Annotated in this window: 213 protein-coding genes and 1 tRNA gene (1 of these 214 running past the window's edge); 76 read left to right on the top strand and 138 right to left on the bottom strand. The window is 36.3% G+C overall.

Annotation, left to right across the window (positions count from 1 at the left end; genetic code table 11):
* Positions 1-511: 511 nt before the first annotated feature.
* The 3 genes from AC5XHR_RS07795 to AC5XHR_RS07785 are packed head-to-tail and all read left to right on the top strand — an operon-like array spanning position 512 to position 2,384.
* Positions 512-1,273: an alpha/beta fold hydrolase gene (locus AC5XHR_RS07795; RefSeq protein ID WP_495950211.1), complete on the top strand. Its 762-nt coding sequence runs from the start codon at positions 512-514 to the stop codon at positions 1,271-1,273.
* 45 nt (positions 1,274-1,318) lie between these two features.
* The gene (gene yihA, locus AC5XHR_RS07790; protein WP_495950210.1) at positions 1,319-1,960 is read left to right on the top strand and encodes a ribosome biogenesis GTP-binding protein YihA/YsxC; all 642 of its coding nucleotides are present in this window, start codon (positions 1,319-1,321) and stop codon (positions 1,958-1,960) included.
* Complete coding sequence (locus tag AC5XHR_RS07785; RefSeq protein ID WP_495950209.1) at positions 1,935-2,384, top strand: GNAT family N-acetyltransferase; 450 nt, start codon at positions 1,935-1,937, stop codon at positions 2,382-2,384. Before yihA ends, AC5XHR_RS07785 begins: the two co-directional genes overlap by 26 nt.
* 46 nt (positions 2,385-2,430) lie before the next feature.
* On the opposite strand, the gene msrA is transcribed toward AC5XHR_RS07785, so the two are convergent.
* The 5 genes from msrA to AC5XHR_RS07760 form a co-directional block, all read right to left on the bottom strand.
* Complete coding sequence (gene msrA / locus AC5XHR_RS07780; protein WP_495950208.1) at positions 2,431-3,075, bottom strand: peptide-methionine (S)-S-oxide reductase MsrA; 645 nt, start codon at positions 3,073-3,075, stop codon at positions 2,431-2,433.
* Between the two features lie 56 nt (positions 3,076-3,131).
* A complete protein-coding gene (locus AC5XHR_RS07775) occupies positions 3,132-4,109 on the bottom strand; it encodes an ROK family protein (protein WP_495950207.1) in 978 nt (325 codons plus the stop codon).
* 159 nt (positions 4,110-4,268) lie between these two features.
* The gene (secA, locus tag AC5XHR_RS07770; protein WP_495950206.1) at positions 4,269-7,340 is read right to left on the bottom strand and encodes a preprotein translocase subunit SecA; all 3,072 of its coding nucleotides are present in this window, start codon (positions 7,338-7,340) and stop codon (positions 4,269-4,271) included.
* A 121-nt stretch (positions 7,341-7,461) separates the two neighbouring features.
* Positions 7,462-7,683: a DUF2795 domain-containing protein gene (locus AC5XHR_RS07765; RefSeq protein WP_002662059.1), complete on the bottom strand. Its 222-nt coding sequence runs from the start codon at positions 7,681-7,683 to the stop codon at positions 7,462-7,464.
* 149 nt (positions 7,684-7,832) lie between these two features.
* Positions 7,833-8,858: a GDP-mannose 4,6-dehydratase gene (locus AC5XHR_RS07760; RefSeq protein WP_495950205.1), complete on the bottom strand. Its 1,026-nt coding sequence runs from the start codon at positions 8,856-8,858 to the stop codon at positions 7,833-7,835.
* A gap of 50 nt (positions 8,859-8,908) precedes the next feature.
* Here AC5XHR_RS07760 and AC5XHR_RS07755 point away from each other — a divergent pair, with 50 nt between their 5' ends.
* Positions 8,909-9,703 carry a DUF2797 domain-containing protein gene (locus AC5XHR_RS07755; protein ID WP_495950204.1) on the top strand — a complete coding sequence of 265 codons (795 nt, stop codon included), beginning with the start codon at positions 8,909-8,911 and terminating at the stop codon, positions 9,701-9,703.
* Between the two features lie 87 nt (positions 9,704-9,790).
* Positions 9,791-12,475, top strand: coding sequence for a hypothetical protein (locus AC5XHR_RS07750; protein WP_495950203.1), 2,685 nt, complete (start codon positions 9,791-9,793; stop codon positions 12,473-12,475).
* A 44-nt stretch (positions 12,476-12,519) separates the two neighbouring features.
* On the opposite strand, the gene AC5XHR_RS07745 is transcribed toward AC5XHR_RS07750, so the two are convergent.
* Positions 12,520-12,870, bottom strand: coding sequence for a hypothetical protein (locus AC5XHR_RS07745; protein ID WP_495950202.1), 351 nt, complete (start codon positions 12,868-12,870; stop codon positions 12,520-12,522).
* A gap of 135 nt (positions 12,871-13,005) precedes the next feature.
* The gene (locus AC5XHR_RS07740; protein WP_495950201.1) at positions 13,006-15,117 is read right to left on the bottom strand and encodes a prolyl oligopeptidase family serine peptidase; all 2,112 of its coding nucleotides are present in this window, start codon (positions 15,115-15,117) and stop codon (positions 13,006-13,008) included.
* Between the two features lie 129 nt (positions 15,118-15,246).
* Here AC5XHR_RS07740 and AC5XHR_RS07735 point away from each other — a divergent pair, with 129 nt between their 5' ends.
* Entirely contained in the window at positions 15,247-15,438 is a 192-nt protein-coding gene (locus tag AC5XHR_RS07735) for a hypothetical protein (RefSeq protein ID WP_495950200.1), read from the top strand.
* 73 nt (positions 15,439-15,511) lie between these two features.
* On the opposite strand, the gene AC5XHR_RS07730 is transcribed toward AC5XHR_RS07735, so the two are convergent.
* Positions 15,512-16,042: an outer membrane beta-barrel protein gene (locus tag AC5XHR_RS07730; protein ID WP_495950199.1), complete on the bottom strand. Its 531-nt coding sequence runs from the start codon at positions 16,040-16,042 to the stop codon at positions 15,512-15,514.
* A 127-nt stretch (positions 16,043-16,169) separates the two neighbouring features.
* Here AC5XHR_RS07730 and mnmA point away from each other — a divergent pair, with 127 nt between their 5' ends.
* Together mnmA and AC5XHR_RS07720 are read left to right on the top strand one after the other, a co-directional pair.
* A complete protein-coding gene (gene mnmA / locus AC5XHR_RS07725; protein WP_495950198.1) occupies positions 16,170-17,357 on the top strand; it encodes a tRNA 2-thiouridine(34) synthase MnmA in 1,188 nt (395 codons plus the stop codon).
* 35 nt (positions 17,358-17,392) lie between these two features.
* A complete protein-coding gene (locus tag AC5XHR_RS07720; protein ID WP_495950197.1) occupies positions 17,393-17,773 on the top strand; it encodes a hypothetical protein in 381 nt (126 codons plus the stop codon).
* A gap of 1 nt (position 17,774) precedes the next feature.
* Here AC5XHR_RS07720 and AC5XHR_RS07715 read toward each other — a convergent pair whose 3' ends face one another.
* The 7 genes from AC5XHR_RS07715 to AC5XHR_RS07685 form a co-directional block, all read right to left on the bottom strand.
* The gene (locus AC5XHR_RS07715; protein WP_495950196.1) at positions 17,775-18,518 is read right to left on the bottom strand and encodes a LytR/AlgR family response regulator transcription factor; all 744 of its coding nucleotides are present in this window, start codon (positions 18,516-18,518) and stop codon (positions 17,775-17,777) included.
* A gap of 16 nt (positions 18,519-18,534) precedes the next feature.
* Positions 18,535-18,795: a 2TM domain-containing protein gene (locus AC5XHR_RS07710; RefSeq protein WP_495950195.1), complete on the bottom strand. Its 261-nt coding sequence runs from the start codon at positions 18,793-18,795 to the stop codon at positions 18,535-18,537.
* Positions 18,796-18,799: 4 nt separating this feature from the next.
* Positions 18,800-19,123: a 2TM domain-containing protein gene (locus AC5XHR_RS07705; protein WP_495950194.1), complete on the bottom strand. Its 324-nt coding sequence runs from the start codon at positions 19,121-19,123 to the stop codon at positions 18,800-18,802.
* Positions 19,124-19,135: 12 nt separating this feature from the next.
* The gene (locus AC5XHR_RS07700; RefSeq protein WP_495950193.1) at positions 19,136-20,455 is read right to left on the bottom strand and encodes a 2TM domain-containing protein; all 1,320 of its coding nucleotides are present in this window, start codon (positions 20,453-20,455) and stop codon (positions 19,136-19,138) included.
* A gap of 53 nt (positions 20,456-20,508) precedes the next feature.
* Positions 20,509-21,153 (bottom strand): hypothetical protein, encoded by a 645-nt coding sequence (locus tag AC5XHR_RS07695; protein ID WP_495950192.1) that lies wholly within the window; start codon positions 21,151-21,153, stop codon positions 20,509-20,511.
* Between the two features lie 102 nt (positions 21,154-21,255).
* Complete coding sequence (locus AC5XHR_RS07690) at positions 21,256-21,924, bottom strand: hypothetical protein (RefSeq protein WP_495950191.1); 669 nt, start codon at positions 21,922-21,924, stop codon at positions 21,256-21,258.
* Between the two features lie 60 nt (positions 21,925-21,984).
* Positions 21,985-24,162 carry a TonB-dependent receptor gene (locus AC5XHR_RS07685; RefSeq protein ID WP_495950190.1) on the bottom strand — a complete coding sequence of 726 codons (2,178 nt, stop codon included), beginning with the start codon at positions 24,160-24,162 and terminating at the stop codon, positions 21,985-21,987.
* A gap of 166 nt (positions 24,163-24,328) precedes the next feature.
* Between AC5XHR_RS07685 and AC5XHR_RS07680 the strand changes: the two genes are divergently transcribed.
* A complete protein-coding gene (locus tag AC5XHR_RS07680; RefSeq protein WP_495950189.1) occupies positions 24,329-24,826 on the top strand; it encodes a superoxide dismutase family protein in 498 nt (165 codons plus the stop codon).
* A gap of 51 nt (positions 24,827-24,877) precedes the next feature.
* On the opposite strand, the gene AC5XHR_RS07675 is transcribed toward AC5XHR_RS07680, so the two are convergent.
* Positions 24,878-25,273, bottom strand: coding sequence for a hypothetical protein (locus AC5XHR_RS07675; protein WP_495950188.1), 396 nt, complete (start codon positions 25,271-25,273; stop codon positions 24,878-24,880).
* 10 nt (positions 25,274-25,283) lie between these two features.
* Positions 25,284-26,687, bottom strand: a complete 1,404-nt coding sequence (locus AC5XHR_RS07670; protein ID WP_495950187.1) for a nucleoside recognition domain-containing protein — start codon at positions 26,685-26,687, stop codon at positions 25,284-25,286.
* Positions 26,688-26,929: 242 nt separating this feature from the next.
* Here AC5XHR_RS07670 and AC5XHR_RS07665 point away from each other — a divergent pair, with 242 nt between their 5' ends.
* Positions 26,930-29,053, top strand: coding sequence for an elongation factor G (locus AC5XHR_RS07665; protein ID WP_495950186.1), 2,124 nt, complete (start codon positions 26,930-26,932; stop codon positions 29,051-29,053).
* 64 nt (positions 29,054-29,117) lie between these two features.
* On the opposite strand, the gene AC5XHR_RS07660 is transcribed toward AC5XHR_RS07665, so the two are convergent.
* From AC5XHR_RS07660 to AC5XHR_RS07630, 7 genes are all read right to left on the bottom strand, one after another.
* On the bottom strand, positions 29,118-30,839 hold the full coding sequence (locus tag AC5XHR_RS07660; RefSeq protein WP_495950185.1) for a M14 family metallopeptidase: 1,722 nt from the start codon (positions 30,837-30,839) through the stop codon (positions 29,118-29,120).
* A gap of 20 nt (positions 30,840-30,859) precedes the next feature.
* Positions 30,860-31,372: a DUF6973 domain-containing protein gene (locus AC5XHR_RS07655; protein WP_495950184.1), complete on the bottom strand. Its 513-nt coding sequence runs from the start codon at positions 31,370-31,372 to the stop codon at positions 30,860-30,862.
* A 52-nt stretch (positions 31,373-31,424) separates the two neighbouring features.
* Positions 31,425-32,279: an acetyl-CoA carboxylase, carboxyltransferase subunit beta gene (gene accD / locus AC5XHR_RS07650; protein WP_495950183.1), complete on the bottom strand. Its 855-nt coding sequence runs from the start codon at positions 32,277-32,279 to the stop codon at positions 31,425-31,427.
* A 44-nt stretch (positions 32,280-32,323) separates the two neighbouring features.
* Positions 32,324-33,394 carry a class II fructose-bisphosphate aldolase gene (gene fbaA / locus AC5XHR_RS07645; RefSeq protein ID WP_495950182.1) on the bottom strand — a complete coding sequence of 357 codons (1,071 nt, stop codon included), beginning with the start codon at positions 33,392-33,394 and terminating at the stop codon, positions 32,324-32,326.
* A 95-nt stretch (positions 33,395-33,489) separates the two neighbouring features.
* Positions 33,490-34,353: an NAD kinase gene (locus tag AC5XHR_RS07640; protein WP_495950181.1), complete on the bottom strand. Its 864-nt coding sequence runs from the start codon at positions 34,351-34,353 to the stop codon at positions 33,490-33,492.
* A gap of 2 nt (positions 34,354-34,355) precedes the next feature.
* Complete coding sequence (locus tag AC5XHR_RS07635; RefSeq protein WP_495950180.1) at positions 34,356-35,009, bottom strand: CBS domain-containing protein; 654 nt, start codon at positions 35,007-35,009, stop codon at positions 34,356-34,358.
* A 171-nt stretch (positions 35,010-35,180) separates the two neighbouring features.
* Positions 35,181-35,717, bottom strand: coding sequence for an RNA methyltransferase (locus AC5XHR_RS07630; RefSeq protein WP_495950179.1), 537 nt, complete (start codon positions 35,715-35,717; stop codon positions 35,181-35,183).
* Positions 35,718-35,884: 167 nt separating this feature from the next.
* Here AC5XHR_RS07630 and mutS point away from each other — a divergent pair, with 167 nt between their 5' ends.
* Together mutS and AC5XHR_RS07620 are read left to right on the top strand one after the other, a co-directional pair.
* Positions 35,885-38,464, top strand: coding sequence for a DNA mismatch repair protein MutS (gene mutS, locus AC5XHR_RS07625; protein WP_495950178.1), 2,580 nt, complete (start codon positions 35,885-35,887; stop codon positions 38,462-38,464).
* A gap of 1 nt (position 38,465) precedes the next feature.
* Positions 38,466-38,858 carry a ribosomal maturation YjgA family protein gene (locus tag AC5XHR_RS07620; protein WP_495950177.1) on the top strand — a complete coding sequence of 131 codons (393 nt, stop codon included), beginning with the start codon at positions 38,466-38,468 and terminating at the stop codon, positions 38,856-38,858.
* Between the two features lie 25 nt (positions 38,859-38,883).
* Here the strand turns inward: AC5XHR_RS07620 and AC5XHR_RS07615 are convergent, their stop codons facing one another.
* The 5 genes from AC5XHR_RS07615 to AC5XHR_RS07595 all read right to left on the bottom strand — a co-directional run bounded on the left by AC5XHR_RS07615 (position 38,884) and on the right by AC5XHR_RS07595 (position 42,927).
* Entirely contained in the window at positions 38,884-39,204 is a 321-nt protein-coding gene (locus AC5XHR_RS07615; RefSeq protein WP_495950176.1) for a bacteriophage spanin2 family protein, read from the bottom strand.
* A gap of 37 nt (positions 39,205-39,241) precedes the next feature.
* Entirely contained in the window at positions 39,242-40,168 is a 927-nt protein-coding gene (locus AC5XHR_RS07610) for a YARHG domain-containing protein (RefSeq protein ID WP_495950175.1), read from the bottom strand.
* Positions 40,168-40,728, bottom strand: coding sequence for a DUF2306 domain-containing protein (locus tag AC5XHR_RS07605; RefSeq protein WP_495950174.1), 561 nt, complete (start codon positions 40,726-40,728; stop codon positions 40,168-40,170). The genes AC5XHR_RS07610 and AC5XHR_RS07605 overlap by 1 nt, the downstream gene beginning before the upstream one ends.
* A 120-nt stretch (positions 40,729-40,848) precedes the next feature.
* On the bottom strand, positions 40,849-41,655 hold the full coding sequence (locus AC5XHR_RS07600; protein WP_495950173.1) for a M48 family metallopeptidase: 807 nt from the start codon (positions 41,653-41,655) through the stop codon (positions 40,849-40,851).
* A 69-nt stretch (positions 41,656-41,724) separates the two neighbouring features.
* Entirely contained in the window at positions 41,725-42,927 is a 1,203-nt protein-coding gene (locus AC5XHR_RS07595) for a BaiN/RdsA family NAD(P)/FAD-dependent oxidoreductase (RefSeq protein ID WP_495950172.1), read from the bottom strand.
* Between the two features lie 92 nt (positions 42,928-43,019).
* Here AC5XHR_RS07595 and AC5XHR_RS07590 point away from each other — a divergent pair, with 92 nt between their 5' ends.
* Complete coding sequence (locus AC5XHR_RS07590) at positions 43,020-43,514, top strand: acyl-CoA thioesterase (protein WP_495950171.1); 495 nt, start codon at positions 43,020-43,022, stop codon at positions 43,512-43,514.
* Positions 43,515-43,539: 25 nt separating this feature from the next.
* A complete protein-coding gene (thiL, locus tag AC5XHR_RS07585; RefSeq protein ID WP_495950170.1) occupies positions 43,540-44,601 on the top strand; it encodes a thiamine-phosphate kinase in 1,062 nt (353 codons plus the stop codon).
* On the opposite strand, the gene AC5XHR_RS07580 is transcribed toward thiL, so the two are convergent.
* From AC5XHR_RS07580 to AC5XHR_RS07540, 9 genes are all read right to left on the bottom strand, one after another.
* Entirely contained in the window at positions 44,598-45,443 is an 846-nt protein-coding gene (locus tag AC5XHR_RS07580) for a UDP-2,3-diacylglucosamine diphosphatase (protein ID WP_495950169.1), read from the bottom strand. The genes thiL and AC5XHR_RS07580 overlap by 4 nt on opposite strands.
* A gap of 218 nt (positions 45,444-45,661) precedes the next feature.
* Entirely contained in the window at positions 45,662-46,207 is a 546-nt protein-coding gene (locus AC5XHR_RS07575; protein ID WP_495950168.1) for a hypothetical protein, read from the bottom strand.
* Positions 46,208-46,209: 2 nt separating this feature from the next.
* Positions 46,210-46,857 (bottom strand): hypothetical protein, encoded by a 648-nt coding sequence (locus AC5XHR_RS07570; protein WP_495950167.1) that lies wholly within the window; start codon positions 46,855-46,857, stop codon positions 46,210-46,212.
* Positions 46,858-46,914: 57 nt separating this feature from the next.
* Positions 46,915-47,520, bottom strand: coding sequence for a hypothetical protein (locus AC5XHR_RS07565; protein ID WP_495950166.1), 606 nt, complete (start codon positions 47,518-47,520; stop codon positions 46,915-46,917).
* 43 nt (positions 47,521-47,563) lie between these two features.
* Complete coding sequence (locus AC5XHR_RS07560) at positions 47,564-48,070, bottom strand: lipocalin-like domain-containing protein (RefSeq protein ID WP_495950165.1); 507 nt, start codon at positions 48,068-48,070, stop codon at positions 47,564-47,566.
* The gene (locus tag AC5XHR_RS07555; RefSeq protein WP_495950164.1) at positions 48,070-48,936 is read right to left on the bottom strand and encodes a hypothetical protein; all 867 of its coding nucleotides are present in this window, start codon (positions 48,934-48,936) and stop codon (positions 48,070-48,072) included. The genes AC5XHR_RS07560 and AC5XHR_RS07555 overlap by 1 nt, the downstream gene beginning before the upstream one ends.
* A gap of 139 nt (positions 48,937-49,075) precedes the next feature.
* Positions 49,076-49,870, bottom strand: a complete 795-nt coding sequence (locus tag AC5XHR_RS07550; RefSeq protein ID WP_495950163.1) for a hypothetical protein — start codon at positions 49,868-49,870, stop codon at positions 49,076-49,078.
* 121 nt (positions 49,871-49,991) lie between these two features.
* Positions 49,992-50,798, bottom strand: a complete 807-nt coding sequence (locus AC5XHR_RS07545; RefSeq protein WP_495950162.1) for a hypothetical protein — start codon at positions 50,796-50,798, stop codon at positions 49,992-49,994.
* A 70-nt stretch (positions 50,799-50,868) separates the two neighbouring features.
* Positions 50,869-51,621 carry an alpha/beta fold hydrolase gene (locus tag AC5XHR_RS07540; RefSeq protein ID WP_495950161.1) on the bottom strand — a complete coding sequence of 251 codons (753 nt, stop codon included), beginning with the start codon at positions 51,619-51,621 and terminating at the stop codon, positions 50,869-50,871.
* Positions 51,622-51,907: 286 nt separating this feature from the next.
* On the opposite strand from AC5XHR_RS07540, the gene AC5XHR_RS07535 reads away from it, so the two are divergent.
* The gene (locus tag AC5XHR_RS07535; protein ID WP_495950160.1) at positions 51,908-54,088 is read left to right on the top strand and encodes a tetratricopeptide repeat-containing sensor histidine kinase; all 2,181 of its coding nucleotides are present in this window, start codon (positions 51,908-51,910) and stop codon (positions 54,086-54,088) included.
* A 34-nt stretch (positions 54,089-54,122) separates the two neighbouring features.
* Here AC5XHR_RS07535 and AC5XHR_RS07530 read toward each other — a convergent pair whose 3' ends face one another.
* From AC5XHR_RS07530 to mobA, 4 genes are all read right to left on the bottom strand, one after another.
* Positions 54,123-54,836, bottom strand: coding sequence for a LytR/AlgR family response regulator transcription factor (locus AC5XHR_RS07530; protein WP_495950159.1), 714 nt, complete (start codon positions 54,834-54,836; stop codon positions 54,123-54,125).
* A 144-nt stretch (positions 54,837-54,980) separates the two neighbouring features.
* Entirely contained in the window at positions 54,981-55,883 is a 903-nt protein-coding gene (locus tag AC5XHR_RS07525; protein ID WP_160367560.1) for a helix-turn-helix domain-containing protein, read from the bottom strand.
* A gap of 96 nt (positions 55,884-55,979) precedes the next feature.
* Positions 55,980-57,245 carry a conjugal transfer protein MobB gene (gene mobB, locus AC5XHR_RS07520; RefSeq protein WP_495950158.1) on the bottom strand — a complete coding sequence of 422 codons (1,266 nt, stop codon included), beginning with the start codon at positions 57,243-57,245 and terminating at the stop codon, positions 55,980-55,982.
* 4 nt (positions 57,246-57,249) lie between these two features.
* Positions 57,250-57,684: a conjugal transfer protein MobA gene (gene mobA, locus AC5XHR_RS07515; protein ID WP_495950157.1), complete on the bottom strand. Its 435-nt coding sequence runs from the start codon at positions 57,682-57,684 to the stop codon at positions 57,250-57,252.
* A gap of 548 nt (positions 57,685-58,232) precedes the next feature.
* Between mobA and AC5XHR_RS07510 the strand changes: the two genes are divergently transcribed.
* From AC5XHR_RS07510 to AC5XHR_RS07495, 4 genes are all read left to right on the top strand, one after another.
* A complete protein-coding gene (locus AC5XHR_RS07510) occupies positions 58,233-58,727 on the top strand; it encodes a DUF3408 domain-containing protein (RefSeq protein WP_160367557.1) in 495 nt (164 codons plus the stop codon).
* Positions 58,728-59,235: 508 nt separating this feature from the next.
* Positions 59,236-59,619 carry a hypothetical protein gene (locus AC5XHR_RS07505; protein WP_160367556.1) on the top strand — a complete coding sequence of 128 codons (384 nt, stop codon included), beginning with the start codon at positions 59,236-59,238 and terminating at the stop codon, positions 59,617-59,619.
* A gap of 52 nt (positions 59,620-59,671) precedes the next feature.
* Complete coding sequence (locus tag AC5XHR_RS07500) at positions 59,672-60,016, top strand: helix-turn-helix domain-containing protein (RefSeq protein ID WP_246163252.1); 345 nt, start codon at positions 59,672-59,674, stop codon at positions 60,014-60,016.
* Positions 60,013-60,294 carry a helix-turn-helix domain-containing protein gene (locus AC5XHR_RS07495; protein ID WP_160367555.1) on the top strand — a complete coding sequence of 94 codons (282 nt, stop codon included), beginning with the start codon at positions 60,013-60,015 and terminating at the stop codon, positions 60,292-60,294. The genes AC5XHR_RS07500 and AC5XHR_RS07495 overlap by 4 nt, the downstream gene beginning before the upstream one ends.
* Positions 60,295-60,388: 94 nt before the next feature.
* On the opposite strand, the gene AC5XHR_RS07490 is transcribed toward AC5XHR_RS07495, so the two are convergent.
* The 3 genes from AC5XHR_RS07490 to pepT all read right to left on the bottom strand — a co-directional run bounded on the left by AC5XHR_RS07490 (position 60,389) and on the right by pepT (position 64,299).
* Complete coding sequence (locus tag AC5XHR_RS07490) at positions 60,389-61,270, bottom strand: hypothetical protein (protein WP_495950156.1); 882 nt, start codon at positions 61,268-61,270, stop codon at positions 60,389-60,391.
* 172 nt (positions 61,271-61,442) lie between these two features.
* A complete protein-coding gene (locus AC5XHR_RS07485; protein WP_160367553.1) occupies positions 61,443-62,693 on the bottom strand; it encodes a site-specific integrase in 1,251 nt (416 codons plus the stop codon).
* A 346-nt stretch (positions 62,694-63,039) separates the two neighbouring features.
* Entirely contained in the window at positions 63,040-64,299 is a 1,260-nt protein-coding gene (gene pepT, locus AC5XHR_RS07480) for a peptidase T (RefSeq protein ID WP_495950155.1), read from the bottom strand.
* Positions 64,300-64,464: 165 nt separating this feature from the next.
* On the opposite strand from pepT, the gene AC5XHR_RS07475 reads away from it, so the two are divergent.
* Both AC5XHR_RS07475 and AC5XHR_RS07470 read left to right on the top strand, forming a co-directional pair.
* On the top strand, positions 64,465-65,313 hold the full coding sequence (locus AC5XHR_RS07475) for a hydroxymethylglutaryl-CoA lyase (protein ID WP_495950502.1): 849 nt from the start codon (positions 64,465-64,467) through the stop codon (positions 65,311-65,313).
* Positions 65,314-65,322: 9 nt separating this feature from the next.
* Entirely contained in the window at positions 65,323-66,162 is an 840-nt protein-coding gene (locus AC5XHR_RS07470) for a sulfurtransferase (RefSeq protein WP_495950154.1), read from the top strand.
* A gap of 54 nt (positions 66,163-66,216) precedes the next feature.
* Here the strand turns inward: AC5XHR_RS07470 and AC5XHR_RS07465 are convergent, their stop codons facing one another.
* From AC5XHR_RS07465 to AC5XHR_RS07415, 11 genes are all read right to left on the bottom strand, one after another.
* On the bottom strand, positions 66,217-66,543 hold the full coding sequence (locus AC5XHR_RS07465; protein ID WP_495950153.1) for an SUF system Fe-S cluster assembly protein: 327 nt from the start codon (positions 66,541-66,543) through the stop codon (positions 66,217-66,219).
* Positions 66,544-66,595: 52 nt separating this feature from the next.
* Entirely contained in the window at positions 66,596-67,288 is a 693-nt protein-coding gene (locus tag AC5XHR_RS07460; RefSeq protein WP_495950152.1) for a ribonuclease H-like domain-containing protein, read from the bottom strand.
* Positions 67,289-67,316: 28 nt separating this feature from the next.
* A complete protein-coding gene (locus AC5XHR_RS07455) occupies positions 67,317-67,664 on the bottom strand; it encodes a tRNA-binding protein (RefSeq protein ID WP_495950501.1) in 348 nt (115 codons plus the stop codon).
* A 619-nt stretch (positions 67,665-68,283) separates the two neighbouring features.
* Positions 68,284-68,730, bottom strand: a complete 447-nt coding sequence (locus AC5XHR_RS07450; RefSeq protein WP_495950151.1) for a hypothetical protein — start codon at positions 68,728-68,730, stop codon at positions 68,284-68,286.
* Entirely contained in the window at positions 68,724-69,191 is a 468-nt protein-coding gene (locus AC5XHR_RS07445; RefSeq protein ID WP_495950150.1) for a hypothetical protein, read from the bottom strand. Before AC5XHR_RS07445 ends, AC5XHR_RS07450 begins: the two co-directional genes overlap by 7 nt.
* A gap of 131 nt (positions 69,192-69,322) precedes the next feature.
* Positions 69,323-70,633 carry a Fe-S cluster assembly protein SufD gene (sufD, locus tag AC5XHR_RS07440; RefSeq protein ID WP_495950149.1) on the bottom strand — a complete coding sequence of 437 codons (1,311 nt, stop codon included), beginning with the start codon at positions 70,631-70,633 and terminating at the stop codon, positions 69,323-69,325.
* 50 nt (positions 70,634-70,683) lie between these two features.
* A complete protein-coding gene (locus tag AC5XHR_RS07435) occupies positions 70,684-71,085 on the bottom strand; it encodes a four helix bundle protein (protein WP_495950500.1) in 402 nt (133 codons plus the stop codon).
* 30 nt (positions 71,086-71,115) lie between these two features.
* Positions 71,116-71,859: a Fe-S cluster assembly ATPase SufC gene (gene sufC / locus AC5XHR_RS07430; protein WP_495950148.1), complete on the bottom strand. Its 744-nt coding sequence runs from the start codon at positions 71,857-71,859 to the stop codon at positions 71,116-71,118.
* A 41-nt stretch (positions 71,860-71,900) separates the two neighbouring features.
* Complete coding sequence (locus AC5XHR_RS07425) at positions 71,901-72,254, bottom strand: four helix bundle protein (RefSeq protein WP_495950499.1); 354 nt, start codon at positions 72,252-72,254, stop codon at positions 71,901-71,903.
* 28 nt (positions 72,255-72,282) lie between these two features.
* Positions 72,283-73,731, bottom strand: a complete 1,449-nt coding sequence (gene sufB, locus AC5XHR_RS07420; RefSeq protein WP_495950147.1) for a Fe-S cluster assembly protein SufB — start codon at positions 73,729-73,731, stop codon at positions 72,283-72,285.
* Positions 73,732-73,804: 73 nt separating this feature from the next.
* Positions 73,805-74,134 carry a HesB/IscA family protein gene (locus tag AC5XHR_RS07415; protein ID WP_079667693.1) on the bottom strand — a complete coding sequence of 110 codons (330 nt, stop codon included), beginning with the start codon at positions 74,132-74,134 and terminating at the stop codon, positions 73,805-73,807.
* A gap of 199 nt (positions 74,135-74,333) precedes the next feature.
* Here AC5XHR_RS07415 and AC5XHR_RS07410 point away from each other — a divergent pair, with 199 nt between their 5' ends.
* Positions 74,334-75,155 carry a GLPGLI family protein gene (locus tag AC5XHR_RS07410; protein WP_495950146.1) on the top strand — a complete coding sequence of 274 codons (822 nt, stop codon included), beginning with the start codon at positions 74,334-74,336 and terminating at the stop codon, positions 75,153-75,155.
* 60 nt (positions 75,156-75,215) lie between these two features.
* On the top strand, positions 75,216-76,067 hold the full coding sequence (locus AC5XHR_RS07405) for a GLPGLI family protein (RefSeq protein WP_495950145.1): 852 nt from the start codon (positions 75,216-75,218) through the stop codon (positions 76,065-76,067).
* 53 nt (positions 76,068-76,120) lie between these two features.
* Here AC5XHR_RS07405 and AC5XHR_RS07400 read toward each other — a convergent pair whose 3' ends face one another.
* The 4 genes from AC5XHR_RS07400 to AC5XHR_RS07385 all read right to left on the bottom strand — a co-directional run bounded on the left by AC5XHR_RS07400 (position 76,121) and on the right by AC5XHR_RS07385 (position 80,681).
* Positions 76,121-76,774 (bottom strand): 50S ribosomal protein L25/general stress protein Ctc, encoded by a 654-nt coding sequence (locus tag AC5XHR_RS07400; protein ID WP_495950144.1) that lies wholly within the window; start codon positions 76,772-76,774, stop codon positions 76,121-76,123.
* A 127-nt stretch (positions 76,775-76,901) separates the two neighbouring features.
* Positions 76,902-77,840 (bottom strand): ribose-phosphate pyrophosphokinase, encoded by a 939-nt coding sequence (locus AC5XHR_RS07395; protein WP_495950143.1) that lies wholly within the window; start codon positions 77,838-77,840, stop codon positions 76,902-76,904.
* A gap of 83 nt (positions 77,841-77,923) precedes the next feature.
* Positions 77,924-79,438 (bottom strand): SGNH/GDSL hydrolase family protein, encoded by a 1,515-nt coding sequence (locus AC5XHR_RS07390; RefSeq protein ID WP_495950142.1) that lies wholly within the window; start codon positions 79,436-79,438, stop codon positions 77,924-77,926.
* A 7-nt stretch (positions 79,439-79,445) separates the two neighbouring features.
* The gene (locus AC5XHR_RS07385) at positions 79,446-80,681 is read right to left on the bottom strand and encodes an OmpP1/FadL family transporter (protein WP_495950141.1); all 1,236 of its coding nucleotides are present in this window, start codon (positions 80,679-80,681) and stop codon (positions 79,446-79,448) included.
* Between the two features lie 319 nt (positions 80,682-81,000).
* Between AC5XHR_RS07385 and AC5XHR_RS07380 the strand changes: the two genes are divergently transcribed.
* Genes AC5XHR_RS07380 through AC5XHR_RS07360 form a run of 5 tightly spaced genes read left to right on the top strand, consistent with a single transcriptional unit; the run spans position 81,001 to position 88,106 of the window.
* A complete protein-coding gene (locus AC5XHR_RS07380; RefSeq protein WP_495950140.1) occupies positions 81,001-82,374 on the top strand; it encodes a PSP1 domain-containing protein in 1,374 nt (457 codons plus the stop codon).
* A complete protein-coding gene (locus AC5XHR_RS07375; protein ID WP_495950139.1) occupies positions 82,367-82,825 on the top strand; it encodes a gliding motility lipoprotein GldH in 459 nt (152 codons plus the stop codon). Before AC5XHR_RS07380 ends, AC5XHR_RS07375 begins: the two co-directional genes overlap by 8 nt.
* A 3-nt stretch (positions 82,826-82,828) precedes the next feature.
* Positions 82,829-85,219, top strand: coding sequence for a transglycosylase domain-containing protein (locus AC5XHR_RS07370; RefSeq protein ID WP_495950138.1), 2,391 nt, complete (start codon positions 82,829-82,831; stop codon positions 85,217-85,219).
* A 39-nt stretch (positions 85,220-85,258) separates the two neighbouring features.
* A complete protein-coding gene (locus tag AC5XHR_RS07365) occupies positions 85,259-86,797 on the top strand; it encodes a protein adenylyltransferase SelO (RefSeq protein WP_495950137.1) in 1,539 nt (512 codons plus the stop codon).
* A 31-nt stretch (positions 86,798-86,828) separates the two neighbouring features.
* Positions 86,829-88,106 carry a DUF6080 domain-containing protein gene (locus AC5XHR_RS07360; protein ID WP_495950136.1) on the top strand — a complete coding sequence of 426 codons (1,278 nt, stop codon included), beginning with the start codon at positions 86,829-86,831 and terminating at the stop codon, positions 88,104-88,106.
* A gap of 49 nt (positions 88,107-88,155) precedes the next feature.
* Here AC5XHR_RS07360 and AC5XHR_RS07355 read toward each other — a convergent pair whose 3' ends face one another.
* Positions 88,156-88,698 carry an SPOR domain-containing protein gene (locus AC5XHR_RS07355; protein ID WP_495950135.1) on the bottom strand — a complete coding sequence of 181 codons (543 nt, stop codon included), beginning with the start codon at positions 88,696-88,698 and terminating at the stop codon, positions 88,156-88,158.
* A gap of 188 nt (positions 88,699-88,886) precedes the next feature.
* Here AC5XHR_RS07355 and AC5XHR_RS07350 point away from each other — a divergent pair, with 188 nt between their 5' ends.
* From AC5XHR_RS07350 to AC5XHR_RS07290, 13 genes are all read left to right on the top strand, one after another.
* A complete protein-coding gene (locus tag AC5XHR_RS07350; RefSeq protein WP_495950134.1) occupies positions 88,887-90,257 on the top strand; it encodes a c-type cytochrome in 1,371 nt (456 codons plus the stop codon).
* A gap of 23 nt (positions 90,258-90,280) precedes the next feature.
* Positions 90,281-93,370, top strand: coding sequence for a TAT-variant-translocated molybdopterin oxidoreductase (locus AC5XHR_RS07345; protein WP_495950133.1), 3,090 nt, complete (start codon positions 90,281-90,283; stop codon positions 93,368-93,370).
* Between the two features lie 24 nt (positions 93,371-93,394).
* Entirely contained in the window at positions 93,395-94,789 is a 1,395-nt protein-coding gene (gene nrfD / locus AC5XHR_RS07340; protein WP_495950132.1) for an NrfD/PsrC family molybdoenzyme membrane anchor subunit, read from the top strand.
* Positions 94,776-95,297: a DUF3341 domain-containing protein gene (locus AC5XHR_RS07335; protein WP_495950131.1), complete on the top strand. Its 522-nt coding sequence runs from the start codon at positions 94,776-94,778 to the stop codon at positions 95,295-95,297. Before nrfD ends, AC5XHR_RS07335 begins: the two co-directional genes overlap by 14 nt.
* Before the next feature lies 1 nt (position 95,298).
* Entirely contained in the window at positions 95,299-95,964 is a 666-nt protein-coding gene (locus AC5XHR_RS07330; protein ID WP_495950130.1) for a c-type cytochrome, read from the top strand.
* A gap of 14 nt (positions 95,965-95,978) precedes the next feature.
* Entirely contained in the window at positions 95,979-97,298 is a 1,320-nt protein-coding gene (locus AC5XHR_RS07325; protein WP_495950129.1) for a quinol:cytochrome C oxidoreductase, read from the top strand.
* 70 nt (positions 97,299-97,368) lie between these two features.
* Positions 97,369-98,505 (top strand): hypothetical protein, encoded by a 1,137-nt coding sequence (locus tag AC5XHR_RS07320; protein WP_495950128.1) that lies wholly within the window; start codon positions 97,369-97,371, stop codon positions 98,503-98,505.
* Position 98,506: 1 nt separating this feature from the next.
* Positions 98,507-99,043, top strand: a complete 537-nt coding sequence (locus AC5XHR_RS07315) for an adenine phosphoribosyltransferase (RefSeq protein WP_495950127.1) — start codon at positions 98,507-98,509, stop codon at positions 99,041-99,043.
* 56 nt (positions 99,044-99,099) lie between these two features.
* Positions 99,100-99,801, top strand: coding sequence for a YfgM family protein (locus AC5XHR_RS07310; RefSeq protein WP_495950126.1), 702 nt, complete (start codon positions 99,100-99,102; stop codon positions 99,799-99,801).
* 3 nt (positions 99,802-99,804) lie between these two features.
* Positions 99,805-100,293, top strand: coding sequence for a 6,7-dimethyl-8-ribityllumazine synthase (ribH, locus tag AC5XHR_RS07305; protein WP_495950125.1), 489 nt, complete (start codon positions 99,805-99,807; stop codon positions 100,291-100,293).
* Positions 100,294-100,344: 51 nt separating this feature from the next.
* Positions 100,345-101,199 (top strand): KPN_02809 family neutral zinc metallopeptidase, encoded by an 855-nt coding sequence (ypfJ, locus tag AC5XHR_RS07300; RefSeq protein WP_495950124.1) that lies wholly within the window; start codon positions 100,345-100,347, stop codon positions 101,197-101,199.
* Between the two features lie 40 nt (positions 101,200-101,239).
* Entirely contained in the window at positions 101,240-101,854 is a 615-nt protein-coding gene (locus AC5XHR_RS07295; protein ID WP_495950123.1) for a hypothetical protein, read from the top strand.
* The gene (locus AC5XHR_RS07290) at positions 101,851-102,723 is read left to right on the top strand and encodes a DMT family transporter (RefSeq protein ID WP_495950122.1); all 873 of its coding nucleotides are present in this window, start codon (positions 101,851-101,853) and stop codon (positions 102,721-102,723) included. Before AC5XHR_RS07295 ends, AC5XHR_RS07290 begins: the two co-directional genes overlap by 4 nt.
* A 57-nt stretch (positions 102,724-102,780) precedes the next feature.
* Here AC5XHR_RS07290 and AC5XHR_RS07285 read toward each other — a convergent pair whose 3' ends face one another.
* The 6 genes from AC5XHR_RS07285 to AC5XHR_RS07260 all read right to left on the bottom strand — a co-directional run bounded on the left by AC5XHR_RS07285 (position 102,781) and on the right by AC5XHR_RS07260 (position 110,146).
* Positions 102,781-104,151, bottom strand: a complete 1,371-nt coding sequence (locus AC5XHR_RS07285; RefSeq protein WP_495950121.1) for a tetratricopeptide repeat protein — start codon at positions 104,149-104,151, stop codon at positions 102,781-102,783.
* A gap of 147 nt (positions 104,152-104,298) precedes the next feature.
* The gene (gene glmM, locus AC5XHR_RS07280) at positions 104,299-105,681 is read right to left on the bottom strand and encodes a phosphoglucosamine mutase (protein WP_495950120.1); all 1,383 of its coding nucleotides are present in this window, start codon (positions 105,679-105,681) and stop codon (positions 104,299-104,301) included.
* A 296-nt stretch (positions 105,682-105,977) separates the two neighbouring features.
* Positions 105,978-108,002, bottom strand: coding sequence for a ferrous iron transport protein B (gene feoB / locus AC5XHR_RS07275; RefSeq protein ID WP_495950119.1), 2,025 nt, complete (start codon positions 108,000-108,002; stop codon positions 105,978-105,980).
* Positions 108,003-108,028: 26 nt separating this feature from the next.
* On the bottom strand, positions 108,029-108,250 hold the full coding sequence (locus AC5XHR_RS07270; protein ID WP_495950118.1) for a FeoA family protein: 222 nt from the start codon (positions 108,248-108,250) through the stop codon (positions 108,029-108,031).
* Positions 108,251-108,416: 166 nt separating this feature from the next.
* Positions 108,417-109,310 carry a GLPGLI family protein gene (locus tag AC5XHR_RS07265; RefSeq protein ID WP_495950117.1) on the bottom strand — a complete coding sequence of 298 codons (894 nt, stop codon included), beginning with the start codon at positions 109,308-109,310 and terminating at the stop codon, positions 108,417-108,419.
* 56 nt (positions 109,311-109,366) lie between these two features.
* A complete protein-coding gene (locus tag AC5XHR_RS07260) occupies positions 109,367-110,146 on the bottom strand; it encodes a Rossmann-like and DUF2520 domain-containing protein (protein WP_495950116.1) in 780 nt (259 codons plus the stop codon).
* Positions 110,147-110,240: 94 nt separating this feature from the next.
* Between AC5XHR_RS07260 and AC5XHR_RS07255 the strand changes: the two genes are divergently transcribed.
* The 4 genes from AC5XHR_RS07255 (at position 110,241) to lepA (ending at position 113,952) form a co-directional block, all read left to right on the top strand.
* Positions 110,241-110,795 carry an RNA polymerase sigma factor gene (locus tag AC5XHR_RS07255; protein WP_495950115.1) on the top strand — a complete coding sequence of 185 codons (555 nt, stop codon included), beginning with the start codon at positions 110,241-110,243 and terminating at the stop codon, positions 110,793-110,795.
* A gap of 3 nt (positions 110,796-110,798) precedes the next feature.
* A complete protein-coding gene (locus AC5XHR_RS07250; RefSeq protein ID WP_495950114.1) occupies positions 110,799-111,371 on the top strand; it encodes a hypothetical protein in 573 nt (190 codons plus the stop codon).
* 4 nt (positions 111,372-111,375) lie between these two features.
* On the top strand, positions 111,376-112,020 hold the full coding sequence (locus AC5XHR_RS07245) for a hypothetical protein (RefSeq protein ID WP_495950113.1): 645 nt from the start codon (positions 111,376-111,378) through the stop codon (positions 112,018-112,020).
* 135 nt (positions 112,021-112,155) lie between these two features.
* Complete coding sequence (gene lepA, locus AC5XHR_RS07240; protein ID WP_495950112.1) at positions 112,156-113,952, top strand: translation elongation factor 4; 1,797 nt, start codon at positions 112,156-112,158, stop codon at positions 113,950-113,952.
* Positions 113,953-114,005: 53 nt separating this feature from the next.
* Here lepA and AC5XHR_RS07235 read toward each other — a convergent pair whose 3' ends face one another.
* Complete coding sequence (locus AC5XHR_RS07235; RefSeq protein ID WP_495950111.1) at positions 114,006-114,887, bottom strand: cupin-like domain-containing protein; 882 nt, start codon at positions 114,885-114,887, stop codon at positions 114,006-114,008.
* A 256-nt stretch (positions 114,888-115,143) separates the two neighbouring features.
* Between AC5XHR_RS07235 and AC5XHR_RS07230 the strand changes: the two genes are divergently transcribed.
* From AC5XHR_RS07230 to porW, 4 genes are all read left to right on the top strand, one after another.
* Positions 115,144-117,858, top strand: a complete 2,715-nt coding sequence (locus AC5XHR_RS07230) for a carboxypeptidase regulatory-like domain-containing protein (protein WP_495950110.1) — start codon at positions 115,144-115,146, stop codon at positions 117,856-117,858.
* A gap of 77 nt (positions 117,859-117,935) precedes the next feature.
* The gene (locus AC5XHR_RS07225) at positions 117,936-118,457 is read left to right on the top strand and encodes a KdsC family phosphatase (RefSeq protein ID WP_495950109.1); all 522 of its coding nucleotides are present in this window, start codon (positions 117,936-117,938) and stop codon (positions 118,455-118,457) included.
* Positions 118,457-119,029 (top strand): Maf family protein, encoded by a 573-nt coding sequence (locus tag AC5XHR_RS07220; protein ID WP_495950108.1) that lies wholly within the window; start codon positions 118,457-118,459, stop codon positions 119,027-119,029. Before AC5XHR_RS07225 ends, AC5XHR_RS07220 begins: the two co-directional genes overlap by 1 nt.
* A gap of 99 nt (positions 119,030-119,128) precedes the next feature.
* A complete protein-coding gene (porW, locus tag AC5XHR_RS07215; RefSeq protein ID WP_495950107.1) occupies positions 119,129-121,636 on the top strand; it encodes a type IX secretion system periplasmic lipoprotein PorW/SprE in 2,508 nt (835 codons plus the stop codon).
* 30 nt (positions 121,637-121,666) lie between these two features.
* On the opposite strand, the gene tnaA is transcribed toward porW, so the two are convergent.
* From tnaA to AC5XHR_RS07200, 3 genes are read right to left on the bottom strand one after another with little or no spacing between them, the layout of a single operon-like run.
* Complete coding sequence (gene tnaA, locus AC5XHR_RS07210) at positions 121,667-123,043, bottom strand: tryptophanase TnaA (RefSeq protein ID WP_495950106.1); 1,377 nt, start codon at positions 123,041-123,043, stop codon at positions 121,667-121,669.
* Positions 123,044-123,100: 57 nt separating this feature from the next.
* Entirely contained in the window at positions 123,101-123,718 is a 618-nt protein-coding gene (locus AC5XHR_RS07205; RefSeq protein ID WP_495950105.1) for a DUF502 domain-containing protein, read from the bottom strand.
* A 3-nt stretch (positions 123,719-123,721) separates the two neighbouring features.
* Positions 123,722-124,303 carry a MiaE family protein gene (locus tag AC5XHR_RS07200; protein ID WP_495950104.1) on the bottom strand — a complete coding sequence of 194 codons (582 nt, stop codon included), beginning with the start codon at positions 124,301-124,303 and terminating at the stop codon, positions 123,722-123,724.
* 168 nt (positions 124,304-124,471) lie between these two features.
* Between AC5XHR_RS07200 and AC5XHR_RS07195 the strand changes: the two genes are divergently transcribed.
* Entirely contained in the window at positions 124,472-124,714 is a 243-nt protein-coding gene (locus AC5XHR_RS07195; protein WP_495950103.1) for a hypothetical protein, read from the top strand.
* Positions 124,715-124,744: 30 nt separating this feature from the next.
* Here AC5XHR_RS07195 and AC5XHR_RS07190 read toward each other — a convergent pair whose 3' ends face one another.
* Positions 124,745-125,833 (bottom strand): acyltransferase family protein, encoded by a 1,089-nt coding sequence (locus tag AC5XHR_RS07190; RefSeq protein WP_495950102.1) that lies wholly within the window; start codon positions 125,831-125,833, stop codon positions 124,745-124,747.
* Between the two features lie 167 nt (positions 125,834-126,000).
* On the opposite strand from AC5XHR_RS07190, the gene rplU reads away from it, so the two are divergent.
* Positions 126,001-126,597, top strand: a complete 597-nt coding sequence (rplU, locus tag AC5XHR_RS07185) for a 50S ribosomal protein L21 (protein ID WP_495950101.1) — start codon at positions 126,001-126,003, stop codon at positions 126,595-126,597.
* A gap of 14 nt (positions 126,598-126,611) precedes the next feature.
* Positions 126,612-126,869 carry a 50S ribosomal protein L27 gene (rpmA, locus tag AC5XHR_RS07180; protein ID WP_495950100.1) on the top strand — a complete coding sequence of 86 codons (258 nt, stop codon included), beginning with the start codon at positions 126,612-126,614 and terminating at the stop codon, positions 126,867-126,869.
* 519 nt (positions 126,870-127,388) lie between these two features.
* Here the strand turns inward: rpmA and AC5XHR_RS07175 are convergent.
* The 7 genes from AC5XHR_RS07175 to AC5XHR_RS07145 form a co-directional block, all read right to left on the bottom strand.
* The gene (locus AC5XHR_RS07175; RefSeq protein WP_495950099.1) at positions 127,389-129,692 is read right to left on the bottom strand and encodes a DUF5686 family protein; all 2,304 of its coding nucleotides are present in this window, start codon (positions 129,690-129,692) and stop codon (positions 127,389-127,391) included.
* A 165-nt stretch (positions 129,693-129,857) separates the two neighbouring features.
* The gene (locus AC5XHR_RS07170) at positions 129,858-130,139 is read right to left on the bottom strand and encodes a hypothetical protein (protein WP_495950098.1); all 282 of its coding nucleotides are present in this window, start codon (positions 130,137-130,139) and stop codon (positions 129,858-129,860) included.
* A 102-nt stretch (positions 130,140-130,241) separates the two neighbouring features.
* Complete coding sequence (locus AC5XHR_RS07165; protein ID WP_495950097.1) at positions 130,242-132,596, bottom strand: glucosamine-6-phosphate isomerase; 2,355 nt, start codon at positions 132,594-132,596, stop codon at positions 130,242-130,244.
* Positions 132,597-132,973: 377 nt separating this feature from the next.
* Positions 132,974-133,047 (bottom strand) — tRNA-Asn (locus AC5XHR_RS07160).
* Between the two features lie 84 nt (positions 133,048-133,131).
* Positions 133,132-134,613: an RIP metalloprotease RseP gene (rseP, locus tag AC5XHR_RS07155; protein ID WP_495950096.1), complete on the bottom strand. Its 1,482-nt coding sequence runs from the start codon at positions 134,611-134,613 to the stop codon at positions 133,132-133,134.
* A 110-nt stretch (positions 134,614-134,723) separates the two neighbouring features.
* Positions 134,724-135,200, bottom strand: a complete 477-nt coding sequence (locus AC5XHR_RS07150) for a hypothetical protein (protein WP_495950095.1) — start codon at positions 135,198-135,200, stop codon at positions 134,724-134,726.
* 29 nt (positions 135,201-135,229) lie between these two features.
* A complete protein-coding gene (locus AC5XHR_RS07145) occupies positions 135,230-135,664 on the bottom strand; it encodes a DUF6646 family protein (RefSeq protein WP_495950094.1) in 435 nt (144 codons plus the stop codon).
* A gap of 111 nt (positions 135,665-135,775) precedes the next feature.
* Here AC5XHR_RS07145 and AC5XHR_RS07140 point away from each other — a divergent pair, with 111 nt between their 5' ends.
* Entirely contained in the window at positions 135,776-136,537 is a 762-nt protein-coding gene (locus AC5XHR_RS07140) for an amidohydrolase (RefSeq protein ID WP_495950093.1), read from the top strand.
* Between the two features lie 65 nt (positions 136,538-136,602).
* Here AC5XHR_RS07140 and AC5XHR_RS07135 read toward each other — a convergent pair whose 3' ends face one another.
* The gene (locus AC5XHR_RS07135) at positions 136,603-138,801 is read right to left on the bottom strand and encodes a glutamine synthetase III family protein (protein WP_495950092.1); all 2,199 of its coding nucleotides are present in this window, start codon (positions 138,799-138,801) and stop codon (positions 136,603-136,605) included.
* A 242-nt stretch (positions 138,802-139,043) separates the two neighbouring features.
* Between AC5XHR_RS07135 and AC5XHR_RS07130 the strand changes: the two genes are divergently transcribed.
* From AC5XHR_RS07130 to AC5XHR_RS07120, 3 genes are all read left to right on the top strand, one after another.
* The gene (locus AC5XHR_RS07130; protein ID WP_495950091.1) at positions 139,044-140,717 is read left to right on the top strand and encodes a DUF6909 family protein; all 1,674 of its coding nucleotides are present in this window, start codon (positions 139,044-139,046) and stop codon (positions 140,715-140,717) included.
* Positions 140,718-140,824: 107 nt separating this feature from the next.
* Positions 140,825-142,669 carry a M1 family metallopeptidase gene (locus tag AC5XHR_RS07125; protein WP_495950090.1) on the top strand — a complete coding sequence of 615 codons (1,845 nt, stop codon included), beginning with the start codon at positions 140,825-140,827 and terminating at the stop codon, positions 142,667-142,669.
* Between the two features lie 12 nt (positions 142,670-142,681).
* Positions 142,682-143,440 (top strand): type III pantothenate kinase, encoded by a 759-nt coding sequence (locus AC5XHR_RS07120; protein WP_495950089.1) that lies wholly within the window; start codon positions 142,682-142,684, stop codon positions 143,438-143,440.
* 1 nt (position 143,441) lies between these two features.
* On the opposite strand, the gene AC5XHR_RS07115 is transcribed toward AC5XHR_RS07120, so the two are convergent.
* The 7 genes from AC5XHR_RS07115 to AC5XHR_RS07085 form a co-directional block, all read right to left on the bottom strand.
* Complete coding sequence (locus tag AC5XHR_RS07115; RefSeq protein WP_495950088.1) at positions 143,442-143,873, bottom strand: nucleoside deaminase; 432 nt, start codon at positions 143,871-143,873, stop codon at positions 143,442-143,444.
* A 49-nt stretch (positions 143,874-143,922) separates the two neighbouring features.
* Positions 143,923-144,477 carry a DUF3575 domain-containing protein gene (locus AC5XHR_RS07110; RefSeq protein WP_495950087.1) on the bottom strand — a complete coding sequence of 185 codons (555 nt, stop codon included), beginning with the start codon at positions 144,475-144,477 and terminating at the stop codon, positions 143,923-143,925.
* A gap of 118 nt (positions 144,478-144,595) precedes the next feature.
* Entirely contained in the window at positions 144,596-145,066 is a 471-nt protein-coding gene (locus AC5XHR_RS07105; RefSeq protein ID WP_495950086.1) for a DUF6702 family protein, read from the bottom strand.
* A gap of 56 nt (positions 145,067-145,122) precedes the next feature.
* On the bottom strand, positions 145,123-145,881 hold the full coding sequence (locus AC5XHR_RS07100) for an LOG family protein (RefSeq protein WP_495950085.1): 759 nt from the start codon (positions 145,879-145,881) through the stop codon (positions 145,123-145,125).
* A 7-nt stretch (positions 145,882-145,888) separates the two neighbouring features.
* Positions 145,889-146,602 (bottom strand): nucleotidyltransferase family protein, encoded by a 714-nt coding sequence (locus AC5XHR_RS07095; RefSeq protein ID WP_495950084.1) that lies wholly within the window; start codon positions 146,600-146,602, stop codon positions 145,889-145,891.
* 6 nt (positions 146,603-146,608) lie between these two features.
* Positions 146,609-147,028, bottom strand: a complete 420-nt coding sequence (locus tag AC5XHR_RS07090; RefSeq protein WP_495950083.1) for a RapZ C-terminal domain-containing protein — start codon at positions 147,026-147,028, stop codon at positions 146,609-146,611.
* A 15-nt stretch (positions 147,029-147,043) separates the two neighbouring features.
* Positions 147,044-148,060, bottom strand: a complete 1,017-nt coding sequence (locus AC5XHR_RS07085; protein ID WP_495950082.1) for an aminoglycoside phosphotransferase family protein — start codon at positions 148,058-148,060, stop codon at positions 147,044-147,046.
* A 71-nt stretch (positions 148,061-148,131) separates the two neighbouring features.
* On the opposite strand from AC5XHR_RS07085, the gene xrtF reads away from it, so the two are divergent.
* Together xrtF and AC5XHR_RS07075 are read left to right on the top strand one after the other, a co-directional pair.
* Positions 148,132-148,659 (top strand): exosortase family protein XrtF, encoded by a 528-nt coding sequence (xrtF, locus tag AC5XHR_RS07080; protein ID WP_495950081.1) that lies wholly within the window; start codon positions 148,132-148,134, stop codon positions 148,657-148,659.
* Positions 148,649-149,083, top strand: coding sequence for an exosortase F system-associated membrane protein (locus AC5XHR_RS07075; protein ID WP_495950080.1), 435 nt, complete (start codon positions 148,649-148,651; stop codon positions 149,081-149,083). Before xrtF ends, AC5XHR_RS07075 begins: the two co-directional genes overlap by 11 nt.
* A 2-nt stretch (positions 149,084-149,085) precedes the next feature.
* On the opposite strand, the gene AC5XHR_RS07070 is transcribed toward AC5XHR_RS07075, so the two are convergent.
* From AC5XHR_RS07070 to AC5XHR_RS07020, 11 genes are all read right to left on the bottom strand, one after another.
* Positions 149,086-150,102, bottom strand: a complete 1,017-nt coding sequence (locus AC5XHR_RS07070; RefSeq protein ID WP_495950079.1) for a cation diffusion facilitator family transporter — start codon at positions 150,100-150,102, stop codon at positions 149,086-149,088.
* Between the two features lie 72 nt (positions 150,103-150,174).
* Positions 150,175-151,185, bottom strand: a complete 1,011-nt coding sequence (locus AC5XHR_RS07065) for an aspartate-semialdehyde dehydrogenase (RefSeq protein WP_495950078.1) — start codon at positions 151,183-151,185, stop codon at positions 150,175-150,177.
* Positions 151,186-151,212: 27 nt separating this feature from the next.
* Complete coding sequence (locus AC5XHR_RS07060; protein ID WP_495950077.1) at positions 151,213-151,659, bottom strand: hypothetical protein; 447 nt, start codon at positions 151,657-151,659, stop codon at positions 151,213-151,215.
* Positions 151,660-151,738: 79 nt separating this feature from the next.
* On the bottom strand, positions 151,739-155,041 hold the full coding sequence (locus AC5XHR_RS07055; RefSeq protein ID WP_495950076.1) for a TonB-dependent receptor: 3,303 nt from the start codon (positions 155,039-155,041) through the stop codon (positions 151,739-151,741).
* A gap of 246 nt (positions 155,042-155,287) precedes the next feature.
* Positions 155,288-156,148: a carboxylating nicotinate-nucleotide diphosphorylase gene (gene nadC / locus AC5XHR_RS07050; protein WP_495950075.1), complete on the bottom strand. Its 861-nt coding sequence runs from the start codon at positions 156,146-156,148 to the stop codon at positions 155,288-155,290.
* A gap of 7 nt (positions 156,149-156,155) precedes the next feature.
* A complete protein-coding gene (gene nadB, locus AC5XHR_RS07045; RefSeq protein WP_495950074.1) occupies positions 156,156-157,757 on the bottom strand; it encodes an L-aspartate oxidase in 1,602 nt (533 codons plus the stop codon).
* Positions 157,758-157,775: 18 nt separating this feature from the next.
* Positions 157,776-158,405: an NAD(P)H-dependent oxidoreductase gene (locus tag AC5XHR_RS07040; protein ID WP_495950073.1), complete on the bottom strand. Its 630-nt coding sequence runs from the start codon at positions 158,403-158,405 to the stop codon at positions 157,776-157,778.
* Positions 158,406-158,499: 94 nt separating this feature from the next.
* The gene (locus tag AC5XHR_RS07035) at positions 158,500-158,949 is read right to left on the bottom strand and encodes a hypothetical protein (RefSeq protein WP_495950072.1); all 450 of its coding nucleotides are present in this window, start codon (positions 158,947-158,949) and stop codon (positions 158,500-158,502) included.
* A 70-nt stretch (positions 158,950-159,019) separates the two neighbouring features.
* Positions 159,020-159,496 carry a ribonuclease HI gene (gene rnhA / locus AC5XHR_RS07030; RefSeq protein ID WP_495950071.1) on the bottom strand — a complete coding sequence of 159 codons (477 nt, stop codon included), beginning with the start codon at positions 159,494-159,496 and terminating at the stop codon, positions 159,020-159,022.
* Between the two features lie 12 nt (positions 159,497-159,508).
* A complete protein-coding gene (gene dnaB, locus AC5XHR_RS07025; protein ID WP_495950070.1) occupies positions 159,509-161,107 on the bottom strand; it encodes a replicative DNA helicase in 1,599 nt (532 codons plus the stop codon).
* 116 nt (positions 161,108-161,223) lie between these two features.
* Entirely contained in the window at positions 161,224-162,456 is a 1,233-nt protein-coding gene (locus AC5XHR_RS07020; protein ID WP_495950069.1) for an MFS transporter, read from the bottom strand.
* A 62-nt stretch (positions 162,457-162,518) separates the two neighbouring features.
* Between AC5XHR_RS07020 and AC5XHR_RS07015 the strand changes: the two genes are divergently transcribed.
* Positions 162,519-162,857, top strand: a complete 339-nt coding sequence (locus tag AC5XHR_RS07015) for a DMT family transporter (protein WP_495950068.1) — start codon at positions 162,519-162,521, stop codon at positions 162,855-162,857.
* On the opposite strand, the gene AC5XHR_RS07010 is transcribed toward AC5XHR_RS07015, so the two are convergent.
* The 4 genes from AC5XHR_RS07010 to AC5XHR_RS06995 all read right to left on the bottom strand — a co-directional run bounded on the left by AC5XHR_RS07010 (position 162,854) and on the right by AC5XHR_RS06995 (position 165,649).
* Complete coding sequence (locus AC5XHR_RS07010) at positions 162,854-164,356, bottom strand: GH3 auxin-responsive promoter family protein (RefSeq protein ID WP_495950067.1); 1,503 nt, start codon at positions 164,354-164,356, stop codon at positions 162,854-162,856. The genes AC5XHR_RS07015 and AC5XHR_RS07010 overlap by 4 nt on opposite strands.
* A gap of 64 nt (positions 164,357-164,420) precedes the next feature.
* On the bottom strand, positions 164,421-164,666 hold the full coding sequence (locus AC5XHR_RS07005; protein ID WP_495950066.1) for a hypothetical protein: 246 nt from the start codon (positions 164,664-164,666) through the stop codon (positions 164,421-164,423).
* A gap of 12 nt (positions 164,667-164,678) precedes the next feature.
* The gene (locus AC5XHR_RS07000; RefSeq protein WP_495950065.1) at positions 164,679-165,290 is read right to left on the bottom strand and encodes a hypothetical protein; all 612 of its coding nucleotides are present in this window, start codon (positions 165,288-165,290) and stop codon (positions 164,679-164,681) included.
* On the bottom strand, positions 165,287-165,649 hold the full coding sequence (locus AC5XHR_RS06995) for a hypothetical protein (protein ID WP_495950064.1): 363 nt from the start codon (positions 165,647-165,649) through the stop codon (positions 165,287-165,289). The genes AC5XHR_RS07000 and AC5XHR_RS06995 overlap by 4 nt, the downstream gene beginning before the upstream one ends.
* Before the next feature lie 153 nt (positions 165,650-165,802).
* Between AC5XHR_RS06995 and mfd the strand changes: the two genes are divergently transcribed.
* Positions 165,803-169,183, top strand: coding sequence for a transcription-repair coupling factor (gene mfd, locus AC5XHR_RS06990; RefSeq protein WP_495950063.1), 3,381 nt, complete (start codon positions 165,803-165,805; stop codon positions 169,181-169,183).
* Between the two features lie 46 nt (positions 169,184-169,229).
* Here mfd and AC5XHR_RS06985 read toward each other — a convergent pair whose 3' ends face one another.
* Together AC5XHR_RS06985 and AC5XHR_RS06980 are read right to left on the bottom strand one after the other, a co-directional pair.
* Complete coding sequence (locus AC5XHR_RS06985) at positions 169,230-170,249, bottom strand: leucine-rich repeat domain-containing protein (protein WP_495950062.1); 1,020 nt, start codon at positions 170,247-170,249, stop codon at positions 169,230-169,232.
* 51 nt (positions 170,250-170,300) lie between these two features.
* Complete coding sequence (locus AC5XHR_RS06980; RefSeq protein ID WP_495950061.1) at positions 170,301-171,317, bottom strand: leucine-rich repeat domain-containing protein; 1,017 nt, start codon at positions 171,315-171,317, stop codon at positions 170,301-170,303.
* A gap of 93 nt (positions 171,318-171,410) precedes the next feature.
* Here AC5XHR_RS06980 and pth point away from each other — a divergent pair, with 93 nt between their 5' ends.
* Positions 171,411-171,974 (top strand): aminoacyl-tRNA hydrolase, encoded by a 564-nt coding sequence (gene pth / locus AC5XHR_RS06975; protein ID WP_495950060.1) that lies wholly within the window; start codon positions 171,411-171,413, stop codon positions 171,972-171,974.
* Here the strand turns inward: pth and AC5XHR_RS06970 are convergent, their stop codons facing one another.
* From AC5XHR_RS06970 to AC5XHR_RS06940, 7 genes are all read right to left on the bottom strand, one after another.
* The gene (locus AC5XHR_RS06970) at positions 171,975-173,117 is read right to left on the bottom strand and encodes a hypothetical protein (RefSeq protein ID WP_495950059.1); all 1,143 of its coding nucleotides are present in this window, start codon (positions 173,115-173,117) and stop codon (positions 171,975-171,977) included.
* Positions 173,093-173,974: a phosphatase PAP2 family protein gene (locus AC5XHR_RS06965; RefSeq protein WP_495950058.1), complete on the bottom strand. Its 882-nt coding sequence runs from the start codon at positions 173,972-173,974 to the stop codon at positions 173,093-173,095. Before AC5XHR_RS06965 ends, AC5XHR_RS06970 begins: the two co-directional genes overlap by 25 nt.
* Positions 173,975-174,091: 117 nt before the next feature.
* Positions 174,092-174,727: a carbonic anhydrase gene (locus AC5XHR_RS06960; RefSeq protein WP_495950057.1), complete on the bottom strand. Its 636-nt coding sequence runs from the start codon at positions 174,725-174,727 to the stop codon at positions 174,092-174,094.
* Between the two features lie 32 nt (positions 174,728-174,759).
* Positions 174,760-176,355: a SulP family inorganic anion transporter gene (locus AC5XHR_RS06955; protein ID WP_495950056.1), complete on the bottom strand. Its 1,596-nt coding sequence runs from the start codon at positions 176,353-176,355 to the stop codon at positions 174,760-174,762.
* Positions 176,356-176,476: 121 nt separating this feature from the next.
* On the bottom strand, positions 176,477-176,770 hold the full coding sequence (locus AC5XHR_RS06950) for a hypothetical protein (protein WP_495950055.1): 294 nt from the start codon (positions 176,768-176,770) through the stop codon (positions 176,477-176,479).
* Positions 176,771-176,801: 31 nt separating this feature from the next.
* The gene (locus tag AC5XHR_RS06945; RefSeq protein WP_495950054.1) at positions 176,802-177,467 is read right to left on the bottom strand and encodes a carbonic anhydrase; all 666 of its coding nucleotides are present in this window, start codon (positions 177,465-177,467) and stop codon (positions 176,802-176,804) included.
* Between the two features lie 141 nt (positions 177,468-177,608).
* Positions 177,609-178,160, bottom strand: coding sequence for a serine acetyltransferase (locus tag AC5XHR_RS06940; RefSeq protein WP_495950053.1), 552 nt, complete (start codon positions 178,158-178,160; stop codon positions 177,609-177,611).
* 117 nt (positions 178,161-178,277) lie between these two features.
* Between AC5XHR_RS06940 and AC5XHR_RS06935 the strand changes: the two genes are divergently transcribed.
* From AC5XHR_RS06935 to AC5XHR_RS06925, 3 genes are read left to right on the top strand one after another with little or no spacing between them, the layout of a single operon-like run.
* Positions 178,278-178,934 carry a hypothetical protein gene (locus AC5XHR_RS06935; RefSeq protein ID WP_495950052.1) on the top strand — a complete coding sequence of 219 codons (657 nt, stop codon included), beginning with the start codon at positions 178,278-178,280 and terminating at the stop codon, positions 178,932-178,934.
* A gap of 9 nt (positions 178,935-178,943) precedes the next feature.
* Entirely contained in the window at positions 178,944-179,639 is a 696-nt protein-coding gene (locus AC5XHR_RS06930; RefSeq protein WP_495950051.1) for a hypothetical protein, read from the top strand.
* 8 nt (positions 179,640-179,647) lie between these two features.
* Complete coding sequence (locus AC5XHR_RS06925) at positions 179,648-180,427, top strand: hypothetical protein (protein WP_495950050.1); 780 nt, start codon at positions 179,648-179,650, stop codon at positions 180,425-180,427.
* A 28-nt stretch (positions 180,428-180,455) separates the two neighbouring features.
* On the opposite strand, the gene AC5XHR_RS06920 is transcribed toward AC5XHR_RS06925, so the two are convergent.
* From AC5XHR_RS06920 to AC5XHR_RS06900, 5 genes are all read right to left on the bottom strand, one after another.
* Positions 180,456-181,613 (bottom strand): glycosyltransferase, encoded by a 1,158-nt coding sequence (locus AC5XHR_RS06920; protein WP_495950049.1) that lies wholly within the window; start codon positions 181,611-181,613, stop codon positions 180,456-180,458.
* Positions 181,614-181,616: 3 nt separating this feature from the next.
* Entirely contained in the window at positions 181,617-182,171 is a 555-nt protein-coding gene (locus tag AC5XHR_RS06915; RefSeq protein WP_495950048.1) for an acyltransferase, read from the bottom strand.
* On the bottom strand, positions 182,165-183,340 hold the full coding sequence (locus AC5XHR_RS06910) for a glycosyltransferase (protein ID WP_495950047.1): 1,176 nt from the start codon (positions 183,338-183,340) through the stop codon (positions 182,165-182,167). The genes AC5XHR_RS06915 and AC5XHR_RS06910 overlap by 7 nt, the downstream gene beginning before the upstream one ends.
* A complete protein-coding gene (locus AC5XHR_RS06905) occupies positions 183,340-184,176 on the bottom strand; it encodes a glycosyltransferase family 2 protein (protein WP_495950046.1) in 837 nt (278 codons plus the stop codon). The genes AC5XHR_RS06910 and AC5XHR_RS06905 overlap by 1 nt, the downstream gene beginning before the upstream one ends.
* A 142-nt stretch (positions 184,177-184,318) precedes the next feature.
* The gene (locus AC5XHR_RS06900) at positions 184,319-185,620 is read right to left on the bottom strand and encodes a nucleotide sugar dehydrogenase (protein WP_495950045.1); all 1,302 of its coding nucleotides are present in this window, start codon (positions 185,618-185,620) and stop codon (positions 184,319-184,321) included.
* 198 nt (positions 185,621-185,818) lie between these two features.
* On the opposite strand from AC5XHR_RS06900, the gene AC5XHR_RS06895 reads away from it, so the two are divergent.
* Genes AC5XHR_RS06895 through AC5XHR_RS06885 form a run of 3 tightly spaced genes read left to right on the top strand, consistent with a single transcriptional unit; the run spans position 185,819 to position 189,060 of the window.
* A complete protein-coding gene (locus AC5XHR_RS06895; protein WP_495950044.1) occupies positions 185,819-187,252 on the top strand; it encodes an MBOAT family O-acyltransferase in 1,434 nt (477 codons plus the stop codon).
* A gap of 2 nt (positions 187,253-187,254) precedes the next feature.
* Complete coding sequence (locus tag AC5XHR_RS06890; protein WP_495950043.1) at positions 187,255-188,238, top strand: hypothetical protein; 984 nt, start codon at positions 187,255-187,257, stop codon at positions 188,236-188,238.
* A 51-nt stretch (positions 188,239-188,289) separates the two neighbouring features.
* Positions 188,290-189,060 carry an O-methyltransferase gene (locus tag AC5XHR_RS06885; RefSeq protein ID WP_495950042.1) on the top strand — a complete coding sequence of 257 codons (771 nt, stop codon included), beginning with the start codon at positions 188,290-188,292 and terminating at the stop codon, positions 189,058-189,060.
* A 164-nt stretch (positions 189,061-189,224) separates the two neighbouring features.
* Here AC5XHR_RS06885 and AC5XHR_RS06880 read toward each other — a convergent pair whose 3' ends face one another.
* The 7 genes from AC5XHR_RS06880 to AC5XHR_RS06850 all read right to left on the bottom strand — a co-directional run bounded on the left by AC5XHR_RS06880 (position 189,225) and on the right by AC5XHR_RS06850 (position 198,126).
* On the bottom strand, positions 189,225-190,643 hold the full coding sequence (locus AC5XHR_RS06880) for a glycosyltransferase family protein (RefSeq protein ID WP_495950041.1): 1,419 nt from the start codon (positions 190,641-190,643) through the stop codon (positions 189,225-189,227).
* Between the two features lie 203 nt (positions 190,644-190,846).
* Positions 190,847-191,773 (bottom strand): glycosyltransferase family 2 protein, encoded by a 927-nt coding sequence (locus AC5XHR_RS06875; RefSeq protein WP_495950040.1) that lies wholly within the window; start codon positions 191,771-191,773, stop codon positions 190,847-190,849.
* A gap of 2 nt (positions 191,774-191,775) precedes the next feature.
* Positions 191,776-192,696 carry a glycosyltransferase family 2 protein gene (locus AC5XHR_RS06870; protein ID WP_495950039.1) on the bottom strand — a complete coding sequence of 307 codons (921 nt, stop codon included), beginning with the start codon at positions 192,694-192,696 and terminating at the stop codon, positions 191,776-191,778.
* 1 nt (position 192,697) lies between these two features.
* The gene (locus tag AC5XHR_RS06865) at positions 192,698-193,771 is read right to left on the bottom strand and encodes a hypothetical protein (RefSeq protein WP_495950038.1); all 1,074 of its coding nucleotides are present in this window, start codon (positions 193,769-193,771) and stop codon (positions 192,698-192,700) included.
* A complete protein-coding gene (locus tag AC5XHR_RS06860; protein ID WP_495950037.1) occupies positions 193,771-194,709 on the bottom strand; it encodes a glycosyltransferase family 2 protein in 939 nt (312 codons plus the stop codon). Before AC5XHR_RS06860 ends, AC5XHR_RS06865 begins: the two co-directional genes overlap by 1 nt.
* A gap of 41 nt (positions 194,710-194,750) precedes the next feature.
* Entirely contained in the window at positions 194,751-196,541 is a 1,791-nt protein-coding gene (gene asnB / locus AC5XHR_RS06855; RefSeq protein WP_495950036.1) for an asparagine synthase (glutamine-hydrolyzing), read from the bottom strand.
* 4 nt (positions 196,542-196,545) lie between these two features.
* Positions 196,546-198,126, bottom strand: a complete 1,581-nt coding sequence (locus AC5XHR_RS06850; RefSeq protein WP_495950035.1) for a phosphoethanolamine transferase — start codon at positions 198,124-198,126, stop codon at positions 196,546-196,548.
* 564 nt (positions 198,127-198,690) lie between these two features.
* Here AC5XHR_RS06850 and AC5XHR_RS06845 point away from each other — a divergent pair.
* Positions 198,691-199,749 carry an acyltransferase family protein gene (locus AC5XHR_RS06845; RefSeq protein WP_495950034.1) on the top strand — a complete coding sequence of 353 codons (1,059 nt, stop codon included), beginning with the start codon at positions 198,691-198,693 and terminating at the stop codon, positions 199,747-199,749.
* 119 nt (positions 199,750-199,868) lie between these two features.
* On the opposite strand, the gene AC5XHR_RS06840 is transcribed toward AC5XHR_RS06845, so the two are convergent.
* The 15 genes from AC5XHR_RS06840 to AC5XHR_RS06770 form a co-directional block, all read right to left on the bottom strand.
* On the bottom strand, positions 199,869-200,900 hold the full coding sequence (locus AC5XHR_RS06840; protein WP_495950033.1) for a hypothetical protein: 1,032 nt from the start codon (positions 200,898-200,900) through the stop codon (positions 199,869-199,871).
* 117 nt (positions 200,901-201,017) lie between these two features.
* Positions 201,018-201,980, bottom strand: coding sequence for a glycosyltransferase (locus tag AC5XHR_RS06835; protein ID WP_495950032.1), 963 nt, complete (start codon positions 201,978-201,980; stop codon positions 201,018-201,020).
* On the bottom strand, positions 201,977-202,768 hold the full coding sequence (locus tag AC5XHR_RS06830; protein WP_495950031.1) for a glycosyltransferase family 2 protein: 792 nt from the start codon (positions 202,766-202,768) through the stop codon (positions 201,977-201,979). The genes AC5XHR_RS06835 and AC5XHR_RS06830 overlap by 4 nt, the downstream gene beginning before the upstream one ends.
* A 9-nt stretch (positions 202,769-202,777) precedes the next feature.
* Positions 202,778-203,725, bottom strand: coding sequence for a glycosyltransferase family 2 protein (locus tag AC5XHR_RS06825; RefSeq protein WP_495950030.1), 948 nt, complete (start codon positions 203,723-203,725; stop codon positions 202,778-202,780).
* Between the two features lie 6 nt (positions 203,726-203,731).
* Entirely contained in the window at positions 203,732-204,559 is an 828-nt protein-coding gene (locus AC5XHR_RS06820) for an FkbM family methyltransferase (RefSeq protein WP_495950029.1), read from the bottom strand.
* Positions 204,540-205,379, bottom strand: coding sequence for a glycosyltransferase (locus AC5XHR_RS06815; protein WP_495950028.1), 840 nt, complete (start codon positions 205,377-205,379; stop codon positions 204,540-204,542). The genes AC5XHR_RS06820 and AC5XHR_RS06815 overlap by 20 nt, the downstream gene beginning before the upstream one ends.
* Entirely contained in the window at positions 205,372-206,181 is an 810-nt protein-coding gene (locus AC5XHR_RS06810) for a glycosyltransferase (RefSeq protein WP_495950027.1), read from the bottom strand. The genes AC5XHR_RS06815 and AC5XHR_RS06810 overlap by 8 nt, the downstream gene beginning before the upstream one ends.
* On the bottom strand, positions 206,178-207,074 hold the full coding sequence (locus AC5XHR_RS06805) for a glycosyltransferase (protein ID WP_495950026.1): 897 nt from the start codon (positions 207,072-207,074) through the stop codon (positions 206,178-206,180). Before AC5XHR_RS06805 ends, AC5XHR_RS06810 begins: the two co-directional genes overlap by 4 nt.
* 30 nt (positions 207,075-207,104) lie before the next feature.
* On the bottom strand, positions 207,105-208,013 hold the full coding sequence (locus AC5XHR_RS06800; RefSeq protein WP_495950025.1) for a glycosyltransferase: 909 nt from the start codon (positions 208,011-208,013) through the stop codon (positions 207,105-207,107).
* 1 nt (position 208,014) lies between these two features.
* Positions 208,015-209,115: a DegT/DnrJ/EryC1/StrS family aminotransferase gene (locus AC5XHR_RS06795; protein WP_495950024.1), complete on the bottom strand. Its 1,101-nt coding sequence runs from the start codon at positions 209,113-209,115 to the stop codon at positions 208,015-208,017.
* A 213-nt stretch (positions 209,116-209,328) separates the two neighbouring features.
* Positions 209,329-209,787 carry an acyltransferase gene (locus tag AC5XHR_RS06790; protein ID WP_495950023.1) on the bottom strand — a complete coding sequence of 153 codons (459 nt, stop codon included), beginning with the start codon at positions 209,785-209,787 and terminating at the stop codon, positions 209,329-209,331.
* Positions 209,787-210,191, bottom strand: coding sequence for a sugar 3,4-ketoisomerase (locus AC5XHR_RS06785; protein WP_495950022.1), 405 nt, complete (start codon positions 210,189-210,191; stop codon positions 209,787-209,789). The genes AC5XHR_RS06790 and AC5XHR_RS06785 overlap by 1 nt, the downstream gene beginning before the upstream one ends.
* Entirely contained in the window at positions 210,181-211,452 is a 1,272-nt protein-coding gene (locus AC5XHR_RS06780) for an ABC transporter ATP-binding protein (protein WP_495950021.1), read from the bottom strand. Before AC5XHR_RS06780 ends, AC5XHR_RS06785 begins: the two co-directional genes overlap by 11 nt.
* A 44-nt stretch (positions 211,453-211,496) precedes the next feature.
* Entirely contained in the window at positions 211,497-212,345 is an 849-nt protein-coding gene (locus AC5XHR_RS06775; RefSeq protein ID WP_495950020.1) for an ABC transporter permease, read from the bottom strand.
* Between the two features lie 117 nt (positions 212,346-212,462).
* A complete protein-coding gene (locus tag AC5XHR_RS06770) occupies positions 212,463-213,629 on the bottom strand; it encodes a nucleotide sugar dehydrogenase (RefSeq protein ID WP_495950019.1) in 1,167 nt (388 codons plus the stop codon).
* A gap of 238 nt (positions 213,630-213,867) precedes the next feature.
* Here AC5XHR_RS06770 and rimP point away from each other — a divergent pair, with 238 nt between their 5' ends.
* The 8 genes from rimP to AC5XHR_RS06730 form a co-directional block, all read left to right on the top strand.
* Positions 213,868-214,335 carry a ribosome assembly cofactor RimP gene (gene rimP, locus AC5XHR_RS06765; RefSeq protein ID WP_495950018.1) on the top strand — a complete coding sequence of 156 codons (468 nt, stop codon included), beginning with the start codon at positions 213,868-213,870 and terminating at the stop codon, positions 214,333-214,335.
* Between the two features lie 33 nt (positions 214,336-214,368).
* Positions 214,369-215,604, top strand: a complete 1,236-nt coding sequence (gene nusA / locus AC5XHR_RS06760; RefSeq protein WP_495950017.1) for a transcription termination factor NusA — start codon at positions 214,369-214,371, stop codon at positions 215,602-215,604.
* Between the two features lie 57 nt (positions 215,605-215,661).
* Positions 215,662-218,523 (top strand): translation initiation factor IF-2, encoded by a 2,862-nt coding sequence (infB, locus tag AC5XHR_RS06755; protein WP_495950016.1) that lies wholly within the window; start codon positions 215,662-215,664, stop codon positions 218,521-218,523.
* Positions 218,524-218,781: 258 nt separating this feature from the next.
* A complete protein-coding gene (locus tag AC5XHR_RS06750) occupies positions 218,782-221,670 on the top strand; it encodes a SusC/RagA family TonB-linked outer membrane protein (protein ID WP_495950015.1) in 2,889 nt (962 codons plus the stop codon).
* Positions 221,671-221,681: 11 nt separating this feature from the next.
* On the top strand, positions 221,682-223,244 hold the full coding sequence (locus tag AC5XHR_RS06745; protein ID WP_495950014.1) for a RagB/SusD family nutrient uptake outer membrane protein: 1,563 nt from the start codon (positions 221,682-221,684) through the stop codon (positions 223,242-223,244).
* Between the two features lie 389 nt (positions 223,245-223,633).
* A complete protein-coding gene (locus AC5XHR_RS06740) occupies positions 223,634-226,576 on the top strand; it encodes a SusC/RagA family TonB-linked outer membrane protein (RefSeq protein ID WP_495950013.1) in 2,943 nt (980 codons plus the stop codon).
* 11 nt (positions 226,577-226,587) lie between these two features.
* Positions 226,588-228,090: a RagB/SusD family nutrient uptake outer membrane protein gene (locus tag AC5XHR_RS06735; RefSeq protein ID WP_495950012.1), complete on the top strand. Its 1,503-nt coding sequence runs from the start codon at positions 226,588-226,590 to the stop codon at positions 228,088-228,090.
* Between the two features lie 460 nt (positions 228,091-228,550).
* Positions 228,551-230,686, top strand: partial view of a SusC/RagA family TonB-linked outer membrane protein gene (locus AC5XHR_RS06730; protein WP_495950011.1) — the 5' portion only. The gene runs 792 nt beyond the window's last position; only the first 2,136 of its 2,928 coding nucleotides appear in the window; the start codon lies at positions 228,551-228,553; the stop codon falls past the right edge of the window.

The following is a 230,686-nucleotide window of genomic DNA, read 5'->3' as shown; positions in this document are numbered from 1 at the left end:
TATTTCTAAACTTTCCCACTTTTTCCCACTTTTTGACTTAATGTGGATAAATTTTGAATTTTTGATGTAAAATGCTGATTAATTGAATTTTAATCAACCCAAGAACAAGCTTCGATTTTTGATTTTATTGCTGAAAAATTGATTGACAGCGGATTAAAAAGGAAGTCCATTTTCTTAGAATTTTTAGAAGGATTTGATAGGAGTTTTTCCCAAAATTTTTGCAAACGTAGGGACAAAAAGAACTGCTTGCAAGGAAAGAACGTCTCCTGTGGAAAACTAATTTAGCATAAATTAATTTTCGATTTTGTAACCGCTTCATTCATGGCTGAGTAGAACCTAAAAATTTAGTTTGAAAGCATTTTTCTGGAATTCTCGAATTAGAAATCTTGGGGTTTTGATATTAGCTGAATATAAAAACTTGAAAAAAACCTTGATTTTGGCTAAATTCTTTCTTAATTTGCTCCTTCACGATTTGAGATTTTGTATTTTTGCGTTTCATTACAGTTGATGTATGATTTTTAAAACTAAAAAGGAAAAGAAATTTAACTTTATCGAAGAGGGGGAAGGACATCCCCTTGTCCTGCTTCATGGGCTCATGGGCGGGCTAAGTAATTTTGATCAAATGATCCGTTTCTTTTCTGAGAGAGGTTACAAAGTAGTGGTGCCACAATTGCCCATCTACGATTTGCCAGTGCTTAATACCAATTTGAGCGCTATAGCAAAATATGTTGCTAAATTTATCGACGAACATATACAGGAACCGGTTACCATTGTTGGAAACTCGATGGGAGGGCATATTGGCCTAATTTTGACAACAACAAGGCCTGATCTTATACAGAATTTAGTTCTTACAGGAAGTTCTGGACTTTACGAACGTACTTTTGGAGATAGTTTTCCAAGAAAAAGCGATAAAGACTATATTAAAAGAAAGACTCAAGAGGTTTTCTATGATCCCGATGTTGCCACCGACGAATTGGTGGATGAGGTTTTTGGGATTGTAAACGACCGAATGAAAGGCATAAAAACGGTGATGCTAGCAAGAAGCGCCATCAAACACAATATGCTAAACGACTTACCAAATATAAAATGCCCGACGTGCATTATTTGGGGAAGACAAGATAATGTAACACCACCAGAAGTGGCCGAAGATATGCATAAATACATCCCCAACTCCAGTCTTTTTTGGATTGAGCAATGTGGACATGCGGCCATGATGGAAAAACCAAAAGAGTTTAACGAGATTCTCTATAATTGGTTAAAAAGTATTCAATAAATTCACAAGCCATTGAGATTTCTTAATGGCTTTATTTTTATCAGTATGGTTATTAAAACATCAGATTTTGTAAAAAGTAGTGGGCGTTGGCAAGAATGTCCAGAGCCTATAATGCCCGAATATGCTTTTATTGGGCGATCCAATGTTGGGAAATCGTCGCTTATTAATGCGATCATGAACAAAAAGGATCTCGCGAAAACATCGGGAACACCAGGAAAAACTCAACTTATCAATCATTTTTTGGTGAATGAAGAGTGGTTTCTTACCGATTTGCCTGGTTATGGATACGCGAGAGTTTCCAAATCAACGCGAAAGGATTTTGAAAAACTGATTACCAATTATATATTGAACAGAAAGAACTTGGTGAATCTTTTTGTTTTGGTTGATGTTCGTCATACGCCGCAAAAAATTGATTTAGAATTTATCGAATGGTGTGGTGAAAGCGGTGTTCCGTTTTCGATTGTTTTTACCAAAGCGGATAAATTAAAACCCAATGCAGCAGTGAAAAATGTAGAAGTTTATAAGCAAGAGCTTTTGAAAACGTGGGAAGAAGCGCCTATGATGTATGTGACTTCGGCCGAAAAGAAAGAGGGAGGAGGTGCTATTTTGGATTACATTCAAGATATGAACGCATATTTGAAAGAAAACAATATTCGATTTGATGAGCAAACTGGTTTGGAAGGCTAAAACATTTGATGAGATTTCAACAAAAGAGTTGTATCAAATTTTAAAAGCGCGAAATGAGGTTTTTGTTGTAGAACAAAACTGTCCTTACCTCGATACCGATGGAGCGGATGAAAAAGCATTGCATCTATGGGCAGAAAATGAAGGAGAGGTTTGGGCGTATTGTCGTTTGTTTTCTCAGGGAATTAAATATCCAGAAGCATCTATTGGTCGTGTTTTAACAACGGAAAAGAGTAGGAGAAGTGGCGTAGGAAAGCAAATGATGGTGTATGCCGTTTCGTGCATTGAAAACGTTTTTCATACTTCTAAAATTCGAATTTCAGCTCAAGATTATTTACTTGATTTTTACGGATCTTTTGGTTTTGTTGATACAGGAAAAAAATATCCGGAAGATGATATTCCGCATACGGAAATGCTTCGGAAGTAATATTTAAATATTAATAAAAAAGAGACGAACAACTTCGTCTCTTTTTTTATTTCAACCATCCTAATTCGGAATATTGTTTTTTAAATTTTTGAATCTTTGGACCAACAACAGCGCTGCAATAGGGTTGGGTAGGGTTGGCGTTGTAATAGCCTTGGTGATAGGCTTCTGCTGGCCAAAACTTTTCATAAGGAGCCAATTCGGTTACATACGTTCCTTTCCATCGTCCAGATGCTTCCGACGTTTTTATCGCTTGTTTTGCTCTATTTAAATCCGCCTCGTTTTGATAATAAATCACCGATCGGTATTGCGTTCCGATATCGTTTCCTTGTCTATTAAGTTGCGTTGGGTCGTGTAAAAAGAAAAAGACATCCATTAATTGATCGTAAGAAATAATCGCTGGATCGTAGGTGATTTGTACCACTTCTGCATGGCCAGTTTCTCCTGTACAAACCTCTTCATAGGTTGGGTTTTCTTTATGTCCGCCAGAATATCCAGAAATCACTTTATCTACCCCTTTTAATAGGTGAAAACAGCTTTCAACACACCAAAAGCATCCGCCACCAAAAGTGATTGTTTCTAAGTTTTGATTGTTCATTACAGGGTCTTGTTTTTTGGGTTGTTTCGCTTTTGTATCCTGACCATTGCAGGAAATCATACTAAAAGCGAGTATAAAAATAAGAAAACGGAACATAAGCCGAGTCATTTTTAATGCTAAAAAACGCACCCGAAGGTGCGTTGTTGTTTTTATTATAGTCTTTTGGTTTCCCAAACTAAGGCACTTGCCCCTAAAATAGCTGCATCTGCCTCATCCAATTCACTAAATACCAAAGGAACTTTTGCTCTAAAAATAGGTAAAAGGTTGCGCTCCATATGAAGTTTAGTCGGTTTCAATAAGAAATCGCCTGCTTTGATAACACCACCAAAAAGCAAAATAGCTTCAGGCGAAGAAAACATCACGAAGTTCGCTAAGGCTTCACCTAATTTTTGTCCTGTATATCTAAAAACCTCCATGGCTGTTGGATCGCCTTTAATAGCACATTCATGAACGGTTTTTGAGTTGATTTCTTCTTCAGGATATTCGTTCAACATGGATTCTGGAAACTCAGCACGGAATTTCTTTGCCGTAATCGCAATTCCTGTTGCCGATGCGTATGCTTCTAAACAACCTTCAGAACCCGTACTCCAATGTTTTCTCCCTCCAGGTTTTACAATCGTATGACCTAATTCACCCGCAAAACCATCGTGTCCATAAATTAATTGCCCGTTCGAGATGATTCCACTTCCTACGCCCGTTCCAAGTGTAATCATGATAAAATCTTTCATTCCTCGAGCAGCACCGAACATCATTTCTCCTAAAGCTGCTGCATTGGCGTCGTTCGTCATCTTACATGGAACACCGAATTTTTTGCTCATCAACTCAGCAAAATTAATAACACCTTTCCAACGTAAGTTGGGTGCATGTTCAATCGTTCCGCGATAGTAGTTCGCATTAGGTGCACCGACACCAATTCCATCAAAATTGGAATTAGGGCTATGTACTTTAATCATCGGTTGGATGAGGTCGTAAAGCGCATCAATAAAATCTTCTACATGTTCATATTCATCTGTTCGGATATTTCCTTTAGAAAGGATTTCACCTCGATGGTTCACCAAACCGAATTTCGTATTGGTTCCACCAATGTCTATTCCTAATGCAACCTGCCTTGATAAGTCAACTAATGCCATTGTTTAAAATTGAGACAATAAAATTAATAAAAAATTAAAAAATGAGGAATAGTATCGTTACGAATTCTTTTTTATATTGTAAATCATTCGTTTTATGGAATGAGTATAAATAAAAAAAGCGAGCCCGAGGCTCGCTTTTTCTATTTTGATTTGCTTGAGTTAAGCAGGAATTTCTCCTCTGTACAAGAATGAAACAATTTCTTTGTTCATCTTATCCATCATTTCGCTGAATAGGTGGAAAGATTCTTGTTTGTAGATAATCAACGGGTCTTTTTGTTCGTAAACGGCTCCTTGAGAAGATCTTCTCAAATCATCCATTTCACGAAGGTGTTGCTTCCAGTTGTCATCAATAATAGCCAAAGTAATGTTCTTTTCGTAATCATTGATTAAGCTTTCGCAATTAGTTTCGTTTGCTTTTTCAAGGTTTGTCACGATAGTCATTGTCTTATTACCATCAGTGAAAGGAACCTGAATCATCTTAAACATACTTCCTTGATTTTGATAAACGTTCTGAATAATAGGTAACGCTTTCTCTTTCATCAAGTTTAGTTTGTTTTGATAATCTTCTTGAGCCGCTTTGAAAACAATATCCGTAAGTTCTTTTACTTGCTTATTTTTGAAATCGTCTTCACTTACTGGAGATTCCATGGTGAAGTTTTTAATGATTTCGTATTCGAAATTTTTGAAGTCACCTTCGTTTTTACCATTGTTAACGATAGAGAAGGAAACGTCGTAAATCATATTCGCGATATCGTACTTCAAGTGATCTCCGAACAATGCATTTTTTCGACGTTTGTAGATAACGTCTCTTTGCTTGTTCATCACATCATCATATTCCAACAACTTCTTACGAACACCGTAGTTGTTTTCTTCTACTTTTTTCTGCGCTCTTTCAATGGATTTAGAAATCATCGAATGCTGAATAACTTCACCTTCTTTATGACCCATTCTGTCCATCATTTTCGCAATTCTTTCCGAACCGAATAGACGCATCAAGTTATCTTCCAAAGAAACGTAGAACTGAGAAGATCCTGGATCACCTTGACGACCCGCACGACCTCTTAACTGTCTGTCAACACGTCTAGAATCGTGTCTTTCTGTACCAATAATTGCTAAACCTCCGGCGTCTTTTACTTCACCAGTCAATTTAATATCGGTACCACGACCAGCCATGTTCGTTGCAATCGTTACAACACCAGGTTGTCCAGCTCCTGCAACAATTTCAGCTTCTTTTTTATGTAATTTCGCATTCAATACTTGGTGCGGAATTTTTCTTAATTGCAATGCTCTAGAAAGTAATTGAGAGATTTCTACCGAAGTTGTACCCACAAGAACTGGTCTTCCAGCCGATGTTAATTTCTCTATTTCCTCGATTACCGCATTGTATTTTTCACGGTTTGTTTTATACACTAAATCGTGACGATCATGTCTTTGGATTGGTCTGTTAGTCGGGATTACAACAACATCCAATTTGTAGATTTGCCATAATTCACCCGCTTCTGTTTCAGCTGTACCCGTCATCCCCGCAAGTTTGTTGTACATACGGAAATAGTTCTGTAAAGTAATTGTTGCAAACGTTTGTGTCGCCGCTTCAATTTTTACATTTTCCTTTGCTTCGATTGCCTGGTGAAGTCCGTCAGAATAACGTCTCCCATCCATGATACGACCTGTTTGTTCGTCAACTATTTTTACTTCACCATCAATAACAACGTACTCATCATCTTTTTCAAAAAGCGTATACGCTTTAAGTAATTGACTCATGGTATGTACACGTTCTGATTTCTCAGCAAACTCACCGAAAAGTCTTTCCTTTTCTGCAAATTCTTCGTCTTTCGTTAGGTTTTTAGACTCCAATTCTGCGATTTCAGTTCCGATATCTTGCAATACGAAGAAGTTAGGGTCTGAGTTTCCTTGGGACATGTATTCAACCCCTTTATCAGTAAGGTCTACTTGATTATTTTTTTCATCAATCACGAAATATAGGTCTTTGTCAACCTTCGGCATATCGCGATTGTTATCTTGCATGTATTGTGCTTCAACTTTCTGTAAAAGCGCTCTGTTACCACTTTCCGAAAGGAATTTAATCAATTGTCTGTTTTTAGGAAGACCTCTGTAGGCTTGAAGAAGTTTGAAACCTCCTTCTTTTGTGTTTCCTGCAGTGATTAATTTTTTCGCTTCGTTGAAAACTTGCGTAATGGTCTTTTTCTGAATTTCAACAATACGGTCAACCGATGGTTTTAAAACATCAAACTCTTGTCTGTCTCCTTGTGGAACAGGACCAGAAATAATCAAAGGCGTTCTTGCATCATCAACTAAAACGGAGTCAACCTCATCGACAATTGCAAAGTTTAGATCTCTTTGAACTAATTCTTCTGGAGAACCCACCATGTTGTCTCTCAAATAATCGAAACCAAATTCGTTGTTGGTGCCGTACGTAATATCCGAGTTGTATGCTTTTCTTCTAGAATCTGAATTCGGTTGGTGATTATCGATACAATCGATCGTCATTCCGTGAAATTGGTACAATGGTCCCATCCAAGCCGAGTCTCTTTTTGCAAGATAGTCGTTCACCGTTACAACGTGAACTCCTCTTTCTGGAAGCGCATTTAAGTAAATAGGAAGTGTTCCCACAAGGGTTTTACCTTCCCCAGTTGCCATCTCGGCAATTTTACCAGAGTGCAATACCACACCACCAATAAACTGAGTGTCATAGTGAACCATGTCCCAAAGAACCGGCGTTCCTGCCGCGTTCCATGTATTTTTGAAATGAGCTTTGTCTCCTTCAATAGTAACAAAATCTTTGGTTTGAGAAAGTTCACGGTCCATATCGTTTGCCGTAACCGTTAAACCTCCGTTTTGAGCCAATCTTCTTGCTGTTTCTTTTACTAAGGCAAAAGCTTCAGGAAGAATTTGGTTAAGCACTTTCTCTTCAAGATCGTAGGCTTCTTTTTTCAAAACTTCAATTCTTGAGAAAAAGCTTTCTTTTTCATCAATATTGGTAGACGTTGTGATTTTCTCGTTTAATTGTTCAATCTCACTCGTCACATTAGCCGAAGCGGCTTTGATTTTTGTTTTGAATTCTGCCGTTTTTTCTCTCAATCCGTCATCTGAAAGCTGTTGGATTGCTGGCTCGGCTGCCTTTATTTTAGTAACTACTTTTTTCACTTCTTTCAGGTCGTTGGCGTTTTTGTCCCCCAAAAAACCCTTTAGAATATTGTTTAAAAAACTCATAAAATGTTTGCTTTATGCCTAGTGCTAATTGCAGTAAGCGTTTTTAATAACACGGATTACGTGTATATGATATATAAAAAATAGAATAAGCTTCAGGCTTAGTACCTAAAGCTTATCGCTTTTAATATTCGTCTTCGTTCCAAAGGAAATCTTCATCCGTTGGATAGTCGCTCCAAACCTCTTCAATGGACTCATAGATTTCTCCTTCGTCTTCGATTGCTTGAAGATTTTCTACCACTTCCATTGGTGCTCCAGTTCTAATTGCGTAATCAATAAGTTCTGCCTTGGTCATTGGCCAAGGTGCATCGCTTAAATATGAAGCCAATTCTAATGTCCAATACATATGTATAATATTTTTTGCAAAAGTAAAAAATTAGATGAGATTACAAAGTTTTTCTACTCTGATTTTCAATTATTTTGTCCGAAATTTTGGATATTTTTTCAGATTTGATGTGAATCGTGAAAAGCTCGCCATTTCCGACTATTTTTTCATCATTTTGACAAAAACCATTCCACAAATTTTTTTATGCCATTTTGGAAGGTTGTTGTCGGTCGATAGTCAATTAATTTTTTTGCTTTGTCAATATCTGCATTGGTGCAATTAACATCGCCAGGTTGCATGGGGAGCGGGTTTTTAATGGCTTTCGTGCCCATTTGAGACTCGATCGTTCCTAGCATTGTGTCCAAATTAACGACTTCGCTTTCCCCCAAATTTATAATTTCATACACGTTATTGTGTTCTTCAAGATATTTTACCGATTTTAAAATACCATCAATAATATCATCAATATACGTGTAATCTCTTGCTGTAGAGCCATCTCCGTAAAAAGGAATCTCTTGGTGGTCCGCAATTAGTTGTGTGAATTTATGTATTGCTAAATCTGGTCTTTGTCGTGGTCCATACACCGTAAAAAACCGCAATTGAACCATATCAATATGATACAAATGATGATAAACGTGTCCTAAAATTTCACCGCATTTTTTGGTTGCTGCGTAGGGTGAAATGGGTCTATCAACATTGTCTTCTTCCGAAAAAGGTATTTTCTCGTTATTGCCATAAACGCTAGAAGATGAGGCGCATACGAATTTTTTAATGCCATATTCTTTGCACAATTCCCAAAGATTCATTGTTCCTTTGATGTTTACTTCTTCATAGTCTAAAGGACGTTCAATAGAAGGACGAACGCCTGCTAAAGCCGCAAGATGAATCACCAAATCAATGTCTTCATTCGCGAAAATAGTTCGAAGTCCATCAATGTCACGAATGTCTTGGTAGACAAGTGAATATGTGGTATGTTGCGTCGCGTTGACTAAGTTTTTAATATCCGTTTCTTTAGAATTAGTTAAAGAAAACTCGGTAGAATAGGGTAAACTTTCTAATGTATTTCGGGTTTTGATACGATAATCGTAAAAATCATCAAAATTGTCCACATTAATGACAGAATGTCCATTGTTCAAAAGAGCTTCCACCAAGTGCGAACCAATAAAACCGCTTCCGCCTGTAACCAGATATTTCATAACCTTATATGTGATGCAAATTTATTACTTTTACTTCTAAATTTCATCATATGCTTTTTCAAGGACAAATTCTTAAAATGTCAAGTGTTTTGGCAGAGCCCATTCAATATTATCTTTCTTTATCAGTCGATTTGCTGAATGTGAATCAACTTATCGGGAAAACGTTAACTGTAAAACATACAGGGTATGAATGCGTGAATTGTCATCTTGATAAGCCTATTTATCGGATGGGATTTTGCAAGCAATGCTTTTTTGAAAGTCCTTATGCGAGTGAAACGATCATTCGTCCCGAGCTTTCAACCGCGCATCTTGGAATTGAAGAGCGAGATTTAGAAGTGGAAAAAGAAATTCAATTGCAGCCGCATATCGTATATCTAGCGTATACGGGCGAAGTGAAAGTAGGTGTAACTCGTGAAACGCAAGTTCCAACACGTTGGATTGATCAAGGGGCAACTTTCGCCTTACCAATTGCAAAAACGGAAAATAGATACGAAGCGGGAATGATTGAAGTTGCGTTGAAAGAACACGTTCCTGATAAAACCAATTACAAGAAAATGCTTCAAGATGATTTTGAAGACGATTTGGATTTGGTGGATTTCCGAAATAAAATTGAAACGTATTTTCCACAAGATTTCGAAAAATTTTATTCGGCACATGGAGAAATCGTTCAGCTCGATTATCCGTATCAAAAACCAGAAAAAGTAACCGCGTTTACTTTGGACAAAAAACCTGAATTCACGGCTGTTTTAAAAGGGATTAAAGGCCAATATTTACATTTTGAAGGCGATCAATTTCTTAATGTTCGTAACCATGAAGGTTATGTGATTGATTTAGTGGTTTCTTAATTCTTTCTCAAAGTTTTCAAAATTTCCACTCTTTTCGTTTCTAGAGGCTTTTTCCTTTAGTTTTGTATTTGATATTGAATTACAATGATGAAAAATAAATGGGTGCGGAAACTAGCCATTGCTTTAGGTGTGATTTTAGGAATTGTGCTTTTAGCCAATTTTGCCTTCAACACTTATCTTAAATATCAACTTCCGAAAGTCATTCAGAAAAACTCGGATTATAAAGTTCAATATCAAAGTCTAAATGTCGATTTAGGTACCGGAAACATCTTGGCGACGGGCATTCAGGTTCAAAATAAAAATCCCAATAACCAAAACGTTATCGGCCTTGAAGGAACGATAGATTCCTTGAAGATAAGTCGCTTCGGAGTATATGATGCCCTATACAATAAGATGATTAGCTCCGAGGATTTGCTTTTGGCGAAGCCTAAACTAAAAATTACGTTGGCTAAACCAGTGAATGAAAAAACGGGCAAAAAGCCAAATCCTGTGAAGTTTGAAAACATCCGTATACATGAAGGAAATATCGAAATTTATAAACACGATCGATCCAAGTTTTTTAGTGTTCAGAATCTGAAACTGGATGTTGAAAACCTTCAAATGACAGAAGAATCGGTTGAAAGCGAACTTCCCGTTGTTTTTGATCATTATGATATTCAAGGAGATAATTTTTATTTCCGTCCAGACCAACGTTATGCGATTTTTGCCGAAAAAGTAGCTACAGACAATGAGCAAATGCTAATTTCTAAATTTCAGTTGCTTCCGCAACTATCGAAAACGGACTTTATTCGACTGTTTCCTAACGAAAAATCCTTGTTTACATTTAAAGCTCAAGCGATGACTTTTAAAGATATCGGGTTGAAAAAGAAGAATTTGAGTTTGTCTAAAATCAATTTCCTAAATCCTGAATTAACGATAGAAACCACCAACGCACAACCGAAAAAGAGTAGCAAACCTTTGGCTTTTGAAGTAAGTTTGGATGAGGTTCAATTAACCAATGCAAAAATTAAAATCAAACACCCGAACGATCAAGATTTTGTTTCTATTGGTGATATGACGATGAATGTTCAAAAAATCAAATTGAACGAAACTACAGCTCAAGAAAAACTTCCAGTTGCGTTTGAAAAGCTTAGCGTAAAAGGATCGGATGTTAATGTTAGCACCGATGAACAGCTTGTTCATTTGGCTAATTTTGCCATCAACGAAAAGTCGGGTGATTTTCGAGATTTGGTTTTTAAAGCCAAGTCCAAGTCAACACAAAAAACGGTGGCGGATATGAGTTTAAAGCAATTGAATTTAAAATTAAACTCATGGGGATTTGAAAACAAGAAACTAAAATTAGATGTAAATACTGTTTTAGTCGATCAACTCAATGGAACAATTACCGCTTCCGGAGCCCAACCTACGAAGAAAAAAGCCGATTATAGCGCAATTCTATTTCCTTTAAAAGTGGGGAATGTGGTTTTGCGAAACTCGAATCTTACGTATGATAAAGGAAAACAGCCGCTTGAATTTAAAAAACTAAATGCATCGATAAAGGCGATTGAAATGAATGAACAAACGGTGAAAAGCGCCATACCATTCAAATCGCAATCGTTTAGCATTTCAACTGAAAATTTCAAATACAAAACGAAGTTTTACGACCTGTCGAGTCAATATGTTCAAGTAGATAAAAACCAATTAAAAATTGGGAAATTCAGCATGAAACCTCGCTACACGCGTACGCAATTCATTCGGATGATTCCTTCTGAAAAAGATTTGTACACGATCTCAATCAATCAAATTTTAATGAAAGGTGATTGGAATTTGATTTCAAGTAATCAATACATCAATGCGCAGGAAGTAACTCTCGATGGCATGGATGCTAATATTTTCCGAAGCAAAGTTCCCAAAGACGATTTAAGCATAAAACCGTTGTATTCGGAAGCGCTTCGATCGATTAAATTTCCCATGTATATTGCCAATTTGGATGTTAAAAACTCAAAATTAGAATATGAAGAAGATACACCCAAAAGCGATGGACCAGGAACTTTGACCTTTAGTGGTTTTAATTTGAATGCAAAACATTTGAATTCTGGAAAGATGAAAGGAAAGCCTACGGCAATACCAATTACGGTGAATTGTAAGTTTTTTGATGTTTCGCCAATGGTTGTTCGATGGAATATGAACGCGGCGGATCATGCCGATAATTTCAGTATTGCGGGGAATTTTTCTAATCTACCAGCGGTACGAATCAACCAGTTTGTAGAACCGTATTTGAAAATAAGAACAACGGGAACGATTCAAGATTTGAAATTTGATTTTAAAGGAAACAGAAACGGAATCGGAGGGAAACTCAATATGCAACATAAAGATTTTAAGGTTTCCATTTTGAAGCAAGACGGGGCCAAAAATAAAATTCTATCTACTGTTGCCAATATTTTTGTGAAATCCAATTCGGGTGATTATCCAGAAAGTGTTCTCGTAGAAGGCGTAAAGAGAGATCCAACGAAATCGTTTTTTAATTTATTTTGGAAAGGGATTGAAGAAGGCTTAGCAAAAACTTTGGTGGGAACAAGCATTGTGAAAACAAAAGAGAAAGTGAGCAATGTGAAGGAGAAGTCACAGAATGTAAAAGAGGCCGTAAAAGGTGCTGGACAAAAAGCAGGAGATAAAGTACGGAGTATTACAAAACCGGGAACTACTCCTACGGAGACACCAACTACAGAAGAGCCTAAAAAAGGTGGTTTTTTTAAGAACGTATTCAAGAAAAAAGAAAAGGCTGAAGAATAAATTCTGCAGCCTTAACTTTCAATAGTTTATTAAAAAAGAATGTTTTAGTGGTCGAAATTATATTCGTCTTGTTCGTCAACAGGGATATCACGAATAAAAGTATCAAAAGCATCACCAGGATAATTACTATCAACACCGTACACGTCAATAATAATTCCTTTGTTTTGATAGTGATCCTGAATCACATACAATATGGCATTGTCATCGGGATCACTTGCCCCTTCAAAGCGATACGTTTTCAGTATAACTAAATCTTTAGGTTGATAATCGTGATCCGTATCTTGAAGTGACATTTTTCCGTTCTCATCCATGCGAAACTCTCGTTGTATGCCTTTTTCCTTTGCCAATTTCGCCATCACTTGGCTTAATGTAGACATGGGTGTGAAGTTCTCCATAACAAATTGTTTTTCTATACAAGTAAAAATAGTAGGATTATACTAAAAAGTATTATAGGTATTTTATTTTCTGTTATATAATTAAAAAAAGCCCTAGATCATCTAGGGCTTTTCACTTTATTTAGAAAAGACGATTTATTTTTTTAAGGATTTAATCCCCATTTCATAAAGCGCAAAGCTCATTAAATCGGTGTTTTCTCCAATAACTTGATCGGTAGATCTTCCCGCACCGTGTCCTGCATTAACCTCGATTCTTAAAAGAATTGGGTTGTTGCACGCTTGCTTATCTTGCAACTCGGCACCAAACTTAAATGAATGCGCTGGTACAACACGATCATCATGATCACTCGTAATAATCATTGTTGACGGATAACAAACGCCTTTTTTCACGGTGTGAACAGGCGAATACGACTTCAAATATTCAAACATTTCTTTGTTATCTTCAGCAGTTCCGTAGTCGTATGACCAACCTGCTCCCGCAGTAAATTTGTTATAACGAAGCATATCTAAAACGCCAACGCCAGGGAAGGCAACTTTAGCTAAATCTGGGCGCATCGTCATCGTTGCACCAACCAATAAACCACCGTTTGATCTTCCGGAAAGCGCCATGTATTCTTTAGAGGTATAGCCGTTTTTCTGTAAATATTCTCCAGCAGCGATAAAGTCTTCGAATACGTTTTTCTTCTGCATTTTTGTACCTGCATCATGCCATTTTTTACCGTATTCACCACCACCTCTAATGTTTGGAGCTGCATAAACACCGCCATTTTCCATCCAAATTGCATTAACAACAGAGAAAGCAGGAGTAATACTTGTGTTGAAGCCTCCGTAACCGTACAGCATCGTTGGGTTTTTACCGTTTTTCTTCAATCCTTTTTTGTAGGAAATCATCATTGGGATTTTTGTTCCATCCTTAGATGTGTAGAAAACTTGCTCTGAAACGTAATCTTCTGGGTTGAATTTTACTTTTGGCTTCTGATAAACCTCAGATTTACCTGTATCTGCATTGAATTTATAAATCGTTCCTGGAGTAATATAGTTGGTAAAAGAATAGTACATTTCTTTTTCCTCTAGTTTTCCACCAAAACCACCAGCAGTACCGGTTCCCGGAAGTTTAATTTCACGAACTAACTTTCCGTCAAAATCCAATTGTCTGATGTATGAAATGGCATCTTTCATGTATTTTGCAAAAATATAACCACCACCTGTAGAAACGCTAAGAACGTTTTCGGTTTCAGGAATAACATCCGTCCACACTTTTGGATTTTTAATGCTGAATTTCTGCAACTTCATGTTTGGCGCATTCTTATCGGTCATGACATACACGTCGTCTCCTTTCGTATCTACAACATGCGTATTATAATCGAACCCTGTTTGAATTGGTGTAAATTCTTTTGAATTTCCTTTCAAATCTTTTAGATACAATTCGTTTCCGTTGGTTGCGTTGGATGCGTTAAGAATTAAGAAACGCTCATCTTCAGAAACGCCTAAACCAAGATATCTTCTCTTGAAATCAGTTCCCCCAATAATCATTTGATCTTGGGATTGCTTCGTTCCTAACTTGTGAAAATAGATTTTGTGCGTATCGGTTTGCGCCGTAAGAGCACTTCCGTCTGGCTTGTCATAGCTAGAATAGAAAAAACCTTCGTCACCAAGCCAAGCAACGCCTGAGAATTTTACGTCAACTAAGGTTTTGTCGATTTGTTTTTTTGTGTTAGCGTCAAGAATGATAATTTTATTCCAGTCGCTTCCACCTTCAGAAATTTTGTACGCAACAAGATTTCCTTTTTTGTTGAATGAAATTCCGGCAAGCGATGTTGTTCCTTTGTCCGAAAACTTGTTGGGATCCAAGAAAACGTCTGTTTTTCCACTTTTATCAGTTCTGTACAACACCGATTGCGCTTGAAGACCGTCATTTTTATAGAAATACGTATAGTCTCCTTCTTTGAAAGGTGAACCAATTTTTTCGTAATTCCAGATATCTTTTAGCTGTTTTCTGATTTCTTCACGAAAAGGTATTTGGTCTAAATAATTTTTAGAAAAAGCAACTTCCCTTTGAACCCAATCTTTGGTATTTGCCGACATATCGTCTTCCAACCAGCGGTACGGATCTGCTACCTTAGTACCAAAATACTCATCTACATGATTTCCTTTTTCCGTTTTAGGATAAACCATTTTTGAATTTTGTGCATTCATAAATGAAAATACAGCAATTGCACCTAGTGCAACTAGTGATTTTTTTGTCATTTTAATTTAGATTTTCCCAAAAATAGGGTTATTTGATGAATTTAAGGTGTCAAAGATTAACAAACTTTAATATTTTCACGAATCATAAAGGAATATTATTTGTATCTTAACGAAAACAAAATGTACGTTATGAGAAAGAGTGAAAAAAGTGTTTTGTTAGCGAGTGGTATCGGTTTGGTGGTTGCATTTGGGTTTTGGGCGTTGAAAAAATTTACCTCAAAACACCCAGAATACAATCCGTATAACGATTTTCAGCACTTGTTTTCGAACCAAGATTTTTCCGAAGAACATCATGGGGTTGAATATTATTCAGTCCGATAAGAATAGAAAAATACGAAACAAAAAAGCAGGCTTTAAAGCCTGCTTTTATATTTTCTGATAATTTAAAATCATTTTAAAGTCCAAAGACAATTCCGATATTAGGAACAAAACCACTGCTAAATACCGAAGAGTTTTCCTTATACAAAACGTTGTACGAAGCTCCCAACTGCATATAAGCACGATCACCAATACGCTGCATATATCCGGCGCCTAAATACAAAGCCGCTTCATCAGTAGAGTATTTTTGATTATTGTATTTGTCTTTTTGATTGATAAAATATTCCTGAAACAATCCCGAAATATAAAAACTTCTACCAAAATAGTAATTAGCAAAAGGACCAATCCCAAACATCGTGGAAGAATAGTATTTTGAATTTCCCCATGTAAAACCTCCCGCTACACCCACTTCAAAATCATCTGTGACACGATATCCAATTCTTGGCGAGATGCTGATTGTGGTTCCTGTACCACCACTTCCACCAGAAACCCCAACTCCAGCGCCTCCTCCGTACGTCCAACGAGAGTCAGTTTTGGAGGTGGAAATCATTTGTGAAAAAGCCATAACACTGAACGAAATCAGGAATAAAGAAGCTATCTTTTTCATCGCATTGTATTTTTTAATTCTATAAGGCAAATATAAAGCATTTATCACAGTTTAAGATTATTCCCTTTCAAAATCGTAAATTTGCAGTCTTCAAATGCAGAGTGTATTTTCTGCCTAATCAAAGATTATGAAAGTAGTAGTAGGATTGTCCGGTGGTGTTGATAGTAGTGTAGCAGCGTATCTGTTGCAGCAACAAGGTCACGAAGTGATTGGCCTTTTTATGCGAAATTGGAATGACGCATCCGTTACGTTGGAAGATGAATGTCCTTGGATAGAGGATAGTAATGATGCTTTGATGGTAGCCAAGAAACTTGGAATTCCGTTTCAAGTGATCGATATGAGCGAATTGTATAAAGAACGCATTGTTGATTATATGTTCGCCGAATATGAAAAGGGTAGAACGCCAAATCCTGACGTTTTATGCAACCGTGAAGTGAAGTTTGATGTGTTTCTGAAGACAGCCTTATCGCTTGGTGCAGAGAAAGTTGCAACGGGACATTATGCGCGTGTGAATTCTCACGTTGATGAATCTGGGAATGACGTTTTTCATCTTTTAGCAGGTAAGGATAACAATAAAGATCAATCGTATTTTCTTTGTCAGCTAAATCAAGATCAGCTTTCTAAAGCATTGTTTCCTATTGGAGAATTAACAAAACCTGAAGTTCGCGAAATTGCGAAAGAAATAGGATTGGTTACTGCAGATAAAAAAGATTCACAAGGTTTATGTTTTATCGGGAAGGTAAGTTTACCCGAATTTCTAAAACAACAACTGAAGCCAAAAGAAGGCGAAATTGTAGAGATTTTTAATGATTTTGAAGCTTTTCATCAAGAAAAGCCGCATTTTTCATCAAAAGAAGAAGAATTGGCTTTCCTTTCGAAAAAGATTGAATATCAGAAATCGGATGGAAAAGTAATTGGAAAACATCAAGGTGCGCAATATTATACGATTGGTCAAAGTAAAGGTTTGGGAATTGGTGGTCACAAAGAATCGTGTTTCTGTATTCATCGCGATATGGAAAACAATATTCTGTTTGTTGGCGAAGGACGAAATTTTCCAGGATTATTTTACAAAGCTTTGAAAATCAATAACGATGAGGTGCATTGGGTACGTGAAGATTTACGCTTAAAAGCGGGTGAGACTCGAGAGATTATGGCACGAATTCGCTACCGTCAAGGATTGGAAAAAGCGACTTTGTATCAATTTGAAGACGCTTGTTATATTGAATTTGATGTTCCACAATCTGCGGTTGCAGAAGGTCAATTTGCTGCGTGGTATGATGGTGAAGAGTTGTTAGGAAGTGGAGTTATTTCATAGAAAAGAGACGTTTAAATGAAAAAGTTTTACATTTTATGAAAAAACTTCTTTTGTTTTTATGCCTTTTGCTGATAGTTACTTCTTGCGTTGGTGCATCAAAATTTATGGGTACTTACGCAACGATTTTGAAAATAAAACCACATCAAAAAATTCAAATTGAACGAATTAAAGAGGATGGAAGTTTTTCATTTGAGATTGCAAATAAAGATCAATCAAACAAGCTGATAAAAGTGTATTCTTCAGATGGAACGCTGCTTCAAGTGCTTAACGATAAAGAAAGTCTAAAATTTACTTCCGAAGAAATAAAGGGAATTATCATTGAAAACCCTAATGATGTTCAAGTTAACGCACAATATTATGGTCGTGGAAGAGGCGGAAGCGTTCCAGAACCCGTAATTAAAACGATTGCGGATTAACTTAACTAGTAATCCATTCTTTAAAATCTTTTACACGATCCCGACTAACACTGATTTCTTCCGCTGGTTGAAAATCCAAATCCACTTTGAAATTAGGAGAGGTGTGAATATTTTTGATAGCCTTCAGTCGAATAATAAACTGACGATTTACTCGAAAAAAATCGGCATCTTCTAGCGATTTTTCCAATTCATCTAAAGTGAAATCCGTTGGGAAAGCTCTTTCGGAAGTTTGTGCGTACACAATTTTATTTTCGCTGTAGAAACAGCTCACTTCTTCAATAGGTACAATTTTGAGGTTGTAGCCGATTTTTGCGACAATTCTTGATATTTTCGGTTGATCTTTTTTGATGAGTTCTTTAAAATTCAACTGCTTGTAATGTTGATCTTGAGGCGCAAACGATTTGTATTTTTCAATGGCAGCCGAAACGTCTTCTTCCGTTATTGGCTTTAATAAATAATCAATTGAATTGAGTTTAAACGCTTTCAACGTATAATTATCAAACGCCGTTGTGTAAATGATAAAACTTCGACTTGGGACTTTTTCAAAAATATCGAACGACAATCCATCTCCCAAAACGATATCGGAAAATACCAAATCAGGGTGTTCATTATTTAGCAAATAATCAATACTTTCTTCTACTGAATGTAATGTTGCAAGATGTTCAATATCAGTAAACAAACCTAAAATTCGTTCTAGTTTTCTCGCGGCTGGTTTTTCGTCCTCAATCAAAATTGTTTTTATCATAAACTTGTCGTCTTTTTTACTTTTTCATTAATTCTTGAATCTTTTTCTCCTCCCAACTTTTTCCAGCGAAAAGATAAATGCTATACCCTAAAATACTAATGGTACAACAGGTTGTTGGGAACCAAAACCAATGATAATCTGGAGTTGTCTTTATATTTAAAAAGTATAAAAAAGGGACTAATAAAACAAGACCAACGATCATAATATAGAATGATTTCAGTTCTGTAACCCGTTCTTTTGCTCTTTTATAGGATTTGTTTTCGTTTAGGGTTTCCATGATTTTAGTTTTTATATTTTTCCATGAATTCCTGAATTTTCTTTTCTTCCCAGTTCTTGCCCATGACAAAATTAGGAAGAAAGACCACACCTGCATGAATCAAAATGACAATTCCCCATAAAATGGCTGTTCCGAAAGAATCAATTCCCCAATTTACTTCATGTTTCATATTGGAAATGATGATAATAGCATTAACAATCAAATAGATAAAAAAATGGGTGTAGAATGATTTTAATTCTCTTAGTCTATTTTGTGCTCTCAAATAGCGATGCCTTTCGTTAATATCCGGGAAACGCTCTTCTAGTTCTGGATACTTTGTATGTTCCATGGTGATTTCGTTTTAGGATTTGTAACGGTCTTTTTCCATAAGCTCTTTAATCTTGCGATCTTCCCAATTTTTTCCAATTCCGAAAACTTGGAAACCGTGCGAAACTACCCCAATTCCCCAACCCAACATCGGCCACCAAAACCAATGGTATTCGGGTGAAGTTCTCAGGTTGACAAAGATTAAAAATGGGATGACAAGACAGTAGGAGATAAGGTTTCCGTAAAATCCTTTGATTTCTTTTACACGTTTTACAGCTCGGTCGTATGCTAAAACATCGTTGGTATTCATTTTATTTTCCATGGTGGTTATTTTTTCTGTTAAGATGGGTATTAAAACTTTAAAATAGTCGTCCGATTGCTCTATATGGACATTTTTCTTTGATACAAGCGAATATCGCTGAACAATATTGGATAAGCCAATGCCTTCCCGTTCTTTGATAATTTCTCGCACTTGCGTGTTGTTTTGAACACATAAATTTCCATTTTCAGTGAAAATTTTGATGTGTAATGGTTTTTTTTCGGTTGCGTAATTATGTTTTATCGCATTTTCCAAAAGCAATTGCAACGAAAGCGGAACAACATAATTAGAAAGCTGACTGTCTTCTATTTGAAATTCAAACGAAACACTGTCTTCAAATCGGGTTTTTAATAATTCACAATAGGTTTTCGCAAAGTTGATTTCCTCCGAGATGGTCACCAATTCTTTGTCTTTTTGATCAAGAACATAGCGATAGATTTTCGACATGTCGTTGGTAAATCGCTGAGCTTGTTGTGGATTTTCCTCAATCAAGGCATCCAAAACATTTAACGAATTAAACAAAAAATGCGGATCTAGTTGATTTTTAAGGCTTTCAAACTGAGCGTTCGCAGACTTTGCAATAATTTTTTGCTCGACAACTTGTTTTCTTGCTGACGCCTTCCAAGCCTCCATAAAAGCTTTGGCATGAAGCACTGCTGAAACCATCAACGAAAGATTTAGGAAAAACCAAATTCGGAAATTCATCTTTCCATTCCACATATTTTGCGGTTCTTCTCCCTGAATTAGTATGAAATTGACGTAATTGCAAATGTAAACAAGAAGTAAGTTTATAATAACTGTAACGATTATCCCGATGTAGGTTCTTTTTTTGGTTTCGATTGTCCATGGGTATTTTTTATTGAGATAATCATTCAAAACCCCATTTCCAACCCCAAAAGCATACGAATACAAGAAGGAAATTCCCATAGAATAGGCAAAAACTCTTGGTGAGTACTCGTCAGACATGAACAGAAAAGCAAGAATACCAATTGTAATTGCGATAACATTAATGCTTATAAACGCTTTTTTATTCATGAGGATTTCTACCTTAGATTACTACAATTTTCTTCGTTTGAAAGACTCCTAAATTAAGGTTTTTGCGCTAAAAAATACTCTGCTTCCGCTTTCCCCCAATTTGGCGCTTGTGCACTTGCTGGTTTATAGCTGCCGTATTGTTCGATTGCTTTTTTGAAAAGCTCAATTCCTTTTTCTTTGCTTCCACCAAATTGTGCTGGTGTAAAGTAGGTGTCTTCCGCTTTTAGCAAGGTAACTCTCGGGTTTGTGGGATCCAAAGCTTCTGCTTTTCCTAACGCTTCATTGGCAGCCATTCCTTCCGTCATATAACGAGACATTGGGTCAACCATCATTTTTAGGGAGTGAATCATCTTTTGAAGAATCAGAATTTCCGCATTGTCTTTGCTTAATGCTGAGGCTTGATCTAGGCTTTTTTGTGCTTCGGCAGCAATCGCATCTAGGTCAGATAATTTGTTTTCTCGCATAAGCATTCTCCCTTTTTGGATTTGTGCAAAAGTCGCGTAGTAATATGGAAGCCACTGTGTTTTTTCCTTTTCGCCAATGCGTTTAAAATCGTTGGACAAAGCGGTAAATTCATCTTGAGAAAGGTGACTTTCAATTTTAGCAATTTTGCCATTCATTGCGGTTTCGTATCCAGTTTGTGCAGAAACGTGTAAGGTCATTACCATAAACACACCTGCGATCCATAATTTTTTCATTGTGCTGATTTTTAAATTATGAACCAAAGGTAAAGGCTTTCGAAAACGAATGATAATTTTTCTTACCGAAAGGCAATTTTTGAATACTGAATGGTAAAACGCTTATTTTTTTGCGTTTTCAAGAAGCTTTTCAACGATTTCTTTTCCCCAATTTGGGTGCAGATTTGATTCGGGTTTGAAGGTTTCAAACTGTCCCAAAGCCTTCTGAAGTTGCTCGATTCCTTTTTCCTTATTTCCACCATATTGCTTCGATGTAAGAACTAAATCTTCACCAATAAGCATGGTAACTCTCGGGTTTTTTGGAAATTTTTTACGCATTTCTGAAACCAACTGAACCGCCATGGGACCGCCGTTTTGATATATTTCTGATGGTTTTATGTATTTTTCAAGCTGATAAATCAACTTTTGTAAAACCAAAATTTCGGGATTGTTTGGGCTTAATTTTTTTGCAGCGTATAGCGGCTTTTGTGCGTGATAAGCCACATCTTCGATTTCCTTATTCTTGTTTTCTTGAACCAGAATTTGACCTTTTAAAATAAGTAAATAAGAAGCATAATAGTAAGGAAGCCACTCTTTTTTTTCTTTATCCGCCAATTCTAAAAATTCGGCCGAAAGTTGAGTTAGTTGGTCTTGGTTTTGAGAGGTTTTTGCAGCCTCAACACGAGAAACTTTTTCACTAAGAAGTTCAAGATAAGTAGGTTCTTTCTCTACTTGTGCGGATAGGAGCACAGAAAAAAAGACGCCTAATGCTATACAAAAGGGTTTCATCATTGTTTGTTTTTCATGACAAAATTAGAAATTTTTATACTTCAAAACAAAAACGATGATTTCCTATAAATTATTGTTTATCGCATCGTTGGTTCTATCAACACCAAAACTGATGAATGCACCTACGAATACAAACGTTTTTACTGGCGGAAGTATTGGTGATTTATATGCTCCATTTTGACTGAAATTATACCCGTAAATATTATTGTTTCCAAGAATGTTTGAAACACTTAAAACCAAAACAGTAAAGGCTTTTGTATCTTTTTTTCCAAGATTGGGTAGGTAGTTCAAACTAAAATTCATAGACGAGTAGTCTTTTAAACGACCGTATTCACGCATAATGTTGCTCCCATTTTCGGTAACGATATCGTAATACGGACGACCACTCGCATAGTTGTATGAAATGTTGAGGCCGGTTTTCCAAGTTGGAACAAATTTCTTTGCTACCAACGAAAGTGTATGTTTTGCGGCGAAATTTGGCGTCATTTTGATTGGAAAATTTAAGAAATCACGTTGGGTATCCAAATAGGAATATGTAACCCAATAATCAATGGTTTTGAAGGTTTTTTTGTCTTTCCAGAAAAACTCTAAACCTTTGGCTTGTCCGTTTCCATTGTTGCTATAAGCCGTTTGAATGTAATTGTCACCTTTGGTTTTGGTTAATTTATCGTAGTTTTTCAAGAAAGCTTCTAAACGTAAACTTCGTCCTTCCGAATTTCGTTGAAGTTGAAAAATATAATGTTCCGCTTTTTGAAATGTCAACGCCGCATCCGAATTCAAATATTTACTTTCTGGGTTTTGATAAAACAAGCCATAAGCAAAAGAGGCCGTCCAATTGGGTGAAATTCGATACGCTAAAGCAAGTCTTGGCGCAAAATTCGATTTGTCTAAAAAGGAAGAGTGTTCGGTTCGTAAACCCAATTTTGCAGAGAAATGATTGCTCAAACTCCAATCCGATTCGGCGAAAAAGGATGAAATTAAATCACGGTATTTTTTATTGGAGTTGTTTGATTCGGAAGCATTATTCAATTCAAAACCAGCTCTAACGATCGTTTTCACGCCTAGTTTTCTATCAACAATTCCTTTCAGATTAAAGTAATTTCCTTTTTCATTCACATCAAATTCGCGCGAAGTTTGATCTTGCAGAAGGTCGAAATTTAAATCATTTTGGTTATTCGCAACAGACGTAGAAAGGTTTAAGCCGTATTTTCCAACTTTTTCACGATAAGAAAGCGTATGAAATGTGTTGTGCGCGTTTAGGTTAATTTGTTGTTTTCCCAATTCATTTTCCGAACGAACAGCCATTTTATTTTGATCGTAACTTCCGTAATATTTCAACATGCCGCCATTTTTCGTTTTGATTCTCAAATTAGCATCGGCACCAATTCCTTGCGGAGCTTTTGAAAAATCAGTGTCGAAATTGAGAATCTTTTGCATCAAATCTAAATTGGAATACGAAAGACTCGCTCCGTACGAAGAGGTTTTCGACTTCGATAATCGCTGCACACTTCCTGACAGAAAAATGGGTGAAACGCCGAAATCATACGAAGACGTATCAGGGAGATCGACACTTTCCAAAATAAGAACTCCGGAAAGCGCTTGCCCATAAAGCGCAGAATATCCGCCACTAGAAAATACATTTCCTTTGAAAAGTGACGTGTTAAAGCGGTCGCGACCAGCAATCCCCGGAACGGAAGATGAAAAATAATTGTTGATTAGGTTTCCATCCATGAAAATTTTACTTTCGGTTCCCGTTCCACCTCGAATGAACAAGCCTTCGGATTCACCAACACGTTGTACACCTGGAAGATAATTTAAAGCTGAAGTGATTTGACCATCAGCACCTGCAGTTGTGTAAATATCAAGCGGAGTAAGCAATGCTGTTGCTCGTTTTTTGTCGCTGGCTTCAATCGAGCCTACAGAAATCACCAGCGCGTCAATTTCATTGAAGGCTTCTTTTAACGAAATATTTCTCTGAATATTTTCACTCTCAAGTGTTATGTTTTCTGAATAATCAACGAATTTTGGATTCGTGAAAACTAGTTCGAAATTTCCTTTTTCCGTCGTTTCAAAGCTATAATTTCCTTGCTCATCGGTGGTTGCGCCATCGTAGGTGTCTTTCAATGTTACCGAAATATCTTTTACGCCTTTGTTTTTATAGGTTACTTTCCCAGAAATTTTTATTTGAGCGTTTCCGATTATAAAAAGCAGAAAGAGTAAAAAGGAAAATTGAGTTTTCATAGGGATTTATTTGTTATTCCAAAAGTAGAATGTTCCAAGATTTCATGCGAATTAATTTTACTGAATGGTAATTTTTTAGTTCTCAATCGTAATTATGTAAAAAAAGGAAAGGAAAAAGTCCCTACAATTGGTTAAATTTGAAAGTAAATACATAAAATATAAACTTATGAAGAAAATACTACTTGTTTTGGGTGCGATGGCACTTATAACATCTTGTACCACAACCAAAACGTATCGAATTAATTCGAAAAGCTATACGCAAACGCAAGGAACGGCCGTATTTACCCAAAAAGGAAAAGAGGTAACCATGGAAATCAACGCGTATAAGCTTTCACCAGGAGAGCATGCGATTCATATTCATGAGAAAGGAGATTGCTCGGCAACAGACGCGAGTTCTGCCGGTGGACATTGGAATCCGACGAGCCACGACCATGGGAAATGGGGTGAAGGAGAGTTTCACATGGGAGACATCGGAAACATTAAAGCAAATGCGCAAGGAACGGGACAATTGGTTTTCAAGACGGATAAGTGGTGTCTTGGATGTAAAGACGAGACTAAAAATATTATTGGTAAATCAATCGTCATACACGCAGCAAAAGATGATTTTAAAACGCAACCAACAGGAAATGCTGGCGGAAGAGTCGGTTGTATTGAAATTAAATAATTTAAATTCGATAGTTTAAATAAAAATCCTACCAATTTTGGTAGGATTTTTTTAGTTAAGTGCGTTGGAAAGTTCTGTAATCCTTCCCATAACCGGAATGGAAAATACCGAACTTTTCTGTAACCATAATTCGTAAAAAGTTTTTGCTTTTAAAGCCAAATCTTGATTAGAAGTATCTTTTTTGAATGCGAAATAAAATAGATTTCCAAGTAAATCGTAATAATCTGCTTGATGATGCAGGTCTTTTTCAGAAACCATTTCTTCAATTTCTTCATTTGATTTAGAAGCTAATTCTTCAAAACTCATTTTGAAAATATCTCTCATTTGAGTTTCGAATGCCATTTGCGAATCTTCTAATTCACCTTCGTTTTTACCGAGAATCAATTTGGATAAGAAGTTAGAGAACTCTTTAACCATGCGGATAATATAATCTTTATCGTGTATCATTTTTATAAAATTAAGCGAAAAACAAATAAGCCAAACCAATTGCGGTAATAACACCAACCAGATCGGCAAGTAACATCGCAACAACCGTATATCGGGTGTTTTTAACGGCAACGGCGCCAAAATAAACGGCAATCACGTAGAACGTCGTATCCGAACTTCCTTGCAGTACCGCAGCTAATTTTCCTTGGAAACTATCCGCACCAAAAGTCGCCATCGTGTCTACCATCATTCCTCTAGCGCCTGATCCTGAAAGCGGCTTAATTAAGGCTGTTGGAAGTCCATCGACAAATCGCGTGTCGAGATTGGCAATATTAGCTACCCATTTCATTCCGTCGATAATGACATCAAAAACCCCTGACGTTCTCAAGAGCGAAATCGCGATAAGCATTCCTACTAAGTACGGAATAATCTTCACACAGGTTGTAAAACCTTCTTTGGCTCCATCAATAAATGCATCAAAAACATTGATTTTCTTATAAATTCCACCCAAAACAATCGCGAGAAAAATAAATAAAATCAAACCATTACTTAAAACTTTAGAAAACGTATCGAGTTCGTCTTTGCTTAGTCGAACCAAATAAACGACCAATAAACCAATTAAAGCCGAAATTCCACCAACATACGCAATAACAATCGGCTGCAATAAATTGATTTTCTGATAAATTGATACAATAATCATCGCCGCCATTGTTGCTGCGAATGTTGCAATCATACAAGGAAGAAAGATATCTGTTGGCGTATGGGATCCCATACTAGCTCGAATGGCAATAATGGAAACCGGAATTAAAGTCATCCCGCCCGCATGCAAGCACAAAAACATGATTTGCGCATTACTGGCGGTATCTTTATTCGGATTTAAAGACTGCAAACTTTCCATGGCTTTTAGTCCAAAAGGCGTTGCTGCATTGTCCAAGCCTAAAAGATTGGCACTGAAATTCATCAACATATGTCCAAAAGACGGATGGTTTTTGGGGATTTCAGGAAATAGTTTAGAAAAGAAAGGTTGAATAAATCGCGAAAGCAAATTAATTCCACCCGCTTTTTCAGCAATACTCATAAAGCCCATAAATAGGGTCATAATTCCAATTAAACCTAAACATATTTTAACAGCCGTTTCGGAAGTTCCGATAACACCATCGGCTTCTTGAACGCGATAAACAGCTACATTTTGCTTTAAAGAATCGGTTTTGTAATGAATTCTTCCCACCGCTCCATCGGTAGATTGAGCGAGCGATTTTTGAGCTTCCGGACTTAACGTTTGAAATTGCGTTTTTGCAATTTGCACCGTATCACCCGTTTTCCCGACAACCATATCGTTGTAGATACTTTGATAATTGTCCGAAGAAATATATTTAATACTGGCAACGAGAACCGCAATAATGATAAACGCGGACCAAATTCTGCTAAGCACCATTTGTAAAAATTTTGATAAAAGTAGGGAAAAAAATGATGCTGCTTTTTAGATTCGGGAAAGAATTGAAGTTTAGAACACGATTTTTTAAGTTACGCAAAGATTTTGAATTCGCAGATAATAAAAATCAGCACAAAAAAACAATAATGGCTCTTTTTCTTTTGTAACTTTAAGTTCCTAAAAATCAAATGCTAGGCATTTCCTTTTTGGCACAAAACGAATTATTAATCTTAAATAATCTTATTATGAGTGCTAAATCTAAAGACTTACGAAATGTAGTGTTGCTTGGACATACGGACAGCGGCAAAACAACGCTTATTGAGACGATGTTATACGAAGGAGGAGCGATTAAACGCCGCGGCACGATAGAAAATCACAATACTGTTTCGGACGATACCGACATTGAACACGAACGTGAAGGAACAATTTTCTCGCATCAAATGTTTGTGAATTGGAGAAACAATAAAATCAACATTTTGGATACACCGGGCTTCGACGATTTTGTTGGTGAAGTAGTGGCTCCATTAAAAGTTGCGGATACCGCTTTATTGGTTTTAAATGCCGCAAACGGTGTAGAAGTAGGAACTGAATTGGTTTGGGAATACATTGAACGTTACGAGACGCCTTCAATGTTTGTCATCAACCAAATGGATCATCCCAAAGCGGATTACGATAAAACGTTGGAACAAGCTAAAGAGCGTTTCGGACCGAAACTTATTCCAGTTCAATATCCGATGAATTCTGGAGCAAATTTTAATAAAATTATTGATGCGCTTCGCATGGTAATGTATGAGTTTTCATCTGAAGGAGGAAAACCTGAGAAAAAAGAGATTCCAGAATCGGAATTGGCTAAAGCTAAAGAAACGCACAACGCCTTAGTCGAAATTGCTGCTGAAAACGAAGACGGTTTAATGGAAAAATATTTTGAAGCGGGAACACTTTCGGAAGAAGAATTAGCCAAAGGATTGACTTTAGCTTTAGCAAAACAGCAGTTCTTTCCACTATTTGTGGCTTCGGGATTGAAAGACATGGGAAGTGGACGAATCATGGGCTTTATTGATGATATTGCGCCATCGCCTTTGGAACGGCCAAAACGTGTTTTGGAAACGGGCGAAGAGGTGGCCTACGACCCAAATGACAAAACAACGATCTTTATTTATAAAACGGCTTCGGAACCGCAGGTTGGCTTGGTTTCGTATTTTAAAGTCATCAGTGGAACGTTAAAACCAGGCGATGAATTGGTTAATGCAGAAAATGATGAGGTAGAACGAATTACGCAATTATTTGTTTCCGAAGGTAAAGAACGAATTTCTGTTCCGCAATTGGAAGCGGGAGATTTAGGCGTTACTGTTAAATTAAAATCGGCTAAAACCAATACAACACTGAATGCAAAAGGGTTGAATCGTAAGATTAGGCCGATGATTTTCCCCGAAAGTCGAATTCGAAAAGCAATTTCTACGGAGTCTTCAAGCGAAATGGAAAAGCTGATTGTTGCGCTTCATAAATTAGAAACTGAAGATCCAACATTACGCGTGGAGCAATCTCCTGAATTAAAGCAAACCATTCTTCATGGTCAGGGACAACTTCATTTAGATCTGGTTCAGCAACGTTTAGAAAAGGATTTTGGAATCAAAATGACGTATGCAAATCCAAAGATTTCCTATCGTGAAACGATTACTGGAAAAGCGGATGCGGATTATCGTCATAAAAAACAGTCGGGTGGAGCGGGGCAATTTGGTGAAATTCATCTTCGAGTAGAAAACTATTTTGAAGGAATGGCAGAACCCGAAGGAGTGAGTATTCGTCAAAAAGAAGTGGAAGATTTGCCTTGGGGTGGAATACTCGCCTTTTACTGGTGTATCGTGGGTGGAGCCATTGATTCCCGCTATATTGGCGCGATCAAAAAAGGAATTATGCAGCAAATGAGTGAAGGTCCGTTGACCGGTTCGCGTTGTCAAAATATTCGCGTTTCTGTTTATGATGGAAAAATGCATAGTGTGGATTCCAATGATATTTCGTTTCAATTAGCAGCTTCGGGAGCATTTAAAGATGCTTTTTTCAAGGCAAAACCGCAACTTTTAGAGCCGATGTACCATGTAGAAATTCTATGTCCGGATGAAAATACGGGCGATGTGATGGGCGATTTGCAAACGCGAAGAGCGATTATTTCAGGAATGGATACCGAAGGACATTATCAAAAAATTATTGCCGAAATTCCTTTAGCCGAAATGCATGATTATGGATCAACATTACGGTCAATAACTGGTGGAAGGGCGAAATTCAGCATGAAGTTTTCCGAATATCAATTGGTTCCCGCGAATGTGCAGCAAGAACTGATTAAGAAAAATGAATTGCTAGAAAGCGTATAATATTTTTATCATTTTATCTTTCAAAGGTTCGGGTTGACAACTTCGTTGTCAACCCGAACTGTTATTATAAAACTCTATAAATAGGATATCGACGGAATGTTTTTTCAAAATAATCGGAGTTTTTATACACCCAATCGAGTTGTGCTTTTGGATCTTTTGCAAATGCAGGATCACTCGCTTTTTTCTGCTCAAATTGAGTTTTTAGTTTTGGATTTGTTTTGAAAAGTTCTGCAGCTGTGTCTTCAAAAACATACGCAGAATAGTATTCTTTTTGACCTAAAATGGCATCAAAGAAATTCCAGTTGAAAAAGGAATCTACCGCTTCCGGCTCTAAGGTTTCTAAAAGATATTGAATTCCATTTTGGTTTGTGGAAACCAGATAATCGCCTTTTCGTAGTTTCACTTGCTCAGAATTAGATTTCACTTTGGTGTCAAAATGAAGATAATGCCCTTCGTATGGAGATTTTACGGTTTGGAAATCATCAAAATAATACACTTGCGCAGCCAAGGCAGAATCTGTTTTGATTTGCTTCATTTCAATGGCGTTTCGTTTTAAATGTTCAAGAACTTTCCATTCGGATTGCGGAATCACATAAAACTTCGGAATAGAAACCGACTTTACCGCTTGATATTGATCGAAAAATTTGACTTTTTTAGAAAAAGGTTTATTTCTATCATAAAATAATCGTGGGGCTCCGCTTATTTCACTTGGTTTGTAACCCGCTTCAAAACCTTTAAAATCAAATTGGGTGTATCGGGTTGAATCTAATTTCCATTGAATAGGATAGGTTGGTTTTTCTAATACTGTTTTGAAGTTTTCCGCTTGTTTTGAACGAACTTTTTCTCTATTCTTTTCTAAATACTGAATCGTAGAAAGCATGTACTCTTCCGTCACCGCAACTCTGGTTGCATATGGTTTCAGCATGTGCGTTTCCACAACAACTCCGGGAATATTGAACAACGTTGTATAGCCAGTTGCGTATCTTGGACTGTCCATAAAAGCTGGAAAACCAACATCGGGAACATCTCCGTGAATGTTGACATACGGAACGTGCAGAATTTTCTTTTCTTCCAATTTTTTCAAGATTGCAGGTTGCATTTCGTCATGAAGAAAGGAGCCGAGTTTTTCCCCTAAACGATTTCTGTTGGTCGAAATATAAGTGAATGCATATTGATAATCTGCTCCGTTACTGACGTGATTGTCAATAAAGTAAATTGGATTTGTATAATGTAAAATCTTTTGAAAGGAAGCTGCGTTTTTAGAATCCGCTTTAATGAAATCCCGATTCAAATCAAAGTTTCGAGCGTTTCCTCGAAAACCATATTCCTCTGGACCGTTTTGATTCGCGCGAGAATGAGCCGTTCGATTTAGCATTCCACTAATGTTGTAAGCCTGAATACTTGCAATGATAATATTCTTTGGAGCCGTTTTTCTACCTTCGGCAAAATCGCGAAGCATCATCATAGAAGCATCAATTCCGTCGGGTTCTCCCGGATGAATTCCATTATTAATCAACAAAACACTTTTGTCTTTTCTTTTGAGATCAAACGTTCCATCGGCACTAAACAAAACGAATTTAAGTGGTTCGCCATTATCATCTTCACCCATGGTTTCAACTTTAATGGACTCGTGTTTTTTATCTAAAGCATCAAAAAATTGAAGCATTTCTGCATACGTTGTTGTTTGATTGCCGTTTCCTTTTTCGTAAGGAGTTTTCAATTGTTGGGCGACAATAGATGAGGTAACGCCCATTACTAAAAGGGACGTGATAATGGATTTGATCATAGTAGATAAAATGAGCGAGTTTACTTGGATAAATATACTAAAGCTTGCCCAAGATTTTGATCAACATCGTTCAAAATTTCGGCATTTTTAGTCATGACTTTTAATTTTTCAACAAAGAAACTGGATTCGAAAAACTGACGATGAATTCCGGGAAGCATTTCCATAAACAAATCCATCCCAATTTGGTTGTTGTGCAAATCCATTTTGGTTTCTAATGGCTCGTTCGGAAAAAGTTCTTCGTGCATATCGGTCATGGATTTGGTCCATTTCAGCGCTTTTTTGGGAGAAGAAATTTTGCAACAGTACATCAGAATAAGGCAACACCATAATGCGTGACGAAATGCATTCCCTTTACCGCTTGTAGAATGGGTATTGGGATAATGTTTTCGGGCAAGATTGAATGATTTCGCAGTCGCATGAAAACTGAGAATGGCAAACCAAGGATGCCTAGCGACCAATTTGGTCAATCGCCACAGTTTCTTAACGCTCAACGAGCGTAGCGAATTGAATAGTATTTTAATTGTTCTTGCCATAATAAAGAAATCTCACCTTGAAGAAGGTGAGATTTATCTATTGAGTTTGAAATTAAGCTTTTGTGTAAAGCAATTTTACTGTTTTTGAGACGGTTTCTTTCGCTTCTGTTCTTTTTACGATGAAATCAACAAAGCCTTTTTCTTGTAAAAATTCAGAGGTTTGGAAACCTTCAGGAAGGTCTTTTCCAATCGTTTCACGGATAACACGAGGTCCTGCAAAACCAATTAAAGCGCCTGGTTCAGCCATAATAATGTCCGCAGTCATTGCAAAAGATGCCGTAATCCCACCAAAAGTTGGATCACACAAATACGCGATGTACGGAAGTCCAGCGTCTGAAAGCTGAGCTAATTTGGCTTGAACTTTAGCTAATTGCATTAATGAAAAAGCAGCTTCTTGCATTCTCGCACCACCAGATTGACAAATAATCATATAAGGAAGTTTATGCTTGATCGCATAATCAATCGCTCGGCTGATTTTTTCACCCATCACCGAACCTAATGATCCACCGATAAAGGCAAAATCCATACACGAAATCACCATTTCCGTTCCACCAACTTTTCCAACTGCATTGCTAATCGAATCGTTTAGTTTGGTTTTGGCTTTTACGTCTTTCAAACGATCGGTATAGGCTTTGGTATCTTTGAAATTCAAGATATCAACACTTTCCACTTTTTCGTCTAACTCTTTATATTTTTCGTCATCGAAAAGGATTCCGAAAAACTCTCTACTTCCGATTCGTACATGGAAACCGTCTTCTGGAGAAACGTAGCTGTTCGCTTTTAGCTCATCGTATTCGATGATTTTCCCTGTAGGAGTTTGGTGCCAAAGCCCTTTAGGAACGTCTTTTTTCTCCTCTGTAGTAGTGGTTATATTTTTTGCTTTTCTTTTAAACCAGTCGAATGCCATAGTTTGATTTCTTATTAAATTTTCGGGGTGCTAATGTACGACTCTTATTTCAAAGTCCCTACATTATTAAGATCCTCAAATGCTTGAGTTAATCTCGTGATGAAAGTATCTTCACCTTTTCTTACCCAAACTCTTGGGTCGTAGAATTTCTTATTCGGCTTTTCTTCACCTTCTGGGTTTCCGATTTGCGTTTTAAGATAATCGATATTCGAAATCATATAATCGCGGATACCTTCTGTATAAGCGAACTGAAGATCCGTATCAATATTCATTTTGATCACACCGTAACCAATGGCTTCACGAATTTCTTCTAAGCTCGATCCAGAACCGCCGTGGAATACGAAGTTTAGAGGCTTATCTCCTAAACCGTGTTTCTCTTGAAGGAACTTCTGAGAATTATCTAAAATTTTCGGTGTTAACACCACGTTTCCTGGTTTGTAAACTCCGTGAACATTTCCGAATGCTGCAGCAATTGTAAAGTTTGGAGAAATCGCGTTCAGTCTTTCGTAGGTATAAGCAACATCTTCTGGCTGCGTGTATAACAATGAGTTATCTACGCTAGAGTTATCAACACCATCTTCTTCACCTCCTGTAACTCCAATTTCTACTTCAAGAGTCATATCCATTTTTGCCATTCTCTCGAAATATTTGCAAGAAATATCCAAGTTCTCTTCTAGTGGCTCTTCAGAAAGATCCAACATATGAGATGAGTAAAGTGATTTTCCATGAGATTTGAAATGTGCTTCGTTTGCATCCATCAAACCGTCAATCCATGGAAGTAATTTTTTAGCACAGTGGTCCGTGTGAAGAATTACCGTTGCTCCATAAGCTTCTGCTAACGTATGGATGTGTTTTGCACCTGCGATAGCACCTAAAATTGCTGATTTTTGACCATCATTGCTCAATCCTTTTCCTGCGTTGAACGCCGCCCCACCATTAGAAAACTGAATAATTACAGGCGCATTAAGTTTTGCCGCCGTTTCCATCGTTGCATTGATGTTGCTAGATCCAATAACATTAACTGCCGGAAGTGCAAACTTGTTCTCTTTTGCATATTGAAAAATGTCTGTAACCAAGTTACCTGTGGCAACACCTGCCGGAAAAATTCTGCTCATAGCGATCTGTTTTTTATATTTTTTATTAGAGTAAATTCAAACCAAACGTCTGTAAAAGACGTGATGTAAAGTTACTAAATTTTAGGTGAATATTTTTAGTTTCTCTTATCCTGTCCCCAAAGGAGTTTTTGGCGGATTGTTTCGTAAAAGCTTAAGTTTTTTGGTTGAATTAAGTGAACTAAAAAATCGGCTTTTCGAAGGGTGATTTCAATATCCGTGTCCATGTGAACCAACCTCGAATCTAATGACAATGAGTATTGTGGAACTCGACTTTCTACTTTTAAGGTGATTTCTACATTATCATTGACCACGATTGGACGAACATTTAAATTATGTGGCGCAATCGGAGTGATCGCGAAATTTTCATTGTCTGGTGAAATAATTGGTCCACCACAACTTAAAGAATACGCTGTAGACCCTGTGGGAGTCGAAAGAATTACACCATCACCCCAAAAAACATTAAGAAATTCATTGTTCAAAAAGGAATCAACGGTAATCATGGACGTTGTTTCCTTGCGAGAAATAGTGACGTCATTTAAGGCAAAAGGATAAAAATCACCTTTCGGTGAAACCACTTCGATGACTGATCTCTTGCTGATTTTCACATTTCCTGTAAGAACATCGTCAAGTTGCTTAAAGATTTCTTCTTTCGTGAAACTTGCCAAAAATCCGAGTCGGCCCGTATTAACACCAACAACCGGGATTTCTGTGTCTTCAATAAATAGAAGCGAATTCACAATCGTTCCATCTCCACCAAACGTGAAAAATATAGAAACTTCTTTTTCTAAAAGGTCTTCTTTCTTTGTAAATGTTTCGAATTTCTTTGAAAACTGCATGGCTTCTGCAGTTCCCGAATAAATAACCGATTTTACATTTCGTTTATCTAGCTCCGAAATAAATTTGCTGAGATACAAAAACGTATCCAAGTCATTTTTCTGCGTATATACTGCTGCAACCATCTTTAAATCTCCAAATATTTCTGAAAAAACCCGAATCTGTCTTTCAACAATTCTTCTTTTTCGTCATCATAAAACTTATGAATAACCGTATATCCGTAACGCTCGAAGGTTTCGTCTATCGAACTTAGATTTTGATTATTAATTTTTAGTGTAATTTCTATCGTATCATCATTAATTGCAGATATATAACAACCATAAATTCTTGCGTTATTAGACTCTACAATTTGGCTGATTTCTGAAAAAGAATAATGTTGATTTTGCGTTTGAATAGTTAATACTGCGCCGTTTTCCGAGAATAAAGGATATTTGGAAAACTCATTAAATACATCGTCACTTGTTAGATAACCAATGTATTTCTCCTGCATACTAATCACCGGAACCACATTGGAATTGAAAATATAGAAAAGCTTAACACTATCCAAAATGCTTCCATCTTCCAGAATAGCAAATTTTTCATAATGCAATTCTAAAGAATCTAAATTTCCTTCGGGACTATCCTCCAAAAAAGATTGGCTCAAAGCACCAACATAAATGCCTTTTTTCTTGATAAAAATATGAGAATATCCAAATTCTTTAGCCACTTCCGAAGCCTCTTCGATAGAATCATTACTGTTGAAAGCGGGATAATCTTTGGATATATAGTCTTTTATAAACATTAGGCTAATTTAAAAAAATATTGAAAAAAGCGTACCTTCAAAAATTAATATGTAAAAAATAATATTAAATTTGGAAACAAGCGAAAAATAAACTTACATTTGTAGCCTTTCATTTTTACTTTTTATTAGATTTATTTCAAACTGCAAAGGCCATTCGGTTTTGCAGTTTTTTTATTTTTGATACAATTTCGTATAAAAATCCCACATGACAATCCCGCCACACACGGAAACATTCAACGAATGTTTTGTTCCATGTTGAGGGAGTTCTATAAACGCATCGCAATCTTTTAGGATTTCATCCGAAACACCTTCCACTTCATTTCCTAAAACAAGCGCATATTTTTTTGTTGGATCTACGTTAAAATCGCCAATCAAAATAGAATCATTGGTTTGTTCAATTCCTAAAACCTCGTATTTCTGCGTTTTTAAATCTAAAACAGCTTCTTTAACCGATTCGTAATAGTTCCACGTTACACTTTCAGTTGCGCCAAGTGCCGCTTTATGAATTTCACGGTGAGGAGGCTGAGGCGTAATCCCGCAAAGGATAATGCGTTCAATTAAAAAAGCATCCGCCGTTCTGAAAACCGCACCAACATTATGCATGCTTCGGATATTATCTAAAACGACGACAACTGGAATTTTTTCCAACGTTTTGAAGGTTTCTACATCTACTCGGCCGAGTTCCTCAAGTTTAAGTTTTTGTGTCAATTGAAAAGCGTTTTGGTTAAACGAATCGTTTCGATAGAAACACGAAGATTCTCTTGCAAAACTACGGATTTAGATTTTCTTAAAGCGGCTTTTTTGACCTTCAATTTTGTGATTTCTATTGGTAAAAGGTTTTCATTTTGTATTTTTGGGCTCCTTATAATTAGATGATGGCAAAGAAAGAGACTCCGTTAATGAAGCAGTACAACAGCATCAAAGCAAAATATCCAGATGCTTTGCTGCTTTTTCGCGTAGGAGATTTCTACGAAACCTTTGGTAGCGATGCCATCCGAGCTTCTCAAATTTTAGGAATTGTCCTTACCAAAAGAGGTTCTGCAGAAGAGCATACGGAATTAGCTGGTTTTCCGCATCATTCTTTGGATTCGTATTTGCCAAAGCTGGTTCGTGCGGGTTTACGAGTGGCTATTTGTGACCAATTGGAAGATCCTAAAATGGTGAAAGGAATCGTAAAACGGGGTGTTACAGAGTTGGTAACGCCTGGCGTAACGTTCAACGATCAGGTTCTTAATTCGAAAAAGAATAATTTTCTCCTATCGATTCATAAGGAAAAGGAAAAGTACGGAATGGCACTTTTGGACATTTCCACAGGTGAGTTTTTGGTGAGCGAAGGAAGTGTTGAGCAATTAACTCATTTGGTGAACACGTTTGACCCGAGCGAAATTATTTTTCAACGAACCGCGATGCTTCCTGAAAATCTGAAGAAGAGAAGTATTTTTAAATTGGAAGATTGGGCTTTTCAGTTCAGTTTTGCAGAAGAAAAATTGACTTCGCATTTCAAGACGAATTCCTTAAAAGGTTTTGGAATTCAAGACATGAAGTTGGCGATTACCGCTGCTGGAGCCATTTTCGCTTATTTAATTGAAGATACACATCATAATTTACTTGCTCACATCACGAAAATTCAACGAATACCGCAGGAGGATTTCCTGATGATGGATCATTTCACATTGCGAAATTTGGAAATCGTGTATCCATCGGCAAAAGATGGAAAATCATTGTTGGGTATTATCGACAAAACCACCACGCCAATGGGTGGAAGATTGTTGCGAAGAAGAACGATACTTCCTTTAAAATCGGTTGCGGAAATCGAAAGACGACTTGCTTTAGTCGAGTTTTTTAATAATGAAGATGATTTAAAATTTGACATTCAAGGCCTGTTGAAATCCATCTCCGATCTTGATCGCTTGATGGGAAAATTAGCAGCCGAAAAGATTTCACCGAAAGAACTCGGTTATCTTCGTCAAAGCTTGGTGAATATTCGTGAAATTAAAGATAAACTTCATCCTAAAACAGATGTTTTGGCTTGGATAAACCCTTTGCACGATCTTTCTGAACTGATTGAATTCTTGCAAGGTCAACTTAATGATGAACTTCCTGTAAGCTTGGCTAAAGGAAATGTTATTCGAGAAAGCGTTGATGTAGAGCTCGATCGTTTACGAAATTTACAAACGAAGGGCAAAGATTATTTGGATGAAATGTGTCAACGTGAAATCGAGCGTACTGGGATTTCTAGTTTAAAAATAAGCTTCAACAATGTTTTTGGATATTATATTGAAGTCCGAAACACGCATAAAGACAAAGTTCCTGATGATTGGATTCGTAAACAGACGTTGGTAAATGCCGAGCGCTATATCACGGAAGAGTTGAAGGAATATGAAAGTCAGATTTTAGGAGCCGAAGAAAAAATTTCGGTTTTAGAATCGCAATTGTATCGAAATGCGTGTGCGCAAGCGATGAATTTCATTGATTTAATTCAAGATAATTCGAAAATCATTGCGCAACTAGACGTTGCTGTTGGTTTTTCAGAATTGGCAGTTTCCGAAAGTTATACGAAACCTATTTTGAACGAAACGTTTGCGATTGATTTGAAAGAAGCTCGACATCCGATTATTGAAAACGCTCTTCCTTTGGGAGAAAAATATATTCCGAATGATATTTATTTGGATAAAGACTCGCAACAAATCATTATGGTTACGGGCCCTAACATGGCGGGTAAGTCGGCTATTTTGAGACAGACTGCGATTATTTGTTTATTGGCTCAAATCGGGAGTTTTGTTCCTGCAAAACATGCAGAAATTGGTGTTTTAGATAAGATTTTCACTCGAGTTGGTGCAACCGATAATATTTCGGCGGGCGAATCGACTTTTATGGTGGAAATGAACGAAGCTGCGAATATTTTGAATAATATTTCGGAACGAAGTTTAATTCTTTTAGACGAAATTGGTCGTGGAACATCAACCTATGACGGCGTTTCAATTGCTTGGGCGATTGCGGAATATTTGCATCAGCATCCAACGCAAGCAAAAACGCTTTTTGCGACGCATTATCACGAGCTGAATGAAATGACAGTTACGTTTGAACGCGTCAAAAATTTCCACGTTTCGATTCAAGAAAATAAAGGAAATATAATCTTTTTGCGAAAATTAGTTCCGGGTGGAAGTGAGCACAGCTTTGGTATTCACGTAGCAAAATTGGCAGGAATGCCTTCTAAAGTGGTAAATCGTGCGAACGAAATCTTGAAAACGTTGGAAGCAACGCGAACGCAAGACGGCGGAAAAGATAAGGTGAAACGAGTAACAGAAGAGAATTTGCAACTTTCGTTTTTTCAATTGGACGATCCTGTTTTGGAGAATATCCGAGAGGAATTAACCAAAATTGACATTGATACATTAACGCCGATTGAAGCGCTAATGAAACTCAACGCGATTAAAAAAATGATTGGTAAGTAAGATGATTTTTAGATTTAACCTTCGCTACTTTTTAGTTGCCTTCGCTTTGTTTTTGGTGGAAGTTCTTATTGCGACTGTTTTCAAAAATTTCTTTATTTTACGGGCTTTTGGTGGCGATGTCATCGTGGTTGTTTTAATTTATTTTTTCTTGATTTCCTTTTTTAAATTTAAAAATCAACCGCTTTTAATATTCGGAATTTTTCTTTTTTCCATTTTAGTTGAGGTTTTGCAATACATCGGAATCGCAGAAATGATGAAGCTAGAACCGGGAAGTGCCGCGCATATCGTCGTTGGAAGTTCTTTTTCGTGGTGGGATATTTTCAGTTATTTTCTAGGTTGTGTTTTTCTATGGATTTTTCACAAAAAATGGACTGAACCTTCGTCCAATCCATGATTTTTTATAAATGCTAATTTCTGCTTTACACAGGAATTAAAATAAATGCTACAATCGCTCCCGCTCCTACTAAAAGGGAATTCAAAAGGTTGAATTTCTTCACTTCGCGAACATCCGATTTGTCGATGACAACTTCTTCTCCAGATTTATTTTTACCATAAATTTTCTGCGCATCCTGGCGCAAAACGGTTATTTTCTGGATTTTGGCATCTTGAGTTTGAATAGTGTATTTCTGATACAATTCCAACGTATTATCTCGCAGCGGACTCGCAGTGGTCGCTACTCGCGTTTGGCAAGAAGCCAAAAGAAGCAGGATCGGAAGTATAAATAAGAGTTTTGGTTTCATTAATTTTTTTTCAAATATACTAAAATCTTATACGTGGTTATCTTCCAAAATAATCATAATTGTCTTCCGCATATTTTATAAAACGATTGAGCAGCGTTACGTTTTCTTTTTCCATAGCACTAAGATCATTGTCAACGTTGGCATACACAGGAACGTACCAGTCGGTTTGCTCGAAAAATCGGCGATAGGTTTCTTTTTTGAATGAATATCCGTGTCTCGCAAAAACCGAGTTTTTAATGATTTCCAAATCCAATTTCTTTAGATTTTTAAGCTGCGCTTCCGTCAGTTTTTGTTTTGAGGCATTAAGTTTAAACACCACATCAGAACCAATTCTATATTTTTCTTCTTCATATTTTTCTTCCTTTCCGGTGTCTGCATCGGTATATTTTTCAGTGAACATTTTAGGATTGTCCCAATCAATCAGTTCGGTATCTTTTGAAAGCATAAAATTTGGATTGTAGGCGAAAACTTTTTTAATGAGTTTTACTTTTTTCGACGGAGCTTTAACGTCCTTGTCATTGTATGCAGCCCATTTTCCGGTTAAACTATCTCCCACCAAATTCACTTGAAAACGTCCATCCGTTTTATCATTACCAGGTTCGTCCAAAACAAAGCTTTTTGTGTCATTATTAAAAATTCCTTGAAACGGGCGTTGGTTTCCATTCACAATGCTGTGTCCGTAAACGCTATCTTTTGTGATTCGGTTGATTTTTAAAGAAATTTTTTTATCGTCAGAATAGGTGTAATACTCATTCGTTTCTTTATCCAAATATTGATAATCACCATAAAAACTACCGGAGTAAATTCCATACAATTCTGGGTGAATGCCGATGTTTTTAATAGAATCTTGAGCCGCTTTTAGTTTTGCGGAATCTTGATTGGAAGAAACCGAAGTGGATTCTTTCTTACAGCTAACCCCGATAAACAAAAGGGACGCCAGAGGAATAATAAATTTTGTATTCATTAGATGATATTTTTTTTAATTAGAAATTCAATAAGTAAAAGATTAGGAATCCAGCCAAGCCAAGCGATTATTTGATAAACATCCATCGGGTTTGGGTGAAATAAATAGACGATAACAACCTTCCAAAAACGCAATGTAATCGCGGATAGTGTTAATGCAAAACTGCGCCACATCCATTGTTTGTGTTCTTTAAAGTTTCTTTTTCGGATTGAAGTATAGGCCTTCCACGTTGTGAAAATCCACAAAAATCCTAGAATGATAAAGGAAAGTTGAGACGACCAACCTCCGTTGGCGTGCCACCCCATATAAATACCTGTTGGAGCGGCAAAAGCTAGAATCCCCAACACATAAATTTTTCCAGAATTTTTATGAAGATTTCGAATTCCAAAATCCTTGCGGATAATCGCAAGAAATCCACTTAGCAAAACAAAAATACTGGTATAAACGTGGATGTAAAAAAGGGGAAGATATTCTCGATGCTTCGTGACTTCTGTTTGTTTTATAGACAGAAATTGAACATCGGATTGTGCTGGAATGTAATTCAGCGTAAGTTTCAACATCAACCAAAAAAAATAGCCGAAAACTCCGAAAAGGAGTATCCTCCAAATTTGATTAAAGTGAATTTTTTTAAGCATTAATCAAATATAAAAAAATAGAGAGTGAAAATCACTCTCTACTAGTTATTTAGTTAATTTGGATTTAGGGAGTTCAACAGTTCCTGGATCTTTCCAAAGTCCATCTTTTGTTGCTCTTTTCTTCACAGCTTCTGCACGTTTTTCACTATCTGGGTGCGAGCTCATCATCTTTTGAAAAGTCGTTGGTTTTTCTTTTGAAAGCAAGGCTAATTTCTTGAAAGCCGTATAGGCGCCCACTACATTGTAGCCATTTTGCTTCATAAAATCATAGGAATATGTATCAGCTTCCGATTCTTGTTTTCTTGAGTGTGACGAGTCTAAAAAAGCATTCGCAAACTCACCAATTTGACTGCTATTCAACTTACTAACTGTATTCGAAGCGGAAGAAGCCGCATCCAAAGCCGCTGCTTTCATGTACGCCGACTTCATTGCATCTTTTGTGTCTTCATTTTTTACGTGACCAATTTCGTGTCCGATGATGGCAAGTAATTCGTCATCCGTCATTATATCCATTAGCGATGAGAAAACACGCACGCTTCCATCAGCGCAAGCAAATGCATTGATGTCTGAAACCAAATAAACTTTGTAATTTAAATTTAGACCATCTTGATTTTTATGCTTTGCGAAAAGCTTGTTAAGACGCACGGTGTAAGGACTTTTGGCAGGAGCAACTTTGTTATTTTTGTCCATATAGTCCACCGCTTCTTTCGATAATGTTTTGGCGTCTTCGTTAGAAAAACTTAAAGCTTTCAATCCTTTCGAAGCGCTTCCGATAGCCTTGTCCAGTTTAAACTGAGCCTGAACCTGTGTTAATCCTACCAATAGTAGAGCCGAGATAAAAAATTTCTTCATTGTACTTTTTTTTTAAAAGTACAAAAAGAATTTAAAAACCGAAGCGACAGATGAAAATAATAACAATTGTTAATTTAGGTCTTGGGCGATTAGGTACGCTTCGCTCCAACATGCTTGAAAATTAAAACCTCCAGTAACCGCATCAATATTCAAAACTTCTCCAGCGATATACACATTGGGAAGGATTTTAGAACGCATGGTTTTGAAATCAATTTCCTTTAAATCAACGCCACCAGCTGTGACAAATTCATCTTTGAATGTTGACTTTCCACTGACTTGAAGTTTCTTTTCACATAAGTTTTCCACCAATAGCGTTAGGCTTTTGGAGCTTAATTGTGAAATTTGCATTTCGGGATTGATTTTAGAAACTTCTAGAATTCGGTTCCAAAAGCGATTTGTAATATCGAATATTTTGCTTTGCCCAAGGGTTTTCTTTGGGTTTTGCTCTTTGAAATCGGTGATTTTCGATTTGGCATCTTCCTTATCTAAATCAATAAAATTAACAAGGATTGAAAAATTGTATTTTTTGTCGGCTAAAGTTCGGGCTTCCCAAGCGGAAATTTTCAAAATCGCAGGACCAGATAAACCCCAATGCGTGATTAAAAGCGGTCCACTTTCTTCGGATTTTAATTCAGGAATGGAAACGGTCGCATTCACGAAGCTTGTTCCAGGCAGGTCTTTCAGCAGTTCATCTTTAATATTAAATGTAAACAAAGACGGAACGGGGCTTACAATTTTGTGACCTAGTTTTTCAATAAGTTGAAGTGATTTCGGTGAACTTCCCGTAGTATAAACTAAAATGTCTGTTACTATAACACCTTGATTGGTGTGGATTTCATAGCCATTTTCAGTCTGCAGAATGTCTTTAACGGAAGTTTTAGTTTTAATAGAAGCCTTGTTGTCTGTTGCACCTTTAACAAGTGTATTAATAATAGTTTGTGATGAATCTGTAACTGGGAAAACGCGATTGTCATTTTCAATTTTTAATTCGACTCCACGATCCGAAAACCAAGCCATAGTATCTCCAGGCTGAAATTTAGTAAAGACACTTAAAAGCTCTTTATTTCCTCTGGGATAAAACTGAACAAGCTCTCTGGGATCAAAACAAGCATGGGTAACATTGCATCTTCCACCACCCGAAATTTTCACTTTTTGTAAAACCTCCGAGTTCTGTTCTAATATACAAACATCGTATTGGTCTGGGTTTAGGTTTGCTGCACAGAAAAATCCAGATGCTCCACCGCCAATAATCGTTACCCTTTTTTTACTCATAAAAGTCCAATTAATTTTGAGGGTTTAAAGGTACAACTTTTCTACCCCACCAATATTCCGTAATTTTGCAACTTCGAATTAAAATAAAATTCATGGCAATATATTTTCATCATTTTGAAGTGCGTTGGGGCGATATCGACGCAAACAGACACTTAGCAAACTCTTCGTATGTGCAGTACTGTGCACAAGCGCGAATGGGATTTATGACCAAACATAAAATGGGTGTTAAGGAACTTAATCGTTGGGGAATTGGTCCCGTGATTATGCACGAGCGCTATTCGTTTTTTAGAGAAATCTATGCAGATCAGGAAGTATATGTAAGTTTAGAAATTGATGGAATGGCGGAAGATGCTAGTATTTATCGATTTGTACATAAATTTTATTTGCCTGATGGGACGCATTGCGCGACCGCTGAAGCTACTGGAGTTTGGATCGATATGATGCTTCGTAAAATGACGACTCCACCAGACGATATTTTAGAAAGTTTACTTCCATATAAAACGGAAAACACGAAGGTTTTAACACGTGAAGATATTAAAGCGCTGCCTTTTAGGCCGACAGATATTAACCCAGACTTGTTTAAATAAAAGCATTTACCCAAAATAGATTGATATGTTTGAAGAAAAAGGACCGGAATTGACACCCATCTCTAAACTTGGAGAAATTGGCTTAATAAAACATTTAACCGAAAATTTTAGTTTAAGCGCTGCTTCTTCTGAACTAGGTATTGGAGATGACGCTGCAATCATTGACTCAAAAGGGAAAAAGGTTGTAGTAACAACTGATGTTTTAGCAGAAGGAGTTCATTTCAATTTGGGCTACGTTCCTTTGAAACATTTAGGCTACAAATCTGTTGTAGTGAATCTTTCTGATGTTGCAGCGATGAATGCAACGCCAACTCAGATTTTGGTTTCGCTAGCAGTTTCTAATCGTTTTCCTGTGGAAGCTTTAGAAGAAATATATGCGGGAATCGCTTTGGCTTGTCAACGTTATCATGTTGATTTAGTTGGAGGTGATACGACAAGCTCTAATGCTGGTCTGGTGATGAGTATTACGGCAATTGGAATTCAAAATGAAGATAAAATCGTTAAAAGAAGTACGGCGAAACCTGGAGATCTCCTTGTAGTAACGGGCGATTTAGGTAGTGCTTATATGGGATTGCAAATTCTAGAACGTGAACATGCGGTTTTCTTAGCCAATCCGAACATGCAGCCCGAAATGGAAGGCTACGATTATATTTTAGAAAAACAATTGAAGCCTGAAGCAAGGACAGATGTTCAAAATACACTAGATGAATTGGGCATTACACCAACTTCTATGATTGATGTTTCTGATGGTTTGGCGTCGGAAGTTTTGCATCTTTCGGATCAGAGTAAAGTGGGATTCCGAGTGTATGAGGAGAAAATCCCAATGGATGAATTAACAATACTTACGGCGGATGAATTTAATTTAAATCCAACGATGGCGGCATTGTCTGGCGGGGAAGATTACGAATTGTTGTTTACGATTGCATCCGAAGATTATGACAAAATAAAAAATCATCCGGATTTCACCATCATTGGGCATGCGGTAGAAGCGGATCAAGGAAATTTTATGGTGTTACGAGGAAGTAACGAACTTTCAAAAATTACATCGCAAGGTTGGGATGCATTTTTGAATCGGGAAGCCGACTAAGCCTTCCCTCCAATGAAACTAGCAAACGCTTTCGGATGGATGAGTTCCTCCATATTAACTGAAATGTCGTTTGCTTCGATTTCGCTTTTCGGATATTTGGTTTCATCATAGTAGTTGAGAGACCAAGTTCCATCCGAATATTCTAGCCACGAAAGATTTTCAATCCAATCACCAGAGTTCAGATAATGAACCGAGCCTTTTTCATTGGTTACGATTCGATCCGATGGTTGATGAATGTGTCCACAAATAACATAGTCATAGTGATTATCGATGGCAAGAGTAATTGCTTTTTCTTCAAAGTCAGCAATAAATTTCACTGCCTTTTTAACCGAGTTTTTAATTTTTTTGGAAAGCGAAACTTTGTTTCTTCCCATCAGTGTTAGTAGCCAATTGATTCCTCTATTAAGCAAAATCAACCAATCATAACCGATTCCGCCAATTTTTGCAATAAATTTTGCACCACCTTTGGTTGTATGATCGAAAATGTCGCCATGAAAAATCCAATGCTTTTTTCCATCGATTTGAAGTAGATATTTATCCGTAAGGAAAAGATTTCCCATCTCAACATCCGTATATTTCCGTAGGAATTCGTCGTGATTTCCCGTGATGTAGATGATTTTCGTTCCGTTTTTCATGAGTTTGAAAAACTCACTAAGAACCGCCATGTGGGAATCTGGAAAATACTTCTTGGAAAACGCCCATCCATCGATAATATCACCATTTAAAATGAGGATTTTTGGGTTGATGGATTTCAAAAAAGCAATCAGTTCTGATGCGTGACAACCGTAGGTTCCCAAATGTACATCCGAAATAACCGTGACTTCTATATCGCGTCTTTCCATAACTTGATTTTCACAAAATTAAAAATTCAACATCAATTGATGTTGAATTTTATTTTAAAGTTTTCAGGAAAAAGCTGTATCGGTTGAATACTAAGCTTTTGTAAAGATTATCAAAAAAGTCAGGTAACGATTTGGTAACGGTGCTTATTGCTTTGCTTTTATACAAATTATATAATAAAAAGAATCACAGCATAAAAACACCTTATACATTATGAGATTCAATATTCACCGACTACATCAGCTATCTTGTAACCATCAGCCGAATGTACAACCAGTATTTTACTTGGGTATTTTGATTGGAATGTTTCGTCTTTTAAGATAACATCAAACAAAAATCCTTTTTGTGTCGTAGAAATAAGGTCACATTTTTCGAATTCTATTTTATCCCAGTCTTGCCCGGAAATCAGAAAACCTGTGCCTATACCTGCTTTCGATGTGTCGAATTTATTTTTCCATTTTTCGTGAAACTGTGTTTCGGTCAGGCTCCCATCTATCTCCAAATCTACGTTGGTAGCATCGGTTTTGTATTCGTAGTATTCTGCTGTTGTCATTTTTTGCATAAAACTATCAAACGAGCCGAGTTCTTCTGTCGCAAAATAGTTAGTGCTATTTTTCACAAGCCATTCTCGTGCTTCATTTGCAATATCATCATTTTGTATTGTAGTTTCTGTGTCCGCAACTTCTGATTTTGCATTTCTTTTTTCTTGTTCTGTACAGGCAAAAATTAAAAATAAGAGACCTGCTGCTACTGTTTTTCTTACCATATTTATTTTTCTAAATGTGCTAAGGAGATCCATGCTCTATTATTGATTCTATTCCCTTCTTTATCGGTCTCAAATAAATTAAAGTAACCTCTATCTGAAGCTACGAGCAACCAATAACCTTCATTGTACTTAAACAACCAGGCATTGGCAGGTATATTTTCGGTAGGATCAGTCATACCCTCGTACGAACTGTAATGTACCAATTTTTGCGGAATGATTTTGTAGGTTTTTGTTATTTTTCCGTTATTAATCAATTGCAAACCATCTTTAAACGAAAAATAAAATGTCTGATGGTCTGCAAATTTGAATGGCGAAACGAGATTGTAGCTATTGAGATATTCAAACTTTTGTTTCTTTTGTGAGAAGCTTTTGATCGGAAAAATTTCTTTTTCCCACAACGTTTCGATCAGCTTGTAGGGTTTGTAGCCTTTGGGTCTTCCGGTGATACCTCCCGTAGCAGATTTGTTTACCTCATTGCAATCTTCATCATAAAAGGTTGAAACATTTATTCGATCCGCTCCTGGCAGTGGAGGCGTTTCGAGGTAATATAAAGTATCGCCCTCTATTTCGGCAAGGTAAAGCCCCAGATAACCCTTGCTTTCGGCAATCTTTTTCTGAAAACAAGATGGTATTCCTTTTTCCTGTGCCATTGCAGTTTTGAATGATAGTGCCGTTATTAAAAAAAATAATGTTTTCATCCTTACTGATCAGTAATTTGTCTGCTGGAATACAAAACTAACGTCACCATAAAGATAACGCAACTCCTCACCATTTTCTGGAAAAGTTGGACCTAGAATATCTCTACTAAACATATAGTTTGCACCAAGCACTGATATGTTACCCGCTTCAATCGGGTATCGAATATCAGATTGCTCTGCTTTCATCCGTTCATAATAACTTCTCGTGTTATTAGCACTGATGATATACGTTTTGGTAGGTAATATTTCTATTGGTTGAATATTTTGAGTGGCTTCAATGTTGGCTTTTACAATTGGAATGGTCACTGTTTTGATAATAGCTCTCGTTTCTGCATCCCAAATGGTAACGGGTATATTGGTCCTATCTCTTGGAATTTTCAGGGTGACAGCATTTATCGTACCCTTCACCTTTGGTTTGAATTTATATCCTATTTCGCCATATGCACCTAATTCGTAATTATTAATTAATTCATCAAAACCAGACTTTTGCAAAAAAGAAGTTAAGGGATTTTCTTGTGAAAATTCTTTGTCATTATCGCTATCATCTTTACTGCACGCTATGGATGCAAGTGTAAGAGCGAGAATAGGAAGAACTATTTTTATCAAATTTTTCATTTTATAAGTTTCTTGTAATTGACAATTGATAGTTGATAATGAATTACTTTTTCAAATGAAAGACAAGCGGACTGCTGATGTCCATTTCTACCTGTCCGTTGCTTTTCTGCGCGATGAGCTTTTGATAGACTTGCGAATCTATTGTGAGGGTCATCGTATTGCCGTCAAGGGTGAATGTCATTTGCTGTTCTTCGCCCTCGGTATTGTCAAAGATAATGGTATTGCCTTTTACTTTGTAACCGCCAATTTGGTCTTGTGGCGTGTTTGGAAGAGTAAGGAAGCAAATTCCGTTGGTAAATTCATAGGTTCCTCCTTTCCATATCGGGTTAAAATCAATTTCCATTCCCGGATTGCTTTTGCCTGACGGGTAGATTTTTACCGGTCCGCCTGAAACGTTTGTAATCTGCCATTTGCCGTTGATGTCGGCTTCTTCTGCGGCTTTTTCGACAGTTGTAGTTTGTTCAGTCGCTGTGTCTGATTGTTCTGTTTTCTGGCTTTCTCCGCAAGAAAATAGCGATAACACTAAACCAATGATGATATATTTCTTCATTATTTCAATACTTTTATTTTATCAACTTTTTTGTTTTCCAACACTTTCGGGTTGATTTTAAGATTTGTTTTCGGTTCCCGATAGGTAAATTTCCAAGTGTTGAGATAGGTGCCATTTTTCACGCTACTTTCCTTCAGATAGGTGTATAAACTTTTTGTATTAGAAAAAGTGTAGATTTTCCCATTTTCGCGAGGGTCGGTGATGCTTTTCAGAGGCTGTGGCATAATACACTGTAAAAAGCCACTGCTGTAGAAATCGGTGTTGTAATATTCCATTGCCATATAAGTCGTTAGCGTAATTGGCTTTAGCATATGTTCAATTCCGTTTTTTCCCTTGTCATAGGTAAATAGAAAGGCATCGCCACCAACAAGATGCTCTGTGATTTTGTACCCATCTACTTTTAGTTTATTCGTTCGTCCTTTTTTATCTTTCCAAGTGTAAGTACCTTTGTCATAATACAGTTCAAAAGCATCTCGTTCTTGTCCACTGCGAACTATTTTAGACAATTCACCAAGTTTATTATAGGTAAAATCTGCTTTTACATAATTATTATTCTTAAAAATGACGGTGATGCTGCTTACTCTTTCATTCGACCCGAATACATATTCTTGTGTGGCATAGCTGTATTTAAAGGTATAATCATCTGTGTTTGATTTGATTTCGGTCAGCCGTCCTTCTCTGTCATAGGAATATGTAATCGTTTTGCTGGATATAGTTTTGCCATTCTCCTTTTTTACAAAGCTGACTTTATCGGGCACTTCTTTGGGTGCATTTTTGATGGCTTCTTGTACATTTACAACCTGTGCTGAAAGCGTGTGAAAAGCCAATAGGCATAATGTGCTTAATATTATGATAGTCGTTTTCATTTTATGAGATACAAATAATTTGAGATTGCCACGGGTGTACAGATATTACTTTTTTTTCTTGATTTTTTTATCATCTGTGTATCCTGAAAATTAGAACAAGTACTGTGGCTTTTTATTATTATTGTCCACTGTCAATTGATTAATTATTCACTTCATACACACCAATATCGCCAACGGATCTAAAGCCAATATTATCCATGGTGTTGATTAGCAGCAAATCTTTGTCTTTGTGCTGTCCTTTCCAGCCGTTGCCTTTTGGTATTATTACAAACAAGTTGTAGTATTGTGCAGATCCGCCGTCTCGTCCTTGCCAATCATTATTATTGCTTTTATAGTATGTCCAGGTCATTTCTACATTAATAGGCACAGCATTTTCTTTCCAACGCCATTTGTTATCACTATTTCTGAAACGATAATAGCCAGTACCTGTTAGATTTTTGTAAGATGTGTTGTCGTAGGATGCTTGCGTTCGTTTTACCAATTGTATGTGTTGTGTATCAAACATATTACTTATATAATAGGTACTATTGTCATTATGGCGGGATTTTAGGACTACGATTTGCCCGGATGCGTCTCGGGTAAAATCATAATATCCAAAGACCGTCTTTATAGAGGTGATACCAGTACTTGCATCATAAGTTGTTTGTGATTGAGTATTATTTGTTACGAAAGCATATCTTATGGCCGTACTAAAATGATTTGTAGTCACATTTCTGTTTACAGATGCTGTTATCAATATTGGCTTGTCTCCATGTTCAGCAGAAGCTGATGCTTTGGGCAGATATTCTTCGACTATAATATAGTTCTCAAGTTCCTCTGCCGTGATTTCCTTGGCAACTTGTTCAGGTTGCGGTGGGTCATCATCTTTACTACACGCGGTAAACAACAGCGTAAATGCGAGGATTGCGAATGTTAGTTTTGTTAGCTTTTTCATTTTTTTCTTTTTTAATGTGTTATTTGTCAGAACCTTGATTAGCTTGATGTGATTTCCTTGATTTTTTCTTTCCAAACCCTGTTCACCTTTTAATCTTACCAATCATAGTTCAGACTTTTTTTTAATTATTCACTTCATAAATACCAATATCGCCAACGGCTCTATAAGAACCATTACCCATACCCATAGTGCTGATCAGCAACAAATCTTTGTCTTTGTGTTCTCCTTTCCAACCGTTGCCTTTAGGAAGTGCGATAAAAAGATTTTTATACTGTGCCGTTCCGTTGTCTGTTCCACGCCAAATATTATTATTGACTCGCGAATATGACCAGGTTAATTCTGGATAAGTAGGTGCGGCATTTTCTTTCCAACGCCATTTGTTTTCATAAACTCTAAAACGATAATATCCACTACCTGTTACATTTTTGTAAGATGCATTGTCATAGATGGAATGCGTTCGTTTTACCAATTGTATGTATTGCGAGTCAAAATATTTACTTATAGCCCAAACACTATTTTCGGTATAACGTGATTTTACGACCACAATTTGTCCGGATGCATCTCGGGTCAAATCATAATATCCGAAGGTTGTACGCATAGAAGTAATACCTGTATTTGCATCATAAGTTAGTTTTAAAAAATCGTCTCCAAAACCGCCCATGGCATCTTGACTATCTACATAATACGAGTTAAAGTTAACTGCTTTTCCTATAGATGTCGTTAGCAATATCGGCTTGTCTCCTCTTGTGGCCTGTTCTGATGCTTTGGGCAGATATTCTTCGACTATAATATAGTTCTCAAGTTCCTCTGCCGTGATTTCCTTGGCAACTTGTTCAGGTTGCGGTGTGTCGTCGTCACTTTTGCTACACGCTGTAAACAACAGCGTAAATGCGAAGAGGATGAATGTAAGTTTTGTTATTTTTTTCATTTCTAATTAGTTTAAAGGTTAAATTTGGAAGCAGAAATATCATTTTTGCTTTTTAACTCCCCATTTTCAATTAAAACCAGCTATCTATATTGTTTACTATAAAATCTTTGTATTGATTAGCGTTTGTGCAATGTCCAGATCCCGGAATGATAAGCGTTTTGCTTTTATCCTTCACATCCGGATTAACGTTCTCTTGCAAACCGTTTACAAAAGTTTCGGCATCGGGTGTCTGTACCGCATCGTCAACCTTATTATTCATAAACAGTACAGGATAAAGTATTCCTCTGCCTTTCCAATAATCGCCACCGGCACATTCGAGAATAACGCCTTTTATACCTTCTATGGGATAGCTGTTATTTTGTGGGTTTGCAGGAAGAACAGCACCATGCAGGCGATTTCCTCCTCGTGACAATCCGCCCAGCACCACTTTATTTCTTGCAATACCAAAAGCTGCAGTTTCTTTGGTAATAATCTGTTCCATATCTTCTTTGAACCCTGCATAATATTCCGAATTGGTTCTGTATGTAGTGGTAATTGCCACATATCCTTTATCTGCCAAAGCGGCACATTGAGCATTCAACGTGGCATCATTTTCATTGCCGCCATCACCTACAGCAAGGATGATAATACCTTTACGGGTACTAGATTGGTTAGTTTCCTTATAGAAAACCTTGTAGGCCGCACCGTTTGTTGTGCCTGCTTTGGTTTTTACATCGCTGTTTACCGGCATTTCCGGTTCGTTGTTATCATCGCTTGAGCAATTGGATAATAAGAACAGAAAGCTCATTAAAAACAATATGTTCAACAGTTTACATTTTTTCATAATCTCATTTTTTACCGTTAAAAAATAATTGAAAAATAGAAAAACGAGCAATCAGAAAATAGCATAAAATCGCAAATTAGAATTTCGATGTTATTATTCTTTTCAACGCTCCATTCTCCATTTTCAATTCATATTATATGACAAATGAAACAAGAAAATCAAAGCAAATTTGTCCAAATGAGTAAAGCGCAAAACTGAATGAGTGAGTAATCGTGTTCAACAAGGGAAGATTTAGATTATATATTGAATATTTACTATTTTTACCTGAAACATAAACATTTAGCCAATGCCATCTTTTTATAAGCTTATTCTTATTATTGCATTCAGTAGTCTTTCCTTGTCTGCCTTGGCTCAGGAAAATAACCTTGATGCGCTAATAAATAATTATACATCACAAAAGACATCTTCTACATCCAGCAGCGAACTGATTTCGGCATTGGAGAAAAATATACTTGCCGATCCTGCCGGAGCCACTTCCAAAATAGATCGTCTTATATTGGCAGCTCAACGCAAAAATGATAACAGCATAACAGTAAGTCTTTCGCGTCTAAAAGGAGCATCATTATTCTATCAAGGAAAATTTGTACAAGCAGAAAAAGTTACACAAAAGGCTTACGAATTGGCAAAAAAATACAATGTACAGTCGCAAATGCCCCGTATTCTGGCAACAAAAGGCAATGCGCAGATTATGCAATCTAAACTACCCGAAGCATTAGAAACACAGAACCAAGGACTGAAAATCGCAGAATCGCTCAAAGACGAGCCAACAATCCATTTGATAAAAAATAATCTTGTTGCTATTTATCTGCAAATGAATGATTTTGATCTTGCAAAACATCATCTGGAAGATAACATTCGCTTTTTTAGCAAAATACCGGCTATGGCAAATGTTTTGGCTACAAACTATAATAATCTGGCACTGGTTTATGAGAAACAAAAGAACTACAAAAAATCGAACGAACTTCTGCACAAAGCATTGGCGCAAAATGGGGTTGAAGCGAATAAAACATTGCTCTCGCAGATATACAACAATCTGGGTAGCGGGTACAACAATCTGAACGAAAACGATTCTGCCTTTTATTATTTCAGCAAAGCGTACGAGGTAACGACAGAAACTAAAAACACAAAAAGTCAAGCCGTTAGTAAAATAGGTTTGTCAGATTTTTATTTCAAAACCAAGAACTACCGCGAAGCAGAAAAACTGGCATCAGAAGCTTATTCTACAGGGAAAGAGGTGAAATCTATCGACGTGCAGAAAGAAAGTGCCGACCAGCTCATGAAAATTTACAATTACCTGCATCAACCGGATAACGCACAAAAATATTATCAAATCAGCAAACTGTTGACAGATAGCATATCTAATCAGGATAATACCCGAAAGCTGACACGATTGCAAATGCAGTATGATTTTGATAAAAAAGAAGAGCAATACAAGCACCAGCAAATTGTACATAACCTGAATTTGCAGCAACAACTCTTGTTGAATGAGCTTAATCAAAACGAATTAGCCAAAACGCAGCAAGAACAAAAATTACAATCAGCCGAACTGGAAAACCAAAAATTGCAAAACGCTGAAAACACCCAAAAACTAAAAATAACTACTCAGGAAAAAGCATTGGCAGAGAATAAGAATAAAAGTCTGCAACAAGAGAATGAATTGGCCACACTTAAGCTAAAACAATTCTGGCTGTACGGATTCATTGGAATACTCGTTGCCGGATTGCTGTTTTTTCTTTGGTGGAATAAAAACCGTTTGCAACAGCTGAAAACAGAAAATAAATTGAAAGAAAAAGAAGCTGAAGAACTACTTCAAAAAAATAAGGTAACAGAAAGCGAGCTGAAAGCTATTCGTTCGCAGATGAATCCGCATTTTATTTTTAATGTTCTTAATTCTATAGAGGCATATATTGTAGAGAGCGAACCCGAAAAGGCGCGTTCACTGGTACAAAAATTTGCAAAGCTAAGCCGTATGATCTTGGAAAACTCGACACAGCCGCTTTCTACACTGGAAAGCGAATGGAAGGTCAACAAAATCTACACCGATATTGAGCATATTCGTTTTGGCAAACATTTCGATTACCGCTTTGAGGTCGAAAAAGGACTGGATCTACGCCAGTATCTCATTCCTCCAATGATGTTACAGCCCCTCATAGAAAATGCTATACTTCACGGTTTGCGATACGAACGGGAGCTGGGAGCATCTTTACTTGTTACGGCAACAGAAACCGACAAGCACATCGAAATAAAAGTGATAGATAACGGAGCAGGATTGGGCAACGCTAAAGTGAAAACACCGGGATACAAAAATAAATCATTTGGACTGTCCTCTATAAAAGATCGCATCGAGATTCTGAATAGCGATTATCCTGATACGCAAGCCTCGTTTGAAATTATTGACCGTGCCACTTTAGGGGAAAAAGGTTGTATTTCTTTGCTGCGTCTACCAAAAATTGAAGAAAGAAAGTAGGATTAAACGTTACGGAATATTAGAATGCGAAAGTTTACGCCAGTTTTTCAAGTAGCATTGCTTTTTTTGTAGAAGAAACTTCAATTTCTGCACCATTTGCAAGTTCCAAAACATCGCCTTTTCGGAATTTTACAACATATTCCAAATTGACAATCGCACTGCGGTTGACCCTAAAAAAACAGTCTTCTGAAAGTATCGTTTCGTATTCTTTCAGCGTTTTCGAAACAATAATCTTATTTCCAGAAACGACATGGAAAATACTGTAATTGCTCATGGCTTCAACGGTGATAATATCGCTTTTTTTGATGTAATAAATTCCTTCGGCGGTAGCTAAAGACAGTTTCCCGTTGTCTTTCTTGTTGTTTTGCTGTATGTTAGCTTTTTTGCTGATTTTTTCTTCAAGCTTGTTGATGGCTGCTTCCAATTCTTCGGGATCAACAGGCTTCATCAGGTAATCCAACGCATCGTTGCGAAGAGCATCCAGTACATAGGCATCGTAAGCAGTTACGAAAATAACCTCAAAATTAAATTGCCCCAAGAGCTCCAAAAATTGAAAGCCGTTGATTTTGGGCATCTCAATATCCAGAAAAAGAACATCAATATCTAAATTTTTAATAATAGTCAAAGCTTTTTCGGGTTCATTGAAAATGGCTACAACCTCTAATTTGTCTGAAAAATTTGCAAGCTTATGGTTTAAAAGAGAAGTTCCCTTTTCTTCATCGTCTAATATTATTGCCTTTATAATCATTGTGAAAATTATTTGTTCATACAAATTCCGAATGAAAAGTATTTCTTCAAAAATACGGTAAAATACACTTCAAAAATATTAAATTGAGTGTGCTGTCCTATAAAATGATTGAATGTGTATAATGAATAAGGGAAACGATAAATACTAATGTTCTGGACTAATGTAATGCAAAATCTGATATAGGGAAGCATTCCGGTAACGTTTCATTTGTTCGGCATCGGTTTCAAAACCTTCTTCTATGGCTTTCTTCAGGGGATTGAACAAAGCTTCCCATTTTCTACGGTCTTTTGGAACAGCTCCGGTAAACTGTTTAAATTCACGGATAAAATGGTTTTGATCAAAATAATCAAACTGGTGTACAATATCTGACCAACCTGCATTGGGATTTTCTCCCAAAAAATTTTGAACGGCAGTAAACCTGGCAACACGTCCGAATAATTTGGGGTTAACACCTATAATTTCCGTAAAATGGTTGGTTAGCCCAGAATGTGACATATCCACTTTTTTGCAAATTTCCTTTATCGGCACATTCCCAGATTTTTCTGTAATTTCCCGGCTGACTTTAATGATACGTTCGTCAGTTGTTTTTGACCGTTTTTGCAGTTCGGCAATCAGAAATTTTTCCAAAATCCGCATGCAGTACTCATCATCGTGCAAATGAGCTTCCAAATCGGGCAACAAATCTTTTAATGCCGGAAATAATTCGGTAGCATCTACGGTGATATTATGAAACTGTGATTGTTCTAGTCCAAAAACGGAGTAAGCTCCCCAAGGTAGAAAATCGATATTTATAATTCGGATGTTCTCATTAGATGTATAAAGCACGGATTTGGAATGCTGTCCTGCAAAAGCTATTCTGTAATTAACGGTATTGCCTGTGAAATAATCTGTTACTAAAGGATTTTGGTTTAGAAACAAAGTAAGCGAGGTGGCATTATCAGGTAAAAATTTTGTTTTTGAAAGCTCGTTTACAGAAAGCTCTGCGTAGGCGAACATCAATATATAATTTTTAAGTAAAGTATCCGATTCGTAGAATTTGACCTGCATTATGTTCCATTTTTTTCATTTCCGACATGGATTAAATTTATAAAAAATATTGTTTAAACCACTAGTATATGTGTTTTTTTACCTTTATTATTCATACTATCTCAACCCTCTCCCTTTTTTCTTTTTCTTCATTTGTTTAGCAAACTGTTCTTCCTCGTAGTCATCGCCCTGTGCATCGGGTAATAAGCTGAATAATCCCAAATCGAATTTAGGAGAGTGTTCCTGTGAGAGAAACTCAAAAAGGTCTTTCGTTGGTTGGTGGTCTATCGTGTTGGTATTGGAAACAAGGCTATCCTGTAATTTAAATTCGGGTTTATTTCCGTCGTTCCACCAATCGTTAAACATATTTGCCGATAAGTTTCTGTCTAATTGTGAGCCGTTCCAAACGCTACGGCTTTCGTGGTCAATAAAGGTCATACCGTAAATTCGTCCTTCACTATTACGTCTTACAACTGTATTAATACCCTGCTCAGTCAACTGCTTTTTAAAATCTGTTTCGTTGCTTGTGGTATGTATGGCAAGCTCCACCGTATTTTTCAGAACAGACCTTGCAGGATTGGTCTTCATTTTCTCTTTGGACTGCTCAAAATGCTTTTGAAGCTGTGCAATCCCTGCATCTTTTCCGAATAGCGATGCTTTGAACGGATTGCTTGCCTTGTTTCCGTTCTCGTCCAATGCCAAATAGACCAATCCATTTACAGTTTGACCGTTACGTTCGCCTTTGACTTCTTCTACTGTAATGTTGAAAAGTGATAGCAAAGCATTGTAGCTTCCCATAGTTGAAAAGCTGTAATACTTTGGCAAACGCCGTACTACCGAAGCAATTTGGCTCTTTATATCTCCACGTTGATAATCAACAGGTTTAAAAACTTTATTGCCCTGTTTCTGCTCTTGTTCGGTTGCCTTATGCAAATTGTATTTCGTTTCCAAATCCCGACAGATTGACATTGAGCGTGGATGGTCGTAATCATCGGGGATTTTCTTTCCGTCAATACCTACGCAGGTTGAAACAATGTGGATATGCGTTCGGTCAATGTCCGTATGCTTGAAAACAATATAAGGTTGACTGCCGTAACCCATACGCTCCATATACTCCTGAGTCATTTCTGTAAACTGTTCATCACTGACCTTATCCGCAGGATCTGGGTTCAGCGAAATATGGCGTACCGTCTTTTCCGTTTTGATGTTTGCCGATAAATACGGCTCAAAGCATTTGTTAAAATAGGCTACGGAATACTTGCCGTCAACTGTGTCAGGTATCTTGTTCAAGAGCAGAACTGCTCCGTTTTCTTTATCTACTTTCTGTTGATTGTACAAAATCGCTCCATACATATTGCTTCCCTTTCCAATTTTTGCAATCATAACTTTACTCTTTTTTCAGATGTTTTTCTTCAAATTCTTGTGTCAAACGGATGACTTCTTTAGTAACTTGTACCAATTCTATGGTTTCTTTTTCCAATTTAAAAAGGTAGGTTCCTGCTTTTTTCTCCGAAAAATTGTGGTATAATATCTTCACAATCTGATTGTAATTTGTTCCGATTGCTCGGAACTGGCTAAAAAATCGGGTCAACTTTTCGTGATATTCTATTGCATCCATATCAATCTTTACGGTCTTTACGGTCTTTTGAAAGATGCAGGCGGTAATAAAATGGGCGATTACTTTCATATCTGATTGGTCAAAGAGGGCAAGAAATTTGGCATTGTCCTCTGCGTTCAGGTTGATGGAATATCGATTTACCGCAGGGTCAATCTTTGGTTTTCTTCCTGATTTCTTAATCTGTTTTCTGTTTTTTTCTTCCATAATAATCCATTTTTAATTTTACATAAACGAGCGACTTCGGAGCCGTTTCCTGCCCCCTGCAAGGGCAAGTGCTCTTGAGATGCTGAAATTTATTTCGAGGACCTCAAGAGATAACTTGCTCTGAACAAGGGTTCAGAAAAATCCGTTTTGCAAACGGATTGTAGTTAGCAGGGAAAACCCATCGCTTCCATTACAAATTTCGGTAAGACTATTTGAATAACAGCTATTTACAACAATGACAATGAACGCCAAATGATGCCACTGAATACCACCTTAAAGCAGATTGGGACTGCTTTTATTTCCTTTGTATATGGCTAGCTAGCTGATTGGTTATATCCTTAAGGAAGTAACTAAAACAGCATAAATCCCGACAGTAAATCTGCGTGATTGAATGCAGACGAATTGCAGATTTTTGAGTTAATGAACTAACCAATTAAGGGTCTGCAGGTGCTTAGGTAGATAGGTAGTTACATAGATACAACTGTATATACAGCTGATTGCTTAGTTAACCAAACAGCTAATTGGATATAATATTAAAAATGACAGATATGATACACGAAGAAAACAAAAATCAGCAACCCGAAAAAGAGGATTTCTCTATTGAAAATTTCATAACTGATGAAAATAAACAATCTTTCACGGAACAACAGGCAGTAACACATCGGGAAGATTTTGTCAAACCCAAAGTAGATGAGGAAGCTATTATGCGTGTAATGGCAGGCGAAGAACCTTCGGAAACTGAAACGGAAAACACAAAAACACCTGCGAGTAATACAAGAAGGATGATTTACAAGCCAAAGAAGCTGACCAAAGAGGACTACTGCGGACGGTTCTTCAAAATTCCCACGACAACGGCAAGCAGGGGGAAATCAGTGTATGTACGGCAGGAACACCACGAAACATTTAACAGGCTTACAAATATTATGGGCATCGACAAACTGACGATTTATGCGTATCTGGACAACATAATCGAATACCACTTTCAGGAGTTTGGGGAATTGATTAGCGAAATCTATAACGAGAAACACAAACCGTTGTTTTGATAACTATACGTGGTGGGTGGTACGTTTCTACCTCTTAAAATTATTTTCCAAAAGAAAAAAACAGAAAAAAAAGAAAGCCATTTTAACAAGGGGGACAGGCGGAAAAACCAAAAGGAAACGGAATAAGTCCCGAAGGGTGGCAGGGCACACAACAAACTCGGCGAAGCCACCATATTTGCCCTGCCATTATGCCGTAGTCTTTTGGTTGGGTGGTGCGGTGGCTGTCCGCCTTATCTTTGCTCCCTTTGTTATTCTTTTTTTAATCAATTCCAATCAAAGAAAGGGTATAAAAAACACGTAAGGGCTAAGGATAGGATGTTTTTTGTATGCTTTCCTTTATCCTTACAAAACTCTTTAAATGTGTGAGGGCTTTGCGAGGAAAATTTAAAGTGTTTTGAGGATTACTTTCTATTCATATTGTGCCAGCATAAGCCAAATACTGCCACATAATGCCAAATGAAAACAACACATTCCCTTGTGTTCTATATTGGGTGCAAATTTTGAACCTATGGCACAAAAAGTAATACCTGACAAAGAGCAGAAAGAGAAAGAACAAATCAGAAAAAAAGAATATAGTCCTTTGATACAGGTTGATAAGAAGAGCGACCCGATTTCCAATTTCATCGCTAATTTAAAACGTCAGTTCAGGGAAGCAAAAGGCTTAATAGATTGGAACAGGCTATTCGGGGGAAAACGTACTGAACAACAAAAACAGACTTCCGAACCTGAAAGCATAATAGGTGCGACAAAAACGCTTATCCGTTCGGACTTCAAAAATGAAGAAAAAAATCAGGCTATACAGACCTATAAAAAGCCTGCTTTAAAAATGGACAATACAATCATAACGCAACAGTCTCGTCCTAAAAGTAAGAAACCAAAGTTAGGATTATAGCCTAGTATTTGGCAACTGTACGCCAAATACCGCCATCGGATGCAACATTAAAATGACCTATGTGAATAGCTTTTATTTTAGAGGTTTAAATGATGCAGATATGGAAATAACAGTTTTAGACATTCAGATTTTGAAAGCATTGCATAGGGAAGTTAAGGAAGTTTCCAATTTGATAGCGGAAATGACTACACCCTACAAAGCACTGCAACAGGCAACTAAATGGCTCGACCAACAGGAAGCCTGCCAATTGCTCAACATCAGCAAAAGAACGTTGCAGACGTATAGGGCAAAAGGCATTCTTGGAGCAACGCAAATCAATCGGAAAACGTATTTCAGATTATCCGAAGTGGAGTTACTTATGCAGGGAGAGCGACCATTAAAAAAGCAAAAGAAATGAAACAGATTGGAAATTCAAACGAAGATATGCTTGCCCTGCTCGAAGCTGTGGTAGGTATCAAAAATGAACTGCTGTATATCAGGGAATATTTCCACCCTTTATTGCAAGGGGAAATTTATCTTTCAGGCGAACAGGTCTGCGAGATGTTACACATCAGCAAACGGACGTTGCAACAGTACAGAGATGACGGACTGATACCTTTTATCAAACTCGAACGGAAAATTCTTTTCCGTGAAAGCGATATTATCAAGGTGTTGGAAGATAACTATCAGCGCTAGCCGATTGTCTGAAACTGTAACCGTATCAGTCAATTAAAGAAACAGCGCACTGCTTCAAGCAGTGCGCTGTGGTGTTTTATAAACGTGTAGGGGATTAAATTCCAAGTTTATCGTGCATTTCCCGCCATTCTTTTCCAAATTCAACCATTTCTAATGCAGCTTTTCGTTTGTCTTCTGGCAAGCATTGTATGCAAGTAGGATACTGAATGCCTTTGTAATGTACTTTACAATTAGGACATAACTCCATATTTTTTAAGTCATAGTTAGAAGCACATCTTCTACATGCGGTTATCGTGTCTTCAAATGAAAGATATTTTATGTCGTCAGTTAAGTAGAGTAAAAATGCTTCTTTTCCAATTATTTCTTCATTTTTGGTTTTAGCGTTTTCTCTTTGAAACCAATATTTTATATTTGATAAATTGTGGGTATTTTTCCATTTGTCTTTTGAAACAAAACACTTGTCTCGAACATCAAGAGCTTCCTCATCCGTATAAAATATTGTGATTAGTTCTTCTAACGATTTATAAACTGGTTGATCAAACTCGTGTTTGCATACTGCACAACGATATTGAGGTAGTTTTCTTACTCTTTTGTTGGGACGGTTGTCTCCACAATTTGGACATAAGGGAACAGCTATGTAATCATAGTTTTTTACAATATGTTTCTTAAATTCTGATTTATCAAGGTCAGAATTAGTTTCTTTGAAAATTTGAGTATATTTTCTTGTTATTTCTCTTTCGTAGTCGGAATATTTTTTGGGGTGAGAAAGATGCTGAATTGTTAATGTGTCTGTACTATCGCATATTTCGCATTTTTCTTTAAGAATTTTAGCTCGCCTTTCTTTCCAATCTTTTGTGTGCCACGACCGTTGTCCTTCTTTATAATCCTTCCAATATAGTTCTTTGGCAAGTTCTAATGAAATTTCTCCATTAGCCAACTTTTCCCTTAATTCGATACGTTCGTTATATGTCAACATACTTCAATCATATTGTTTTAATTATTGTAAATATAACTCTCACAAAATCTAGGCAATACAGCTAAATAGGTTGGTCTTGTTTAACTAATGTGAGATGTTATTTGTAGATAGCTAAAATACAAAAAAGCCAATGCAAAAACAGCATTGGCTTTCGTCAATGGTATTATTAGTTTTAAAGTTGAACCACAAAAGAGCTTTCCATACTTTTAAACTTATGCGATACCTTTTGCATATCCTTTCCAACTTTCTCATTAAGAATTTTTGCGTAAATCTGTGTGGTAGCAATGTTTTTATGCCCTAACATTTTGCTCAAACTTTCGAGCGGAACGCCCTCGCTCAAAAACAGCGTGGCAAACGTATGGCGTGCTAAATGAAAGGTAACTTTCTTTTCTTTCAGGCATTCAATCTGTTGGGATATTCTCTTTAGGCTATCATTACAGACTGTATTTGATGGTACAGGAAATACCTTTCCATCCTTTGAAAATCCTGCATATTTTTCGATAATCATTTTGGGAATATCCAACAGCATCACGTTTGACGATGTGGCTGTTTTTTTCCTACGTATGATAATCCACTGGTTACTGTCAAAGAAATCCTGAATATTGCTGTTTCTAAGCCCTTTCATATCTGAATAGGAAAGACCAGTAAAGCAACTGAAAACAAACAGGTCTTTAACCAATTCGTCTTTCTTTTTCTCGCAGTTGAACGTTACAAGCTGTTCCAACTCGTTCCGCAACAGATAACCTCTGTCTTTGTCCTTTTTGGTATTCTTGTACTCGCTGAAAGGATTAAAAGCAAGATGCTTTCTGCTCATTGCCAATCGGCAAAGTGTGGTAAAGCCAATCATATACAGCCAAATCGTGTTATGTGTCAAGCTTTGGTCATCACGTAGGTAGTAATCAAAGTCCTGTACAAAATCAGGAGTAAGGTCGTTAAAAGACACATCGGAGTAACCGTATTTTGTAAGTACAAAATTACGAAGATGTCTTAATAGTGTTTTATACTTACTTCGTGTACCATTTACCCGAAGCCCGCTATTGACCTTTTTCTCATAGTCGGAAAGAAACTGTTCATAGAACTTGAAAAAGGTCATTTCTCCGCTTTCCATACCGAGGAAGGCATTTTTAAGTTTAGTACTGTTTACAGCCCCCTCGTTCTTCAGAATTTTGGAATAGCATTCCTCAATGCCCAAACGGATTTTATCAAGCTTGCCGTTCACATCTTGGGCTTCTCGGCTTTTTCCTAAAACCCTGCCGTACTTCAAATCCCAATTTGATGCAGAAATATCCAGCTTTGTACTGAATGCAGACTGATTACCGTTTACGGTAATTCTGCACATAACCGTAACTTTCCCGTTCTTCTTCGGGGCATTCTTTTTAAGGTAGAAAAGAACCTTAAACGTTGATTTTTTTGTCGTTTCCATACTCACAATTCTTAATGATAAAATTAAACCTATGTGAGCTACGGAACAATATGAAAAACTATGCATAAAGCTGAAATACAGCATTTTAAAACAATTGTTTCTAATACTCGAAAGTAACGTTTTAGTAACCTTACTTTTGCCTAACCTCGCTTTTTTCTGCCTTTTTCTTCATTACTAAAAAATCAAAAAACGATTGTAAAGCCTTTATTTACAATCGTTTTCCCTGTTATTAATCTTTGATGTATTTTTACTGAAAATTTATTTTAAATTTATGATAATTAATCTGTTAAGAAATGGGTTTGTCGAAATTCGATCAACTTTTCAATTCATTAATTTTTGTCAAACACTATTGCTTTTTCACCGCTTTCGCAATATTCAAAATCACTTCGACAGCTTTCTCCATGCTTTCCAATGCCACATATTCGTACGGTCCATGGAAGTTAATTCCACCCGCAAAAATGTTTGGACATGGTAAACCCATATATGAAAGTTGAGCTCCGTCCGTTCCACCACGAATAGCTTTAATATCGGGCTCAATATTTGCATCGCGCATCGCTTGAGCAGCAATATCTACAATATGCATTTTGCCCTCAAATTGTTGCTTCATGTTGCGGTATTGTTCTTTGATTTCGACTTCAGCCGTATTTTCGCCGTGCTTTTTATTGAATTCGGCAACCGCATTTAGCATTTGATTTTTTCGTCCTTCAAATTTCGCATCATCGTGATCACGAATAATGTACTGAAGTTTTGCTTCGGAAATATCTGCGTTAATGTCCATTAAATGGAAGAAACCTTCGAAACCTCTCGTTGTAGCAGGGGTTTCATTCGTAGGAAGCATTTGTGCAAATTCTGCTGCAAGCAAAGCGGCGTTAATCATTTTGCCATAAGCATACCCTGGGTGAACGCTTAAACCGTGAATTTTAACAACAGCACCAGCCGCATTAAAGTTTTCATATTCTAATTCACCAACTTTTCCACCATCCATCGTATATGCCCATTCTGCACCGAATTTTTTCACATCAAAATGATGCGCTCCGCGGCCAATTTCTTCATCAGGCGTAAATCCAATTGCGATTCGTCCGTGTTTTATTTCAGGATGTGCAAGTAAGTATTCAGCAGCGGTAACAATTTCGGCAATTCCCGCTTTGTCATCCGCACTTAAAAGTGAGGTCCCGTCTGTTGTAATCAATGTTTTACCAACATATTCTTTTAGACTTTCGAAACGAGAAGGTGAAAGGGTAAAACCTGTTTCTTTATTCAATAGTAAATCGGAACCATCATAATTTGGCCAAATTTGTGGATTTACGTTTTTACCGTTAAAATCTGGAGACGAGTCGTAGTGGGCGATAAATCCAATAACAGGATCAGTATCGTTTTCTAAGTTTGACGGAACATAGGCATAAATGTAGCCTTTGTCATCCATAGAAACGTTTTCTAAGCCTAAAGTTTTTAGCTCTTCAAAAATATAATTGGCAATATCCCATTGCTGAGGTGTTGATGGAGTTGTTTCGCTTTCGGGATCACTCGTAGAGTAGATTTTTACGTAAGAAATGAAACGATTAAGCAGTTTGGTTTTCCACTCATGGTTGAAATCAATAGTCACCATAATCTGTATTTTAAAAATAAATTGATTGTTAAATAGTCTAACAAAGTTACGTTTTATAGTCAATTTAAGAGGTATAAAAATGCGATAATGCAATCCTCTCTTGGAATTTTTGTTCCTTTTCATCGGGTTTTTGGGGAAATGATTATCTTTAAAGAAAAAATTAAGATGTTTCTTACCGAATGTCCTCGTGATGCGATGCAAGGCTGGCACGAGCTTATCCCAACCCAAAAGAAAATAGACTATCTCAATGCGTTGATGGCGGTTAATTTTGATGTTTTGGATTGTGGAAGTTTTGTTTCACCCAAAGCAATTCCTCAAATGGCAGATACTGCGGAGGTTTTGGATCATGTTGATAAAAGCAATTCTGCGACTCAACTTTCTGTGATTGTTGCAAATATTAGCGGTGCAGAAAAAGCTATTTCTCACGATAAAGTGGATATTTTAGGCTTTCCATTTTCTGTTTCCGAGACGTTTCAATATCGAAATACCAATAAAAACCAGGAAGAAGCATTTACGCAAATTCAAGAAATTTCCAAAATGTGTTCGGATTCTGGTAAAACTTTGAATGTCTATTTTTCCATGGCTTTTGGAAATCCGTATGGGGAAATGTGGAAATGGGAAGAAGTTGATACGTGGGCACAACGTTTTCAAGAAATTGGAATTAAAAATATCTTACTTTCTGATACTACGGGAGTTGCAACAACGGAAAGCATTCATCTTTTGTTCAATAAAATTCCCAAAAAATATTCTGATATTAATTTTGGAGCGCATTTTCATAATCGATACGAAGATTCTTTTCCAAAGCTGAAAGCAGCTTATGAAGAAGGTTGTCGAAGATTTGATAGCGCGATTAAAGGAATTGGCGGTTGCCCAATGGCGAAAGATGATTTGGTTGGAAATATGCCTACGGAAAAGGTGATTACGTTTATGGCGGCAGAAAAAATAGAAAACAAACTCAATCTACTAAATTTCGAAAGCGCTTATAATAAGGCGAAAGATATTTTTCAGTTTTAAATTATACGTATGAAAAGTCCCATTATTTCGATAGACGATTTTAAAACGTTACGAAGCAACCCTAATTTGGTCGTATTTGATGCGCGAGTTGGCGCTGATGCCGAAGAACGTTTTGTAAAGCAACATATTCAAGGTGCTCGATTTTTGGATTTGGACCGAGATTTAGCTGAAGTTCCTGTTGATGCATCGATTGGTGGGAGGCATCCTTTGCCGTCTTTAGAGACATTTCAAGAAACTTTAGAAAATTCGGGAGTGAATGATGAAAGCACCTTCGTGGTTTATGATGACAAATTGGGAGCGAATGCGGGAGCAAGACTTTGGTGGATGCTGAGAGCGTTTGGTTTTGATGAGGTGTATGTTTTAGATGGCGGATTCCAAGCTGCGGAAGCCAATGGAATTGCTATGGAATCTGGAAAACCTCAATGGGAAAAAGGAAAACTTTCCAACCGAAAAGAATGGAGGCTTCCAATCACTTCGATTTCAGAGGTTGAAAATAACATAAAAGAGAATTCAGCTACGGTTATTGATGTTCGCGATGCCTATCGATATCGAGGTGATAGCGAACCAATCGATCTAATTGCTGGACATATTCCTGGTGCGATTAATATTCCGTTTTCGGAGAATTTACAAAGTGATGGTCGTTTTCTTTCTGCGGAAGAATTGAAATCGAAATATTCCGAATTACTAAAAGATAAAAGCAAGAAACTAATTATCCATTGCGGATCAGGAGTTACCGCTTGTCATACGATTTTGGCTTTAACAGCTGCAGGTTTTGAAGTTCCGAACTTATACGTTGGTTCTTGGAGCGAGTGGAGTAGGACGGATCGACCTATTGCAAAAGAGGTTTAAAAAAAAGTTCGGCGGGAGCAAAGCTCCCGCCGAACGCATTTCTATTTCAATTATTTATAACATTCCGAGTTCAAAACGAGCTTCTTCGCTCATCATATCTTTGGTCCAAGAGGGCTCAAAAGTAAGTTCTAAATCAACAGAATTCACATCTTTTACCATGCCTACTTTTTCTTTAACTTCGGCAGGAAGCGACTCTGCAACAGGACAATTGGGTGTTGTAAGTGTCATTATTACTTTAACATCGCCATCGTCCGAGATTTGTACATCGTAAATAAGTCCTAATTCATAAATATCAACAGGGATCTCAGGGTCGTAAACGGTTTTGAGAACCTTAATAATATTATCGCCAATATCTGCTATCTGATCGTCTGTATATTTCATTTTTTCTTTCTGTTGCAGGCTTTTTTCGTGAGAAATTTTCTGCAAAAACAAGTTAAAATCGAGTGAGTAAATCTTCCTGTCGCATACGCCGGAAAATATTGGCCAAAGTTAAGACATCTTTTTCACAATATTGAACTATTCTAAATAAATCTTTTTCTATATAATACATAGATGAAACCATCGAGCCATCGATATCGTCTTTTGGTGTTGGAATTCCGAAAACATGCGCGAGTAACTCTAATGAAACGAAGCTTTTATAGTCCCCAAACTTCCATAATTCCATCGTGTCAATATGCATAATTTCCCACGGCTTTTTTCCATAAAGTTGAAATGGAGAAGGAGGTTGCATGCCGTTAATTAAATAGCGACGAGCAATCCAAGGGAAATCAAATTCTTTTCCGTTGTGCGCACAAAGAATCACATCTCGCATACGTAGACTATTAAACAACTCGCCAAATTCAATCAACAATTGCTTTTCATCATCATTATAGAAACTCTTTATTTTTAGCTTTTCATTTTTTTCCATCATACCGATAGAAATACAAATGATTTTTCCAAATTCGGCCATGATTCCACCACGATCTTGATAAAAATCAGACGCATCCACATCATCACCTCGTTGGCGTTTTGTTTTTTTATCCCAAAGATTTTGCTCATCTTCAGATAAATCTTCCCAAACCCCGTATTGTGGAACCGTTTCAATATCAAGGAATAAGACTCGTTCGATAGGAATTGTATTAATCATTTTTCGAAATTTTGTGTTTTTATTTTTTTTACCCCAATTGCATTCCGTTTTTGGTAGGAATAGAAGGGGTGATGAGAGCCACCTCTTCTTTATTTTCACCATATAATCCGAGAACCAGACATTCACTAAAGAAATTAGCGATTTGCTTTTTAGGGAAATTCACAACCGCAAGTACTTGTTTACCAACTAAATCTTCTTTTTGATAAAGTTTTGTGATTTGTGCCGATGATTTTTTTATTCCAAGTGCACCGAAATCAATTTCCAACTGGAAAGCGGGCATTTTGGCTTTTTCAAAATCCAATACAGAGACTATCGTTCCTACTCGAATATCCAATTTCTCAAAATCTGACCAAGAGATTTCCGGTTTAATACGCATTATTTCTGCACTATTAGCTTTGGCTTCCTGAATTTGTTCTTCCTGTTTTTTCTCTCCACGAGCTACTAGAATTTCGTCATAACGACGAAGAATTTCCTCTTTTTGAGTCGCATATTTCGCTTGAAGTTCACTCCCTTCACCCATTCGTTTATAATATTCGAGTGCTTTTTCAGCAAATTGTTTTTGATTAAATAATGGAGCTACAGGAACTTGAGGGAAAATTTTGTGAAAAAGATTTTCGTAATAGGCTTGCCACTCCCGTTCATTTTTATCTAGAACATTCGGCTGTTCTGTTTTTTGTTTCACGTGAAGCATTTCGTGAGCCATCAGATTAACAACGATTTCCAATTTAAAATTGAATAAATTTCTAGGAATTCGGATAATTTGAGGCTCATTAAAATTTCCCTCCGTCGTAAGAACGATGTAGTTTGGTTGCTCGTCTTCTCGAAATTCAAAACCTTTTAATTGATCACTTTCCAAAGAATACGAACGAAGTAAAAAATCGGCAGCGTCCGTAATTTGGTTGTTTTCTTTGTAGGTTTTAATATGGTTAAGAATGCTTTCGGGAATCATGTTATTTTTTTTCAAAAGTAAATAAAACTTCCTGAAATAAATACTTTTATGATTTCCTACGCATGACGCCCACTTTCACCTTTCGAAATGGGCGAATCATTTTTTTAATTGGTCGAAGTGATCGTAAATAAATGGTGACAACCAAAGAAATACAAGCTGCCGTTCCGAGTGCACCACCAAAGCCTTTAAATTCTTTTGAAATATTTTGATAAATCAACGTGAAAATAATTGGCGCGATAAATAAATTGAAATTTTTAAAATGTTTCCTCGAAGAAATCATTCCAATGAAGGTAGATCCAATCACGATAAACGGAATATCTTTTGGTAAATCAAAATGCCAAAACCACGTGTTAAATTGGTAAAATCCGCCAACCAACATGGCAATCAAACCTGAAGCTCGAACGGGACCTAATTTTAAATTTTTGTTTAAATGATAGGTTAACCAAGCTCCAGAAATGGACAAAACGATATTGATGATTAACGTTTCTACCATGGCAAAAAGAATTTATAGATTACATACGCGTACAAAACGCCCATAAATGCTAAAGTTCCCAATTTACCGCCAATTCCATGGAAATAATGATGCGAAAACGTGTAAAATACCGCCGTTAAAATCGTTGAAAGAAATATAAAAACATAACCATATGGAAGTTGCGTCATGCCCACAAAAGCGCCACAGTAGATGGCAATTGGCCAATGCGCCGCCGATTTCATTTGATACTTAATATGTCGGGTAAAACTTCCCGTAAAACCTACCAATCCTGCTGCAAAAACTGTATTTAAACCAAGAGTAGACTGTAAAAAATAGGTCGCAAAACTTCCTATCAAAAACCAAACGAATAAATCGTAATGCACTTCATGTTTCAATTCGATATGCAAACGGTGTTTTTTTCGATAGGACAAAGCCATTCCCAAAACAATCAACGAAAAAGCAATGAGAAACCATGGTTTCAAGTTTTTTTCTTTGATGATCGCCACAATAAAATAAACCTGCGCAGCAATGAACAGGAATAATAATATTTGGGGAATTACTTTTTTAAAATTTTGCATTTAAACAAAAATAGGGCGATTAACGCCCTACTCCTTTATTCTTCAATAATCAAATCTACGCCTAATTTTTCGGCTAAGAGTTTTGATATTTTTAGTTTTAGTGGCTCGATATCAATGTTTTGCATGGCATCGTTTGCAAAAGCGTAAAGCAACAAAGCTTGTGCTTCATTTTTCGAAATTCCACGTGCACGAAGGTAAAACATCGCATCTTTATCCAATTGTCCAACCGTACAACCGTGCGAACATTTCACATCATCAGCAAAAATTTCCAACTGAGGTTTGGTGTCGATTGACGAACCTTCAGAAAGCAAAATATTGTTGTTTTGCTGATATGCATTGGTTTTTTGAGCAATTTTATCTACAAAAATTTTCCCGTTGAAAACTCCATGAGATTTTCCACCGAAAATTCCTTTGTAGTTTTGGTACGACTCGCAATGCGGTTGATTGTGATGAACCGCCGTGTGATGATCCACCAATTGGTCTTTGTCAATCACCGTAATTCCGTTCATAAACGAATTGATATTGCTTCCGTTTTGAATAAAATCAAGGTTATTTCGCACCAATTTTCCTCCAAAAGAGAAGGTGTTTACCGTTGCTAAACTGTCTTTTTCTTGCTTAGCATAGGTATTATCAATTAAATACGACGTGTCGCTATCGTTTTGAAGTTTATGCCAATCTGCTTTTGCATTTGGATAAACGAAAATTTCTGTCACCGAATTTGTGAACGTAAAACTTTCATCAAAATTATGATGACTTTCAATAACTTCTACTTTCGAATTTTCTTCAACAATTAACAAGTTACGCGTATTGTAAAACGTGTTTTCTTGTTGATTTTGAGAAAGATAAAATACATGAATTGGTTTTTCAATCACCGTGTTTTTTGGAACGTGAAGGAAAAATCCGAATTTACAATACGCATCATTCAAATCCACAAAAGGATTATTTTCTAATGATATTGTATTGAAATATTTATCGAAAACAGCTTTGTGTTTTTCATCATTCAACGCATGATTGAAAGACAACATTTCGATATTCGCAATCGAAATTTTCGACAATTCTTTGTGCAATTCTCCGTTTACAAACACGATGTAATCGAAGTTTTCCTCGCCCAAATGCAATGCATCAATTTGTTCTTTCGTAATGTGATGCTCGCTAATTGGGAAAAAATTGTAGTCTTTTTTTACAATTTCCGCAAGGTTGGTGTATTTATATTCTTCGTCTTTCTTCGTTGGGAAGCCCAATTCAGCAAACTTTTGCAAAGCCGCCTTTCTTTTGTCATCGAGAAAACGATGCTTCAAGCTTTCTAAAAAAGAAGTATGATTTTCTAAAATTTGGTCTAATAGCATATTTGAAATTTGAAGTTTGAGATTTGAAATTGAGGACGTTAAACTTTCGTTTATTCCTCATTCTTTCGATTGAATTTATTTCCCTTATGAGTTGAATTTTTCAAATAGTTAATAAATCCCGAAAGCTTTTTTGAAATCTCTAAACTTTCATTTTTTAGTTTTAAATAAGTTTCTTCTTCCAGATATTTTCTGTCAAATGCTCTTATAAGTTGTGACCGAACTTCACCGGCTGAACCTTTGGACATTGTAAGAAAATTAACAAATTCACGATTTCCTTCTCTCTCAAAACCCTCAGCAATATTATCCATTATCGAGGAAGAAGCTCTGTCAATTTGCGTTTTATCATGTCTCTGAAATTTGTTGTTAAGAACGCAATTTTGATAAATGGATTCACAAAATCTTCTTGAATTTTGCCAAATTTCCAAATCTTCAAAATTATTAATCGTTCCCACAATTTCAAATTTCAAATATCCAATCTCGAATTACTTAAGCAGCCAATCGTAGCCTTTTTCTTCTAATTCTAATGCAAGAGATTTGTCTCCTGTTTTGATGATTTTTCCGTCCGCCAAAACGTGTACAAAATCGGGTTGAATATGGTTCAAAAGTCTTTGGTAGTGCGTAATTAAAAGCACCGCATTTCCTTCATTTCTGAATTTATTCACACCATCCGAAACAATTCTCAACGCATCGATATCCAAACCAGAATCGGTTTCGTCCAAGATTGCTAATTTCGGGTTCAACATCATCATTTGGAAAATCTCGTTTCTCTTCTTTTCACCACCCGAAAATCCTTCATTTAACGAACGAGAAAGGAAATCTTTCTTAATTTCCAAAAGCTCCGATTTCTCACGAATCAATGCTAACATTTCTTTTGCTGGCATATCTTCAAGACCGTTTGCTTTTCGGTTTTCGTTCATTGCCGCTTTAATGAAGTTCGTTACCGAAACTCCCGGAATTTCCACTGGATACTGGAAAGACAAGAAAATCCCTTTGTGGGCTCTTTCTTCTGGCGCATCTTCGATGATGTTATCACCTTCGAAAAGGATTTCACCATCCGTTACTTCGTACTCTTCTTTACCAGCAATCACTGATGAAAGCGTAGATTTACCAGCACCATTTGGTCCCATAATCGCGTGAACTTCACCCGGTTTTATCTCTAAATTGATTCCTTTTAAAATTTCTGCGCCATCTTCAATTCTGGCGTGTAAGTTTTTAATTTCTAACATAATTTTTAATGTGGTAATTAGATAATCTGATAATTAGTTAATTATTTCTTACCACTTATTTTTAATGTAATGATAATTTTATTTGCAATATTTTCAATATCTTTTAGTTGCTCTAACAAGTCGTCACATTCTGGATAATTTTCTGAATGTTTGCAAAGCAATAGCCAATAATTAGTTTCTTCTATTTCTTTTGCGGCGATTTTAAACTTATGAATAAAATCATTTTTACTTTCAGAATTTTGAGCTTCTCTAATGTTTGCACCAATTGAAGTCCCAGATTTTAATAATTGGTTTGAAATCACAAATTTTTTTTGCTCGTGAAGTAATTCGCAATATTTGATAATTCTTAATGAAAAATTAAAAGTTTTTGTTAAAATTATATTGTCTTTCACTATCAAATTATCTCATTTCCAAATTAACACATTAACCTACCGAACCTTCTAACGAAATTTCCAGAAGTTTTTGAGCTTCGATGGCGAATTCCATTGGGAGTTTGTTGAGAACTTCTTTGCTGAAACCGTTTACGATTAATGCAATTGCTCTTTCGGTATCGATTCCTCTTTGGTTGCAGTAGAAAATTTGGTCTTCACCAATTTTCGATGTCGTTGCTTCGTGCTCCAATTGTGCTGTTGGATCTTTGATTTCGATGTACGGGAAAGTATGTGCTCCACATTCATTCCCCATCAATAAAGAGTCACACTGAGAGAAATTTCTCGCACCTTTTGCTGATGGCATTACTTTAACCAATCCACGATACGAATTGTTCGATTTTCCTGCCGAAATACCTTTAGAAATAATCGTTGAACGTGTATTCTTGCCGATATGAATCATCTTTGTACCTGTATCTGCGTACTGATGCATGTTGGTAACCGCAATCGAATAAAATTCTCCGATTGAATTGTCTCCCTTCAAAATACAAGACGGATACTTCCAAGTTACGGCAGAACCTGTTTCTACTTGCGTCCAAGAGATTTTTGCATTTCTTTCGCAAAGTCCTCTTTTTGTTACAAAGTTGAAAACACCTCCTTTTCCGTTTTCGTCACCTGGATACCAGTTTTGTACGGTTGAATATTTAATTTCGGCATCATCCATTGCGATTAATTCCACAACAGCGGCGTGCAATTGGTTTTCGTCACGAGATGGTGCAGTACAACCTTCCAAATACGATACGTAACTTCCTGCATCTGCGATAACAAGCGTTCTTTCGAACTGCCCTGTTCCTGCTTGGTTGATACGGAAATAGGTTGAAAGTTCCATAGGACATTTTACACCTTTTGGAATGTAGCAGAATGAACCGTCAGAAAACACTGCCGAATTCAATGCTGAATAGAAGTTATCGCCTCTCGGAACAACCGTTCCCAAATGTTTTTTTACTAAATCTGGATGATTTTTAATCGCCTCAGAAATCGAGCAGAAAATAATTCCTTTTTCCGCCAAAGTATCTTGGAACGTCGTTTTCACGGAAACTGAGTCCATTACGATATCCACAGCAACACCCGCCAAACGTTTTTGCTCTTCGATGTTGATACCTAATTTTGCAAAAGTTTTCAAAAGCTCAGGATCAACTTCATCTAGACTCGCCAATTCTGGTTTTACTTTTGGAGCAGCATAATAACGAATCGCCTGAAAATCTGGCTTTTCGTATTTTATGTTCGCCCAATCTGGTTCTTCCATTTTTTGCCAAATTCGGAACGCATCCAAACGCCAATCGGTCATCCATTCTGGTTCGCCTTTTTTCTCCGAAATCATTCGGACAATATCTTCATTAAGACCCGTCGGAAAATCGTCATACTCGATGTCGGTGTAAAAACCGGCTTCGTATTCTTTCGTTTTAAGATCTTCTCTTAGATCGTCTTCTGTGTACTTACTCATAATTAAATTTTAGATTTTGAATTTTAGATTTTAGATAAGAATGTCTCCAATCTCTTGTCTAAAAATCTCTAATCTACAAACTGAAACTCTCCCCGCAGCCGCAAGTTCTTGAGGCATTTGGATTGTTAAAAACGAAACCTTTACCATTCAATCCACCAGAATATTCTAATGTTGTCCCGGCAAGATAAAGGATCGATTTTTTCTCTACAACGACTTTTACACCGTTGTCTTCAAAAATTTGATCGGTTTCGCCTTTTTGGTTATCAAACTTCAAGACGTATTCTAGACCGGAGCAACCTCCACTCTTTACGCCTACTCTTATATAATCGGTTTCAGGATTGAAGCCTTCCTCAGTCATTAACTGGGCTGCTTTGGCTTTGGCCTGATCTGAAACTTTTATCATTTTTATTTAGAATTAATTTAGTTTGCAAAGTTAACACTTAAAAGACTCATAATCAAATTTGGTATTTCATTTTAACTATAATTATTATTGAGGGCTTTAAAATATGATTTACAAACATTTACATAATACAATTTTTTCTAGGACTTTAATTTTGTGTTTGCTAAATGTGTACATTTAAATAATCTAAAACACCAGATTTATGCAATTAAAAATATTCATCGTCGCGAGTTTCTTTTTTTCAGTTTTTGTTTTGTCTCAAAACATGCGCTTTATGTATGAATTGAAGTTTGTAAAAGACTCCACAAATCGGCAAGAAGTAATCACGGAATTGTTGAATTTGGATACAACTCCAAAAGGTTCCACTTTTTACCCATCAAAATCAATTGTTCAAGATTCCATATTTGCAGAATATGATAAAGCTATAGACAAAGAAGCATTTAGGAAGTCGACGGACTGGGAAAAAGGCAGAGTGAAGATTTCTTATTATGTAGCAAAAAACTATAAAGATCAAACCGTTACAGTGCGTGATTTTTTTGGCGGAAATTATTTTTCATATTCTGAAACAAGCCCTCTGAAGTGGAAAATCGAAAAAGAAACGTCAAAAATAACAACGTATGCTGTACAAAAGGTAACTGCTAGTTATGGTGGGAGAGAATGGACTGCTTGGTTTACCACACAAATACCAATTTCGGATGGACCCTATAAGTTTTCTGGTTTGCCGGGTTTGATAATCAAAATGGAAGATTCTAAAAAAGATTATCGATTTGAATTGGTGAAATCTGAAAAACTAAAGTCCGAATACGACCAATCTAAAAAGTTTGGAAAAATAATCAAGGTCAAGAAAGAAGAATTTGCAAAACTCGTAAAAAGACAACAGACAGATCCTGTTTCATTTTTACCTCCGCCGCCATCAAGCATCAGTGGTGAAAACACTATGGTGAATTTAAATAATGAAAGGAAATTTAAAGAGAAGGTTCAAGCAGACGCTAAAAAAGACAATAATCCTATTGAATTTTATTAATGCGTTTTAACTTTTTTTGAAAACGGATATCAAAACTAGTATAAATTCAATTTAGAAAAAATGAAAAAGTATTTTCTTGTTTCGATGACGTTGCTTCTTTCTGCTTTGGCTTTCGGACAAACCAATCGCTTTGTATATGTCGTAAGTATGAAACCCAATAGCAACAAACCCGATGATGTCAAAAAAGAATTGGCATATCTGGATACCGATGGGAAACAATCTTTATTTATTGCAGAAAAAGTGATTCAGAGAGATTCTCTAATGTCAGAGTTCAGAAAAACCAATCAACGTCCTGATTTTTCGAAGATGCAAGACTTAAGAAGTTCTATTAATTATACTGTGAGAAAAAATTTAGCGAACGGCGAGGTTACTTTCGAAAATAGAATTGGTCGTGATAATTATTCGTATACAGAAAGCAATCTTTTTACGTGGAAAATCGAGCCTGAAACCATGAAAATTGATAAATATACCGCTCAAAAAGCAACCGCTGATTTTGGAGGTAGAAAATGGACGGCGTGGTTTACGTCGGAAATTCCAGTTTCGGATGGACCATACAAATTTGGTGGACTTCCAGGGTTGATTCTTAAGGTTGAAGACGAAAAGGGTGATTACAAATTTGAAATGGCTGAGTCTAAGAAAATTGCAGCCATAGCTTCCGTGAGTCAATTTGGGCAAACCATTAAAGTAAAAAGGAAAGACTACGATAAAGTTGCTAAGCGTTTCCAAGATGATCCTGAGTCATTTATGATGGCTATTCGTGGCAGCGGCGGTGGAGCAATCTCACCACCAGCATCAGGAGGCAGCGTCCGAGGAGTGAGAGTCGGCGGTCCAGGCAACGGCGGAGGCGGAGATTTCCGTCAACGGATGCTTCAAGAGATTAAAGACAATAACAATCCTATCGAATTGCAATAGCATAAAAAAAACCTCCTATTGGGAGGTTTTTTTGTTTATTTTCTTATCAAAAATTATTCTGCAGATTTCTCTTCAGTTGTAGGTACATCTGGAGATTGATCTTTAACTTCTTCTGCTAATTCTTCATCCTCTTCATCAGCTGCTGCTGCTCCACCTTTCATTGCATTTCTAGACATCTTAACAGCTGCAACTACAGCATTGTCTGGGTGCATGAATGCGAATTTTTCGCTCTTAAGAGCTGCAACATACAATTTGTTACCAATTTTAAGTGGAGTAACATCTACCACGATTTCGTCTGGTAAGTTTGCAGGGATTGCTTTTACTTTTAGCTTTCTGTAAGATTGTCTCAATACACCACCAGCAACTACACCTTTTGCACGACCTGTAATTCTTACAGGAACTTCCATAATAACCGGCTTGTCAGCAGATAATTGGTAGAAGTCAACATGTAAAATTTTGTCTGTGATTGGGTGAAACTGAATGTCTTGAAGTACAGCAGGAATAGTGTTTCCTTCGATAACAAGCTCTACAGTGTGCGCCTCTGGAGTGTAAACCAAATTCTTGAAAGACTTCTCTTCAGTTGAAAAGCTAATTGGTTCTTGACCTCCATAAACAACACAAGGTACTAGCTCAGCATCACGTAAAGCTTTTGTAGACTTTTTGCCCACGTTTTCTCTTTTTGTGCCTTGAATTGTAATAGATTTCATTTTAAATAAATTTGTTAAAAATTTTAGAGCGCAAAGATAGTGTTTTAATTTCTAAATCAGTATGATAAAGTCAAAAAAATAAAAGGCTCGCCGAAGCTAGCCCTTTTTATAATATTGATAAACGATCTTAAATAATAAATTTATCGCTAATTGACTTGTGCTCATGTACGCTTTTCATTACATCAGCAAATAAAGCTGCGCAAGAAAGCACTTTAATTTTTGGAGACAAACCTTCTTTTACAGGAATGGTATCGGTAACGATAACCTCTTCAAGTTTTGAATTATTGATATTTTCATACGCTTTTCCAGAAAGAACTCCGTGAGTCGCCATTGCTCGTACCGATTTCGCTCCTTTCTCAACAAGGATATCGGCAGCTTTGCAAAGTGTTCCTGCTGTGTCAATCATGTCATCAATAAGGATTACATTTTTACCTTCAACATCACCAATTAGGAACATTTCCTCAACAACGTTTGCTTTTTTACGCTCTTTATAGGCGATAACAACGTCGGCACCTAAATGTCCAGCGTAGTTTTTAGCACGTTTTGCACCACCCATATCTGGAGACGCAATGGTAAGATTGTCAAGGTTTAAGGACTTAATGTGGTCAATAAAGATTGTTGAAGCATACAAATGATCCACTGGAATTTCGAAGAAACCTTGGATTTGATCTGCATGTAAATCCATTGTCATAATACGAGTTGCTCCAGCAGCCGTTAAAAGATTTGCAACCAGTTTCGCACCAATCGGTGCTCTAGGTTTGTCTTTACGATCTTGTCTTGCTAGTCCGTAATACGGAATTACAACCGTAATGTTTTTAGCAGAAGCTCTTTTGGCTGCATCAATCATCAAAAGAAGTTCTAATAAATTATCCGCTGGAGGGAAGGTAGATCCGATAAGGAAAACGCGTCCACCACGAACGGATTGATCTAAAACGGGCTCGAATTCCCCGTCGCTAAATTCTTGAAAATTGATTTTCCCTAGTTCTTCGCCATAATAATCTGCGATTTTTTGGGACAATTCGATACTTGTTCTTGTTGAAAACAGATACGTTGCCTGGTCAGCCATTTTTACTTTTATTTAGATGCGCAAAGTTAAAAAAAATAAAAACCACTTGAAAGTTCAAGTGGTTTTTTGTATTTCAAAAATTATTAAGGAAAAGTAACTCCCGAATAACTGTTTGGATTTACTTGTGGTAAATTCGATTTGTACTTCATGTTAATTGCTTTGATAAACTCGTTTGCAATAACTCCGTAACCACGTCCTGTTAAGTGAACTCCATCCAATGAGAATGTTCCACCCGTCACGAAAGTAGCTGTGTATTTCACACCATCGAACATGATTCCAGAACCTTGTTTTAACTCAACCATTTTTGCGTTAGCATCAACAAAAGCGATATTGTACTGAGCTGCTAAAGCTGTAATCGCAGCGTTGTAAGCCGTAGTTGCTTTGGTTACTCTTGCTGTTTCAGTTGACGTTAGTACATATTTGTCATCCAATGGGAAAGTTACACCTAACTTATCAAATGGCGCAGGATTACTTGTTGGATTTTTGCCAATCACGGAAGATGCAGTTAATACAACTAAATCATCTTTTGTTGCGTGTCTTGCTTGGCTAAAATATGTTCCTAAAGCAGCCGCTTGCGCTGCAGGAAGCCCTGCTGCCGTTAAACCAGCTGTGATTTGAGCTTTCATAGGGTCCAAATCCTTATCCATAATTAAGATTGGATTTTGACCAGCTGCAGCTAAATTTATTCTTGAACCTTGTCCAAAGGCTGTAAGCACTTGCTTCAATGGACCTAATAAAGACTGATTCAAAGAAGTTGCTGTTGCATTATCCAAAGGAACCGCATTGTAAGGAACCGTTGTAAAATACGGGATCGCTGTTACTGAAGGGATATTCGCAATAACTCCTTTCGCTCCTCCAGCTGTAAGTGCTTGAAGATAGCTATTGATTACGCCTTTGTAAACGTTAGGATCTGTAATATCATTGCTACCATACGTTGTAGGATCTAAATTTCCTGTTTGGTCTTTACCGCTTCCTCCAGAAGTTGCATACGATAAAACGTCATTATTCCCAATCCAAAGAGAGAAGAATGTTGGCTTTTGAGCAAGAGCATCTTTTAACACTGATGTTGAAGCAGACGATGCGAAGCGAACAAAATATGGATTTGCTTTTCCAGCCGCAACTCCTGCTACATTTCCGTAACCATCAGCACCTAAATGGAATGATTTAGCTCCTGGAACCCCCATGTTTTGGTAAGGTCCACTACTGAAAATACTTGCTAAAGTTGTTGTTCCTGTTCCTGAAGCTACTACTGGACCTAGAGCCCCATTATTAACAGCTAGAACTAATTTATTTGCCACTCCGATAGAAGGCATTCCTCCTAGATTATCTGCCATCATCGGTTGTTTGAACTCGCCTCCTCCAGCTAATTGCATTTGAGCAGCAATCATGGAAGGATATGATTCGTTTTGTCCATCAACATAAAGAGCATTGTCTCTATATCCTGAAGTTAACGAGTTTCCTAAAGAAACGTATTTGCTGAAATCCGCCTCACCACTTGTGTATTGCGTTTCGGTAACGTCTTTATCAAAATCGGTATCACAGCTATAGCTTAATAATAGCGCAGAAACCGCAATTGTATTTATAAAAATCTTTTTCATTTGTCTATTAATTAAGGTTATAACGCAATCCTAAACCAAAGTAGAGTGTACTTGCTTTAGCTTGACCCGCGAAATTGTATTGAGGGTTATTGAAAACTCTGCTTTTTGGGAAAGATTTAGCCACAGCCAAATCAACTCCAAACGTATTGAAATTCAATCCTAAACCTCCTGTAATTACATGAGCATCGAAAGATGGTGTTTCTGGGATGAAGTTTTCATCAGAATATGGAGCTTCATCAAAGTACCAACCTAATCTACCTGCAATCATGTCAGTGAACTTGTATTCTGTACCAACACGAATTGTTTTTGTATTATGGAAGTTTTTAGGAGTTACAAGAACCGTAGCGTCTCCTGGCTGATTACCCACTTTTGCATTTTCAAAATCCAAAGTTAACTTGTCGTACCCAGACCAACCAGTATAGTTGAAATCTGCAGACATTTTCCACTTCGGCGTGATTTTGTACGTTGCACCAATGGTGTATTCATCTACTAAAGGAAGTGTCGCCTTAAAGTTATCTTGTCCATTTGCATCAAGGCCTATTAATGAGAATAAACTTGGAGCAACGTTGAACGTTACTTTTCCGTTTTCTGCTTTCATATCAATAGGAGAACGATACGCGATACTTACATCCAATTTATCATTTGGTTGGAAATAGAATCCTAATCCGAATCCGCTTCCTGAAGCCTTATCGTCGTTAATGTTCATCGAACCACCAAACTGAGTTACAGATTTATCCCAATCTACTAAACCAGTAGCATAAATATAGCTCATACCAAATGAAGCCCAAGGTGCAAGTTTCACAGAAACCATGGGTTGGTAGAACATACTTTTAAGTTCCATTTTGTGAACCATTTCTTTTCCAGACCAAGAGTCTCCCCAGTCAATTGTACTACCAAAAGGTGTTGCAAAACTGAACCCTACAGAGATACTTGGCGTTACTTTATAAGCAACAGCAGCATAAATAGGTGTTCCTATTGGGTTGTCCGTTTCGTAAGATTGATTGGTGTCAAGGTTTTGATACGTTACTTTAGATTTTGCTCCAAAGCCACCTGCTACTACACTTAATTTAGAAGGAATGAAAGAAATTCCCGCAGGGTTGAAGAATGCAACACTCGCATCTTCTGCATGTGCACTAGTGTGAGCCATAGCAAGTTGTTTTACCCCTTGCAATGATACTCTGAATCCACCAGCAAATACCATCATACCCGTAAGTAAAGAGGCTGTAATTAATAGCTTTTTCATGTTCAAATTTGTTATTGCTTCAAATATAAAATTATTTTCTATCAAATGTTAAGGGAATGCTAATATTTTTAAACAAAATGCTATTTATTGCATTAGTTTAATTTTGAAAAACTCGAATAGTTTACTTGTATTTAACTATAAATAAAGGAAAAAGTGATTTTTAGAATATGTTAAATTAAATAAGTGTTTAATTTTAAACATGAATTTTAAAAAAGTATGTAGCAACTAGGCTTCATATTCAGAAAATAAATTAATTTTAAGCACTAATCTTTTTTATAGTAAATTTGCAAGAATTAAAAAGAATTAAAAAACTTAATATATGAGTTGTGGATGTAAGACATCCGGAGATTCCACTCATAGTTGCGGTACAAAAAGTTCTACAGGTTGTCAAAGTGTTGACACATGTGGAAATAGCTATAAATTAAGTGTTTTCGATTGGCTTTCTAATGTTGAAAGACCGAATAGAAACACAAAATGTGATTATGTTGAGGTTCGTTTTAAGAATGACAGAAAGTTGTTCTTCAAAAATGTACATCAGTTGCCTTTACATATCGGAAGCATTGTAACAGTGGAGTCCAGTCCGGGACATGATATAGGCGTAGTAAGCCTTACAGGAGAGCTTGTGCGAATTCAGATGAAGAAAAAAAGAGCATCTGAGGAGCAAGCCCTTAAAATCTATCGAGTAGCCAACCAAAAAGACGTTGATGTTTGGAAAGAACTACGTCAAAAAGAAGAAACCGTAAAGCGTGAAGCACGTCGTTTGGCTTCTTATCTTAAGTTGGATATGAAAATCACCGATGTTGAATACCAAGGTGATGGAGGGAAAATTACCTTCTATTATATTGCTGATACACGTGTTGATTTCCGTCAATTAATTAAAGAATACGCTTTAGCTTTCAAAACAAAAATCGATATGAAACAAATCGGTTTCCGTCAAGAAGCGGCGAAAGTGGGAGGTATTGGATCTTGTGGTCGCGAATTGTGTTGTAGTACATGGTTAACGGATTTCCGTTCGGTAAATACCAACGCGGCACGTTACCAGCAATTAAGTATCAATCCTCAAAAGCTTGCTGGTCAGTGTGGTAAGTTAAAATGCTGTCTAAACTACGAATTAGATAGTTATTTGGATGTTCTGAATGATTTTCCACCTTCAAACTCTGTTTTAGATACAGAGAAAGGACGTGCGTTTTGTATTAAAATCGACGTTTTCAAAAGAAGAATGTGGTTTGCATATGCAGATAGTCCGGTAGCTTGGTTTGATTTGGATATCGTTAAAGTTAAAGAAGAATTAGCGAAGAATAAAAAAGGCATGAAGGCGCTTCCTTTGGAAGACATGATGTCGCACAATATTTCTGCCGTGAAATCGAATGTTGATTTGATTCAGGAAGATAGTGTTGATCGTTTTGAGAAGAAAAACCGTCCGAACAAGAACGGAAACAATCAAAACAGAAGAAAAGATCGCAAGCCAAATACAAATTCCGATCGTCCAAAAGAACAAAAACAAGATCAGCAGAATAAAAATCAGCAGAAACCAACTGGCGAAGCTCCGAAAAATTCTGAAACAGGAAACGCTCCAAAAAAGCAAGGTCAAAACCAAAATAGACCGCCTCAAAAGAATTTTAAAAAGCGTTCTGGAAATGGTCCAAAAACTCAAAATCAACAAAAACCGAATAATCCAAATACCAATGCATAAGTATTTTTCGTTAGGACTAGGATTAGTGCTTTTCGTTTCATGCTCTAAAGAAGCCGTTTCTATGAACTCGCTTCAAGGAAATTGGGACGCAAAGAAAACCTTAGAGTTTCCTATTGAAGTAAAAGATGCAGGGATTGCGAAAAATATTATATTTGTTGTACGAAATAACAACGACTATCCTTATAGTAACATTCGTTTTTTCAGTACTTTAGAGAAAGTGGGAGCGAAAAATTCGAAGGTAGATACGTTGAATTATTCAATGGCAAAACCCAATGGAGAGTGGAAAGGAAGCGGGTTTGGCGATACCAAAGAAATATTATTTCAGTACAAAACCAAGTATACTTTTCCTGAAAATGGAAAGTATATAATTAAAGTAAAACAAGCCATGCGAAATGATAAATTAGCAGGGATTGAGGATTTTGGAGTAAAAATTGAACAAGTACAACCATAATACATGGAAGTGAATAAGAATAAACAAAATGGTAATTCCACATTTCCCTTGCCGCCGAAAAAGAAAAGCGGAAAGTCGGGAGTGAGAAGATGGATTAAATATGTTTGGATAAGCTTATTAGCAGTGGTGCTCGGTGTAGCGGCGCTGTTTTTTGCTGTTTCCGAAGGTTTCTTAGGAGAAATGCCGGAAATGAGCGAGCTTGATTCGCCAGATATCTACGTGGCTTCGGAGATTTTCTCATCGGATGGAGTTCGATTAGGGAAATTCGAAAAAGAAAAAACACAGCCTGTTACCTATCAAGAGTTACCACCGCATTTGATTTATGCGCTTCAAGCGAAAGAAGACGAGCGTTTTAGAGAGCATTCCGGGATTGATATTCAATCCGTTGCTAGAGCCGTTGTTTTCGGTGGAAAGCGAGGTGGAGGGTCTACAATTACGCAACAACTTGCTAAATTGCTTTTTACAGATAATGTATCTGCCAATAAAGTCCAAAGAGGTTTCCAAAAACTGAAAGAATGGGTTGTGGCAGTTAGTTTAGAGAAGCGTTATACGAAAGAAGAAATTATCACTTTCTATTTTAATAAGTTCGATTTCCTTTATAATGCCAATGGAATTGAGATGGCATCTCGAATCTATTTTAATAAAAGTACGAAGGACTTAACCTTACCAGAAGCAGCGATGTTTGTTGCGATGTTGGAAAATCCGGTTAAGAATAATCCGATGCGTAATCCAGAAAAGGCTAAGCAAAGAAGAGATGTAGTTTTGGATCAAATGTTGAAAACGCAATACATCGATCAAGCTACGTATGAAAGAGCGATTAGTACGCCAATTACGCTAGATTATCACCCAGTGAAATCTATTGAAGACGGGTATTCTGCGTACTATAAATTCTATTTGAGAAAAGAGATTAATCAATATCTTGACAAATACGAAAAAGAGAAAGGAAAAAAACTGAATCTTTTCAAAGACGGTTTGAAGATTTATGTAACCTTAGATTCTAAGATGCAAAAATATGCCGAAGAGGCCATGAAAGAGCATTTAACAACACTTCAAAGAAGCTTTGATGCCGAAATGAAGCGTAATCCAAAACGACCTTTCTATCATTTGAATAAATCGCAGATTGATAAAATCATGATGCAAGCCATCAAAAGAACAGGTCGTTACAAGCAATTAGTTCGTGCAGAGGTTCCGGAAGATTCCATCATGATGGAGTTTCAAAAGCCGATTAAAACAACGATTTTCACTTGGAACGGCGAAGAAGAAGTAGAAATGTCTCCGTACGACTCTATTCGATACCATAAGCAAATTGCACAGGCAGGTTTAATGTCCATGGTTCCAGCAACAGGTGAGATTAGAGCTTGGGTTGGAGGGATCAACTGGCAACATTTCCAATACGATCACATCAAGCAAGGTAAGAGACAAGTAGGCTCAACATTTAAACCGTTCGTATATGCAACGGCGATTATGAAGCTGAATATGACTCCTTGTTCTACGGTTTCTAATGCGACGTTCTCAAAAGCAGGGTATACAACAAAAGGTTCTGGTGGCACACCAACCCTGAGGAATGCATTGGCATTCTCTCAAAACCCGGTGGCTGTTCGTTTAGCAGAGATGGTAGGTACCGAAAGTGTTATCCAAACCATGCGTGATTTAGGCGTAACAGAAGATATGTCTCAGCACAAAGGATTGTCTATGGCATTAGGTACGTCGGATATTACGATTTACGAAATGTTAGGTGCGTATTCTACGTTTGCAAACTTTGGAAATTATATGAAGCCGGAAATGATTTGGCGTATTGAAGATGCCAATTCACGACTAATTGCTGAGGTAAAACACGAGCCTAAAGAAGTTCTAAACGAATTATATGCCTATACCATGATTGATTTAATGAAAGGAGTGGCGCAATTTGGTACGGCTTCTGGTGAATTAGGTCGACGTGGAATTTCAAAAGCGGTGGAAATTGCCGGTAAAACGGGTACTACGCAGAATAACTCCGACGGTTGGTTTATGGGAATTGTTCCGAATTTAGCAACAGGAGTTTGGGTTGGATGGGAAGATAGAGCAACTCACTTCTGGTCAACCGGTGAAGGTCAAGGGGCGAAAATGGCTTTACCGATTTGGGCAATCTACATGAAGAAGGTTTGGGCCGATAAAACACTCGGAATTACACCAGATGATAAATTCGTGAAACCGACAGATTGGAGTGGCGGATGTGCCGAACTTTCTGGACTTGGAGGTGGTTACGGAGATTTGGGAGGTTTACAAACTATGGACGATATTCAAAATCCGAAGCCGAAACCCAATTCAGGTGGAGAAGGCGGAAGCACGAAGAAAAAAGAAGAAAACATCAATGAAAATCTGAATAAAGAATCAGAAATTGATTTTAACAAATAAAAACATAAAGCCTTCCCCAACGGGAAGGTTTTTTATCTTATGAATATTCAAAATATTACACAGCCTTTTATAAAACAATTTTCTGGGGATCTTTCGTTAGATGCGAGACAGCGTCAAACTCCAGGTTTTTTATATGCTTTGGTGATGCCTATGGATTTTCCAAATTCGTCTTTGCTTCATTTCAATTCCAATCTTTCAAATGAGATAGGTATGGGAGTTCTTAATGGCGGTGAAGGTTTTTTATCTGCACAAAATTTACCATCGAATGTCGTTACGTATGCCACTGCTTATGCAGGACATCAATTTGGAAATTGGGCAGGACAATTAGGTGATGGGCGTGCTATTTTTGCAGGTGAAATTTCAAATGCAGATGCTAAATCAACCGAATTGCAATGGAAAGGAGTAGGCGCAACGCCATATTCTCGACATGCTGATGGTCGCGCGGTTTTAAGGTCGTCTATTCGTGAGTATTTGATGAGTGAAGCCATGCATCATTTGGGCGTTCCAACAACGCGAGCCTTAAGTTTGTCTTTATCTGGCGAGATGGTCGTTCGAGATATGATGTACGATGGAAATCCTGAATACGAAAAAGGAGCCATTGTCATGCGTACGGCGCCAAGTTTTCTTCGTTTTGGTCATTTTGAATTGTTGGCTTCTCGTGGTGAAATCGACGAGTTGAAGAAATTATGCGATTATACAATTGCGAGATATTTTCCGGAAATTCAAAGTGAAGGAAAAGAAAAATATATAACGTGGATTAAAGCAGTTTCTAAAAAAACGGCAGATTTGATTTGCGAATGGATGCGTGTTGGTTTCGTTCATGGCGTTTTGAATACTGATAATATGTCGATTCTTGGTTTAGGAATTGATTACGGGCCATATTCTATGCTGGATCAATATGATCTTAACTTCACGTCAAACACCACAGATCTTCCAGGAAGACGTTATGCTTTTGGAAAACAAGGTCAAATTGCACAATGGAATTTATGGCAATTGGTTAATGCCATTTTTCCAATTATTGAAGACGAAAGCGCTTTGCAAGATATTTTAAATGATTTTAGCGGTTATTTTTGGAAGCAGTATGACAGTATGATGCTTCGAAAGCTTGGAATTGATGAACTACAAAATGGCGATGAAGATTTGATTACCGAACTAACAGGGATTTTGCAAGATTTGCAATTCGATTATACCTTGTTTTTTACTGAATTGGAACGTTATCGTGTCGGTGCTAATTTTCAATGGAATTGGGATGAGATTTCGTACAAACGTATTTCCGATTCAGAGATGGAACGTTTTAATACGTTCTTAAATGCATACAAGGAACGTTTAGAAAAGAATGGAGTTTCAAAAGAAGAGTCTTTAGATTTGATGCAAAAATCCAATCCGAAATTTACGTTACGTAATTATTTGCTATTTCAGTGTATTGAAGAAGTGAATTCAGGCGATATGACGCTGTTTTCAAAATTATGGGATGCCTTACAAAATCCATATCAAGAACTTTATCCTGAGTTTTCTAAAAAGAGACCTTTAGGATTTGATGATCAACCGGGGTGTTCAACTCTTTCATGCAGTTCTTAGAATCCGTATTTTTGCCGCAATTTTATAATTCATGACAAAAGCGAAATCGTTTTTCTACAATTTGATTAAGTTGGTTTTTCCTTCAACAAAGACAGAAATTCTTCTTTTTTTGGTTTTTTTATTTGGTTTTGGGTTTCTCGCGACCGAGATTGCCCTAAACTATCGAATCATCTTTGACAATCGAATCCCTTGGGATGCCTATTTTAGTTTTGATAATCGTTCGATTGTTTTTACAGGTGGCGGTTTTGAAAGACATCCACTAGCCAATTATTTTTTCGATCAGATTCGAAATTTCGCACTTTGGATTTCTGGCGAAAAATATGATGCTGATTTTCGATTGATTCTAGCTTATTTCAGTGTTTTAACGGTTAGTTTATCGTTGATTCAAATATTCAAATATTTAAAAAATATCATTCGACTTCCGCTATACGTGTCGGTATTGTTAGTCGTGTTTACTGCATTTTTTTCGACAAGTATTTTGCTTTCGTTTACACCAGAAACCTATACGTATACCTTTTTGTTGCTGACGATTTTTAATTATTACGCTGCGTTAAAAATCCGTGAAGACAAGAAAATTTCTGGAGTTGGACTAGGCTTTTTAGCGATCTCAACGGGAGGTTTAACGATCACGAATATTGTAAAAGTTTACATTCCAGTTCTTTTTGAAAAAGATGTTTTTCGAAGTTGGAAGAAATTTGGAAGCGCTGTTTTACGAGTTGGTATTTCTGTTGTTGCTTTTGTTCTTCTCTATCTAAATCGTTTAGACTGGGATGTTACACGAATTTTTAGCAAAACTTCGGAGCAGTATGAGAAATTTTCACAACCGAAATCCGTTCCTATTTGGGATATGATTGTTTCATGGTTTTTCGGTGGCAATGTTTTGTTTTCAAGCTTTATGATTCGCGATTACCATAATAAAAAAGGATACGACTATAAAGCTTTGTTCATGGATGTTTACGACGGAATTGGGCAATATCTTTTTGTTGGAATCTTGCTAGCGCTTGTTGTATGGAGTGTTTTTCAGAATCGCAAGAATAAATTGGTTTGGATATTGACGATTTCGTTTTTAGTGGATATCATCATCCACTGTGTCCTAAAATTCGGATTGCATACGTCCTACATTTACGGCGGACACTTTGTTTTTGTTTATCCGCTACTTATTGGGTGGCTATTGTATTCTTATCGAGATTCGAAATTAGGATTTTCTCTAGTGTTTGGAGTTTTTCTCATGTTGTTTGCCTTTCTACTAGGAAACAACATCTATCGAATGACCGAGTTTTTTGATTTTCTAAATCAATACTATCAATAAAAAAGTCCGAACCTCTGGTTCGGACTTTTTTATTTTTATCGTTTTGCGATTATTTTGCTTCAGCACAGAAAATGTAGTACTGTACAATCGTTGCATTTTTAAAATACTCTCGGATTCTTCTCAAATCCGGTGCTGCAGTTTCTTTTTTAAAGTAACTTCCAACTAAGATTTTATAATTTGGTCTAAGTGAAGCATCGGTTTCTGCTTTAATTGAAGGGAACCTTCTTCTGAAATAGGCTTTGATTTCGTTTGCTTCTGCATTGGTTTTCACTACAGTAAGCTGAATTTTATAACCCATTAATCGTGGGTTTTGTCTACAAATCTCAGCAGTTGTTAATTTTCTACTTGGAACGTTTACACGACTTGCTCTCGATTCTGATCCGTCAGAAATTCCAGAACTTGAAGAGCTTGAGGTTGGTCTCGAGATCGCACAATTTGCTTCCGCCTTATCCATAAGATCGCTTATACGCTTGTCCATGGTTACACTAACCTCAGTACCACTAAGGGTATCTTTTTTAGTAACTTGTTGAGCGATTGATAGATGGGATACGAATATCAAAAATAAGCCAAAAGACTTTAAAAGATTTTTCATCAATTAATTATTTTACGCAAATGTAATATAAATAAAAAATATACCAAAACCATCTATTTAGAATCAGTATAAATTACCTTGATTCCGAATAAAGCTCCCTCTATGGCTCTTAAAATTGTGTTAAAAGTTTTATTTTTGCGGAATTGATTCTAATAGTAGATTAATTAAATAACCCAATTTTACCATAAATGATTAGTTGGAGAAAGCATTACAAGAAAGGTCTGATAGCGATAAGTTTATTGTTGTCAACTGGTGCTTCTATTTATGCACAAGAAGGCGATCCTAAAAATGGAGAGAAGCTCTTTAAGGCAAACTGTACCGCGTGTCACGCTTTAGACAAACAATTGATTGGTCCTGCACTTGGTGGTGTGGTAGATCGTTTGCAGAAAGACCAAGGTCTTGATACAGGATGGCTTCATAAGTGGATTAAGAACAATGAAGAGTTAAGAGCTTCAGGCGACAAGTACGCAAACGAAGTTTTTGAAAAATTCAATAAGACTGCGATGACGCCGTTTCCGAATCTTTCTGATAAGGACATCGACGATATCTTAGCGTACACAACAAATCCGCCAGCTCCAGAACCAGAAGCTGCTGCTGGAGGTGCTGCAACGGGTGCTGATGCATTGGCTGCACTAGAAGCTGAAAAGAAAAACAGCTTAAATTCTAAAATCATTCTGGGGTCTCTTTTAGCAATTGCTGGACTTTTAGTTTGGTTGTTGTTGAAACTTAGACAATTAGTAAAACTTCAACAAACGGAAGAACTTGGTGATCTTGGTGCTACAAGAGTTAAGTCTTTCGGTGAGTTGTACGAGAAATACCAAATTGTTGGTAAAGCGTTAATGGGTCTTTTGGCCTTGTTTGCGGTTTACGGAGTTTGGAACTGGTTAATGTGGATCGGTGTTTACAAAGGATATACGCCAGAGCAACCAATTCACTTCTCGCACAAAATTCACGTTGGAGAAAACAATATCGACTGTCAGCTTTGTCACTCTGGTGCGAAGTATGGTAAAGTTTCTGAAATCCCATCAATGAACGTTTGTATGAACTGTCACCGTAACATTTCTGAGTATAATGGAAAATATATGGAGCCAGGAAAAGATAAAGCGTTCTACGATAACGAAATCAAGAAAATTTACGCAGCAACAGGTTGGGATCCTGAAAAACAACAGTATACAGGAAAAACAGCTCCAGTAGAATGGACACGTATTCACAATATGCCAGATTTTGTTTACTTCAATCACTCACAACACGTAGTGGCAGGAGAGCAAGCAATTATCAACGCTCACAATAAGAAAAATCCGAACAACCAAATTGATGTGGTTTGTAAGGCGTGTCACGGTCAAGTAGATACCATGAATGTGGTACGTATGGCTAATGACTTCACAATGGGATGGTGTATTGAATGTCACCGTACAACGGAAGTTGATACGAGCAACGGATATAATAAAGAGTATTTCCAAAACCTACACGAGAAACTGAAAAAACAGTATCCTAAATCCGAAGGTAAGATTACCGTAGACGCAATCGGAGGTTTAGAGTGTGGTAAATGTCATTATTAATAACGAAAAAATAAGAAGTATCAATGGCTTCAAATAAAATACAATTCAGAAGTATTCATGAACTAAATGATCCAACGCTTAACAAGCAGTTGGCTCAAAAGGAGTTTCAAAACGAAATTCCAGTAGATGAATTTTTAGCGGACGAAAAAACAGGCGCTACTTCTACTTCCAGAAGAGATTTTCTTAAGTTATTAGGATTCTCTACAGCAGCAGTAACATTGGCTGCTTGTGAAGCTCCTGTTATTAAAACGATTCCTTATGTGGTAAAGCCGCATAACATTATTCCAGGAATCCCTAATTATTACGCTTCTGCTTATTTTGATGGATTCGATTTTGCTAGTGTTTTAGTAAAAACGAGAGAAGGTCGTCCAATTAAAATTGAACCGAATACAGCAGCAAAAGGATTTGGTACAACCAATGCTAGAGCTCAGGCTAGTGTTCTTTCACTTTACGACAACGATAAAGTAAAGCAACCTAAATTAGACGGTAAAAACGAAACATTCGATAAAGTTGATGACTATGTTCTTAAATCTTTAACGGATGCTCAAAATGGTGGAAAAAGAATCGTGGTTCTTTCACATTCATTGCCTTCACCAACATTCAAAAAATTATTTGGAGAATTTAAAGCAAAATATCCTGCTGCTGAATTAGTAGTTTATGATGCCTATCCATACGCTGCAAACCTTGATGCAGCACAAGAAGTATTCGGAACAAGAGCGCTTCCTGTTTACGACTTATCAAACTCAGAATTGGTTGTTTCTTTCGCAGCAGATTTCTTAGGAGATTTCAACGCACAGAGCTTAGAGGTTTCTTACGCAGCAGCTAGAAAGCCAGGCGCAAACATGATGAGACATATCCAAGTGGAATCTAATATGTCTTTAACGGGTGCTAATGCCGATTCTCGTTTTAATCTTAAGCCAAGTGCAGTTCTTAAAACTTTAGTTGAAGTTTACAAAGGATTGAACGGAGGAACTGCTGATAAAGTAGCTTCAGAATTGGTTAAAGAACTTCAAGCGAAAGGAAACAAAGCAGTTGTTTTAGCTGATGGTAGCAAAGCAGCGATTGTTCTTTCACACTTAATCAACCAAAAGTTAGGTTCTACTGCATTTACAGGAAAAGCTAATTTGCTAAAAGAATTTGACGGTGTACGTTACCAAGAATTCTTGTCTTGGATGAATGCGGGACAAGTAGGTACGCTAATCGTAAATAATATCAACCCAATTTATTCTTCTAAAAACGGTGAAGCTTTCAAAGCAGCTGTTAAGAAAGTGAGCAATGTAATCTCTTTCGTTGATAAGAAGAATGAAATGTACGAAGCTTCTAAGGCAGTTATTCCAGTTGCTCATTGGTTAGAGTCTTGGGCAGATTTCACGCCGCAGTCAGGTTTCTATGCTTTGACGCAGCCAACAATTCAGAAAGTTTTCAAACCTAGACAGTTAGAAGAATCTTTACTAGTTTGGATCAACGGAAAGAACAGTCCTAAAAATAACTACTACGATTATTTGAAAGCAAATGCTCAAACAATCCTAAGTGGTATTTCTTTCAACCAAGCTTTGTATAACGGTTTCAACGAAACAACAGGTTCTACAGGTTTATCATATAGCGGAGGAAATGCTGATGCTGCAATTGCAGAAATCAACAAATTCGCTCCTTCAGCTTTAGAATTAACATTATATACTAAGACAGCTGTTGGTGATGGTACACAAGCAAACAACCCTTGGTTGCAAGAATTACCAGACCCAATTACAAGAATGTCTTGGGATAATTATATTACCATTTCACCTAAAGATGCTAAAGAATTAGGATTAGAGAATAATCTTAATGCAAGAATGCAGCTGAATGGTGATTTAGTAAACGTTACAGTTAATGGAGTAACAATCAAGGATGTTCCAGTAATTATTCAACCAGGTCAAGCGGCAGGATCTTTAGGTCTAGCTCTTGGTTATGGTAAGAAAAACTCTGGTAAAGTAGCTGAAACAGGTATCAATGCATATCCATTATTTGATGGTTCGAACTTGATGCTAAACAACGTGAAGATCGAAAAGTCTGGTGAAGATCATGAGTTTGCAGGAATGCAGCTTCAAGGAACTTTAATGGGACGTTACGATATCGCAAAAGAAGTTACTTTAGAAAACTTCATCAACGTTCCTTTCGACGATGCTAAAAATGGTTGGAACAAACCATTGGAATACCATACAATTAACGGAGCTTTACCAGCACGTAAAATTGACCTTTGGGACGCTTGGGATGATACAGATGGACCACACTTTAACCTATCTGTTGACCTGAACTCTTGTACTGGTTGTGGAGCGTGTGTTATCGCTTGTCAAGCGGAAAACAACGTAGCCGTAGTTGGTAAAGAAGAAGTTAGAATGTCTAGAGATATGTATTGGTTGAGAATTGACCGTTACTATTCAAATGATATTCCTGCTGAAGTTGATACAAACAAAGATGGTAAAATGACTACTGAAGAAGCAGTAGCAGCAGGAATCAACGTACCAGGAATGTATGGTAATGCTTTCAATAAAGAAAGTGGTATCTTAAATCATCCGGCAGAAAATCCAGATGTGATTTTCCACCCAGTAATGTGTCAGCACTGTAACCACGCACCTTGTGAAACAGTTTGTCCAGTTGCGGCAACATCACACGGTAAGCAAGGTCAAAACCAAATGGCTTACAACAGATGTATCGGTACAAGATATTGTGCGAACAACTGTCCGTATAAAGTAAGAAGATTCAACTGGTTCAACTATGCGTTGAATGACAAGTTCGACTTCCAAATGAATAATGATTTAGGTAGAATGGTTCTTAACCCAGATGTTGTTGTAAGAACAAGAGGGGTTATGGAAAAATGTTCTATGTGTATCCAAAGAACTCAAGATACCATCCTTACTGCGAAGAAAGAAGGTAGAAGAGTTGCTGATGGCGAATTCAAAACAGCTTGTTCTCAAGCGTGTTCTACAGGAGCTATGAAATTTGGTGACATGAACGATAAGTCATCTGAGGTGAGAAAACTTTACAGTGATAATAGAAGATACCTTCTATTGGAAGAGATTGGTACAAAACCAAACGTATTCTATCACACGAAAGTTAGAAACAGAAAACAAAAATAAGTTTAAATAATAATAAGCTAAACAATGTCACATTACGAAGCCCCGATTAGGGAACCTTTAATAATTGGTCACAAGACGTATCACGATATCACAGAAGATATTGCGAGACCTATTGAAGAAAGAGCCGGTAAACTGTGGTGGATTTCACTTTATGCCTCTTTGGTTCTTTTCATTTACGGATTCGGCTGCATCGCTTACACTATCGGAACAGGTATTGGAGCATGGGGATTGAACAGAACTGTTAACTGGGGTTGGGATATTACCAATTTCGTATGGTGGGTAGGTATCGGTCACGCCGGAACCTTAATCTCCGCAGTATTGTTATTATTTAGACAACGTTGGAGAATGTCTGTAAACCGTTCTGCAGAGGCGATGACGATCTTTGCGGTAGTTCAGGCAGCTATCTTCCCGGTAATTCACATGGGTAGAGTTTGGGTAGGATATTGGGTATTCCCTTTACCAAACCAATTTGGTTCACTTTGGCCAAACTTCAACTCACCGTTACTTTGGGACGTATTTGCAATTTCAACGTATTTCTCTGTATCAACGGTATTCTGGTTTGTAGGTCTTATTCCTGACTTCGCCATGATTCGTGATAGAGCGAAAACACCTTTTACAAAGAAAATTTATACATTCCTAGCTTTCGGTTGGGGTGGTAAAGCAAAACACTGGCAACGTTTTGAAGAAGTATCTTTGGTACTTGCAGGTTTAGCAACTCCACTTGTATTCTCAGTACACACGACGGTATCATTTGACTTTGCGACTTCGGTAATTAAAGGATGGCACTCTACTATCTACCCTCCATATTTCGTTGCTGGAGCAATCTTCTCAGGATTTGCGATGGTACAAACGTTATTGTTGGTAGCAAGAAAAGTATGTCACCTTGAGGATTATATCACGAAATACCACATTGAGATTATGAATATCGTAATCATTGTAACAGGTGGTATGGTAACTGTAGCTTATGCTTGTGAATATTTCATCGCTTGGTATTCAGGGTCTCGTTTTGAAGATTTCGTTTACCTTTCTCCAGGAGCAGCAACTGGTCCATACTGGTGGGCATTCTGGGCGTTGATTATCTGTAACTTGGTAGTTCCTGCAGCGTTTTGGTTCAAGAGAGTAAGAACAAATATCTTAGCAACATTCTTAATCGCGTTAGTTATCAACATCGGGATGTGGTTTGAACGTTTTGATATCATTGTTATCAACCTTTCTAGAGACTACTTGCCAGGATCTTGGACGATGTTTAAACCAACGATTATTGACGTAGGTGTTTATTTAGGAACAATCGGTTTCTTTGGAGTATTATTCTTATTGTATGCAAGAACGTTCCCAGTAATTGCACAAGCGGAATTGAAGTCGATTTTGAAAATTTCAGGTGAAACTTATAAAGCAAAAGAAGGAGATGAGCACCACTAAAATTATTTACGGAGTTTACGCTGACGATGACGATTTGATGAATGGTGTTAAAGCGTTTAACGATAAAGGAATAGCCATTAATGAAGTGTATACGCCATTTCCGGTTCACGGATTGGACAAAGCTTTAGGGCTAAAGAAAACGAGAATTTCAGACGCAGCTTTCATGTATGCGGTATATGGGCTTTCTATTGGAGCTTTAACTACGTATTACATGATGAACCGTGACTGGCCACAAAATATCGGAGGTAAACCAGCTTTCGATTGGGCGCACAACATGCCAGCGTTTGTGGTTCCTATGTTCGAGTTAATGGTTTTCTGTGCGGCGCACATGATGTCATTAACGTATTTTGTAAGAAATAAAATGTATCCAGGTGCTCCGGCACAAAATCCAGACCCAAGAACAACAGATGACAAGTTCATGATGGAGTTCGTAAGTGGTGATGTTGATGCAATTAAACAAATTTTAATTGATACGGGTGCTGAAGAAATCTCAGTTAAAGAAGCGTAATATGAAGAATTCAATCATAAAAATCACGGGGATATTAGGTCTTACAGCGGTTGCTTTAACTTCTTGTGGTCCTAAAGAAAATCCACCTTTGGTATGGTTTCCAGATATGTATTTCCCAGTAGCTTATGATCCATTGATGAAAGCTCAGGATGCCTATTCTAGCCATGAAAATGAAATCCCAGCTTTTGTGAAAAATAATGGGGCTACAGGTATGATTCCAGTTGATGGATCAGTTGCTCAGAATACGGATGGAGTTATTGATGTAAACGATGCGAAGGCGTTAACGCCAGATCAATATAACGGAGGTTACGATGCTTCTAAAGCAGTAACTGCTTCGCCATTAGATGCAAAAAATCTTGATAAAGATTTAGCCCGTGGTAAAGTACTATATGAAAGAACATGTGCTTCTTGTCATGGTAATGCGGGTGATGGTCAAGGTGCTATCGTAAAATCAGGAGCCTATTCTGGTGTTCCAAACTATGCAGATAGAGAATTATCTGTTGGTTCTGTACACTATGTTCTTACGTATGGCCGTAATGCTATGGGATCTTATGCTGGACAGCTTAAAGCTGGTGACAGATGGAGAGTAGCAATGTATGTTATGAATGAATTTAAGAAACAAGCTGCTGCACCTGCTGCCGTTGCTGATTCTGCTCAAACTAAATAATAAAAGAGAAGATAATGTATACTTTTTCACCTAAATTAAGATTAATTTCTATAATCCTTTTAGTTGGAGGTTTAGTTCTATTTGGCGCTGGCTTTTTCATGAATAAAGGCATTGAAACTGCTCAAGTGGAACAAATGATGGTTGAAGCTCATAAGGGAGGTCACAATGCGATGACACATTCTAGTGAGTTACTAGCAAAAGATCATCAAGACCACGTAACGATTGCAGAGCACCAAGTACATAACCGTCCGTATGCTGCATTGCATACCGTAGCCGTTTTCTTATTTGGAGTGAGTGCTTGTGCATTGTTCTTTTACTCAATTCAACATGCTGCTCACGCAGGTTGGCCAATTATTATCACAAGAGTGATGGAAGCGATTGCTTCGTATCTGCCATTTGGTGGTGCTATCTTGTTGCTAATTATGGTTCTTAACGTCGCGCATGTCAGTCACATGTTCCACTGGATGGATCCAGCGGTAACAACACCTGGAAGTGAAAGTTTTGATGCAATCTTATTCGAAAAGAAAGCATTTTTAAATGTACCATGGTATATTGTTCGTAACGTAATTTATGTTGTGGGTGCTACGTTCTTCGTTTGGAAATTGAAATCAACTTCGAAGAGATTGGATGAAACTAAAGATAGAAAAGACTACAGAAGCTTGTATAACTGGAGTGTTGGATATATCGCATTCTTCGGGTTCGCATCTGCGGCTTGGGCTTGGGATTGGTTGATGTCTATTGACTCTCACTGGTATTCTACAATGTATATCTGGTATTCAATGGTTAGCTGCCTTTCAAGTGCAATTGCTGTAATCATTTTAGTGAGTGTTTACTTAAAGAAAAAAGGATTCTTACCACAATTCAACGATAACCATTTACATGATTTAGGAAAATTCCTTTTCGCAACTTCAATGTTGTGGACGTATACATGGTTCTGTCAATTTATGTTATACTGGTATGCAAACGTTCCAGAAGAGGTGAACTACTTCTTTGGTAGATTTGAATACTATGCACCAACGTTCCTTCCAATGCTAATTTTTAACTTCCTTATTCCCTTAGCGGTTATGGTAAGTTCTAGCATCAAGAGAAATTATGCGGTAGTAACAATAATGGCTGTCGTAGTATTGTTCGGTCACTGGTTAGATTACTTCAATATGGTAATGCCAGGAACAGTTGGTCCTTTCTGGGGAATCGGATTGTTAGAAATCGGAGCTGCCTTGTTCGTTGGAGGTTTATTTATCTTCGTTGTAATGACTGCCCTTTCTAAACTGAAGTTGATTCCTGTAGGAAACCCATATTTACACGAGTCAAAAATCTACGAATATCCATTCTAATAGATTTAAATTCAATATAAATCCCAACATTGTTGGGATTTTTTTTATTTTTGTTTAAACCCCAAAAGTTATGAAACGTTTACTCTATCTTTTTGCCATGATGTTGGTTTTGGTTTCTTGTAAGAAAGACCACGTAGATGCTACGACCACGAAATCGTTCCAAGAAAGTATTAACGATATGGCCTCCAGCTTGAATACGCTGCAGCAAGTGAAATTTAGTGAGGCATTATATATTTTGAAAACCTTCGGTGTTGAAGGAGAGAACGACATTGTCAAATTGAAAAATTTAGGTCAAATGCTGAATGGAATGAAAGTTCCAGCAATTCTTTCAATGGCCGATCAAGTAGCGCAGAAAAACGGAGTTGCTTGGACAAGTACAGGACCGCCATCTTTGGGAGAAATGGACATCTTCGGAACAGCGAATCCAGAAGAACATGACCCGAACGATATTAAAGCGTCGTCTTTAAGTCTTCAAGTTTTAGAAATCAACAAAGATTCAATTATGGGTGCGAAAGCTTTACAAGTCGTTCCAAGGTTAGTTGATGGTTCAGGGAAGCCAATTCAGTTTTCACAAGCGGCTTTAGAAACCGTTTTAGAGGTATTTAATAACGGAACTCGTTTATTGACATCAAAGAACTTAATGCTTGATAACAATTTTAAAGGATTTACGGTTAATTTAAATAAAATCGATCAGTCCAAAGTTCCGGATGGAAAATTAGATATTACGGTTACGGTAAAGTCCACAAACAAGGCATATAAAATGTCGAAGATCGGGATGAATGTAAATCCAAACGCGTTACGAGTTATAGTTCCTGTTGATCCATCAACGATTACAGATCCAAGTATTGAAACTCCAGAAGGAACAACACCAGAAACTCCAGTGGCTTCTACGGCTGATCCAAAGTCAACGGTTTCGAAGTTCTTAAGCAACTTAAATGCACAAAACTTTAAAGGAGCTTACGATACATCAGATAACCCAAATTGGGGTAATTATGATAATTTTTCTAACCAAACTTCTGGTTTTGGTGGAGTAAAATCTGTTAGTGTGAAAAATATTGGAGCACCTACAGTTAATGGAAATTCATCAAGCGTGAATGCAACCTACGATGTGAAAGATAAAGACGGTAAAACAACTTCACTAAACGTAACATTTGGTTTGAAGAATGTGAATGGAGAGTGGAAAATTTCAAGTTACAAGATTAATTAAAATGAATTCAGATTCTTTAAAAGAGAAATTAGAAAAGACAATAGAAAATATTCCAGATTTTCCAAAAGCTGGAATTCAGTTTAAAGACATTACACCCATATTCTTGGACCCCGCTTTGTATCAAGACGTGATTCAAGATTTCGTTGAGTTTTCAAAAGGAAAAGTAGATGTCGTGTGCGGAATTGAAAGTCGTGGCTACCTTTTCGGAATTGCAATCGCTGTAGCTTTAGGCGTTCCCTTTGTTTTAATTCGTAAAAAAGGAAAACTTCCGCCACCATTTGTTGGTCAGAAATACGACTTAGAATACGGTTCTTCCGAAATCGAAATGAAAACCGGACATATTCAACCGGGACAAAAGGTGTTGATTCATGATGATCTTTTGGCAACGGGAGGGACGACAGAAGCCGCTGCATTGCTCATTGAAAAGCAGGGTGGAGTCGCTTCTCAATTCAGTTTTTTAATTGGTTTGAAAGACCTAAACGGGAAACAAAAACTAGAAAAATTCGGAGCCGAAATTCACACAATTTTAGAGTATTAAATTTATTTGAGTATTTCGCTTAAAACCATTAAATTTGCAGACATTTATTTAGGATTATGGCTAAATTTGGAAAAAATAAACAAGAAGAAGGTAAAGAAACCGTAGAGTTTTTCAAAGATTTGGATAAAGAAGCTTTGAAAACAGAGATGTTTTTAGAAAAACATGCTAAGCTTATTGCCGGTATTCTTGGATTTATTGTTTTGGGAGTATTGGGGTATTTTGCATACGATCAATTCGTAATTAAACCGCAAAATGAAGAAGCCCTTAAAGGATATTTTGCAGCGCAAAAAAACCTTAGCGAAGGTAAAGACCCTGAAGCTTTAGGTGGAAAATCTGCTGCGAACCCTGGTTTTATGGGAACGTATAAAGAGTATTCTGGAACTCCAGTTGGTAAGCTTGCTGCTTATAATGCAGGTTTATTGAAATTCAAAGAAGGGAAATATCAAGAAGCATACGATTTATTAGACAAGTTTTCATCTAAAAACGAAATCTTAACAGCATTGAAATACGGTGCGATGTCTGATTGTATGGCGAATTTGAATAAAACAGAAGATGCGTTTTCTCTTTTAGGTAAAGCAGTTAGTGCTTCAAGTGATGCATACACAACGTATTATTTCACGAAAAAAGCCGGACTTTTAGCATTAGCATTAAACAAAAAAGCAGAAGCTAAAACGTATTTCACAACCATTGGAGAAAAGTATCAAGATTACGACAACGGAATGTCCGATGCGTATGTTGAAATGGTAAAATATTACTAATCAATGGCAACAACAAACTTATCAGAATATCAAAAACTGAATATAAACAATGCCGATGAATTTTCAATCGGCATTGTTGTTTCAGAGTGGAATAACTTTGTAACCGACAATCTTTGGAGCGGTTGTAAAGAAACGCTTCTATTAGAAGGTGTAAAAGCAGAAAATATTGCAGAATTTCAAGTTCCTGGAGCTTTTGAATTGAACTATGCTTCAATGCAGTTATGCAAGTCGGGGAAATACGATGCTGTAATTGCTATTGGATGTGTGATTCGTGGTGAGACGGCGCATTTCGATTACGTGTGTTCTGCCGTTGCTCAAGGCATCAAGGATTGTAATATCTTAACGGATGTGCCGGCTATTTTCTGTCTTTTAACTGATGATACCAAAGAACAATCTATTGCGAGAAGTGGTGGTGCTTTAGGAAACAAAGGTATAGAAGCAGCAGTCACAGCATTGAAGATGATCGATTTTCGTAAGAAAACCCAAGTGTAAAGATTTTTATTTAAATTATTAGTATTTTTACATACCTTAATTTTAGAAATTATGAGATGGACAGACGATAGAAGTGATAATGTGGATGACAGACGTGGCTCTGGCGGTGGCGGCGGAATGCTCGTTGGTGGAGGTTTAGGAACCATTATTATTGCGGCAATTGTGTTCTTTTTAGGTGGAGATCCGTCTTCTATTCTTTCTTCGGGTATGCAAACGCAATCGTCGGCTCCTGCAAGAGAACTTTCGCAAAATGAAAAGCAAGCTGAGCAATTCATCAGTATGCTAACGGCCGAAAATGAAGAAACGTGGAGCGGAATTTTTGCGAATTATAATATGCAGTTTCGCCCTGCAAAAGTAGTGATGTTCGAGCAAGCAACGCGTTCCGGATGCGGTACGGCTCAATCAGCGATGGGACCCTTTTATTGTCCAGTTGACGAAACTATTTATATGGATTTAAGTTTCTTTAATGAATTGCAATCTCGTTTTGGCGCGAAAGTAGGTCAGTTTTCGGTAGCCTATGTTTTGGCTCACGAATACGGCCATCACATTCAAAATGTGTTAGGAGTTCTTTCGGAAACGGATAATTTACGTAGAAGCGGACGATATTCGGAAACGCAACTTAATCAAGTTTCTGTTGCGACCGAACTTCAAGCTGATTTCTATGCGGGTCTTTGGGCGAGAAGTACGGAGAATAGAGAAAAGTTTTTAGATCCTGGTGATATTGAAGAAGCCATTGGTGCCGCTCAAGCTGTTGGAGATGACAATATTCAACAACGTTCTCAAGGCTATATTGATCAAGATCATTGGACGCATGGTAGCGCTGCGCAAAGAACGCAATGGTTTATGAAAGGGTATCAGACGGGTGATATAAAACAAGGAGATACGTTTAAACAATTATTGAAATAATTAAAAAATACCATCCTCCATTTGGAGGATTTTTTTTGCTTTGAAAACGAAAATCCTATTTTTTCTAATTCTGATTTTTCAAGTTTCTTTCGGTCAACAAAACGATGAGTTTAGACGATTGAAAGGGTATTTTGAAAATCAAAAAAATCAAATTGCAACGCAGTTTGAAAAAGAGTTGGCTGCAGCTAGTTTTGAGAAAAAGTTATTGATGCAACAAGATTATGCATTATTCATGCATAAAATGGATAGCGTACAAAATGTGGCTTTTGTTGGCGCTTTAATCCGAACGCGTAATGAAGAAGATATAAATTTGATATCGAAATTAAATTCAATTCCCGATTCAAAGTATAGATCTGAAATAACAATTCCAACCTATCCAGGTGGAATGAATGCGCTTCGAGAAGAATTGGTAAGCCATTTTTATTTGGATGCTTTTTCGTATTTGGATAAGAATTTGTCAACTCAAATTCAATTTGTGGTGGATGAACTTGGAAACATTATTTTTGTCGATGCAGAAGGAGAAAATGGCGTTTTGAATAGACAAGCATCTTTGGCGGTCTATTTACTTCAAGGAAAGTTTACACCCGCTAAATGGAAAGGTAAAACCGTTCCATATCGATTAGAAATCCCAATTAAATTACAGCTTGAAGAATGACAAAGGAAAATGAAAAATGGGTTTTGTTACTCGTGCTGACACTGATTTGGGGTTCCTCATTTATATTAATTAAAAAATCACTCGACTTTTTTAGTCCGTACCAAGTGGGCGGATTACGTGTTTTAATTGCTGGAATTTTCATGTTTCCTTTAGCGATAAAGGGAATTAAGCAATTTCCAAGAAAGCATCTAAAATGGCTTTGTTTGGCAGCTTTTACCGGGAATTTTATTCCGATGTTTTTATTTCCTATTGCCGAAACTCAAATAAGTAGCAGTATTGCGGGAATTATCAATTCAATGATGCCCATTTTCGTGATTATTGTAGGTGGTTTAGTGTGGAAGTTTCCCACAAATAAAAATCAAATTATTGGTGTTTTGATTAGTTTCGTTGGTGCTTGTATTATTGCGATGCAAGGTTCTGAAAGTGGTGGTTTGAAGATTTTTCCAATTCTATTGCTTTTACTGGCGACTTTGTTATATGCCGTGAGTACAACCACCGTTAAAGCGAAATTGGGAGATGTTCCTTCGAAATTGTTATCGGGTTATGTCTTTTCATTTGTTCTCTTTCTTCCGTCATTGATTTCCCTTTTCTTTTCTGGTTTTTTCGAACGAATAGATGTCGATAGCGTCGAGTTCTGGAAGGGAATGGGCTTTGTGTCTTTACTCGCGTTTTTTGGGACGGGATTAGCGATGATGCTTAATTATCGATTGTTGAGTATTTCGACTCCGCTTTTTGCTTCGACAACTACTTTGCTAATGCCGATTGTTGCTGTTATTTGGGGGATTCTAGATGGTGAAAAATTAAGCCTGATGCAATTAATTGGTGGACTGATTATTATTGCGGGACTTATTTTTCTGCGGAAAAAATAAATAAAAAAAAGTTTCGGCGAGCTTTGCTCGCCGAAACCAATATCTTTTAGGATTTAATTACTTCTTTCTAGCCTTTGATTTTTTGGCTTGATCTACAAGATACGGATATTTCTTTTGCATATCGGTGAGCAATTCCGAATCAAGTTCCATGGCTTTTTCCAAAGCTATTTGACCTTCCTCGTCCGAATGAATGTTAAAATACGAATTACTTAATTGATAAAACAATTCGGCTCTTTTGTGCTTCTTCGTTGCTTGCAACAAAATGGTAATGGCTTCTTGATATTCGCCAATTAGCATCATCACTTCGGCATAAGCATACCAATTGTAAAATCTACTTGGCTCCGCATCAACAAGCTTCTTTAAACAATGCAAACTTTCTTCAAAATTCCCTGCATCGATGTATAAAAAAGCTAATCGTTTTTGATAGTCTAAATTCGTGTCATTAAGCATGGTTGCTTCTTTTGCGAAATGCAACGCTTCTTTCATTCCACCAATTTCTTCGTAAATGAAGGATTGCTCCATCATCGAAAGATAAAACTGCGGATCTTCACGTAATGATTTCTGAAACGCGCTAATGGCATGAATTGGTTGCTTCAATTCTTTGAAACAAATTCCGATTTTATAGAATGTAAATGCCTTCGTATATTCCAATTCCAGCATTTCTTCGTAGACCTCAATTGCTTTTTGCCATTCTTTCATCGCCTCGTAACACGCAGCTTTGTTGGAATAAACACCTACAGCAGAGGAATTGATCGCTAATAAATAATCGAACCCACGAATAGCTTCGTCGTATTTTTTACGGTTAAAATAGAATTGACCATACTCAAACCAAGCCGTTTCCGAATACGGAAACTGATCCAAATAATGATTTAGAAACTCAATAGCTTCGTTATTCTTTTTCATTCTGTTGTAGCAGAACATCACATTTTCCAAAGAATAATCGTCATTTGGGTCCAATTGAAGCGCTTCTTTGTAATGTTTTAAAGCCTGGAAAGGATCTTCCAAATTAACATATTCGTCGGCAATGAAGTTGTGAAGGAAGTTTTCTTCTTCTTTCAACTCTAATGCTTTCAAGCAATAGTCAATAGCTTTTTTCGGGTTGCCGAGATTCGAATAATATTTGGCACAACAAACCAAGAAGTCTGTGTCTTCCATAGACGCTTCTTTTAGTTCATCGATAATTCGTTTGGCCTCGTTGTAATTCTCCAACTCCAATAAAACTTCCAATTTCTTGGTTTTTATTTCCAGTGAGTTGGGGTGAAGTTTTAGCGCATAATTCACAGCTAACTCCGCATAATTGATATCGCCAAGTTCCAAGTAATAGATAATAATGTCTACCAACTCTTCGGTGTCGAAGTAGTATTCATCATTGTTTTCTATCATTTCCTCGAAACGTCGAGCGTGTTCGTTTTCAAAAAATTCTTCCAATTTTCTTTCTCATTTGATAAAACCCAAGTAGGAAATTACATTGCCCACTTCGATCCATCCTCTAATTAGTTATTTAAAGTTAGGAAATTAGAATTCGAAATTCAGTTTCTTATCATGAAACTTATCCACAAGGGAGTTTTTTCGATTCTAAATCAAACTTTTAATTTTTGCGATCATTTGGTCGCCCAAAGTATCGGCTTCTTCTTGCGTTTTTGCTTCGGTATAAATTCGGATAATTGGCTCTGTGTTTGATTTTCTCAAGTGCACCCAATTCTCCGCAAAATCTATTTTGACACCATCTACAGTAGAAACGTCTTCATTTAGATACTCTTTTTCCATTTTAGTTAAAAGTGCATCAACATCGATTTCTGGTGTTAGTTCAATTTTCTTTTTGCCCATATAATAAGCAGGATAGGTCGCTCTAAGTTCAGAAACGGATTTGTTTTCGTTTGCTAAATGCGTTAAAAACAAAGCAACGCCTACCAAAGAATCTCTTCCGTAATGCAAATCAGGATAGATAATGCCACCATTTCCTTCACCACCAATAACGGCGTTTTTCTCCTTCATCAATGTAACAACGTTTACTTCTCCAACGGCACTTGCAAAATATTCGCCACCTAAACCATTCGCAACATCACGAAGCGCACGACTGGAAGATAAATTTGAAATCGCAGCTCCTTTTTTATGTCTCAAAAGATAATCAGCAACGGCAACCAACGTATATTCTTCTCCAAACATTTCTCCATTTTCATCGATTAAAGCCAATCGGTCAACATCAGGATCAACAACAATTCCTAAATCGGCTCCTTCAGATTTTACCAGTTCGCAAATGTCTGTTAAATGCTCTTTTAAAGGTTCTGGATTGTGCGGAAATTGCCCGTTTGGAACACAATATAACGGAATAACTTCACATCCTAACTTTTCCAATAGCGGTGGAATAGCCAAGCCTCCCGTAGAATTTACTGCGTCAAGAACCACTTTAAATTTCTTAGGTTTAATAGCTTCTGCATTCACCATTGGTAGATCCAAAATTTTCTGAATATGAATACCGAAAGCGTCTTCACGAGTTTCGTACGAACCTAAATCATCGACTTCAGCGTAATTGAAATCTTCAGATTCCGCTAATCGAAGAACTTCAGCACCTTCCTCACCATTGATGAATTCCCCTTTTTCGTTTAATAGTTTTAGTGCGTTCCATTGTTTTGGGTTATGCGATGCCGTTAAAATAATTCCTCCATCTGCGTTAAGTTCAGGGACCATCACTTCCACCGTTGGCGTTGTAGAAAGACCTAAATCAATGACATTAATTCCCAATCCTTGCAACGTTGATGAAACTAGAGAAGAAACCATTTGCCCAGAAATACGTGCATCTCTACCGATAACTAAGCTTAAATTTTTCTTGTTTTTGGTGCTTTGCAACCACGTTCCGAATGCCGAAGCAAATTTGACAACATCTAGCGGTGTAAGGTTATCACCTACTTTTCCACCGATAGTCCCACGAATTCCTGAAATACTTTTTATTAACGACATGTGTTTTATTTACTTGTTTGTAGAATATTCTTTTGTCTTGACAAAAGATACAGCAAAAATACGAAGTTTTTCACCAATATTTGTGGTATTGATGAGAAGTATTCTTGCTAAGTTACGTTTAAGAGCAACCGCAATCCTTATCGCAAGAGCCTTTTTTTGAGTCGAATTTCTTGGAAGAAAAATTCTTTTGGAACATCCTAAAAACTGAATAACAAGCACCCAAAACTACTGCGGCAATGAGAATGTATTGAATTAGAATGGGATCCATAATAAGAGAATTTAGTTCGAATAAAATATTATTTAAATAGTTGAAATACAATCATGGAGGCAACGTAGGCTAATGATGACATTCCGATTGTTTGCAAAGCGGTCCATTTCCATGATTGGGTTTCTCTATATACAACGGCGATGGTAGAGATACATTGCATGGCAAAGGCGTAAAATATTAATATCGATAAACCTGTTGCAAACGTAAATACCTTTTCACCGTTTGGCTTGATGTCATGACGCATTTTGTCTAAAATTCGACCTTCCGAAGCATCTTCATCCATGGCGTATAAGGTGGACAAGGTTCCTACAAATACTTCGCGAGCTGCAAAACTGGTGATCAACCCAACACCCATTTTCCAATCGTAACCTAATGGTGCGATTAAAGGCTCCATTTGTCGTCCCATTCTACCTAAATACGAATGATCGAGCTCTACATTGGTAGAAACCATTTCTTTTTCATGCTGCGCCGGACCAAAATAACTTAACGCCCAAATGATAATACTTACAACAAAGATAATTTTACCAGCTCCGGTGATGAATCCCCATACTTTTTGCAAAGCCAATTTCAAGTCATATCCAAAAAGAGGCTTTTTGTATGATGGCATGTCCATCACTAAATACGATGTTTCTTTTGATTTAATCACACTTTTTAAAGCTAATGAAGCGAGAATTGCGGTGAAAAACCCTAACAAATACATGGCTAATAAAGCCAAAGCTTGATAACTGATTCCGTAAATTGTCTTTTCTGGAATAATTAAAGCAATGATAATGGTATAAACGGGAAGCCTTGCCGAACACGTCATAAAAGGCGTTACTAAAATGGTGAACAAACGTTCTTTAATGTTTTCAATATTTCGAGTGGACATAACGGCTGGAATCGCACAGGCCGTTCCTGAAACCAAAGGCACAATACTCTTTCCATTCAATCCAAATGGTCGTAAAAATCGATCCATTAAAAACACTACTCGCGCCATATATCCCGAATCTTCTAAAAGATATAAGAAGTATAGTAAAATCCCAATTTGAGGCGCAAATATCACAATGCCGCCAACTCCAGGGATAATTCCATTAGAGATTAAAGAATTAATCGGCCCTTCAGGAAGGTGTGTTTGGGCATAACTTGCCAAAGTACCAAAGAATGCATCGATCCAATCCATCGGATAACTCGCAATGAAGAAAACCATTTCGAAAATCAACAATAAGATTAGCCCAAAGATGAGATACCCCAAAATGGGATGAACCAAGATTTTATCTAATTTTTCGGTAAATAATTTCTTTTTATCCGGTTGTTTTTCAATGACCGATTTTAAAATTTGATCGATGGTTTGATAACGACGAATGGTTTCTTGCGTTTGAAGTCTCTTCGGAACCCATTTGTGTTCTTTTTCTAGTTGCACGTCGAATGACTGCAACAAGGTGTGTGACTGTTCTCCAGCCAACAAACTCCAAGCTAAATACGGATTTTCCTGCTTGCTTTGCTCGGATATTTTTTCAATTAAAGGCTTATGTTCTTTTGGAATTTCAAAACTTGGTTGCTCACTTTTCTGGAATTTATTTTCAAAAATAGCAGTGCGGATTTCTTCAATTCCAATGTGATTTTTGGCGTTTGTTAAAAGAACTTTTACACCTAGTTCTTGCTCTAGTTTTTCAGGGAAAAGGGTAATTCCTCTTTTTTTAGCTTCGTCAATTTGGTTTACGACTACTAAAACGGGAATTCCTAAATCCTGAATTTGCTGTAGCAAAAGCAATCCACGCTTAATATTTACCGCTTCAAGAATATAAACAACGCCTTGGTATTTTTTATTTTCATCAACAAGATATTTTGCAAAAATAGCTTCGTCTTCTGAGTTTGGGTAAATGCTATAACTTCCTGGAAGGTCAATGACCTCTACGTTTTCATCCTGATAAATGTAGTTTCCTGAGTGGCTAGCAACGGTTACGCCAGCATAATTTCCCGTCTTTTGTTTTTTATTACAAAGAATATTAAAAATAGTTGATTTCCCAACATTGGGATTTCCGACAAGGAGAATTTGTTTGTTTTGAGATGCCATGTGAACCCGTTATAATCTGCACTTAATTATTCTACAATAAGATATTCTGCCTCTTCTTTTCGAAGAGCAATTCTGCTTTTTTCAACACCGTATTCTATGTAGAAAGGACCATTAAAAGGTGCTTGATACAAAATGGTGAATTCGGTACCAGGAAGAAGCCCCATTTCTATAATTTTGATAGGCATTTGAGCTTGTTCGGTGTCGTAGTCCACAATTGTTCCCTTCTTGTTAAAAGGAAATTGAGACATTTTGTTGAATCCTGAATTTTTCAATGTAGAAAGATTAGAACGGCAAAGATAGTTATTTAAAATGAATCTAAATAGGTTTGTGGGAGAATGTCATGACTTTCCCTAATTAAAATGGCCAGACTCGCTAGAGTCTGGCCACAATCAAGATATAATTATAATGAATGTGTTATTTTTTCTTACCTTTTGCAGGTGCTGGAGCTGTCAGTTCTATGCTGTTGCTATTCTCGTTGAGGTATTTTTTCAATCTTTCCTCTTGGTCTCGTAGCATGTCCGCGATTCTTGTTCCATCCGGCATTTTTGCCTCTGCAGGGATTTGAGCAATTTGAGATCGGATACTTCCAAAAGGGTCTTTTTTATAAGCGTCGTAAATGGTTTCAAAGCGTTCTCTATTTACATTTAGATCCTTAATACCTTGTCCGAATTTCTTCATTAAAGATTCCGAATAGCTTTGTTCTTCATAATTTTCTACTTTTTTGTTTCCTTGTAATGTCCATGAATAGTTACCTTGGTCATCACCAATTTGAACAATTAGTCCAGGAAGTCCAAAGAATTTATATGGTCCATCTTGAAAAGGTAAGTTTGAAGAAAACCATGCTGTCCATTTTCTTCCACCGAATTCAGTTGTCGCTTTTTGAGCTTCATAAGCTCCAATTTTTTTCTTTTCAGTACCAATATTCCAATTAAAATTCTCAGTTTCCTTATACGAAACAATGTCTTGAAGAATTTGCTCAGAATAGGTTACCTCCATAGAAGGATATGCTTTGGAAATTTTATGGGCAAATTTTGGTTGCTTGATACTTTTAGATAAATCTTTAAATGTTCCAGATTTTTGCATTGCTTCAACCTCGATTTTAAGGATTGAATCTTGAGAAACCATTAAATAATCACGATAGATGGATTTGTCTTTCGTAATATCTAAAATGGTCATTGTTTTTTGGGTCTTGCTTATAGAGTCTTTATTTGGAGCATAGGTAAGCTCATAAAAAAAACGGTTTGCAGTTTGTTGTGCTTGGATTCCTACGACAAAGCACAAAAGAATTAAAAGAAATGATTTTTTCATTTTTCAAATGATTTATAGAATAAGTCCGAAATCCTTAAAAAATGTTACAGAAAAAATTAATTATTTTTTTCGGGAAAAGTATCTTTTAGTTGATAAAGGTCTAAAATAGAGTTGTTTATTGTTTTGAAAATTTTTAAAGCATTTTCATCATGAATCAACTTTTCGTGCAGTTCCAAAATGCGTTGATCATTGCGAACTGCTGGTCCAGTTTGCGCTAATTTCGGATCTAGAAAATGAATTTTTTCCACCGTTTCATCTATTAAAGGAAGAAAATAATTAAAAGGAATGTTTTGACTGTCTGATATTCCCTTGGCTTTTGTAAACAAATGATTGACAAAGTTGCAAGCGAAAACGGCAGTCAAGTGAATGTATTTTCGCTTTTCATAGTCAGCTGATTGAACTTTATCCGAAACTTTCAAAGCTAAATCCGTTAAAGCGTTTTCATCTTCTTGATTTTCCGCTTCTATAAAAAATGGAATTTGGGAATAATCTAATTCTTTGGCTTTAGAAAACGTTTGCAAAGGATAAAAACAAGCTTTTTTGTAATCACCATTTAGAATTTCTTTGGGTAAAGAACCAGATGTATGTGCAACAAGGGCATTCTTTTTTGTAACAATCTTTGAAACTTCTGGAATAGAAGTGTCGCTAACGGAAATTAAATATAAGTCGGCATCAGCAAGGTGTTGTGAACTGAACTGTGTGCCAATCTCTTCTGCAATTTTTTGAGCCTCTTTGGTATTTCGGCCAAAAATTTGCTCCACAAAAATTTTATTAGCGTGTAATGCTTTTGCAAGGTGATAAGCGACATTTCCTGTACCAATGATGACAATTTTCATCTAACAAATGTAGAAATTTATTAATTTAGGATGTTAATTTAAAATTATATTTAACCTTTTGGAGAAAATAGAATCCAAAAGACGTACATAGGATATGAAGGGCAAGGACGAAGCAATCATCTCGATGATGATGGACATAAAGACTCGCGAGAAGGGGCTTCGTGCGATGATGGATACGTATCAAAGTAGGTTGTATTGGCATATCCGAAGAATTGTTGTGGATCATGAAGTCGCTCAAGATGTTTTGCAAGAAACATTTATTAAAGCGTATCAGAATTTTCATCAATTCAAACAGGATAGTCAATTATACACGTGGTTGTATCGAATTGCAACCAACGAATCGCTTCAGCAGGTAAATAAAATGAAGCGAATGCAAAAAACGGATGATGATGCCGAGTATTACATGCAAAACCTTGCAGCGGATAATGCAGAACATGATGCTGAGGAAATCCAGATTTTATTGCAAAAAGCAATTCAATCATTGCCAGAAAAACAAAAATTAGTTTTCACCATGCGGTATTATGATGAGTTGCCGTATGAAGAAATGAGTCAGGTTTTGGATATGAGTGTGAGTACATTGAAAACAAACTATCACTACGCCAAACAGAAAATAGAGGAATATATCATCAACAATTCCGAAAAAAATTAGAAGATGAAAAAAATAGATATCGAAAAATTAGAACGCAAGAACATTTATTCTGTTCCGGAGGATTTTTTCGAAAAAATGCAGCAAAATGTTCTAGAATCGGTTTCAGAAGAACCTCAATTGGAGATTAAAAAAGGAAAAGTGATTCCACTTTTTTGGAAGTATGCTGCTGCAGCAATGGTTATTTTAGGTGGTTGGGGGATTTTTATGATGAATGATCAAGATTCTACGAGCATCACGAAGACAAGTTTTGCACAAAATGTTGATTCTAGTTATTCTAAACAAGTTATTGAAAAAGAGAACCCAATTCAGCAAGACGCTTCCTCATTGGCAACAAATGAAGTTGATGATTCAGAAAGCACTGTAATTACTAATTCAAATGAGTCGTCAGTGTCAATTAAAACGGTTGCTCATGTAAGTGCGAAACCTACTGTAAATAAACCAATTGCAAAATCAAAAAAGGCAATGGTAAGTTTTGATGATCAGGCGAATGCCTTAGTAGCATCCTATTCATCTGCAGAAATTGCGAAGCTTTCTACGGAAGCGGAGCACGATGTTTATTTAGATGTATTTTATTAAAAATATGAAGAAATGGTATTTATTTAGTTTGATTTTTTGTTTGTCTTTAGGTGTAAAGGCACAAATAATCAATGGGTTTGATCTTACAAAGGTTTCCGATAAACAAAGACAAAGCCTTTTGCAGAATCTTTCTCCCGACGAGCGAAAAGAATTATTGCGAAAGTATCGTGATGCCATGTTTATTGAAGAATTGAAGATTGAAGACGATACGAAAAAAGAAGAGTTTAAAAAACTTTACGACCAATATCAGGAAGAGCAACGAAAGATAAAAGAAGGCAATTATGGCCAATCTGATATTGAAAAACTAACAGACGAAGAAGCTCGTAAGAGACTGGAACAAAGCTTTGAAACAGGCGAGCGTTTAATGAACAACCGACGTCGCTATGCCATAGAAATGCAGAAAATCATTAAGCCTCAACAGGTTTTAAAAATGTTTATGACCGAAGGCGCAATGCGTGAAAAAATCATGCACAAACGTAATGAAATAAAGGATTCTGCAGCACGAATGAATAATTCAATGCAGCAAGGATTCCGTCAAGAGACGAGTCCAAGTACGCCATCAATGAGTACACCGGCTCGAGTTCCTTCAGGAAATGCCGAGGTTCGACAGAATTCAACACCACAAGTTAGGTCTAACACAAGACCATAATATACACATTTTGTTTTGAAGAAGCCTTGAGATTCCTTTTCAGGGCTTTTTCTTTGGATTGATTTTCGGGCTTAAATTGATTTTGATGGGAATATCATCGAAAAAACTTAAATTTGCAAACATTCAGAAAATTACATGAAAAACATACGCAACTTTTGCATTATTGCGCATATTGACCACGGGAAATCAACGCTTGCAGACCGCCTTTTGGAGTATACCAATACGGTAACTCAACGAGAATTACAGTCGCAGACGCTTGATGACATGGATTTGGAGAAGGAACGTGGGATTACGATTAAGTCGCACGCAATCCAAATGGATTACGAATATAAAGGGGAGAAATTCGTTTTGAACCTTATTGATACGCCGGGACACGTAGATTTTTCTTACGAAGTTTCCCGTTCTATTGCTGCTTGTGAAGGCGCTTTGTTAATTGTTGACGCCGCTCAAAGTATTCAAGCGCAAACGATTTCTAACTTGTATTTAGCGTTAGAAAATGATTTGACAATTATTCCGATTCTTAATAAAATCGATTTGCCATCTGCGAATCCAGAGGAAGTTACCGATGAAATCATGAATTTAATCGGTTGCGAGTATGAAGATGTATTGCGAGTTTCTGGGAAAACAGGCGAAGGTGTTCATCATCTTTTAGAGCAAATTGTTGAGCGTATTCCAGCTCCAGTTGGTGAAGAAGATGCGCCACTTCAAGCTTTGATTTTCGACTCTGTTTATAATCCTTTCCGTGGAATTGAAGCGTACTTTAAAGTCGTTAATGGAAGCATTAAAAAAGGCCAGAAAGTGAAGTTCATGGCAACGGGAAAAACCTATGATGCCGATGAAGTAGGAACCTTGAAACTAAAACAGGTTCCAAAACAAGAAATTAAAACGGGTGACGTAGGATATATTATTTCGGGGATTAAGGATGCTCGAGAAGTAAAAGTTGGGGATACGATTACAACAACTGAAAACCCTGCTTTGGCTGCGATTGATGGTTTCGAAGAAGTGAAACCAATGGTTTTTGCAGGTATTTATCCAATCGAATCGGAGGATTTTGAAGAACTTCGTTTTTCATTAGAAAAACTTCGTTTGAATGATGCTTCTTTAGTTTTCGAACCAGAAAGTTCGGCAGCTTTAGGATTTGGTTTCCGATGCGGATTCTTAGGAATGTTGCACATGGAAATCGTTCAAGAGCGTTTGGATAGGGAGTTCAACATGAACGTTATTACAACCGTTCCCAACGTATCGTATCACGGTTATTCAAAGAAAGAACCGGAAGTTCCAATTTTGATTAACAACCCATCCGAAATGATGGATCCAATGACGATGGATCGTGTTGAGGAGCCTTATATTAAAGCTTCTATCATTACAAAATCCGATTTTGTTGGTCCAGTAATGACGCTATGTATTGAAAAACGTGGTGAAATCGTTAACCAAAGTTATTTGACAGCAGATAGAGTTGAATTAATTTTCAATATGCCATTGGCAGAAGTTGTTTTTGACTTTTATGATAGATTAAAATCAATTTCAAAAGGATACGCTTCTTTCGATTATCATCCAATTGGTTTCCGTGCATCGAAGTTGGTGAAAATGGATATTCTTATTAATGGCGATATGGTGGATGCTTTATCGTCGTTAATTCACGATTCTAATGCCTATTACATCGGTAAAAGAATGTGCGAAAAGTTGCGTGAATTGATTCCAAGACAGCAGTTCGACATTGCAGTTCAAGCAGCTTTAGGGGCAAAAATTATTGCGAGAGAAACCATTAAAGCTTTAAGAAAAGACGTTACCGCTAAATGTTATGGTGGTGATATTTCTAGAAAGCGTAAACTCCTTGAAAAACAAAAAGAAGGTAAAAAGAAAATGAAACAAATTGGTCGTGTAGAAGTTCCACAGTCTGCATTTATGGCCGTTTTGAAACTGAACGATTAAGCGTTGATTCAAATTAAGATAAAACAAAAATCCACTCGAACGAGTGGATTTTTTTATTTTGGTAAGCCTCGTTTCAAGGCTTTGTTTGCTATTTCTACAGCTTTTTTCTCCTTCCAATCCATGTATCTTTTTTTGTAACGACGTTTCATAATATTGTCGAAGTTACGTTGTACCGTGAGATTCCAAAGAGAATGTGCTTTTACGCCCCAAGATTTATCCCAAGCTCGAAGGGAAATAGAAAAACTTCCGTCCAAATACTTCATCCAATGCCACCAACCTGTTGGCATAAATAATGTGTCACCATGTTCTAGGAAACATTCGATTCCTTCTACACCGTCTAAAGCAGGGAATTTATCAAAATCAGGATTAGAAATATCATAATCTTCTAATGCGTAAGTAGCATAAGGCATTTTGTACAAACGATCTTTCCATTTGTAGTCAAACAGCAAAATATGTTTTCGACCATTGAAATGAGTATGGAAAATATGCGCCATATCAATATCGAAATGAAGGAACGTTACCGAGCCTTTTCCACCAAAAAACATATTGGGGTATTTGTCTAAAAAGCCTCCCATAAGTTCTTTTGGAGAAAGGTAATCGTCTAATAAAGAAGGTGCAAATTTGATAGGGTCGAACAAGAAAATACGTAAATCCGTTGGCTCGCGTTGAATTAAGTCGATGTAATCTCCAAATTTCATCTTCGCTGCAGATGAATTAATAGGAGCCGCAGGATCGGCTTTCGCCGAGTCATAAAGGGGAACTTCTACATCGCCTACCACTTCTTTCATGTATTCCATGGTCCACTTTTGGTACGCAGGCCATTTTTTTGCCATGTTTTTGATCACCAAAGGTTTTCTTGGCTTCAAGTAGTTTTCTATAAAATCATGCTGCGAAATATCGTCTACAACATCGATTGGTTTTAAATGTAATCCCATTTTCTCTAATCAAACTTTTGCAAAATTACTAATCTTTTTTATTTGGTGTTAATTTTCGTTCATTTAAAAAGACTATTAAGATTTTCTAACTTGGATTTAACTTTAGTAAAAATTACAATCTAACACTTTAGCTGGAAAAATTTTATCACTATTTATTTAGTTATAAAATATTTTGATTACATTTACCCAGATTTTGATGATGATGTAACAAAATCCACGAAAAACCAACTAATTCCTAAAAAAATCAAATTTTTATATGAAAAGAATTTTCTCTTTGTTTCTTCTTTTGTGCTGCACGACTATTATTTTCGCACAAAAGACCATTTCGGGAAAAGTAACAGACAGTGATGGACAGCCTATTCCTAGTGCTTCGGTAACTGTTGAAGTTCCAGGAAGTGATGCAATTTTGGCGTACGGTATTTCTAATGCAAAAGGAGAGTACAAGGTTACTTTCAACTCTTCAACTTCAGATGTCGACTTGAAAGTGAAAGCGTTCAACCAAAAAACCATCACGAAAAGTGTTACCAATGATAACCAGAATCTTAATTTCGAAATGGAAAGTCAGGCAACTGAAATCCAGGAAGTTAAAATTAAAACCAAATTAATTACGAAGCGAGGAGATACCATTTCCTACGATTTGAAATCTTTTGAAAGTCAATCGGACAGAACGTTAGCAGATGTTTTAAAGAAAATGCCAGGAATTGAAGTCAATACCGATGGTAGTATTCTTTATCAAGGCGAGCCGCTTCAGAAATTTATGGTTAATGGAAAAGACATCATGGAAGGCGGATATGGGGCATTGAATAAAGCGCTTCCTAAAGATGCGGTTTCCAAAGTAGAAATTCTGGAAAACCATCAGCCAATCAAAATTTTACAGGATAAAATTCCATCTGATAAAGCATCCATCAATATTAAGTTGAAGAAAAATGTAACTATGACCGGTCGTGGTGAAGTTGGTGTTGGAATGGATCCATTTTTATGGAATGTGAAGTTAACACCCATGTTTTTCGGTCAGAAAAACCAGTGGGTAGTTAATTATAAAACCAATAACAATGGAGAAAGTGTAGAAAACGATGCCAATATGTTGGGAGGTTTCAACCGTTGGGAAGGCAGGCGTTCGCAAGCATCTCCAAAAAGATGGCTTTCTACAGAATCTGCTGGTACGCCGAGTGTTCCAGAGAAAAGATATTTATTTAATAATGTTCATTTCTTTTCGGCAAATATCTTAACAAGTCCGTTTAAAAATAAAGAATGGGAATTAAAAGCAAACGCAAATTATGCGAATAATTCTGTGGAAAGAGAAGATTCTAATTTGGAGATATATGAAGTTAACATACCAGCAGGTAGATTTGAAAAAACAGAATATAAAAGTTCTAAATCCAATAATTTCTATTCCAATGCTTTAAAAGGCGAATTAATTTTCTCCAAAAACGCTAAAAAAGGATTTTTCAAAAATACCACGACTTGGAATAGTTTCTGGAATGATACAAAGGCGGCAGTCACTAATAATTCAATAGACAAAAATAGTTTTGCTAATGAAGTATTAAATTCTCCTTCAAGTGTATTTCAGAATTCGATGAGCACGATCGTTCCTTGGAAAGAAAAATTGGTAAACATCATGAGTTACATCAGTTTTCAGGATGATAAACAAACCTTATTGGTAGATCCTGCTTCCTATATGAATTTTGGAAATAGTACGAACTACGATCAAGGAAAACAATATGCGAAATCGATTACTACGATGTTAAATCACTCCGCTTCGGTTGGATTTAGCCATAAAAATTGGACGTTTACGCCAGAAGTTGGTTTGGATATATCATTAAATAAACTACAATCGGAATTGTTTGGTATCAATGGAAACTCTTCAACATCATTAGGTGATAAATACATCAACGATAATGAATGGAATGAAGTGAAGCCTTACGGACAATTAGGTGTGAACTATAAAGCGAATAACTTGAACGTTAACTTGATGATGCCATTCAATTTTTACGGTATTACCTATAAAGATAATTTTAGAGATAATGAGCTAAAAACCAACAAGCTAGCTTTTGAACCAAACTTATTTGCAAGTTATGAGTTTGCATCATTCTTTATTTGGAGAGGTTTTGCTAGCCAGAATTATAATTTAGGAAACTTTGGATTTTTGTATCAGGGGGAAATGTACACCAATCCGCTAAACTCTTCCATGCGTTTTGCAAGAAGCAACGCCGATATTAACATGCCTGAATATGTTAGTAGAAACGTAGGAACCCGTTTAGAGTATCGTAATCCATTAAACAACTTGTTCTTTAATGTTCGTATGGGGTACAATACCAACAAACGAAATATCATGGAAAGTTATAGGATGGTACAAGAAGGAAGTGTAGTACGTTATTATTTGGACCTTGTGTCAATGCAAAATACTTTAATAACTCGATCACAAGGAGCAGAAATTGGGAAGTATTTTCCAAAATTCAAAACAAATGCTTCCGTAGGTTTTAGTAACAGCAATTCCAGAAGTTATTCTTTTCTAAATAATAATGTAAATAAAATTATTTCTGAAAGACAAGGATTGAGTTTTAAAGTGAACAACAATTATTTTTCGTGGTTTAGCGTTGATTATTCAGCTTCGTTGAATTGGACAAATACCCTTAATCAAAATGATAATTCAACAAACAAAAGTACTAACTGGAATCACAATTTAGCAGCCTATTTTTATCCTATTAAAAACCATACATTCGGTTTCTTCTGGGACGATATGTCGTCAGATGTTGCTGGTGATGCTCGAAAAAATTCATTTTTTGATGCTTCATACCAGTTTACTTGGGATAAAAAGAAAATTGATTTTGAGCTGAAATGGTTGAATATAGGAAACACAAAATTCTTTGAAGATATTGGATATGATGCAAATAATAAGATAACAAAAACGTCTATCAGATCAATTAGACCAAGTCAAGTGATGTTTACGGTGAAATTTAATTTCAAATAAGAACAAAAATACAATATCAAATCCCCGAAGTAATTCGGGGATTTTTATTTTGAAGAAGAAATACTACCTTTGAAACTATGAGTTATAAAGAGAATCTGAAAGATATAAAAGCATTTATTTTTGATGTGGATGGCGTTTTCACCGACGGAAGTGTCTATCTAATGCCAGGCGGAAGTATGTGCCGCGTGATGAATGTTTTAGATGGATATGCTGTTGTAAAAGCAATTAAACAAGGGTATAAAATTGGGGTAATTACAGGTGGAGACGATCCCATGGTAAGGCATCGCATTAACTATTTAGGAATTCAAGATTATTATGCGAAATCTCATGATAAAATAAAGGATTTCGAAGATTTTAAAGCGAAACATCACCTAAATAACGATGAAATTTTAATGATGGGTGATGATATTCCCGATCGCGGAATAATGAATTTGGTGAAAATCGCTACTTGTCCGATCAATTCGGTTCCAGAAATTAAAGCAATTTCAGATTATATTTCGCCCATTGAAGGTGGAAAAGGAGCAGTTCGTGATGTCATCGAACAAGTGATGAAGGTTCAAGGAACTTGGGATATTGAAGATCAAACACGTTCGATTTAATGAAACTTTTATTAGCCTCAAAATCACCTCGAAGAAGTGCTTTACTAAAGCAAATGGGTTTTGATTTCGAAACCGTATCTATCGACTGTGACGAATCTTTTCCATCAACTTTACCAGCCGATGAGGTTGCTGCCTACATTTCTTTAAAAAAAGCCGAAGCGTTCCAAGATTCTTTAAAAGATTGTGTTTTATTAACTTCGGATACGGTGGTGGCGTTAGGAAACGAAATTTTAGGAAAGCCAAAAGATGGTGAAGAGGCATTCAAAATGCTGAGAAAACTTTCTGGGAAGTCGCATTTTGTTTACACTTCTTTCACCTTGAAGACAGAATCTGAAACGAAAACGTTTACAGATGGAGCTCAAGTCTTTTTTGAAGAAATTACAGATGCAGAAATCGACTATTACATTCAAAATGACAATCCATTAGACAAAGCGGGAAGCTATGGAATTCAGGATTGGTTAGGGTTAACAAAAATCTCTAAAATCATTGGGAATTATTACACCATAATGGGATTGCCAACGGCTGTTTTATACCAAGAATTGAAGCAAAAAATGCTTTCTACAGGTCAATAATATTTTATATTTTTGAGTTTGGAAATTTGATGCTGTTTTGGTCGAAAAATATTCGTTTTCAAGACAATAAAATCAGATTTCTAGAGTTATCAATTCACGATGAAGAAAAATTTAGTTCTCTTTCTTTCGATACTGACCCTTCTTGCGTGCAAAACGCAATATAAAAAACCGAGCACAACTGTTGGGCTGAAAGGTTTTTACTCCTATTACAACACGATTTTTAACAGTAAAGAAGCTTTACAAGAAGAAATTGCGACTCGTAAAAAAGCACATCAAGATAATTATTTCGCTCCCTATATTCGGTTGCTTACAAGTGATGAACAGCCATTAGGAACAGATTTCGATGGAGCTAGCTCACCTTTTGGTGAAGATGAAGGCGCCATGATGGGCGGCTTGGGCGTTCCTCAAGGAAGTAATTCAACTAAAATCGTGAGCGTTCTTCAGATTTCAGAAGCGAAAGCGTTAAAAGCGATTGAGAAATATTCCGTCATGAAAAACGGGCAGCAGAAGAATAAAATGCTTTTTGATGCTCATATTTTGTTGGCTCAGGCGCGTTTGTATATGGATAAACCGTTGGAAGCATTAGATGCGATTAATTATCTTTTGGTGAATATGAAAGAAGACAAGGATCTTCCTTTGGCAAAAGTGTATCAAGCGCTTGCTCTAACCAAAATGAAGGATTATTATCGCGCTGAAGAAATTTATTTGGCATTACAAAATGATTCCAAATTAAAAAAATCTCATGCGAGATTAATGTCCGTTTATTATTCGGAAATGCTTTTGGATGCAGGAAAAAATGAAGCTGCGGTTGAAGAATTAGCCAATGCTTTTACATTAAATAAAAATAGAGAATTACGTTCTCGTATCGCTTATTTGCGAGGTCAAATTTTAAATACACTTCAAAAGCCAGAAGAGGCTCGCGAAAGCTTTACGACGGCGTATAAATATGCAAATAATTTTGAATTTGAAGTAAAATCTCAAATCGAAATTGCAAAAACTTTTCAAGGAAAGTCCGATGACTACGAGGATGCTAAAAAATACATAGAATCCATCAGTAAAAAAGGAACGTACGGTTCTCGTAAAAATGAATTTTATTACGCTTTGGGTTTAATGGCTCAAAAAGCCGGTAAATTAGATGAAGCAGATGCGTATTTTAAAAAGTCAATTTCAGAAAAACAATCGGATCCACAGATTCGTGGACTAACTTTCTACGAAATGGGAAAAGCATTTTTTGATAAAGACGATTATATTTCTGCGGGAGCCTATTATGATTCGGCTTTAGCGGTAATGAATTATCCTCCAACGCGTGATCAAGTGACTTCGTTGTCAAAAGACATTAAGAAAATTACAGAAAACTATTATCTCGTTAAAAAGAATGATAGTATCCTTTCCCTTGCGAAAATGCCAGAAGCGGAACGGGTTGCTTTTTTTAATAAACATATTGAAGCGCTAAAGAAAAAAGACGAACAAGAAGAAATTGAACGTCGAAAAGCAGAACGCGCAAAAGGGTTTGAAACAAGTGATATGAGTTCCAATTCCATTTTTGCAACAACAAATAATTCAAGTTTTCAGGATTTTGACACGAAAGGCGGGAAAGGCGGTTTTTATTTTGCCAATACCAACACTGTAAGCAAAGGAGCAAATGAGTTTAAACAAATTTGGGGAAACAGGGCTCAATCCGACAATTGGCGTGTTTCAACAAAAACAGCTTCTATTGAAGATGTTAAGAATGAAGCCATGGGTGTTTCGTCCGTTAAAGATCCTCGACGTTATGAACCCGATTTTTATATTGAAAAAATCCCAACAGATCAGCAAACTTTAGCGTCATTAAAAAAAGATCGTGATACAGCGAGTTTAGGTTTGGGGAGGATGTATGAAAACTTCTTTTCTAAGACCGAATTATCCACCAAAACTTTGTATGATTTGGTGGATAATCAACCAGAGCAAGATTTGAAACTGCAAGCGTTGTATCAGATTTTCGCGATGAATTATCAGAAAAATCCAAAAGCGGCTGAACGTGCCAAGAATATACTTCTACAAGAGTTCCCTTATACATCGTATGCCGAGTTTGTGAAAAATCCGCAAAGCACCACTTTTTCACCATCTTCTACAGAAGTGGAAGGGGTTTATAAAGAAGCTTTTAGTTTGTACTCACAAGAGAAATATCCGGAATCGATGCAATTGATTTCTCAATCGTTGGAGAAGTATCCAAAAGATGCATTAGTTCCGAAATTTGCTTTATTGAATGCTTTTAACACTGGGAAAACGGCTGGGAAGGAAATTATGATTTTGCAATTGGAGCAAATCGCATTGAACTATTCTAAAACGTTAGAAGGACAAAAAGCAAAAGATATGCTCAATTATTTGAAGAGTGATTTAAGTATGGAATTAACGGATGCGCAAGGGAATACTGTTGCTAGTCCGCAAGCTCCAGCGCAAAACCAAACTCCTGTAGCGGCGCCTCAAAATCAGGGGGATGCTCCTGCTGGTCACTTGGGGCAACCTTCGCCTCCTGTGACCCCTCAAAAACCGAATACATCTAAGCCGAATACCAATGGTCCTCCAAAAAGACCACCAAACACAACAACAAGCGGTTTTGAATCATAAAAAAGGGAGCAATTTGCTCCCTTTTTATTTTTATACTTCTTCTAGTTTTACAGTGAAATGTCTCATAATAGGCGCTTCCCAATTAATTTTATAGCCTTTAGTGATTTCGTATCGTCTTTCGAAAAGGTTTTTCAAAGCAACAGCGATATACAACATGTGATTGTTAGAATACGTTCTCCTTGGAATTGCCAATCGCAATAATTCCAATTTTGGATAGCGGTTTTCACGAGTTTCAGGATCTCGATCGGCTAATATGGTTCCGATTTCAACACCACGAATTCCCGCTTCTTTATAAAGCTCGATTCCTAAGGTTTGTGCAGGAAATTCTTCTCTCGAAATATTCGGAAGGAATTTTAACGCATCAATAAAAATAGCGTGTCCACCAATCGGTTTTTGGAAAGGAATTCCGTATTCCATTAATAATCCGCCAAGATATTCGATTTGTGAAATTCGACTATGGAGATAATCAAATTCCGTAGCTTCGTTCAAACCAACTGCTAAAGCCGCCATATCTCGACCTGCTAGTCCGCCATAGGTAAGGAAACCTTCGTAAATAATGACAAACGTAGACGCTTTTTGGTACAATTCTTCACTTTTCAGGGCAATAAAGCCACCAATATTTACCAAACCATCTTTCTTAGAGCTCATGGTCATTCCATCACCGTAAGAAAACATTTCTTTGCAGATTTCCTTAATGGTTTTGCTTTCTTGTCCTTGCTCTTTTGTTTTAATGAAATAGGCGTTTTCTGCAAAACGAGCAGCATCAAAAATCACAGGAATACCATATTGGTTTGATAGTTCTCGAACTGCTTTTATGTTTTCCAAAGAAACCGGTTGCCCACCCGAAGTATTACAAGTAACCGTAATTAAACAAAACGGAATTTGCTCTTTTGGATGGGTTTTGTAGATTTTTTCTAGTTTATTTAAATCAATATTTCCTTTGAAAGGATACAAGTTTTCGATATCAAACGCTTCATCAATGGTACAGTCAATGGCTGATGCTTTTCTGAATTCAATATGTCCTTTTGTCGTGTCAAAATGCGAGTTCCCAGGAACGACATCGCCTTCTTTTACTAAAACGGAAAACAAAACGTTCTCTGCAGCACGACCTTGATGTGTTGGTAAAAGATAAGGGAAACCTGTAATTTTTTCAACGGCTTGATGAAGTTCGTGGAAGGATTTTGATCCTGCATAACTTTCGTCTCCAGACATCATGGCAGACCATTGTTTGTCGCTCATAGCGCCCGTTCCCGAGTCGGTTAATAGGTCAATAAATACTTTTGAACTTTCTAGGTTGAATAAATTGTAATGAGCTTCTTTAATCCATTGAGCTCTTTCTTCTGAGGTGGAAATTCTAATTTCTTCCACCATTTTAATTTTATACGGTTCTGCGTAAGGTAATTTCATAGATTTTTCGTTAAATGTTTGTTTGATTTTTTAATTTCAACAGAGATTTAACGAATATCATTCTGGTGCCTTAAATATATTTTCATCGCTATGGAAACCAGCAACACCGCCACTTACGGCAAATTTCATCGCTGAGGCAGCACTCATTCCGACAACGGGTTTAATGTTTTTTTCTTCGGTAACGATTACCCAACCTGAAATTGCATACGAATGTGGAAGGTAAACAGCAACATAGTTTTGCTTTTCTACAGCTCCCATTTCTTTTTGAGTCAAAAAGCCAATGCGCCAAACTTCGGGCTGTTCATTGGTTTTCACCCAAACGGGATCGTTGAATTTTTTCTTATCTCCAACAAATGAAGACATCACATCTTTTGTTGGTGAATAAATGTGTTTTACACCCGGAGTTCTTTCCAATAAAAAGTCGATTTGATCAAATATAAATCGGCCAAAAACGAATTTGTTTCCTAGGTAGCCTAAAACGGCTGTGAATGCGATAACGCTGATGAAAACCAAGCCAGGAAAACGCATGGAAATGGAAGGGATCAAATTGTCTATTGACGTAATGATGTACCAAATCACGAAAATAGTGAGTGCAAATGGCCCAATAATCATCAGTCCCTGAAAAAAAGATTTCAAGAACATGTTTAGTGCTTTTTCCCAGTTCGTTTTTTCCATCCGTTAGCCGTGAATGGTTTCTTTGTTTCCGTATGATTGGATGATTTTGGCTTCGTGTTCTAGCCATTCTTCCCAACGTTGATTCACTCTTTCAGGGTCGCCAAGTTGTCTTGCAAAGCCAATAAAAGTTGTATAGTGATTGGCTTCCGAAATCATCAGTTCACGATAAAAAACCTTGAGTTCTTCATCTTTAATATTTTCTGTAAGGACTTTAAATCGTTCGCAACTGCGTGCTTCAATCATCGCTGCAAAAAGCATTTTGTCCACGATCAAATCATCACGATTTCCCCCTTTTTGAATAAAATTAACCAATTCATTTACATAATCATCTTTGCGCGTTCGCCCGAACGAGTAGCCTCTTTTTTTGATGATTTCATGAACTTGATTGAAGTGATCAAGCTCTTCTTGAGCAATGGCCAATAACTCGGTTACAATTTCTGGATATTCAGGAAGCATGGTAATTAAACCAATGGCATTGGTTGCCGCTTTTTGTTCACACCACGCATGGTCCGTTAAAATTTCTTCTAAATTTCCTTCTGCAATATTTGCCCAACGAGGGTCTGTAGGTAACTTCAGCTTAAACATTATTAAAAATTTAGCGTAAAAATAAGGATAAGAAATTGAGATTTAAAGACTTTTAAGAATTTTTATATAATTAACACGGAATGAACGCGGAATCCTAAAAAACTTCTAACATTGTATTGCAAGTGACACGTAATGAATACGAAATATTAACCCAAAAAATAAACTAGTATGGAAACAAAAAGTATGATCCCAAACCTGTATTCTAAAGTTTTGGTGTTTTTAAGCACCGTTTTATTTTCGTTTATGACTTTTGCTCAAGATAAGGAAGGTTCAGCTGATGTTAATGTCACTACCACGACAACATCTACAGAAACAGAATGGTACACCAATCCTCTATATCTGGTTATTGGAGCCGTTGTTTTAATTATTATTATCGCTTTAATCGCAAGAGGAGGTGGTAATAAAAGTTAAACCAAAACCCATTTTTGATTGTTGAAACCGCTATTGAGCGGTTTTTTTGCGTAAAATTTCTAAGGTTTTCCAGCCAAAAGCATCTACTTTTTTCAAAAGTTCGGCAATAACAATAGCTAAACCAATATTAATAGGGTAGATGATTAACATTAAAACAACCCAATTCATTTGATCTTTAAGTGGAACAACTAAAAAATAGACTATTGAAGAGCTGATTCCTTGGGCAAAATAATAGAAAATGGCGTTTTTCCCTATGTAGCAAATGAAATTATTCTTTTCAATTTTTAATCGATTATAAAGGACAAATAAGGTTGTCAACGAAAATAAAGTCCAAATGATGTACGGAATTTTAGGCGGAAACTTCTGCTTGTTGATTTTATAGAACATGTCGGCGCCGTAATACCAAAACATTCCAAAAAGAGCTACCGCAACCAATCCGTAAAGAACAGGAATCATTTTTGTTGGTATTTTTTTGCCTTTCAATTGATGCGCAATTAAGAAAACAGCCATGTAGAACGCCACATAACCTACTTGTCCTGAAGGATAATATTGTGGGAAAATGTTGAAGATGATGGTTAAACCAAAGCAAAGCCCAATAAACCAATTGATATGTTTTGGAAAGAATTTAAGAATAAGAACTCCAAAAACCGTTAGAATAAAATAGACTTTCAAATACCAAAAGCTACCCATTACTACTGGGAATGTGTCTGCATTTGAATAAGAATGCAAATACCAGTTTCCTAAATTCTGCCATTGAGGTTCGTAGGAAATGTTTTGTGGAACGTATTTAGACCCAAATGTTGAATAGAAATCTTTGAGCCATTGCAAATCAAAAAATGAAAGTCCGAAAACCTTAAAGAACCAATCCATAAAGAAAAGGAAAGTCACGAAAATCATGTACGTAATTTGTAATTTCAGTAAGCGATAAAACGTTTTTTCGATGTTATTGCCCGAAGTTATACCACTAAGCGCGTAAAAAAGAGCCACGTCGAAAACCAAAGACAAAACACGTATTTCTGGTTTGATGTAGAATTGACCCGACCAAAAAGCCGTGTGTATAAAGATAATAGAAAGAGTTGCAAGTCCTTTTGCAAAATCAATATAGAGATCTCTTTTCATCGTTTTTCGTTGAATTTATATGAGGGTAAATATATCATTTATGACTAAAATAGCATATTTATTCTCGGAAAAATCAAAAAAAAGAATTGCAAGTGTTTGTACATCAATAATTATTGTTATCTTTGCACCTCGAATTATATAGAATAACTAACAAAAATTTATAAACAATGTTTGCAATTGTAGAAATAGCAGGGCTTCAATACAAAGTTGAGCAAGACCAGAAGTTGTTTGTGAACCGTTTGAAAGGAGAAAAGGGAGATAAAGTATCTTTCGACAAAGTTCTTCTTACTGTAAACGGAGCAATCACTGTAGGCGCCCCAGCTGTAGGCGGTATCACTGTTGATGCCGAAATCGTTGATCACCTAAAAGCGGATAAAGTAATCGTTTTCAAAAAGAAAAGAAGAAAAGGATACGCTGTAAAAAATGGTCACAGACAATCATTAACGCAAATCGTTATCACAGGAATTACTGGATTTGACGGTGCTGCTAAGAAGCCAGCTAAAAAAGCGGCTCCTGCAAAAGAAGAAACAACAACTTCTAGCAACCCAAACTCTGATCACAAAACAGTAAACTTCGGTGAAGATCACGAATTGAACTATCACTTAAAGAAAAACAACCTTTCTCAGTCTAAAGACAACAGAGAATTGTTGATCACTTTAGGAAAAGCATTGAAAGTTGAGTTGGAGAAAAACATCCTAACTCACGAAGAAGTTGATGCGCTTATCGAAAAGCACATTACTGAATTTAAAGCACTTAACAAATAAAACCGTAGAATAAAATGGCACACAAAAAAGGAGTCGGTAGTTCCAAGAACGGTAGAGAATCTCACTCTAAAAGATTGGGTGTAAAGATTTTCGGAGGACAAGAAGCAATCGCGGGTAACATTATCGTGAGACAAAGAGGTACGCAACACCACCCAGGTGAAAACGTGGGAATGGGTAAAGACCACACTTTATTTGCTCTTGTAGATGGAAAAGTAGTTTTCAGAAAGAAAGCAAACAACAGATCTTTTGTATCTGTAGAGACTAACGCGTAATTTAATAAAACGCTATATAAAAATCCTGCACTTGTGCAGGATTTTTTGTTTTATGTCGATGGATAGATTTAGGTGAGAGATGCTGTTAGGAGGATGAAAAATTCTATTTTATCTTTATTTTCCAATACAATATTAGAAGTAATTGGTGTTATTTCAATGTGAGTGTGTTGGTGGAGCGGTATTCGTTATATAAATATCGTATGCTTCAACGGATAAAGCAATAAGAAAAAGGATATTCAAAAATAAGGCGCATAATAACACTCTTCTCTTATATTCTAGATCGATAAATTTTAATAAGCTTATACTTATTGAGAGTGTTAGTATTATTAAGAATGGAATAATCATTGGCATCCAATCAATATGTAGAATCCAGTTTGACTTTTTTTCAGGACTTATTGGGATGTAATAACTACCTATTAAAAAGACAGTTAACTGAATTATAATCAAAATTACATTAATTAGTAAATGGGTATTTGTTGCTTTGTTATTTGAGTAACTATTCACGATTTCTAAAATGTATTAGAAATTAATCTGAAAGCCAGCTTTAATGCCGAATTTTGAGATATCTGGTTTGTTGAGGTAGTTTCCTCGCCAGTTGAAGTCTACACGGAAGATTCTAAAGTTTCCTAGTCCGATATTCTCAATCCCGAAACCGTATTCAAAATAAACCTGTTGATCTGGTGCAGAATATTTCCAATTTTCAAGATTAATATTCTTTGAAGCATCATTAAGGGTTCCGTAAGCGGCTCGGAAAATCCCGATTTCGCGAAGTTTCAGCTTCTTAATCAAGGGGATGTACGAAAGTATCTTTCCATTAAAATGATGTTCAAAATGCATCGTTGCATACGTATCTGCAACAAATTCGTAATAATTAAGCTGCGAAAACGTATTTGAAGCCAAACTATACGATTGGTTTCCTGGAATGACATTTTGTAATGCTAAAGGAACGGTGTCGAAGTTTTTCCCCGCTTCAACGGTAATAATTGATTTTCCCCAAGTCGCTAATAAAATCGGCTGGGTATATAAAAACTGCAGTTTGTTATAATTGAAATCCGAATTAAACAAATCCTCAATACCACGGGTATATTTCAAAACGAAGGTTGGATTCAACGCTGTGTGTTCGTAGCGATCAACTCCCGTTTGTGAATATTTTGCTTTAGGTCGAGCAATTAAACTTAAGGTTACGTGGGAGTCATTCACGGTTTTTCTCAAAACATCGTCTCGATAATAATGTAAATTGAATCCAGGATTTGCAGAACGAATACTTTGCATCGTTCCATCTAGCCTAATTTGAAAGTTCTTAATTGGTTCTATTGAAGCAAACACGTTGGTTTGATTAACATCGCTTAAACTTGCGTTTTCACCACGAGCAAATAGAGACGACGACGCAAAAGAACGGGACATAATCCCATCATCGTTGGTCAACTGAACTCCAAGTTGCATAATATCTCTTCGGGTTCCAGCACCGATAATTAAGCGGTTTTTTCTATTGATAATGCCTTTGGCTTCTGCTCCGTATTTAAATTTCTGATCTTTAAAACCATACGCTCCGTATCCTTGAATTCTCCAAGGATCATTTTGAGAAAAATACGTTCTTGCTCCTAAACGAAGTCGAGTTCCTTCAACATCATTAAATCCAAATGTAGAATACAAATCTCCAATATCAATGACTTTTCCAACATTGAAATAGCCAGAACCTAAGGTTTCGTAGAGTTTGATAAAACGTTTAAACTTCGGAACATCATTCAGTTGATCAAGCATTTCGTAAACACCCGATTCCGATTTGCTTAATGAATCCGTTCGGCTAGTTTCCCAGAACTCATCTCCCTTTGCTAAGCTTGCGTTGGTTTTGGGTTCTTCTTTCGTTTCGAAAATTTTGTCGTCTAAAGGTTTGTCAAATTCATATCCTGAGTATTTTACCGTCTTTTTAGACGTCATCCCTTTAGCGTTTTTGTTTTTCGATGTCAGCGAAAGATCAAATTCCATATACGTTCGGAATGGTAAAAATGTCTCCAAATCCGGGTTTGAGTATTCAAACTCTGCATAAACCTGATTCACAAAGTTGACATTCATTTTATGCGTAGACTTCAACGTCACCTTAACAACCGCGTACGTGCTTGTGGAAATGTACAAATAGCCTTTAAATGCGAGAACGTCTTTACGTTTTGGTTCATACGAAATGGTATAAACTTCTTCGCCACCTTCAGTTGTGTTGTCTAATAATTGATATTCGTACGTACTAAATCCATCTGTGGAAATTGGACTTTGAAAACCAATATTGAAGAAATTAATCGTGTTGTCGTAGATGTTGATTTCTTTGAAAAGGTTTTTCGCCGTTAAAGCAAGCGTTTCGTTTTCTTCGAAGCCAGATGTTTTTTGAGCAATAATTTCTTTTTTGCTCTGTTTATTTGGTTTGTTTTTACCAAAATTTTTATAAACGGATTCGTTTAGGAAAACGGGTAGTGCTAGCTTTCCATTTGCAGTAGAATCGGCATAATCGAACATGAAATCAATCTTGTTGAAGATTTTCTTTTTCATGAACGCGGAATCGATATTGTTAAGATCGAATTCTATTTTCTCGTATTCGTCGAATTGGTAGGTTGTAAATTTGTCGAGACCGTTATCTTTCTTACGTTTCCAAACTTCTTTAAGAATAGCGTAGGCGGGATTTTCTTTTTTGTTTTTGTATTTAACCGTTTTTTTACTTAGCGTTACGGCTTCGATTTCCTTTGTAGCAGCGGAATCAGCTTTCTTTTGTTGCCCAAAAGATAGCAACCCAAAGCATAGGAAAATGGTGAAGAAAAAACGGTTCGTCATATACATAAAAAAAGTCCTTTTTACAGGAACGTGCAAAGGTATGCATTAGCTTACTAAAACTATGCCTTATGTTGTTTTGAAACCATTTTTTTATGATTTTTTTATGAATTGAAGTAAAGGAAAAAGCCAATATCGAGAGATATAGGCTTTGTGTATGTCATTTGCTTGAGTTTATTTCGCAAGTTTAACCGAACTTCTAAAATAATCTTGCATTTTTTTTGTAGCGTCTTTTAGCTTATTAGTGCGGCTTTCGTGCAAAGCGTTCACTTTTTTCGTAAGATCTTTCAAGGTCATACGAAGAAGTCGCATTTTCGCAAGACTGCTTCTTTTTTTATTTTTTCTGCTGTTTGACTTCGTTGCTTTGCTCGATTTTTCCACCATTTCATAGATAGATTGGTTCGAGTTGACAATGTTATGAGATTCCTCAACTAGCTTTTTAAGATTCGACTCCATACGTTCTCTTTTTTTGAGGTTATTTATTTGATTTTCTTACTTACCTAAGATACAAATTTTTTATTGATGAAATCACAAACTGCGAAATGTCACAAATTTCCTTTATAAATCGCCTATTTCAGTGATTCCCTCCATGATTGATTCTAGTTGTTCAGCAATTTCAATAAACTGATTAACGGTCAACATTTTGGTATAAATCATTCCGTGAGTTGCTTTTAGCAAATGTGATTTGTTGAAAATGAAATAATCTTTCCCCAAAACCAATTGAATCTGACGCATTTGATTCACCCATGTTTTTTGAGCCACATCACTGAATGTTCCGTCGTATTCATAGCTTGGGAAAGAAGCGTCAACTTGCGTGATATAACTTTCTTCAAACGAATTCTGCAAAATATGAAGATCATTCAACGTTACAGGAACGATAATGTCTGCTTCTGCAGGATGATATCGGAACCAAACATTTCGGTAGCCCATGATTTTTACGTGCGAAAGATCTTTTTCTTTTGACCATTCTTTAACGGCTCCAGCAATGGCTTGCAGCACTTTGTAATGCGTGTCTGGTCCACTTCCTTCAGGATCCATAACCAAACTAATCATCGTGGGTTGATATTGTCTAAACTGATCTAAAATTGGAACAATGTCTCGGTTTTTCTCAGGCTGTTCCGTAAAGATTTTCCCTTTATAAAACCCTAATCGTAAATGATGAACGTTACTTACCGGAATTCCATAATGTCCCCAAACCAATTCTTCTTCAAACTCACGAATCATACCTTTCAGTTTTTGAACGTCCGGTGAATTCACGGAACCAGGATAGGTTTCTTCCAAATCAACAATGATTTCCTTGATTTTCACAACAACTTCTTCTTCAGATTTCGGATGGTAAATATCGGTGACAATTCGTACCAAACGGTGAGCAAGTCCACGATCTTTTTCGTATTGATTTTTCTCTGAAACGCCATCTAGGAAGTGCGAAACGTCTTTTCCCCACCAATCGTTAAATCCAGCTTCAAAATAGTTTTCCATTTGAAGCATCTGAACTTCTCCCGCAGTGATGAAGTCTAATGTATTGTATAAGGATTTGATGACGTATGCGTTCGTTACCGCATTAAATCCACTTGTTAACACCGAAAAATGCAATTCGTTATTCGGTTTGCTTACTTGGAAATTAATATACGGCATAATTCCAAGAGGAATATCGTCGTGATGCGGTCCTGTATGATAAACAACTTGATTGTCTTCCGCATCCATTCCTGCTTCAAGCTTACGTAAAACAATATCGATGACTTCGTTTTTCGTGTTTTCTGATAAATTTGGAATTAATGAACAGTATTTATCCGCCTTTAAATCATCTAGCGTAAGATCCGAAACGTATTTCTGAAGTTTTAAACTTAAATCAATAACCGAGCGAAGTGTTTTTTCTTCTGACCAAACATCATTTTGATAATACATTTCGACACGATCTTCAAGAAGTTTTGCGGCACCAATAGTTATGTAGAAACGGCTGTTCTTGCAACGTTGCAATACACTTGCGGGATACGTAACATCTATAGGGCTTTCAAGCGAGTTTTTGATAATTTCGGCTTTCGATTCACCAGCAGCAAAAATTAGAGCTACTGCGTCTGGATTGTAGGTGATCGTTTCCAAACCAATAGTAATTACTAATCTGTTTCGTGAAATTTCAATTCCACCTAAATCCCCAGCGGAAGCAGCTTGCGTTTCGAAGTTTGTACTTGTCAATCGGGTTGTTGAAAACGTATCAGAACCTTTGATGTTGAATGCAATATGACCATCAGGGCCAATTCCGCCCAAAAAGAAGCCAATTCCGCCCAAAAAGAAGCCAATTCCGCCTTTGTCTCTAATTTTTTGTTCGTACTTTGAACACCAATTATCAATGATAAATATAGATTCTTGCTGAATTTTTTCTGTTTTTGTTTTGGCTTCACGATAGCGTAAAGAAAGGTCAATGGAGTAGTCTGGGAAAACTTCTTTGAAGTGTCTTCCTTCATATAATGTGATTTCATCCGAGTTAATAAGCAATGCGTTTTCGGGGTTTAGTCCAAAACCTTCAATGTAATATTTGCTTACGTATTGATGAAAACTGTTGTGTTGATCGGGAGATATTGGGTAGAACTCATCGATTTGAACAAAATGCAACCCGCTAAGATCTGGTTTTGAAATATGGCTTAAACCATAAGTGTCACGATATTTTTTGCCAGTTTCATTGTCCCAGTTTGTAAGTAGAAATTGCGTGTACTTAATAAAGAACTCAGGCGTTTTTCCAGTTGGTAAACTAATGACTCCATTTGGATTTTCGCTTACCCATTCTAAAAAGCGTAAAGCGGTCATTAAACCAAGTTTTGGAAAGTTGTCTACGGTGATGTAAGGAATTTGAGTTGAAATTTTTGGCGCACCAGATTGTTGGTAGAACGATTCTTCTACTTTTGAATTGAAATTCATAAATGTTTTGTGTTGTTTTGGTGAGCTTTAAAATTACATATTCCTGATGAAACACAATTAAAAAAGTTTGGTTTTTTTTAAATATGCAGTTTTGTAAACTTTGAGAATTGATTTTGAAAGATATTATATCTGTAAAATAGTGCTTTTGTCTTATTTTGTTATTATATTTTGCCTTGTTCAATACCCAAGTTGAGTGATGATTTCAAGGAATGGAGACCTAGTTTTAAAATAGAGTGTACCTTTTTGTATGCCTTTATTAATTAAATCTGTATGAAATTTAAACACTAGCACAATCCAACAAATCCCCAAAAACTCTTGTAAACTCTTAAAAGATAGTATAAAATAAAAAAAGACTTACATTTCTGTAAGTCTTTTTGCTCCTCCTGCTGGGCTCGAACCAGCGACCCTCTGATTAACAGTCAGATGCTCTAACCAACTGAGCTAAGGAGGAATGTCCTTTGTTTTAAGTGGTGCAAATATATAACGAAAAATGATTCACACCAAATATTTCTAGAACTTTTTTTAATCTTTTTAATTAAAATTTCCCAACTATAAGCTTAAATATGTCATTTCCAAATATTAACACCATTAGGCCAAGTAAGAAAATAACTCCAATCATTTGGGCATTTTCTAAAACTTTCTGCGGAACAGGCTTTCCTGTGATCATTTCCCATAGTGTGAAAATCACGTGACCGCCGTCTAATCCTGGAATTGGAATCAAGTTAATGAAGGCTAACCAAATTGAAAACATTGCTGTAAATGCCCAAAATGCATCCCAATCAATTGAATAATTATTGTGCGCATCTTTTGAAACCGGCATTTGATTGATGATTCCGATAGGGCCTGATACATTTTTGTATCCTTTAACCTTTTTATTGAAAACCAATTTGAATGATTTAATTTGATAGGTTAAACTTTCAATAGTTTGTGTAAAACCACGGGTAACAGATTGTCCAAATGAATAATCTTTGTGAGTTTCGTATTTCAATAACTGCTTGTAAGGAAGAACTCCAATAGTTCCATCTTCTTTTACCGGTATAGTAAGATCAACTGGATTTCCATTTCTCAAAACTTGTAAATCAACTGTTTTTCCAGCTTTTGGTCTAACTAATGGAGCAAGTTCATCGTTGAATTCAATTTCTTTCCCATCAATTTTAGTAATGATATCGCCTTGTTTCAATCCCGCCTTCAAAGTACTTTCGTGTATAATCGTGTCCATAACAGGCTTGATTCTTGGTGAAAGAAAGCCTCTTGGGTCTGGAGATTGGAAAGCTTCTGCTTTTCCTTCGTCATTCGTCTGGAAAGTTACTTCTTTACCGTCTCGTAAAACAGTTACGTGATCACTTAATAAAACGTCAAGAGCCAATTTTCTAAAGTTTGGTTGAACTTTACCATCGACAGTTAAAATTTCATCACCGTCATGGAAGCCCATTTTTTTGGCTGCTGTGGAGTATTTTAAAGGTTCCGTAATTTTTGAAGAATCAAAAATAGATTCCCCGTTTTTGAACACCAATGCGGAAAAAATGAACCACGCTAAGAAAAAGTTAACGGTAACACCTCCTAACATGATAATTAATCGTTGCCAAGCCGGTTTGGATCTGAATTCCCAACTTTGAGCAGGTTTTTTCAATTGCTCAATATCCATGCTTTCATCAACCATTCCGGCGATTTTTACATAGCCACCCATCGGCAGCCATCCAATTCCGTATTTGGTGTTTTCAGGATATTTTCTCCAATCGTCGTCCGAAAGTTCATCTAAATCAAGTGGAACTTCTTTTTTCTCGCCATTTACTTCAATAACTTTCGTGTCTGGAAGGTTTTTCGAAAAGAATTTGAATTTCCAAGAACCTTTAATTTTCTTCATTGAGAAAATTGAAAACCAAGGGTCGAAGAATAAAAAGAATTTCTCTGCTCGAGTTCTGAACCAACGAGCTGGTAAAAAGTGCCCGAGCTCATGTAATACGACAAGAATTGATATGCTTAGTACAAACTGAAATATTTTTAATGCTAATTCCATTAATGTATTTTAAAATTAAAGATTTGCAAATGTAAGGATTATCAAAACTATGCCAAAGAAAAAGACCCTCGTAAAGAGAGTCTTTTTGTCTTATTTTGAAATAGTTCTACTTAGTTAAAAGTATATTTAAACCCTAAGCTAAATCTTCCTGCTTCAAAATTTGAATCGTTTGTAAGGTTCCACCAAGGCTTCCAGTCAAAATGCATTGCCAATGGAGCAGATGGAATTTTGTACTCAAGTCCTAGTTGTGGTCTAATTGCAACAAAAGTTTTGTCGTTGTTTCCTCCGTTTACAAAGCTTAACTGAGGACCAACACCAACGTACCAGCCTAAACCTCTAGCACCACCGATGCTTTGGTTATACGTATAGTCGGCTCCAATAGTAGTAACATTGTCACCGAATAAAACCTGTACGTTACCAGCATTTTTTCCATCAAAAGAATGTTTGTACTGAGGCCCAACTAAAGTTTGGCCATCTCCTAAATCGATTGCAATACCTAAAGCATTTTTGTATTGTTGAGCGTTAACATTAGCTGTACCCACAGCTGTTACAAGTGCAATTGCTGCAAAAGAAAATAAGTTTTTCATAATATGTTTTTTAAAGTTTATTTAAATTTTTAAAGATTAATGCTTAATCCTAAGCCTCCACGATTTCCAACTTCAATAAAGGCTCCAAATTTTTCTGTAAAGAAATAACGGAACCCAACATGAGCTCCAAAATCAAATGAGTTTCCAACAATTCCCATTGTGATTCCTGGATAAATATCCATTCGGTCATCTAGATTTAAGGCGTCTTGAAGGTGGTAGTTTGCTCTACCATGAATGGTGAAATCCGAATTTTCGTTTTTATCACCAAAAAAGAAACCCACTCCTGCTCCAACAGATATCGCATCTGCAACACCATAATCATAGCTTCCTTTGATTCCTAAACCTTCACTACCATAGATGTTTAAAGCGACTTGTGCTTTTTGATCACCTTTGCCACTCCATGCTTGCGAAAATGCCATTTGACTTCCTACTAAGAGCGCTGCTCCAATAAAAAATTTCTTCATATTCAATAATCTTTTTTATCTCTAACAAAAATAAGACCATTTTATTTTCTAGTTTAACATTATTACGGGAAAAATTTATAATTTTAATCGGTGTTTATAAAAGATATTGTGATGACCTGTTTAAAAATTACAGCCCTGAATTTGGATATTCAGTGGAAAAACCAAGAGGAGAACTTTGAATTAATTTCGAAAGAAATTCAAAATGTAGAAACGGACGTTTTGCTCCTGCCAGAGATGTTTTCCACGGGTTTTTGTATGGAGCCCGCAGAGATTGCTGATGGTGATGAAGTGACTTTGAATTGGATGAAAAATCTAGCCCATAAACGTGGTTTCGCTGTGGCGGGAAGTGTTTCAATCGCTGAAAATGGGAAATTCTTCAATCGCTTCTATTTTGTTGAACCCAATGGACGTTATCATTTTTATGATAAACGGCATTTGTTTTCATATTCTGGTGAAGATGAGGTGTATTCAAAAGGGAAAGATCGGGTTGTTTTCAATTATAATGGCGTTAGGATCTTGCTTCAAGTATGTTATGACCTTCGTTTTCCGGTTTTTGCGCGCAATATAAACGATTATGATTTGGCTTTATATGTTGCTAATTGGCCTGAAGCTCGAGTTGATGCTTGGCGAACGCTTTTGAAAGCACGTTCTATTGAAAATCAAGCCTATGTTTTTGGGGTGAACCGAATTGGTGTCGATGGAAATAATCTAAAGTATGAGGAAAGCACCGATTGTTATTTCCCTGACGGAAGTATTGTTTCTGAAAAAAAAGGGGATTTAGTTACGGCTCGAGTGGATTTGGATGTTTTGGATGTTTTTAGAAAAAGATTTCAATTTCTAAATGATGCGGATTCGTTTCAACTAGATATTTAGTTTTCGATAGTTTTTTTCAAATTGAATAAAAAAAAGCCGCACTCAGTGCGGCTTTTTGTTGTTTATTATCTTGTGAACAAAAGTTCTCTGTATTTGGTCATTGGCCAAAGCTCGTCGTCTACCATCATTTCTAATGCGTCTGAACCTTCGCGAATCACATCAAACAAAGGCTTTACTTTGTTACAGTAAGCGTTAGCTTGTTTGTGAGTGTCAGTGGTATTTTTCGCAGTTTCCTTTTCTTTAAGAAGTTCGTCAACTCCTAATTTGATTTTAGAAACGTTTTCGGAAATCTGAGTAATCAAACTGATTTGCTCTTTTCCTAAAACCTTAAATTCTTTATCACCAAAGATTTCTTTAAGACCTTTTACGTTCTCAATTAATCTGTTTTGATAATTAAGAGCCGCTGGAATAATATGGTTTCTTGCGATATCAGCCAAAACTCTAGCTTCGATGTCGATAACTGTTGAATATTTCTCGAATTTGATTTCGTTTCTCGCTTCGAATTCTCTGTGAGAATAAATTTTTAGTTCTTCAAAAAGCTCTGAAAATTTTGGATTTAATTCTTGCTTTAAAGCTTCTGGTGTTGTTTTGTGATTGTTCAATCCTCTTTTCTTAGCTTCTTTTGCCCAATCGTCAGAATAACCATCACCTTCGAACAAAATTGTTTTTGATTGTTTGATGTATTCTCTCAATACATTAAAAATCGCTTCGTCTTTTTTGAGTCCGCCCTCGATTAATGCATCAACTTCTGTTTTGAAAACTCGAAGTTGTTTTGCAGCGATGGCATTCATCACCGTCATTACTTCCGCACAGTTTGCAGAAGAACCAACCGCACGAATCTCGAATTTATTTCCTGTAAAAGCGAAAGGCGATGTTCTGTTTCGGTCTGTGTTGTCCAAAAGGATTTCAGGGATTTTACCAACAACGTTCAGTTTTAATTCTGTTTTTTCTTCTGGAGATAATTTCCCGTCGGTTACTTTTTCAAGTTCTTCCAAAACGCTAAATAGTTGACTTCCGATAAACGCAGAGATAATTGCTGGTGGTGCTTCGTTAGCTCCCAAACGGTGATCGTTACTTGCTGAAGCAATACTTGCTCTCAACAAATCTGCATAATCGTGAACCGCTTTCAATGAATTCACGAAGAATGTCAAGAACTGTAGGTTTTTCTTTGGATTTTTCCCTGGACTTAAAAGGTTTTCACCTGTATCTGTCGCCAAACTCCAGTTGTTGTGCTTTCCACTTCCGTTAACACCTGCGAAGGGTTTTTCATGGAATAAAATATGGAAATGGTGTTTGTGTGCAATTCTCGCCATAATGTCCATCAGCAAAGAGTTGTGGTCAACTGCAACGTTACATTCTTCAAACATCGGCGCCAATTCGAACTGATTCGGAGCAACCTCGTTGTGGCGTGTTGTAACTGGAATTCCCAACTTCATACATTCGATTTCCAATTCTTTCATGAAGTTCATCACTCTTGTAGGAATGGATCCGAAATAATGATCATCTAATTGCTGTCCTTTTGCTGGTGAGTGTCCAAGCAATGTTTTGCCCGTTAACACCAAGTCTGGACGAGAAATATATAAGGCAGAATCTACCAAGAAATATTCCTGCTCCCAGCCTAAAGTTGGTGTTACTTTTGTGATGTTTTTATCGAAATAAGCTTTACAAACGTCTGTAGCAGCTTCGTCAACTGCGTTTAAAGCACGTAGTAAAGGTGTTTTATAATCTAAAGTTTCGCCTGTGTAAGAGATAAAAATCGATGGGATACAAAGTGTTGTTCCCATGATAAATGCTGGCGAAGTTGGATCCCAAGCTGTATAGCCTCTTGCTTCAAATGTGTTTCTAATTCCCCCATTTGGGAAAGAAGATGCATCAGGCTCTTGCTGAATTAACATTCCGCCGTTGAAACGCTCGATCGCTCTGTCGCCTTCAATTGGTGTAAAGAATGAATCGTGCTTTTCTGCAGTTGTCCCTGTTAATGGCTGAAACCAGTGCGTGTAGTGCGTTACACCTTTGGACATCGCCCAATCCTTCATGGCAACTGCAACTTGATCTGCAATATGTCTTTGGATTTGAGTTCCTTTTTTGATTGCATCCATAATAGAATTGAATGCTTCTTTTGTTAAATACTCTCTCATAGTGTATTCTGAAAACACGTTGTTGCAGAATAATTCTGAAAGTTTTACGGGAACGTCCACGAAATTGTCTTTTCTGTAATCTCTAAATGGAAGTTCTGCTAAGGCTTTAAATCTTAATGTTGACATCAGCTTATATTTTGATAGGGCAAATTTATAAAAAAATTGAAAAAAAATTCAATTACCCCTATTTTTTTTAGGGGTGTTGTACAAATTTAACATTTAAATTTGGTTTCCGATCTCATTAATGAAGGTTCATATAAATGTAATCGCCTTTTAATTCTAGATTCTTTAGTTTTTAGTAAACTTGTGAAATTTTTAAACATTAACTATATTCCGTATCTTTGTCGACTTTTCTAAAATCAAAATCTATGGCAAATTCAAGAGCAAGAGAAACTACAGAAGCAATTGAGAAACTTTATGTATCAATGCGTCACCTTTTTTATAGAGGCTTTTTCAAGCCGTCAGGAATCTCAGGAGAGTCTTTACGATCTCTTTTGATGATTATTGCGCCTGAAATTTACGGTTCCATGGGAGTTCCTAATAAGATAGAACTCGATGGACTTTTGTATGTTCTTGATCGTTTGCCTGAAGGTATTGAGGAAACACCTTTTGTTCATTTAACATCAGATGAAGGTTTTGAAAAAGGAAGTTTTGAAGTGATTGTTCCAAAAAAACGTCGTAGAAATTGTTATCGTATCGACGAGTATCAAATGAATATTGAGGTTTTGTTGGGAAGATCAGAGATTTATGATATCCTAACGCACCTTACCTTCTTATATATAGAAGCGGATAAAATCCGTGAACTTGCTTATAATAAAGATGAAGAATACAAACCAACACGCGCTTGGCATATTATTGAAGAGGTTGCTATTGGTGAGAAAAAATACAGTCGTAAAGAAAAAGAAGTTGCTTTAATTCACCTTTCGTCGCTTTTAGGAAGAACGTTTGATGAGACTTTAAATGCATATCATAGTTTTGGGGATGATCAGAATCCAGATCGTTTGTTCAAAATCATTTATCATTTAGGAAGAGCGAGTTTAGATGATTTGTTAGGAATTCGTGAGCGTGAAGTTTTCTTCAGTGCGATTTTGAGAGAGCGAGTAGGTCATCACTTGTTTGGTGATCGCTGGGCGAATAATGTAAAACGTGTTTTGGTAGAAAACCAGTTGCAAATGCGTCCACTTCACATTATTTCGGCAAATATGCACTCGGTGAAGAACATGATTTACGGAAATGATGCATTAGGAAAAAAATCGGATGGAACGGTCGATTACAAAATGTATGAAGAAATCAGCAATAAGAAGGCGCTTCAAGATAAAGTTTTAGATTTTTCATCCAAACAAGGTTTGATTTATATTGATGATCAAAGTGGAAGTAACATCGATGTTCAGATTATCGATTTGAGCAAAGTGAAGTTGAAAAACACACCGTTTGCAAAATCTAATTTCTCCGGTGATGATGTGGTTTTGGTTTTTGATTATGCGTTTGGAGAGCAGGCGTACGAAATCATGGACGAATTACTTAGACCGTACGAAAGTGCAGGAGAAGTCTATACCATGAAGGTGAAATCTATTTCCATTATGGGGAAAGCAGGGATTTTGGAAGGCACGAAAGGCGATATTATGATTCCAACGGCGCATATTTTCGAAGGAACTGCAGATAACTATCCTTTTAAAAACGCATTAGAGCTTTCTGATTTTGAAGATGATGAAATCAAAGCCTACGAAGGAACGATGATTACCGTTTTGGGAACTTCGTTGCAGAATAAAGATATTCTCTCGTATTTCATGAATACATCGTGGCGAGCAATTGGACTAGAAATGGAAGGAGCGCATTATCAGAAGGCGATTCAGGTGGCTTCAAAAATTAGACATCACATTTCCGAAGACCTTTTCCTTTGTTATGCGTATTATGCTTCGGATAATCCATTAGAGACGGGAAGTACATTATCTTCGGGGGGGTTAGGATTGACGGGAGTAAAACCAACCTATATGATTACCATGCGAATTCTAGAAAAAATCTTGAATTCAAGTACAAAATAAAATACAGAAATCAGTCGATTTTTAGAAACTGTAACCTTGAAAACCTCGTGTTTTCAAGGTTTATTTTTTAAATATTGCTTATCTTTCGACTCAAAATTGTTGAAATCATGAATAAGCAGTTATTTTTTCTATTTGTTATTTTAGGTTCTTGGCTCTCGGCGCAGCGAGCTCCTTATTATCAGCAGTATGCGAAATATAAGATGGAGATTGATGTGGATGCACCCAATTTTACATACACGGGGAAGCAAACGTTACAATACACCAATAATTCTCCAGACGAATTAAAAGAAGTGTATTTTCATTTGTATTGGAATGCGTTTCGACCAGGTTCAATGATGGATCAGCGTGTTCAAAATCAAGGAAAAACCGGTGATAGCCGATTGCATAAAGACGGGATTTCTCGTTTGTCACAGATTCCGAAAGGGGAAGAAGGTGCTCAAAACATCCATTGGATCAAGCAAAATGGAAAAGATCTGAAATTTGAAGTTCAGGAAACCATTATGAAAGTGTATTTGAATACACCTATCAAACCCAATTCTTCGACAACATTTACTTTAGAATGGGATACGAATATTCCATATCAAATTCGTAGAGCAGGGCGTAATAACCGCGAAGGGGTTGATATGACGATGACGCAATGGTACCCAAAAATAGCGGAATATGATTACGAAGGTTGGGCAACATTTGACTACATCGGAAGAGAATTCCATGCACCTTTTGCTGATTTTGATGTAAGTATTAAAATCGATAAAGACTATGTTGTTGGAGCAGGAGGAACGCTTCAAAATCCATTAGAAGTAAAAGGATATTCTTCGAATGCGAATGTGAAATTCGACGATCAAAATAAAGCAGTTTGGAAGTGGAATGCGAAAAAAATGTTGGATTTTGCTTGGGCAGCCGACAAAGATTTTTCCGTGGATAGTTTTTCAATTATTGACGGACCAAAAGTATATTACGTTTATCAAAAATCCGATAAAACCTTATTTTGGGAACAGTCTAAACCCTATGTAACGAAGTTTTTCCAATTGATGAATGCAAATTTCGGCAGATATCCGTATCCATCGTATTCGTTTGTTCAGGGTGGTGATGGCGGTATGGAGTACGGAATGGCAACGATGATGTTGGGTGAAGCGAAAACTTTGGAAGGCTTAGTCGGTTTAATGGTTCACGAAGGGGCACATTCCTGGTTCCAGCAGGTGGTTGCAACCAACGAAAGTATGCGTCCATGGATGGATGAAGGCTTTACAAGTTATGCTGAAGATTTTGTCATGTATCGCTTGTTTCCTCCAAAAAATCCAATCCCGAACCCGTATGTTCCGGCGATTAATAGCTATGTAAAATTTGTAAAAGGTGGTTTAGAAGAGCCGGCGGTTTGGTTGGCCGATCATCACGATAACGGGAGCGCGTATAGCGTTTCTTCCTACACGAAAGGAGAGTTGTTTTTAGTACAACTTGGATACATTGTTGGTGAGCAAAAAGTAAATGAAATCATGCGTGAATACTATCGTTTGTGGAGTTTTAAACATCCTAATGAAACCGATTTTATGCATATCGCACAGAAACTTTCAGGAATGGATTTGAAATGGTTTTACCATTATTGGATCAACACGACAAACACCATTGATTACGCAGTAAAAAATGTAGTTTATGGTGATGATGAAACGACCATAACGTTAGAAAATAGAGGAACGCTTCCGATGCCTATTGATTTTTCAATTTTGACGAAGGATAAGCAAGTTGTAAATTATCAAATTCCACTAAATATGACTCATACGTGGAAATCTAAAGATATCTATGGTGATTTTAAAACACTTTCGTACTGGCCGTGGACTCAAAAAGAATATACGTTTACGATTCCCTATTCAAAAAGTCAAATCAGTGCTTTAGGAATTGATTTTTCTAAGAGATTAGCGGATATCCATCCAGAAGATAATTTGGTTGAAGTAAAATAATTGAGGAAGCGTATGAATTCAATTGTTATAAATATTGGAAATACGAACATCCGTTTTGGATTGTTTGACGATGATAACTGTGATATTTCTTGGGTGCTGAATACAAAGCCGTACAAAACAACAGACGAATTGTATGTGCAGTTTTTAATGCTGTATCAAACCTATAAAATCGATGTTGACTCTATTGAAAAAGTCATCATTGGTTCGGTTGTTCCGCAATTAACAAACGTGGTGAAAAGCGCTATAAAGCGAATTCATAAAGTGGATCCTGTAATTGTTGATCGAACAACAAAATCTCCTGTTGAGCCCAAATCCAAACAAATGGGAACGGATATTTACGCCAATTTGGTGGCGGCCCATTTTGTGTATCCGGATCGTACGAAGATTATTTTGGATTTCGGAACCGCATTGACAGCAAGCTGTTTGAGTAAAACAGGTGAGACGTTAGGTGTTATTATCGCACCTGGAATTATAACATCATTGAATAGCTTAATTCACGACACCGCGCAGCTTCCCGAAATTGAATTGGTAAAACCAAAATCCGTTCTTGGTTTGGATACGATTTCTTGTATGCAAAGCGGGATGGTTTACGGCTATTTAGGAATGGTAGAAGGCTTCATTGATCGAATCAACAACGAGGTTCAGGAAGATTGTTTTGTGGTTGCAACAGGAGGCGTTTCACACGTTTACAAACCACTAACGGATAAAATCCATGTTGGAGACCGACTTCACACCTTAAAAGGCTTGTATTATTTAGGGCGAGATCTTTAGTTTATCGTTTTGATTTAAAAAAATCTTTAACAATTTGGCTGCATTCTTCTGCTAGAATATCGGTAACGATTTCAGTTTTAGGATGCAGCCGAATTCCTTTATTGATAAATCCTCTTTGTTCATCACGAGCGCCAATGACAATTTTCGATATTTGTGACCAAAACAAAGCTCCAGCACACATCACGCAAGGTTCCATGGTAACATACATCGTCGCATTGATGAGGTATTTTCCACCAAGAAAATTCGCAGATGAGGTTATCGCTTGCATTTCGGCATGTGCGGTAACGTCATTTAATGTTTCGGTAAGATTGTGCGATCGCGAAATAATTCGGTCATTAAATACAACAACGCAACCTATGGGAACTTCATCTTTTTCTAAAGCTTCATGTGCTTCTTGCAAAGCCAGTTTCATAAAATAGGTATCGTCGAACATATTTGTAATTTGTTGATTGAATTTGAGCTACTGATTTTTCTATTGAAGTTTAGAATCGATATCCGATTCCCAACATTCCTTTCCCAGTTAAAGCACTAATTTTGTCCGTGTCACCAAAGCGTCTTCCGACACCAACACTGGCTTCAAAAATAATATTCTTTTTTGCCACCCACTTTCCACCGAATCCAATACCAACACCAAAGCTTGTAACTGTTTCGTCAAGAGTTCTTACAAAATCTCCGTCATTATTATAAATGTCGTGATTTTCACTCGTACTTGTAATAGGTAGGAAACCTTCTACGAAAAACCCCGATGCATATTTTTTTCCAAAATATAAACGATAATAGGGAGAAATCTGGAAAAACGTGTTACTATCATCGTACTTATCTTTGTCTTTATCACCTAAGAAAAACATCCCGTTAACTCCGATTCCCGAATTTTCGTTCAATAGTCTTTCATAAGAGACATTCAACAGTGGAGTCGCAATCAATTCGATTGGACTAATCATGATGTCATTGCTCCTGGTAGGTTTTTCTTGCTCCTGAGCATATAAAGAAGTAATACCAATGCTTAGAATCATTAAAGATGATAGAAGTCTTTTCATATTATACTTTGTTTTTTAACAAATATAAAATTTTCTACCATATACAAACCCATTGTTGTTAAAATAAAAAAAGCACTCCAATTCGGAATGCTTTTTTGTATTTGTATAGAGTTTTTACTTAAAAACTAACTTCGTTTGTATCTTTTCCTCTCTGGAAATTCATCGTTTTTTGGTTTCCTTTATAAGCAACATTAACCACATTAAACTGTTTTGGATAGGCATCTAAAAGGATGGAGTTTTTGATTTTTAATGAGCTAATGTCACTTACGCCAGCTGCTTCGAAATAGACCCAAACTGATTCACCATTTACTTGGCTCCCTGTAAAAGTTAATGTTTTCGGAGCACCATTAACGGTTACAGCAAAGTTACGATTAACGTATTTCTTTACTTCCGCTTCGAAACCAGCCGTATTTGGGTTGATTTTAATCGCCGCGGCAACGTGTTCCGTATTCATTTTTGTGGTGAACTTCAAGGTTTTGTTCCCTTCAACAAAATCCACTTTAGTCATGGACGAATAGAAATCTGCAATCATGAAACTCATCAATGCAAATATTGCTAAAATACCAGAGAAATATAAAATTTTTTTCATTGCTTTTAATTTTAACATCATAAGATGGTTATAAAATGGCACAAATAATATGCCAATTAGAAATTAACGTTAACGGTATACTTATCGTAGAATGCTTTGATATGTGCAACTGCTTCATCGGCCGTATCTACAACGCGATAGAGCTCTAGATCCTCCTCGGCAATCATCCCGTTTTTAAGCAGCGTATTTTTAAACCAATCTAGTAATCCTCCCCAGAATTCTGATCCTACTAAAACGATTGGGAAACGAGCAATTTTACCCGTCTGAATCAGTGTTAATGCTTCAGAAAGTTCGTCTAACGTTCCAAATCCACCAGGCATAACTACAAAACCTTGTGAATATTTAATAAACATCACCTTTCGAACAAAGAAATAATTGAAGTCGATGGAGTAATTTTTATCAATATAGGGATTAAAATGCTGCTCATGCGGAAGTTCAATGTTCAAACCGATAGATTTACCCCCTTTATTATGAGCGCCACGGTTTCCGGCTTCCATAATACCAGGGCCACCACCAGTGATAATTCCAAAGCCAATAGCGGTAATTTTCTCCGCAATTTCCACAGCCATCTGGTAATATTTGCTGTCTTCTCTCAATCGAGCCGATCCAAAAATAGAAACACAAGGCCCTATTTTAGCCATTTTTTCGTACCCGTCAACAAATTCTGCCATGATTTTGAAAACCATCCAAGAATCCTTGGTTATGGTTTCGTCCCACGTTTTTTCTTTGAATGAACTTTGTATTTTTTGATCAATTTCAAATTCGTTTCCTGCGACCTCACGAGTAAGGCCTTTTCCTCTTTTAATTTTTGCCATGCACTGATTATTTAAAATATTCTTCGGCTTCTAAAACCGATTCGGGTCTTCCAACATCGACAATTCGTGCTTCATGTTTGAACCCTTGGATGTGTTCTGTTTGCATTAAATCGAGATACTCTTCCATAATCGAGAATTTTCCTTTGCGCTTTATTTTTTCAAAAAGATGGACGTTTACGCAATGAATTCCACTGAAAGCTAACGCTTTAAACCCTTTGTTAAATTCCGCTAATCGTTGCTCGCCCGTTTGTACATTCAGCCAACCGCGAAGCGTCATTTTTTCGTTGAAAAGCAGTTTTCGAGAGCTATTTCGATCCGAAACCGCCAAAGTAACAAAATTTTGGTTTTCCAAATGCGATTGAACAAATTCTTTGATGTTTAAATCCGTTAAGATATCGGCATTCATAATCAAGAAATTTTCAGCATCATCCAGGTATTTTTTGGCAAAAACCAAGCCACCGCCTGTTTCTAAAAGCTCTTCACGTTCATCGGAAATGCTAATATTCCCTCCAAAATTATCTTTTGACTTTAGAAAATCAACGATTTGATCACCAAAATGATGGACGTTAATCACGAAATCATGAATCCCAGCTTCCTGCAAATAGCGAATGTTACGCTCCAAAAGAGGAACATTGTTCACTTTAGCTAAAGCTTTTGGGTGATGATCTGTGAACGGACGCAAACGCGTGCCCTTTCCAGCAGCGAAAATCAGTGCTTTCATTTTCGTTTATTTGGAAGGATTTAGCTGAGGCTGCTCGTCGTGATTCACGGTAACCAAAGCTTGTGGATATTTTTCACGAATAAATTCTGCGATTTTTTCTGCGCTATAAACGGATCGGTGTTGCCCGCCCGTACATCCAAAATTGATTTGAAGATGCTCAAAACCGCGCTCTAAATAGTTCTCAATCGTGATGGAAACAACACTTTTAATACCTTCAATAAATTGCGGCATCAACGTTTGGGTTTCCAAAAACTCTTGTACGGGAACATCTTTTCCCGTTTGAGGCTTGTATTCATCAATTCTTCCCGGGTTTAAAATTCCACGGCAATCAAAACAATAGCCACCGCCGTTGCCCGAGTCGTCTTTAGGAATTCCGCCTTTTTTGTATGAAAAACTGTGAATTTCGATATGTAATGGATGATTCATTTGTACGTTTTATTTTTAAGGTCTCATAGCCTGCAATTTCGCTTTGATTTCAGGCTGATACAATTGATTAATAACTGATTTTAACTCGGGATATTGTCCCATTTCTTCCCAAGATTCGGATAATTGATACAAATTTTCAATGCCTTGCGGAATGGATTTGATGAAATGACTTTTCTGTTGTACCAAACCTCGGAATCCATAAACGCCTAAAACTTGAAGAAAACGCATCAACTTCATTGGTGCAAGTTGCTTTTGTAGTTGAATTTGCGCCTCGGAATTTCCCCATAAATGGTAATAATGAGAAAGCATTTCACTTCTAAAGTCTTCGAAGAAATTGGCTTTTGCTTGAAACAAAAATGAAGTCACGTCGTACATCAAAGGACCTTGCATTGCGCTTTGGTAATCGATAAAAAAAACCGTGTCATTTTCGTCAACCATAATGTTTCGCGCTTGGAAATCACGAATCATTAAGCCTTTTGGCTCTAATTGTTCAATCTCGGAAACCAACTTTTGAAACTCTTTAATCAACTTTGTTTTATGGTAATACACTTCTAAAACATCGGCAAACATGAATTTGAAATAAAACAAATCATGAAGCACCGGAATTTCGTTGTAGGATTCGTATTCAAAAGTCTTTTTGTAATCAATGTTTCCTTGCGTTTTTACTTGGAGTTCATAAAGTTTTTCAAGCGTTTGCTTAACCAAAGATTTTACACGTTCCGAAACTCCTTCATTAGTGATAATTTCAGATAACGTTTGACCACCAAGATACGATTGCAAATAGATTTTGCGATCTTCAGATATCCAGATAATTTCAGGTGTGTTCAGTTTTAGGTTGGAAAAAACCGATGAAAAATAGTAAAACGAATCGTTTTCGAGAAGGTTATCGTTTTCCGTGAGAATGTATTTCGCCTCCGAAGTTGTCACAATATAATTTTTTCGTGAAGAGCCGCTCTGAGGAAGTTGTTCTATGGAAAGAACTTCTTTTTGAAGCTTGTTTTCAAGAGTATTTTTGATTTCGGATAAAGACATACGCCTGGTTTTGTTTTTTCAATTCGTTCTACAAAAGTACTAAATATCAGCCTTATTTATATATTTGCATCATGTTTAAAGATTTCAAGCCTGTATTGCTGATTTTAGGTCGGTTTTTATTGATTTATTTGATTCCGGTGGTGTTGTATCAACTCTATTTGAATCAGTATTCCGGTCAAGGCTTGGATCCGATTTCGCGTTGGGTTGGAGATCAAGCGGCAGCGATACAAAATCTTTTAGGATATCACACGAAAATGGTGCACGTTCCAGAGCGAGAAACGTCCTATTTCTACGTTAATGGGCAATGGCCAACGCGAATGGTAGAAGGCTGTAACGCGGTTTCCGTAATGATCTTGTTTTTAGCTTTTATTTTTGCATTTTATAAAGGGGCGAAAACGTTTGTTTTTGCGTTAATAGGCCTTGTTGTTTTGCATATCATGAATGTTTTGAGAATTGCGGGACTTAACATTATCTATTTGGAAATGCCTGATTATTCCAAAATTGCCCATGATTATTTCTTCCCAGCCATTATTTATGGGACTGTGGTCGTTCTGTGGATTGTTTGGATTAAATTTTTTGCACTGAAAGATGAAAAATAGTAATTGGATTCTTGTGGTCATCGGGATTTTAGGATTGATTGGTGTTCGCATGGTCGAAAACCAAGTCTTTTATGATCCGTTTCTAGACTACTTTCATACCGCAAATAAGAACGCAATTTTCCCCAATTTTGAATGGACAAAATTGATTTTAAGTCATCTCTTCCGATTTGTATTGAATTTGATTTTTGCTGCTTTAATTATTTACGGCTTTTTCAAACGAAAAGATTGGACGGTACAAGGAATTGTGTTGATGCTGATTGTTTTCGCCATAACATTTCCGTTGTATTTGTACGCCGTTTCAACCAAGTTTGAAATCGGGTATTTGTTTTCGTTTTACATGCGAAGATTCGTAATTCAGCCGTTGATTGTTTTGCTGATTATTCCAATGTTTTATTACCGCCAAAGCATCGAAAAGAAAGCTTAGTTTTAATTTGATGGATCTAAATTTTCAACCGTATGCTTGTCTAATTGGGTGATGTTTTCGGCATTCCAATTCACTTTTCCGACAAAATTTTGAGAGCGAACGGGGCATTCAGCCATTTGACAAATTGCACAAGAATGCGGTTTACAATCGTCCATGTGGAAATTAAATTCAATTTTTCGATCGGTTTTTTTAACGATGGATTTAATGACTTCTTCCATTTCGTCGTGCGCTTTTCGAAGTTCAAAATAATAGGGTAGCGTTAAATGCGCATCAATATGAAGCCGACTTCCGAATTGTTGAATTTTCATGTTGTGAACGTCAATCCACTCTTTTTTACGGCTTTTATTTAGAAAATCAGCCAATCGTTCGAGCATTCCGGGATCGGCTTCATCCATAATTCCAGCCAACGATTTTCTGATAATTTTGTAGCCAATCCAAATAATATAAATTCCAAAAATAGTTGCAACAACTGCATCAAGCCAATATAATTTGGTGAAACGAACGATAATTAAACTTAAAACCACTCCGGCGGTTGTTATCGTATCGCTTTGTAAATGTTTTCCTGAACTTTGTAGAACTAATGAATTTTCTTTAATCCCCTTTTTATAGGACAAATAACCCATTAAATAGTTAATGACGGCCGTTACAGCAACAATCAAAATTCCCCAGTCCAATTGCTGTGGAATGTTTTTGCTGATGAATGAATTGACCGCTTGAACAATAATAACAATTCCCGCGAAAATGATTAATGCTCCTTCAATTCCAGACGTTACAAATTCCACTTTTCCATGACCATACGGATGATCTTCATCTTTGGGTTTTGCTGCCAAATACAATGAGTATAAACCCATAAACGCTGCAATAATATTCACGATGCTTTCCATCGCATCGGAAAACACGGCGTCGGATTTCGTCAAGCGCCAAGCAACCAGTTTTCCAATAAAAAGAAGGATTCCTACAATGGCGACATTGCGTTGAAATCGAAATCGGGTTTTTCCTGAGCTGACTTTAGAGGTCATTGTTTTGAGTTTAAAAGGGTAAATGTTTGAAGTGTCTAATAAAAAAATGCTCACCTTAGTGAGCATTTCGTTTTATACTAATTTGTTATTAATCAGGTATTCGGCGATTTGTACGGCGTTTGTCGCCGCGCCTTTTCTTAAGTTATCAGCAACAATCCAGCAGTTTAATGTTTTGGCTTGAGAAGGATCTCTTCGGATTCTTCCTACGAAAACTTCATCTTTACCTTCGGAATACAAAGGCATTGGGTAGATTTTGTTTTGTACATCATCTAGAACGACAACTCCAGGTGTTTCAGCTAAAATCTGACGAACTTCGGCTAAATCAAAATCGTTTTCGAATTCGATATTTACACTTTCCGAGTGGCCGCCTTGTACGGGAACTCTCACCGCCGTCGCCGTTAATTGGAAAGAATCATCCGACATGATTTTCTTCGGTTCTTTCATCAATTTAAGCTCTTCTTTGGTGTAATCCATATCATCAAAAACATCGCATTGCGGCAATGCATTTTTGAAGATTTCGTACGGATACACTTTGTTGATTGCTTCTTTATCTCCACCATTTACAGCAACTGATGTTTCGTTGTTTAATTGATCAACGGCATCTTTTCCTGTTCCTGTAACGGATTGGTAGGTAGAAACAACGACTCTTTTTAGTTTGTATTTCTGATGAAGCGGATTCAAAACCATAACCAACTGAATTGTTGAACAATTAGGATTGGCAATAATTTTATCATCAGCACCGATTTCTTTTGCGTTGATTTCAGGAACCACCAATTTCTTAGTGGGATCCATTCTCCAAGCTGAAGAGTTATCGATAACGAAAGAACCTGCTTCTGCAAACTTAGGAGCCCAAACCAAAGAAGTGTCTCCACCAGCCGAAAAAATAGCGATTTCCGGTTTCATGTCAATAGCAGTTTGCATCGCTACGATACTGAATTCCTTATCCTTGAATTTCACCTTCTTACCTACAGATTTTTCAGATGCTACTGGAATTAATTCTGTTACGGGAAAATTGCGTTCTTCAAGAACTTTCAACATCACTTGGCCTACCATTCCGGTGGCGCCTACGACTGCTACTTTCATTGATTTTGGATTGTTTAAAATTGTTTTTTAAGAGTTAAATAACCTTGCCCATGGCAAAGCGTATCCGAATAAAGCTAAAGCTACTATTGCAAGAATGAAAACACCCATGCTTAGTTTCTCATTGCTTTTTACTTTTTTGTTGATTACCGTCATTAAAACAGCTGCGATAAGCATCGAAAATGGATGCTCGATATACGTGAATCGCAAATCTGAATTCTTCATAATAGCGCCCATTCCTTGTGACGAAATAATATCCGTAAACGCAGAAGTGGCGAAAAGCATAATTGCCCCAACGATAAATTGGATGTGGAAGAAAATCATGGTGAATAAAGTTGACTTTCTTAGCAATTTGCTAATGTTTCCTGAATAGCCAAACATAACGATTAGCAAAGAAACTAAAAATACGACTACTAGAAGGATTTCTAAATACGCGAATCCTCTGTGTGCTTGAATAAAAATGTTGTGTACGTCCATATCAAAAATTTGATTAGCAAAGATATAAAAAATCCCGACTCTAGGTCGGGATTTTGATATTTCTAGGTATTTATTAATATTAGAAAGAATATTTGAATCCTAGCATAGCAGACCAAGTTGTAGAAGTTGTACTTGCTGGTCTATATGGTTTAGAAACTAGGTTGTTACCATCACGCAACATTGTGAATGTTGGATCTGGAGAAACGCTTCCCGATCTTCCTAATACAGCAGCTCCGTAAGAACTTACCATATAATCTTGGATACCCCACTTCGAGTTCAATAGGTTTCCGAAGTTGATGAAGTCTAAAGAAATAGCAACTTTGTCTCCTTTCGTAGCCATGTCTTTGAATAAAGTTTGGCTAATACGAACATCAAATCTATTTGCCCATGGCATCAAGAATGCGTTACGTGGCGTTACTTTTCCTCTGTATTTCTCTAAGTCATTATCTTTAATGAATTGATCGAAAGCTTCTCTTTGTTGAGCTGCCGTGAACAATACAGTGTTTCCAGATTTGATGTCAGCAAACTTAACAGTTTCTGAGCTTCCCGGAATGTACATTAGGTCATTCGCGATACCATCACCGTTTACGTCGTTAGAGTAGTAGTAAGAATATCTTCCCTGATTAGCTCCAGAATAGTAAATACCAATACTTGTATTCTTGATGTTGTAGCTTAAGTTAGCAACAACTCTGTGCGGAACTGAGAAGTTTGAGATATTTTTAATTTGCTCGTTTGGAGAGTTTACAGTAAGAGATCCAGACCATGCAGATGATGCACTAGATCCTGCGTTAGCTGTAACTTCTTTTGCTTCAGAATACGTATAGAATACAGATCCTGAAAGACCTTTCCAGTTGCTCAAGTTGAAACCTGCAGTTGCAGAGAATGCATATCCTTTAACATCTGTATTGGTAAGTACTGTAGCACTGTTTGCTCCAATTTTGTTGTTATACGTATACGCTGCAGAGTTTGCATAGTAATCTCTTGTTCCATTTTGCATTTTTTCAGTTGGAGTTTTTCTGTTAGCTCCGTACTGGAAAATTGCATTAACATCCTGAGTGTAGATTAAATCTGTTGTGAAGGTTAATGGAGTACTTGGGATTTTGTAGTCAATTCCTAAGCTTGATCTCCAAACTGAAGGCATTTTGAAGTTCTCATCAACCAAAGCAAATGAAGAAGGAGCTCCTTCTTTAGGATTGCTAATGAATGGTGTTACTTTGTTACCTTGCGCATCTGTATAATAAACTGGATTGTTTACATAATGGTAAATATCGTTTCCTTGGAATTTAATTTGGTTAATCCAAGGTGCAACAGCTGCATAACTTCCTGGTTCAATTGTATTTTGCAATACCCCAGCATTTGTAGGCATGTTCGTTAACCATACAAATGGCACACGTCCTGTAAAGATACCTGTTCCCCCTCTAATGATTAAGCTACGGTCTCCCATAACGTCATAGTTGAAACCAAATCTTGGAGAAAGCATTACTTTAGAGTTTGGCCATTTTCCAGAATTGTAATGTGTAGGATTTCCTTTGCTATCCAAAAGCTCTAAAGCATCGATAGATGGGTTTGGAGTTAAATCATTTAAGTAAAGAGGTAATTCTGCTCTTAAACCTAAAGTAAAGTTGAATCTATCAGAAACATTGAATCTATCTTGGATATAAGCAGATGCTAAACCAAAGTTAATTCTTGAATACGTGTCTTGACCAGCATACGGATAAGTAATACCGTACATGATTGGTGCTACTTCATTAGGAGTTCCTGTTTTCAAGAAATCTTCAACAGACTTATATCTGTAGTATCCAGTTCCCATACGAGTATATGAGTTTCCGAATTTTTGAAGATCAAATGCAACCCCTCCAGTTAACGTGTGCTTACCAGCGCTATACGTTAAGTTGTTTGTGAATGAGTAGTTATCATTGATTACATCGTTCAAATATGAGAATAACTCCGTACCGAAACTGATGTAGTTACCACCTGTGTCAGACCCGTTCCAGATATCAACAAATGGGAATAAGTTTCCATTTGGAGTTGTTCTTTTATCTTGGATTTGAGAGTATGTGAATAAGAATTTATTTGATAAACGGCTATTAAACGTTGAGTTTAATTCGGCAGTAACCGATTGTACGTTGTTTTCAAAACCGTAGTTACCATTTTCGAAAGTCATTGCTTTATCAGAAACACGGTTCCAAGAAGATCTTGGGCTTGGTCCTGAAGTTCCGTTTGCTACAGAGTTAGACGTTGCTTTAAGCATGTTGTAACGGATCGCTAATTTATGCTTATCATTAATGTTCCAGTCTAAACGAGCTAAGAATTTGTCACCAATTTGTTCTGCATTATCAGCATAACCTTGGTATCTTCCTGGATCGTAACCCCAAACATTGATTAGGTGATTTCTCACTGCGATAAGATCAGATTCTTTTACGCTAGTTACGTTATTTGCTGCATCAGCAACACCGTTTTGAGATGCTTTCCAAAGGTTTGCTCCTGAAGCATTTGCTCCTGTTGCAACTTCTCTTTCACCACTTACGAAGAAGAACAATTTGTTCTTAATTAGTGGTCCACCAACTGTAAGACCGTTGGTCATTTTAGCACCTGTATACTTATCAAGCTTGTTTCCGTTGATTTTCCACCCGTTCAATTCTTTACCTGTATAATACCCGTATAAAGATCCGTGGAATTTGTTTGTCCCTGATTTTGTTACTGCGTTGATACCAGCACCTGTAAAACCAGATTGCGTAACGTCAAACGGTGCAATGTTCACAGAAATCTCTTGGATTGCATCCAAAGAAATTGGCTGAGATGTTCCACCACCTGGAAGTGGGTTAGAGCTTAATCCAAAACCATTGTTGAAGTTTGCACCGTCAATTTGAAGGTTGTTGTAACGAGCATCTCTACCAGCAAAAGAGTTCCCGTTTGCTTGTGGCGTTAATCTCGTAAATTCTGTAATACTTCTAGAAGTTTGTGGTAACTCTTGGATTTGTTTTTGTCCAACGTTCGTTGCAGCTCCAGTTTTGTTGGTGTTTGTTCTACCACGACCACCAGAGATAACAACTTCAGAGATTTCCGTTGTTTTAACGTTATCTTTTTGGTTTACTACGAATGGCTGTCCTAGTTCTAAATAAACATCATCAAAAACTTCTGGTTGTCCATTACCTTTCGTGATTTCGATTTTGTAAGGACCACCAACTCTCATGTTTGATAGAGTGAAACTCCCAGAAGAGTTTACCGTTCCCGTATATACCGTTCCTGTTGGCATATGCGTTGCTTTTACTGTTCCACCTGCAGCCGAGGTAATTACCCCTTGCACACCACTGGTTGTCACCTGTGCAGAAACTGTAAAGCATCCTGTTAAAAGAATTGCTAGAATTAATGTTTTTCTCATTACTCTTTAGATTAAGATATTTTTTGCAAAAGTCGGCAATTTATATTAACTCTTTGTTAAGTATATGTTAATTTTACAAAGTTTTACATAACGGATGTAAAAAACTGTTTTTCAATGAGTTAAATATCAGCCCTTTTTCTGCATATACAAAAAATATAATCAAATCTAGTTGAGGAAGGTCAAATTTATGCTAAATATTTTCCTAAAATCTTAACATAATGGTGAAAATAAAGTGAATTTATTTTTCTAGTTGACCGCTTTCAAGCTTAAATCAATGTTTTGAGCAGAATGGGTGATCGCTCCAGCCGAAATATAAGTAACTCCCGTTTGGGCAATCTCGTTAAGCATATCTCGAGTGATTCCTCCAGAAGCTTCCGATTCGCATTTTCCTTGAATCAATTGTACGGCTTGTTTCATGGTTGGAACATCCATGTTGTCTAGCATAATTCGGTCTACATTGGCTTTCAAGGCTTCTTCAACTTCAGCGAGATTTCGAGTTTCCACTTCAATTTTTAATTTGAGTTTCTTCTCCTTAATATAATCTTTAGCCATTTTTACTGCTGCTGTAATGCTTCCATTGAAATCAATGTGGTTATCTTTCAACATAATCATATCGTACAAGCCGTATCTGTGATTGGTTCCGCCACCAATAGCTACAGCCCATTTTTCACAAATTCTAAAATTAGGTGTTGTTTTTCGTGTATCTAAAAGTTTCGTTTTTGTACCAATTAATCTAGAATCCCAGTCGTGCGTCATGGTCGCAATACCACTCATACGTTGCATGCAATTCAAAACTAGACGTTCTGTTTGCAAGATGGATTGAGCTTTTCCAGTCACCAAAAAAGCAATGTCGCCTTTTTTTGCAACGGTACCGTCCTGAATTTTTATTTCAAGACTCATGTCTTTGTCAAAAATTTTGAAAATAATTTCCGCTAATTCTACTCCAGCAAGTACGCAATCTTCTTTCACCAATAATTTTGCAGTTTGAACTAAATCTTTCGGTATTGTGGAGAGTGTCGAATGATCGCCCGAATGAATATCCTCTTCTAAAGCAGATTTAATAAACGTTTTTAACGCTTTTTCGGTTACATAGGATGGTCGTTTCATTGCTGTCTTATTTGGAGTTACTAATTAAAGGTTTTTTTGCAAGGTCTTTATTATAAAAAGCGCCTTTATTTTCTTTCATTTGAAGCGAATGTTTGATAATTAAATACGAGACATTCACCAAGTTTCTCAATTCAGAAAGTTGTGGTGAAAGTAATGAGTAATTATATAATTCGGTTACGGCTTCGTAGATTTCACGTTGTTTTTTCTGAGCCAATTTTAGTCGAGAATTGCTTCGTACGATTCCTACCAAGTCGCTCATCATTTCTTGTAGTTGTTTGCGAAGGTAGGTTACCAAAACCAATTCGTCCATCAGCTTCATTCCTTCTTCATTCCATTCCGGGATGGCTTTTAAATCATCAAAATTAAATTGATTTTCTTGAAGAAGTTCCACGGTTTTTATCGCTGCATTATGACCAAAAACCAAACCTTCTAAAAGAGAGTTTGAAGCCAATCGATTGGCGCCATGCAGTCCAGAATTAGTACATTCACCAACAGCAAAAAGATTCTTAATAGACGATTGTCCATCTTGATCAACGTTGATTCCGCCCATCAAATAATGGCAAGCCGGAACCACAGGAATTAGTTGCTTAAACGGATCAATTCCTTCATCCAAGCACTTTTGGTAGATGTTCGGGAAATGTTCTTTGAATTTTTCTTGATCCATTTCGCGACAATCCAAACCAACATAGTCGTCACCTGAAATTTTCATCTCGTTATCAATCGCTCGTGCGACGATATCGCGTGAAGCCAATTCTTCACGTTCATCGTATTTCTGCATGAAAGGTTTTCCGTCTTTGGTTCTCAATTTGGCACCATCACCACGAACGGCTTCGGAAATCAAGAATAACATTCCATCTCGTTTTGAATATAATGCAGTGGGATGAAATTGATAATATTGCATGTTGGAAACCTTGCCTCGAGCTCGGTGAACAAATGCTATTCCGTCGCCCGTTGCAATAATTGGGTTGGTGGAGTTTTTATAGACGTGTCCCGCACCCCCGGTTGCTACCAAGGTTATTTTAGCCGTGATTTTTTTTATTTCTTTCGTGCGCTCATCCATAATGTACGCTCCGTAACAGTGTACGTTATCGTAGTTTTTTGGTTTTCCTGGAACGTGATGCTGCGTGATCAAATCAATGACGTAATGATGATCAAGGATTTCGATGTTGGGTGATTTGTTAGCGGTTTCTAGAAGCGCGCGTTCAATTTCAAATCCTGTAATGTCTTTATGATGCACAATGCGATTTTCGGTGTGGCCTCCTTCTCTTCCGAGTTTGTAATCGCCATTTTGACCTTTGTCGAACTGAGTTCCCCAATCTATTAATTCTTGAAAGCGATGTGGCCCTTCTTTAACAACCATTTCTACGATGTCGCGGTTGTTTTCGCCATCACCGGCACGCATGGTATCGTCAATATGCTTTTGGAAATTATCGTTGTCGAAGTCGGTAACCACGGCGAGTCCGCCTTGAGCGTATTTGGTGTTGCTTTCGTCTTCATCGGATTTGGTTACGATGATGATTTTTGCTTCGGGCATTTTTTCGGAAATCTTAATGGCATACGATAAGCCTGAAATTCCGGAGCCAATAACTAAAACATCTGCTTTTATCATGAATTTGATGTTTAAAATTTATAAAAATTTATAAAGTTTTTCGTTCGGTTTGCGCACTTTTTTCAAATTCTGAAAATGATCTTCTGGCGAACGATAGCCCAAAGCCAAAGTAACGGAAACTTTCTCTGTTTCGGTATCCAAATTTAAGACCGAACTGAGAGTCTCGTGTCGAAAACCTTCCATCGGACATGTATCTACACCTTCTTGAGCGGCTGCCATCATCAAGGTTCCCAAAACAATATAGGCTTGTTTCTCTGCCCAATGCTCTGTTGACTCATCTTTGAAGTGGTGCAAATAGGTGTCAATGCTGTTTCTGAAAAGTTGCAAACTCTCAGGCGTAACATTGCGTACTTCTTCAATGTGGCGGAAATATCCATCCACATAATTTTGTTCAATATTTTTTTTTGTGATGAGAACGATGAGGTGAGAGCACGTGCTTATTTGAGAAGGATTGTAAAACGCAGGAATCAGTTTTTCTTTGATTTCTGGACTTTCGACAACCCAAATTTTATACGGTTGCAAGCCCAAAGAACTCGCCGAAAGTTTCCCCGCTTCTAAAATAGAATTGAGTTTTTCCGTTGCTATTATCTGGTCTTTATCGAATTTTTTTACCGAATATCTGCTTTGTAAAGCTTCAATATAATGCATACTCAAAGGTACATAAAATACTTTTTACGTATCACGAATTCGTGAATTGATAGGAGAAAAAACTCCTCACTATTTTCGTAGTGAGGAGTATATTTTACTTGTCGTTGGTAACGACTTCGGTTATTTCTAGATTTTTAAAGTAATCTTCAATTTCCTGAGTCCATTTTAAATTTGCTTTTCGAGCGATTGAAGTAACTTCTTCTTGATTTGGAGTTTCTTTTAAAATAATTTTTATTTTGTAGAACTTTAATAAATTATCCTGATTGAGTTTATTAAAATTTGTATCATTGAAAAAGTTCAGAGACAAAGATTTATTTTCTTCTGAATCTTCAAAATCAGGAGGATAAAAAGACGTTACAGGAAACTTTAATGCTTTCAAGACGTCTTTTACATACAGTTTTGATTTTAAGGCTGTTTTTGAATCAAACTTTTTTAATAGTAATTCGTTCTGCATTTTGATTTCTTCTACCGAATACTTTTTAGTTTGCGACCTACAAGAAACTGAGATTAAAACGATGGTTAAAAGTATAAAGAGGTTTTTCATTTCGTGTTTTCAAAATAAGTGAACTAAAGATAGTTGTTTTGAAATTTATAAATCGAAAAAAGTAGTGACTTTAAAACAATCCGTCCTGATCTTGGTTTTCAAAAAACGTATCGATTTCCAAGTTTGGAGATTGAGCGGCTTTTACGGCAAGCTGATCGACCAATTCGTTTTCAGGATGTCCAGCGTGGCCTTTTATCCAATGAAAATTGGGTTTGTGTTGTTTGAATAACGGATAAAAACGCTTCCACAAATCGGGGTTTTTAATTTTTGTGAAGCCTTTTTTGGCCCATCCAAACAACCAGTTTTGATTAATGGCATCCGAGACGTATTTACTGTCGGTATAGATGTGGATTTCGTGCCCTTCGGAACGAAGGTTTTCAAGGGCAACAATCACCGCCAACAATTCCATTCGGTTGTTGGTCGTACGGCGAAAGCCTTGCGAAAATGTTTTCTGATATTTGGCATCAGGAATACGCATTAAGATTCCGTAGCCTCCTTTTCCTGGGTTTCCTGAGCAGGCCCCATCGGTAAAAACTTCAATTTTCAAAGCGGTCGTTTTTTAGAAAGGCATGCCGTCGTCATCGTCCTGATCGTTCATCGAAGAGCCTGATAAACCTGAGAAATCTTGAACTCCTGGAAGATCAAATGCGGCTCCTGGATCAATGGTTGTTTTAATGGTATCAAAACCGCTAGGCGAATCGCTTTTATCAAAATTAGAATCCTGATATCCAAACGAAGAACCTAGTTGATCCAAATCTCCAAAACGGGCAAAGTTTTTCAAGAATGCCAATCGAACGTCTGCTGTAGCACCGTTACGGTGTTTTGCGATGATTAATTCGGCTTGGTTTTCGGTAGACGTTTCTTCACCCTCTGGGTCGTTATCCCAAGTAGTGATTTTATAGTATTCCGGTCTAAAGATAAACGATACAATATCCGCATCCTGCTCAATCGCTCCCGATTCCCTAAGGTCAGAAAGTTGAGGTCTTTTTCCGGGACGCGATTCCACGGTTCTAGAAAGCTGAGATAAGGCGATTACAGGAACGTTCAATTCTTTTGCAATCGCTTTTAATGAACGGGAAATGGTCGCAATTTCTTGCTCTCGGTTTCCGCCACCTTTGCCTCCGCTGTTGGCTGTCATTAACTGAAGGTAATCCACCATGATGATTTTCACCCCGTGCTGCATCACTAGTCGACGGCATTTTGCTCTAAAGTCGAATACAGACAATGACGGCGTTTCATCGATGAATAGAGGTGCGTTTTCCAACTCGGTGACGTTGGAGAAAAGACGTTGCCACTCTTCATCGTCCAGAGTTCCTTTTCTTAATTTGTCGGAAGAAATTCGAGTTTCGGAAGCAATCATCCTCGTGATTAATTGTACCGAAGCCATCTCTAACGAGAATAACGCTAGTGGAATTTTATTTTCAACGACGATATTTCGAGCCATGGAAAGGATAAACGCTGTTTTCCCCATCGCGGGTCTCGCTGCAATAATAATAAGGTCGGAGTTTTGCCAGCCACCGGTTTCTTTATCCAAATCGGTAAAACCAGAAGGAACACCGGACAAACCTTGCTTGTCTTTCAGGGCAACAATGGTGTCAATGGCTTGTTTTACTAAGGAATTTGCGGTGTCGAATCCCTTTTTAATCGTTCCATTCGTAATGTCGAAAAATGACTTTTCGGCTTGATCTAAAAGTTCAAAAACGTCCGTACTTTCCTTGTAGGAATTATCAATAACATTTGCCGAAACGTTGATCAAACTTCGTAAAATATACTTTTCAAGAATCACTCGAACGTGGTATTCAATATGTGCACTTGAAGAAACGCCCATCGTTAGGTCGATGATGTAGTGGTCACCGCCTGCAAGGTTTAGCTTTTCTTCTTTTTTTAGTTCTTGGATCACCGTCATTAAATCTACAGGAAGATTGGCTTCGAACAATTTAACAATCGCTTCGAAGATCACTTGATGCCTGGGATCGTAAAAATTATCCGGTTTTAGCAAGTCGATAGAATGGTCTAGTCCTTTCTTGTCAATAAGAAAAGTTCCGATGACAAGACGCTCGATATCTACGGCATTTGGTGGCATTTTACCTTGAGAAATAGACATTTCTTTGGCAAAATTTCCTTGAGTTAATGAAGATAGTGTTTCCTTTTGAACCATTGGACAAAGATAGGTTTTTAAAATTTCTTGAACCTTAATGTGAATAAGAATTGCGTTTTTCTCCTAAGGCTTCACCAGCGTATTCTTAAAGAGTTTTTTGTGATGTGGAAAACTTTTTAATACTGCATTTTTCGCAACTTTGGATTGGTGATTCCTACAATTAAGGCGACGAGTAAAGTCATGCTTCCGCCAAAGATTACGGAACGTACTGGGCCTAATATTTTTGCAGCTAAACCACTTTCAAACTGGCCCATTTCGTTACTCGACATAATGAAAATAGAGTTCACGCTCATCACGCGACCACGAATGTGATCCGGGGTTTTTAATTGAACAATCGTTCCTCTAATAACGACCGAAATTCCATCTAAAATTCCACTTAACATCAAGAACAAGAATGATAACCAATACCATTTTGACAAGCCGAAACCAATAATACACAATCCGAAACCAACGACAACCGCGAGTAATATTTTTCCTTGATTTTTCTTCAACGGAACAAAAGAAAGCGTGATGATAATGAGGGCTGCACCAACATCAGAAGCAGCATTCAGGGCTCCGTAACCTGTGGAGCCAACATGAAGGATGTCTCGTGCAAAAACGGGAACCATCGCCACCGCACCACCAAAAAGAACAGCAAACATGTCCAAACAAAGGGCGCCAAGAATTTCTTTGGTTTTATATATGTAGCTAATTCCTTCTCTGATACTTTCCAAAACCGGAGCTTTTTTCTCTTGAGGTTCCGGAACTTGTTTGTTGATTTGAAGAAAGAATAAAAGCGCTATGATGATGAAGGAAATCACCACCACAATCGTCCAATCTAGGCCAATAATTCCAATTAGAATTCCGCCCAACGCATGACCCGAAATTGATGAAGCTAGGAATGTGGCTTGATTCATCGTTACGGCATTTTGTAAAGAATCAACACCCACAATTTTTGGAATTAATGTAGGAACAATCGGACCGATAAACGCTCGAGCGATTCCCGTGAAAAAAATAACTCCGTAAATGAAATACGTTATTTGATGCCCTGAATAATGCAATGCGTGGCTTCCAAAAGCGGGAATTAGCAATAAGCTAATGAGAAAAATATAAGCGAAACAACATAAAATGAGGAGTTTCTTTTTTTCAGAATTGTCGATGATGTGCCCCGCATACAAAGCGCATGCAACCGCAGGGATCACTTCGGATAATCCAATAATTCCAATTGAAAAAGGATCGTTTGTGAGCTGATATACCCACCATCCCAACAAAGTTGCCAGCATTCGGAAAGCGATAACGATGAACATTCTTCCGGTTAATAAATTTCGGAATTCGGGAATTTTTAGAGTTTCAATAGGACCGTTTCGCATACAACTTGAACGTGGAATTTTATAAAGTAATTTTACGAATACTTTTTATCTTTGCCAACACTATGAACTGGATTATTTTAATTATCGCGGGTCTTTTCGAAACCGCTTTTGCAACATGCTTAGGTAAAGCTCAGGAAACTACAGGAAAAGAAAGCACTCTGTGGTGGGGAGGTTTCATTTTTTGTCTTTTTATTTCCATGTTTTTAATGGTGAAATCCATTTCGGGACCTCAAGCGCTTCCAATCGGAACGGCGTATGCGGTGTGGACGGGAATTGGCGCTGTTGGTGGCGTATTAGCAGGAATTTTCTTGTTTAACGAGCCAGCAACCTTCTGGAGAATCTTCTTTGTGTCAACTTTAATTGCTTCAATCGTTGGTTTGAAATTCGTTTCAGCCCATTAATTTTGAACGAGATTTTCAAGAAAATCGGCTATTTTTCGATCGTTCGCTAGACGTGGGATTTTATTTTGACCACCTAATTTTCCTTCGGATTTTGCATATTCATGAAAAGCACCTTTTTTGAGTTTACTAATGATCAAAGGTTGCAGAATATTTCCTGTAATCAAATCATTGTAATAGGTATTTCTTTTTCGTAACTCTTCATCCAGTTGAAGTCTAAATTGCTCCATGTTTTCAGGCTCTTTTTCGAATTCAATCAGCCATTCATGATGGGGAAGCCCCTCTTTTGGTGTGACTTGCGGAGCCAAATGGAATTCCGTAATTTGAGCTGGAAACTTTTCTACAGTAGCTTTCATGGCTTCTTCCACTTCAAAAGCAATGACGTGCTCGCCAAAAGCTGAGGTAAAATGTTTCGTTCTTCCCGAAACCAAAACTCGATACGGATCTTTTGAGATAAAACGAACGACATCGCCAATAGAATACGCCCATAAACCAGAATTGGTGGTTAAAATCAAAGCATAATCTTTATTGAGTTCAATCTCACCTAAAGTTAATCGCTTCGCATCAGGCTTTCCGTAGTTTTCTAACGGAATAAATTCATAGAAAATTCCATGATTTGTAAGCAGAAGCAAACCTTCTTTGGTGAAGTCATCTTGAAAGGCAAAAAAACCTTCCGAAGCTGGAAATGTTTGTATGGTATCAACTTTTCCACCCAACAATTCTTCCATCTTTTCACGATACGGTTCGTAGTTAACTCCGCCTGTTACAATAAGCTGTAAATTAGGGAATAGTGTCTTGATTTTTTTTCCGTTTCGCTCAATTAATTTTTCAAAATACATGATTAACCATGGCGGAATCCCTGAGATTAAAGTCATGTTTTCGTTTTCCGTTTCTTCAACGATTTTGTCTACTTTGGTTTCCCAATCGTCGATCATATTGGTTTCCAACTTTGGAAGTCTATTTTTTTGAAGATAATCGGGGATATGATGCGCGACAATTCCTGAAAGCCGACCAACTTTAATTCCGTTAACCTCTTCCAATTCAGGGCTTCCTTGTAAAAAAATCATTTTTCCCGAAACAAAATCCGCATTGTTTTTTTGCGCCATATAATGGAAAAGCGCTAAGCGAGCCGCATTAATTTGCTCGGGCATTCCTTCTTTCGAAATTGGAATATACTTCGTGCCAGAAGTCGTTCCCGACGTTTTTGCAAAATATTCAGGCGTTTCTGGCCACAGAATGTGGCGATCACCATGCTTTATTTTTTCAATATAGACTTTCAAATCTTCGTAATCCGAAACGGGAACCTGATTTTGAAAATCTGCAATATTTTTGATTTCCGAAAAAGCGTGAACGCGTCCGAAAAGTGTTTTCTCAGCTTGTTTTACAAGGGAAAGCAAAAGTTTTTGTTGATCAGAAACGGCATTTTTTTTAAAATCTTGCGAAGATTTTACTGCTTTTTTGGCCCAAACCAAAGCCATGGTTTTTTTGAGAAATGCTAGCATGTCGCAAAAGTATAAAACAACTGCTGAATTTGGATGTGCCGAATCACTTTTTTATAGGGAAATCCTACTTGTTTTCTTTATAGCGACGATCCAGAGTTCCGTCTTTCTTCAATTTTTGACTGGATTTGTAGCGTTTGTCGGGTGTTCCATCTTTTTTCAAAACGGTACCAGCAGGTGCTTTGGTAGGAGTAACTGCCTTAGCTTTTGTCGTTTTTGTGGTTTTCGTTGTCTTTTTAACCGCTGTTTTTTGTTGTGCAGGGATTAATCCAAAACCTAAAACAAAAAGGAAAATTAATAAGATGTTTTTCATGATTTTCTGCTTTTAAAATGAATATCTATAACCTAAAGATAAGGAAATCAAATAAGAACGATTATAAAACTTCTCAATTTCTTTGTTTTCATTATGAACTCCTGCAGAATATGTCATCGCTTTCAACCCAAATATGAAATGCTGTTTTTCTTCACGATCAATCGTGTAAATTCCTTTTACAGAAGCATGAATTCCACCTTTTCCTTCGGTGTATTTTCCACTACCATCATTCCAAATAGAGTTTAGTCGAATAACACTGTAGCCTACTGCTTTTTCTAGATAAAATTCGTTTCCTAGTTGGTTTCTATGAAAAATGTTGAGGTCAATTATGTTCATTTTTGCACTTCCTAAGTCACCATATACATTGGCTTTTCCATTTTTAACATCTGAAAATTGCAAGGAATACTGAATGCCGAGTCCCCAATTAATCGGAGTGTGAAGCTGTCCCGAAAATCCAAAACCGTAAAACGGAGCAAAGTTCTTACTCATATTGTTATTTCCTAAGGCTTTGCTTGCGACGAAAAAACCTTCGGTGGTGAACTTTATATCGTTCATCGTTTTTTTCTTTTGAGCGCTCGCCGAAAATCCAACCAAAAGGAGAAGTATTATTCCTAAATTTTTCATTTCGTAAGTTGTATTTCAGTGAAACGAAGAAAAGTTGTTGATGCTGGAATCAAAATTTGCAAAGAATCTTTTGATAGAGTGATGTTGGAATGATTTTCAACTTGAATTTTCTTGAATTTATAATTGCTTTCCAAAGATAAATTGTCTCCTTCATTGGGAGCTGATATCACAAATGCACCTGTGTTTTCCGGTGTTACTTTTCCTAAGATTTTGTCGTTGCTTTTTAATTTCAAAACAACTTCGTGAATCGGAATTGTTGTTGAGATTTTTCCTTCGATATACGTTCTTGAGTTTTCTTCGCTGTCCGACGAACAGCTTATTAGAAAGATACTCAGAATCAAAATGGAAACTAATTTCATGGCTAAATTGGTTTTGCACAAAAGTAAGATAATTTTCAAATTGGGCCTTTTGATTTACACTTAAAGATTTCGTTTGGTTTTTTGTAAATTTGTCGTTCGAAACGGTTTGGGAAAAGTCCCAAATCGCTTTCTTGTTTACACATAAATGATCGTATGACATTAAAATCCATTGATGGGAGCTTGCTTCCGCATTTACTGAAGGTTCAGTTTGGTTCTCAAATTTTTCAACAAGCCGAAGATTTTCCTTTTGTTACGGTAAAAGGTTTTGCTGGTTCCGTTCCGTCGTTGTTTTCTGCAGAAGCTTTTATAACTCAGAAAAAAAGCATTCTTTTTATTGCAGATGACAAAGAATATGCGCATTACGTTACGTCTGAATTAGAAGAATTGGTGGGTGAAGATTCGGTATATTATTTTCCGGAAACCCATCTAGAGCCTTATCAAATTGAGAAAACGCAGAATGCAAATATTGTTTTAAGAACCGAAGTTCTCAACAAGTTGATGTCAGATAAGAAGCCTAAGATCATTGTGGCAACGGCAACGGCTTTGTGCGAAAAAGTGATGAAAAAGGAAGATTTCAAAGCCATTTCGCATCAGATAAAAGTGGGCGACCAGTTGGATTTTGACTTTACGGAAGAACTTTTGTCGCAATTTAATTTTCATTTAACGGATTTTGTTTCGGAACCGGGCGAGTTTTCGGTTCGTGGAGGTATTGTCGATGTGTTTTCCTATTCCAATGAGAAGCCGTATCGTATTTCGTTTTTCGGAAATGAGATTGAAAGCATTCGTGAATTTGATATCGAAACCCAGCTTTCTATTCGTAAAATCGATTCGTTTGAATTGGTTTCCAATATGAATTTTGCTGCTTCGGGAACGCGCGTTCCGTTTTTGAATTTGCTAGATAAGAAAACGGTTATTATTTCTCGAAATGCGTATTTGAGTTTTAACAGAATTCGGGATTTTTATGCCAAAGCGATTGAAAAATACGAGACACTTAATAAAGATATAAAACATCAAACGCCCGACGAATTGTTTGTTTCGATTGAAGATTGGGCGAATGAATTTGCGAAATTCCGCAACGTTGATTTCAGTGTTCAACCGCTTAATTTCTTTTTTACCAAAGAGAAAGGCGCTCACGCTGAAGTGATGCTAAATCAAAGTCCACAGCCGTCATTCAGCAAAAATTTTCAATTGTTGATCGATGATTTGGAAGGAAAACGAGGCGATGGATTTGATACGTGGATTTCTTTTTCGAGTGAAAAACAAAAAGAACGACTTGAATCTATTTTTGAAGAATTGGAACGAAATATTCCATTCAAAGCCTTTAAATCTGAATTACATGAAGGTTTTGTTGATGGTGATGCGAAAATTTCAGTCTACACAGATCATCAAATTTTTGATCGTTATCAACGTTTTAAAGCTAAAAATACCTTTGCAAAATCAGAACAACTAACGTTGAAAGATTTAATGGCGTTGAAAATCGGCGATTACATCACGCACATCGATCATGGAATTGGAAAATTCATGGGCTTGGTGAAAGTGAATAACGACGGAAATATTCAAGAATGCTTTAAGTTGACGTATAAAAATGGAGATTTATTGTACGTAAGTATTCATTCACTTCACAAAATTTCGAAATATAACGGACCCGATGGTCGCGAAATCGTTTTAAGTAAGCTTGGTTCTCCAGCTTGGAAATCACTAAAACAGAAGACAAAAGCGAAAGTAAAACAAATCGCATTCGACTTGATAAAGCTCTATGCGCAACGAAAGACAGCCAAGGGATTTTCATTTACACCAGATACGTATTTGCAAAATGAATTGGAAGCGAGTTTTGTTTACGAAGACACACCCGATCAGGAAAAGGCGACTTTGGATGTGAAAACGGACATGGAAGCAGAAACGGTAATGGATCGTTTGATTTGCGGGGATGTAGGTTTCGGAAAGACGGAAGTTGCGATGCGTGCGGCGTTTAAAGCGGCAACAGACGGAAAACAAGTGGCGGTTTTGGTTCCGACAACGATTTTGGCTTTTCAACATTTTAGAAGTTTCCAAGAACGTTTGAAAGAATTTCCAGTGAATATTTCATATTTAAATCGTTTCCGAACAGCAAAACAAAAACGCGAAACGTTAGAAGGTCTTGAAAACGGAAAACTCGATATTGTTATTGGGACGCATCAATTGGTTTCGGATAAGATTAAATTCAAAGATTTAGGTTTGTTGATTATTGATGAGGAACACAAATTCGGGGTTTCTGTAAAAGATAAATTAAAAACACTGAAAACCAATGTGGATACGTTGACGCTTACCGCTACACCGATTCCACGAACCTTGCAGTTTTCTTTGATGGCAGCGCGAGATTTGTCCGTAATTAAAACACCCCCACCAAACCGTCAGCCTGTAGAAACGCACGTTGTTGGTTTCAACGAAGAGTTGCTTCGCGATGCTATTTCGTACGAATTGCAACGCGATGGTCAGGTGTATTTCATCAACAATCGAATAGAAAATCTCAAAGAAATTGCGGGAATGATTCAGCGACTGGTTCCTGATGCTCGTGTCGCAGTAGGTCATGGCCAAATGGACGGCAAAGAATTGGAAGCCAAAATTTTGGATTTCATGGAAGGGAAGTATGATGTTTTGGTTTCGACAACGATTGTAGAAAGTGGAGTGGATGTTCCGAATGCCAACACGATTTTCATTAACGATGCGCAGCGTTTTGGTATGGCGGATTTGCACCAAATGCGTGGTCGTGTCGGGCGAAGTAACCGAAAAGCGTTTTGCTATTTGATTACGCCACCGTACGATATGATGACTTCGGATGCGCGAAAACGTCTGGAGGCAGTGGAGCAGTTTTCGGATTTAGGAAGTGGTTTCCAAATTGCGATGAAAGATTTAGAAATTCGAGGTGCGGGTGACCTTTTAGGAGGAGAGCAAAGTGGTTTTATCAATGAAATGGGCTTTGATACCTATCAGAAAATCATGCAAGAGGCTTTGGAAGAACTTCAGAACGATGCCGAGTTTGAAAACTTGTTTGAGAATGAAGAAGATCGTAAGAAACTATTCAAATCAACTAAAGAAGTGAATATTGATACCGATTTTGAATTGATGTTCCCCGATTCGTATATCAGCAGTACCGAAGAACGTCTGCAGTTGTATCAGCGTTTATCGGAAATGGAAAATGCACAGCAATTAACCCAAATGGAAAGCGAATTGAAAGACCGTTTTGGTGAGCTTCCGAAAGAAGCCGTGAATCTTCTGAAAAGTGTGGAATTGAAATGGCTTGCTGCCGATATTGGTTTTGAAAAAATTGTCGTGAAAAGCGGAATATTCTTAGGATATTTTCCTTCGAATCCGCAAGATAAATTCTATTTGAGCGATCGTTTCCGAACGATTATTTCGTATTTGACGCAAAACCAAACAGAAGCGACTTTGAAAGAAAAATCGTCTTCGCATGGAACGCAATTGATGATGCGAAAAGAACGCGTGACGAATGTTGATGCAGTTAATATCGTGTTGAGTAAGATTTTAAATTCGTAAGAGATACTAAAGAATTCGGGTTGAGCAAAGCTCAACCCGAATTCTGTTAATTGACAATTTGCGTGTTTAATCGCATATCCCAATTTTTTGCACGCAGCGCCGTTTTTACAGCGGTAGTTGCTTGGAACTCTTCATACGATATGAAGGTTCCCTTAAAATCTGTTTTATGTGTTGGTAAAACTTTGATTATTTCTAAAAGTTTCGCAGGTGTAAATAGTTTTGAGGATAACTCCAATTGATTTAATTTTTGATTTTTAGATAAATCTATATTGGTTATAGGAGTATCTGAAAGTGCTAGATCAAGCAATTTTGTGTTTTTTGTGACATCAAGACTCACCAGAGGATTATTGCTTCCATCAAAACCGTAGAGCTGTAAATTTTGGCTCAAATCAACGGTAGTAACTTCGTTAAAGTCGAATCCAATTGAAGTTAACTTCGGGTTTTTGGTGAAATCCAGTGTTTTTAGTTTATTTCTACCCAATGACACATAACGCAATTGTGGATTTTTCGTTAAGTCTACAGTCGTTAGTTCGTTTCTCATAGCAGTGAGATCTTCAAGTTGCGAAAGTCTAGAGACGTCTATTTTTGTTAATTTATTGTCGTCAACATACACATCCTTCAGCAACGGTGTCTTTGATAAATCAATACTTGTAAGGCTGTTACCAACCAAATCTAGTTTAGTCAAATTAGGAGATTTGGATAAATCAATAGACGTAATTTTCGAATCATAAATGGAGATTTCTTGAATATCACTTAGGTAGTATCTAATTGTTTTTCCTTTTGTAATTCCTGGGATAATTGTTCTATTACCAATTTCTTCATTGACAAAATTTCCGTCGCCCCAATCGACTCGTATGATTTGGCCAATTCGCTTGTCAGAAAAGCCAATTTTTATCTTAGTTCCTACTGATGCATCTGTTGTAAAGGAAACAGTAGCCCTATACGTTTCTGGTTTTGTCGGATCTACGGGGACAATTACTTCATCATCTGAATTTGAACAACTTTGTATTAAAAAGATAGAACAAATTAACAGAATTGGATAGAAGAGAAATTTTAGCTTTTTCATGTTTTCTTATTCGTTATACTTTTGAAACGAAAGCTAACGATAATTATTTTACTAGTTTACAATTTGTCCACTCAATCTTAGATCCCAATTTTTCGCTCGAAAAGCCGTTTTCACAGCCGTTGTTGCATGTTCACTTTGGGTTGTATAGTACGTGCCTTTTCCAGTTGTTGTTCTTGTGGGCAGCACTTTGATAATTTCTAAAAGTTTTGCAGCCGTAATGCTTTTTGTGGATAATGAAATTTGTTCTAATTCTGGATTTTTAGTTAAATCTAACGTACTAACCGTTGTTCCTGAAAGATCGAAATACCGTAGCTTCGTATTTTTTGTGAAGTCGATTTTAGCAATTTTTGTATTGTTTACGGCATTAAGCTGTACTAAATTTGGATTCTGACTTAAATTTATTGACGTAATATCATTGAAATTAAAAGTGACGCCAAACATTTCCGGATTTTTAGAAATATCCAAGCTCGTTAGTTTGTTTCCCGATATGTCCAAATTTCGTAATTCAGGGCTTAAGCTTAAATCAATGGACGTGAGCAAATTATTATTAACACCTAAACCAAAAAGTTTAGGAAGTTTTGATAGATCCAATTTTGCTATTTTATTATCACTTAAATATATATGTTCAGCAACTGGAGTTTTAGAAAAATCAACGCTGGTAAGCAAATTTTGATCTAATGCAATTTGTTTTAAGTTGGGGCTGTTTTGAAAATTGATGGAGGTTAATTTAGCTTTAGTAAGGTGGATTTCATCAAAATTATCATAAAGAATACTAATGCTTTTCCCTTTTACACTTCCTTTTACTATGGCGTCTTCATTCGTTTTTACATCAACAAAAGTTCCATCGCCCCAATCAACTCGCATTGGTTTGTTCGTTTGGTATCCCGCTACGCCAATTGTAATTTCGCTTCCTGGTGTGGCTTCCGTCGTAAAGTTAATTTTTTGATCAAGTTTTACCGGATTTGTTGGATTTTCAGAGTCGTCATCCGAACTGGAACAACTTTGTATCAGAAAAATAGAACAAACAAGTAGTAGTGGATAGAAGAGAAGTTTAAATTTTGTCATCATTTATTTTTTTGTTGATATACTTTTGAAACGCAAGCTAAAGATAATTATTTCCTTGAATTCGAGGAAAAGACGAAAAAACTCTATTTTTGCAGCATGAAGTATCTTATCATTGGTATCGGAAACAAAGGCGATAAATACGTCAATACGCGCCACAATATTGGTTTTAAAGTTGTTGAAAAAGTAGCCGAAAAGTTGGAAGTTCCTTTTAACTCGGTTAATTTTGGATGGATGGCCGAAGGAAAATATAAGGGCCGTAAAGTCTTACTTTTAAAGCCAGATACCTATGTTAATTTATCGGGAAATGCCGTTAAATTTTGGATGCAAAAAGAAAATATTCCTTTAGAAAATGTCTTGGTGGTTACTGATGATTTGGCGTTGCCTTTTGGAAGCCTTCGTATGAAAAAGAAAGGTTCCGATGCGGGTCATAACGGTCTGAAAAATATTCAAGAAGTTTTGAATACACAAAATTATGCTCGTTTACGCTTTGGGATTTCTTCCGAATTTGAAAAAGGAAAACAAATTGATTACGTGATTGGCGAATGGGATGATGCGGAAAATGAAAGACTTCCGGAACGTATTTCAACGTTTTCGGATGCCGTTCTTTCCTTTGTTTTTGCGGGCATTACTAATACGATGAACATCTTCAACGGGAAGTAATTAAATCACATTTTGCCCAATCAGGAATTTTGAAAATATCGTGTATTCTTTATACATTCGGTTTTTATCAATTCGCTCGATGATGCCACGCATTTTTACGTTTTCGCGCATGATGAGGTGGCTATCCATTTCTTGTAAGTCCAATTCAAGTGCCGAAGAAATCAATTTAATCGCTAAAACGGCGTCCAAACCTTTGTTTTGCATGTCATTTCGTACCGAACCAAGCAGTAATACCAATCGTTTTGATTTTTTCATGGATTGATAAATGTGAAACCAGCCCAAAGGCAGCAATCGTCCTTTCGCTTTTTTGATGCCTTCGTTGATGTTAGGCATGGCGATTACAAAAGCAATTACTTCGTTTTGTTTGTTGGTGATAATTTTAATCAATTTTGGGTTGAGTAAAGGCAAAAATCGATTGGCAAATTCTTCCGCTTCTTCCTCACTAATCTTCGTAAATCCGTAAATATCCGTGTACGTTTTGTTAATCAAATTAAAAATCGGCTTTATATATTGTTTTATCTGCTTAGTGGTTTTAAATTCTAAGACTTGAATATCCAATTGTCGGATAACACGATCCGCAAATTTTTCGTATTTAACGGGTAATTCCTTGTTTAAGGGAACCTCGTATTGACAAAGTTCCACATACGGACGGTAGCCTTTTTCCGAAATAAAATCAACCATAAATGGGAAACTGTGATTGGTAACCATCATGTGTGGTTCCGTGAATCCTTTTGTTAAAAATCCTTGAGGCTCTTTATCCGAAAAGCCCATTGGACCTATAATTTGGTTGCAACCAAAATTTTTTGCCCAGTTTTCGATGAATTGAAGTAATTCATTAAACACATTTTGATTTTTGTAGCATTCCAAATAACTGAATCGAGTTGTTTTCGTATGATGTAAATTGTTGAATTCTAATGGGATGATTCCCATAATTCGACCAATAGGTTTTTCATTTTCAAACGCTAAAGCAAGTATCGTCGTATTGGATTTAAAAGCTGGATTTTTCTCTGAATTGAAGAATTTTTCTTCATCCATGTACAGCGGATGTACCCAATTGGTGTGATCCTGATGGATTTTTTCTGGCAAATAAATAAAGGTTTTTAAATCGGATGCCGATTTTACTTCACGGATTTGTATTGACATGGAATTCGTTTATAAATGTAAGTAACCAGAGGGTAAACAAGTACGACTGAAAGCAGTCCAACAAGGCTATCAATAGCCCAATGCGCTTTTATGTAAATCGTTGAAAAAGTGAGAATAAACACAAAGGGAGCTAGAAAATATCGAAGTTTGAGTTTGTTGCGAAATAACCAAACAAGCATGATGTAGGCGATTCCTACGTGTGAACTAGGAAAAGCGGCGGTTGGCGCTTCACCATTTTTCTGAATGATTTTGATGAGGTTTCCAAAGAGGCCTTGCGCTTCAATTTGATTTTGAGGTGCGTTAAAATAGAATTGTGGTCCGTATGCAGGAATCAAAATGAAAAATAGATAATACACAATAAATGAGCCGATTAAATAGAAACCAAATTCTTGGATTTTCTCTGGAAATCTTACGTATAAATAGACCAAAATTGCAATAGGCATAAGGTAGTACGAAAAATAACCCATGAAAAACAATTCGCTAAAGAAGGCTTGATTAAGCTTTTCTGAAAACATTAAAGAAGGTTGAAAACCAAATAATTTTTGATCTAATTCGAGTAAATGAGCGTCAATTGGTGTAAAAAAGAGCTGATTGAGACTTGCGGTTTCTTTGTACAAGACACTTAACAAGGCATACGCAAGGATAAAAGAAAGTGTAACCCAAACTTTTCTTGTAGCAAAATTAAAGGCTATAAAACAAAGGAGCCAAGCGACGAAATAGAGAATTCTATTTTGTAAAATCTCTTTTGAAAAAGCAATTTCTAGTTTGGATCCAAAAAATGAAAGGATGAAGACCACAAGGAAATAGAATCCGATGGGCCACCACACAATCGAAGTTTTTTGGAGTAGATTTTTCAAATAGATTTTTTTCAAAAATAGGGATTTATTAACATTTCGTTCATGTTGAACCGTAAATAAAAAGCGGGCGCAGCTTTTGCTGCGCCCGCTCGGATGAATATAAAGATGAAAATGAGTCTATAACCAAGTAACAACGCCTGTTTCTACACAATAATTGGCGCCTACAATTTTTATTTTTCCTTCTTTTTCCAAAGCCCTCAATGTTGAGCTCTGATGACGAATATCTTCAATTGATTGTTGAACATTGCTAACGTTCAAACGTTCTAATAAATCTTCATTTTTGGAGCTTCTTTCCTCGCCATCTTGGATAATTTCGTTAATGATAGGATCGAAATGATAAATCAAATGGTTCAAATTATCCATTCCTAATTCTTCAATTTTCGCCGCATCCAAACCGCCTTTCAAAGCGCCACATTTGCTATGACCAAGGACTACAACCAGTTTAGAACCGGCAACGTTACATCCAAATTCCATAGAACCAAGAATGTCCTGATTTACAAAGTTTCCTGCAATTCGAACACTGAAAATGTCTCCTAAACCTTGATCAAAAATAAGTTCGGCAGAAGTTCGACTATCAATACAGCTTAAAACCACGGCAAAAGGCCACTGTCCAGCTCTTGTGTCATTCACTTGTTCTAGAAGATTTCGATTTACTTTTAGATTGTTTACAAATCTTTGATTCCCTTCTTGTAAGAATTGAAGCGCTTTTTCTGGTGTTATCGTTGCTTGAGTTTCTGAAGTATGTGCTTTCATATTGTTTAATTTTAATACGTTAGAATTTGAGCTTACATCGCTCGTCTGTGGGTGATTAATACATGCGAATCTTCATCGTTCGCATAGTCTTTGTAAGAAGTTCGGAAGCCAATGAGTTTTACATCTATGTCTTCTTCTTTGGCTCGAACATTGGCGAAATCTTGGATGAGGTCGAGTACATCCGTAGTGATATAGGACGTTCCACGAGCGTCAATGGTTACCGAAGAGCCAGGATTTACATTTTTCAAGGTTTTCTTAATCGCTGCTTTGTTTAGAAACGATACCTCTTCAGCTAATTTTAATGTGAATTCGTCGGTATCATTAAGTTCTTCACGACTTAAATAGTAGGCTCGTTTCATATTTCCTTGAAGAATGTAGAATACGGAAATCAACAATCCGATTCCAACTCCTTTCAACAAATCCGTGAATACAACGGCAAGAACGGTTGCTAGGAACGGAATGAATTGATATTTTCCGTTATGCCAAAAGTGTTTGAAGGTCGCCGGTTTTGCAAGTTTGTATCCAACAAGAATTAGTACCGCTGCTAAAGTCGCAAGAGGAATTAAATTTAAAATAAAGGGAATAGTCAACACGCAAACTAGCAATAGTACGCCGTGGATAATCGCTGACATTTTTGAAGTTGCTCCTGCACTTGCATTAGCCGAACTTCGAACAACAACCGAAGTCATCGGAAGTCCACCAATAAAAGAGCTCACTAAGTTTCCAACGCCTTGCGCACGTAATTCTAAATTGGTATCGGTAATTCTTCTTTTCACATCCAATCGATCCGAAGCTTCAATGCAAAGAAGTGTTTCAATCGATGCGACAACCGCGATGGTTGCTCCAACAATCCATACTTTAGGATTGGTTAATCCGTTGAAATCGGGTAGTGTTATCATGTTTTTGAAATCGTCTAACGACTGCGGAACAGGCAGTGTTACGAGGTTTTTTGAACCAATTGCTAAACTGCTTCCCGTCATTTTGAAGATTTCATTTAATGCAATTCCGGTAGCTACTGCAACTAATGCTCCTGGTAAAAGTTTCAATTTCTTTAAAGCCGGAATATGATCCCAAGCCAATAAAATAGCGATGGAAACTAACGTAACAACGACTGCTCCTGGATGAATTGCGGAAAATGCTTCTGCAAAATAAGAGAAGTTAATACCGTTTTCGAACAGCGTTTCGTTGCTGAAATTTTCATTATCGAAACCTACGGCATGCGGAATTTGTTTTAAAACAATGATGATTCCGATACCGGCAAGCATTCCTTCAATAACGTTGTTTGGGAAATAATTCGAAATACTTCCAGCTCGAATAAATCCTAAAACCAATTGTAATAATCCGGCGATAATTCCTGCCGTTAAAAATAAATCAAAAGCACCTAAATCCGTAATTGCTGTTAATACAATAGCCGTTAATCCCGCGGCTGGACCGGTTACTGATATATTTGAATTACTTATAAAACCAACGACGATACCGCCAATAATTCCTGAAATAACTCCTGATAAAGGGGGAGCACCCGATGCTAATGCGATTCCTAAACATAAGGGTAGTGCTACTAAGAACACAACTAGTCCTGAAGGGAAATTTTCTTTCATCCCCCCGAACAAAGTTTTTGCTTTTTTCATTTTTCCATGAAATTGAGTGCATGCATGTTCGTATTTGAACATCCCATGCGGGTGAAAAATTTAATTTGATAGAAGATGTAATGCGCTCACAAGGAGCCGTTCACATGTCGAATGTCAAAAGCTATGCTTCGGGAGGGGGGGATATGATAGAAATGTGCGGAGGAATAAACAGGGATTCGTTGGTTGCAACGAAGTCTTTCTGTGAAATGTCCGACTGAAAAAATTTGATGAATTTATGTACATCCAGAGTCTCTGGAAGTGTTTTTTCTGTAATTGAAAAGTTAGATGAATGATTTTCTTCTTCATTGGCCATCAATGCTGTTTGCGGAAGATCCCAATCCAAAATCGCAGCAACTGTAGGAAGCGCTGTGAAATTGATAAATACGAATAACGTAAGGATACTCCAGAATTTCATTCTCTCTTTTTCTTTATTTTTTTAGAACCGATTATTTTTTTCGGTTCATCACCCAATCCGAATTGGTTAGGTCGTATATTTTTTGGATGTCTTTTAATATTTTTTCAAAATCGATTTCCAAGTCGATTATTTTTCCTGTTCTCAAATCGAATACCCAACCATGTACAATGGGATATTCATCTAAGATATATCGTTCTTGAACGCATGCCATTTTAATAACATTGATGCATTGTTCTTGAACATTCAACTCCACCAAGCGATCGTATCTTTTGGCTAAGTCATCAATCGCATTTAATTCGGCTTGGTGCAAACGATAGACATCTCTAATGTTTCGCAACCAAGGATTCATTAAACCCAAATCTTCGGGCGTCATCGCTGCTTTTACACCACCGCAATTATAATGTCCGCAAACGATAATGTGTTTCACTTTTAGGTGTTCTACCGCATATTCAATAACTGCTGTAGAGCTCATGTCTAAGGTGTTCACCACATTGGCGATGTTTCTTGTTACGAAAACTTCACCAGGTTTGGCACCCATTAACTCTTCTGCCGTTACTCTCGAATCGGAGCATCCTATGTATAAATAATCAGGATTTTGCGTTTTAGCAAGCTCATGAAAATACTCAGGATTTTCAGCGATTTTAGATTCAACCCAGTTTTTATTGTTTTCAAAAATAACTTCGTACGTTTTTGGCATCTGTTCTGCGGGTTTTAATTATTTATAAATACAAAATTATTTTGTCTTTCGATAGATTGAATCAATAATTATGCAAAAATAAATTTTTTGATTAAAAATAAAATTCTTTTAACAAAATTTAATATGTGGATATGACGAATGTCATATTTTATTGTTGATGTAACCTTCGGTTGCCTGCTCGTTTGATGTGACGCTTGCTGGGTTTCCTACAACGACGGAATTGTCCGGTACATCGAAGTTTACGTAGGCATTTGGAGCAATTAAAACATTGTTTCCAATGGTGATTCCGCCAACGATGACCGCATTAGGACCAATCCAAACTTCATTTCCGATTTTCGGGAATCCTTGATTCTTGCCTCGGTTTTGTTGACCAACCGTTACGCCTTGCGCCATATTGCAGTTGGTTCCGATTTGAGCATTTGGGTTGATCACTACAGCGCCCCAATGTCCGAGATAAAAACCTGCTCCAATTTTGGTTTCTGGATAAATTTGAAATCCGTATTTAATCTGATGCCTTCGAAGTACCATTCTCCAAAAAAGTCCTTTTATCGATTTTTTAGGGTGGATTTGGCACTTCCTCAAAATATAAACAAAATGCAAATTTGGGTTGATGCATTTGCCCCAAATTTGAGGTTTAGAAAGCCATTTTCCGCTTTCCCGATAAAAATCTTTTTGAATGATAGAATACTCCATAGTTTTTTTCTCACTTTCAAATTTATGGTATTTTTAGAAATTATGGAACACCTATATGTAAGTGTTTGTCTATGAAAAATATACTGTATCTTTGTAGTCTCAAAAAACGCGTAATTCATGAGAAAATTACTATATATGATGGTGTTTATGCCATCGGGCTTGTTGTTTTCGCAAAGTGGAAAAGTTGGGATTGGTACCACTGCGCCCCAAACAACACTTCATGTGAAGGGGAGTCTTCGCTTGGAACATCCATCTCAAGGAAAGGGGAAAATTCTTAGAGTTTATGATACGGGAGCAATGAAATGGGCGAATGCCGTTCCTTTACCCGTCTATGGAAGTTTTGAAGTTCAAGATGGATATACTGTCAAAACCATTACTAATGACACTTACTTTAAAAGCTTTATTACGCTTTCACCCGGAAAATGGATCGTGAAGCTTTCATTCCTATTAACTGTTCGAGACCTTGGAGGTAGTACTGATGAGGGCTACGTTGTAGAAACCTATTTAGCGGATTCTAACACGTCATCAACCCCAACAACGGATTATGTTGAAGGATCATCTACTATGATGGGAGGAACTGCCTATACGCCTTCTATTTACAATTTATTACAAGGTTCGGTTTTAATAGAGAATAAAGATAATGTCTCTAAAACTTACTATTTGTGGGGGAAAGCGGTAAAGTACCCTACCACGTCAACTTCGACAGTTTCTTTAGATCGTTTGGCTTCAAATATATGGTCGGAGAACCGAATTTATGCAATTCCAATTGAATAAAAACTCAAAATGAAAACAACGTTTATTTATTTAGGCTTATTTTTTGCGTCACTAGCTTCTGCTCAGAATATTGGTATCGGGACCGTAAGTCCTTCATCAACTTTGCACGTGAAAACAAATAATGATTATATTTTAAGAGTTCGAGATGCTGTTACAACGACAGATGCCAACTGGACTATTAAAAGTGCGGATGGACTTGGAACATTTAATAAGGTTGCAACTGGCGTTTTTAGAAGTACGGTTGTTTTTCCATTATCCGCAACGGGTGTTACAATTTCTACTGTCGCTCCTAATTGGCAAAATACTGGGATTCCCATTTCAGTTCCTCCAGGTAAATGGAATATCACTGGCACACTCGTTTTAACTCCAAGTTCTTCTATTAGTTCACAAACCGATAGTGCTTATAATTGTCGAGTTTCTTTGGCAGATGACGCATCATCAACCACTGCAACCTCAGATTTTATATCGGCTGAAAACTACAGCGCGGGAAAAGGAGAAATGTTTGGTCGACTTTTAGGCCCTTTACCTAAAGATTACGTTTCTGGAAATATGTTTATTAATAACCCGTCATTAACCAATAAAACGTATTATATACTTGCGAATATTGAAAGAATAAGTGGGAGTTCTACGGTTAACTTTAAAGATTTTGGTTTAAAAACCACACCAGAAAATCAGTTATATGCAATGCCAATTAACGAAAACTAAGTTTTAAGATGAAAAAGATTTTACTTTTTATAAGCTTCTCTTTTACTGCTTTATTTTATGCGCAGGCAGGAAATGTTGGTATTAATACGAAAGCGCCTACAGAAAAGCTTGATGTGAATGGCAGCATGCGTTTTGAGCCGGCTAGTATTGTTGGTTTGGCAGCAGGGCAAGTTCTTGTTTCTGATGAAAATGGAAATGCATCATGGAAAGAAATGGATTTATCAGTGAAAAACTACGGTCCAACGTATGGGACTAAAGATTATACCGTTTTGAATTATTATGATGGGTCTGCTACAAGTTATCCCGATCCAACATGGAGATACCATTCGGAAATAGTTTACACGGGGACTAGTATTACGTTGCCTCAAGGGAAATGGTTGGTTATTTTTAATAATATAGCTAATGTGCAGTATAGTTCTGATTATACTACTGATACATGGACTGACGCTATTCCTGCAAACGTTGCATTGTGGGTACGAACCTATTTTGCAGATAATTCGGATAACTATTCAAAGGGGTACAATCACGATGCTAATGTTATTTCTACTAATGTTATTGGACCGAATAAAGTTAGTAATGCCGTAGTAGGCCCGTCAAAATCCATGCAAGTGGGAGGCGAACAAATTATTAATAATAATTCAGGTGGAGATAAGACGTATTATCTTAAGGTTTCTACCCAATTGTTTAATGTTTCAGGGTTGAAAGGGATTCGATTGGTTAATTTCGCTTTAAAAGGGAATACAGCCAGTACGTCTGAAAATAAGATGATTGCGTATAGAATTCAATAAAAGAAAAAGCAGCGGTTAGCTGTTTTTTTTATAAATTGTCTAGTATTTTTTCAATGCTTGTAACTGAATTTTTTAATGTAAATGGGACTTCGTAGGATTCCAAGTTTTTTTGATACTCGTCAAATGAATTTGGGTTTTCTAATGCGGTCCGCATTCCGGTGTAAATTCCATCTTCGCTGTTATCTACCATCATTCCTAAGCTTCCGTTGTCTAGCATTTCTGCAGCTCCAGAAACATCGGTCGAAATGATGTTCTTTTTCAAGGTAATCGCTTCAAATAAAACCGTTGGAAATCCTTCATAACGCGAACATAAAATATAGAAATCCGCTTTTTTGAAGTAGGGATAAGGATTGTTGGTGAAGCCTAATAAAGTTGCTGTTTCATCAACTTGAAGTTCTGATTTTAAATTTTTGATGTTTTCAAAATCGTAGCCATCACCCACGATTAAAATTTTATGCGGAAAACCTTCTTCCAATAATCGTTTGTGAACTTTCAAAAGTCTGTCAAATCCTTTTTGAGGGAAAACAGTTCCTACAGAAATAAAAGTAGGAATCGTTGAATCAAACTGATAATTTTCAACTGGTTTTTCCGCTTTAGTGAGAATTTCTTCCGTATCTAATGGATTGTAAATCCGAACAATTCTTGATTTTTCATCTTGCTTTCTAGACAAGTTTTCAAAATCTTCTTGAATTTGCTTAGAAATAACTAGAATTTTATCAAATCCAAAGAATTTTCTGATTTCATCGTCTGTGTAGTTATGAAACTCCGTTTTTCGAAGGTCGTTGTGAATCCACACTATTTTTTTAGAAGATGAAATTGGCGAATTTAAAATTTCATCACGAAAACCATGAATAGCGGCTAATTCGATATCGTATTTCTTTCCTTTTAGTTTTCCGTTGTACAGAAGCTTCGGAAATTTTTTCAATATTTTTTGATAGATAACACGATAGGCTTTTTCAGGAATATCTTGTAGCCGATTGGTGGTAATCATCTCCCCTTTGTTGAGGTATAAAACGTTGATCCAATCCGGAATCTCAGTCAAATATTTACCTGAATACAAATTCAATAAAAGATCAATTTCGTACTTGTCCTTGGGTAGATTTTTAAGAAAAGTCGCCAAAACTTTCTCCGCACCACCATGACGAAGCGAGCCAATCCGAATCAATATTTTCTTCTTAGTTGACATGGATTAGCGAACTGGTTTATAGGAGTGCGGAAGATTTTTGATGAGGTATTCATCTAATTTTGGACGGTCGTTTTCTAGCTCGCGAGGGTAGTCTACGCTATCTTTTTTCTTTTTTTCGTAATAGTCTTCAATAGAACAGATAAATTTTGCTGGAACCCCACCGTAAACGGAATTATTGGGTACCGAAGAACTTACAATAGAGCCTGTCGCAATAATACAATTGTCGCCAATCTGAACATTGTGGGTAATAATAGAATGAGCGCCAACGAACGTATTTTTTCCAATTTTTATCCTTCCAAAAATTCGAACATCTTTGTATTCTTCAATTTTTCGCATCAGCAATTGTCCACCGCTATGGGTGATGAACGATACTTTTGAAGAAACTCTTGAATTTTCTCCAATTTCAATTAAATACGGTTCACTTCCAAAGTTGATTCCATCTCTCAAAACAACGCCACGTCCCAATTTTAGTCCTCGCGCAACGCACATTTTATAGTAGGAATTCCACTTAAGCGAATCTATTATGGAAAATATTTTGTTTAAAATTTTTGCTAGCATGACGCCTCTTTAGAAATTAAACCAACAAACAAGGACTCAATTTCGTTAAAAATTTTTTCATTGTCGAACTGAGCATCAATATTATTTAAATTTTCTTTGATTTGCTTCACATATTCTGGATTTGTCAGAAACAATTTCATCGCTTCATAGATTTCATTGGTGTCAAACGGAATTACATGCCCTGTTTTTTGATGGTGTAGGATCTCGTTGATATCCCCAACATTGGTCGCAATAATCGGTTTGCGTAGGATTAAAGCTTCGGCAATAACCAATGGCCAAGCTTCAGATGATGACGAAAGCATAAAATAATCTGCATGAAGCATGTATGGATACGGATTCATTTTAAATGGCTCAATGATAAACGTATCTTCAACATTATTTGCTGCAATTTTAGCTTTTAAGTTTTGATATTCCTCACCTTCGCCAAGAATTAAAATGTTGTGTTTGAAGCCCTCCTTAACCAATCTAATATGCGCGTCCAACAGCTCATTAAATCCCTTTTTGGCATGAAGTCTTCCAAGTCCTAAGAAGGTTGGGCCTTCGGGAATTTTTGGAATAAAGTCTTGAGCTTTTACTCTTATATCTTTAATTGGAACGGCATTTACGATTATTTTTTCTTCTGGATAGTTCCGTGTTGGATGATTTTCGTGCAGTATGGTTTTAATCTTTGATGAACAATACACCAATGTATCAAATTGTTCCATATTCGATAGGATTTTAGGAACGATCGGTTGAAGTTTTTTAGTGTTAATTTCGGTGTGAAACCATGCTACTTTTTTTGATTTTTTATTGGATGAATTTAAAACCATCTCATAATCGTTATAGGTCATTCCGATCTCAATATCGTACGTATCCTTTAATATTTTCTGATCAACGATCTCAGGATGTTTTTGGTATTTTTTTAGTTGCAAGCTTCTTCTAAAAAGTTGAATTTTCTGAAGGAGTGCGTTTTTTGAAAAATCTTCTCGCCCATTCGTTAGATACACTTTACGAACGTGTTTTGGGAACTCGTCACGAAGCTCCCCTTGATTCAGGTTAATACAAACCGTCATCTCAAATTTTTCAGGATCTAAGTTGTTTAGAATACTTAATAAAACTTTTTGCACGCCTCCCATTTCCATGGAGCGGTGTCTAAATAGAAGTTTTATTTTAGTTGATTTTTCACTCATTACAAAATGTTTTGAAACAGAGTTTTAAGTTTTTTTTGGAGTCTATATGAAAACGAGTTTTGATATTCTAACAATTTAAAAATTTCTTCAGAATTACTAAATATTTCAGGAACGCTAACGCCATTTATTTTTTGTAAGCCTCTTCTTTTCATTGCATAATAAATGGCTTCGCCCCAGAATTCATATGACTTTTTTTTGTTATCGTTTTGGGAAATTCCTCCAGCATGCGATCGGTATAAATAGTTTGCTTGATTAATAAATTTTACCTTTCCCTTTTCGTACAATTTAAGATATAAATCCTGATCTTCAGCTATTTTTAGCTGAGAGTTCATTTTTTCAGTATGTTCGTACGCATTCTTTCTAAAAGTAACGAAATGTGAAATTTGTATTGGGAAATTAAAAAAATATGGATCATTATTTTGTACTTGTTTTGCAGCACTAAAAACTTTTATAGGATTTAAATGTTCGTCACAAGAAACAAATCGAGAGTAAGCTAAAACAGTTTTCTCATCCTTTTGAAATTCAGTAATAGCGTTTTCTATCGCATTTGGAAGTATAGCATCATCTGGATCAACAAAACCGCAAATCTCCCCTTCGGCTAAGTCAATTAATTTTTTCTTCGTAAACCCGACACCTTTATTTTCCTCATTTTCGTAAAATTTAAACCTCGAGTCGTTAGAAATTAATGCTTTAACTTGTATTTTTTCCTCCTCCTTAGAACAATCATCCAGTATAATAGCTTCCCAATTTTCATAGGACTGTTTTTGTATAGAATTAAAACAATCTACAAAATACTTGGCATTATTGTAATGTGCAATAAGTATTGAAAATTTCATTTTTTAGTTGACTTTGAATATTAAATCCTGATTGTTCACAACAGTTGAGTTTCTGGGATATTTTTATTGATTATGCAATCTGCTCGAATAATGCAATTGTTACCTTTGTAAAGTGTGATAGATTGGTAATAGCATCATAACTTTATAATCGTGCATCAACTGATGATCTTTCTAAAAAACTCTTACAATCATACACAACGCCTTTTTCTGATGCTAGCTCATGAATATTTATATTTTTAAATTCATCATGAGCTACGGCTAGTATAATAGCGTCAAATTTTGTAGTTTTAATATCACCCAATTTATTAGTTGCTGCTATCCCATATTCTTTTTCGACTAATTTTGGGTCAGCCCAAGGGTCGTAAATTGTTGGAACACTTCCAAAATCCTTAATTTCATTATAAATATCAACAATTTTTGTATTCCGAATGTCAGGACAGTTTTCCTTAAATGTAAATCCTAAAATCAAGATTTTAGAATTTTTAATTAGGATATTTTTAGAAATCATCAGTTTAACAACCTTGTCCGCTATAAAACGGCCCATATAGTCGTTTACTCTTCTTCCAGACAAAATAACATTCGGGATGTAACCTAAAAGTTCAGATTTATAAGCTAAATAGTAGGGGTCTACGCCAATGCAATGACCACCAACTAGACCGGGTTTGTAATTTAAGAAATTCCATTTTGTTGCTGCGGCTTCCAAAACATCATTGGTGTCAATTCCAACTTTGTCAAAAATAATGGCTAATTCATTTACAAAAGAAATATTGACGTCTCTCTGGGCATTTTCTATCACTTTAGATGCTTCAGCGACTTTTATTGATGGCGCTTTATGAGTTCCCGCAACAATGATCGTTTGGTATAGTTTATCAACGAAGTTGGAAGCTTCAGGTGTTGAACCCGCGGTTACTTTCTTTATTTTTATGAGTGTATTTACTTTGTCGCCAGAGTTGATTCTTTCAGGAGAATATCCTACGAAGAAATCATGATTAAATTTTAGTCCCGATTCTTGTTCCAAAATTGGAGCACAAATTTCTTCTGTACATCCCGGATATGTAGTTGATTCGTAAATAACAATATCCTCTTTTTTAAGAATTTGTCCAATTGCGGTGCTTGCAGAAATTAGCGGCGTGAAATCAGGACGTTTGGATTGGTCAATAGGGGTGGGGACAGTTACAACAAACACGTTACATTCTTGGATGCAATTTAAATCTGTGGTTGGGAAATATCCTTTAACAGTATGGTCTAGATGGCTTTTTAAGTTTAGGTTAATTTCATCAAAACTAGCTTCCCGTGTGGAGTCTTGTGCCTTTTTTAGTTCGTCAATTCGCTCTTTTGAAGTATCAAAACCGACTGTAGGAAAATGCTTAGCAAATTCCAAACTTAACGGAAGGCCGACATAGCCTTGTCCAATAATCGCAATCTTGGTTGAACTTAAATTCATCAGTGGATTTTGAATAAATGCAAATATAATTTAAAAATACGTTAAAAAATCCTATTTTTGGACAATAATCTTAACATCGTGAGCGACTTGAAGAAAAATTTATACTTTGAAGAAAAGACCTATGCATTTGTAGATAAATCGAATTTTAAGGTTAAAAACATAACATTGTTTTAATATTAAAGATTCATTGAGTTTTGTATGCTTTTTAATTCAATTAGTTTTGCGTTTTTTCTTCCCGTCGTTTTTGTTCTTTACTGGTTTGTTTTTAATAGGAAGCTAAGGGTACAAAACCTATTTATGCTTATAGCAAGTTTTTTTTTCTACGCTTGTTGGGATTGGCGGTTTTTGTTCTTACTTGGTTTTTCAATTTTTCTAGATTATTTTTCTGGGCTCAAAATAGAGAAGGCTATAGGTGATGTTTCACGAAAGTTCTGGTTAATTCTTAGTATTGCAATCAATCTCGGATTTCTAGGTTTTTTTAAATATTACAATTTTTTTGTTGACAGCTTTGCGGAAATGCTTCACTCTGTAGGATTTAATGTTCATATATGGACTCTAAAAATAGTGTTGCCAGTTGGTATTTCTTTCTATACATTCCACGGATTGTCCTATATAATTGATGTTTACAAAAAACGAATTAAAGCCGAGAAAAATTTTATTGATTATGCCTTATTTGTAAGTTATTTTCCTCTTCTTGTCGCTGGACCTATCGAAAGAGCAACACACTTGCTACCGCAAATTAAAGTTAAAAGGAAGTTCAGTTACGATTTGGCAGCGGATGGAATGCGTCAAATTTTATGGGGTTTGTTTAAAAAGATGGTGATTGCGGATAATTGCGCTCCAATTGTCAACGAAATTTTTCTTAACTATCAAACCGAATCAGCTAGTAATTTAGCTTTAGGGGCAATACTCTTTGCGTTCCAAATTTATGGTGACTTTTCAGGATATTCGGACATTGCTTTGGGGGTTTCCAAGTTGTTTGGAATTCAGTTGTTGAAGAACTTCGCTTATCCTTATTTTTCTCGGGACATTGCTGAATTTTGGAGACGTTGGCACATATCGCTTTCGTCTTGGTTTAAAGATTATTTGTATATCCCTCTAGGTGGGAGTAAAGGTGGGCTATGGATGAAAATTCGAAACACGTTTATTATCTTCTTGGTGAGTGGTTTTTGGCATGGTGCAAATTGGACGTTCGTCATTTGGGGCGGACTTAATGCTTTGTTTTTTATGCCTTTGTTGATTTTAAATAAGAATAGAAGCAATCTAGAAATCGTTGCTCAGGGTCAAGTTTTTCCTAGCCTACGAGAAGCGATTAGTATCGTAATAACATTTGCAATGGCTTGCTTTGCATGGATATTTTTCCGGTCGGAAAGTGTGTCTCAGGCGATTCATTACATCATCAATATATTCGATACTAGTATTTTTCAAATTCCAAGTTCTTTAAATGTGAAACTCGTCGTGCTCTGTGCTTTGATGTTTGGTTTTGAATGGATTAATAGAGCTTATTTTCATGGTTTGGAAATCAAGAGATTTCAAAAATGGCTACGATGGGGAGTATATCTTTTCATTGTCTTACTGATTTTGTGCTTTGCCAATTTCAATAACAACGAATTTATCTATTTTCAATTTTAGAAATGAAGAAATTTTTACTTAAGTCATTCCTTTTTTCTGCTTTACTTTTCGGAATTGCCATTTCGAGATGGCTTTATATTGGGACAAACTCACCTGAAAATCCAATTTTAAAAAGAAAAATTGAATGTATAAATAAGGATTTGAAAATCAATACTGTCTTTGTAGGCAGTAGCAAAATAAATAACCAAGTTATTCCTAAGGTAATTGATTCGGTTGCCGTAGGGATTCATTCATTTAACTTGGGAGCTAATGGAAGTTTTAATTTAGAAAACTTTGAGACGATAGATTATTTTTTAAAACACAAACCGCCTCATCTTAACATCATTGTTTTAGAGTTGCAAAATAAATTCTCATTTAACAGAATAAACATCAATGCTCCTAGAAGCTATCAAGTGCTGAGTCCTAGTAATTTTAGCTTCCTAATGAAGTATTTTTACGAAAGTAAAGATTATCGGCAGTTGGCTTACACAATGTATTCCTTTTTTTTAGATATATTTGATTTTAACGTTGGTATTACTAAGGAAGAACAAAATAATGATCCTTTTAAGGAGCAAGGGTTTTTCGCTCTAGATGATGAAAAAAATGAGGATGTTGTAAAAAGAAGAAAAGAATTAATAAACAAACCTGGTGAAATTTCAAGACGAATTGAAGCGTTCAAAAACGATAAAAAGAATTATGAAGCTAATGAAGCATTACAGAATAAAATAATGTCATTGAAAGAGGATTGTTTAAAGAGAGGGGTTCAGCTAATACTTTTGTATCCTGCACCAGCAGAGCCGGACGCTAAGAAACTTGTTGCTTTCGAAAAAAATAGTCCAGTCCCCGTAATTAATTTGGTTGATCCGGTGGAGTATCCGCAATTCTACAACTTGAAAAGCCGATGGGATTACGGGCATCTTAATCGTAAAGGAGCCGAAGAACATTCTAGGTTAATAGGTGCGGAGTTGCTCAAATTGATGGATTCAAAACAAATATCAATCGACTAGAATTTAGTATTAAGGATAAAAACCATATTTTTGCCGAATAAATAAGACACAGTGAGCGAATTAGGAAGAATTACCAAAACATTTTTTGCCTATTTAAAAAGGCCAGACCTTTATCCTGAATTAGGACGGAAGATTGTTAAAAATACGTTTCAACGTGGAAATGCGAATAAGGGACAAGAAAAAAGCAATCAATGGGCTGCTTCTATCGCTGTTTCTCAAGAGCAAGCTATTTCTACGCTTTTTGGATTAAGTTTTCAAGAATTTAGTTCACAGTTTCCAGACACATTCCAATATTCATTAAACCGTCAAAATACATGTCCCATAAAAATGGGTGGTGCAGGAGCTTTGGAGCTAATTTATGCTGCTTGTGAATTTACTCAAGCAAAAAATGTTCTAGAAACAGGGGTTGCTTACGGTTGGTCGTCATTGGCTGTTCTTTCGTATTTGGAACAAAATGACGGAAAACTTTATAGCTCGGATATGCCTTATTTAGGGCAAAATGGTGACCAATACGTTGGTTATGTTGTTCCTGAAAATTTGAGAAAAAATTGGGAGTTGTTTCGATTTGCAGATCGAGAGTCTTTACCAAAGATTTTCGAAAAAAATAAGGAGTTTGATGTTGTTCATTATGATTCTGATAAAGCTTATAATGGAATGATTTGGGCGTACGGAGAATTGTACAATCACTTAAGAAAAGGAGGTGTTTTTATTAGTGACGACATCAATGATAATGCAGCTTTTCAAGATTTTTGTCAATCAAAAAATATCCAACCGATAATTATATCTTTTGAAGGAAAGTTTATTGGTGTATTTGTGAAGTAAATATCTTCTATTTAAGGTTAATATTATACAATCCAGAACGTATGCTTTTGTAATCTAAAACCAAGTATTTTAGAATCATCATACATTTTTGCAGTTGAGTAATTTATAATTCTCCGACTTTCTAAAGGTTTCTTTTTTTCAAAACATAGGGTAAGGTCGTTTCTTTAGTCTTTTACGACGAAAACATAATCACATTTCGTATTATTTCTCTCAATATTAAAAATTATTATTTTTTTGGGATCTAAACCATTTTTTAGAGCTAAGTATTGATATTCGAAAGCGTTGAAGAATGTAGGTTCTCTAAGGATTAAAAAATTAGTTGATTTTTGAAATTGATAAACATTATAATCAATACAAACTATTTTTGGATGAATTTGTTTTTTGTCAAGATCTGCTTTTAACTTTGAAAACAGTTCGTTGTTGAAGTTACTTGCATATATCCAAGCGTTCATAATACTGGTGTTAACAAAAAATAAAACACTAACTATTGATGCCAATATTACTTTAAATAGTATTTTATTAGTTATTAATACTTGCAATAGATAAAGTATTGCGGAGCAAAAAAGTATTGAAAAGAAAAGACGAAATGCACCAAGATTTCTGTTGTCAAAACCGAAAACTGTAGGAAAGTATGTTGAAAAAATAAAAATTACCAAAGAAATCAACAATAATAAGAGCGAATACAAAATGTTCTTATTAAAAAAAATCTTTTTGTAGGTCAAATCTTTCTTTTTGGTCACAAAGAAGGTGGCAAGCCCCACAGCAATTGGAAATAGTAAATCCACCCAGCTTTGGAATCTAATATTATATAACCCTTTTATTACTGTTTGAGCATAATCACGGAAAATCATTTTAATCGAAAATAAACCAACTTTCTGTATGTGCCCTAAATTAAAAATTTGATTAATACTGTCTCTTTGATATGAATTTGCAAAAAGGTAGGGTTGTAGTAGTTTTCGATACAATATTAATATTAATAATATTGTTACAAAATACACAACTTTATCTCTTTTGGATCTAACAAGGAAAGCGTTTAAAATAAGAATAGGAAAGAAAATTTCATAGGATAAAATAGACAACATAAAAAACACCCCACTTATGACAGGCTTGTATTTTGTCGTGAGATAATAAATACTTAAAAGCCAAAATAGTAACGCTAAGTTCGAGTTCAACATTATCGGGGAAAACTGAATTGATGTTGCATAGATTGAACTTGCATAGATAGCTGTTGCTACTACAGAAAAGTTTTCATCAAATAGATTTGACAATACTTTATATAGAAATAGCAAGGAAATAGGAAAGAATATGAAACCAATGTAATACAAGTTAATATTAAACTTTGATAAATAAATAACAATACCCGTTACAATTCCGGAAATTGGTCTTGCAGACATAGTAGAAGAGTCCAAAAAACGACTCAAAAAACTAAAAAATGAACTGGTAATGTTTTGACCTTGGTATACTTTACTTAAATCATCTACTAAAAGGACTTCGTGATTAATTATTTTTATATGAACATATAATACATATAGAATAATTGTAATTAACAAAAGATTTACCGGTTTGTAAATTGTGTTTTTCATTAAGTTTAAAGCTAACAAAATATAAAGTGAGAAATGGACTTTTTAAAATAGAATAGTGTATTATTTATCTTTTTTGCTCTGTTCAAAAATACCGTTATTTACTCGTTTATTAAGGATGAAATGTGAGAAAAGATACTTTTTCAAAAACATTTTTTTTAGTATAGTCGTATTTTAATCTGTTCCAAGTTTATTTATAGTTTTTATTATCTAAAGTTAATATTATACAGCCCAGAACGAATGCTTTTGTAATCTAAAATTAAATATTTTAGGATCATCGTCCATTTTTTCGCTGTTGAAGCATTTGCAATCTCCCAACTTCTCAATGTTCGTTGGATGTGGATTTTATACTCTTCGGGCATTGTTTTTTCAGTTTGCGACCAATCATTCAATTTTGTCCAAAGTAGAATGCGCGTTTTTGCAGGGTTTACTTTCTTCGAATCCACTTGTGTAATTCTATTACTTTCATGGATTCCTCGAATAGCAATGGCTTGATCGATAATTCCTGTATAGAGATCTAAATAATAAGATAATCTCACTGTAAAATCAGTGTCTTGATGTAATCGCAAACTTATATCAAAAAGACGATCCATTTTTTTTAACGCCGATTTTCGTATTGTAATCGTATCAAGATGAATTAACCCGAAACTTCCTCTTAAATTCAATTGACCCGGACAAACATCTTTCGGGTCTGCTTTTTTGTAAACAGTATCAAGTTTGTCCTGATAGATATGATAGTATTGTTCCTTCGCTTTTTTCGAATAATAATGAACCCCTAAAGCACCATAAACACCTTCAACTTCTTCCTTTTTGAAAAGTTCTTTTTCGGCATCAAAACGACTGGGAAGATAATAATCATCGGCATCAAGAAAAGCAATAAAATCTCCGGTAGCCTTTTCTATTCCAAGGTTTCTGCTGGCACCCGCACCATGATTTTGTTTGTCTGGATGTTGAAAAAGTTGCACTCTTGAATGAATAGCAGTTAAATTTTTACAAACTTCCAATGCGTTGTCGGGTGATTGGTCTTCCACCAAAATAACTTCCATCACTTCTTCAAATTGAAGGGCAGATTCAACAGCTTGAGTTACATACTTTTCAGCGTTGTAAACCGGAATGATAACGGATATTCTCATATCTAAATGTTAAGAAAAGGAGTTGTTCCTTCTATTGATAAGCGCAGGTTTTCCTCAATATTTATTTTTTCATCTTTAAAATATTGTATCTCTTTTTTGATTTGTTTTAATTCCTTGTAATCACGTTTGAGAAAGGCCTTTAACTTCTTTGTTTTCAAATGTTTTACTCCAGCCTCAATCGTAATTGGAGCATTCGGATTAGATAGGTTTATCAAGTAGTCGCGCATACTAGTATATTCCTTTTCGCCATAAGACCAATCAGGGGATCTTTGCCTATCATGATAAATTTTTGCTAAAGGATAAACCCCAATTTTATACTTGTGAAACAAGACGCGTTGTACATAATTATTGTCTTCTCCATAATGAAAAAAAGTTGGGTTAAACCCTCCAGTTTTAGTTAAACAAGCTTGTGTAATTAGCCAACAAGCTGCACTGATAAATTTTGCATTATAAATCTTATGAGTGTCTTTGGCTAACAAACTATCTGACACCAGATTGTCACACATTTTTGGCGCAATTTGAGTAGAAAAAATCCAATCAAGCTTTGATCCGTCTCCATTTAAATGTAAAGGACTTATAATACCATACTCAGGGGTTGTAGTAGCGATGGTTATTAATTTTTCAAGAGTATCTACTTCAACATATACATCTTGATTTAAAAGAAAGGCAAAATCATAATCTCCTTTTAGCGCATATTCTAAACCAATATTATTTGCTTTTCCGAAACCTAAATTGATCTCGGATTTGATTAAATGGACAGGATAGTTTTTTTCCTCGATAAATTTGGTTGTAGCATCCGTCGAATTATTATCAATAACGATGATGTCCGTTTTGTATGTGGATGACATTAGTGAATCTAAACATTTGGAGATCCAATCATGCCTCAGTGCGTTGTATGTTACAATTACAGTTAGAACTTTCATGTTATAATAGTTTTATACTTTTCTCGCTCGCATTTAAATATATGGGAAATTTTTGAAGATTCGCAATGATATTTTTTGCAACAGATTTAGGGTGTAAATAAGTCTGATAATATAGGTTTGCACCATTTTTTAGTTGTAGATATTCCGCTTCCGTCATTTCAAATAAGAGATTAGAGACTATATTATCCAAATCGTTTAAATCTTCAAAAATAATCGAATTTTCGCCGTTTGTTAAAGCTGGATAGATGCTGTCTGCATAAGATTGCTGAATAATTGGGATACAACCCACAGAAAGCGCTTCAACGAAATTGTGACTCAAGGGTGCGAATACGCCTGGACAACAAAGAAAAAATCGAAATTGTGACAAGATAGGACGTACATCTTGAAGTTTGATATTGTGATTGTATTTTTCAGAGAAAATAAAATACTTCGCTAAATTTTGCTGAATGATCGATTGCAACTCGGTTTTTGAGGCTACAGAAACGAAATTTTCTTTTGTTCTAAAAAAGTTGATGAGGTCTATTCGATCGACAATTTTGAATGGAGATTTATGAATGGTTTTATAAACTTCCGCATCAAAGTTTCCAAAGCAAAATAACGCATTTATTCGTAACGGATTTGATTCATTAATATCAATGTTCCACAAGTTTTCTACATACATATTAGGATGAAAACTCATAGGAATGTGAAAACTTTCGTTTTCGTCATTATAATCTTGAAACAAAGTCTTGTAATAATTTGCACTAAACATGGTGTCGTCTAGCTTAATGCACTTCGAAGGATCTTTAGGTTTATTGATAGTAATTAGATTATCTTTAAAAATCAAAGCTAGATACGAATCTCCATTTCTTAAGTTTCTAAACTTGGAGAAAATCATCGGGTAGTATATTTCGTAGCCTCCAATTTGGAGAGTTTTCAGCAAATTGTAGAAATAACGATGGTAGATATTGGGATGGTTCACCTCGATAAGTATTGAGCGCGAAGATTGCGTTCCAATGTTCTTGGCTTTCAGTCGTATATAGAGTGAAATATCTTGTAATAACGCAATGATTTGTCGAATTCTCTTGCTGATCATTATTTGTTTTTAAGAATGTGAAACCGATAACTCGTTTTTAAAAGCTCTGGATAGCGCAATAGGTAAAAAAAATATTGAGTCAGTTTTTTTACGCCATGCGTATTTCCCAATTTGAACGTAATGTATCGAAGTTTAATAAATTTTTTAACATTCGCGCTCATCTCGATTTGGCTTTTAGACCATTGAAAACGAGATTTGTAAAGCAAATACATATTGTTGTAAAATTTACTGCTATAAGGCTTTATTTTGGTAATTCGATTGTCGTCGTGCACTCCACGCATCGCGATAGGCTGCACAATTTCACCAGATTTTAGATAGCAATTATAAGAAAGTTTAATGATGAAATCGGTGTCTTGATGAACTCGTAAATTTTCATTAAACCTAATCTTCCTTTTTATAAGACTTTTCCTGCGAATAGTGAGCCCGTTAAGATGAAAGAAAATACCGAAACTCTTGTCTAAACCTACTAGACCATAAAAAACGTCTTTCCCTTCAGCATGTCTTTTCACCGTCGTAATCTGAGCATATTTGAATTTTTGTTGATATTCTTGCTTTCCTTTTTCCGAAAGAAAATCAGTTCCTATAGCCCCAAAAACACCTTCAATTTTCGCATCAAGAAACAATTGTTTTTCAACATCAAATCTGTTCGGAAGGTAATAGTCATCCGCATCTAAAAAAGCAATAAAATCTTGAGTAGCCTTTTCTATGCCCAGGTTTCGAGTGGCTCCAGCTCCATAGTTTCCTTGGTCAGCATGTTGATACAACTTCACTCTAGAATACATGGTAACCAATTTTTTGCAAATCTCTAACGAATTGTCAGGTGATTTGTCTTCAATTAATAAAACCTCCCTCACTTCTGGAAATTGCAATGCAGAGTTGACCGCTTTTTCTAAAAATTCTTCGGCATTATAGACAGGTATTATTACGGAGATTTTCAACTTATTTATTTTTGGATTATAGTAGATCTTATTTGAGAATTTTACTTTTTAGAATATTCTGCCCAAATAGCGAGTTGCAGTAAATTCCAATGTTTACGATCTTGATTCAGAAATTTTTTTGTGGTGTTGTAATCTACAAATTCAAATACTTTCGCATTAGGATTTTTTAAAATATCGTTAGAAAGTTTTTTCATGCTATCTTCCTTCATCCAATTTTCTACAGAGGAACCGAAACCTTGTTTTTTTCTTGTTTTAATGGTCTCTGTCCAATATCTTTGCATGGATTCTCGCAATATTATTTTGTCGTGATCGTTGTTTATTTTTAAGCTTTCAGGAAGTTGAATACAAAATTCGGCAAAATCTTTGTCTAAAAAGGGAGTGCGAACTTCCAATGAATTTGCCATTGCCATTCTATCGGATTTTACAAGCATATTTCCAGGAACATATTTTTCCAAATCTACTCGCATAATGTCATTCAACGAATTCTGGTTTGGCGTGAAGCTATAGTTTTGCGAATAACTTTCGTTTATTCCTAAACTTCTAATTTCTTGTTTTGTGAAAAAGTTTCGGACTTGATTTTGGTGGAAATCTAAAATCGAGTTGTACTTTAAATTTTGTTGAGTGATAAACGATGTTTGCTTTAGTTTGCCGTATAGTTTCAATCCAAATTTTGTAACCAAATTAGAATACGAAAAATGATTTTTCATTTCGTTTTCCGCTGCGTAAAAGCTATAACCACCAAACAATTCATCTCCAACATCACCAGCCAGAACAACTTTAAGGTGTCGTCCCGCTGCTTCACAGATTTTGTACTGAGGGACATAACTCATGTCAGCAAAAGGCTCGTCAAAATATGGGGCTGTTTTTAGTAAATCAATAGCAATATCACTTCTATTTTCATAGATTTCTATATGCTTTGTTTGATATTTCCTTGCAATTTCTTCCGCAAAATCTAGCTCATTATTTTCTCCAGAATATCCAAAACTTATCGTTGTTTGCTTCGGAAGAAATTCGTTCACCATCGCCACAATTGTAGAAGAATCTAATCCACCGCTTAAAAAGCTACCCACTTCAACATCTGCGATTAATTGTTTTTGGACCGCGCTTTTTAACAAATGAGAAAACTCTTCTTTGGCTTCAGAAAGTGAAATTTCAAGATCGTTTTTCGGGATGCTATAATATCTTTTAACTGAAATTTTTCCGTTAGAATAAATTAATTGATGCGCTGGAGGAAGCGTGAAAATGTTGGAGTAAATGCTTTGCTGCGCGTTTACATAGCCATATTGCAGGAAATGTGCAAGTGCGTCGTTATTAACTTCTGGTGTAATTAATTCTGATGCAAGAATCGCTTTAATTTCTGAAGCGAAAATAAATTCGCCGTTTTTGCCTGTTGCGTAATAGAAAGGTTTTTCACCAAAACGGTCTCTTGCGCAAAATAATTCTTGCTTTTTATCGTCCCAGATCGCAAATGCAAACATTCCGGGAAGTTCGTGGATGAGGTTTTCCCCTTTCGCTTGATACATGGCTAAAATCAGTTCCGTATCGGATGTTCCGCGATAAGGATAATCGGAATATTTCTTTTTTATATCTAAATAGCCGTAAATTTCACCATTTAAAACAATGCATTCGTTTCGGGTGTTAGAAAACATCGGCTGTTTGCCAGTTTCCGAAAGATCGACGATTGATAACCTTCGGTGCCCTAAAGCTGCGTTTTCAAAATATTGATGATCGGCAGAATCGGGACCACGATGCGCTATAGCATCGGTCATTTTCTGAATTTCTTCAGTGTAATTTCTCGCATTATTGGTGATTATTCCTGCAATTCCGCACATAGTATTATTTTGTTTCTGGAATAAATTTTGGGATGTTGTTGTTTTCCAAATTTCTATAATCAAATAATTTTTCGTCTAATCCAATGATTTGATAGGGGTTCCCAGTCGCTGGTTCCTCCGAAATAAACTTATAATCATCTTTTACTAAACTTGTTTTGATATTGTGTATTTGAGTGAATAAAGTTAGAAAATCTCTTCCATTTCTTGGAGCTTTTATTTTATCTTTCTCTACAATATCATTACCCCAAACCAATAAAGGTACTTCGTATACTTGTTTGTCCGTTCTACCGTGGGTTAAGGTTAAATTTTCGTTAATACGCAAGCCGTGATCACTAAGGTATACTAAGTTGAAATTATTTTTACTTATTTTGCTGACTTTACTATGTATCTTTTTAAGCAAGTTATCAGTGTTTTTTATACTCTTGTTATAACAGGACAATTGTGTGGATAATATAAACTCATCATACTGATCATTAGTTCTGTCGCATATAGATGGATGAGAACCTATTAAATGAAGTACAATGAATTTAGGCTTGTCAGGCTTGTCTGCCATTGATTTATTTAAAAGAGGAAGAAGGTATGTATCAGCGATTCTTAAATTGTCGCTACTTGTTCCTTTTTTTAAAAATTCATAATGGTCACTAGATTTTGCAATTATGGCATTTGGCGAATCCCATAAACCAATCTGTCCTTGATTTGAAATCCAATATGTCTCATAACCTATTTTTTTTGCAAGATTCACAATATTATTTTGTAGATCATATTGAGGAAACTGTGGTGTCACAGATAGCGTTCTTGTCAGTGACTGAATGGTTCCAAAAGACACAGAGAAGAAATTCTCAAACTGAATATTGGGAGTGCTATTGATGAAGGGAGTATTATTTATGGGAAATCCGTACGAATTCAAAAAATCTTTTCTCACACTCTCATCAATAACCAGTACAAAATGATTTTTTAGTTTCTTGTCAAGATCATCAATAATTTCAAAGGTTGAAGGTTTTTTAGATTCTTCGATTACAAACTTATATTGATCAACAACATCAATAATGAGATAAATGTAATTAGAAGGAAGTTGAATAACCGGTATTCTACTGTAAAATCCGGTCATATTCTTTTCTGTGAACCCATAGTAATATACCCTTTTTATTGGTGAATAAAGAAGTAAAAGACAGGCTAAAATAAGTGGTGTTTTTTGTAATGTATTTGTCGGTTTAAGCTTAATAGTTAAAAAAGTGAGTACAAAATATATTAAAATAATAAGCCAAATATCAAGAGAAACCATTTTGAGGTAAGAAATAGATTCCGCTTTGTTTGTATAAATTACAGATGCTACATAGCTTAAATCAGGTTTGCCATATATTTTTATAGTTGGGAAGAAGAACACGACCACAAGCGACAAAACAATTAAAATACATGTAAAAATCTTTCTATTGAATGCACTAAATGATAGTAAAAGTGTGTATGTAAGCACTGTTGACCATGTTTTTTTACTTAATGAATCAGTACTTAAAAAAAATATGAATACATGCATAAAGGCAAGTAGTAACAAGCATATATAGAATGTGTAGTTTTTGTACTTTTTCATGACAATTTTCACGATTAAATTAATGGGGTCTTTTTACAGAAGAGACTAATAATCCTAACGTAAATAAACGCGTTCAATACATTTTCCTTTTTTAAATATTAATAATTTGTTAATTGTTATTAATATTAAATTAAAATGCAAAAGTAAGTATCCTTTTTGTAGTGGGCAAAATTGTAAATCCCGACAAGGAAATATCTATAAGTATTGGGACGCTAAACATGATATATTCCTTGCAGAACTATGATTAATATGATCCTGGGTTTGGCTTTAGATTATTTGTGAATGAACAACAAATAGTATATCTTGTTATACAGAATAAATAAAAACAGAAGAATCACTTTATTAGACAAAAATATGATAAAATGAAGAAAATTGTTTTAATAAATGAAATCCGTATTTTTAAAGATTTAATGAACATTCAAACTAAATAGTATTTGATTAAAACTGTAAGTTTATTTCAAGCGATATGGCCGTAAACAATCCTTTTTTACTTTATGAAGACAAAGATTATCGAAAACTAAAGGAAAAAACCATTAACTAGATGATTTTATGAAAATAATGTCTATGAATTATTTTACCAAACATGAAACGAATTTTTTCAAAGGGATTGCTATTCTGATGATAGTAATACATAATTATTTGCATTTAATTCCAGGATTTGGCCTTGAAAACGAGGCTGGTTTTAATCCCAATAATGTTAGACGTTTTTGGGAATTCATCATGCCATTCCATTGGCATGAATCACTTAGCGCAATTGCTGGCTATATAGGCCACTATGGCGTACAGGTTTTTATATTTTTCAGTGCTTATGGTCTTTCTATACAGGTACAAAAGGAGGCAAAAAAGCAGACGTATTTTCAATATCTATGGCCTCGCCTTAAAAAACTGTATTTTTTGCTCTTTTTTGGAATTGCTGTTTTTTTAGCTATTCACTTTTTCAGTTTTGGTCAATTTTATGAAATTGAAAGAACGTTGAAAGAAACATTAATGTTGGTTACTTCCGTAGGGAATTTTAGAAATTCAACACTCTATAATAACTTTTCGGGACCTTTTTGGTTTTTTGGACTAATGGTACAATTGTATCTTATTTTCCCACTAGTTTATAAGTTGGTTAAGAAAATAAATATTTATTTAATATTTTCCGTTTTTTTTATCATGATTTCTATTCTTTATTACGTAGATAGAAAATATGATTTTAGTATTATGGGAACTGTTTTTGGGCATTTACCAGAAGTTTTGCTGGGTATCTATTTTGCTCAGAAAGGCTTAACCAAACCAAATGTTTTGCTGTTCATTAGCTGTATCTTTTTGTTTGTAGCATCGCAATTTTATGGCACTTTATTTCCGTTTAGCTTTTTAACAATAACTATTATACTTCTCTATTTAGTTGAGACTTTGAAGCCTTTTATCAATAATTTTTTCCCGAAAACCCTAATATATATCGGAGAAATTTCGATGATTCTGTTTGTGGTAAATGGCCCTCTAAGACTTGTTCCATTCTTTAATCTTACCAATTTTGAATTACGGGCGGAGCGGGTGTTTTTATTTTTAATCGTTTTGTTTATACTGAGCCATTTTTTATACAAAGTTTATTGCTATATATCTGTAAAATTGCAAATATAAGATTCAGTAAAAACGTACCAGTTCAAAACTATAATTACAATAAAGCTAATTAAAAAAATCATATGTCTTTGTGTGCATAGGAGAAAGCATTTAATAATATACAAATCTCAGCCTTTCCGTTAGTTGAAAAAGCTAATAAATGGGAGAAAATTAAAATAATCTAAAATATTCTCTTCAGTTGAAAAGGGTATAGTAAGGAGATAATATTGAACAATGTAAATATACTCATATTTGTTACTTTTTCTATTTTCGTTCGTTAAGAATAGCCCCATATTAATAAAAATAAAAAAAACACTTGTAAAGGAGGCAAAGACTATCCATCTTGCATAATCTGATGCAACTATAGTTAATATTATTGCTAACAAGAATTGGAGTGACAAAACAAGTTGAAACATTTTGACCGCACCTTTGTCTGATACTTTCACTTTAGTTGAAAAGAGAAAAAATATAAAATGAAAAAGAAAAACTGCAACAAGAATAATGTAATTTATTTTATCTGTAAAGAAACGCCATATAAAATAAGGTTCTTTAAATACTCCTGTCCAAAAAACTAATTTTTTAACACCTAATTTTTCCCATGATTCTATTATTTGTATTTCCATAACTGCATTTCCTGGGTGCGTAATACAATATAGGAATGTAATTAAAGGAACTAACAGAAGCCTTATACATCGTACTAATATATTCCTATCAAAAGCCCATTGGTTTTTGGTACATATGAATATGAAAATCGGTCCACAAAAAAAGATAAATGCAATCTCATGAATTAAAATAATGACAACGAAAATAATATTAAGAACTAAATCGACTATAATATTCCTACTTTGATTTGAAGTTCTTCGCAATAGAATTATGTATATTAAATAAAACAAAAAAATAATATGATCTTTTCTAATCCCAGTTTTTGAATACCAAATTAAGCATAATAGACATGACATCGAAAATAATGGTACAAGAGGTATTTTGAACTTAACCATAGAATAAACCACAATGACAGAAAACAATAAAAGTGTAATTATTGCATAAATCCCTTGAACTTTCCAAGGAATAAAATTAAAATGATTGCATAAAAGATAAATAGCATGTCCATCTAACCCCCGACGCATAAATCCTCCTGAATAATTAATATAAGCATCAGCTTTAAAAAGCATATGCCTTATGGCTTCTAAATCAAACTTATGTAAAGAAAAAAAGATTATTAGGAAACTATAAATAATTACGGAAACATTAAATAGAGTTAAGACAATTTTTTAAACATATAGAAAGGATTAATCAATAAACACTTTTTTAAACTGATCCATCACAGATTCTGGTAAGAATTTTTTGTAATTTTCTACAGCCGAAATCGTTAAATCACTATCTAGAATTATTTGATTTAAATCTTTACTATTACTGTAATAATACGCATTTTCTTTCAATTCGTGGATATGGTTTTTTTCGGGAGAATCTGCAAATGTGATGATGGGTTTTCCTTTTAAAGCAAACTCAGCTACCGTAATTCCAAAAGTTTCGCCACGTTCTCTAGCGTGTAAAAGCGCATCGCATGTGTTGATGAACTTTAGTTTGTACAATAAATCGGAGGAAGGCGGAAGAAAATTGATGTTTTTAATATCGGATTTCCACCATTTTTTGGCTACAAAAGAATCAACACCCATGAAAATGAAGTAAATACCTTTGTATTTTCGGGCAATTTTTTCAACTTCTTTTCGTACAAAATCAATATTAAAACTTTGCGCACCGCCGTAATAGCCAAAAACTTTTGCGTTTTTCGGAATATTGAGTTCTGTTCTTAAATCTTCATCTGTGTTTTCATAAAAATTGACCATGTGCGGAACAAAGGGCGATTTCCCACCCGTCATTTCTAGCGATAGCCATTCTGAAACATAGGCATAAACATCGCCGTGCGGTTCGTAATGTTTGAAAACGGCATGCATTACACTTTTGCATTCATTGGTGTCAACGCCGTCTATGTCGCCATTTTTTATGGCATAAAACAAATCTATTTGATTTTTTTTGATGATTTCATCAACTTCATTGAAATTTTCATATTCTAAAACATTGAATCTTTTTTTGAATTTCTCAATTCCAGCAGGATGATTTGTTTTGCAATTTTTATCGTAAATAATTAAAGATTCGTTGCCTAAATACTTTTCATTAAAATCGGCATAATCGTACAACGCGATGGATGTTCCTCTATAATTGAGTTCGTTCTCGTGGAAAAGTATTTTCATTTCAACCGATTTTTTATTGTGTTTTTTATTTTATTGAACAAAGATTTTTTACCATGCTTTTTCAAATCATTGTGTGTGAAAAGTCCTTCTCCTTGTGCGATTTTAAAGTTTTGTTTCACCCACCATTCTGCAATATCGCGTTCAAAATGTTCAGATGAAACAGCAATTTCTTGAATGTTCTTTTTATAAAACTCTTTGCGAAGTAAAAACGGATTGTTTGTCCAGTTCGCCCATCGGCTTGTTGTTACAAAAAAATTGCCTTCTTTTTGAATTTTATCTGGAAAAGATTCCGCAGGATCTAGCCAATACAAAGATTCCAACAAATGTGGCGACGTAACTTTATGCCAAGTATCGTAATAATTGAGTTCATTGCCCTTATGTTGCATTGAGTGAACAGGATATCCTGGGTTTTTGCGACTTCTGTATCGGACAATATCAAAACCAGAATTCAACATTTGAAGCCCAGAATATAACTGTGAGTAAGTTTTTTCTGAGTTTTCAATTAGTTCCCAATCGTTTTCTAGAAAAAGAACACACTCATGTTTTGCATTATCGATGAGTTTAGAAACAGCTTTTCCAATTCCTATATTTTCGGTCAGACCAATTACATTGAGGTTGTATTTCTTGGCTAATTTTCGATCTTCCGAAGAAATTTCTTGAAAAAGAATGGTAATATCATCAGACAAATCTAAAAGTCCGTTTTTTTGATACGAAGCCAATGTGTTTTTCAATGTTTTAACATTGTTCCAAGAAAGTATGCAAATGCTTATGGGTAGCGGTTTCATCATTGCAAAAAATTACGATTTAAGTTTTAAAAAAACATTTTGCTCCGTATAAATCTGTTTTCTCAATTCTTCAATTTCACTGAATTTTGGTTTAAAATAATTAAACATTGCTTTGTAAAAATTACTTTCATCACTGTTTCCTTTTAGCTTAAGTTTTATAATGTTAGAGATGAATTCTTTCTTTTCTCGTTTAAGGTTGAAATTATAATTAGGGTCCAAATATTTCGTTTCCCGCTGCATTCTCATCGAGATTCTTTTGTTTTTAAGCGCTAAAGTTGCATCTTCTTGAGGTTTTACTTTTTTTGCATCATGAACCACTTTACTTTTGGTGCAAATAATGGTTTTAAGATTATGAAAATTTACTCTATTGATGTAATCATAATCTTCGGCTCCATGAAAAAAGAATGGGTTGAAGCCACCCACTTTTTCGACGGTAGATTTTGGAAGTAGCCAATGAGCTGCATTTACAAAATTAATAGGATAAAACTCCTTTAGGTTTCCAGAATACATATCCGAAAAAAGTCTATTAAATTCCGTGAAACGAGCTAAATATCGCTCAAAATGCAAATCAAAAAGTTGCTCAGAACTATCCAAATGCATGGGGCTTAATACACCAATTTCACTTTTGTTGGGATAGCCGTTGTACACGTCTAATATTTTTTGAATACTGTCTTCAAAAATCCAAGCATCTTGATTCATCAAATAAAAGAAATCCGCGCCTTGTTGATACGCTTTTTCAATCCCTAGATTATTGGCTTTGCCAAAGCCTAAATTTTCATCTGATTGGATAAAATCTACTTCTGGGAAATTAGTTTTTATAAAGTCTTGGGTTCCATCAGTAGAACCATTATCCACCACAATGATTTTTACAGGTATTGATGATTTTCGTAAACTCGAAAAACACCTTTCTGTCCACTTCATGGCGTTGTAGGTTACTATGATAACGTATATTTTAGGCATTGCTTATTATTTTCTATAACAAAAGATGTTAAGTTGTTGATTGAAGTTTTTAGGCTCTTCATTGCAGAAAGGATATCTAATGGTTTCTGCGGCAACTCTTATATAATATTGAAAACCTGATTTTTTTAGAAGATTCAATATTTCGCCAAGATTTTGTTCTTCATTTTTTATTCCGTGATATTCTAGAAAAAGATGATTTACATTTTTTAAATGTTCTTCAATATCAAAAATCAATGTGTTCTCAGCTCCTTCGATATCAATTTTGAGGAAATCTACTTTTTGAGTTAGAAACTTTTTTAGGTCTGTTGCGGCTACTTTTCTTTGGTTGTTTTTATGTGAAAAATCCACAACAGTAGAACCGGATAATCCACCATCTGCGTAAAATGTTAATGTCGTATCCTCTACCCAAACTGCTTTTTCATGAATCGTGATCTGGTCGTTTTTGAAGTATGTTTCTACATTCTTTTTCAGCAGTTCGCAAATTTTTGCATCCGGCTCAAAAGCAATAATTGTTGATTTTGGAAATTGTTTTTTCAAGTAAATAACACTAAGTCCCATATTAGCTCCACAATCAATAATTAAAGGTGTTTCGGTATCGCTATTAAACTTATAAATGTCACTTTTGAAAATTTCGTCAAGTGAATGTAGCATTGCCGTTGCACTGCTATAAGCAAACTGTTTTCCAAAAATAGTTGTTGTATTATTTTCTATATATTGTGGTTGCAAGATTCGACGGCGTTCTTTTGCGGAAATTCCCGTTTTTAAATTGGCTTTATTTTGTGTGAGCCAATCTTTGGAAAATCTTAAATTGATGTTAAATAGGTCTTTTATCATTATTGTTTTTTGTAATCAGGTTTACAAGTGTTTTAAGGCTCCGTTTTATATTGTAAACGAAAGTAGAAATTTTTGAAATAGTAAATTCATTTTCAGGCGAAATACCAAAGTCTGAATATTGTATTGCAGCAAGACGTTTATTGTTTCTCATAGTAGCGTTCACAAGATTATTCTCATGAATAAATTGTATGAACATAGGCTCTTTGTCCTGAAAAACCAAATTTGGATAGTTTCTATAATTTAAATGCCGTTCTTTTGTTACCGTTTTAAAATTAAAACTATTTTCTACTAAACTCACAAATGGACTAGCGACTTGAAAGAAATGATTTACAAAAGCCTTATTGTTGTTAAGCTTTGTTAGCTGAAGCCCAAGTCGCATATCAATAACCAAATCATGAACAGGTTGAAAACGGTTTTGTACTTCTTGTACAAAATTCTTGTGCAGCATATCGTCATTATCAATATCTGTAGTCAAAAGAAATTGTGTGTCGCTTAAAAAATAAGTCGGGATAATTTCCTGTAATCGCTGTGTCATTTCATCGAAATCACTAACATAGACGGGGGTGAAAACAGGAAATTCTCTCCGTATTTCAGCGATAATCTTTAAATACTTTTCAGGTGTTTGCGTATCGAAAAAGACCAACCAAACGAAACTCTTCAGACTTTGGTTTTGGAATGAAGGTAAACAATATTTTAGAAAAATATCAAAACGATCTTCCAACCAAGCATTGGTAAGTGTTTTTGTGCCATCACGAGTTATGTCCCATGTTTTTGTTGGTACATTAAATCGAGTTGTAATAATATGTATAAAACTAGGCATCTAGTAACGTAATGGTTTTTCGATATCTAATAATCTGAAAATACTTTTTCAGTATAGACAATGTGTCTCTGAAATTTATCTTAAATAAAGGAAAAAATTTTAATGTAAACACTATCTGTTTGAAATTACATGGGTAGTATTTGAAATATGAATTCAAAAAATTCCGAAATGCAATGCCTTCTTTTCTAGAATCATTTTTGTCATTAAAATGGCTACCTAATTTTTCCCTGATGATAATATTGTTATCCAAGTACATTTTATTGGGATTGCCAGATGAGAAATGTTCAATTTCAATATCATGTATGATGAAGTTTTGATATAATTTGCTCATTCTCAGGCTGAAATCGTAATCGTAACCATGAAAACCTTTAATGTCTTGACTGTTGAATTTTACTTGATTAAACTTTTCTTTAGTACAGGAAAGTAATACACCGTCTAAAGCAATACACGGAGTGTTCTCAATTTCTTTTTCTTGGAAGTCTTTTTCGATATACCAGCCACTAGGAGCAGCTGGAACATAATTGGAGCCAACCAAGCCAACCACACCAACAGTTGGATTTTTAAAATGGTTTAGTAAAATTGAACCCCAATTCTTAGTCTGAAAAATAATGTCATCATGAATAAAGAGAAGACAATCAAAATTCGCCTTTGATGCACCAAGATTGTATGCTTCACATATACTCATGCTACCTGGGTTATGAACGTCAATAATTTCATAATGAACATCAATGGTCTCCGTAATACTTTTTGTGAGTTTTTGTAGGTTTTCGGGCTTATATGTTGAGGTTATAATGGAAATCATGAATTTAAGTTTAGCTTAAAATAGTATTTTAGTTTTAGCCTGATGTAAGGTCTTTTCCATCTTGGATATTGGTTGATGTATTGCTCTGTGTCTCTTTTTAGCAGATTTTGATATTTATCAGAAAGCTCCGAAGGTAACTGAAACTCTTTTATGATTTGATTATTATACTCTACACTTTTATATTTGGTATGTAAACTGACAATTGAAATGTTTTTTTCAACGTAATCTGTATTAAAGCCGATATTTTGATTTTCATGAAGTCGGTATTTAGCTAAGATTTCATTTGTCACATAAAACGACCCGTCTCGACAAGCTTGAATAATAAGTTCGAAATCATGAATAATCAAATGATTTAATTTTTTTAAGGGAAAGTATAAGTCTTTTGCTTTTTTCGATATAGCCATTGTCATTCCGGGGAAAATATTCCCTGATAAAAAAACAAATTCTAAAAGTTCTGCGTTTGTTTTTTGAGGATAGAACTTTCTTGCTTTCCAATAATCTTTTTCCGGAATGTTTGACTCGCTAAATAACTCAATATTATGACAAATGACGTTTATATTCGGGTTTTCGGATAGTGCATTTCTGATGGATTCAACTTTGTTTTCGAACCAGATGTCATCTTGATCAGAAAGAAAAATAAGATTACCAGAACACATCATAATAGCTTTTTCAAAATTCTTTACATAGCCCAAATTTTCCTTATTTCTTTCGATTCTGAAGATTTCAGGATATTGATTTTTGTATTGCTGCAAAATGTCAAAAGTAGAGTCTTGAGAAACATCATCGCAAACGACGATTTCATCTGGTAAAACAGATTGAGAAAGAATACTATCCAACTGTTCCTTCAGATATTTTTCGCCATTGTAAGTGCATAATGCAACGGAAATCTTCATAATTGTGTGAAAAATAATAATTACGAAAGCTTAAAAAACCCTGCTTTTTACTAACATGAGTTTATACAGCTTTCTGAATTTATTGCTTTTTAAAAGTCTCTCCGAGAATGTTTCCGGTTTATAGAGCTGAAAATATTTGATATGCTCATTTTTAAGCTGTCTTTCAAAGTACAATTTTTCAACAATGTTGAAGAGCTTTGTTTTAGCAGTTGGATGATTCGAATGTTTTTGGTAAATATCAAAATAGGACGCTAGCAAAAACGATTGTCTTTTATGGGTGTTATTGCTATGAATTCTATATTTACATGATGGTGTATGGTCAAATATGAAATAGTATTTTAGGCTGAGGCGTAACCACATATCAAAATCTTCAAATGTGAGATTTTCGTCCCAACCACCTTCTTCTTTAATCCGTTCTGCTTTCATCAAAACAGACATAGCTGGAATGAAGTTGTTATTCATCAGTCTATCATAGAAATTCCCGCTTTCTAATCGTAGGTAGCTCAAGTGATATCCAATAAATCGATTGTCATAAAGCTCCGACACTTCATCCATCATTAATGCGTCTGAAAATACAAGAACTTCTGAGTCTTTGCTGTTTTCTAAGATTTCAACATGTCTTTCTAGCTTATCAGGCAAAATAATATCATCTAACGCTAAAATTTGAATATACTTACCGCTAGAATGTGAAAAGATATCGTTCAGAGATTTACATATGCCTTCGTTTTTCGCATGCTTAATAAATTGTGTATTCAATTCTGGGTTTTCTCGCAACCATCCCTCAACAATTTCTACCGAATTATCTTTTGATGCATCATCACAAATAATGATTTCAAAATTGCTATAAGATTGTACTTTGATGCTGTCTAAGGATTCTCTAATAAATTGAGCCTGATTGTAGCATAAACATAAAACGCTTACTAATGGTTGGTTTGTCATCTTAAAACTCATTTACGATTGCAATGATACGATCTATTTCTTCAGAAGTTAAGACAGAAGAAATAGGCAAACTTAAAACTTCAGTATGCATTTTTTCTGTTATAGGAAATGATAAATGCGCCAACTCTTTATAAGCTTCCTGCTGATGTGGTGGAATGGGGTAATGTATAATGGTTTGAATTCCTTTTTCGGTTAAGTAACTCTGCAATGCATCTCTCTCCTTGCATCGTACAACAAATACATGCCACACATGTTCGTTTTCGTCTTTAGGATTTTCAGGAAGTATGATTTTCGGATTCTTAATTTCTGATATAAAACGTTTCGCAATTACACGTCGCGCTTCATTTTCCTGATCAATATATTTTAGTTTTACATCTAAAACAGTAGCTTGTATTTCATCTAGTCGAGAATTTAAGCCTTTATAAATGTTCACATATTTTTGGTTAGAGCCATAGTTAGCGATTGCACGAATTGTTTTAGCTACATCGTCGTCATTCGTTGTAACTGCACCCGCATCACCCAATGCACCTAAGTTTTTACCAGGATAAAAACTGAAACCTGCGGCATCACCCAAATTCCCAGATTTAATTCCTTGCCATGATGCTCCGATGGATTGCGCATTGTCTTCCACAATTTTTAAATGGTACTTTTGTGCTAATTCTTTTAATTCTTCATTAAAAACAATTCTACCTTGAAGATGAACAATAAGTATTGCTTTTGTTTTTTTGGTGACAGCTGCTTCAATTTTATGAATATCGATATTGAAAGTAGTGTCTTCTGGTTCCATCAAAACTGGAACTAAACCATTATCTGAAAGTGCTAATATGGAAGCAATGTAAGTATTTGCAGGAACGATTACTTCGTCACCAGGTTTCATGATGCCTAATTCTATGTATGCTCTAAAGATTAGACGAAGCGCGTCTAAGCCATTGGCAACGCCTATTGCATGGTTTGAACCAATATATTTGGCTAGATTTTTTTCAAAATTTTTGAGTTCTTCCCCCATTAAATACCAACCCGAACGAAAAACATCAAGTAGTTTTTGCTCTATTTCCTGTTGATACATTAAGTTAATCTTCTGAAGGTCTAAAAATTTAATCATTTGTACTTTTCTAAAAATTCAATTACTTCTACGTTATTATACCCTTTAGCATAATCAAAAACGGACTTCCCATGAAAATTCATAATGAAATAGTATAACCGATAGAACGGCTACTACTCGCAAAAAAGAAATATCATAACGGAAATTTTTGATCATAGAAAACTTTTGTATAGTCAGGTTTACGATTTAAGATTCTTGCAAGCCAATTATTATTTATTGTTTTCTTAAAATTTTTGCAGGATTTCCAACCCAAATTTCATTTGATGGGACATCTTTGGTAACTACACTTCCTGCTCCAATTAGTGCATTTTCTCCAATGGTAATTCCTGCTAAAATTGTGGCGTTTGCACCGATAGATGCCCCTTTTTTTATTGTAGTTTTTTTTAATTCAAAGGCAATGTTTTTTGAATAAGGATATAAATCATTAGTGAAGGTTACATTTGGTCCTATGAAAACGTTATCTTCTATAAAAACGCCATCCCAGATTTGCACACCCGGTTTTATTGTTACATTATTACCTATAGCAACATCATTCTCTATGAATACGTGACAATTGATATTACAATTTTTACCAATAATAGCATCTTTTAAAATCACACAAAACTGCCAAATTATTGTTTCGTCTCCGATATTATTAGATTGCACATCTGCAAGAGGATGAACTTTAAACATTATTTTAGACTTTTAAATTCGTCATAATCTCTTATATAATCACCTTCTTCATATATTTTTGATGCAAGGCAAAGTAAAACCGCATTATGAGTAAAATGAATATCACGCCAAATAAGATTCGGAAGATATAAGCCTTTACTTGGATGGTCTAATACGAAAGTTTCTTTGTTTCCATGAAGATCCTCTGTGTTGAACGTTATAGTCCCTGAAACAGCAAATATGACTTGCCGCAAATCTCGATGTGCATGCCCACCACGAACAACATCTTGCGGCGTATAATACGTCCAATATACACGATTGATATTGAAAGGAACGTTTTTTTGCGCTTCGGCAATGGTTATATATCCAAGTTGGGATGAACCTATTTTGTCGAAAATTAAGATATGGGGATATTTAGTTTTCATTAAAATTTAAACTATAATTAAACTCAGGTCGTATAATACCAGGATATATATGCGTCTTTACACCTACTTTGACATTCTCTACCTCAAATCCAATAAGATTATCTACACTATATAGCAATTCCGTTTGATTCTTTCCAAAAAGCAATTTAAAATAATAGTTGCCTGCATTGAGAAGCTGTGGCGGAATGTCAAACTCAATCGTATAGTATCCGACTTTTGAATCTTGGTTTTGGCTGACTAATTTGGCCACGTGGAAAACAACAAGTTCTTCAAAATTTCTTAATTCAAATGTTGCATCTAAATTAATGTTAGGGTTGTTGTTATAAAATTCAAGTTTTACTCTAATTCCTGAATGGATATCTAATAAATTCCCAATAATTGGTTTTACTGAAAATTCTTTTATTTTAATTCGTTCGTTTCCAGCTGCTGTTGTCATATTTTCCGCATGATAAGCGTTAGAAAGTTCGTAGTCTTTTTGATATTCTAAGATGGTCTCCAGAATTTCTCCTTTATAGTTTAGCTGTCCGTTTTTCATTAATATCCCAGAAGTGCATAGGTCTTTGACGGCAGTCATATTATGACTAACAAATAGCACGGTACGACCTTCACCTTTCGTTACATCACCCATTTTTCCAAGACATTTCTTTTGGAATTCTGCGTCACCTACAGCAAGAACCTCATCAACAATAAGAATTTCAGATTCTAAATGTGCTGCAACGGCAAACGCTAGTCGAACGTACATTCCAGAAGAGTATCTTTTTACAGGCGTATCAATATATCGCTCAACCCCAGCGAAAGCTACTATTTCATCAAATTTTCGGCTAATTTCCTTTCGAGTCATACCCAATATCGCTCCGTTGAGGTAAATATTCTCTCGTCCTGTCATTTCTGGGTGAAAACCAGTACCTACTTCTAATAATGAAGCAATTCTCCCATTGTATTTAATGGATCCTGTGGTAGGTTTTGTTACTTTGGATAAAAGTTTTAGTAACGTGGATTTTCCAGCACCATTTCTTCCAATAATACCAACGGCTTGTCCTTGTTCAATCTGAAAATTAATGTCTTTTAATGCCCAAACATAATCTGAACTTCCTTTTTGGGTTCGATCGTTGGTTTCCCCAATTTTTAGAAACGGATCCTCCTTGCCTCTAATGTTAGCCCACCACCGCTTAAGGTCATGTTGTAATGTACCCGTGCCAACCTGGCCCAGTCTGTATTGCTTGGATACATTTTCAACGTCTAATACTATATTTTTGTTCATTACTTTCTTTCTTTCTTTCTTTCTTTCTTTCTTTCTTAGATTGGTTAAACGGTATCCATAAATGACTTCTCAACTTTATTGAAAACTACGGTGCCAATCGCTAATAAAAGAAAAATAATCGTACTACTGATTATCAAGATCGACGGCGAAAAATCGCCTACACCTAGCCACCCGTATTTGAAACATTCAAAAATACCGGTCAGTGGATTATACAGCGCAATAAGTTTGTATTTCCCTTTTAATGCAGATAGCGGATAAATTACGGGAGTCACATACATCATTAGGCTGACCCCAAATGTAAGTAACATCTGAAGGTCACGATATTTGGTAGTGAGTGCGGAAAAAATCATACCCATACCTAGTGCAAAAGCTGCCATAAGTATAATGAGCAAAGGTGTTGCTAAAATCCAAATGTTTGGTTGAATGCTCTCATTATATATGTAATACAACCAGGCAGCAAAGAAAAGAAGAAATTGCACCCCAAATTTCATCAAATTCGAGACGACAATGGTAATAGGTATTACTAATCGTGGAAAATAAACTTTTCCAAAAATATTAGCATTGCTAGTAAATACATTGGAGGTGCTTGTTAAACAAGAAGAAAAATAATTCCATAGTGTAACACCTGAAAGATAAAATAGAAGCTTAGGTGCACCATCGGTTGATAAACCAGCAATACCACCAAATACCACCAGATAAATTATGGTTGTGAAAATGGGGTTGATAAAAAACCAAATAGGTCCGAGTACAGTTTGCTTAAAACTGGTGACAAAGTCCCTTTTTACAAGCATATACACGAGATCACGATAGGCCCAAACTTCACCAAATTTCAAATCAAATAGGGAGTGTTTACTTTCGATGACGTTAGTCCATTTTTGCTGAGATTCGTTCATCTGCGAATTAATATTTTTTACGTCCGTGTTTTGTTTGTTGTTGTTTGAATCACAATATAGCCATATTTCTTTAAGAACATTTCTACAAGTGATTTATGATGTTGTGTCAGTAGAGTCTTAATCACTTCCAAAAAGATCTCGAGTGTACACTTTATCTTTTACATCTTCCAGTTCGGGTGCTAGTCGATTGGAAATTATAATGTCGCATTCTTGTTTGAACTCCTCTAAGTTATCCGAAACTTTGGAGCCAAAGAAAGTACTTTCGTGTAAAACGGGCTCATATACAACCACTTCAATTCCTTTTGCTTTGATACGTTTCATGATTCCTTGAATTGCCGAAGCGCGGAAATTATCAGAACCCGATTTCATAATTAAACGATAAACACCCACTTTTTTAGGGTTTTTAGCGATAATGGAATCCGAAATGAAATCTTTTCTTGTACGATTGGCATCAACAATAGCTTTTATTAAGTTGTTTGGTACCGCATCATAATTAGCTAAAAGCTGTTTTGTGTCTTTTGGTAAGCAATAGCCACCATATCCGAAAGAAGGATTGTTATAATGATTTCCAATTCTTGGGTCAAGGCCAACACCTTCGATAATTTGTTTACTATCTAATCCGTAAATCTGAGCGTAACTGTCCAATTCATTGAAATAAGCCACTCGCATTGCGAGATAGGTGTTTGAAAAAAGTTTAATGGCTTCCGCTTCAGTCGCGTTAGTAAATAAAATGGGAACGTCTTTTTTGATTGCACCTTCTTGAAGTAGGTTTGCAAAAATGCGGGCGCGTTCACTTTGTTCACCGATGATGATACGTGATGGATAGAGGTTATCATACAGAGCTTTTCCTTCGCGTAAGAACTCCGGTGAAAACAAAATATTTTCAAAATCCAATTCTTTTTTTAAGCTTTCTGTGAATCCAACGGGAACTGTTGATTTAATAACAATCACCGCTTCGGGATTGTATTGTTTTACATCTTTCACAACACTTTCAACACTGCTTGTATTAAAGTAATTTGTTTTTGGGTCGTAATCTGTAGGTGTAGCTACAATAACATAATTGGCATTTTTGTATGCTTCTTCCTTGTTTGTTGTTGCTTTAAAGTTTAATTTCTTTTCAGATAAGAACTCCGTAATCTCCTTGTCTTCAATTGGGGAAATTCTGTTGTTTAGCATCTCAACTTTCTCTGGAACGATGTCCAAAGCGATTACTTCGTGATGTTGAGCCAATAGGACTGCGTTGGATAAGCCAACATAGCCTGTACCTACAATACTGATGTTCATTTGTTATTTTTGAAAAATATGGGGCAAAAATACTTATTTTTTTTAACCTAATGTAAAAATCTCCTTTGGCTGTTAAATATTTGTAACAAATTGGTTCCGAATCTTATTTGCTTATTTTATCAAAATTTCCTATCTTTGCAAAAGATTTACGGGAAAGGATGGGAAGGCTTCGGAAGAAAGCCTTTTTTCGTACCAAGATTTGGGCTTCCCGAAAATAGATGGTAAAGACTCTCAAACTATGATGTTTAAAGATAAAGTTGAAGGATTGTTGCAGGTTTTTTTAGATACAAGACCTGATTTGTTTTTGATAAGCTTGAAGATTTCTGCAGGGAATGATATTGTGGTGACTTTAGATGGAGATCAAGGAGTTTCGCTTCAAGATTGTCTGGATGCAAGCCGTGCAATTGAAAATAATCTAGACCGCGAAGAAGAAGATTTTTCTTTGCAAGTAATGTCTGGAGGGCTTTCGGAACCGTTGACGAATTCGAGACAGTTTGTGAAAAACATGGGAAGAGATCTTGATGTCATCCTTCAGGATGAACAAAAAATATCAGGAGAAATTGTTGCAGCCGACGAAAACGGCGTAACTTTGATGTTGAGATACCGCAAGCCGAAAGATATCGGTAAAGGTAAAGTGGATGTGGAAGAAGAAAAAATTATTCCGTATTCCGAAATTAAGAAAGCGCTAGTCGCTGTGAAATTTTAATACAAATAGAAAATAAAAATCAGAACTAGATAGATGGATAATTTAGCACTCATAGAATCCTTTGGTGATTTCAAGGATGAAAAAGGGATCAGTAAGATTGATTTGATGGCGATCATTGAAGATTCCCTGAAAACTTTATTGAGGAAAAGATACGATTCAGACGATCACTTTGATGTGATTGTGAATCCTGACAAAGGGGATTTTCAAATTTTCCTAAACAAAACGATCGTTGAAGACGAAATGTCTGAAGATGATGATTTGGAAATTGAAATTACCGAAGCTAAAAAAATTGACGATAGTTTCGAAGTTGGTGAAGAATATACGGTTGAAATTCCAATCGCGCATTTGGGAAGACGTAATATCTTGACTTTGAAGCAAATTCTTGCGAGTAAATTACAAGAGCATAACAACGCGATGTTGTACGATCAGTTCCGTGACCGTATTGGCGAAATCGTTGTTGGAGAAGTTCACCACATCAGAAAGCAGCACGTTATTTTGTTGGATGATGAAGGGAATGAATTTATTCTTCCAAAAGAAAATCAAATTCCATCGGATTTCTTCAAAAAAGGAGAAAGCGTTCGTGCCATTGTTGAAAGTGTTGATTTTAAAGGGGCTAAACCTCAAATCATCATTTCAAGAACAGCGCCGAAATTCTTGGAGAAACTTCTAGAATTAGAGATTCCAGAAATCCAAGACGGAACAATTATTTTGAAAAAAGCAGTTCGTATTCCAGGTGAAAAAGCGAAAATCGCTGTGGATGCCTATGATGATCGAATTGATCCAGTTGGAGCTTGTGTTGGGGTAAAAGGATCAAGAATTCACGGAGTGGTACGCGAATTGAAGAATGAAAATATCGACGTTATTCAATGGTCTAAAAATCCTGAAATCTTGGTTAAGAGAGCTTTAGGAAATGTGACAATCAATAAAATTGAAATCAACCAAGATACGGAGTACGCTTTAGTATATACGCCAGTTGAGGAGATTTCTAAAGTTATTGGTAAACAAGGACAGAACATTCGTTTGGCTTCTTCATTAACAGGATACGAAATTGATGTTTATAGAGAAACAGCTGAGGATGATGACGTAGAACTAGATGAATTCACCGATGAAATCGAAGGATGGGTAATTGAAGAATTCAAAAAAGTAGGTCTTAAGACCGCAAGAAGCGTTCTAGAAAAAGACAATGAAGCATTAGCAAAAATGGTGGATCTTGAAGAAGAGACCATCGATGAGGTGAAAGGAATTTTAAAAGCGGAATTCGAAGATTAATCTTTTATTCATTTCAATTACTAACAAACTAAGCAAATAAAAAGAATACAATAATACATGCCAAAAATTAGACTAAACAAAGCGGTAAAGGAGTTTAATATCTCGATGTCCAGGCTGGTAGAATTTCTACAAGCAAAAGGTTTCGAGGTGGAAAGCAACCCGAACGCACAATTGGAAGAACAGGCATACGCTACATTGAAGGCAGAATTTGCGAGCGATAGCGAGCAAAGAAAAGCGTCTCATGAAGTGATTATTTCCAAGGTTCCGGAAGAAAAATTGGCTATCGAGCCAGAAGAGCCGGAGGTGATTAAAGCGAAAGCGACCTCCAAAACGGAACCTAAAATTTTAGGTAAAATTGATCTTAACCCTTCAAAAGAAGAAGTGGTTGAGGAAAAACCTGCACCTGCAGAGCCCGTGAAGGAGGAAAAAGTAGAAGTGGCGGAAAAAGAAACCAAACAAGAATTCAAAGTTTTGGACAAAATTGATTTAAGCCAAATTGAATCTTCTTCGAAGCCGAAGCCAAAAGCGAAGGCTCCAGAAAAGCCAAAAGAGGAAGTTGCAGCTCCAGTTCAGGAACCGAAAGCTGAAAAGCCAGTGGAGAAACCTGTAGAAAAAGTGGAAGAAAAAGCAGCGCCTACAGCCGCTTCAACGGAAGAAAGTTCTGAAGGAACTGGTGAAGTTGAAAAAATTGAAACGGTTTACCAAAAATTAGATGGTCCAAAAATTTTGAACCAAAAGGTAGATTTGTCTCAATTCCAGACGAAACCAAAAACTTCTTCGAATGCAAATAATGCAAACAAGAACAATAACAACAATAAGAAGAAGCGTAAAAGAATTGAAAAACCTGCTCAACCAGGGCAAAATAACCAACAACAAGGTGGTGGTCAAAACAACCAAGGCGGAGGAAACAGACCTCAGCAAGGTGGTGGCTTCAACCGAGGCGGTGGAAACAACAACACTAACAACAATAAGAAAGGTGGTGGACGTAGAGAACGTGTGATGCCTGTTGAGTTGACTGACGAGCAAGTTAAAAATCAAATTAAAGAAACTTTAGAAAAACTAACCAATAAAGGTGGTAAATCTAAAGGTGCTAAATATAGAAGAGAGAAAAGAAGTTTCCGTCGTGAGCAAGAAGAGCATCAGATGGAGATGGAAGCTAGAGATACAACGTTAAAAGTTACAGAATACATTACAGTTGGCGAATTGGCGAGCTTAATGGATGTTAGCCCAACGGAAGTAATCTCTGCATGTTTCGGACTTGGAGTTATGGTAACCATGAATCAGCGTTTGGAAGCAGATACGTTAACTCTAGTAGCAGACGAGTTCGGTTATAAAATTGAATTTGCTGATGCCGATCTTGAAGAAGAAGCAGCAAGCGAAGAGCCGGATAATGAAGAAGACTTGGTAACGAGACCGCCTGTTGTTACGGTAATGGGACACGTTGACCACGGTAAAACGTCATTACTTGACTATATTAGAAAAGCTAATGTTATCGCTGGGGAATCTGGTGGTATTACACAGCACATTGGTGCGTATAGTGTGAAGTTGGATAACGGACAAAAAATTACATTCCTAGATACACCGGGTCACGAAGCGTTTACCGCGATGAGAGCAAGAGGTGCACAAGCTACGGATATTGTAATTATCGTTATTGCAGCAGATGATGATGTGATGCCTCAAACGAAAGAAGCTATTGCGCATGCACAGGCAGCTGGAGTTCCAATGATTATCGCAATCAACAAAGTGGATAAGCCAAACGCGAATCCTGATAACATTCGTCAACAACTTTCGGGTATGAATATCCTCGTTGAAGAATGGGGTGGAAGCGTTCAGTCGCAAGAAATTTCTGCGAAGTTTGGTAACAATGTAGATTTATTATTAGAAAAAGTATTGCTTCAAGCAGAAATGCTTGAATTGAAAGCAAATCCTGATAAAAATGCAGTAGGAGTTGTTATTGAAGCGTCATTAGATAAAGGGCGTGGATTTGTAACCAATCTATTAGTACAAGCAGGTACTTTAAAAGTTGGAGATTATATTCTAGCAGGTGTTAATCACGGTAAAGTTAAAGCAATGCTTGACGAACGTGGTAAGCCAATGAAAGAAGCGGGACCTTCAACACCAGTTACTATTTTAGGATTGGATGGAGCGCCAACAGCGGGTGATAAGTTTAGAATTTTCGAAGACGAAAAAGAAGCGAAATCTATTGCAAACAAGCGTGGTCAGCTTCAAAGAGAGCAATCTATCAGAACGAAAAAGCATCTTACGTTGGACGAAATCGGACGAAGAATTGCTTTGGGAGACTTCAAAGAATTGAACATTATCCTAAAAGGAGACGTGGATGGTTCGGTAGAGGCACTTTCAGATATGCTTCAGAGATTGTCAACGGAAGAAATTCAGGTGAACATCCTTCACAAAGGTGTTGGTCAGATCACAGAAAGTGATATCTTATTAGCAACTGCTTCTGATGGTATCGTAATCGGATTTAACGTAAGAGCGGGTGCTAATGCTAAAGATCTTGCAGATAAAGAAGAAATCGAAATCAGAACGTATTCAGTTATATACGATGCGATTGATGATGTTAAAGAAGCGATGGAAGGAATGCTTTCACCAGAAATCAAAGAACAAGTAATCGGTAATGTTGAAATCCGTGAGGTGTTTAGAATTTCGAAAGTAGGATCTATTGCTGGATGTATGGTTCTTTCTGGAAAAGTAACTCGAAATTCAAAAATCAGATTACTTCGTGATGGAATTGTGAAATATGATGGCGAATTAGAAAGCTTGAAGCGTTTCAAAGACGATGTTAAAGAAGTAAACAAAGGCTACGAATGTGGATTGAACTTGAAAGGATACAACGACATTGAAGTTGGCGATATCCTAGAAGTTTACGAAGAAGTAGCGGTTAAGAAGAAATTGAAATAATTTCATATACCTATTAAAAAGTCGGCTCCTGCATTTGCAGGAGCCGACTTTTTTTTGTTAAGGGTATTTTAAATTTAATGTTAACATAAATGTTTGTCCATATTTTCATATTTGCTATTTTTTTAGAAAAGTGTTATTATTTTAACTATTAAGTGGTAAAATAATTACAAGTTATGTGTTAAAAAATAAAAATAATAAACTATTGTGTATGTTAAAACATTTTAACATATTTGCCGCAACAATCAAAATGTGTTTAATATGAATGTAAAATTTAAAGTATTAACTGCTGGGGCTGTGTTCTTTATTGGACAAGGTCTTTCAGCGCAAAAGACAGATACAGCTTCTACTGAAAGGCAGATTGAGGAAGTTGTTGTTGTTGGTTATGGTACTCAGAAGAAAGCGGATGTTACGTCTTCGGTTACAACTGTGAAAGGGGATGCAATTGCAGATCTTAACACGCCTTCATTCGAATCGCAATTGGCGGGCCGAGCTTCGGGGGTTCAAGTTGTAAATAACTCTGGGGTTATTGGTAGTGCGCCTGTTGTTAGAATTCGTGGGGTGAACTCCATTTCTTCAGGAACGAGTCCACTATATGTAATTGACGGTATGCCGATGATTTCTGGTGATACAGGAGGTGGTTATGCTGGAGCGAACGCTTTGGGGGATATTAACCCTGAAGATATTGAAACGATGACAGTTTTAAAAGATGGTGCTGCAACAGCGATCTACGGATCTAGAGCTGCAAACGGTGTTATCTTGATTACAACTAAGAAAGGAAGAGGTGGTAGATTTACAGTGAACTATAACAATCAGTTTAGTGTTGCAGAGCCTGTAAAAACATTTGACCTTTTGGGAACTAAAGACTTTTTGGTTATTGCTAACGAAAAAGCTGCTAAAGCAAATGCAGTTTGGGCAAAAGGAAGTCAATATGATACAGATTGGCAAGATGCGGTTCTAAGAACGGCTTCTCAGCAAGATCACTTTGTGTCTTTTTCTGGAGGCTTAGGACAAGGTAACTATTATGCGTCTTTGGGTTATACATACCAAGAAGGTATTATTAGACCAAACGCAATGCAGAGATTTACAACTAAATTGAATGCGGATCAAAAAGTTACAGATTGGTTTAAAATTTCAGCAAACTTAGCGTATTCAGAAACGAATTATCAAGGTTTAAATAATGGGGTAAACTCCATTTCAGGAGCGATGTTTAGTGCTGTTAGACAATTGCCGAACACGCCAATTTACGATCCGAGTTCTCCAACAGGGTACAATATCTATACAAACCCAACAGGAACAGTAAGTAGAGTGGGACAATGGGAAAATAACATTCCAATCACCAGTGATCTTACGAATATTGCATATATCGTAAACCATAACTCGTATACTTCAGACCTCACAAGATTCTTAGGTAGCGTTTCTGGAGACGTGAAAATTACATCTTGGTTAGACTACAAATTGCAAGCAGGTATGGAGCGATCTGTAACTACTGGTTTGCAGTATTGGAATAAAGTGCATGGAGATGGATTTTCAAGAAAAGGACTTATTGAGAATAACTATTTGAATAGACTGAATTGGAATATTCAAAATATTTTGAACTTCCAAAAGAGTTTCGATAGACATAACGTAAACGTTGTTTTGGTTAATGAATACCAAAAGAAAACAATGAGATATTTCTTTGGTGGAGGTCAAGGTTTATCGGATGATTTCTTTGGTGGAGGTTTAATTTCAGGATCGTATGCGGTACAAACATCTGGAGGATCTCGTGCTGAAAACGGAATTATGTCTTATGCAGCTAGATTAAACTATAACTTCTCGGATAAATATTTTATCTCAGGAACGATCAGAAGAGATGGTTTGTCATCATTACCTGAAGCAAACAAGTGGGGTACATTCCCTGGAGCATCTATTGGATGGACAGTTTCTAACGAAGACTTTTTGAAAGACAGTAAAGTAATTTCTGAATTGAAATTAAGAGCGTCTTACGGTAAAGTGGGTAATAGCGAAATTGGAGATTATCCATATTTAGGACTATACGGAAACTATAAGTATGCGGATACCAACGGTATCGGTTTCGCTCAAGCAGGAAACGATCAGTTGAAGTGGGAGACGAATATTAAATATAACTACGGAGCAGATTTAGGCTTCTTTAATAGAAGATTAACATTGTCAGCAGATTATTTCATCAACAAGAATAATGGATTAATCTTGGCGGTTCCAGTTTCTCCATCACTTGGGGTTCCTAATAACTCAATCAATATGAACATTGGGGATATGGAAAACAAAGGTTTTGAATTTACTGTTGGAGCTGATATCATTAAGAAAGATGGATTTAGCTGGAATGTTAATGGTAACCTATCATTAATCGATAACAAGGTATTAGCTTTAGTTGGAGGAAATGATATTAAGCCGGTAATCAATAACCAATCTGCTTATTTAATTAGAGAGGGTGAATCTCTTCGTTCTTTATTTGGATTCCAATATTGGGGAGTAAACAAAGCGAATGGTAACCCAGTTTATTATAAAGCTGATGGTTCATTAGTGCAAGGAAACGTTGCAAACCAAAGCTATTATGCATTCGATCCTTCTAATCCAGGAGTTTTGGGAGCGTCTTCATCTTTAACTGAGGCGGATAAGAGAATTTTAGGAAACTCTTTACCTACTTATTTTGGTGCAATAAACTCAACTTGGAAATATAATAACTTCGACTTGTCTGTAATGGCGAGATTCAGTGGAGGGAACAAAATTTTCAACGTATCAAGAAGAGAGCAGTTAACGATGGACTTCTACAATAACGGTACAGAAATTTTGGGTAGATGGCAAAGTGCAGACAAGCCAGGTGATGGTGTTACGCCAATGCTTTGGGCAAACAGAGGTTCATTTATCAACTTAGAAGGACAAGCGACATCTCGTTTTGTTGAAAAAGGTGATTTTGTGAAAATTGACAATATTACATTAGGATACTCTTTTGATAAAGATTTGATTAGTACTATTAAGTTGAGTAAATTAAGAGTTTACGCAGTGGTACAGAATGCATTTATCTTTACAAAATACAAAGGTTTAGATCCGGAATTGGATAACTGGGGTATGGATTACAACACTGTTCCACGTCAACGTACTGTGTCTATTGGTCTTAACGCATCATTTTAATTATTTACAACATGAAAAAATTTAATATAACAATAAAAGCATTGCTTTTTTCGGCTATTGCAGCAACTTTTTCTTATAGTTGTTCAGAAGAAAATGTGATTGATTTAGAGCCGTACAATCAGTTAAGTGAAAATTCAGCATTCTCTACTCCTTCTGCAGTTACTTTATCATTAAATGGTATGTATCAAGCTGCTCAATTAGGTTGGTATGATGGAGCGCCAAGGGGATATCCTTTTGGAGCGGCATACTTCCAACAAAATGATATGAGAGGTGAAGATATGGTAAATACAGCAGCTTTCTATGCATATACTTATACATCAACTTGGGATGCTTCGGGTACGGCAAATAATATTCATTATTGGTTAGATTCGTATCGATTAATCAACAGAGCAAACTTGGTTATTGAAGGAGTAACTAGAGCTGTAGAAAATAATGTAATTACAAAAGATATCGGTGACGATTATATCGGTCAAGCATTATTCTTTAGAGCGATGACGCATTTAGAATTGCTAAAACATTTTTCAAGACCATACAACCATACAGCAGATGCTTCTCATATGGGAGTTGTGTATCGTACGAAAGGAAGTTCTTCTCCAGCAACAATTGAAGAAAACTCAAAATTGGGAAGAACAAGTGTAGCTGAAAACTACAAGCAGATTATTGATGATTTGAATCAAGCGGAAGCAATGATTAAATCTAAAGGTCAGCGTGGTTCTGTTAAAGAAGGTATCGTGTATGCGACTAAAGAAGCAGTTATTTCCATTAAAACAAGAGTTTATTTGAATATGAGAAGATGGAATGATGTAATTACAGAAGCTAATAAGCTTAACGGATTATATACATTAACAGCTTCTCCAAATGGACCATTTGCTGGAAACTATGCAAATACAGAAAGTGTTTTCTCATTAGAAAACTCTGCGACAAATAACCCGGATGTTAATGCGGCTTTAGCTTCTCAGTATTTGGGAAGACAGCTTATCGCAATTAGCCCAATTATTTGGAATGACCCAAAGTGGTTGAAAGATGATAAGAGAAGAACGATGGATGAGATGGTTAAAAAATCAGGAACCGCTTTGTATACTTTTAAATATAAGGATACATCAACAAGGTCTGATGCTTCACCAATTATCCGTTATGCAGAAATTCTTTTAAACAGAGCAGAAGCAAAAGCAAGAGTTGGAGACGCAACCTACTTGGCTGACTTGAATGCGGTTAGAAATAGATCATTGGCTAATCCTGCAACTCAGGCATATACTGCATTTGCTACTCCGAAAGAAGCTGTGCAAGCAATTCTTAAAGAAAAGAGAATTGAATTTATTGCAGAGGGTATACGTTGGGGTGATATTCATCGTTTGCAAAAAGATGATTTGGTGCAAGTGGATGGTATTCCGGCTAAATACATCAGTGGAGCGTCTCCAAAAGAGGCAGATTATGTTATTGGAACTCCTTACGTAATTAAACCAACGGATCTTCAACAGATTCCTTATTCTAGTGATAAGTTCCTTTGGCCAATACCAACAAGAGAGACCTCAGCAAACCCTGTGCTGGCTGGTCAACAAAATCCTGGATATTAATTCCACATTCATATCAAATTAAAAAGGGCTACCATATGGTGGCTCTTTTTGTTGTTCTATATTGAAATGTTAAATTTTTATTCCTTAAAAAAGCATTGTAAAATTATATTTTCACTATAAAAAAAATAAAAATTGATAAAAAAAAGCTGATGAAAGTCAGTTTTTTGGATAATTATTAGTTGGGTATTAAGGTAATTTAACAAAATGTTAAAAATATCATTAATCAATATTGGCTGAAAATGCGTAAAATTTTACAAATAATTAAAAATTACACACTATATATTCGTTAAAATTATCGAATTTATAAATTTTAGTGAATAGTATTAATTTATTTGTGTATGTTAATTTCTTTTAACATTTTTGTCAAAACTAAAACAAATAGTGTTGATATGAATGTAAATTTAAAGGTGCTTAGTGTTGGAGCATTGTTCTTCTTAGGGCAGGGTCTTGTACTGGCTCAAACGAAAAAGACGGATACGGCAGATGTGAAAAACATTGAGGAGGTAGTCGTTGTTGCTTATGGTAAGCAAAAGAAAGAAACTTTTGTTGGTTCAACTGTATCTCTAAACTCAGAACAGATTGCAGATCGTGCAAATGCCAATGTAACTAAAGCTTTAGATGGTATTGGTGCGGGGGTGCAAATTGCGACTTCAAGTGGTCAGCCAGGAAGTGGGATTAGTGTAAGGATTAGAGGGCTTTCTTCAATTCAGCTTTCCAACTCGCCGCTATACATCGTGGATGGGGCTGTTTATACAGGGGGATTAAGTGATCTAGATCCTTCGGATATTGCAACGATGACTGTGTTGAAAGATGCAGCTTCTACATCATTGTATGGTGCTTCTGCAGCGAATGGTGTTGTAATGATTACAACCAAAAGTGGTAGAAAAGGTCGTTCAAAGTTTGAGTTTTCTGCTTCTACAGGTTTTGTAGATAGAGCTTATAAGGAGTATGAGAAGCTAAATACAGGACAGTATTACGAAGCGCAATGGAGAGCTTTGTATAATGGGTATTTAGTTCCATCTGCAACGAACCCGAATCCGACACCTGCAGCAGCAAGTACATATGCGTCTAATCAGTTGATTCCAACTTTATTGAACAACGTATATAATGTGCCAAATAATCAAGTTGTAATTGATGGTGTCTTAAATCCGAACGCTAGCTTGCTTTTCAATGACTTTGATTGGAATAAGTATGTTCAAAGAGTTGGGATGGTTCAGAAATACAACATCAATTATGGTGGTGGAGATGATAGAACGACGTATTATGCTTCCATGGGATATAATAAAGAGGAAGGATATGTAATTAGATCTGAAATGGAGCGTTACAACATGCGTGTTGATGTAAATAGTAAGGTGACTAATTGGTTAAAGCTAGGTGGTAATATTTCCGGAAGTAGAGTATCTACTTTGAATGCGGATAGTGGTGGTGGTTCATCATATATCAACCCGTTCTATATTGGTCGTACAATGGCTCCAATTTATTCGCCATATTATTATGACGCAAATGGGCAGAGAGTAAAAGATGTTAATGGTAATTATATTTACGACGGTCTTATTACAAGAGGGAGAATTAACGGTTCTGGAAGAAACGTTATTCAGGAGACCTTGCTTAATCAAAATACGACGAAAAGGGATGTAATAAACGCAAGAATCAATGGTGAAGTGAACTTAACGAAGGATTTGAAATTTATTTCGAATTTGACTTATGATGTTCAAAATTACCGTTATAAAAACTATCGTAACCCAATTGTAGGTGACGGGGCTCCAGCTGGAGATTTATATGTGGATGCGAACCGTTATCAAACAGTGACGTTTAACCAGATTTTAAATTATTCTAAGAAATTTGGAGTACACTCTTTAGAAGCGATTGCTGGACATGAGTCTTTCAATTATTTGTCTGAAGAAATGGGGACGTCGAGAAAGGGCCAGATTATGAATGGTATTTATGAGATTATCAATTTCAATACTATTAATGGTTCTTCTGGTAGTTCTTCTGTATTGGCAAAAGAATCGTACTTCGGACGTGTGAATTATGATTATAGCAATAAATATATCCTTTCGGGATCTATTAGAAGAGATGCGTCTTCAAGATTTGATCCAAATAACAATGTGGGTATCTTCTGGTCTGTTGGAGCGGGATGGAATATTGCAAACGAAAACTTTATGCAAAACTCTATTTTCAATCAGTTGAAATTGAGAGCTTCATACGGTGAAGTAGGTAATGATGGAGGTATTGATTCTAGCCCAGGATATAATGCAGATTTGAATTTATATTCATTAGGATGGAACAATGCTGCAGAAAATGGAGTTTTGATCAGTCAAATTGGAAATCCAGAATTGAAGTGGGAGTCGAATCAACAATTTGATGTTGGTTTGGATTTCGGTCTATGGAATAACAGGATTTCAGGTTCATTAGAATATTATAAGCGTACAACTTCAGATATGATCTTCTATGTTCCTATTATGCAATCTGCTGGTATTTCTGGTATTTATATGAATAATGGGGATTCTCAGAATGAAGGTTACGAAGCGACAATGAATTTTGGTATTGTTAAAAACAAGAACTTTACTTGGAATTTATCAGCGAACATCTCATCATATAAAAATAAAATGACGAAGATGCCTCCAACTCAGCAAGTTCAAACTAGTGGAAACTATAGATTGGAAGTTGGTAAATCGTTTTATGATTATTGGTTGAGACAGTATTATGGTGTAGATCCATCTGATGGTTCAGCATTGTATATCCAAGATCCAACTGCAACGGATGATGCGAATACAAGAACGATTGATGGGGTTAAGATGAATATCAACCCATCAAAAGCGATGTATGCTTACTCTGGGTCTTCGTTGCCAAAGGCGTACGGAAGTATTACAAATAATTTTGATTTCAAAGGTTTTTACCTAGATGCATTGGTAACTTACCAATGGGGTGGAAAAGTATATGATGGTAACTATGCGACGTTAATGTCTGCTAATCCAAATGGAAATGCTGCGCATATTGATATGTTAAATGCTTGGCAAAAACCAGGGGATATCACGAATGTACCTAAGCTTACTACGGTAAACACGAGTTTCGCGACTGCTGCTTCAACTCGTTGGTTGAGAAGTTCAGATTACGTTAGCTTGAGAAGTGTAACTGTTGGATATAAGTTTAATGGTGATATCATCAAGGATTTAGGAATGACTGGATTAAGAATGTATGTGAGTGGAGAAAACTTATGGGCTAAAACAGCGATCCAAGGTTTAGAGCCAGCACAATCATTTGGAGGTGGTACATCATACAGATATATTCCTTCAAGAATTATCACAGTTGGTTTAAATGCTTCTTTTTAAAAATTAATACAATGAAAATTAGAAATACAATTATTAAAACATCATTAGCGTGCTTGTCGCTTGTTGCGGTGCAGTCGTGTAATAATGATTTCTTAGATACAACGCCTACGACTTCTGTGGGTGAGCAAACGATCTATTCAAGTGGTGAAAACCTATTAACAGCGATTAATGGTATGCACCGTAGGGCTAATACTGGACGTTATTATAATCAGGGTACCTATGGTATTTCTGGACATATGATTACTATGGAGGCTATGGCTGATGATGTGGTTTGGCCGCATCAGGGTAATGGTTGGTATGTTAGTGAGCAACGTTGGACAGGTGTTGTTAATGAGGCGTCTACTCAGGTGGCATTTCCATGGGAGTTTTGGTATCAATTAATTAAGAATGCTAACGCGATTATAAAGTTCGGACCAGCTGCAGGTGGGGATCAAACGAAAAAAGAGCAGGCATTAGGTGAGGCATATGCGTATAGAGCGCATGGGATGTTCCAAATGGTTCAAGTATATGGTAGTAGATATATTAAAGGTGGAGGGAATACACAGCCAGGTGTTGTGATTCGTTTGGATCCTAATGATATTTCACCACTAGGGCGTTCTTCAGTTGAAGAAGTGTATGCTCAAATTTGGAGCGACTTAGCTGAGGCTGAAAAGTATTTAAAAGGTAAAACCAAACTAAATGCTTCTCACTTTAACTACAATACGGTAAAGGGAATTCAGGCGAGAGTTGCTTTAACTCAAGGAGATTGGGCAAAAGCAGCTGCAGCAGCAGCTGAAGCTAAAAATGGTTATGCGTTGATGACGAATGCACAATATAAGTCAGGTTTCAATAATAGTGACAACTCAGAATGGATTTGGGGGACTAAAAGTATTGAGGATCAGTCAGAAGCGTTTGCAATGTTTCATTCGTACATGGCGAGAAACGCCTTATCTACAAACGTAAGACAGGCTCCTAAAACAATGAACAAAGCGTTGTACGAAGCTTTCCCTGCGACTGATGTAAGAAAACAATTAGTTGATCCTACTGGGGCACATACAGGTTATGTTTTTCCGGCAGCTGGATACTCTAAGTTTCCATATACAACAATGAAGTTCCTTATTGCAGGAGCAGCTCAAGGTTTAGTTGCTGCAGATACGCCGTACATGAGATCCGCAGAAATGTATCTTACTGAAGCAGAAGCATTGGCTAGACAAGGTAAAGACGCTGAGGCGAGAACAGTATTCGCTTTATTAGAAAAGAATAGAAATCCTTCTTATGTAACGACAACTGCTTCTGGAGATGCGTTGTTGCAAGAGATTCTTTTGAGTAGAAGAATTGAGCTTTGGGGTGAAGGTTTTAGATTTTTTGATTTGAAGAGAATGAATCTTCCTTTAGATAGAACTAAAGCTGGAAATTATGTTACTTCTGTAATTAACAACTTGTATAAAGTTGAAGCGAATGATAATCGATGGAACTGGTTAATTCCAAGACAAGAAATAAATACGAATCCAGAAGTTAAACAAAATCCTTTATAGTTAATTTCTTAATTAATATCATTTTAGATTAAACGAAAACCCTCATTTGAGGGTTTTTTTTCGTTTTAATTTCAGTATTTAAGAAAATTTAAAATATCAACAGTTCTATTGTAAATCGGCACCTATTGATGTCGTGTATTAAGATTGTGATTTTAATAGATGATTTCATAAATCAAGGTTATTATTCTTATTTTTTTAAGAAAAAAATTAATAAAACAATTGCGGAAGATGTGTTAAATTATTAAATTCACAATAATAATATTTAAAATACGATTTTTATATATTTTCGAATAAAGGTTGCTTTGTTGAGGTTTTGACAATAAAAACATTGTTTAAATGCGTATAATGGTGTTTTTTTTAACTCTAAAGTGAAGATTTAACATTATTATTTTGCTAATTAATTTGGCTGTATTAATAAAAATTAACATATTTGCACGAGTTTAACTAAAAAAGTGTTAATATGAATGTAAAATTAAGAGCTTTAACGGCGGGTGTAATTTTCTTTGCAGGATTTTCAGCCCAAGCACAAAAAGCTTCTTCAGACACAACTTCAGTAAAAGAAATTGATGAAGTTGTTGTAGTTGCTTATTCCAAAATTAAGAAAGAAGCAATTGTAGGTTCTGTTGCTAAAGTTGATAAGAAGATTATTGAGACGCAGCAGGCTACAAGTGTTTTGTCTTCATTACAAGGGACAGTTTCTGGTTTGAATATTGTTTCTTCTGGTGGACAGCCTGGTTCTAACCCATCGATTTATATTAGAGGGGTTGGTTCCATTAATGCTAGTACACAACCATTAATTATTTTAGATGGAGCGCCTTTTGGGGGGAATATGAATAGTATTCCGCAAGATCAAGTCGAGTCTATTTCTGTATTAAAAGATGCGTCTGCAACTTCTTTGTATGGATCTAGAGCTGCTAATGGGGTTATCATTATCTCAACAAAAAAGGGTAAGAAAAATAGCAAACCGACTGTTAATTTGACTTCTCTTATTGGTGTGTCGTCTCCAGCTGTAAAATTTCATGAAACTTTAGGTGCTGCAGATTTTATGAAGGGAACTTGGCAAGCTATAAAAAACACACAACAGTATGGAAATAATCTATCAGAATCAGCTGCATCTCAGTATGCTTCTAATAATTTGGTTCCAACATTGGGATATAATCCATATAATTTAGCAAATCCAATTGATTTTGACGGAAACGTTGTAAATGGAGCTAGGTTATTGTGGGATACTGATTGGAAGAAGGAGATTATTGATAATTCAGCCTTCAAGCAAGAACATCGTTTCAACGTAAGTGGTGGTAGTGAGAATACGACATATTTTGTTGGTGCTGATTACCTTACAATGGAAGGGGGAGTGAAGACTTCTGAGTTTGAAAGAATTGGTGTTCGTATGAATATTGATTCTAAAGTAAATGATTGGTTAGAAGTTGGATTGAATAACTCATTCTCAACATCTTATCAAAATTCACCAATTCAGTCAGGGAATTCTTACCAATCACCTATCCAGTGGATCTACTCAATTGCAAACGTATTTCCTTTATATCAACGAGATGAGTTGGGTAATATGATGTTAGATGGATTTGGTAACCCAATTTATGATTATGGAGATAATGCCTCTTCAGGTAGATTGGTAAATGCACAACGTCCGGCTTTTAATAATGAAAATGCGGCTGGTACTTTATATAACAACAGACTTTCTTACAAGAGATCGGATGTTATTGCAAATGGATATGCGCAAGTAAATTTCACAGATTATTTAAACCTACGTTCACAAGGGTCATACCAATTATACTTGTATGATGCAAACGAGTATAGCCACAGACAATATGGTTCAGCAGCAGGCGTTGGGGGTAGAGTTGCACAAAATAGAGACCTTGCGAAAACAATTAACTTTACAAATAGTTTAAACTTTAATAAACAATTTGGAAATCATAATGTAACAGCTCAAGCTATTTTTGAAATGATGGATTATCGTTATGATGCTCTATCTGCACAAGGTACAGGTTTCTTGCCAAATGTATTTGCGTTAAACGGATCTACCTCACCTGAGAGTGTAGGTGGGTACATTAATCAAGAAAGATTAGTAAGTTACTTAGGAAGAGCTGCCTATAATTTCAAAGATAAGTATTTTGTTGAAGGATCTGTTAGAACAGATGGGTCTTCTAGATTTGCTAAAGAAAACAGATGGGGTACCTTCTTCGCGGTTGGTGGTGCTTGGGTAATTAGCAAGGAAAACTTTATGCAGGACTCTTTTGTAAATTATTTGAAGTTGAAGGGATCTTACGGTGAATTAGGGAATAATATGACTACATCATATTTTCCTTATTTAGAAGTTTATGATACAGGGTGGAATCAATTAGATCAAACAGGTATTCTTTTAGGTAATGCAGTGGATTATAACCTGACTTGGGAAAAAACAGCAACGTCTAACGTAGGATTAGAGTTTGGAATGTTTAATAATAGAATTACCGGTAATGTTGAATACTTTAACAGAGAATCTATTGATTTGATTTACGGTAAACCACTTCCTGGTTCAACAGGTAATACTTCGATTACAACTAACGTGGGAGCATTAAGAAATCACGGAGTTGAATTT

The sequence above is a fragment of the Kaistella sp. CFF1-2 genome, assembly GCF_059509915.1.
This window is presented reverse-complemented; position numbering and strand designations above follow the sequence as displayed.

What these genes read in the sequence shown, in the direction of transcription:
- AC5XHR_RS07795 (WP_495950211.1), top strand. Translation starts at nt 512, where the DNA reads ATGATTTTTAAAACTAAAAAGGAAAAGAAATTTAACTTTATCGAAGAG.
- yihA (WP_495950210.1), top strand. Translation starts at nt 1,319, where the DNA reads ATGGTTATTAAAACATCAGATTTTGTAAAAAGTAGTGGGCGTTGGCAA.
- AC5XHR_RS07785 (WP_495950209.1), top strand. Translation starts at nt 1,935, where the DNA reads ATGAGCAAACTGGTTTGGAAGGCTAAAACATTTGATGAGATTTCAACA.
- msrA (WP_495950208.1), bottom strand. Translation starts at nt 3,075, where the DNA reads ATGTTCCGTTTTCTTATTTTTATACTCGCTTTTAGTATGATTTCCTGC.
- AC5XHR_RS07775 (WP_495950207.1), bottom strand. Translation starts at nt 4,109, where the DNA reads ATGGCATTAGTTGACTTATCAAGGCAGGTTGCATTAGGAATAGACATT.
- secA (WP_495950206.1), bottom strand. Translation starts at nt 7,340, where the DNA reads ATGAGTTTTTTAAACAATATTCTAAAGGGTTTTTTGGGGGACAAAAAC.
- AC5XHR_RS07765 (WP_002662059.1), bottom strand. Translation starts at nt 7,683, where the DNA reads ATGTATTGGACATTAGAATTGGCTTCATATTTAAGCGATGCACCTTGG.
- AC5XHR_RS07760 (WP_495950205.1), bottom strand. Translation starts at nt 8,858, where the DNA reads ATGAAATATCTGGTTACAGGCGGAAGCGGTTTTATTGGTTCGCACTTG.
- AC5XHR_RS07755 (WP_495950204.1), top strand. Translation starts at nt 8,909, where the DNA reads ATGCTTTTTCAAGGACAAATTCTTAAAATGTCAAGTGTTTTGGCAGAG.
- AC5XHR_RS07750 (WP_495950203.1), top strand. Translation starts at nt 9,791, where the DNA reads ATGAAAAATAAATGGGTGCGGAAACTAGCCATTGCTTTAGGTGTGATT.
- AC5XHR_RS07745 (WP_495950202.1), bottom strand. Translation starts at nt 12,870, where the DNA reads ATGGAGAACTTCACACCCATGTCTACATTAAGCCAAGTGATGGCGAAA.
- AC5XHR_RS07740 (WP_495950201.1), bottom strand. Translation starts at nt 15,117, where the DNA reads ATGACAAAAAAATCACTAGTTGCACTAGGTGCAATTGCTGTATTTTCA.
- AC5XHR_RS07735 (WP_495950200.1), top strand. Translation starts at nt 15,247, where the DNA reads ATGAGAAAGAGTGAAAAAAGTGTTTTGTTAGCGAGTGGTATCGGTTTG.
- AC5XHR_RS07730 (WP_495950199.1), bottom strand. Translation starts at nt 16,042, where the DNA reads ATGAAAAAGATAGCTTCTTTATTCCTGATTTCGTTCAGTGTTATGGCT.
- mnmA (WP_495950198.1), top strand. Translation starts at nt 16,170, where the DNA reads ATGAAAGTAGTAGTAGGATTGTCCGGTGGTGTTGATAGTAGTGTAGCA.
- AC5XHR_RS07720 (WP_495950197.1), top strand. Translation starts at nt 17,393, where the DNA reads ATGAAAAAACTTCTTTTGTTTTTATGCCTTTTGCTGATAGTTACTTCT.
- AC5XHR_RS07715 (WP_495950196.1), bottom strand. Translation starts at nt 18,518, where the DNA reads ATGATAAAAACAATTTTGATTGAGGACGAAAAACCAGCCGCGAGAAAA.
- AC5XHR_RS07710 (WP_495950195.1), bottom strand. Translation starts at nt 18,795, where the DNA reads ATGGAAACCCTAAACGAAAACAAATCCTATAAAAGAGCAAAAGAACGG.
- AC5XHR_RS07705 (WP_495950194.1), bottom strand. Translation starts at nt 19,123, where the DNA reads ATGGAACATACAAAGTATCCAGAACTAGAAGAGCGTTTCCCGGATATT.
- AC5XHR_RS07700 (WP_495950193.1), bottom strand. Translation starts at nt 20,455, where the DNA reads ATGAATAAAAAAGCGTTTATAAGCATTAATGTTATCGCAATTACAATT.
- AC5XHR_RS07695 (WP_495950192.1), bottom strand. Translation starts at nt 21,153, where the DNA reads ATGAAAAAATTATGGATCGCAGGTGTGTTTATGGTAATGACCTTACAC.
- AC5XHR_RS07690 (WP_495950191.1), bottom strand. Translation starts at nt 21,924, where the DNA reads ATGATGAAACCCTTTTGTATAGCATTAGGCGTCTTTTTTTCTGTGCTC.
- AC5XHR_RS07685 (WP_495950190.1), bottom strand. Translation starts at nt 24,162, where the DNA reads ATGAAAACTCAATTTTCCTTTTTACTCTTTCTGCTTTTTATAATCGGA.
- AC5XHR_RS07680 (WP_495950189.1), top strand. Translation starts at nt 24,329, where the DNA reads ATGAAGAAAATACTACTTGTTTTGGGTGCGATGGCACTTATAACATCT.
- AC5XHR_RS07675 (WP_495950188.1), bottom strand. Translation starts at nt 25,273, where the DNA reads ATGATACACGATAAAGATTATATTATCCGCATGGTTAAAGAGTTCTCT.
- AC5XHR_RS07670 (WP_495950187.1), bottom strand. Translation starts at nt 26,687, where the DNA reads ATGGTGCTTAGCAGAATTTGGTCCGCGTTTATCATTATTGCGGTTCTC.
- AC5XHR_RS07665 (WP_495950186.1), top strand. Translation starts at nt 26,930, where the DNA reads ATGAGTGCTAAATCTAAAGACTTACGAAATGTAGTGTTGCTTGGACAT.
- AC5XHR_RS07660 (WP_495950185.1), bottom strand. Translation starts at nt 30,839, where the DNA reads ATGATCAAATCCATTATCACGTCCCTTTTAGTAATGGGCGTTACCTCA.
- AC5XHR_RS07655 (WP_495950184.1), bottom strand. Translation starts at nt 31,372, where the DNA reads ATGGCAAGAACAATTAAAATACTATTCAATTCGCTACGCTCGTTGAGC.
- accD (WP_495950183.1), bottom strand. Translation starts at nt 32,279, where the DNA reads ATGGCATTCGACTGGTTTAAAAGAAAAGCAAAAAATATAACCACTACT.
- fbaA (WP_495950182.1), bottom strand. Translation starts at nt 33,394, where the DNA reads ATGAGCAGAATTTTTCCGGCAGGTGTTGCCACAGGTAACTTGGTTACA.
- AC5XHR_RS07640 (WP_495950181.1), bottom strand. Translation starts at nt 34,353, where the DNA reads ATGGTTGCAGCAGTATATACGCAGAAAAATGACTTGGATACGTTTTTG.
- AC5XHR_RS07635 (WP_495950180.1), bottom strand. Translation starts at nt 35,009, where the DNA reads ATGTTTATAAAAGACTATATATCCAAAGATTATCCCGCTTTCAACAGT.
- mutS (WP_495950178.1), top strand. Translation starts at nt 35,885, where the DNA reads ATGGCAAAGAAAGAGACTCCGTTAATGAAGCAGTACAACAGCATCAAA.
- AC5XHR_RS07620 (WP_495950177.1), top strand. Translation starts at nt 38,466, where the DNA reads ATGATTTTTAGATTTAACCTTCGCTACTTTTTAGTTGCCTTCGCTTTG.
- AC5XHR_RS07615 (WP_495950176.1), bottom strand. Translation starts at nt 39,204, where the DNA reads ATGAAACCAAAACTCTTATTTATACTTCCGATCCTGCTTCTTTTGGCT.
- AC5XHR_RS07610 (WP_495950175.1), bottom strand. Translation starts at nt 40,168, where the DNA reads ATGAATACAAAATTTATTATTCCTCTGGCGTCCCTTTTGTTTATCGGG.
- AC5XHR_RS07605 (WP_495950174.1), bottom strand. Translation starts at nt 40,728, where the DNA reads ATGTTGAAACTTACGCTGAATTACATTCCAGCACAATCCGATGTTCAA.
- AC5XHR_RS07600 (WP_495950173.1), bottom strand. Translation starts at nt 41,655, where the DNA reads ATGAAGAAATTTTTTATCTCGGCTCTACTATTGGTAGGATTAACACAG.
- AC5XHR_RS07595 (WP_495950172.1), bottom strand. Translation starts at nt 42,927, where the DNA reads ATGAGTAAAAAAAGGGTAACGATTATTGGCGGTGGAGCATCTGGATTT.
- AC5XHR_RS07590 (WP_495950171.1), top strand. Translation starts at nt 43,020, where the DNA reads ATGGCAATATATTTTCATCATTTTGAAGTGCGTTGGGGCGATATCGAC.
- thiL (WP_495950170.1), top strand. Translation starts at nt 43,540, where the DNA reads ATGTTTGAAGAAAAAGGACCGGAATTGACACCCATCTCTAAACTTGGA.
- AC5XHR_RS07580 (WP_495950169.1), bottom strand. Translation starts at nt 45,443, where the DNA reads ATGGAAAGACGCGATATAGAAGTCACGGTTATTTCGGATGTACATTTG.
- AC5XHR_RS07575 (WP_495950168.1), bottom strand. Translation starts at nt 46,207, where the DNA reads ATGGTAAGAAAAACAGTAGCAGCAGGTCTCTTATTTTTAATTTTTGCC.
- AC5XHR_RS07570 (WP_495950167.1), bottom strand. Translation starts at nt 46,857, where the DNA reads ATGGCACAGGAAAAAGGAATACCATCTTGTTTTCAGAAAAAGATTGCC.
- AC5XHR_RS07565 (WP_495950166.1), bottom strand. Translation starts at nt 47,520, where the DNA reads ATGAAAAATTTGATAAAAATAGTTCTTCCTATTCTCGCTCTTACACTT.
- AC5XHR_RS07560 (WP_495950165.1), bottom strand. Translation starts at nt 48,070, where the DNA reads ATGAAGAAATATATCATCATTGGTTTAGTGTTATCGCTATTTTCTTGC.
- AC5XHR_RS07555 (WP_495950164.1), bottom strand. Translation starts at nt 48,936, where the DNA reads ATGAAAACGACTATCATAATATTAAGCACATTATGCCTATTGGCTTTT.
- AC5XHR_RS07550 (WP_495950163.1), bottom strand. Translation starts at nt 49,870, where the DNA reads ATGAAAAAGCTAACAAAACTAACATTCGCAATCCTCGCATTTACGCTG.
- AC5XHR_RS07545 (WP_495950162.1), bottom strand. Translation starts at nt 50,798, where the DNA reads ATGAAAAAAATAACAAAACTTACATTCATCCTCTTCGCATTTACGCTG.
- AC5XHR_RS07540 (WP_495950161.1), bottom strand. Translation starts at nt 51,621, where the DNA reads ATGAAAAAATGTAAACTGTTGAACATATTGTTTTTAATGAGCTTTCTG.
- AC5XHR_RS07535 (WP_495950160.1), top strand. Translation starts at nt 51,908, where the DNA reads ATGCCATCTTTTTATAAGCTTATTCTTATTATTGCATTCAGTAGTCTT.
- AC5XHR_RS07530 (WP_495950159.1), bottom strand. Translation starts at nt 54,836, where the DNA reads ATGATTATAAAGGCAATAATATTAGACGATGAAGAAAAGGGAACTTCT.
- AC5XHR_RS07525 (WP_160367560.1), bottom strand. Translation starts at nt 55,883, where the DNA reads ATGCAGGTCAAATTCTACGAATCGGATACTTTACTTAAAAATTATATA.
- mobB (WP_495950158.1), bottom strand. Translation starts at nt 57,245, where the DNA reads ATGATTGCAAAAATTGGAAAGGGAAGCAATATGTATGGAGCGATTTTG.
- mobA (WP_495950157.1), bottom strand. Translation starts at nt 57,684, where the DNA reads ATGGAAGAAAAAAACAGAAAACAGATTAAGAAATCAGGAAGAAAACCA.
- AC5XHR_RS07510 (WP_160367557.1), top strand. Translation starts at nt 58,233, where the DNA reads ATGATACACGAAGAAAACAAAAATCAGCAACCCGAAAAAGAGGATTTC.
- AC5XHR_RS07505 (WP_160367556.1), top strand. Translation starts at nt 59,236, where the DNA reads ATGGCACAAAAAGTAATACCTGACAAAGAGCAGAAAGAGAAAGAACAA.
- AC5XHR_RS07500 (WP_246163252.1), top strand. Translation starts at nt 59,672, where the DNA reads ATGACCTATGTGAATAGCTTTTATTTTAGAGGTTTAAATGATGCAGAT.
- AC5XHR_RS07495 (WP_160367555.1), top strand. Translation starts at nt 60,013, where the DNA reads ATGAAACAGATTGGAAATTCAAACGAAGATATGCTTGCCCTGCTCGAA.
- AC5XHR_RS07490 (WP_495950156.1), bottom strand. Translation starts at nt 61,270, where the DNA reads ATGTTGACATATAACGAACGTATCGAATTAAGGGAAAAGTTGGCTAAT.
- AC5XHR_RS07485 (WP_160367553.1), bottom strand. Translation starts at nt 62,693, where the DNA reads ATGGAAACGACAAAAAAATCAACGTTTAAGGTTCTTTTCTACCTTAAA.
- pepT (WP_495950155.1), bottom strand. Translation starts at nt 64,299, where the DNA reads ATGGTGACTATTGATTTCAACCATGAGTGGAAAACCAAACTGCTTAAT.
- AC5XHR_RS07475 (WP_495950502.1), top strand. Translation starts at nt 64,465, where the DNA reads ATGTTTCTTACCGAATGTCCTCGTGATGCGATGCAAGGCTGGCACGAG.
- AC5XHR_RS07470 (WP_495950154.1), top strand. Translation starts at nt 65,323, where the DNA reads ATGAAAAGTCCCATTATTTCGATAGACGATTTTAAAACGTTACGAAGC.
- AC5XHR_RS07465 (WP_495950153.1), bottom strand. Translation starts at nt 66,543, where the DNA reads ATGAAATATACAGACGATCAGATAGCAGATATTGGCGATAATATTATT.
- AC5XHR_RS07460 (WP_495950152.1), bottom strand. Translation starts at nt 67,288, where the DNA reads ATGATTAATACAATTCCTATCGAACGAGTCTTATTCCTTGATATTGAA.
- AC5XHR_RS07455 (WP_495950501.1), bottom strand. Translation starts at nt 67,664, where the DNA reads ATGCGTATTAAACCGGAAATCTCTTGGTCAGATTTTGAGAAATTGGAT.
- AC5XHR_RS07450 (WP_495950151.1), bottom strand. Translation starts at nt 68,730, where the DNA reads ATGGTAGAAACGTTAATCATCAATATCGTTTTGTCCATTTCTGGAGCT.
- sufD (WP_495950149.1), bottom strand. Translation starts at nt 70,633, where the DNA reads ATGCTATTAGACCAAATTTTAGAAAATCATACTTCTTTTTTAGAAAGC.
- sufC (WP_495950148.1), bottom strand. Translation starts at nt 71,859, where the DNA reads ATGTTAGAAATTAAAAACTTACACGCCAGAATTGAAGATGGCGCAGAA.
- sufB (WP_495950147.1), bottom strand. Translation starts at nt 73,731, where the DNA reads ATGAGTAAGTACACAGAAGACGATCTAAGAGAAGATCTTAAAACGAAA.
- AC5XHR_RS07415 (WP_079667693.1), bottom strand. Translation starts at nt 74,134, where the DNA reads ATGATAAAAGTTTCAGATCAGGCCAAAGCCAAAGCAGCCCAGTTAATG.
- AC5XHR_RS07410 (WP_495950146.1), top strand. Translation starts at nt 74,334, where the DNA reads ATGCAATTAAAAATATTCATCGTCGCGAGTTTCTTTTTTTCAGTTTTT.
- AC5XHR_RS07405 (WP_495950145.1), top strand. Translation starts at nt 75,216, where the DNA reads ATGAAAAAGTATTTTCTTGTTTCGATGACGTTGCTTCTTTCTGCTTTG.
- AC5XHR_RS07400 (WP_495950144.1), bottom strand. Translation starts at nt 76,774, where the DNA reads ATGAAATCTATTACAATTCAAGGCACAAAAAGAGAAAACGTGGGCAAA.
- AC5XHR_RS07395 (WP_495950143.1), bottom strand. Translation starts at nt 77,840, where the DNA reads ATGGCTGACCAGGCAACGTATCTGTTTTCAACAAGAACAAGTATCGAA.
- AC5XHR_RS07390 (WP_495950142.1), bottom strand. Translation starts at nt 79,438, where the DNA reads ATGAAAAAGATTTTTATAAATACAATTGCGGTTTCTGCGCTATTATTA.
- AC5XHR_RS07385 (WP_495950141.1), bottom strand. Translation starts at nt 80,681, where the DNA reads ATGAAAAAGCTATTAATTACAGCCTCTTTACTTACGGGTATGATGGTA.
- AC5XHR_RS07380 (WP_495950140.1), top strand. Translation starts at nt 81,001, where the DNA reads ATGAGTTGTGGATGTAAGACATCCGGAGATTCCACTCATAGTTGCGGT.
- AC5XHR_RS07375 (WP_495950139.1), top strand. Translation starts at nt 82,367, where the DNA reads ATGCATAAGTATTTTTCGTTAGGACTAGGATTAGTGCTTTTCGTTTCA.
- AC5XHR_RS07370 (WP_495950138.1), top strand. Translation starts at nt 82,829, where the DNA reads ATGGAAGTGAATAAGAATAAACAAAATGGTAATTCCACATTTCCCTTG.
- AC5XHR_RS07365 (WP_495950137.1), top strand. Translation starts at nt 85,259, where the DNA reads ATGAATATTCAAAATATTACACAGCCTTTTATAAAACAATTTTCTGGG.
- AC5XHR_RS07360 (WP_495950136.1), top strand. Translation starts at nt 86,829, where the DNA reads ATGACAAAAGCGAAATCGTTTTTCTACAATTTGATTAAGTTGGTTTTT.
- AC5XHR_RS07355 (WP_495950135.1), bottom strand. Translation starts at nt 88,698, where the DNA reads ATGAAAAATCTTTTAAAGTCTTTTGGCTTATTTTTGATATTCGTATCC.
- AC5XHR_RS07350 (WP_495950134.1), top strand. Translation starts at nt 88,887, where the DNA reads ATGATTAGTTGGAGAAAGCATTACAAGAAAGGTCTGATAGCGATAAGT.
- AC5XHR_RS07345 (WP_495950133.1), top strand. Translation starts at nt 90,281, where the DNA reads ATGGCTTCAAATAAAATACAATTCAGAAGTATTCATGAACTAAATGAT.
- nrfD (WP_495950132.1), top strand. Translation starts at nt 93,395, where the DNA reads ATGTCACATTACGAAGCCCCGATTAGGGAACCTTTAATAATTGGTCAC.
- AC5XHR_RS07335 (WP_495950131.1), top strand. Translation starts at nt 94,776, where the DNA reads ATGAGCACCACTAAAATTATTTACGGAGTTTACGCTGACGATGACGAT.
- AC5XHR_RS07330 (WP_495950130.1), top strand. Translation starts at nt 95,299, where the DNA reads ATGAAGAATTCAATCATAAAAATCACGGGGATATTAGGTCTTACAGCG.
- AC5XHR_RS07325 (WP_495950129.1), top strand. Translation starts at nt 95,979, where the DNA reads ATGTATACTTTTTCACCTAAATTAAGATTAATTTCTATAATCCTTTTA.
- AC5XHR_RS07320 (WP_495950128.1), top strand. Translation starts at nt 97,369, where the DNA reads ATGAAACGTTTACTCTATCTTTTTGCCATGATGTTGGTTTTGGTTTCT.
- AC5XHR_RS07315 (WP_495950127.1), top strand. Translation starts at nt 98,507, where the DNA reads ATGAATTCAGATTCTTTAAAAGAGAAATTAGAAAAGACAATAGAAAAT.
- AC5XHR_RS07310 (WP_495950126.1), top strand. Translation starts at nt 99,100, where the DNA reads ATGGCTAAATTTGGAAAAAATAAACAAGAAGAAGGTAAAGAAACCGTA.
- ribH (WP_495950125.1), top strand. Translation starts at nt 99,805, where the DNA reads ATGGCAACAACAAACTTATCAGAATATCAAAAACTGAATATAAACAAT.
- ypfJ (WP_495950124.1), top strand. Translation starts at nt 100,345, where the DNA reads ATGAGATGGACAGACGATAGAAGTGATAATGTGGATGACAGACGTGGC.
- AC5XHR_RS07290 (WP_495950122.1), top strand. Translation starts at nt 101,851, where the DNA reads ATGACAAAGGAAAATGAAAAATGGGTTTTGTTACTCGTGCTGACACTG.
- glmM (WP_495950120.1), bottom strand. Translation starts at nt 105,681, where the DNA reads ATGTCGTTAATAAAAAGTATTTCAGGAATTCGTGGGACTATCGGTGGA.
- feoB (WP_495950119.1), bottom strand. Translation starts at nt 108,002, where the DNA reads ATGGCATCTCAAAACAAACAAATTCTCCTTGTCGGAAATCCCAATGTT.
- AC5XHR_RS07270 (WP_495950118.1), bottom strand. Translation starts at nt 108,250, where the DNA reads ATGTCTCAATTTCCTTTTAACAAGAAGGGAACAATTGTGGACTACGAC.
- AC5XHR_RS07265 (WP_495950117.1), bottom strand. Translation starts at nt 109,310, where the DNA reads ATGAAAAAATCATTTCTTTTAATTCTTTTGTGCTTTGTCGTAGGAATC.
- AC5XHR_RS07260 (WP_495950116.1), bottom strand. Translation starts at nt 110,146, where the DNA reads ATGAAAATTGTCATCATTGGTACAGGAAATGTCGCTTATCACCTTGCA.
- AC5XHR_RS07255 (WP_495950115.1), top strand. Translation starts at nt 110,241, where the DNA reads ATGAAGGGCAAGGACGAAGCAATCATCTCGATGATGATGGACATAAAG.
- AC5XHR_RS07250 (WP_495950114.1), top strand. Translation starts at nt 110,799, where the DNA reads ATGAAAAAAATAGATATCGAAAAATTAGAACGCAAGAACATTTATTCT.
- AC5XHR_RS07245 (WP_495950113.1), top strand. Translation starts at nt 111,376, where the DNA reads ATGAAGAAATGGTATTTATTTAGTTTGATTTTTTGTTTGTCTTTAGGT.
- lepA (WP_495950112.1), top strand. Translation starts at nt 112,156, where the DNA reads ATGAAAAACATACGCAACTTTTGCATTATTGCGCATATTGACCACGGG.
- AC5XHR_RS07235 (WP_495950111.1), bottom strand. Translation starts at nt 114,887, where the DNA reads ATGGGATTACATTTAAAACCAATCGATGTTGTAGACGATATTTCGCAG.
- AC5XHR_RS07230 (WP_495950110.1), top strand. Translation starts at nt 115,144, where the DNA reads ATGAAAAGAATTTTCTCTTTGTTTCTTCTTTTGTGCTGCACGACTATT.
- AC5XHR_RS07225 (WP_495950109.1), top strand. Translation starts at nt 117,936, where the DNA reads ATGAGTTATAAAGAGAATCTGAAAGATATAAAAGCATTTATTTTTGAT.
- AC5XHR_RS07220 (WP_495950108.1), top strand. Translation starts at nt 118,457, where the DNA reads ATGAAACTTTTATTAGCCTCAAAATCACCTCGAAGAAGTGCTTTACTA.
- porW (WP_495950107.1), top strand. Translation starts at nt 119,129, where the DNA reads ATGAAGAAAAATTTAGTTCTCTTTCTTTCGATACTGACCCTTCTTGCG.
- tnaA (WP_495950106.1), bottom strand. Translation starts at nt 123,043, where the DNA reads ATGAAATTACCTTACGCAGAACCGTATAAAATTAAAATGGTGGAAGAA.
- AC5XHR_RS07205 (WP_495950105.1), bottom strand. Translation starts at nt 123,718, where the DNA reads ATGGAAAAAACGAACTGGGAAAAAGCACTAAACATGTTCTTGAAATCT.
- AC5XHR_RS07200 (WP_495950104.1), bottom strand. Translation starts at nt 124,303, where the DNA reads ATGTTTAAGCTGAAGTTACCTACAGACCCTCGTTGGGCAAATATTGCA.
- AC5XHR_RS07195 (WP_495950103.1), top strand. Translation starts at nt 124,472, where the DNA reads ATGGAAACAAAAAGTATGATCCCAAACCTGTATTCTAAAGTTTTGGTG.
- AC5XHR_RS07190 (WP_495950102.1), bottom strand. Translation starts at nt 125,833, where the DNA reads ATGAAAAGAGATCTCTATATTGATTTTGCAAAAGGACTTGCAACTCTT.
- rplU (WP_495950101.1), top strand. Translation starts at nt 126,001, where the DNA reads ATGTTTGCAATTGTAGAAATAGCAGGGCTTCAATACAAAGTTGAGCAA.
- rpmA (WP_495950100.1), top strand. Translation starts at nt 126,612, where the DNA reads ATGGCACACAAAAAAGGAGTCGGTAGTTCCAAGAACGGTAGAGAATCT.
- AC5XHR_RS07175 (WP_495950099.1), bottom strand. Translation starts at nt 129,692, where the DNA reads ATGTATATGACGAACCGTTTTTTCTTCACCATTTTCCTATGCTTTGGG.
- AC5XHR_RS07170 (WP_495950098.1), bottom strand. Translation starts at nt 130,139, where the DNA reads ATGGAGTCGAATCTTAAAAAGCTAGTTGAGGAATCTCATAACATTGTC.
- AC5XHR_RS07165 (WP_495950097.1), bottom strand. Translation starts at nt 132,596, where the DNA reads ATGAATTTCAATTCAAAAGTAGAAGAATCGTTCTACCAACAATCTGGT.
- rseP (WP_495950096.1), bottom strand. Translation starts at nt 134,613, where the DNA reads ATGGAATTAGCATTAAAAATATTTCAGTTTGTACTAAGCATATCAATT.
- AC5XHR_RS07150 (WP_495950095.1), bottom strand. Translation starts at nt 135,200, where the DNA reads ATGAAAAACTTATTTTCTTTTGCAGCAATTGCACTTGTAACAGCTGTG.
- AC5XHR_RS07145 (WP_495950094.1), bottom strand. Translation starts at nt 135,664, where the DNA reads ATGAAGAAATTTTTTATTGGAGCAGCGCTCTTAGTAGGAAGTCAAATG.
- AC5XHR_RS07140 (WP_495950093.1), top strand. Translation starts at nt 135,776, where the DNA reads ATGACCTGTTTAAAAATTACAGCCCTGAATTTGGATATTCAGTGGAAA.
- AC5XHR_RS07135 (WP_495950092.1), bottom strand. Translation starts at nt 138,801, where the DNA reads ATGTCAACATTAAGATTTAAAGCCTTAGCAGAACTTCCATTTAGAGAT.
- AC5XHR_RS07130 (WP_495950091.1), top strand. Translation starts at nt 139,044, where the DNA reads ATGGCAAATTCAAGAGCAAGAGAAACTACAGAAGCAATTGAGAAACTT.
- AC5XHR_RS07125 (WP_495950090.1), top strand. Translation starts at nt 140,825, where the DNA reads ATGAATAAGCAGTTATTTTTTCTATTTGTTATTTTAGGTTCTTGGCTC.
- AC5XHR_RS07120 (WP_495950089.1), top strand. Translation starts at nt 142,682, where the DNA reads ATGAATTCAATTGTTATAAATATTGGAAATACGAACATCCGTTTTGGA.
- AC5XHR_RS07115 (WP_495950088.1), bottom strand. Translation starts at nt 143,873, where the DNA reads ATGTTCGACGATACCTATTTTATGAAACTGGCTTTGCAAGAAGCACAT.
- AC5XHR_RS07110 (WP_495950087.1), bottom strand. Translation starts at nt 144,477, where the DNA reads ATGAAAAGACTTCTATCATCTTTAATGATTCTAAGCATTGGTATTACT.
- AC5XHR_RS07105 (WP_495950086.1), bottom strand. Translation starts at nt 145,066, where the DNA reads ATGAAAAAAATTTTATATTTCTCTGGTATTTTAGCAATATTTGCATTG.
- AC5XHR_RS07100 (WP_495950085.1), bottom strand. Translation starts at nt 145,881, where the DNA reads ATGGCAAAAATTAAAAGAGGAAAAGGCCTTACTCGTGAGGTCGCAGGA.
- AC5XHR_RS07095 (WP_495950084.1), bottom strand. Translation starts at nt 146,602, where the DNA reads ATGAAAGCACTGATTTTCGCTGCTGGAAAGGGCACGCGTTTGCGTCCG.
- AC5XHR_RS07090 (WP_495950083.1), bottom strand. Translation starts at nt 147,028, where the DNA reads ATGAATCATCCATTACATATCGAAATTCACAGTTTTTCATACAAAAAA.
- AC5XHR_RS07085 (WP_495950082.1), bottom strand. Translation starts at nt 148,060, where the DNA reads ATGTCTTTATCCGAAATCAAAAATACTCTTGAAAACAAGCTTCAAAAA.
- xrtF (WP_495950081.1), top strand. Translation starts at nt 148,132, where the DNA reads ATGTTTAAAGATTTCAAGCCTGTATTGCTGATTTTAGGTCGGTTTTTA.
- AC5XHR_RS07075 (WP_495950080.1), top strand. Translation starts at nt 148,649, where the DNA reads ATGAAAAATAGTAATTGGATTCTTGTGGTCATCGGGATTTTAGGATTG.
- AC5XHR_RS07070 (WP_495950079.1), bottom strand. Translation starts at nt 150,102, where the DNA reads ATGACCTCTAAAGTCAGCTCAGGAAAAACCCGATTTCGATTTCAACGC.
- AC5XHR_RS07065 (WP_495950078.1), bottom strand. Translation starts at nt 151,185, where the DNA reads ATGAAAGTAGCAGTCGTAGGCGCCACCGGAATGGTAGGCCAAGTGATG.
- AC5XHR_RS07060 (WP_495950077.1), bottom strand. Translation starts at nt 151,659, where the DNA reads ATGGACGTACACAACATTTTTATTCAAGCACACAGAGGATTCGCGTAT.
- AC5XHR_RS07055 (WP_495950076.1), bottom strand. Translation starts at nt 155,041, where the DNA reads ATGAGAAAAACATTAATTCTAGCAATTCTTTTAACAGGATGCTTTACA.
- nadC (WP_495950075.1), bottom strand. Translation starts at nt 156,148, where the DNA reads ATGAAACGACCATCCTATGTAACCGAAAAAGCGTTAAAAACGTTTATT.
- nadB (WP_495950074.1), bottom strand. Translation starts at nt 157,757, where the DNA reads ATGATAAAAGCAGATGTTTTAGTTATTGGCTCCGGAATTTCAGGCTTA.
- AC5XHR_RS07040 (WP_495950073.1), bottom strand. Translation starts at nt 158,405, where the DNA reads ATGCATTATATTGAAGCTTTACAAAGCAGATATTCGGTAAAAAAATTC.
- AC5XHR_RS07035 (WP_495950072.1), bottom strand. Translation starts at nt 158,949, where the DNA reads ATGAAAAACCTCTTTATACTTTTAACCATCGTTTTAATCTCAGTTTCT.
- dnaB (WP_495950070.1), bottom strand. Translation starts at nt 161,107, where the DNA reads ATGGTTCAAAAGGAAACACTATCTTCATTAACTCAAGGAAATTTTGCC.
- AC5XHR_RS07020 (WP_495950069.1), bottom strand. Translation starts at nt 162,456, where the DNA reads ATGCGAAACGGTCCTATTGAAACTCTAAAAATTCCCGAATTCCGAAAT.
- AC5XHR_RS07015 (WP_495950068.1), top strand. Translation starts at nt 162,519, where the DNA reads ATGAACTGGATTATTTTAATTATCGCGGGTCTTTTCGAAACCGCTTTT.
- AC5XHR_RS07010 (WP_495950067.1), bottom strand. Translation starts at nt 164,356, where the DNA reads ATGCTAGCATTTCTCAAAAAAACCATGGCTTTGGTTTGGGCCAAAAAA.
- AC5XHR_RS07005 (WP_495950066.1), bottom strand. Translation starts at nt 164,666, where the DNA reads ATGAAAAACATCTTATTAATTTTCCTTTTTGTTTTAGGTTTTGGATTA.
- AC5XHR_RS07000 (WP_495950065.1), bottom strand. Translation starts at nt 165,290, where the DNA reads ATGAAAAATTTAGGAATAATACTTCTCCTTTTGGTTGGATTTTCGGCG.
- AC5XHR_RS06995 (WP_495950064.1), bottom strand. Translation starts at nt 165,649, where the DNA reads ATGAAATTAGTTTCCATTTTGATTCTGAGTATCTTTCTAATAAGCTGT.
- mfd (WP_495950063.1), top strand. Translation starts at nt 165,803, where the DNA reads ATGACATTAAAATCCATTGATGGGAGCTTGCTTCCGCATTTACTGAAG.
- AC5XHR_RS06985 (WP_495950062.1), bottom strand. Translation starts at nt 170,249, where the DNA reads ATGAAAAAGCTAAAATTTCTCTTCTATCCAATTCTGTTAATTTGTTCT.
- AC5XHR_RS06980 (WP_495950061.1), bottom strand. Translation starts at nt 171,317, where the DNA reads ATGATGACAAAATTTAAACTTCTCTTCTATCCACTACTACTTGTTTGT.
- pth (WP_495950060.1), top strand. Translation starts at nt 171,411, where the DNA reads ATGAAGTATCTTATCATTGGTATCGGAAACAAAGGCGATAAATACGTC.
- AC5XHR_RS06970 (WP_495950059.1), bottom strand. Translation starts at nt 173,117, where the DNA reads ATGTCAATACAAATCCGTGAAGTAAAATCGGCATCCGATTTAAAAACC.
- AC5XHR_RS06960 (WP_495950057.1), bottom strand. Translation starts at nt 174,727, where the DNA reads ATGAAAGCACATACTTCAGAAACTCAAGCAACGATAACACCAGAAAAA.
- AC5XHR_RS06955 (WP_495950056.1), bottom strand. Translation starts at nt 176,355, where the DNA reads ATGAAAAAAGCAAAAACTTTGTTCGGGGGGATGAAAGAAAATTTCCCT.
- AC5XHR_RS06950 (WP_495950055.1), bottom strand. Translation starts at nt 176,770, where the DNA reads ATGAAATTCTGGAGTATCCTTACGTTATTCGTATTTATCAATTTCACA.
- AC5XHR_RS06945 (WP_495950054.1), bottom strand. Translation starts at nt 177,467, where the DNA reads ATGCCAAAAACGTACGAAGTTATTTTTGAAAACAATAAAAACTGGGTT.
- AC5XHR_RS06940 (WP_495950053.1), bottom strand. Translation starts at nt 178,160, where the DNA reads ATGGAGTATTCTATCATTCAAAAAGATTTTTATCGGGAAAGCGGAAAA.
- AC5XHR_RS06935 (WP_495950052.1), top strand. Translation starts at nt 178,278, where the DNA reads ATGAGAAAATTACTATATATGATGGTGTTTATGCCATCGGGCTTGTTG.
- AC5XHR_RS06930 (WP_495950051.1), top strand. Translation starts at nt 178,944, where the DNA reads ATGAAAACAACGTTTATTTATTTAGGCTTATTTTTTGCGTCACTAGCT.
- AC5XHR_RS06925 (WP_495950050.1), top strand. Translation starts at nt 179,648, where the DNA reads ATGAAAAAGATTTTACTTTTTATAAGCTTCTCTTTTACTGCTTTATTT.
- AC5XHR_RS06920 (WP_495950049.1), bottom strand. Translation starts at nt 181,613, where the DNA reads ATGTCAACTAAGAAGAAAATATTGATTCGGATTGGCTCGCTTCGTCAT.
- AC5XHR_RS06915 (WP_495950048.1), bottom strand. Translation starts at nt 182,171, where the DNA reads ATGCTAGCAAAAATTTTAAACAAAATATTTTCCATAATAGATTCGCTT.
- AC5XHR_RS06910 (WP_495950047.1), bottom strand. Translation starts at nt 183,340, where the DNA reads ATGAGTGAAAAATCAACTAAAATAAAACTTCTATTTAGACACCGCTCC.
- AC5XHR_RS06905 (WP_495950046.1), bottom strand. Translation starts at nt 184,176, where the DNA reads ATGAAATTTTCAATACTTATTGCACATTACAATAATGCCAAGTATTTT.
- AC5XHR_RS06900 (WP_495950045.1), bottom strand. Translation starts at nt 185,620, where the DNA reads ATGAATTTAAGTTCAACCAAGATTGCGATTATTGGACAAGGCTATGTC.
- AC5XHR_RS06895 (WP_495950044.1), top strand. Translation starts at nt 185,819, where the DNA reads ATGCTTTTTAATTCAATTAGTTTTGCGTTTTTTCTTCCCGTCGTTTTT.
- AC5XHR_RS06890 (WP_495950043.1), top strand. Translation starts at nt 187,255, where the DNA reads ATGAAGAAATTTTTACTTAAGTCATTCCTTTTTTCTGCTTTACTTTTC.
- AC5XHR_RS06880 (WP_495950041.1), bottom strand. Translation starts at nt 190,643, where the DNA reads ATGAAAAACACAATTTACAAACCGGTAAATCTTTTGTTAATTACAATT.
- AC5XHR_RS06875 (WP_495950040.1), bottom strand. Translation starts at nt 191,773, where the DNA reads ATGAGAATATCCGTTATCATTCCGGTTTACAACGCTGAAAAGTATGTA.
- AC5XHR_RS06870 (WP_495950039.1), bottom strand. Translation starts at nt 192,696, where the DNA reads ATGAAAGTTCTAACTGTAATTGTAACATACAACGCACTGAGGCATGAT.
- AC5XHR_RS06865 (WP_495950038.1), bottom strand. Translation starts at nt 193,771, where the DNA reads ATGATCAGCAAGAGAATTCGACAAATCATTGCGTTATTACAAGATATT.
- asnB (WP_495950036.1), bottom strand. Translation starts at nt 196,541, where the DNA reads ATGTGCGGAATTGCAGGAATAATCACCAATAATGCGAGAAATTACACT.
- AC5XHR_RS06850 (WP_495950035.1), bottom strand. Translation starts at nt 198,126, where the DNA reads ATGAAAAAGTACAAAAACTACACATTCTATATATGCTTGTTACTACTT.
- AC5XHR_RS06845 (WP_495950034.1), top strand. Translation starts at nt 198,691, where the DNA reads ATGAATTATTTTACCAAACATGAAACGAATTTTTTCAAAGGGATTGCT.
- AC5XHR_RS06840 (WP_495950033.1), bottom strand. Translation starts at nt 200,900, where the DNA reads ATGCTTTTTAAAGCTGATGCTTATATTAATTATTCAGGAGGATTTATG.
- AC5XHR_RS06835 (WP_495950032.1), bottom strand. Translation starts at nt 201,980, where the DNA reads ATGAAAATACTTTTCCACGAGAACGAACTCAATTATAGAGGAACATCC.
- AC5XHR_RS06830 (WP_495950031.1), bottom strand. Translation starts at nt 202,768, where the DNA reads ATGATGAAACCGCTACCCATAAGCATTTGCATACTTTCTTGGAACAAT.
- AC5XHR_RS06825 (WP_495950030.1), bottom strand. Translation starts at nt 203,725, where the DNA reads ATGCCTAAAATATACGTTATCATAGTAACCTACAACGCCATGAAGTGG.
- AC5XHR_RS06820 (WP_495950029.1), bottom strand. Translation starts at nt 204,559, where the DNA reads ATGATAAAAGACCTATTTAACATCAATTTAAGATTTTCCAAAGATTGG.
- AC5XHR_RS06815 (WP_495950028.1), bottom strand. Translation starts at nt 205,379, where the DNA reads ATGCCTAGTTTTATACATATTATTACAACTCGATTTAATGTACCAACA.
- AC5XHR_RS06810 (WP_495950027.1), bottom strand. Translation starts at nt 206,181, where the DNA reads ATGATTTCCATTATAACCTCAACATATAAGCCCGAAAACCTACAAAAA.
- AC5XHR_RS06805 (WP_495950026.1), bottom strand. Translation starts at nt 207,074, where the DNA reads ATGAAGATTTCCGTTGCATTATGCACTTACAATGGCGAAAAATATCTG.
- AC5XHR_RS06800 (WP_495950025.1), bottom strand. Translation starts at nt 208,013, where the DNA reads ATGACAAACCAACCATTAGTAAGCGTTTTATGTTTATGCTACAATCAG.
- AC5XHR_RS06795 (WP_495950024.1), bottom strand. Translation starts at nt 209,115, where the DNA reads ATGATTAAATTTTTAGACCTTCAGAAGATTAACTTAATGTATCAACAG.
- AC5XHR_RS06790 (WP_495950023.1), bottom strand. Translation starts at nt 209,787, where the DNA reads ATGTTTAAAGTTCATCCTCTTGCAGATGTGCAATCTAATAATATCGGA.
- AC5XHR_RS06785 (WP_495950022.1), bottom strand. Translation starts at nt 210,191, where the DNA reads ATGAAAACTAAATATCCCCATATCTTAATTTTCGACAAAATAGGTTCA.
- AC5XHR_RS06780 (WP_495950021.1), bottom strand. Translation starts at nt 211,452, where the DNA reads ATGAACAAAAATATAGTATTAGACGTTGAAAATGTATCCAAGCAATAC.
- AC5XHR_RS06775 (WP_495950020.1), bottom strand. Translation starts at nt 212,345, where the DNA reads ATGAACGAATCTCAGCAAAAATGGACTAACGTCATCGAAAGTAAACAC.
- AC5XHR_RS06770 (WP_495950019.1), bottom strand. Translation starts at nt 213,629, where the DNA reads ATGAACATCAGTATTGTAGGTACAGGCTATGTTGGCTTATCCAACGCA.
- rimP (WP_495950018.1), top strand. Translation starts at nt 213,868, where the DNA reads ATGATGTTTAAAGATAAAGTTGAAGGATTGTTGCAGGTTTTTTTAGAT.
- nusA (WP_495950017.1), top strand. Translation starts at nt 214,369, where the DNA reads ATGGATAATTTAGCACTCATAGAATCCTTTGGTGATTTCAAGGATGAA.
- infB (WP_495950016.1), top strand. Translation starts at nt 215,662, where the DNA reads ATGCCAAAAATTAGACTAAACAAAGCGGTAAAGGAGTTTAATATCTCG.
- AC5XHR_RS06750 (WP_495950015.1), top strand. Translation starts at nt 218,782, where the DNA reads ATGAATGTAAAATTTAAAGTATTAACTGCTGGGGCTGTGTTCTTTATT.
- AC5XHR_RS06745 (WP_495950014.1), top strand. Translation starts at nt 221,682, where the DNA reads ATGAAAAAATTTAATATAACAATAAAAGCATTGCTTTTTTCGGCTATT.
- AC5XHR_RS06740 (WP_495950013.1), top strand. Translation starts at nt 223,634, where the DNA reads ATGAATGTAAATTTAAAGGTGCTTAGTGTTGGAGCATTGTTCTTCTTA.
- AC5XHR_RS06735 (WP_495950012.1), top strand. Translation starts at nt 226,588, where the DNA reads ATGAAAATTAGAAATACAATTATTAAAACATCATTAGCGTGCTTGTCG.